Here is a 227,304-nt window from a genome sequence, read left to right on the forward strand (position 1 = left end):
CTTCGTCCGTCTCGCGAACAATGAAATGCAGACGGATGCCGAAGCTGACTTCGCGTCCCCGTTTGGCAGCGGCCGCCCGCACCTTTGCAATTTTCTCGGCGACCTGTGCCGGCGGCTCGCCCCAGGTCAGGTACTTGTCGACGCGACCGACTGAGAATTCGATGCCGGCATCGGAAGAACCACCGAAATAGAGCGGCGGGCGCGGTGCCTGCACCGGCGGTAGGCCGAGCCTCGCATTGGTGGCCTTGATATACTTGCCCTCGAAAGTGGACGATCCCGTCTCCAGAAGCTCTTCCCATACGTGGAAGAATTCATCAGCATGGGCATAGCGTTCGTCATGCTCGAGGTGAATACCATCACCGGCGAGCTCTGCCGGGCTGCCGCCAACGACGATGTTCAGCAGCACGCGGCCATTCGAGACACGATCGAGCGTCGAGGCAAGGCGCGCATAGTAAGCCGGTGACGCCGTACCCGGGCGGATCGCGACGAGGAACTTGAGCTTCTGCGTATGCGCCGAGAGCGCTGCAGCGGTGACGAAAGACTCTTCGCAGGAAACACCAGTCGGCAAAAGCACGCCCGTATAGCCCAGCCGGTCGACCGCCTGCGCGATCTGCTGAAGATAGCCAATCTCCGGCCCGCGATTGAGATCGGTTGTGCCGAGATAGGTGCCGTCACCGGAGGTCGGAATGAACCAGAGGAAATCGATGGGTTTTGCGGTCGCGGTCATGAAGCTTTCCTGCTTTCTGGATGCGCGTGGTCGGGAGCCACCTCCCGATGTTCGATCCGGATAGTGGCATAGACCAGGGATTATATCGACAATATGGATTTTCTAATCGCCTGTATCTGGCGAAATATTTTTCCTGATAAAGCCCACGCCCGTAGTGTTTCGGGCGCGGGCGATATCTGCGGATCTGGTCAGCCTCAGCTCGCCTTCGGCCGCCAGACAATGTCCGTAACGTTCAGCTTCTTCGGAACAATGCCAAGATTATAGAACTCGTCAGCCAGTCCCTGCTGATAGGCGATCGCCGCATCCGTAATGGTCGAGACGCCGCCAAGATTCGCACCCGGGCGCGTCAGCACCACCCGCGTCACCTCGGCTGGTACGCCCGTGATTTCGGACATAGCCTTAACGGTGCTGTCCAAATCCGATTGCGCCGCAGCCCCCACCTTGGCCAGTTCGTCGATGACGTCGATAATCACCTGCGGATTATTCTTGGTGAAATCGCCGTTCGCCAGGAAATAGCTGAAGGAATCGACGATGCCCCGCGCAGTCGCGAGGATGCGTGTATCCGGATCAGCCTCTGCAATGGCGAGATAGGGATCCCAGATCGACCAGGCGTCGATCGCGCCCGTCTTGAACGCAGCGGACGCATCCGGCGGCGCGAGATCGAGCGGCTGGACATCGTTGATACCAAGCCCACCTTTGCGAAGCGCCTTAACGGCGACGTTGTGGGCGCTGGAGCCGCGCTTGAAGGCAAGCTTCTTTCCCTTGAGATCGGCAAGCGTCTGGATCGGCGAATCCTTGCGCACGAGAATGGCGGAGCTTTCGGGGCTGCCGGTGTAAATGCCGACATAGAGCAGATTACCATTGGCAGCCTGGGCAAACAGCGGCGGCACATCGCCCGTGGCACCGAAATCGAGAGCACCGGCGCCGAGAGCTTCAAGTAGCGGCGGACCGGATGTGAATTCCGACCATTCCACGGATATGCCGCGATCGGAAAGTCGCTTTTCCAGCGCCCCTTCGCGCTTCGCCAATGCCAATACGCTGTTCTTCTGCCAGCCAATTCGAAGCGTCGTGGCTGCGGCCGCACGTGACTGTCGAACGGAAGGTAAAGCGAAAGCTGCCGCCGTCGCACCGAGAAGGCCGAGTGTCTGTCTGCGCGAAATCATCGAAGATCCCTTTTCATGAGGCCTCGGCGCTTCCGCGGCCATCGGCTCGTTGTCGATGGCTTAAGATCGCAAATCCATAAATTATATCGACAAAGGAAATTATGAAGATTCGCAACGATAGCGAATTAAATTCCAATAAACGCAAAAATTGGAAACGAGATTTCAAATCATATGCCATGGTGACAAGTTGCCCGACAAATCGGTCTTTCGTCTCTCTGGCCTTTCGGCTAAGCCTTCGAAACAAATTCGGCCAGGGAGTTATGAAATGGCAAAGGTCTCGTTCATCGGCATGGGCGTCATGGGCTATCCCATGGCCGGACATTTGAAGGTCAAGGGTGGGCATGACGTCACCGTCTATAACCGCACCACCGCCAAGGCCGAGGAATGGGCCAAGCAATATGACGGCAAGTTCGCCCCTACCCCAGCTCAGGCCGCTGAAGGTGCCGATTTCGTCTTCACTTGCGTCGGCAATGACGACGACCTGCGCTCGGTGACGACAGGCGAGAACGGCGTCCTTTCAACCATGAAGGCGGGCTCGGTGCTCATTGACAACACGACGGCGAGCGCTGAAGTCGCCCGCGAACTCTACGCCGCCGCAAAGGAAAAAGACGTCGACTTCATCGACGCCCCGGTTTCCGGCGGACAGGCAGGCGCGGAAAACGGCGTGCTAACCGTCATGTGCGGCGGTGATGAAGCCGTGTTCGAAAAGGCCCGCCCCGTCATCGACGCCTATGCGCGCATGGTCGGCCTGATGGGACCTGTCGGCGCGGGACAACTGACCAAGATGATTAACCAGATCTGCATCGCAGGCATCGTTCAGGGTCTGGCAGAAGGCATTCACTTCGGCAAGCAGGCCGGCCTCGATATCGAGAAGGTCGTTGAGGTCATTTCCAAGGGTGCCGCCGGCTCCTGGCAGATGGAGAACCGCCACAAGACCATGATTTCAGGCAAATATGATTTCGGCTTCGCAGTGGACTGGATGCGCAAGGATCTCAGCATCGTGCTCGAGGAAGCCCGCCGCAACAAAGCCAAGCTGCCGCTCACGGCCCTCGTCGATCAGTTCTACGGCGACGTCCAGGCGATGGGAGGCAATCGCTGGGATACCTCCTCGCTGCTCGCGCGCCTGGACAAGAAGTAAAGGGCCGCAGCGAAATCAGCGGCTTCTGCTGAGCGCCTCTTCAAAACGGCGCTCAGTTCATGTCAATCCTCGTTGGACTTGGCATTTTCCAGCAGCATGTAATCGAGCGGCAGTTCCGTCGAGTACTTGATCTGCTCCATCGCGAAAGCCGAAGAGACGTCTCGGATTTCGATCTTGGCGATCATGCGCTTGTAGAAAGCGTCATAGGCAGCGATATCCGGAACGACGACGCGCAGAAGATAGTCGACATCGCCGCTCATGCGATAGAATTCCACCACTTCCGGGAAATCAGCGATCACTTCCGAAAAGCGCTTCAGCCATTCGATGGAGTGGCTGTTGGTGCGGATGGACACGAAAACCGTGACCTTCGTGTTGACCTTTTCCGGATCGAGCAAGGCCACGCGGCGCCGAATGACGCCATCCTCTTCCATCTTCTGGATGCGGCGCCAGCAGGGCGTCGTCGAGAGACCGACCTTCTTGGCAAGATCGGCTACGGCCAGAGTGGAATCCTCCTGCAGCAGGCGCAGGATTTTGCGGTCAAGACGGTCCATTTAAAGCATCCCTTCGAATTATATTCTCTCTATAGCTTATTTTTAGCGATAGAAAAGAAACTTTTTCTCAAGGAAGCAGGCTTTTCACACGTTGTTGCAAAACGGGAAGCAACTCGGCCTCGAACCATGGGTTTCGTTTCAGCCAGCCGCTGTTGCGCCAACTTGGATGCGGCAATGGCAGGACGGACGGCGACCGGTTGGTTAGAAGGTAACGCCGCCACTGCGCGACCGTCTCGGTCATCGACCTCATACGCTCTGCCCCAAGATGCCAGGCCTGAGCATATTGACCGATCGTCAGGATCAATTCGATCTGCGGCATCGCATCCATTGCCCGCTGCCGCCACAACGGCGCACACTCCTTGCGCGGCGGCAGATCGCTTCCCGCCTTGTCATAGCCCGGAAAGCAGAAGCCCATGCCCATTATGGCGAAGTGGTCCGGATTGTAGAAACTCTCGCGATCCACGGCGAGCCACTGACGCAAACGGTCACCCGAGGCATCGTTGAATGGCAGGCCGCTCTCGTGAACGCGCAATCCCGGCGCCTGCCCTGCGATGAGTATCCGCGCAGTCGACGATAGTGTCGCAACCGGACGCGGCTCATGTGGCAGGCGATCCGCCTCGCCCTTGGCCGGTGCGTCCCGACAGAGACGGCAGGCCGCAATCGCGGAACGCAGGATCTGCAATTCGCTCTCCTGCTTCATGGGGCGCTCCATCCGACAAGCTGGCGTAAATAGCCGAACAATCCGGCAATCGGATCATTGCCATCAGCCATACGCTCCTCGCGCCGATAGTCGCTCGGCCTCTCGAAATCACTGGCCCAAAGCCCGGCTTTCGCCTGCCGTGCGCTCCGTTCCTCGCTCGCATAGGCACCATAGGAAACCGCCATGCCGTTGCGAACCATCGCGGCGTTGATATCGAGATCGCCGGTGACGCATGTCACCAGCAGGCGACCATAGCGATCCCTCTCCCATCCCCGGCATTCGGGCGCTCCGGTCTTAATCATTGTGGCAAGCGCCTTGCGTGCTTCTTCGCCGCAGGCCCAATCCGCGCCACTGCGCTGGCAGTGCTGCCGATATTCGGGAGCATCGATGCCTTTCAGCCTCAAGCGTTCGCCGTTGGCGGAAAGCGTGTCGCCATCGACGACATAAAACTTGCCGTTTTGAACGATTTCCGGTCGATTGTTCATCTTCAACGCGAATAATGCAAGAATGACAAGCAGCGCGAAAGTGACCACGCCGTCACGAAACAGGCGGCGCGACCGCATCACGTTGTTGCCTCCTTTAAGAACAAATCCTTGGCGAAGATGGCAAACAAATCATTTCGGCGCAGCATCTTCTTAAGATTTGAAGGCTAGTGTGTAGCCTCAGGCAGGCCAAGTTTCAATGTAACCATGAGCACCGGCGTCAGCACATCGACAGATAAAAACATTGTCGACCGATCGCGCAGTCACCGTAACCGGGCTGTGTCGAAGGCCGTGCGGCAAACGCGCGAACGCCTGCAAAGCGGCCATAGCCGCAATTTCGACCGCGAACTGATGATGATGCACATCGACACCTTACGGCAGAGTGCTGCCGTCGTGCCGATCTTCGTTATCGTGGTCGCCGTTCTCGGCGTCTACCTCACACATGATGCCGGCATTCTCTTCTGGACCATTCCAATCCTGACGGCCCATGCCATCAACATGCTGATCGGACGGCGCGCCAAGAAGCAGGAAATGTCGGCCGAAAGCGCCAGAAAGTGGCGACAGCTGCTCTTGCTGGGGCAATTGCTCGTCGGCTTCTGCTGGGCGCTCTTCACGATGCAAAATTGTGCGACCTGCGGTGGCGACAGTTTCGCCTTCTACAAAGGGACGACGCTGCTTGCGGCGATCTGCATCACGGCCATGTCCAGCTTCATGTTGCCGCGGGCTGTTCCATTTTCCTTCGCACCGGCGACCGTCGCACTGGCCGTGGCCGCGATCCTCACGCGAAGACCCTCCGATATCGCCCTCACTGCGGCCGTTTCGGTTGCCGTGATATTCTTCAGCTTCATCACCAACCGCATGTATCAATCGAACCTGAAGATCCTCTCCTTCCAATCGGAGAAGGACGATCTGATTGCCGAGCTGGAAGTCGCGAAGTCGATGTCGGATGAAGCGCGCCGGCGTGCCGAGGAAGCAAACCTTGCCAAATCGCGCTTTCTTGCTTCCATGTCGCATGAGCTTAGAACGCCGCTGAATGCGATCCTCGGCTTTTCCGAGGTCATGTCGGCGGAGGTCATGGGGCCGCTCAACAATCCGACCTATCGCGAATACACCAGTGATATTCATCGATCCGGCCAGCACCTGCTCAACCTGATCAACGAAATCCTCGATCTCTCGCGCATCGAGGCCGGCAAATACGAGCTGAACGAGGAAGCGATTTCCCTCCTCGATATTGCTGAGGATTGCATCGGCATGGTGCAGCTGCGTGCCCGCGCCAAGAACATTTCGATCTCATCGCAATTCGAAGCGCAGCTGCCTTCCGTCTGGGCCGATGAGAAATCGATGCGCCAGGTGATCCTTAATCTCCTGTCGAATGCGGTGAAATTCACGCCGCAAGGCGGCGAGATCAGCGTCAAGGTTGGCTGGACGGCCGGCGGCGGCGAATATGTCGCGATCAAGGATAACGGTCCGGGCATTCCCGAAGAGGAGATCCCGATTGTCCTGTCCGCCTTTGGTCAGGGCTCCATCGCCATCAAGAGCGCCGAACAGGGCACTGGCCTTGGTCTGCCGATCGTACAGGCCATTCTTGCCAAGCATGACGGTCAGTTCATGCTGAAATCAAAGCTACGGGAAGGCACGGAGGTCATTGCCATATTGCCGCCCAAGCGCGTGCTGCAAAGTCTGCCGGCGGTCGAGGACGCGCCGCTCGCCGAACGGCGCAAGAAGAGCTTCGCTTAAACGCAGCTCGGGTGCTGATCGCTAGACGCGCCAGCTTTTCACGGAATCTCTGAACCGCACTATCTCTTTGTTGTCTCGCAATTCCGGACGGAAGACCGCTACGCACTTTTCCTGGAATTGCTTTAGCGAAACAGCAGATGGCTGCCGATAACATAAAGAAGGTAGATGCCGGAGGCGACCAGCATGCAGAGAACGGCAAACGAGCCGAGGTCCTTGGCATGTTTGCCGACGTTGGAAATCTCCGGCGAGATCCGGTCGATCACCTCTTCCACCGCCGTATTCATGGCCTCAACTGCGAAGACGGCGAGGAACAGCACCATGGCGATGACGATCTCGCCGATGGTCGCACCGACCGCAATCAACAGGATCAGTCCCACCCCGGCAAAAAGCAGTTCCTGGCGAAAGGCCGATTCCTGCAACAGCCGCTGAAATCCGCCCCAGGAGTAGCCTGCAGCGGCGAAAAAATGCCGAATTCCGGTCTCCTTGTTGACCGCAGATTTTGAAAACTCAGCCATTCGCGCTCCGCCCGTAGTGTCCCGGTTGCAATCTGGATGCCTTGCGAATACCGCCTCACCGTGGGCGAAGCAAGGCGACGCCGCTCGCCGCCTTCAAAATTCATTGCAGATTTATGACGAGAAACCGATCATCTACAGGAAATTGAGCGGCGAAACGCTTATTTCAACGTCTCGCCGCCAAGTTTTCAGTGCTTGTTCGTAACCCCGGCGCTTTCGAACGTCGCCATGCCCGAATGGCAGGCGGCTGCAGCCTTGACGATGCCGGCGGCCAGTGCGGCCCCCGTACCCTCACCAAGCCGCATGCCGAGCGCCAGAAGCGGTGTCTTTCCGAGCTTCTCGATGGCGCGGAGATGACCCGGCTCGGCCGAGACGTGCCCGATCAGGCAATGGTCGAGCGCAGAGGGATTGGCGGCCTTGAGAATAGAAGCGGCAGCCGTCGCGACATAACCGTCGATGACAACAGGGATCCGTTCCATGCGTGCGGCGAGAATGGCGCCGGCCATCGCCGCGATCTCGCGGCCGCCGAGGCGGCGCAGGATTTCCAGCGGATCGTTGAGATGATCGCGATGCAGCGCCACCGCCTTCTCGACGGCAGCGATCTTGCGCTTCAGCATCTCACCTTCCGAGCCGGTGCCTGGGCCAACCCAGTCTTCGGCCTTGCCGCCATAGAGCGCGTAATGAATGGCCGCGGCGATCGTGGTGTTGCCGATGCCCATTTCGCCGATGCAGAGCAAATCTGTACCGCCAGCAATCGCCTCCATGCCAAAGGCCATGGTCGCGGCACAGTCGCGCTCGCTCAATGCCGGTTCTTCGGTGATATCGCCCGTCGGGAAATCGAGGGCGAGGTCGAAGACCTTAAGGCCGAGATCGTAGGCAACGCAGATCTGGTTGATCGCGGCTCCGCCGGCTGCGAAGTTTTCCACCATCTGCTGGGTTACGGAAGGTGGAAACGGCGTAATTTCCTGCTTGGTGACGCCGTGAGTGCCGGCAAAGATCGCCACCAGCGGCCGGGTCACGGCCGGCGCACGACCGGTCCAGGCGGCCAGCCAGAAAGCGATTTCCTCCAGTCTTCCAAGCGCGCCCGGCGGCTTGGTGAGCTGCGCATCACGTTCGCGCGCGGCCACGAGCGCCCGGGCATCCGGGCCTGGAAGGTCGCGCAGCAATGCGCGGAAATCGTCGAATGGGAGGCCGCTGACGCTCATGAATGCGTTCCTTGTCTTTTGGTCTCAAATCGGGTTCTTTGCGTGCGACTCTATTAGTCCTGGGAATCGGTGCGAACAACTCCAAAAGCGCCCGATGCTGTCGCGCGTATGGCGGGGAGAGGAAGAAATGCGGGAATATATGCGTGACATCGCGCGCGCCGTCGCTTTCTTGAGCCGCCTTCCCGTGCCGTCGTCCTTCTTCGAAGGCCATGACGGCAAGCTCTCGCGCGTTTCACGCGCTTTTCCCGTTGCTGGCTTGCTGATTGCCCTGCCCTCGGCGCTGACGTTCAGCGTGCTACTCGCCCTCAGCGCCGATCCGTTGATGGCCGCATTGCTGGCGCTCGCCGTGCAGACGATCCTGACCGGCGCCCTCCATGAAGACGGGCTCAGCGACACGGCGGACGGATTGGGCGGCGGCAAGGACCGCGAGCGCGCGCTCGAAATCATGAAGGATAGCCGCATCGGCACGTTTGGGGCGGCAGCGTTGATATTGTCGTTCGGATTGCGGGCGGCGGCACTTGCAGCCATCGCCCGGCATCTGCCGCCTGAGGACGCCGCTGTCGCAATTCTCGCCGCGGCCACCTTGAGCCGCGGTGCCATGGTCTGGCATTGGTACGCCCTGCCATCCGCGAAACCGGATGGGATCGCGGCATCGGCAGGCAAGCCGGATGGCGATGCCATGCAGCTGGCGCTGATTGCGACATTGGGCCTCGCGATACTGCTCGTCGGTCCCGCCATGGGCGTTCCGGCGTTGGTTGGCTGCCTTCTCACGACGAGCGTCGCGACATTTCTTGCCACAAGATATGTCCGTCAGAAAGTGACCGGCCATACGGGCGATACGATCGGCGCGACGCAGCAGATTTGCGAGATCGCTTCCCTCTGTACCCTTGCCATGTGCATTTGAAGCATCGATATATGATCCCATGCTGACACCTTGCATCCTCGTCTGTTCCATCGACCAGAATACCGGCTATTGCTTCGGCTGCGGCCGCACATCGGCCGAAATCGGCGCGTGGATGAGCTATAGCGACGACGAGCGCCGTCAGATCATGGAAGTGCTTCCGGAGCGTCTGACCAAGGTCGAGCGCAAGCCGCGCCGGGAGACTCGCCGCCAAAGGATGGCACGGGAGCGCAGCGCCGTATGAACCGCCTGAACATCGTTCTCGCCATTCTCGGCATCGGCCTCGCACTGCTCATCTTCAACAATAACACCGGCTCCACCTTCGGCATGCGCAACGACGACTTCGCCCGTGTCGTCTATCTCCTGCCGATCGCTCTGATGATGAGCGCCGCGGTGTGGGCGAGCCGGCATACGGTCAGCCAGTCGATCCGCAATCTGCTGATCTGGTTCGTCATCATCATGGCGCTCGCGACCGCCTATATCTATCGCTACGATGCCCAACAGGTCGGCAATCGCGTCTTCGCCGGCCTTATGCCCGGCCACGCCGTTGTCGTCACGACGAGCGAAGGCGGTCAGGAAGTCATCCTTCACAAGCGCTCGAACGGGCATTTCGAAGCACGGGTCATGATCAATGGCCAGCCGATCGACATGCTGATCGACACCGGCGCCAGCACCATCGCCTTATCGCAGGAGGACGCCGAGCGCGTCGGCATCATCCCGGAAAACCTCACCTATTCGCAGACAGTGTTGACCGCCAACGGCCGCGCCAGGGCGGCTCCCGTGGAACTCGGCTCCGTGGCAATCGGCCCGATCAAGCGCAGGGATGTCGAGGCGAGCGTGGCCGAAGCGGGCAAGCTCGATCAGAGCCTGCTCGGGATGAGCTTTCTCGAAACCCTGGGGTCGATGCAGATGCAAACCGACGAGCTTCGGCTGCGTGATTGATGAACCGAACGCGATAGTTCGGTTGGGAGCGAAGCATTCGCCGGTCTCTTCGCTCTAAAAGACGGCATGTCCAAACCTTATAAGAGTGAATACGATGACGCCGGCAAGACCTAACCTGACGACCGAACTGCTTCTCCTCCTCGCCCTCGCCACCTGCTGGGGTGCCTCCTACACCTTCATCCGCATCGGCGTAGCAACCATCCCGCCGATCACGCTGATCGCCGCCCGCACCTTGATCGCCGGCCTTGTTCTGCTTGCGATCATTCGCTGGCGTGGTCTGAATCTGCCGCGCGACGCCGCCACCTGGAAGCGCTTCCTCATTCAATCCTGCCTCAACAGCGCCATCCCTTTCACGCTGATCGCCTGGGCGGAACAGACTGTCGATGCCGGCCTTGCGACCATATTGAATTCCACGACGCCGATTTTCGCCTTTCTGATTGCCGCCTTCGTGTTGCGCAGCGAACCGTTGACCGGCCGCAAGCTTTTCGGCGTGATTGCTGGCATGGCCGGTATCTGCCTGATCATCGGCCTCGATGCGCTGCATGGAATGGGCCGCCAGCTGCTGCCGCAGCTCGCCGTCGTCGCGGCATCGATCTGCTATGCCTGCGCCGCGCTTTTCGGCCGAAACTTCAAGGGGCTGGACCCGATGATGCCGGCAGCCGGCTCGTTGCTTTGCGGTGCCGCTCTCCTGATCCCGGCAAGCCTGATTGTCGAACATCCCTGGCAGATTGCGCCGTCGACAGCCTCAATCCTGGCACTGCTCGGCCTGTCGGTCGTCTCCACCGCGCTTGCCTTCAGCATCTATTTCCGGCTTATCCAGACCCTCGGCTCGGTCGGCACGACGGCACAAGCCTATCTGCGCGTCCCGATCGGCGTCACCATCGGCGTCGTCTTCCTTGGCGAACCTCTGTCTCCGACCGCAGCCATAGGTCTTGTCTGTGTCGTGGCTGGCGTCATGGCCATGACCATCGCCCCACGCAAGCGGATCGCAGCCGGATGAAATCGCCATTCATCGGCTTGCATGGGACAATCAGATCAGAACGGACAAGTCGTCCCATGCAAAAATGAAATTGTCGGAACGCCAGACCGGACCCGGGTCCGTGTACCGACCGATCAATTGCCCTCCGAGTGCACGATAAAAGGCAATCGCCGATTCATTGCCGACGACCACACCAAGCGCCGCACCCGAATAGCCCATGGATACAAGTTCCCGCGCCAATTCTCGCATCAGACGACGGCCAAGTCCCTGGCGTTTGATGGAAGCATCGATATAGAGCGACTTAATCTCGCCTCGCCCCTCGAATATGGCATCGGACGGCGCGTTGATCGCGCCGATACCGACAAGCCGCCCGCCCTGCTCGGCAAGAAGCACGCGCTGATCCCTGCGGGGATTTGCGAGTATATCCGCCCACCGCAGACGGCGGAAATCCTCGTCGAGAGCCTGATAAATCTCAGCAGACACCAGGTCGCGATAGGCGTCGCACCAGATCGCGCGATGCAGTCTCGCCATCTCGGCGACATCGCTGGCAAGAGCAGGCCTGATCGTAATTTCCATCGTCACCCTACGCTCCCCTGGACAGTGCCGCGCAGAGCGCCGACAAGATAGAGCGAGCCCGTCACCAGGATCCAGCCGCCCACCTCCGCAGCTTTCGCGACGGCATGATGAAGCGCTTTCTGCGGGTTGGGCTCGGCTTCGCAGGCCATACCCATCGAGATCGCCAATGCCTCCAGCTCGCTCGCCGCATGGGCGCGGCCCGATCCGGACGCTTCCGTAAAGACCGCATGGGCCACATATCGCGAGAGCACGTTCAAGAAGCCGGGAGCATCCTTGTCGGATGCAAGTGCGACAACCGCGATGCAATCGCCGCTGATGCTGGACGAGCGCGTGATATCGCGCAGGACTGCTTCGATATTGAATGGCACATGCGCGCCATCCATGATGACGGGCAAGCTCTGTCGCCCGCTTCGAAGCGTGGGTGGTAGGGCAAGGTCGAAGCGCTCCATCCGTCCCGGCAGCCGCGCCTTGTCGATGACGGCCGGTTCGAGCAGCCACGCGCCGACCGGCTGCCCCTTTTTGCCCGCCGTCTGCACGCTCTCGCCTTGTCGTCCCAGATGATCGAACACAAGGCCGACCAGCGAGATATTCGTCTCCGCAATCGTCGCGTCTTCGGGAAGATCGGTTCGCAGTACCTGGCAGCCAAGCTCATCGGCACGCTGCTGCAAGACCTTTCCCGCGGCATCGTCGATAGCAAGCGTGGTGGCAAGCGTGGCGCCGGACTTCAATATGCCGACCTTCTCACCCGCGATCGCCTCGCGCGTGACCCCAAGAATTTCCGTGTGCTCCAGCCCGATATTCGTGACGATGGCAACTTCGCCGAAGGCGACATTGGTGGAATCCAACCTGCCGCCAAGGCCGACCTCGATGACGGCCCAGTCCAAGCCGACCTCTTTGAACACGAGGAATGCAGCGGCCGTAATCACATCGAACCAGGTCGCATCTTCACCCGCCGTCGCGGCCTGCTTTGCGCCCTCGTAGCCATCCAGAACCTGCATGATCGCCGTCGCCAGCGCATCATCCTCGACTTCCTGGCCAAGAATACTGACACGCTCGTTCACCCGGTCGACATGCGGCGATGCGTAGCGACCGACGCGCCAGCCGGCCCGCAGTAATCCCGCTTCGAGGAGCGCTGAAACCGATCCCTTGCCCTTGGTGCCGGCAACGTGGATGGCGCGAAAGCTGCGATGCGGATTGCCCAGGCGCTGCATGAGGTCGAGCATCGGCTCAAGACCGACCCGCATCTCCCCGCGCGGCTTGCGCTCCCAGTTGGTCAGCTGGTCGAGCCGGGAGAGTGCTTGGGGCAGCGAGGGATTGAGATGAGCCTGCGACATTGGATGCTTTCCTGGACCATTTTGTTGCGGCTGCAAAAGCCACGGGCCTTCTTAAGCTCGCCAGGCTAGCACCGCCATCAATTTCTCAAACGATATCCTGTGCGGAAAATCCATCCCAGGATGACCAGACAGACGACGAGGAAAAGCGTGATCATGGCAAGGCTCAAGCCAGGATTGACATCTGCGATGCCGTAGAAGCTCCAGCGGAAACCACTGACCAGATATAGGACCGGATTGAGGTGGCTGACCGCCTGCCAGAAGGGCGGCAGCATGTTGATCGAATAGAAGCTGCCGCCGAGGAAGGTCAGCGGCGGCACGACCAGCATCGGGATGAGGTTCAGCTGCTCGAAATTTCCGGCCCAGATGCCGATCATGAAGCCGAACAGGCTGAAGGTGACTGCCGTCAGCACGAAGAACAGGATCATCATGAACGGATGCTCAATCCTGATCTCGACGAAGAAACTTGCCGTGGCGAGAATGATCAGGCCAATCAGCATCCCCTTGGTCGCCGCCGCGCCCACGTAACCGAGCACGATCTCGGTCATGGCGACAGGCGCCGACAGTACCTCGTAAATGGTACCGGTGAATTTGGGGAAGTAGATGCCGAAGGAGCCGTTGCTGATGCACTGGCCGAGCAAGGTCAGCATGATCAGGCCGGGCGTGATGAACGCCCCATAGGAAACGCCCTCGACCAGGTTGATGCGCGAACCGATCGCGGCACCGAAGACGATGAAATAGAGCGATGTGGAAATGACTGGTGAGACGACGCTCTGCAGCAGAGTGCGGCGCGTGCGGGCCATTTCGAACGAATAGATAGACTTGATCGCTTCGAAGTTCATTTGCCTGCCTCCACCAGCGATACGAAAATATCCTCGAGCGAACTCTGGCGCGTCGAAAGATCCTTGAAGTGAATTCCCTCGGCAGCGAGTTTCGACAGCAGAGCCGCGATGCTCGACTGCTCGTGCTGTGCATCGAAATCATAAATGAGCGTCAGGCCGTTCGGCCCTAGCGAAAGCCCGTTGCCGTCGAGGGACTGCGGTACGGCGTGGAGCGGCTCGTTCAGATCGAGAATGAGCTGCTTGCGGCCCAGCTTGGCCATCAGTGCCTTCTTCTCCTCCACAAGCAGCAGCTCGCCGCCATTGATGACGCCGACGCGATCGGCAGCCTCCTCGGCCTCTTCGATGTAATGCGTCGTCAAAATGATGGTCACGCCGGATGCGCGCAGGCGCTCGACCACATGCCACATGTCCTTGCGCAACGTCACGTCAACACCGGCCGTCGGCTCGTCGAGGAAGAGGATCTCCGGCTCATGCGACAGCGCCTTAGCGATGAGCACGCGCCGCTTCATGCCGCCGGAAAGCTGGCGAAGCATGTTGTCTTTCTTCTCCCAGAGCGAGAGATCGCGCAAGATCTTCTCGATATATTCGGGGTTCGGCTTCTTGCCGTGAAGCCCGCGCGAGAAACTTACCGTATTCCAGACGGTTTCGAACTGATCGGTGGTCAACTCCTGCGGCACGAGACCGATAAGGCTGCGCGTGGCGCGGAAATCGCGCACGACGTCATAACCGCCCACGGTCACGGACCCACCGCTTGGATTGGCAATCCCGCAGACGATGGAAATCAGCGTCGTCTTGCCCGCGCCATTCGGCCCCAGCAGCGCCAGGATTTCGCCCCGCTCGATATCGAGATCAATGCCCTTCAGCGCCTGGAATCCGTTGGCATAGGTTTTCGTAAGATTGCGTATGGAAATGATCGCAGCCATAGTCAGGCAAAGTCCGGCTTTTGTGATGAATTTCGCGGCGTTTGCCCGCTATATAGCCGGTCTTGGGCTTTTACCACCCCACGGTAGTGAAACACAGCGTTCGTCTAAGCGGAATAAGCTGTCATCAAATCGTGACCTTCGTCGGGCATATAGCTCCTTAGGTGAGCAACGTTTGTCGCAACTCCGCCCAACGCCTCTTGGCGACACCGTCAGCGCCTGTTGTATTGGCCGATTTATTGCCTTCGCATTCATATTGCATGCATCATCATTGCAACATGAAGTTCTTTTCTGGAGCCGGCGAGGATTCCCCGTCGTTGCCATGCTCCGCTCAAGCCGGCTCAGCCGGCTTTTTTCTTTTTGCCAGCTTACGACCTGGAAAACGACCGCTACCAGTTGCCGTTGACGCCGCAGCCCGCCGGCGGCAGCGTCTTGTGCTCGAAGCGTGCCTTCAGCATCGCACAACCCTTGTCGCGAATGGGTCCGGGCATCATGGAGTTGAGACCGATGCCGACTTCATCGAACGGATCGTCGGCATAGGCGACATAAACGTACCAGCGGCCGCCGATGACGATAATGATGGCAATCAGTGCAGCAAGGAGCGCCCTTCCCAGGCTTTTCTTTCGTCTTGGTACGTCTTCCATGAACCCCTCTCTGGCACCCAATGCGCGCAGTTGAGCGCGATTCCGTCGAAAGGTAAATCAGCTTTCCCGTTTGACAAGTGTAGATGCTGTTCCGGCAAAGGGCCAATCAAAGGCTGCAATAGCGCCGGCCGCCCTTTCGGTCCCTGAGGTCGAAATGAAAGTGGTTCCAGTGCTCCGGATTGCTGCCCGGACCAAGCACGGTATCGAAATAGCGGCAACTGTCGCTGCGTACCGCCTTGAGCAACCGCCCTTCCCGGAAGGAAAACAAACCCTTCTTCCGCACGTCGATCACATGGCCATTCTTCAGGATGAAGGTGCCGACATCGATCGCATTGCCATGCGCATGTTCCGACATCGGATTATAGCGTTGCCGGCTATTGTTCATCCGCCGGCAGGAATAGCCGCCGAGCGGTACGATCGTGCCGATGCCGGTCCAGTAGCGCGTGCGTGCGGCTGGAGCGAGTTCGTTCTTCACCCATTTGGCGAAGGCGAGCGTCACCTGGCAATTCAAAGTTACCGCCGGTCGGACGGCGATATTGCCGGAAAGGCCGCTCAGCGAAACCGGATAGGGAACCTGACATGCAGGACCGTTCGAGATCGCCGGCTTGTCGGTATAGACGACGCCCATGCGCTGCAATTCCTGGCGGCAGGCGATTTCCGAAGGCGGCATCATCCCCGGTGTTGATTGCGGCGCTTCGAACTGCTGATCGAGGCGCGGTATCGGATTTTCGACACGGGGCAGCATCGCAACCTGCGTTCCCGGCAACTGCCTCGGTATCCGCGACTGATTGAGCTCGGCCTGCGCGGCCGGGCGCTGCACGACCGAGCGGTTGGTCTGTACCGGCGCATCGGTGCCGATGCCGTCGACCACGGGCTGGTCGGACTGACCTTCGGCAATGTTCTGCTGCTCCTCCTGCGCCAATCCGACCACCGAGGCGGATTGCGCCTCCTCACTTGGACCGACGCCAAGCTCGGCGTCCATGTTGACGCCCTGGGAGGGAATATCCGACTGCTGCGCTAAGCCGGCTTCGACATCCGTCGTGGTCACCGCCTCACCCGTTCCGCTGGAACGAACGGGACCGCCACTTTTGTAATTGCTCGACGCGGAAACGACGGGATCCTGTACCCCTTGGTAGGCGAATTGCCTTTGCGGCAAGCTGCGATGCGGCTTGATCGAGCCGACGCGCGAGGAGCTGTCGATGCCAGAAGGCGGCACGAGGCTGTCTGCCGTACAGGCGACCAGCGCCGACGACAACAGCAATGGCAGCGCGACCCGCCGTAGAATGGGTAAAATGGCCATAGTCCTGATCCGCTGCCCCAGCCACGGTCGGTAACGATTACAAATCCTAAATGGGAAGGGTGAACGAAAGCTTACCGCAGGGGTCCCGCTGTTTTACAACGGTACCGCGTGAGTATGGAATCGCCTGAAGCAAAGCGCGTGACCCACATGAGTCCTCCATGGAAATGCCAGCATGGCTTTTCCATCGCGGCAGGATTGCATAGGCTGATTGCCGGAATCGACCGTGAACAGGAGCAGAAGAATGAATGACAGCGTCAAACCGAGAGGCGAGCTGACATTGCGCACGCTCGCCATGCCCGCCGACGCCAATCCTGCCGGCGATATTTTCGGCGGCTGGGTCATGGCGCAGATGGACTTGGCAAGCGGCATCCGCGCAGCCGAGCGGGCGCGTGGACGCGTGGTCACGGCAGCGGTCAAGGAGATGGCCTTCGAACTGCCGGTCAAGATCGGCGATACGTTGAGCGTCTTCACCGATATCGAACGCGTCGGCCGTACCTCGATCACGCTGAGCGTCGAAGCATGGGCACACCGCGCCCGTTATAACAGCCTGGAGAAAGTCACGGCTGCGACCTTCATCATGGTCGCGCTCGATGAAAGCGGCTTGCCGAAGGCTGTACCAGAGGAGAGCTGACGCGATGGATTCCGCGCACACACCAGAAGTCTATGTCTATATCAGGACGGTCATGAGCATGGTGATCGGCCTTTCGCTCGCCCAGCTTCTGACCCGGCTTGCCGGATTCGTGCAGGCGCCGGGCAAGAACAAGATCTATCTCGTCCATATCGGCTGGGTATTGTCCATGTTCCTCTTCATCATCCATTTCTGGTGGTGGGAGTATCGGCTGCAATCCGTCGCGCAGATCAATTTCGGCGTCTACCTCTTTCTCATCTGCTTCTGCTGCCTCTTCTATTTCCTCTGCGTATTGCTCAATCCGCCCTCGGTCGAGGACTATGGCGGCTTCGAGGAATATTTCATCTCCCGCCGCCATTGGTTCTTCGGCCTGCTCGCCGTCACCTACGCCGTCGATCTCATCGACACATTGCTGAAGGGAGAGGCCTATTTTCGTTCTCTCGGCTGGGAATATCCAATACGCAATGTCGTTTATGTCATCCTGTGCATCATTGCCTCGATCACCGCCAACCGGCGCTTCCAGGCGGCATTCGTGATCGTCGGGCTGATCTATCAGATCACATGGATCTTCCGCCTCTACGACGTGCTTCCGGTATAGCGATCCCATCGTCCGGGGGCATTAAATCCACTGCTATTTGGGTTCCTGCGATCCCTTGACCAAGACATCGCCATATTGTTCAGATCGATTACGGTCTGGGACGCAGGTGGGAGACTGAAGCCTTGAAGACAAAGAGCTACGCATTGGGGTTGGCGCTCGCTCTTTCGCTACCCTGGCTTGCTCACGCCGAGGATCCCGCCCCTGGCCCCGCCAATACGAAGATCGACCTGAAATACTGGGTGGAATTCGCAAAACAGGGCAACGCGGCGGCCCAATATGGTCTCGGCTATCGCTACGCCAATGGTGAGGGCGTAGAGCAGGATGATGCTGAGGCCGTCGATTGGTATCGAAAATCAGCGGACCAAGGCAATGCGCAGGCCCAATATGCATTGGCCTACATGTATGCTAGCGGCCGGGGCGTCGACACCGATCTGAAACAGGCAAATGACTGGTATTTGAAGGCGGCGCAAAACGGCAATGCCGATGCTCAATATGCCATCGGCTATTCCTATGCCAACGGCCGCGGTATGGCTGTCAGTAATGAAAACGCCGTCACCTGGTACCAGAAATCCGCCGCTCAGGGACAGGCGCAGGCGCAATATGCGCTCGGCTACATGTATGCCAATGGCCTCGGCGTGCATCAGGATGAGGCGATCGCACTCGGTTGGTATCGCAAAGCGGCCGACCAGGGCCGGCCCGATGCCCAGTACGCCATCGGCTATATGTACGATAACGGCCAAGGCACTGAAGAAAACCAGAAGCAGGCCGTCGCCTGGTATAAAAAGGCCGGCGATCAAGGAAGCGCGCAAGGCCTGTATGCGGTCGGCTACGCCTATGCCAATGGCAAGGGTGTCGAACGGAACGATGCCGAAGCCTATTCTTGGTATATGAAGGCAGCGATAAAAGGACGCGCTGACGCGCAATACGCCGTCGGCTACAGTCTTGCAAACGGGATAGGCGTCGCCAGGGACTACAGGCAGGCACTGCAATGGTATCGCAAAGCTGCCGATCAGGGCCGCCCCGACGCCCAATATGCCATCGGCTACCTCTATGCCAACGGCCAGGGCGTGAAGACCGACGATGACAGCGCGGCGAGATGGTATCGCAAGGCCGCCGAACAAGGCGACGCACAGGGTCAATATGCCCTCGCCTACATGTATGCGGCCGGCCGCGGCATTGGCAGGGACTACGGCAAGGCCTTTGACTGGTTCCAGAAAGCCGCCAGCCAGGGTCATGCTGACGCCCAATACGCACTCGGCTACATGTACGAAAACGGTCAGGGGACGACAGCTGACAAATCGGCCGCCGCAAGCTGGTACCGCAAGGCGGCCGACCAGAACAATTCACAGGGCGAATATGCCCTTGCCTACCTCTATTATCAGGGCGCTGGCGTTCCCAAGGACTATGGCCAAACGGCCGCTCTCTTTCGCAAAGCAGCCGATCACGGCGACGCCCGGGCGGAATACGGTCTTGGATATCTGTATTATAACGGCTATGGCGTGCCTAAGGACTCTAAGACTGGTGCGGACTGGTTCAACAAGGCGGCGGCTAAGGGATTGCCGGAAGCGCAGCATGGACTCAGCTACATGGAAGCCAATGGCGACGGTCCGATCAAGGATCTTGGACCGCTTGGACAAGGGGGCGCCGGCAAAAAGGACTCGGGCGTCAGCACGGGCTGGCTCTTGTTTCATTTGCTGATGGTGCTCGTGCCTTAGAGCTCGGCATCTTATTCAACGAATTTCGATTGAGGGGTAAATCGTGAATTGGAAGAAGGGGGCAGCCGGTTTGCTCTTCGCGCTGGCGTCCATGGGAACGGCACAAGCCGATGTCGGACGAAACAGCTACGATCGCGGCGATATCAAATCGGGCTTGGATTACTGGCGCCCCCTGGCAAACAAGGGCAACGTTGCCGCACAGCTGAAGCTCGGACAAATGTACGAGGACGGCAACGGCGTCGAAAAGAATCTTACGCTCGCCCTCAGCTGGTACAAGAAGGCCGCCGATCAGGGCAATGCCGAAGCGCAGTTCAACGTCGGCACCATGTACGACCAGGGCGAAGGCGTCACCGCCGACAAGAGCCAAGCCGTTGTCTGGTACAAGAAGGCTGCCGCACAGGGATACCTTAATGCACAATATAATCTCGGTGTCGTCTACGACACGGGCCAAGGCGTAGCGCAGGACAAGCCGCAAGCCTTTGCCTGGTACAGCAAGGCCGCTGAACAGGGCGATGCCGATGCGCAGTTCAATGTCGGCACCATGTACGACCAGGGCGACGGCACGGACAAGGACAAGAGCAAGGCCGTCATCTGGTATCGCAAGGCGGCCGAGCAGGGAAAAGTCGAGGCGCAATACAATCTGGGCATCATGTATCGCGACGGCGAAGGCGTCGCCAAGGATGGCGCTGCGGCCTTCTCCTGGTTCAAGAAGGCCGCCGAACAGGGCGATGCGAGCGCGCAGTTCAATATCGGTGCCATGTATGCCGATGGCGACGGGATCAGGCAGGATGATGCCCAGGCAATCGTGTGGTTCCTGAAAGCGGCGGCGCAGAATGATGTCGAAGCCGAATACAATCTCGGCGTCATGTTCCGCGATGGTGAAGGCGTCACCAAGAACGGTCCGAAGGCGATCTACTGGTTCGAGCGGGCAGCCGAACATCGCTATGCCGATGCCGCCTACAATCTAGCCATGATGTACCGTGACGGCGATGGCGTCGCTGCGGATGCGGGCAAGGCGGCCGAATGGTTCCGCAAGGCAAAGCGCCTGGGCTATGACGGCAACCCGGACGGCGAACAAGATGAGCCATCCGGCGGACAGACCATTCCGATATGAATGAATGCAAGGGACGATCGGTATCGCGGGGGCCTATCCGTCGCCTGCCTTCGCTCCCAGCGAATCGCAGCAAAACATGCTAATGCGCTCAACTTGAAGTGAGTGATGCGACGTGGTGGGCGTCGTGACACGCGCTAAGCCGGGGGGAACCATGAGTTTTGCTGCTTCCGATCATCAAATGAGCTCTCCGCCGCGTCGCCATTTTTGGCGGCGGCTCGGCGCCTACACGGTCGATATCGTCATTTTCCAGGTCGCTTTTACCCTGCTGTTTCTCGTGCTGTCGGCGGCCACGCCGTGGGACTTGACCTTGCCGCTTCTTCAGAAGCAACAATGCGAAGAAGCAACTTCGGCGCCTCTCGTTGCGAAAGTGGAGGCCGAATGGCCGCTGCAGCCAGGCGAAGTGAGGAGCAACCAGCTTTGCCGCATCTCCTGGCTGGGCAGCGATGGATACACGGTCTTCCTTTCAATCGTCGCATCGCAGCAGGGATCGGCCACATTGAAGCGCGCCTTTTCCATACCCGTCGACGGCAACGGCAATCCGGTCGATCCGAATATCGCCGCAAGGCCGACCTCGAGCGTCGTTCTGCTGTTCCTTCCCTTCGCCTTCGCCCTTTGCTCCATCGGCGGCAAGCGGACGCCAGGCAAGCGATTGACCTCGCTGCGCGTGACAACGGTGGAAGGCGACACCCTGCCCTTCGGGCTTGCCGCCAAACGGGAAATATTCAAGTTTCTGCCATTGATGCTGGTCGCCACAGTCAATCTGGTCGGCCTGTTTCTGCTGCCCTCATATCAGCCTCCGATCGATCAGCTGATTCAGCAGGCGCGCGATACCAACCTTCTCAGTGCCATCGGCTTTTTCGCCTTGACGGGAGCGTTGGCGCCGCTTCTGTTCGTATTCGCGCTCATCTGGTGGGCCTTTCCATTCATCGTGTGGCGCGGCCAGACTTTCTACGACCGCTTCTGCGACACCATGGTCGTCAAGGCGTAACCATCAAAATCGGGGGGATTGCCTTGACGGACGAAGAGATGGAAGACTGTCGCTGCGCCAGGCCTGATTTGCTGCTTCTTCTTTTCAGAGGATAGATCGCCGTGAACCTGAAATATCTCATGCCCCCCTTCTCGCTTCTGCCGCCGCTTCGCATGGTTTTGCTGGCCTCGGCGGTCGTGTTGCCGCTCTCTCCGCTTCCGATAGCGGCGACACCGGCAGAGGCCGCGCCAGGCTCGTGCTGGTCGCTGCTGCAGAGCAAATTTGGGCCGCAGATCGAGAAGTCGGTGAACGAGGCCGATCCCTGCAAGAAACTGCCCGGCGTCGATCACAAGGACAAGTTCGAGGTGAAGTCGCTCGATGTCTGCGACGGCTCGAACGGTGGCGTCCAGATCAATGCCCATGCCGAGATGGCCTGCAAATCGCATGGCGTATTGAAGACGACGATCAAGGGTGAACTCGATGCCTCCATGACGGTCGATGTCGGCGCATGCCACATCACCGACCTGCATCTCGGCATCAACGGCCCGATCGGCGAACTGATATCCTCGGTCGGCGGGCTGCAGGAGCTCGCCCGCGGCTTCGCCCAGGCCAAGATCTCGGAAATTTGCGGAAAATAAACGAAAGGGCCGGCGATATCAGCCGGCCCTCGTGACCTTGATGGCGAGTCTGTTCAGGCCCGCACGGCGCTATCCGCTTGGCCCGCATCCTTCCCGCCAAACCGAACACCCTTCTTCTCGAAGCCAAAGCCGGCGAAAACAGCAACGACCACGGCGACGATGCAGGCAACGATCAACAATGCCAGCGCATAGTCGCCGTTCCACTGTTTTGCCAATCCCGCCTGGATCGAGGCATTGCCCGAAGCAAGCAGATTGCCGAGCTGATAGGCAAAGCCGGGAAAGGTGCCGCGCACCTCGTCCGGCGACAATTCGTTGAGATGCACCGGAATGATGCCCCAGGCGCCTTGCACGAACAGCTGCATCAGGAAGGCGCCGATCGCGAGCATGACAGGCCCCTGGCCCCAGACCCAGAGCGGGGCGACGGGAATGGCCAGCAGTGCGGCGATGACGATGGTCCGCCGCCTGCCCCAACGCTGCGACAGGGAACCGAAGGTCAGGCCGCCGACGATCGCGCCGATATTGTAGACGATGGCAATGGCGCCCACTGTATAAGAGTCATATTGCCGCTGGGTTTCCAGGAAGGTCGGATAGAGGTCCTGGGTGCCGTGGCTGAAGAAATTGAACGCAGTCATCAAAAGCACTGCCCAGATGAACAGCGGAATATTCTCGCGCAGGACGGTGAGGAACGGCCGTTGCGGCTTGGCCTGCCGCTGAAGGAAAGCCGGAGATTCTTCCACATTGCGCCTGATATAGAGCACCAGCAGCGCCGGCACCGCGCCGACGAAGAACATGCCGCGCCAGCCGATGATCGGGAACAGCAGAAAGAAGACGATCGAGGCGAGCAGATAGCCCGAGGGATAACCAGCCTGCAGGATACCGGACACAAGGCCGCGCGAGTCCTCGGGTATGGTTTCCATCACGAGCGACGCGCCGACACCCCACTCCCCGCCCATGGCGACGCCGAAGAGCGCGCGCAGCACGAGGAACATCGTCAAGCCGGTCGAAAAGCCGGTCAGGAATTCGAAGACGGAATAAAGCAGCACGTCGACCATCAGGGTCGTGCGCCGCCCGAAGCGGTCCGCTGCGAGCCCGAAGATCAGGGCGCCCACCGGCCGCATGGCAAGGGTGAGGAAGATCGCCACGGCAACCGCGGGGACATCTGTGTGAAATTCCTCGGCTATATGCTTGAGAACGAAAACCAAAATGAAGAAATCGAAAGCGTCCAATGTCCAGCCCAGATAGGCCGCGATCACGGTGTTTCGTTGCTGGGGGGATAGGGAACGTAAGCTATCCAATGCGGTCATCATTATCCTCCGACCGGATGGCGGCGGCGAGGCGGGCAATACCGGATGCCGTCGAAGCTGGGGGAACCCGGCACGGCCGGGCATGTCGACGTTGCGGCTGGCTCCTCCCTTGGCGCCTGCGAGGATCGCGCTATGCGGACTTTGGATCAGCGATAACGCATCGGCCGCCCTTGGGTTGTAACATATTTGACATCGCCGGCGAATGGAAAAATCCGCTATTTTGTTTCCCTTTTGTACTCTTTACCCCTTCACATCCGCGCGATCTGTCGCCATATTCGCCGCATGGCCAAATCATCGAAAAAATCCCCCGCCCCGACCGGTTTCGAAGAGGCGCCGCAGGCACCATTCGAAGGTGCGCCGCTCAGCGGCAGCGTTGCCGATTGGGTGAAGCAGCTCGAAGCCGATGCGGAAGCATCCAGCGTCGAAACCCAGCGCGAGATCGCTTCGAAGGCAGGCAAGCACCGCAAGAAGGTGGAAATCACCGCCGGAAAGACCGCGCGCGGCGTCTCCATGGGCGGCTCGACCGACCCCAAGACGCGTGCCGCCGCCGGCCTCAATCCGGTCTCCGGCCTCGATATCGCACTTGAGGATGCCGACAAGATTTCGACCGGCGGCGTAACGGCGACGGTAGAAGCCCTGTCGAAGCTGATCGAGAGCGGCAACCCGCTGCATAAGAACGGCAAGATCTGGACTCCGCACCGCCCTGCCCGCCCGGAAAAATCCGAAGGCGGCATCGAGATCCGCATGGCCTCGGAATACCAGCCGGCTGGCGACCAGCCGACGGCGATCCGCGATCTCGTCGAAGGGCTGCAAAACGGTGACCGCAACCAGGTGCTGCTCGGCGTCACCGGTTCCGGCAAGACCTTCACCATGGCCAAAGTGATCGAGGCGACGCAGCGCCCGGCCGTCATCCTCGCGCCGAACAAGACGCTGGCGGCCCAGCTCTATTCCGAATTCAAGAACTTCTTCCCAGATAACGCGGTCGAATATTTCGTCTCCTACTACGATTACTACCAGCCGGAAGCCTATGTGCCGCGCTCGGACACCTATATCGAGAAGGAGAGCTCGATCAACGAGCAGATCGACCGCATGCGCCACTCGGCGACGCGTTCGCTGCTGGAACGTGACGACTGTATCATCGTCGCCTCGGTCTCGTGCATCTACGGTATCGGCTCGGTCGAAACCTATACGGCCATGACCTTCCAGATGAATGTCGGCGATCGCCTCGATCAGCGGCAATTGCTGGCCGATCTGGTGGCGCAGCAGTACAAGCGCCGCGATATCGACTTCACGCGCGGCTCCTTCCGTGTACGCGGCGACACGATCGAAATCTTTCCTGCCCACCTGGAGGATGCCGCCTGGCGCATTTCCATGTTCGGCGACGAGATCGACGCCATCACCGAATTCGATCCGCTCACCGGCCAGAAGACCGGCGACCTGAAATCGGTGAAGATCTACGCCAATTCGCACTATGTCACACCACGCCCGACGCTGAACGGCGCCATCAAGGCGATCAAGGAAGAGTTGAAGCTGCGCCTTGCCGAGCTGGAAAAGGCTGGCCGCCTGCTGGAAGCACAGCGCCTGGAGCAGCGTACCCGCTATGACGTCGAGATGCTGGAGGCCACCGGCTCCTGCCAGGGCATCGAAAACTATTCGCGCTATCTGACCGGTCGCAATCCCGGCGAGCCGCCGCCGACGCTGTTCGAATACATTCCCGACAACGCCATCATCTTCATCGACGAGAGCCATGTCACCGTGCCGCAGATCGGCGGCATGTACCGAGGCGACTTCCGCCGCAAGGCGACGCTGGCCGAATACGGCTTCCGCCTGCCCTCCTGCATGGACAACCGTCCGCTGCGTTTCGAGGAGTGGGACGCCATGCGCCCGGACACGATCGCGGTATCGGCAACACCCGGCGGCTGGGAGATGGAGCAATCCGGCGGTGTCTTCGCCGAACAGGTCATCCGCCCGACCGGCCTCATCGATCCTCCGGTGGAGGTCCGTTCGGCCCGCACGCAGGTTGACGACGTGCTTGGCGAAATCCGCGAAACCGCCGCCAAGGGCTACCGCACGCTCTGCACCGTGCTGACCAAGCGCATGGCCGAGGATTTGACAGAATATCTGCACGAACAGGGCGTGCGCGTGCGCTACATGCACTCCGACATCGACACACTGGAGCGCATCGAGATCATCCGCGATCTTCGCCTCGGCGCCTTCGACGTGCTCGTCGGCATTAACCTGCTGCGCGAGGGTCTGGACATTCCCGAATGCGGCTTCGTCGCCATTCTCGATGCCGACAAGGAAGGCTTCCTGCGCTCGGAGACGTCGCTGATCCAGACGATCGGCCGTGCCGCGCGCAACGTCGACGGCAAGGTCATCCTCTATGCCGATACCATCACCGGCTCGATGCAGCGGGCGATGGACGAGACCAATCGCCGGCGCGAAAAGCAGATGGCCTACAACAAGGAACACGGCATCACGCCGGAATCGGTCAAGGCGAAGATTTCCGACATCCTCGACAGCGTCTACGAGAAGGACCACGTTCGCGCCGATATCGGCGGCGCCTCCGGCAAGGGCTTTGCCGATGGCGGCCATCTCGTCGGCAACAATCTGCAGGCCCATCTCAACGCGCTGGAAAAATCCATGCGCGATGCCGCCGCCGACCTGGACTTCGAAAAGGCGGCACGGCTGCGCGACGAGATCAAGCGCCTCAAGGCCGTCGAACTCGCCGCCATGGACGATCCGCTCGCACGCGAGGAGGCGAAGAGCCTCGAAAGCCGCGGTTCCGCAACGGGCAAGCGTGCGCCGCCGGCGCCGGATTCCCGATCCTATTTCGCCAAGCCTAACCTCGACGAAATGGGTCCGGGCAGCGATGCCGGCACGCCGCTCTTCCGCAAGAATACGCTGGACGAAATGACCGTCGGCCGCACCGAAAAGCCCGTCACGGGCAAGGTACCGGACAAGCCGATCACCCGGGCAAAGCCGGGGGTCGGCTCCTATGAGGACCCGGTGGACGAGAAGCAGCGCAAAGGACGGACAAAAGGCAAGACGGGGCGACCGGGGCGATAAAGCGACCTAGATTATCGGATATCTGCGCCCGACGCTGCCGATTTACGAAGGCCGAGAGGTCTGCGAACATGGCAATGCCTTGCTGACGGGGCCGCAGCCGCTACATGCCATCATCTGAAGAGACCCACGGGGGAGACGGAAGGCGCTTGAGCGCATACCGGGCCGGTGGTAAGCGATAGCAAACCTGGGGAGAAAGACTGATGTCCGAGCCTTTGATCGTCCGTCGCGAGACCCATGTCTCGGCGCCACCCGCGGCCGTATTCGCGCTGCTGACCGATCCAGAGAAGATCCTGCGCTGGATGGGGACGGAAGCGCGGACGGAGCCGCAGCTCGGCGGCATCTATCTCGTCAACGTCACCGGCGCCCGCGTCGCGCGCGGCTCCTTCCGCGAGGTCGTGCCGGTGCACCGCCTCGCCTATAGCTTCGGTTGGGAAGGCAGCGAGGAAGTGCCTCCCGAATCGACCCTCGTGGAGATCGACCTGATAGAGCAGCCGGATGGAACGCTGGTGCGTCTCACCCATACCGGCCTGCCAACCGTTGAACAATGCGAAGCGCACGCAAAGGGTTGGGCGCATTATCTTGACCGCATGGCCACGGTAGCCGCAGGGCGCGATCCCGGCCCCGATGTCATGCGCGGTCATGATGGCAGGAGCTGACGCGACTTTGGACGCGGCGTCATCGGGCTAGATGCTCGATGGCAGCAATATCGCCGACCGGCGACAGCGATTGCCTGTGTCGTTTTGCTTTTCAACGCGGTCGGCATGGCCTCACCGGCACGGATGACAGCCGGCAAGCGCCATGGCATGATCGGCGCATGGATTTGCCCGCCCCCCTTGCCTGGCTGGTCGACGAAGCCGGCACCTCGCCCAGCCCCGAACGCTTCCTGGCCGATCTGGGTGGACACCTGTTGGCTGCCGGTCTCCCGCTTGCCGGCAGTGCCCTGACGCTTGCCGCACCGCATCCGATCATCACGCAGCATACATGGCTCTGGCGCGCCGAAACCGGCGCGGTGACCGAAGCTCTCGGCTTCGCTGGCACGACGCTCGGACAGGCCGGCCGCGATTGGCTGGGCGATCTCGGCCCGATATGCGAGGAAACGATCGGGATTGCGCCCGGCAATTCCGTGCTTGCCTGGGCCGGCACCCGGCCCTTCACCGCCTTCGAGGCGGAAAACCTGCGCGAGATCGGCCGCTTTGCCGCTGCGCCCTTGGCGGGGTTGGCCGCTCGCGCCACTTTATCGACCCTGCTCGAAGCCTATCTTGGCCGCCGAAGTGCGGCGCGGGTGCAGGCCGGTGCACTCAGCCGCAATAGCGGCGAGACCATCCGCGCCGCCCTGCTCTGCGCCGATCTGCGGGATTTCACCGCCCTTTCCGAAGCGACGGAACCGACCGTCATGATCGCGGGACTCGATGCCTGGTTCGACCGCGTCGCCGGTGCCGTGCATGCCTTCGGCGGCGAAGTGCTGAAATTCATGGGCGATGGCGTACTGGCGATCTTCCCCGTGAGCGGGACCCCGAAGGAAGCCTGCGAAGCCGCCTTGCGCGCCGCCACCGCCATACGCGCCGGCATGGCCCATCTCGACGCGACGCGGGCGAGCCAGGGCCTGCCGCCACTTCCGTTTGGTGTCGCGCTGCATTTCGGCGACATGCTCTGGGGCAACATCGGCGCCGCCGACCGGCTGGACTTCACCGCCATCGGTCCCGCCGTAAACCTCGTCAGCCGGCTGGAGGGCCTCTGCAAGCCGCTCGGACACAATATCCTCGTTTCGGGGTCGGTCGCAGCCGAGACAACGATGTCGCTTCTGCCCTTAGGGAGTCATGAGCTGCGGGGGATTGCGGAGGCTTGTGCTGTGTTTACGCCGAGCTAGAGTTGGTATCCCGCACGCCGGTCCAGGAGCATGCGCTCAGCCTTGTAATGCGGGAGGATCGGCTCTCACGGCTGCCTGAAAATACGAAGCACCGCCCGTCAGCCAGAATTCCTCGGTCGTCGTCTCAAGAAACTTCGCAAACAGTTCGCACGCTTCCTGGCGGCGAACGCCTCCGACGACTTCTACCGCTCTTGAAATATGCCTCGGGGGAGAATTCTCCAGTTTCGTATGCGCGCAGCCACCATATGCATCGGACATGGCAAAGACGAGGCGGCTTATAGGTAAATGGAGCATGGTGCCGAAGCACATGATGCAAGGTTCCAGCGTTGTATAAAGTGTCAGCTTATCGCTTCGCGACAAGGTGTAATCACCAGTAAATACCTGATGAAACAGGTTCATTTCCGCATGATTCAGGTGATTCGATATCATGGTTTTATGCGCCCGCCCCAAAATCCGGCTTCCCGCCACTAGGACGGCGCCAACGGGAAAGACGCCTTTCTCTAGAGCGGCTTCTGCCTCTTCCAAAGCCAGCCCCATCACATCAACATCGCTCAATTCTGCCATGCGCCCACCTAAGCGTCCGTTATCAAGGGTTGTGACCTCGGAAAGTACCGACTTTTACAAGACCTGCAACGACTGCCTCTTTTACAAAATCAATTTTGACCTGAGTTTCAGGAATAGGCAGCATCCTTATTATATGGGCTGAAAATAGTGGATTCGTTGGGCAATCGAGGTGATCGCCTTTCAACCTATTGATTTGTCTTTCATTACGGCTGCCAACTAAAACACCCCTTGCCTTTTTCCACAAACCCTGTCACCCATATGCATGCTCGGGCATTTGCATGCCGGTGACTGGACTGATTTGGTGATCCGCTTGCGGCAGGCAGCGGTTGGGTCTTCTGACCCGCGCAGACGTTCTTTCCCCGTACGTGACTTCTCGACTGGCTTTCGCATGGCGCGGAGGCAAAGCCGTCCGGGTTTCCCCGGATTAATTAAGACTGATGGGTAAAGGACTATCCCCCATGGCCACCAAGGGCACTGTAAAATTCTTCAACCAGGACAAGGGTTTTGGTTTCATCACTCCTGACGGCGGCGCAAAGGACGTTTTCGTCCACATCTCCGCTCTTCAGGCTTCCGGCATCCAGTCGCTGCGCGAAGGCCAGCAGGTCACCTTCGACACCGAGCCGGATCGCATGGGCAAGGGCCCGAAGGCTGTCAACATCCAGGCTGCCTAAGCCTATTGTGACTGCCTGAACAAGGTTTCGAACGGCGCGGTGAAAACCGCGCCGTTTTCATTTGCTCGATGAAGTTTGCGGCAAACTCAGGCCCCATCTCGCCCTTGGCGGGCGAGATAAGGCACCGCTGCCTCAAGCACTCACCCGCTCACGTTCACCCGCAAAGTCCACCGCCGCGAAGGCGGCGGCAATCACCTCCGGCCCCGCCCCCGGCTTGTTGGCGTCGGTCGAAAGGATCTGGCGGTAACGGCGCGAGCCCGGCAAGCCGGTGAAGAGGCCGACCATGTGGCGCGCGACATGCTGCAGGCGGCCGCCATTTTCGATGTGGCGCTCCGCATAATCCATCATCCGGTCGCGCAGCCCGTTCCAGTCAGCCTCGGCGGCCGGTTCGCCAAAGAAGCGATGGTCAACGTCGGCGAGAATGGCGGCATTCTGATAGGCGGCGCGGCCGAGCATCACGCCATCGACGTGGGCCAAATGCGCCTCAGCCTGATCCAGCGTCTGGATGCCGCCATTGATGCCGATGAAAACCTCTGGCCAACGCTGCTTCATGCGATAGACGATGTCATAATCCAGCGGCGGGATCTCGCGGTTCTCCTTCGGTGACAGGCCCTTCAACCAGGCCTTGCGGGCATGGATCCAGATCGCATCGGCGCCGGCATCGAGCACGCGCGTCATCAGTTCGGGCAGCGCCTCTTCGGGTTCCTGCTCATCGACGCCGATGCGGCATTTCACCGTGACGGGTGCCTTCGAGATCGCCTTCATCGCCGCAATGCAGGATGCGACCGTCTCCGGCGTCAGCATCAGGCAGGCGCCGAAGGTGCCGGACTGCACGCGATCCGAGGGGCAGCCGACATTGAGATTGATCTCGTCATAATGATACGCTTCGGCAATCCGCAGCGCCTCGGCAAGCTTGGCCGGATCGGAGCCGCCAAGCTGCAGCGCGACGGGATGTTCGGCAGCATCATGCCCCAGCAGCCGGTCACGCGGCCCATGAATGATCGCATCCGCCACCACCATCTCGGTATAGAGAAGCGCATGCCGGCTGATCTGCCGATGCAGGTATCTGCAATGGCGGTCAGTCCAGTCGATCATGGGGGCAACCGCAAAGATCTTGCGGCCAGTTTTCAGTGCGTCGCTATACATGGGAAACCTTTCTGATCCGCGCTCTACACCAAATCCCTCAAAAACGCCAGTTTTCGCGGCTGTAACAATAATGCTAGCTTGCCCGAAGGAGTCGGACGGCAGCAGCCCTCTGAAAAAGATGAGAGTTTCGAAAGCGCATATGAACGCCCCACTAACGACAGTCATTCCACTACCTGCCCCTGTCCTTCTGCCGATCGAAGGTGAGACCGAGTTTTTTCCTGTGCGTCGCGTCTATTGCGTCGGCCGCAACTATGCCGACCACGCCATAGAGATGGGTCATGACCCCACCCGCGAACCGCCTTTCTTCTTCCAGAAGAACCCGGACAATCTGCTAGTCTCGAGCGATTTCCCCTATCCTTCGCTGTCAGCGGACGTGCATCACGAAGTGGAGCTAGTCGTGGCGCTGCGCGGCGGCGGCGCGGACATCCCGGTCGAACAGGCACTGGATTGCGTCTATGGTTACGGCGTCGGCATCGATTTCACCCGCCGTGACCTGCAGGGTGAAGCCAAGAAGCTCGGCCGCCCTTGGGAAATCGGCAAGGCCTTCGATCACTCGGCTCCGGTTTCCGCATTGGTTCCAGCCACCCGCGTCGGCCATCCCGACAAGGGCGGCATCTGGCTGATGCGCAATGGCGAGTCCGCCCAGAGAGGCGATCTCTCTCAGATGATCTGGAAGGTGCCGGAAATCATCGCCGAACTCTCTAAGCTGTTCACGCTGGCCCCGGGCGATATCATCATGACAGGTACGCCCGCCGGCGTCGGCCCCGTTGTCCGCGGCGACCGGATCAGCTGCGCCGTCGATGGCGTCGCAAACCTGGTACTGAACGTCGTCTGATCGAGGAGGATCGACCATGCCACTCTACGCCCTTGCCGGCCTCACACCGAAAACGCCAGGCCCCGACCGATACTGGATCGCGCCGGATGCAAGCGTCATCGGCAAGGTCGAGATCGGCGAGGATGTCGGCATCTGGTTCGGCTCGGTCCTGCGCGGCGACAATGAGCTGATCGCCATAGGCAAGGCGACGAATATTCAAGAAGGCACGATGATCCATACCGATCCGGCCTTTCCGGTTTCGATCGGCGAAGGCTGCACCATTGGCCATCACGCCATCATCCATGGCTGCACCATCGGCAACAATTCGCTGATCGGCATGGGCGCCACCGTGCTGAACGGTGCGAAGATCGGCAATAATTGCCTCGTCGGCGCCAATGCGCTCGTCACGGAAGGCAAGGAATTTCCGGATGGCTCGCTGATCGTCGGCGCACCGGCAAGAGCCATCCGCACCCTGGACGAAGCTGCGATCGAAGGCCTGCGCCGCTCAGCTCAGCATTACATCGCCAACTGGCAGCGCTTCGCGCGTGATCTTAAAAGATTGGATTAGAATTTTCTTATAAGCAATTGATGGAACGCTGAATACGTTGCGGCCCGTAGCTCAAGCCGCGCAATTGGCGCAATGACCGCGAATTTCGATGGTCGACTTCTCCGCCTTGAACTTCTGCGATTTCAGCCAGTCCATCAGCCGATGATCCACTTCGTGATCGTGGAACTCGATCACCTGGCCGCAGCTTTCGCAGATGGCAAAGGCAACGAGGCCATGGCTATGGCAATCTTCGTGCGGATGCGCGCAAGCGACGAAGGAGTTGATGCTCTCGAGCCTATGCACGACGCCATATTCCAGCAGCTTGTCGAGCGCCCGGTAAACCTGCAGCGGCGCCCGAAAACCCTGATCGCGCAGCTTGTCCAGGATGGTATAAGCGCTGAGCGGCGCCTCCGCCTTGGTCAGGATATCGAAAACGAGGGACTGGTTCTTGGTGAGCATCGGAGTGGTCATGATGACTGTCCTCTCTGTTGCGCCGCTGGCGTGCCGCTCCTGCGAACGAGGGGCAGCAGACTGATGATAAATAGAACGAGCGCCGCAACCACGATCGACGGGCCGGACGGCGTATCATAGCGCAGCGATCCGAAAAGCCCGCCGACAACGGCGATGGCGCCAAGCAGCGAAGCAAAGATCGCCATTGTTTCCGGCGTCGAGGCAAAGCGGCGTGCGGTGGCCGCGGGAATGATCAGCAACGCGGTGATAAGCAGGATACCGACGATTTTCATAGCGATCGCGATCACCACAGCCATCAGCAGCATGAAGAGAAGCCGCGCGCGCTCCGGCCGCAATCCTTCAGCCTCGGCAAGCTCGGGATTGACTGTCGAGGCCAAAAGCGGCCGCCAGAGCCAGGCAATCGCCGCCAGAACGAGGATGCCGCCGCCCCAGATCACCGCGATATCGGACTGGCTGACGGCCAGTATGTCGCCGAAGAGGAAGGCGATGAGATCGATCCGCACCCAGCTCATGAAGGCGACGATGACAAGGCCGATGGCCAGTGTCGCATGCGAGAGAATGCCGAGCAGCGCATCCGCCGACAGCGCCTGCCGCCGCTGCAGGAACAGAAGCAGGATCGATACGAGAGCCGCAACCGCGAAGACAGAGAGTGTTAGATTGAGCTGAAAAAGTAGCGAGAGGGCCACGCCGAGCAATGCCGAATGCGAGATCGTGTCGCCGAAATAGGCCATACGTCGCCAGATGATGAAGCAGCCGAGCGGCCCGGTCGTCAGCGCCAGTCCAACGCCGGCAACGACGGCGCGCAGGAAGAAATCGTCAAACATGGCGCTCCCCCTCGGCATGGTCATGGCCGTGATGATGATCATCGTGATCGTGGCCATGATGATGGCCATCATCGGCATGGCAATGGTCCGTAATCGAACCGTCCGCATGCTGCACGCGACCGTCAGGCAGATGCGTATGATCGTGATGGTGGCTGTAGATCGCCAGGGATTGTGCCGCCCGCGTACCGAACAGCTTCACATATTCCGGGCTCTGGCTGACGGTCTGTGGCGTGCCGCGGCAGCAGACGTGGCCATTCAGGCAGACCACAGTATCCGTCGCCGCCATCACGACATGCAGATCATGCGAGATCAGCAGAATACCACAGCCCTGCGAATTGCGGATCGACTTGATGAGATCGTAAAGCGCGATCTCACCGCTGAAATCGACCCCCTGCACGGGCTCGTCCAGCACAAGCAGATCGGGCTTGCGGGCGATGGCGCGCGCAAGCAGCGCCCGCTGGAATTCGCCGCCGGAAAGATGCTGCACCTCGGCTTTCGCGAGATGCGCGATGCCGACGGCCTCAAGAGCAGCAACCAGCTCGCGCTCCGGCAAAGGCCCCGTTAGCGTCATCAACCGTTGCACGCTGAGCGGCAAGGTCCAGTCGATGGCAAGCTTCTGCGGCACGTAGCCGACCTTCAGATTGGCTATGCGGTCGACACGTCCTTCGTCCGGCTTCAGCACGCCGATCGCCGTCTTGGCGCTGGTCGATTTACCGGAACCGTTCGGGCCGATCAGGGTAACGATCTCGCCGCGGCTCACGGAGAAATCGACGCCACGCACCAGCCAGCGTCCGTCGCGGCGGACGCCGACATCATGAAGCGACACCAGCGGACGGCTCTTGCTGTCGATGGAAGAAAGCATGAAATTTCCAATTGCACTATTGCGCCATGCTATCGCACACGTTATAGCATAACGCAATTGATGTAATAACATAACAGACCCATTCAAGGGCATTTCTGGCATGAACGCAGCAAAAACTCTTCTTCCCCTCGCCGCCTCCCTTCTCCTTTCCGGCCTGCTCGTCAGCACAACCGCAACTGCAGCCGATGCGCCGAAAGTCGTCGTCTCCATCAAGCCGATCCACTCGCTGGTCGCAGCTGTCATGCAGGGCGTCGGCACCCCGGATCTGATCGTCGATGGTGCTGCTTCGCCGCATACCTATGCGCTCAAGCCGTCGAATGCGCGCAGCCTTCAGGAGGCGAAAGTAGTCTTCTGGGTTGGGCCGGGCATGGAAGCCTTTCTGCAGAAGCCGCTTGCCGCACTTGGTACCAATGCCACCGTCGTTGAGCTTGACGACGCACCCGGCATCGCCAAACTGAAGTTCCGCGAAGGCGGCGCCTTCGAACCGCATGACGATGGCGACGAACACGAAGCCAGCGATGATCATGCACATGATCACGACCACGATCATGGCGAGTTCGACACTCACCTTTGGCTCGATCCGCACAATGCCAAGGCGATGGTCGCCGAAATCACGACGTCACTGGTCGCGGCCGATCCCGCCAACGCCCTCACCTACGAGGCAAATCAGAAGACCTTGGACGACAAGCTCGATGCGCTCGATACGGAAATCGCTTCGACGCTCGCCCCCGTAAAAGATAAGCCCTTCATCGTCTTCCATGATGCCTACCAGTATTTCGAGCATCGCTATGGCGTGCATGTCTCCGGCTCCATCACGGTCAGCCCGGAAACCATTCCCGGCGCACAGCGCGTCGCCGAGATCCACAGCAAGGTCGCCGATCTCGGCGCGACCTGCGTCTTTGCCGAGCCGCAATTCGAACCGAAGCTGGTCAATGTGGTGCTGGAAGGCACGGCGGCAAAATCTGGCGTCCTGGACCCAGAAGCCGCAACGCTGCCGCAAGGACCGGATCTCTATTTCGACCTGATGCGCGGCATCGCAAGCTCCCTGAAAACCTGCCTTTCAGCACAAGGCTGAACATCGCCGAAGGAAGCGAGCAAATGGCTCGCTTTTTTTCATCATCATAAATGTAATGATATTACATTACAGAAGGGATTGCCATGAATAAGAAGCTCCCGGTCACCGTCCTCTCCGGTTTTCTCGGCGCCGGCAAGACGACGCTGCTCAACCATATTCTCAACAACCGCGAGGGCCTGCGCGTTGCCGTTATCGTCAACGACATGAGCGAGGTGAATATCGATGCGGCGCTGGTGCGCGATGGCGGCGCCAATCTCTCCCGCACGGAGGAACAGCTCGTCGAGATGACCAACGGCTGCATCTGTTGCACGCTGCGCGACGACCTGCTGAAGGAAGTCCGCCAACTCGCGGAGCAGGACCGCTTCGATTATCTGCTGATCGAATCCACGGGCATTGCCGAACCCCTGCCCGTCGCCACCACCTTCGAGTTTCGCGACGAGGACGGCAGCAGTCTTTCCGACGTTGCCCGGCTCGATACGATGGTGACGGTCGTCGATGCGGCCAATCTTCTCGCCGACTACGGGTCGACCGATTTCCTGGCCGATCGCGGCGAAACCGCAGGTGAAGGCGACAACCGGACCATTGTCGACCTGCTGGTCGAGCAGATCGAATTTGCCGATGTCGTCATTCTCAACAAGGTCGGTTCGGCAACGGTTGAACAACGCGACGCCGCCCGCAAGATCATCGTCGGCCTCAACCCCGATGCGCGTCTCATCGAAGCGGATTTCGGTGCGGTCGAACCGGCGGAGGTTCTCGGCACCGGACGCTTCGATATCGATCGCGCCGAAACGCATCCGCTCTGGTACAAGGAATTGCACGGTTTCAAGGATCATGTTCCCGAAACGGAAGAATATGGCATTCGCTCCTTCGTCTACCGCGCGAAGAAACCATTCGACCCCGCGAAATTCCAAGCCTTCCTCAACCGCTCGTGGCCGGGCGTTGTCAGAGCCAAGGGCTTCTTCTGGCTGGCGACGCGGCCCTATTATGTCGGCGAAATGAGCCAGGCGGGTGCGCTCGTCCGCACGGGCAAGATGGGCCTCTGGTGGGCTGCCGTGCCGCAGGACCAATGGCCGCGCGATCCCGGCTTCCAGCGAGCGCTGGCACCCTATCTCGATCCGATCTGGGGGGACCGCCGCCAGGAGCTGGTGTTCATCGGCGCCGACCCGATGAGCGAAAAACAGATTACCGCCGAACTGGATGCCTGCCTCGTCAAGGCGGACCGCTTCACGCCCGAGCGTTGGCGCAATCTGCCCGATCCCTTTGCAAGCTGGAACGGGTTACCGGCATGAAACAGCCGAAAGTGATCCGGTTCCGCTGCTACTGCTTCGAATGCAGCGGCGATAACGAAGAGACGAGCGATCGATCGCGGTCCGATACGGTCGAAGCGGATCGAGACAGCACCAGATCAAGCGAACACAATCTTCGCCTGATACCGGACGTGATTGGAAAACCGCTGTTTGGGGCCTGAACGCGAGTTCAAGCCACCAGCATGCCTGCAGGAACGGCGATGATCTCGTGCACGACGAGCAATGCGCCGATCACTTCCGCCTTTGCCCGCAACGGCGTCATCGTGCAGTGGAATACCTTGCCGGGTTCGATCTGGCGATAGGAGGGATAAAGGCACTCCACCTTCTCCCCGGTAAAGCAGGCATCAAGCTTCGCCTTGAGGCTGTTTTCGAAATCTTCCGCACCGACAAATTCCGAGATATGACGTCCCACGAGTTCCATCGGCTTCGACTTCAGAAACTCCGAATTGGCGGCGTTGCTGTAGAGGTAGCGATAGTCCCGCGTCACGACGGCTACGCGATCCGGCAGGCTGTCCAGAATGACATCATTGAGAACGCTGCTTTCTTCGAAGCCGAACGCATCGTCCCGATCGATCTTCTCGCTTGAAAACGCCCGAAGAACTTCGCCTGCTGCTTCGCTTGCACCGCCGAAGTAGCGATCGATCAATACCGACAGCGATGCGGAGTTGCGCATGACGCGCGAGCGATCGTCCGATTCTTCTCGGATGAGATTGTTCATAAACTGGAGCTGCATGTAAATTTCAAGCAGACTCGTAGCCTTATAGGCCAGGATAGCCGCGATAAGTGGCTCCAATTCGCGATCCAGTGACGCTACAAGCTCATCATCGCCAAGTTTTATCGCACGCTGAATCTGGTTACATTTCGTGGAGAAGGCATGAAAGAGTGCCAGCAAAATTGCCCTCCTGTCCCCGCACACAGCAGGACGCAGGGGCCTCGTTTCCCGGCGTTACCATGCCCAAGGATATTCAGCTTGGTGTCCGCATTCTCACCAAACTTTCTGCATTGTGAATTAACATGACTTATCCCTACTTTCAATCCGGATGAGCGGAAGTTCTCGGGAAAGGAGAACTTTCTGAAATGCAAGGCTTACCTGGCGTAATGACTGCATGAAGACCGGATGCAAATATACAATGCAAAACTGTCGCTAACGGGCCGCAATGGATGCCTAGAAAACGCTCTTCTTGATATTCCAGCGATCATGATACCAGAGCCATTGCTCAGGGTTTTCCCGCACCCAGCTCTCAACCTTGTCGTTCAGCATCTGCGCCGTTGCGGTCAGATCGAGACCGCCGGCTTCGTTGCGCGGCATCTCGAGCTTCGGCTCGATCTCCAGCCGGTAGCGATTGCCGGGCAGGCGGATGCAGCGGGCCGGATAGACCTCGCAATTGAACTGACGCACCAGCTTCGGCAACAGCGGATTCGTCTTTACGTCCCTGCCGAAGAACGACGTCTTCAAACCCTTGCGGAATTTCTGGTCGACCAGCACGCCGACGCCGCGACCCGCTTCCAGCTCCCGCGCAAGGCTGAACGAGGAGCCGGCGTGGGAGGGAACGAGGTTGCCCATACGTTTAGCCCGGAAGTCGAAAACCTTCTGAGCGACATAGGGATTGTTCGGCGGTCGGAAGAGTACGGTCACGGTCAGGCCAAAGGCCGCTCCCGCGACCGGCAGTAGTTCGAAATTGCCGGTATGTCCGGTAAAAACGATGAACGGGCGCGGATTGTCCCTCAGATCGAGAAAGATCGGAATACCGGAAACTTCGATGCGGCCAGGCTTGTCGCTGAAGGGATCGAAATCGAAAAGCCGGTCGAGAAACACATATTCTGCTGCCAGGCGCCCCATATTGCCCCAGCTTGCACGCGCAATTTCCTCGATCTCCGCCTCCCTCTTTTCGGGAAAGGCATTGCGCAGATTGGTCAGCATCAATTGATGCCGGCGCATGCGCGGACCGATCTTGCGGGTTAGCCAATCGGCGAAGTTGATGCCTGCATCCGCCGGAAACAGCTTCAGGAAATTCAGGAAGCCGAAAATGACCTGCGCCACCAGCCACTGCCGGAAATTTCTGAGCGCAAGGACGATCCGGGTGATGAAGAGCTTCACGCTGCTCAGTCCATCTTCAGGATGATCTTGCCGAAGATCTGGCGCGATTCCATCCGCTCCAGCGCCCGGTCGATGTCATTGAAGCCGACTTCGGTATCGATCACGGGATGAACCAGTCCGCGCGCCATCTTCTGCATCGCATTGGCCATGTTCTCCATGCGGCAGCCGAAGGAGCCAAGCAGCTTCAACTGCTGCTGGAACAGCATCATCAGGTTCATTTCGGTCGAAACGCCCGAAGTCGAACCGCAGGTGACGAGACGGCCGCCGCGCTTCATGCAGAGCATGGAGCCGGCCCAGGTGTCCTTGCCGACATGTTCGAAGACCACATCGACACCCTTTTTTTTCGTCAGCTTGCGCACAACGCCCTCGAAGCGGTCGGTGCGATAATTGATGACGTGATCGGCGCCGAGCGCTTTGGCCTTCTCGATCTTGTCGTCGGAACCGACCGTCGTGATCACGGTGCAGCCGATCTTCTTGGCGAGCTGGATCGCGGCGGTACCGATACCCGAGCCGCCCGCGTGAACGAGGATCGTTTCGCCCGGTTCAAGCTTGGCATTGTCGAACAGCATGTGCTCGACGGTACCGAAAGTCACCGGAGCAAGCGCGGCACCCACCGCATCGACGCCGGGAGGCGCCGGAACGAGCAGGCGAGCCGGAAGATTGACCTTCTCCTGCGCGAAACCATCGAGATGGAAACCGTGGACACCACCGACATGTTCGCACAGATTGTCACGTCCTTCGCGGCAATGGCGACAAAGACCGCAGGTGCGCGCGCCGTAGATCGATACGAGCTGACCCGGCAGGACATTGGCAACACCCGGGCCGATCGCTTCGACCACGCCGGCAGCCTCAGCACCGATGACCAGCGGCATCTTGCGCTTGGCAAAGGCCATGCCGCGCCAGCCCCACACATCGATGTGATTGAGAGCGACGGCCTTGACGCGCAAGGTCACCTCACCCGCGCCCGGCGCATCCGGCTCCGGCAGATCGGTGATCTCAAGTTTGCGGTCGTCGATCAGTTGCAAAGCACGCATGGCAAAGTCCCTCGCCTCTCGGGCGCAGTTGTATCCTGTTTTTCAGAAGTCCGATTAAGCCGGTTCAAGCGCCATGACAAGGCTGGCATTCTGGCCGCCAAACCCGAAAGAGTTCGAAAGAACGGCACTTACCTGCTTTTCACGCTTCTTGTTCGGCACCACGTCGAGGATGATCGACGGATCGGGATTGTTGTAGTTGATGGTCGGCGGCAGCGTGCCGGTCAGCATCGTCTGCAGCGAGAACACCGCTTCGACCGCACCCGCAGCCGTCAGCGTATGGCCGATCATCGACTTGTTCGAGGAAACCGGAATGGTCGGAAGCCGCTCGCCGAAGACGGCCGACATCGCGCCATATTCCATCTTGTCGTTTTCCGGCGTCGAGGTGCCGTGCGCATTGATATAGCCGATATCGGTTTCGGCCATGCCGGCATCGGCCAGTGCCGCGCGGATCGTCGCGATCGCCGGGCCGCCGTCCGGTGAAGACCGGGTGCGATGGAAGGAATCGGCCTTGTCCCCCGCACCCTTCATGATGCCGAGGATCTTGGCGCCGCGTGCCACCGCTGCCTCCAGCGATTCCAGCACCAGCGTCGCAGCGCCTTCCGCGATGACGAAACCGTCACGGTCCTTGCTGAAGGGCTTGGAAGCCTTGGTCGGCGGATCGTTCTGTGTCGACAGCGCCGACAACAGGGAGAAGCGGATCAGCGCCTCGGCGCTAAGCGAACCGTCGGTAGCAACAGTCAGTGCCCGAGTGGTGCGTCCCTGACGGATCGCCTCGATACCGAGCTGTATTGCGGTCACGCCTGATGCACAGGCTGTCGACAGCGTCACCGGCAGGCCGCGCGTGCCAAAACGGTCGGCAAGGCGCTCGGAAATGGCGCCGAAAAGAGCCGCTTCATGGAAGGCCGGATCGGGACGCTGGCGCATGGCGGCGAGAAAGCGCTCATATGCATCGCCCTCATGATCTGCCGGAGGAGAGCGGTCGGCCAGTTCGAAACGGGCGCTCCATTCGGGTTCGATCGGCGGCGCAGCCAGGAACAGCGGCGCGTCGAAATCGCCAGAAATCCCGGCTTGAGCCAGAGCTTCAATGGTTGTTTCGCGGGCGAAAGCATAGGAGCGTTCGACCGCGTTCGGAGCGGGAATATCGATGAAATCCACGGTGCCGGCAATGCGCGTCGAAAGGCCGTCCGTCGGAAAGCGGGTAATGCCGTGAATGCCGGAAGTGCCAGACGATAATGCATTCCAATTGTCCTGCAGGCCCTGCCCCAGCGACGTGATGATCCCCATGCCGGTAACGGCAACGATCGGGCGTCCGAGATGATCCTTGTAAGCGGTCATATCCTGTTCCTCACGCTTCAGCTGACAATACAGCAATGCCTTCGCCGCGCACATGGCCGACGGTCGTAACCACGGCTTTGCGGGCACCCTTAGTCATTGGCTTTTCATGCGCAGCATCGAAAGGCGGCACCTTGGCCTGGCTTGCGACAGCCAATGCCGCAAAGGCGAGCCCGAGCGGGAATTGGCTTTCCAGCCCATGGCCGGAAACGCCGGAATAGGCGCGAATGGCCGAGCCCGGAAGCTGCGCATCGAGCACTGCCTTTTCGCGCTGGGCAAGATCGGGGATCGCTGTCGTGCCGGAAAAGACGACGGTCGCATCGCCGGACGTCTGCTTGGCTGGCGCGAGCATGCGCTCCAGTCGCGTCTCGAACTTGCCCTCGTCGCGCCGGCCCCGATCGCCCTCGACGGCATCGATGGTCGCATAGATACGGGCGCCGCGACCTTCGGCATGCGCACGCGATTCAAGAACGAGGAAGGCGCTGAGCGAACCCATGATCATGCCGCCGCCATCTTCCGGCTTGCGCGACCAGATGGGATGCCAGTCACCAGTGGCATGCGCGTTAATCGATTCGATCAGCAGGATCATGTCGAGCCGCTCGGCGGAAAATGCGCCGCCTACGAGAGCATGGCTCGATTCACCGGACTTGATACGGTGGAACGCGGTCTCCACTGCCGAAATGCCGGAGGCCTCTTCGCCCATGAAAGTGCGCGACGAGCCCGTGACCTTATGCACGATCGAGATATTGCCGGCGAGCAGGTTCGAAAGCTGCGCCAGGAACAGCGTCGGCCGCAATTCGGTCGTCAGCTTCTCGTTCAGCAGCAGCTCGCGGTCGTTGCGCTTCAGACCCTCATTGACAATCAGCGTATCGACATTGATGTCGCGCTCGCCGCCGCCGGCCGCCACGATCATGTCCATGGTGCCGCAGGCTTCCAGATCATCCTTGAAGCCGGCATCGTCGAGCGCCAAGCCGGCGGTGAACACGCCGATGCGCTGCCAGTTTTCCATCTGGCGCTGATCACCACGCTTCGGGATCTGTTGCGACCAGTCTATTTCGGGCAGTGGATGCACGGGATAGGGCTTGAACTTCTCGGTTTCGACGATGGTCGCCGGCGCCTTGTCCGCGGTCAGCAAGGCGACATGCGCGTCCTTGCCAACGCCCTGGCAGGTAACGATGCCGATACCTGTGATCACCACATCATTCTGAGCCTTGCTCATTCATCAATCCTCTTCGAATGCGGCGCCGAACAAGCCGGCAGCATCAACCGTTGGCGGCGATGGCGTCGAGAAGCCCGACCTCGCCTGCCCGCTTGCGCACGATATCGCCGAGCGGCACCTCATTAAACGGCATGGTGCGCAGCTTCAACTGCGCATCGCAAACCTTCTTTCCGGCAATGGTAATACGCGCCTTGGTGACGGCGAAGCCCGAACCCTCGTGTTCCAAATCTGCTTCGATATCGAGTTCGGCTTCCGGCTCGACAAAGGTTCGCATCTTCGCGCCATCGACCGACATCAGGAACGGCATGTAGGCAAATTTCGTCGCGGCAAGCACCAGCATGCCCGAGGCCTGCGCCATCGTTTCGATAAGAAGAACGCCGGGCACCAGGGGCATGCCCGGGAAATGGCCTTCGAAAACAGGGCTTTTCGCCGGAACGACGGAATGAGCCTTCAACTGGCCCTTGGACAGATCGACAAACTCGACCCTGTCGATCATCTGGAAATATTCCAGCAGCATCAACGCCTCCGATCCAACCCGGCAATGCAGGACGCGCCGGGCGGGATACGCTATTTAAGAATGAAACCGCCCGGCCGCCATATTCAAAGGCGGCTGGGCGTCAAAAAATGCAAGAATGTCGCTCAGCCCTTGGCAGCGCGCAACTCATCGATCTTGGCACAGAGATTCTTCAGGACGAAGTATTCCTCGGTCGAGACCTTGCCTTCGTTAACTTCCTGCGTCCACTGCTCGAGCGGGATCTTGATGCCGAATTCCTTGTCGATCGCGAAAACGATATCCAGGAAGTCCAGGCTGTCGATGCCGAGGTCGTCGATCGTGTGGCTATCCGGGGTGATGGTGTCACGGTCGATTTCGCTGGTTTCAGCGATGATGTCGGCAACTTTGTCAAATGTAGCAGTCACTGCCCATACCTCTTGAAATAATAATTCATCCCCCTCATAGGGAAATCCATTCCAAAAGCCAATGGTTTCCACCAGAAACCCCGGCAATTTGGCAAGACAGTGTTGCGCAAACAGCAAAATGACTGCCGCGTCATATCTGTGAAATCACGCGCGACATGGACGCGAGATGCGGCAGCATTGCGGCCGAACCGCATGGCAAAGCGCTTGTTGGCGAAAGATCACTCGCTGATCACGATGCGGGTGTTGTGGAGCCCGGCATCCGATGTCATCGCAAAGAAAGTGGCAGCATTGCGGGTATCGAGCCGCACGCAGCCATGCGACGCCGGCCGGCCGAGCCGCCGCACCTCATAGGTGCCGTGAATGGCATAGCCGCCGTTGAAGAACACGGCGTAAGGCATCGGCGCATCGTCATATTTTTTCGAGCGGTGATCCCTGGACAGCCATTTGGCCGTGTAGGAGCCGGTCGGCGTCACATACCCCCTGCGCGCCGTCGACACTCGCCAGCGATACTTCAGAGCTCCATCCTCCGAAACGGTCATTGTTTGCGATCGAAGATCGACCACTGCAAGAACAGTCCCGGCATGGGCCGAAACGGTGTGGAATTGCATGCACAGGCATGCCGTTACTGCGAACGCGATACGCCTCATCTTGCCCCTCCGACTGTTTGCTTCCTTATGAAGCAATTCAGACGATGGGAGAGTCTATCGCTATGCTGATTATACCAAATTAATACATATAGTGAGCGATTGCTTAATTTCGGAACGCTCACAAGAGCAGCAGAAAACCCAGGAAAGCGAGAAGCGTCAGCATCGTGCAGGCGGAATAGAATATGGAAATGCCGGCTTCGATGTCGTTGACCGTAGCAGTGTCGCGGCCGGAGCCGTTGATCATCGGCTCGCGCACGAGCTCACCACCATAGATTCGCGGACCTGCAAGCTGGATATCGAGCGCGCCGGCCATAGCCGCCTCGGGCCGGCCGGAGTTGGGTGAACGATGCAGCCCGCCATCGCGGACGGCGATGCGGATCGCATTTCCAAGCGCGGAGATGCCACGTTTGATCAGAGCGCCGGCAGCAATCAACAGGATGGAGAGGCGCGCGGCTGGCCAGTTGGCGATGTCGTCGAGGCGCGCAGCAGCGCGGCCGAAATCGACATAGGTCTCGGATTTGTGGCCGATCATCGAATCGGCAGTGTTGAGCATCTTGTAGAAGAAGAGGCCCGGCAGGCCGAAAACGCCGTACCACAGCGCCGGTGCGACGACACCGTCGGAAAAATTCTCGGCAAGGCTTTCGATGGCCGCACGGCAGATACCCGGCTCATCCAGCGTCTCGGGATCCCGGCCGACGATGCGCGACACGGCGAGACGCCCGCCTTCCAGACCATCGGCTCGCAATGCCCGCGAAACTTGCTCGACATGATCGGCCAGGCTCTTCTGCGCCATGAAAACCGCCACAAGCCCCGCCTCGACCAGGATGCCGAGCCAGCCGAAGAAGGCGAGAAATCCATGAATGGCCCAGCCGGCGATAACGGCGCCCATGAGCAGCGCGACGATCGACATCACCCCGTTGCGGCGGCGAAGGGCGCCCGGCAAGTGTTTTGCGTTGAAACGGCGATCAAAGGATGAAATCGCCTTGCCGAACAGCACGACCGGATGCGGAAAGCGCTGCCACAGCCAGTCGGGATCGCCGACGAGGCGGTCAAGCAACAAGGCCAGGACCAGAATGAGCAAATGTTCGTCGGCGGTCATGTCGAATAATCCTCTAATACCCCGGCGAGTCTTTGATCCGCTTCTTCATCTGGAGCGAGCCCGAAGCGCAGCCAATTGCGGGCGTAATCGAACTTGCGGACCAGAATATGATGACGGCAGAGATGCGTATATATGCCCTCGGCGCGGTCGTCCGCAACCAGCGCAAACAGGGGCGTACCTCCCGCAACATGCAGCCTCGATCGGCGAAGAACCGTCTGCAGCGCCGAATGTCGTTGAAGAATGCGGTTTCGGATGGCGCTTGTGTCGCCTTCCATGAGCGACGCGGCAATCGAGAGAGCCGGTCCGGAAACCGCCCATGGACCGAGCCAATCCTCGAAACGGGTTAGGATCGCGGCCTCAGCAATCACGAACCCAAGCCGAAGGCCGGCCAGTCCGAAAAACTTTCCGAACGAACGGAAGATGACGAGGTTGGGCATCGCGGCGGCAAAGGGCGCCACGCTCGCTGCCGGCTCCATATCGCCGAAGGCCTCGTCGACAAGAAGGATCCCACCTTGGCTCCGTAACCTGTCGTGCAAGTCCCGCAACTGCTCAATGGGTAACCTCCGCCCATCAGGATTGTTGGGATTGACGGCAACCACGAGCCTGTCGTCGGCGGTAAGTTCGGCAGGCGTCGAAACCTGGCGGACCTGCAGCCCCGCCAGCGTGAAGGCTCTTGCATATTCGCCATAGGTCGGCGAGAGGATTGCGGCGCTGCCACCGGGCACCAGCCTCGGAAGCAATTGAATGACGGACTGCGTGCCGGGAACCGGCAAGGGCAGAATATCGCCGCTCCGGTAATAGTTCCTCGCCGCTTCCCGCGCCCGCTCCTGCAAATGCTGGTCAGGCAGCCTATGCCATGCCGCAACGGGGATTTCCGGCAGCGTCACCGGATTGGGATTGATGCCGGTCGACAGATCCAGCCATTCCTCCGGACGCCCGCCATATTGGCGTGCCGCAGCCGTGATGCCGCCTCCATGGACAATCCTGCTGGTCATATGGCGTCACCGGCGAGATCGATCAAATGCATGTAGGAGCCGGCAACATTGGCACGCTGCAAGCCAGCGGCACCAAGATCGTTATTGAGCGCATCCCTCACCGCAAACAGACGGTCCGCCTCACCTTCCGATACGATGGTCGAATAATGAAACTCATGCGCCGTCATCGGCTTGTCGAAGAAGGAGCCGGCAAGCGGCACCACCCGCCGATAGCCAAGATGGCGCTGTCGTTTCTCGTAGCTGGTAACAACGGGCAAGAGGCCTAGCATTTCATGGCGCGCACCTGCCGCGTCGACAAGCCCCTCACCGAGCACCATATAGCCGCCGCACTCGCCATAGATGCGCACCCCGCGCGAGGCCGCCGCGTTCATGCCACCCCAGAAATGCTGGGCAGCGGAAAGCTTTCCGGCGTGCAACTCCGGATAGCCGCCCGGCAGATAGATGGCATCGGCATCAGCTGATGGAGCTTCATCCGCGAGCGGAGAAAAGAAGGATATTTCCGCGCCACGACGCTTCCAGCCGAGCAGCATATGCTCATAGCAGAAGGCGAATGCGATATCCCGCGCCACCGCAATGCGCTGACCGAACGGCATAAGCCGCGCAATATTGGCCGCCGAGGTGCGAACGAGATGCTGCTGCGCTGCCCGCAGGAGCAGATCGAAATCGCAGGCTTTCGAAATGACCTCGGCAGCCGCCTCGATAAATTGCTCGAGTGCCCCATGCTCGCCCGCCTGCACCAGACCGAGATGCCGCTCCGGCAAGGCCAGACTTGCGTCACTGCGGATAACGGCGACGACGGGCATGCGCACCGCATTCAGCGCCTGGCGCAACATGGTCTCATGCCTGTCACTGGCGACGCGATTCAGCACGACGCCGGCAATGCGGATATCGGCCCGGAAATTGGCAAAGCCGCTGACGACCGCTGCAACCGATTGCGACATGCGAGAGCAGTCGACGACGAGCACGACGGAAAGGCCAAGCAGGGCGGCAAGATCGGCCGGAGTTCCAGTGCCATCGGCAGCACCGTCGAACAGGCCCATCATCCCCTCGATCACGAGCATCCGTCCGCCGGCACGATGAAGCGCGGCATTGGCGGAAATCAGTTCGGCGCGCATGGCCCAGGGATCGAAGTTGAGACAGGAGGATCCGAGCGCTGCAGCGTGAAAGGCAGGATCGATATAATCCGGCCCGGCCTTGCCGGACGCGACCGCAACGCCCCTGTTTCGCAGTGCCCGCAGGAGACCGAGCGTGAATGTGGTCTTGCCGGAGCCTGATGAGGGTGCCGCGATCAGAAGCCCGCTCATGCCGACACCTTGCGTCCGCTTTCCCCCGGGCTTTCAGTCGCCGGCAGTAATATGCGGCCGGAAAGCGCGCCCAGCCAATCGAGCGACGGCCGCAATTTCACCACCTCGCCGACGACGACTATGGCGGGCGGTTCGAGGCCCGAGGCTTCGACATCGTCGGGCGCGCGCCCCAGCGTCGTCTCCAAAACCTGCTGCGAGGATGTCGCGGCATTGCAGACGAAGGCAACAGGTTCATCCGCCGATCGGCCGGCGGCAATAAGATTCGCGCTGATCTGAGCAATGTGCTTCATCGCCATATACATGACGATAACGGGCGATCCCTTGCCGATCGCGTCCCAATCGATCGCGTCCGGTACGACGCCGGAGGAGTCATGACCAGTCAGGAAGGTGACGGCATGGTTGACGTCGCGATGGGTAACGGGAATGCCGGCATAGGCCAGACCACCGATCCCAGCCGTGATGCCGGGCACGATGCGGAAGGGAATGCCGTGCTGGACAAGCGTCAGCGCTTCCTCGCCGCCGCGCCCGAAAACGAAGGGATCGCCGCCCTTCAAACGCAGAACGCGCTTGCCGGCCCGCGCCAGTTCCACCAGGCGCAGCGAGATATCCCGCTGCTTGGCGGAAGGCTTGCCGCCGCGCTTGCCGGCATATTCCAGCACCGCGCCAGAGCGGGCGAGTTTGAGGCAATCTTCATTGACAAGCGCATCGTGCACAATGACATCCGCCTCGGCCAATCCCTTGGCGGCCAGCAGGGTCAAAAGCCCCGGATCGCCCGGCCCGGCACCGACGAGCCAGACGGAACCCGGCTCCAGGGCCGGCAGATTGGAAAAGGCGGTATCGTTCATCCCATGTGTCCTATGCCCGGATGGGCGAAATTGCAATGTTGAGAACGGGATAAGGCGATCTCCGTTCGACATCGCTCCCATTGCGGACATTACGTCATGCATCTCTTCGACATGAGCGACAGCACGCTATGAGCTTTTCCAACGGCGACAGAGCACAGAAAACACGTCGATCGATCACTGCGTCCCGGACTCGATATATCCGGGCACTCAGATAGCCTCTTAATAGAACTGGAGAATGGTCTTCAGCGAATTGTGAAGGGGGCGCCATGCCCCCTTCACGGGGTTTAATGCTTCACCTTGCCCAGAATCACGTCGCGGATCAGGTCGAGAACCTGCTGCGAGCGGATGCCGGTGCAGGCGATCTGGCTCGGCAGATTGTCCCAATCGCCGGGCGGGAAGCGGCGGCCGTCCTGCTTGATAATCGTCTGGCCGTCGGCAATACCGCCGCAGACGACGCGGATCGATCCCTCGATCGTGTCGAACAGCTCTGGTGCCACGACGTAGACGCAAGCGCAGCTATCATGGACCATCATGCCGTCTTCGACCGCATGCTTGTAGAAATCGATGTAGGACTGCGAGAGGTCGGCCAAAAGCTGCACCGAAGGGCCGCCTGCCTTGGCCATGTCTGCCAGATAGCCGCGGCTCATAGTCGTCACCGAGGTCACGTCCAGACCGACCACGACGACGTTCCAGGCTGCTGTCATGACGAAATCGGCCGCTTCCGGATCGCCGTGAATATTGGCCTCCGCGACCGGAGAGACATTGCCTGGTACGTAAAAATTGCCGCCCATGATGACGACACCTTTCACGAGCTTGGCGATATCTGGATCATGCTTCAGCGCCAGAGCCAGATTGGTCATGCGGCCGACGGCAACTAGGGTAACCTCCCCCGGATGCGCGCGAACCGTGTCGATGATGAACTGATAGGCTGGCCGGGGATCGGTCGGCAGATCGATCGTGTCAGGCACGTCGATGTCGCCGAGACCGTTATGACCGTGAACCATTGTCGGCCATGGCCGCTCATGCCGCGAAGGATCGAAAGTGACGCTGGCGCCCCGCGCAACCGGGCACGGAATATTCCACTCGCGCTTCAGGAACAGCGCGTTGCGGGTCGTCGTGTCGACCGAAGCATTGCCGAAAACCGTCGTCACGCCAAGAAGGTCGATATTCGGGTGACGATGCAGGAAGAGAAGCGCCATGGCGTCGTCAACGCCCGGATCCGTATCATAAATGACCTTTTGCATGATTTTTCCTTATCAACATACTGAATAAGCTTGATCTTCCGGAAATTTCTTCCCGTCGCGGATCATGCTTGACCCATCGGCATACACGAGAACCGCCGGTGGCGGAATGCCATGACGATGTCCCTATGGAGCATTTGTGAGATTTGCGTGGCGAATTCGCTCTTCAAGCGATCCTGGCGATCGCTGCTGTGGCGAAGCTGGACTTGATCTTGGGCAGCACCAGCTCCGAATCCGGGCCAGCTGCCGCAAGCGCAGCAGCCTCGGCAACACCGTGGCAACCGACATGCGCAAAAACAATCTCGGACGGGTTCTTCAGCCTCGGTGTCTCCCGCTCCAGTGCAGCTGCCTTGAAGAAGCGCGCCGGGAGGCGAAAATGCGTGGCGGTCTCCAGGATCGCCGGTTCATCCATGCGCGTGTCGATCGACACGACGGCCAGAACCTGATCCGTCCCGATCCCGGCCTCCTGAAAGGCTCTTTCTGCAAGCATCCGCACCTCATTCCAGTCCGTGCCGCACTCACAGCCAAGACCCAGAAGATAGCGGCGGGTGGAATTGGCGTAGATCGTCATAGTCGCTCCCAACAGCATCGACCGAGATGACAGCTGTAGCGGGCACGTTTCGACGCGTCAATTTCGCCTGATGTGCCCTGATAGCAATTGCCTTGCGGCGATCGAAGTGCCAGAAGGCCGTTTAATTCCCGCCTCAGAGTTCCCCACCTTGCCAGATATCACATTTCAACTGCTGCTTTTGCTCTTTGCCGCCGCGTTCTTCGCTGGTTTCGTCGATTCGATCGCCGGCGGCGGTGGGCTGATTACCGTGCCTGCCATGCTGCTGGCCGGTATTCCGCCGCTGCAGACCCTCGGCACGAACAAGGTGCAGTCCATCTGCGGCGCAGCCTCCGCAACGATCGCCTATGCCCGGCAAGGACACGTGCAACTTCGCGAACAGCTTCCGATGGCGGCGATGGCTGTGATCGGAGGCATGCTCGGTGCATTGCTGGCGACCATCATGCCAAGCCAGGTTCTGCGCATCATCCTGCCCTTCCTTCTGATCGCGATTGCGCTCTATTTCGCCCTGAAACCCAATCTCGGCGATATCGAAAAGCATCGGCGCATGAGCGCCGGGCTTTTCGGCGTAACGTTCGTGCCGCTGATCGGCTTCTATGACGGCGCCTTCGGCCCCGGAACCGGCTCGTTCCTGATGCTCGCCTTCGTGACCCTCGCCGGCTTCGGCCTCTTGAAGGCGACGGCGCATACGAAGCTGCTCAATTTCGGCTCGAATCTCGGCGGCCTGATCGTCTTCATCTCCTCCGGCGCCATCCTTTGGAAAGTCGGTCTGACGATGGGGCTCGGCCAATTCCTCGGCGCCCAGCTCGGTTCGCGACTCGCCATGCGCATTGGTGCGAAATTGATCAAGCCGCTGCTCGTCATCGTCTGCATCGCCTTCGCGATTAAGCTGCTGGCGGACCCCACCCATCCCGTCAGGATCTGGCTCGGCCTCTAAAAACGGGCCTTTGATTACCTCCGACGTAATTGATAGTACTTCGGTCCGCGCCGATGATCGCCCTGCCTGAACGGTTCAGGCGATCCAAAGGAGTTGACCGATGACTGATGCGAACACCATTGCAGACCGCTATATCGCCATCTGGAACGAGGCCGATGCCGAACGTCGCCGTGCGCTCATCGCCGAGGCATGGACGGAAGACTGCAGCTATGTCGACCCAATAATGCGTGCCGATAACCGCGAACAGATCCACGCACTCGTCACCGCGGCGCACGAGCGCTTCCCCGGCTTCCGTTTCACCCTCATCGGCGAAGGCGAGCGCCACGGCGATAATCTCCGCTTCTCCTGGGGTTTCGGCCCGGCCGATGCGGAACCGCTCATTAAGGGCACGGATTTCGCCATCCTCGAAGGCGAGCGACTGAAGTCCGTTCACGGCTTCATCGATCAGCTGCCGGTTGCCGCATGATGAACCCGGCCCGCTCTCTCGGCGACCATCTGCGCGAATGGCGGCAGCGCCGCCACCTGAGCCAGCTCGAATTCGCCCTTGAAGCCGATATATCGCAGCGACATCTGAGCTTCATCGAGAGCGGGCGGGCGCTTCCAAGCCGCGAGATGCTGATGCATCTCGCCGAACGGCTCGGCGTTCCCTTGCGCGAACGCAATCCGATGCTCCTGGCGGCTGGATTTGCGCCGGTCTTTCCAGAGCGCAAACTGGACGACCCGGCACTTGCCCCCGCGCGGCGCGCCATCGACATGCTGTTGAAAGGACACGAGCCCTTCCCAGCCCTGGCTGTTGACCGTCACTGGACGTTGATCGCTGCCAATGCCGCCGTCGCACCATTGCTTGCCGGCGTGACCGATACCTCGCTGATCGAAGGACCAATCAATGTCCTGCGTCTGAGCCTGCATCCGCATGGCCTGGCGCCCCGGATCGCTAATCTCTCCGAATGGCGTGCGCATCTGCTGGAGCGCCTGCGCCGGCAGATATCGGCAACCGGCGATCCCGTGTTGACAAAACTGCTGGCGGAATTATCCGCCTATCCCGCACCGGCTGCGCCAAAATCGACGGCTCCGGAACGGGATTTCGCCGGCATTGCCGTGCCGCTGGAGCTTGTCACCGATACGGGACATCTCTCGTTTCTGTCCACAACGACCGTCTTCGGAACGCCTGTCGATGTCACCCTGTCGGAGCTGGCGATCGAATCCTTCTTTCCCGCAAACCCGCAGACGGCGGAAAAACTGAAGACGATGCTGCCGGGCGGTTGACAGCCGCCCGCGATCAGAACTCGACGCCCGGCTGCCCTTTGATACCCGAGCGGAAAGGATGCTTGATCAATTCCATCTCGGTCACGAGATCGGCAATCTCGATCAGCTCTTCCTTGGCGTTGCGGCCCGTCAAGACGACATGGGTCATGTAAGGCTTTTCGTTCTTGAGGAACTCCAGCACCTCGTTGATGTCGAGGTAATCGTAACGAAGCGCAATATTGATCTCATCCAGCAGCACCATGGAGTTGCGCTCATCGCGGATCAGTTCCTTGGCCTTTTCCCAGGCAGCCGTGGCCGCCGCAACGTCGCGGGCGCGATCCTGCGTCTCCCAGGTAAAGCCTTCACCCATCGTATGGAACTGGCAGAGGTCGGAGAAATGCTTTTCGATCAGGTCGCGCTCGCCGGTCCACATGGCGCCCTTGATGAACTGCACCACCGCGCTCGGCTTTCCATGGGCGATGTGGCGGAAGATCATACCGAAGGCGGAGGAGGATTTTCCCTTGCCCTTACCTGTATGGACAATGATCAAGCCCTTCTCGTCGGTCTTGGTCGCCATGATTTTGTCGCGCGCGGCCTTCTTCTTGGCCATCTTGTCGGCGTGACGGGCATCGTCGTTCTTCGGCACGCCCGCACCGGTTTCGGCCAATTCGTCGCTCATTGCATTCTCCCTGATATTATCGATTTCTGTGCCAGCGGCCCGCCACGCCAGATGTAGAGCGCGACAAGCGGCTGATCTTCCGTGCGCATCGCGTGGCGGATATTCGAGGGGTGATGGATGATCTCACCCGACCAGCGCGGCAGGAACAGTTGGGCATCCTTGCTCCATAGCGAGCCGTCGGTCAGAGGAATATAGATTTCCTCCGCCTCGTGATGATGATCCGGATAGTGCACGCCGGGACCAAGCAAGAGAAAACCGCCGGCCATCTCTTTGGTTGTGAAATGCCCGCGCGTGCCAAAAAGCTCGACCCAGCCGTATCTCTCGAGGAAATCCGCGCCGAAATCGGTGATGCTGTAGGTCTGCGCCCAATGCAGTTCGTCCACGGCTTGAAGGAGCCTGCCGAGCAGCACACCTTCCGCCCCATCGCGAGACCGATCATGTTTTCGAAGATAATCGACGACGGGCAAGTCCTGCGGCACGAGCAAGCGCTTCTTCATCGACCAGTCGAAGCCTTCAATGAAATGCCGTAGCACTGGATCACTGCGCGATTGCAGATAATCCCGAAAGGCGGCCAGAAGCTCGTCGACCGTACTCATGCCGCCGCCTCCTCGCCCTCCTTCAGGCTTTCCAGGTCGAACCGCGCAGAATTGCTCCTCGGCGTCCAGAGTTGGCGATCGATCGCCTCAAGCAGACGTTCTCGCATCTCCCTGAGTGCAGCCGGATTTTTCTCTGCCATGAAATCACGCACGCGCTGATCGATAACGAAGGCCTGATAGACGGCCTCGAAATGATGATTGCGGACCGCACCGGTCGTCGCTGCGAAGGCAAAGAGATAATCTACCGTTGCCGCAATTTCGAAGGCGCCCTTGTAGCCATGGCGCATGATGCCCTCGATCCACTTGGGGTTGACGACGCGCCCGCGCACGACCCGACCGATCTCCTCTTCAAGCGAGCGGATTACAGGCTTTTCCGGCCTCGAATGGTCGTTATGATAGATCGAGGGACGCGCGCCGCCAAGCTGCTCGGCCGCTGCCGCCATACCGCCCTCGAACTGATAGTAATCGTCGCTGTCGAGCAGATCGTGCTCGCGATTGTCCTGGTTCTGCACGACCGCCTGGATCGAACGCAAACGCTCTTCGAAGACGCCCCGCTCCGCCCTGCCCTCCTCGCCGGCGCCATAGGCATAGCTGCCCCAGACGAGATAGGCCTCCGCCAGATCCGCGCGCCGCTCCCAGCCTTTCTCATCGATCAGCGCCTGCAGACCAGCTCCATAAGCGCCGGGTTTCGACCCGAAGATGCGATAGCCCGCCCGACGACTGGCAGACGCGGTGTCCAGCCCGGCCACCTCAAGCCGCGCGATCTCGCCGCGCATGCGCGCCGCAATCGGATTGTCCGTTGCATCCTCATCGAGCATGCCGACCGCGCGGATTGCCCTATCGAACAAGGCGATCTGCTCGGGAAAGGCATCGCGGAAGAAGCCGGAGATGCGCAGCGTGACATCGACACGCGGCCGCCGGAGCATGGCCGGCGGGATGATCTCATAGCCGGTGACGCGGCGCGAGGTCATGTCCCAGACCGGCTTGACGCCAATCAACGCCAGCGCCTGCGCGATATCGTCGCCACCCGTGCGCATGTTCGATGTGCCCCAGGCTGTCAGGCCGAAGGAAACGGGCCATTCGCCATGATCCTGTACATAGCGGCGGATGAGCAATTCGGCCGATTTCTTGCCAAGCTCGTAGGCCGCCGGCGTCGGAACCGCACGGCTATCGACCGAATAGAAATTGCGCCCCGTCGGCAGAACATCCGGCCGGCCACGAGTCGGTGCGCCGGATGGGCCGGGAGGTACGAAACGACCGTCGAGACCTTTGAGCAGAGCCGCGATTTCCGCGTCGCCGCAGGCAAGGATGGACGGCTGGAGCTTCGAGCCAATCTCGCCGAGAACCATGCGAGTGTTGGGCCAGTTCTCCGGGCAGGCCGTTTCGCCATTCACGAGTTCTGCGGCCAGGAGTTCGATGCGCTCGACGGTATCGCCCTGTGTGCGCCAGGAGGCGTCGGAGATGTCTTGGAGAATTGTGGGGCGCGGGCCGGTCCATTCGGCGGCCATGTCACAGTCTAGCGGGTCGAATGGCTTGTTCGGAGGGATACCCCCCTCTGTCAGCTTCGCTGACATCTCCCCCACAAGGGGGGAGATTGATTGGAGTGTGCCGCTTCGTTCTCCCGATTTATTACCAACAGCATCTGCGGATTCGACAGTCACTTGAGGCGATGGGGCAGCACGAGCAACCAATCTCCCCCCTTGTGGGGGAGATGTCGCGAAGGCGACAGAGGGGGGTATCGCACTCCCCACATCCTCGAACGCATCCCGAGCAATCGCCCGCTGCAGACTCTGATCGCCACCCTCGCCCAGCCCGCGCGGCACCCTTGCCAGCGCCACCGTCAAATCCGTCAACAACCGCCCAGCGGGCGAGACGCCGAAAATGTGCAACCCATCGCGGATCTGCATTTCCTTGAGGTCGCAGAGATAGGCATCGAGCTTGCGCAAGGCCTCGTCTTCGCCCTCGCCCTTGGCGATGCCGGCATCCTGATCTAGCCCGATATCGGCGACGAGATCGAGGATCTGTTTACGCAGCAGACGGATGCGGCGGGGATCGCCGCCGGAAGCCTCGTAATATTCGTCGACCAGCGCTTCCAGATCCTTCAGCGGGCCATAGCTTTCGGCACGCGTCAGCGGCGGCGTCAGGTGATCGATGATGACGGCGCTCGTGCGGCGCTTGGCCTGCGTGCCCTCACCAGGATCGTTGACGATGAAGGGATAGAGGTTCGGCAGTGGTCCGAGGATTGCTTCCGGATAGCAATTTTCCGACAGCGCCAGTGCCTTGCCCGGCAGCCATTCGAGATTGCCGTGCTTGCCCATGTGAATGACCGCATGCGCATCGAAAGAGCGGCGCAGGAAGGCATAGAAGGCAAGATAGCCGTGCGGCGGCACGAGATCGGGAGAATGGTAGCTCTCCTTCGGATCGATATTGTAGCCGCGCGCCGGCTGGATACCAACGAGCACATCCCCGAAGCGGGAGAACGGCAGGGCAAAGCCGTCATCCAACGCATAGGGATCGGCCTCAGGCTCCCCCCAGCGCGCGGTAATCTCATCTTGAATCGGTTTGGGAAGCGACGAGAAAAAATGCTTGTAGTCGCTGAAGGAAAGCGTCTCGCCGACCACGCGGCCATCGTACCCCGAATTTGTCGGCCCTTCCGCCAAGTGCCGCATCAGCGCATCACCGTCGGCAGGCAGATCGGCAACGCCGTAACCGGCCGCCCGCATCGCCTTCAGCACTTCGATCGTGCCGGCCGGCGTATCGAGCCCGACACCATTGCCGAGACGTCCATCACGATTGGGATAGTTCGCCATGACAAGCGCAACACGGCGATCGCCGGGCGGCGTATTGCGCAGCCGCGCCCAATTGGCCGCAAGCCGCGCCGTATAGCGCATGCGATCCTGAAGTGGCTCGCTGGCAACGATATTGGCCTCGACCCTTTCATCATAGCGGGCCGCAGCCTTGAAGGACACGGCGCGGGCGAGAACGCGCCCGTCGACCTCGGGGAGCGCCACATTCATGCCGAGATCGCGCGCCGAAAGCCCCTGCGAAGATTCCTCCCACGCCTCCTTCGATGAAGCCGAGAAGATGGCTTGCAGAACAATGGCGTCACCAGTCTCCAGCACTGTTGGCTGCCGATCCGCGCCCGGAGCTGAAACGGCAAAGCCCGTGGCATTGATGACCACGCCCGGTTTCAGCTCGGTAAAGACACTTTCGAGAATACCGACCGACACGGCGTCCTTGAGGCTATAGGCAAAGACCGGCAACGGCCGCATGCCCTCAGCGATAAGCGCCTCCATCATGGCTTCGACAGGTCTGGTTTCACCGCTCTGAACCAACGCCCGATAGAAGGAAATCGCGACGGTCGGAGGTTCGAATCCTGCAGGGATCACCATCTCCGCTTTGGAGACTCTCCGCCACTCTTCGACGCCGATCACGCCCCGCCCCGGCCACCAGATCCCGGCCTTCATCAAGGGTACGGCGGGCATCGGCTTCTCGGCGCCTGAGAGCATCGCCTCGGCATAGGCGAGAAACACCCGCGAATTCGCCTCGCCGCCCTCGATCAGATAGGACCAGAGCGCATTGAGATCATCGAGTGCGACGTTGGAAAATGGCGTTAGCCCGGGATCGGGTTTCGAATCTCCCGGCAGCACCGCGATCAAGGCACCCTGGCGCGCTGCACAGGCATGCAACGCTTCCAGCGCATAGTGGAAGTAGCTTGCTCCTCCGAGCGCCCGCACGATGATGAGCTTCGCATGCCGCGCCGTTCTCTCGATATAGGTATCGACGGACATCGGATGCTTGAGGCTCATCAGGCTTGCAAGCCGAAGGGAACGGCCGCCCTCTCCGTGGGCCGCGGCAATAGCCGCAAGCTCGGTATCGGCAGCCGACAGAAAGAGGATATCGCCGGGCGACTGCCCGAGATCGATCGCCTCCTCTCCGTCGCTGATGGTTCCCTTTTGAGCCAGGAGAAGGTGCATGGATTTCCCTTAGACCAATGCTTCGATCGCCTTGCGAACGATCGTCTCGTCCATCTCGTGCAGGCCGATCACGACAAGCCGGGTCGCGCGGGCTTCACCCGGCGTCCAGGCGCGATCGAAATAGGTGTCGATGCGGCTGCCGACGGCCTGAAGCTGCAGGCGCATGGGCTTGCCGGGGACATCGACGAAGCCCTTGAGGCGCAGCACATCATGCTCCGCAATCACGCCCTTCAGCGCATCGACGAAGGCGGCCGGATCGGCAATCGGGCCGAGTTCGACGACGAAGCTGTCGAACTCGTCATGGTCGTGCGGCGTGCCATCCTCGTGCTCCAGCTCGTGATGAGATTTGCGGTTGACGATATCGTCTTCCGTGCCGATCCCGAGGCCGAGCAGGACAGCGGCCGGTACATCGCCGTTCTTCGCCTCGATGATCGTCGGCTTGCGGGCGGTGCGCGAGGCAACCTCGGCGCGCACGCGGCCGAGTCCGTCGGTGTCGATCAGATCGGTCTTGTTGAGCACGATCAGATCGGCGCAGGTCAGCTGATCCTCAAACAGCTCTTCGATCGGGCTTTCGTGATCGAGCGAGTCATCCTCGACGCGAGCAGCCTCTACGGCGTCGTGATCGTCGGCGAAACGGCCGGCCGCAACAGCCGCGCTGTCGACCACCGTGATGACGCCGTCGACGGTAACGTGCGTACGAATATCAGGCCAGTTGAAGGCAGCGACCAGCGGCTGCGGCAGCGCGAGGCCCGAGGTCTCGATAACGATATGATCCGGGCGCGCATCGCGCTCCAGAAGCTTCGTCATGGTGGGAATGAAATCATCGGCGACAGTGCAGCAGATGCAGCCATTGGTCAGCTCGATGATGTCATCTTCCGTGCAGTTCTCCGCTCCGCAGCCCTTCAGCACATCGCCATCGACGCCAAGATCGCCGAATTCGTTGATGATCAGCGCGATCTTCTTGCCGCCGGCATTCTGCAGGAGGTTGCGGATCATCGTCGTCTTGCCGGCTCCCAGGAAGCCGGTGATGACGGTGGCGGGAATCTTTTCCTGGTTCATATAGATCAGCCCTTCATTTTCAGCGGCAGGCCCGCTGCGATAAAATAAACTTCGGCACTTGCCGCCGCGACCATCTGGTGCAGGCGGCCGGCATGATCGCGAAATTCGCGCGCCATGCGATTTTCCGGCACGATTCCCAGGCCCACCTCGTTGGAAACGAGAACGAGTCTCGATCGTGCAGTCGACAGAAATGCAGTGAGAGCGGCAAATTCTGCCGCCATATCCCGCTCGGCCATCATCAGATTGGTCACCCAGAGCGTCAGGCAGTCGATAAGCACCGCCCGCCCCTCCGCGTCGATAGCGGCAAGCTGTCCGACGAGATCCATCGGCTCCTCATGCGTCTGCCATAGATCGCCGCGATCGGCACGATGCTTGGCGATGCGCTCGCGCATCTCGTCATCCCACGCCTGCCCTGTCGCCACATAGTGACGTTCAAGACCAGTGTCCGAAACCAGAGATTCGGCAAACCTGGATTTGCCGGAACGCGCGCCGCCAAGGACGAAGATCGCTTGGGAAATCGAAGACGACATGCGTTATGCCCGCTCTCGAGCAAAAGCGAGGGTCGGCAGCACGTCGCTGGAACCGGGAAACAGGCGCCTACACGCCGAAAACTCGTCTTGCGCCATGACAACCTCCGTGCTGGCAGCGGAACTCGCGTCCCAAAACAGGCTCTGCGCCCGGCACGCATGGCAGGTCTCCTGGCTCGCGGATGAGGCGCCGCGACGGGGGCGGACCGAAACCGGTCGCCCCCGATCGTGCACCAGCGGATCTTTCTCACCTTCCCGGCAATGCATCATGAAAAGGCGGACGATTCGTAGAATAAGAGGCGTCCAGCCCCGGTTAATCATGATGCCACACCAGTGGCTTTTTCGATTTGCGCCTGCCCCGCCCCGTTCGCCCCATGCGAACCATCGACGAAATAGACTTCAAACCGAACGAAAGACCCTGACCGCTCTACAGTCGCGGGGTCGGCTGTGATGAGAACGCCCGGATTGGGTCCGCCCCTTCACATTCCCTTTTCATCCCATGCGGCAGATCGCCGCTCAGGAACCATTCGTTATGCCGCAATGATTAGGCTTTCACTGAGTTCAAGTCAATCAAGGGCATGGATGCGACCTGCGCCATCCTGATTGCGAATTCGGTTGAAAATTCCCATAAAACCAGCGGCTTTTTTGCCGTATTTCTTTGATGTTAGGAGTTTATAGAGGGTAAGCCCTCACATTCGAGCAAAACGTATCGTCCGCTTCCAATGCTGCAGAAATTCCAACCGCGACGTCTCGGCGTCTTCTCGGTCCTATTCGATCTCGGTCGCTTCAGGGCATTGCTGCGCCGTGGCGAGCTGGGACTTGTTTTTGCCGGCGCGCTGGTGGGAATAGCGTCCGGCTGTGCCGTCACCGCGATGAGCTATATCTCGCGCAAGCTTCACAGCGTCATCTACGGTATAACCGACTACGAACGCTTGAGTTCGGCGGCAATGGCGATTCCCGACAAATCGGTGTTGTTCATCGCGCCGATCGCCGGCGGCATCATTCTCGGCATATTGCTCTACATATTGTCGCGCACGCGCAAGAAGCCGATGGTCGACCCGATCGAAGCCAATGCGCTGCATGGCGGCCGCATGTCGCTGACCGACAGCATCATCGTCGCCGTGCAGAACCTGATCTCGAATGGATTCGGCGCGTCTGTCGGGCTTGAAGCAGGTTACACGCAGCTCGCCGCGGGCATTGCGTCCAAATTCGGCTATAAGATGCAGATGCGCCGCGCGGACCTGCGCATGCTCGTCGGCTGCGGTGCTGCGGGTGCTATTGCCGCAGCATTCAATGCGCCGCTCACCGGTGCCTTCTATGCCTTTGAGCTCATCATCGGCAGCTATTCGATCCTGACGCTAACCCCTGTCGTCGTCTCGGCACTGATATCGACGATGATTGCAAGACTGCTTGCCGGCGATGACTTCGCCATCGATATCGATCATTTCGGGGCGATCGTTCCGGCAGATTATCTTCCAGCTATCCTGCTTGGTGCCTTCTGCGCCGGTATCGGCATCCTGATCATGCAAGGCGTCGCATGGGTCGAGGAACTGGCGCGCAAAAGTTCCATCGCGCCGCCTTTCCGGCCCGCGCTCGGCGGGCTGGTCGTCGGAACACTGGCGCTGATTTCGCCGCAGGTCCTGTCTGCCGGCCATGGCGCGCTGCATCTCAATCTGTCTACGGACGTGACGCTGGGCGCCTTGCTGGGTCTATTCCTGCTGAAATCGCTCGCCTCCGCAATATCGATCGGCTCCGGCTTCAGAGGCGGCCTCTTCTTCGCTTCGCTGTTCATGGGCGCGCTGCTCGGCAAGATCTTCGCCTATTGTGCACCCTATTTCGATCATGCCACGCTGACGCCGGTCGTCTATGCCGTCGTCGGCATGAGCTCGCTGGCCGTTGCCATCATCGGCGGCCCGCTGACCATGACCTTCCTGGCGCTTGAAATCACCGGGGACTTTCCGATCACTGCCCTGGTGCTGGCCGCCGTCATCACCTCATCGCTGGTGGTGCGCACGACCTTCGGCTACTCCTTCGCCACATGGCGCTTCCATTTGCGCGGCGAGAGCATCCGCAGCGCCCACGATGTCGGCTGGATCCGCAATCTCACTGTCGCCCGCATGATGCGCCCCGACGTGCACACGGGCAGCATCGACATGAGCATCGAGGAATTCCGCAAGAATTTTCCGATCGGCTCGGCGCAGCGCGTCATCCTGATCGACAAGAACGAGAAATATTCCGGAATGGTTCTCGTGCCCGACGTCTATGCGAGCCCGATCGAAAAAGACGACGAGGAGCACGGCCTTTCCGATTTCATCCGGCTGCGTAACGAATTCCTGCAGCCGCAGATGAACGCCAAGCAGGCAGCCGCCATGTTCGAGCAGACGAAGAGCGAAGCGCTCGTCGTGGTCAACGACCTGATCGAGCGCAAGGTCATCGGTCTGCTGACGGAGAGCTATACGCTGCGCCGCTACAGCGAAGAACTCGACCGCCGGCGGCGGGAAGTGTCGGGGGAACTTTAGGCGACCAGACCGTCGAGCCAGGCGGGATCGAGTACACTTTCCAGCTCTGCCGCAACCTCGTCCAGCGCCGCATCGACGCTGGCACGATAGTTCATGCGCTCGCCGGAAAGGCCGAAGCTTGCCAGCAGCTTCGCCCGGTAAGCATCGCTGCCGAAGAGCCCATGCAGATATGTGCCCATAACACGGCCATCCGGCGATATGGCTCCATCGGGCCGCCCATCGATCATGGTCGATGGCCGCTCGCAGTCCGGACCCCGCGTGACGCCAAGATGGATTTCATAGCCCGATAGCGGCACATCATATTCCTTGGAAACGGCAGTGCTATTCCGTACCGTCTTTTCCGGAGCCATTTCCGTCTCGATATCCAAAAGACCCAATCCGGGCGTCTCGGTCACCGATCCCTCGATACCGAGCGGATCGTAAACGGTATGGCCGAGCATCTGATAGCCGCCGCAAATGCCGATGACGCGACCGCCGCGGCGCACATGGGCAGCAATATCGCGATCCCACCCATGCTCACGCAGATCGAGAAGGTCACCGATCGTAGACTTCGAGCCAGGTAGCACCACAAGCCCTGCATCGGCGGGCAAACGCTCTCCAGCGCGAACGAAAACCAGATCGACATCGGGCTCGGCTCGCAGCGGGTCAAGATCGTCGAAATTGGCAATCCGCGACAGCACCGGCACGGCGACCTTGAGCGCGCCGGACGAGCCACGAGCAAGCCGCTCCAGCACAACGGAATCCTCCGCCGGCAGACGCGCCGCCGCCTTCAGCCACGGCACGACGCCATGGCATTGCCAGCCAGTGAAGCCGCCGATGGCCTCTATGCCCTCACCGAACAAGGAGACATCGCCACGGAACTTGTTGATCAGATAGCCACGGATCATTCGCCGGTCTTCCTCCGGCAATATATGATACGTGCCGACCAGTGACGCGATTACGCCGCCGCGGTCTATGTCACCGACCAGCACGACGGGGACATTGGCGCGTGTCGCAAAGCCCATATTGGCGATATCGCCGCGTCGAAGATTGATCTCGGCAGGCGAACCAGCTCCCTCGACGACAACGAGATCGGTTCCTGCCCGCATCGTGGCGAAGCTTTCGAGTACGGCACCAAGCAGCTGCGGCTTCAGCGCCTGATAGTCCCTGCCCTTGGCATGGCCCCAGACCTTGCCCTGTACGATGATCTGGCTGCCGGTTTCCGATTGCGGCTTCAACAGCACCGGATTCATGTGAACCGATGATGGCACCCGCGCCGCAAGCGACTGCAGCCATTGGGCGCGCCCGATCTCGCCGCCATCCTCCGCAACGGCGGCATTGTTGGACATATTCTGCGGCTTGAACGGGCGCACCCTCACGCCTCTGTTTGCGAACAGCCGGCATAGTCCTGCGACTAATACCGTTTTTCCGACATCGGAGCCGGTTCCCTGCAGCATGATCGCTCTTGTCATTCCCCACCACCTCGATGCGCCACAGCCACTGAAAACGCTAGATTCCGCCTTGATTCTGCCGTGATCCCGGGCCTCCGGAAAGAGCGAGCACGATACAAAAATGCACCACCCTCAAACATGCTCTGTTTGCGACATTGGATGACGATTTCATCCATTGTGAGTTACGCGGAAGAGGATTATCTCCATCGCGAAAACAAACAACGAAACCGGCCGGTCCGGGTCGGAGGATACCCCAATGCTCTTCATCTTCAACAGACAGAATTCCATCCAGATCGCCTGGAATGGCAAGCTTCCGGTTCGCCGCCCGGAGAGCCGCCTGCAGCAGCTCGATACGCGCTTCGGTACGGTTGGCTTCATCCGCACCTATAATGTTGGCTAATAGCGCGTCAAGCCGCTAGCCGACACATGAGAAGCCGCCATGCGATAGCATCGGCGGCTTTATTTTTGATCGTTATCGAGATGGAACGGGTGCCGCTTCGGGCAGATCAAACTGCCTCGTAAAGGCACCCTCTCAAGCGCGAAAACCGCGCGATCCGGAGATCGACGCGGTTTGCCAAAAAACGCCGGCTTCCCTGCACATACACCGCAAGGTTCGCTTTCCCCGGTACGCAATACCTGATCCAGGGAAGCAGCGGTATGTCCCCCGCCACGCATCGATTGATAAACGGACATCGTTACTGGAGGGTTATTAAGTGCTTAAATTAGAGTGAATCTGAAAATTTTTTGAAAATTTTCCTCTTTGCGTTGAGAAAGCGTAAACGGCGCAAATAAGATATAAAACGTCTTCCAGGGACGCGAGATTTAAGCGCCATTCAAATCCGTCTGAGCAACAGAGCTTTGAGGAAGCCATGTAATGGACGTTTTGCAGCCACGAATGGCAGAAAACAGGCTAATTCAGGCGCTTATTTAAGAGGCACGATAACGTCCATTACCCGATGGGCTGTTGATTTCTTCATCCAAATCCTTACGCTGATTGATGTCGATGCAAAGAATGCCCGGCCGCGACAGAATTCGGCGGTCGCAAAAAGACCAAATGCACGACAGCAGCAAAGGGGACCGTACGGGCGTCGTCAGCGGCGTATGAACGGTTGCAATCAGACCGCGCTGACAGGGGATCGACAGAAATCGAACGCGTTGGAGTCGATTTCCGCAACGTAACGAAAAATTGGGAGACGATATCAATGAAGAAGCTTCTCGCTTCAGCCATTTTTGCATTCGGCGCCTATGCTTTGGCTGGCTCGGCGCAGGCCGCAGATTGCGGCAGCGTATCCATCGCTGAAATGAACTGGGCATCCGCAGGCGTTGCCGCGCAGGTCGACAAGATCATCCTGCAGAACGGTTACGGCTGCAATGTCACCCTGGTAACCGGCGATACACAGCCGACCTTTACCTCCATGAACGAAAAAGGTCAGCCTGACGTCGCACCCGAGCTTTGGGTGAATGCCGTGCGCACCGCGCTCGACAAGGCCGTATCGGAAGGCCGTCTGATCGTGGCTGCACCGCTTTTGAGCGATGGCGGCGTCGAAGGCTGGTGGATTCCGAAGTTCGTCGCCGACGCGCATCCCGACATTAAGACCGTTCAGGACGCGCTGAAGCATCCTGAACTTTTCCCGGCCCCGGAAGATCCATCCAAGGGCGCCGTCTATGACTGCCCGGCAGGCTGGAACTGCCAGATCTCCACGACCAACCTTTACAAGGCTCTCGGCGCCGACAAGCTTGGCTTTACTCTCGTCGACACCGGCTCGGCCGCAGGTTTGGACGGTTCGATCGCCAACGCCTTCGAAAAGAAGACCGGCTGGCTCGGTTACTACTGGGCGCCGACCGCGATCCTCGGCAAGTACGACATGGTTCGTCTGAGCTTCAACGTGCCGCATGACAAGAAGGAATGGGATGCCTGCACGTCGCAACAGGACTGCGCCAATCCGAAGGTGAACTCCTATCCGGTTTCGGATGTCTACACCGTCGTCACCAAGGACTTTGCGGCCAAGGCCGGCATTGCCATGGACTATATGAAGACCCGCAAATGGGATAATGCCACGGTTGGCAAGGTTCTCGCCTGGATGACCGACAATCAGGGCACGAACGAGGACGGCGCCAAGTACTTCCTCAAGACCTACCCCGATATGTGGACCAAGTGGGTTGCCCCGGACGTTGCCACCAAGATCAAGGCTTCGCTCTAATCCATGCTGCGGAATCGGCGGCGGCCTTGTGCCTGCCGCCGATTTTACATTCGCACAGTGCAACCCGAATGACCCTCATACCGACAGAGTGACATGGCGCAAGGTCGCAACGAGTGCAGATTGATGGTGGCGAATATAGTAAGAATGCAGGGGCAGCCTGAAGAACCGGTCGCAGCGCTGCAAGCCATCCACGCGTGAAGGCCACACGCGTGGAGCGGGACAAAACCGGACTAAGAAGGGGAAATACATGGCTATCCAGTGTACGATCCTGCCGAATGTGCTCTGCAACTTTCCGGCAATAGACGAGTCAATCATCCGTCTCGCACGCAAGAATATCGATGACGGCTTCAGGGCGTCCGTACGCGCCTACGGCACGCTCATCGACGCCATCGTGCAGCCGCTGCAATGGTTTCTGAACTATCTCGAATGGGCTTTCACCAACACGCCCTGGTTCATCGTGCTCATCGTGATGATGCTCGTGGTCTATGCGGCAAGCCGCAACCTTAGAATCGTTGCCGGCACAGCGATCTCCATGATCCTCATCGGTGTCTTCGGCCTCTGGACCGACACGATGGTCACGCTTGCCATGGTCACCGTCTGTACGCTCATCGCCATAGTCATCGGCCTGCCGATCGGCATCCTGATGGCGCGTTCGGATCGCCTGCAGTCGATCGTCAATCCAATCCTCGACGTCATGCAGACCATGCCGAGCTTCGTCTATCTCATTCCTGTCGTCGTCATCTTCGGCATCGGCAAGGTGCCGGGCCTCATCGCCGTCGTCATCTATGCCGTGCCGCCCATGATCCGCCTGACCAATCTCGGCATCCGCCTCGTGGACAAGGAGGTGCTGGAAGCCGCCGACGCCTTCGGGTCGTCGCATCGCCAGAAGCTGTTCAACGTGCAGATCCCACTCGCGCTGCCCACCATCATGGCCGGTATCAACCAGACCATCATGATGTCGCTGGCCATGGTCGTCGTCGCCTCCATGGTTGGGGTCGGCGGTCTCGGCAAGAACACGCTGCAGGCGATCAACAATCAGTTCTTCACCGTCGGCTTCCTCAACGGTTTCGCGCTGGTCGCCATTGCCATCATTTTCGACCGTACGAGCCAGGCCTATGGCAGAAGGCTCCAGAAGCACTCGGAGGTCATTCATGGCTAGTCACGCGATCCAGATCAAAAGCCTCTATAAGATTTTCGGTCCTCGCGGACGCGATTATATCGATCAGGTCAAGAACGGCTTGGGCAAGGCCGAGCTCAATGAAACGCATGGCCATGTGCTCGGCCTGCAGGATATCAACATCGACATGCCGGCCGGCGCCATCACCGTCGTCATGGGCCTGTCCGGCTCGGGCAAGTCGACGCTGATCCGCCATATCAACCGGCTGATCGAGCCGACGGTCGGCGAAGTGCTCTATGACGGCGTTGACGTCTGCAAGATGAGCGAAAACGACCTGCGCGAATTCCGCCGCCACAAAACGGCGATGGTGTTCCAGAAATTCGCGCTGCTGCCGCACCGCACCGTCATCGAGAACACGGTCTACGGCCTGGACATTCAGGGCGTGCCGCGCTCCGAGAGCGAGAAGAAAGGCCAGTACTGGATCGAGCGCGTCGGGCTCAAGGGCTTCGAAAGGCACTTTCCGAACCAGCTTTCCGGCGGCATGCAGCAGCGCGTCGGACTTGCCCGCGCACTGACGAACGATGCCGATATCCTTCTGATGGACGAAGCTTATTCGGCGCTCGATCCGTTGATCCGCGTGGATATGCAGACCGTCCTCCTCGATCTGCAGAAGGAGCTGAAGAAGACCGTCGTCTTCATTACCCACGATCTCGATGAGGCGCTGCGCCTTGGCGACAAGATCGCGATCCTGCGCGACGGCAAGGTCGTGCAGCAGGGCACTGGTCAGGAGATCGTGCTGCAGCCGGCCGACGACTATATCACAGCCTTCGTGAAGGAGGTGAACCGCGGTCGCGTCATCCAAGCCCAGACCATCATGAAGCCGCTTGCCGGCGAGCCGGGCGGCGCACGTGTACCCGGCGACATGACACTGGAAGTCGCCGCCAAGCAGATCACCGAGGCGGGCCAAACCGGGGCCATCGTCATGGATGCGGGCGGCAAGCCTATCGGCACGATCGATCTGCAAAGCATCATCGCCGCCATGGTCACGCCGACATCGCACGAGACGGCAGAGATGGCGGCAGCCTAGCGGCTGATCTTCATCCCAAACGATAGAGCGCCCTCACCGGGGCGCTTTTTTCTGCCGCCATGGCCGTGTCGACATATGGGTAGCCATCTTGTCGTTGTGTTCACATAAAGAAATGTTTATATCTGCATTTGATATCCGAACATCCGACGTATCCGAGGACGCACTATGACCGTCGCCACCAATCCGCTGACCGATCTTCTCGCCGAAAAGGGCGTACTGCTTGCCGACGGCGCAACCGGCACCAACCTCTTTGCCATGGGCTTGGAGGCGGGTGAAGCGCCCGAGCTCTGGAACGAACAGCATCCGGACAGGATCACGAAGCTGCATCAGGATTTCGTCGATGCCGGCGCCGATATCATCCTCACCAATACCTTCGGCGGCACCCGTCATCGCCTCAAGCTTCACCATGCGCAAGATCGGGTGCATAGTCTCAACAAGACGGCAGCCGAGATCGCCCGGGCCGTTGCCGACAAGGCCGGCCGTAAGGTCATCGTCGGCGGCTCCGTCGGGCCGACCGGCGAGTTGCTCATGCCGCTCGGCGCCCTGACCTATGAAGATGCCGTCGCCGCCTTCGTCGAGCAGATCGAGGGCCTGCAGGCCGGCGGCGCCGATATCGCCTGGATCGAAACCATGTCGTCGCCGGAAGAAATCCGAGCCGCAGCCGAAGCCGCAGCCAAGGTCGGCCTATCTTACACCTATACAGGCTCGTTCGACACTGCCGGCAAAACGATGATGGGTCTGCATCCCAAGGACATTCACGCTGTCGCGACCGATATCGGCGCAGGCCCGCTCGCGGTCGGCGCCAATTGCGGCGTCGGCGCTTCCGACATCCTCTCCAGCCTTCTCGACATGACCGAAGCGGATGCTTCCGCGATCGTCATCGTCAAGGGCAATTGCGGCATTCCCGAATATCGTGGTGCCGAAATCCATTATTCCGGCACGCCGCCGCTGATGGCCGATTATGCCCGCCTTGCCCGCGATGCCGGCGCCAAGATCATCGGCGGCTGCTGCGGCACCTCCTGCGGCCATCTCGCCGCCATGCGGGAGGCGCTGGACAGCTACGTAGCCGGGCCTCGCCCGACGCTGGAGACGATCATCGAACGGATCGGTCCCCTGCGCAACAAGACCGCCAACGAAGGCGGCGCGGCCCCGGCTCGCGAACGTCGTCGACGATCCTAAGGAAAAAGAAAGCCCGGTTGCCGGGCTTTCTTTTATCATTCAAGTGCTTCCACAGGGATCTTCCCTCGGCCGCGTCTTCAAAGCATGCCGAAAGTGAGCCGGCGCCTGCAGCCCTCTATTTCTCACCACCGATAGCACGCCCCTCGGTGAAATGCGGGACGATGCGGCTTTCGAACGCCTTCAAGGCCGCGCCGATCGCCTGGTGCATGTCTAGATAACGGTAGGTGCCGAGCCGCCCGCCGAAATGGACATTGGTCTCTGCCTCGGCGCGGTCGCGATAGCGCAGGAAGACCTCCTTGTCCTGACGCGTATCGATCGGATAGTAAGGCTCGTCGGCGCGCTTGGCCGAGCGTGAATATTCGCGCACGACGACCGTCTTCTCATTCTGATAGCTGCGCTCTGGATTGAAGTGGCGAAATTCCAGGATACGGGTGTAAGGGATCGTCTCGTCGGCATAATTCATGACCGCCATCCCCTGGAAATCGCCGGTATTCAGCGTCTCCCTCTCGAAGTCGATGGTACGCCAGCCCAGCTCACCCTCGGAATAATCGAAGTAGCGATCGATCGGGCCGGTATAGACGATCGGCAGATCGGCCGGCAGCGAGGATTTCAACGAAAAGAAATCGACATCGAGGGCGATCTGGATTTTCGGATGCTTCAGCATCCTCTCGAAGATCGCGGTATAACCGTCGACCGGCAGGCCTTCATATCTGTCGTTAAAGTAACGGTTGTCGAAAGTGTAGCGGACCGGCAGGCGCGTGATGATATGTTCGGGCAGGTCGCGCGGATCCGTCTGCCACTGCTTGGCCGTATAGCCACGGATGAACGCCTCGTACAAGGGCCGGCCGATCAGCGAAATCGCCTTCTCTTCCAGATTGGCCGGATGACGGCCCGCCATTTCTGCCGCCTGATTCGCAATCAGGGCCTTCGCCTGGTCGGGCGAAAGGCGCCGGTTAAAGAACTGCGAGATCGTTCCGAGATTGATCGGCATTGAATAGACCTGATCGCGGTAGGTCGAATAGACGCGATGCTTATAGTCGGTGAAAGCGGTAAATCTGTTGAGATAGGTCCAGACCACTTCGTTCGGTGTATGGAAGAGATGCGCACCATAGCGGTGAACCTCGATCCCGGTCTCGCCGTCGAACTCGCTATAGGCATTGCCGCCGATATGGCTGCGCCGGTCGATCAGAAGCACGTTCTTCTGGAGTTCGTTCGCGACCCGCTCCGCGATCGTCGCGCCGTAGAAGCCGGCACCGACGATCAATAAATCTACCTTGGAAAAATCAATCATGCTCTAAAACTCTCGCTACCACCAAATCTCGGTCGCGGCTGCAATCGAAGGTGCCAAACGGAATTGGATATATGCGGGTGACGGCGGCGCGGATCTGTCGGCGGCGCTTGGAAAAATCCAGGCACGCTACCAGACGCCAGCATATTTCAGCGGCGTATATTGATACGTCCTGAAGAGTGCAGCCTGTTCTTCCACCGCTGCATTGACGTTGTAGGTCGCGCCTAGCGGCCGCGTGTGAGCGACGGAAATGGCATCGATAATCGCCATGCGCGCCGCCGGCCGCCCGAGGAATGACGGCCAAAGATGGTCGAGACCGTATCCGGATTCGACATCCTTCATGGACTCGATGCAGATTTGCAGCGCACGCCGCGAGAAGACCGGGCACATGATTTCGACGAAACCCTCGAAACGCACGACGCTGTTGGGTCGCTGAACCGTCAAAGGATGATTGGGATAAGAGCCTGGTCCTTTTTTGAGGGACGGCTGGGCGAGATCCAGACCATGCTTGTGCGACAGGTGGAACATCCTGTTGATGTCCTCGCCGTCGCACAGCAGATCGTCATCCGGCAGCCAGATTCGCTCATAATTCCAAAGCGGGCTGCCTTGATGGAAGAGGTCGTAGATGATCTTGAACTTCTTGGTCTTCGGCAGATGCGCCAGATATTCGTAGGGGCTATTGGAAACTTCCGGAGTCTCGGCACCATAATAGCCGATGCAGAGATCCCAGTTGCGCGAGGCATCATCGATCTTCTCGAACCAGCGCGGATGGAGCGACTTCGAACCGGCGGGCACGACAACGAGATTGGGACGCCTTAGCCCTTCCTGCGGCTGCACGAGAAACTTGGCCTTGCGCTCGACACCTACGGGCGTTGAAAACAGCGGATGCGGTGGGTGATCGGCCGGCACCAGCAGATAGGTGCTATCGACACCTCCAATAACGCCCCGGCCCGCCAATGCCATGAGATTGCCGTCCTCGATATGGGCAGAATCGAAAATGACCGACGGCAGCCCATCTCTGTCGATCAGGCAAAGCCGACCGGCCATCACATGCCAGAAATCGACGGCGGGATCGAAATAATTGCCGATCATGCCCTCAGGCGCCAAAACCATGAAGCGAGAGAACATCCCGCGGTTGACGTCGCCAAGGCTCCAAAATGTGCCGTTCAACATGTCCTGGGTCAGCGGCGGCGCATCGGACCATTGTATCTGGCTCGCCGGATGCACTTCGTAGGCGGGCTTATGCAAGCTGTTCGCTGCCAATGACATGTGGACTGTTCCCTAATTCCGAACCCCAAGTAACGGCCCGATCCGAGGAAAGCAGTCAGACGACATGGCTCCCGGAGATTCGCTCGCGATCGAGCTCGTTTGATCGGCACTTTGGCCACCATTCCTTTTGCGAAGCTTGTGCAGGAAATCAAAGGCCGCCTGCCGCCCGGAACACCGTCGCCCAGAACGCATTTCGAGCAATCCAGCCTCGCGAAAGTTGGTCGGCATAATCTCGGGGCTGGGATTTCTGTGCGGGGGACAATCGCGCGTTCAGAATATTGCCAAGAACGTCGGTGCTCGGCGGACACGAAGGTCGGTCGTGTCGTCCGTCAGGTCGAGACTAAGAACCACTCGTCTCTTTTACGGTAGCAGAAGATGCATCAGAAGAAAAAGCTGGCCATAATCATCGAAGTCGATAGCTTCATCGGCGACATATTCCAACATCTGTCGAAGACCTACGAAGTCATGGCCATACAGCCGAAGACTTTCAAGGAGATCGAGACGGCTGTGGAATGGGCCGACATCGTCTGGTTCGAATTCTGCAACGAGCTCTTCGTCCACGCGATCAACCAGAACATCAAGCGGCGCGGCAAGCGTGTCATCGCGCGCTGGCATCGCTTCGAGATCGTCGAATCGAATTTTCCCGATCGTATCGATTTCGGCGCCATCGATGATCTGATTCTGGTGTCCCATGACATGCTGCGTGTCCTGAAACTCAGGGCACCTCAGGTCACCCAGAAAACCCGCACCCACGTCGTGTGGAACGGCCTCAATCTCGACAAGTTCAAGCCGATCCCTTCGCTCGACAAGAAGAAGATCGCCTGGGCTGCCAAGCCCTTCATGCGCAAGAACCAGCCGCTGTTCCTGCAAATCATGCACTCGCTGGTGAAGCGCGATCCTTCCTACACGCTGCATGTGGCCGGCGAACAGGAGGAGTACGTCATGATGCCGTACCTGAAGCGCACGACGGAAAAGCTCGGCCTTACCCGCAACGTCTTCTTCCATGGCTGGCAGCGCAACATGCCGGCGTTCCTCGCCGACAAGGGCGTGATACTGTCGACCTCGGTGCACGAGAGCTTTGGTTATAACATCGCCGAAGCCATGGCTGTCGGCGCCCTGCCGGTGATCCATGACTATCCCGGTGCGGAAGAATTCTGGCCCGACGAAATCCGCTTCTCGTCGGTGGATGAAGCCGTCGAAAAGATCATTGCCGGTCAGACCCATCAATGGACGCAATATGTCCACGACAAATTCCCGCTCGCCAAGCAGCTGCGCGAACTCGATATCGTCATGGGCGACCGGGTGGCCGAAGCACCCAAAACCTTGAATTGGGCATCCCTGGAACAGCAGGCCGGCTCGCCTATGAAGCGGCCCGTTCCACTCTGGCTGGCGCAGCGGCCGGCTGCCACACATCAGGCCCAGCAACCCGCACCTATTCCGCAGGCCATATCGGTGCAGCAGGTTCGCGAAGCCGTCCCGGTTGCCGAGGTGGCGATGCAGCCGATGCAGCAGCCCTATCCGACACAGCCGCAGCCCATCCCGACGCCATCTGTGGAGCGACTTGCTCCCGTTACACCGCTGGAACAGCCGATGCGTCGATCGGAAGCTGCGCCTTCCTTTGACTCCACCGGCTATTGGGAAGGCCGTTACCGCAGTGGCGGCAATTCGGGTGCCGGCTCTTATGATGTGCTCGCCAAATACAAGGGACAGTTTCTGAATAGCTTCGCCCGGAAGAAAGGGCTGAAATCCTTCGCGGAGATGGGCTCCGGCGACGGCAATCAGCTGAAATACTTCTCGTTCGACCGCTATACCGGCTTCGATGTCTCCAAGACGGTCATCGAACGCACGATGATGATGTACAGGGATAAGCCGAACTACAATTTCGTCTGGCTGGGCGATCAGTCGCTTGACTGGGAAATGCACGAGGACGCCTATGACTGCGCCTTGTCGCTCGACGTCCTCTACCATTTGGTTGACGACAATATTTACGTCAATTACCTCGACCAGCTCTTCTCTCTGCCGCAGCGCTATGTGATTATCTACGCCTCCAATTTCGACGGCCCGGATATTCGCGGTGCGTCGCATGTCCGGCACCGCAAATTCACGACGGACATCGCAAACCGGTTCCCGCAATGGAGCCTGCTGAAGCTGGTGGAGAACCCATACAAGTTCAAGGAATCGACTGAAGCGGATTTTGCAATCTACAGTCGCGACGAATTCGAGAATGCGCTGGATCTGAACGAACTCGACGCCATCAGATGAACCAGCCTGAAATGGAAGAGAGGCGCCGCGGTCATACCGCGGCGCCTCTATTTTATTGCGAATACAGCGGGCGAAGAGTGTTGTCTTAGCCGGCTATCTCGGCGTCTTGCCGAGTATCAAATGAGGGGCCTGTTTCAGCCTGAGCGCGATATCCGCAGTCTCGAACGACTGCCTGCGCACGTTCTCATAGTCAGCCTGGCCATAGTCTTCATAGCATTGCCGAACCAGCGCGAAAAAGCGCTCCCTGAGATCGATCGGCAATTGCGGGTAGATCCAATCGAGCAAATCGAACTTGCTGCGAAGGAACCACTGGTAATGGGCCTCTTTCATCCGCGGCAGGCGCGCAAACAGCGCTTCCACCTCCGCAAAGGCCTTGAAGACCTCGAACCGCTTTTCGGTGAAGACATTGGTCAGCTGCGCCCTGTCCTGATAGACGCGGTGGCCGATGAGATAGCGATTCATCATGCCGATCTTCCGGGCGTGCAGATAGATATGCCAGTGAGCATAGATATCGTTATGGACGCGGGTCTCCGAGAAGCGGAGACCCGTTTCCCGACATAGCCTGGCGCTCACGATCTTGTTCCAGGGGAAATTCACGGTGAACAGCAATCGCCCGCACTGATCGAGCGTAAAAACGCCTATGTCGGTATCGCCGACCAGCTCCCGCCAGGCATCATTGTCGATCGGCAGCATCGGATCGAGACGACCGTTCCTCTCGGTGACGTAGCGATAGCGAAACACCATCACATCGCAGGCATTGGCTTCCATGTGATACACGACTTCATCGATCGAGCGATGCGCTACCATGTCGTCGGCGTCGAGAAAGTAATAATAGTCGCCGCAGGCGGCGGCCATGCCGGCATTCCGGCTGTATCCCGCCCCGCCATTTTGTGGATTGCGCAGCAGGCGCACCCGCTGATCGCGCTGAGCATGTCGCTCGACAATCATCGCGGTGGCATCGGGAGACATGTCGTCGATGACGATCACCTCCAGGACGTCACGATTTTCCAGAACCGCGGCAATCGTTTCACCGATGGATTCCTGCGCCTTATAGGCGGGAATGATGACGCTGACTTTGCTCACAGGGTCTCCTGATACTGACATGGACGCCAAACCCTGGAGGTATCGGTGATCCATGTGCCTCGGGCTATCCGGCCATCTTCGAGGAAGAGGCAACCTCGAAAACGGCAATCGCTTCCCGCCGGGATTGCAGGATGCGCTGGCCGGAACATAAAGAGCGGAACTTGCACTGAACTGGAGCATGGGCAATTCCCACAATCGGATCGCTCAAAACTCTCCAGCCCCGCGAAAGCAATCCCGCTTATTCATGGATCAAAGTCCGCGCATAGAATCGCGCTGATGCCTCGTGGAGAATATCGATGTCTTCTGCCCAAGTCCCCGTCCTTTCGGTCTGCGTTCCGACCTATAACCGTCAGTTCATGCTCGAGCGGAACGTCAATTTCCACCTGGAAGAGTTTCGCCGACTGGGCCTCCCTTTCGAAATCGTCATTGTCGACGATTGTTCGACGGATGAGACCGCAGCCTACATTCAGTCGATCTCGCATCATCCGGAAATCAGCGCCTATCGCAGGGCGCGCAATTCCGGTTTCATCAGCAACTACGCTTTTGCGATGCAGAGAGCCCGCGGCCATTACGCGGTTTTCCTCGGCGACGACGATTTGCTGATCCCGGAAAAAGTCGTCGAATATCTTCGCATCATGGTGGACGACAAGAATATCGGCATGATCCAGGCGCCGTGGCTCCTCGTCGATGGCCGGCCTGGCGGCGGCGATATGGAACCCTTCTATCACCTCTCCTATCCGACGCGTCACGCCAAGGGTGATTTCCGCTCGATGCTGGAATTCATTCTCGACCGTCACATCTTCCCCGAATTCATGATCATCCGGCGCGACGTTCTGTTGAAATCAATTTCCAGCCCGACGCCGTTCATCTTTTGGGCATTCCTCTATACGACCCGCGCATTGGACAAGGCCGACGTGCTGTTTATGCCGGAGCCTTTCGCGCGCGTGACCGCCGTTTCAGACGATCCGCGCCTGCAGCAGGGCAACAAGGAATGCATGTTCCAGTGGGATACCTACAGAGGCGGCCTCGAATACCTCGCCTCGCAGGCGCTGCGCGATAACCGCTATCCGCCTGATTATCGCGGCTCGCTGATGCCTCGCATCACCGAATTCATGCTGCAGCGTCAGGCGGTCGCCATGCGCCTGCATGTCAACGCGCAGAACTGGGTCGAAGCCTATATCATGTATCACCGCATGGCGGCCTACCTGCCGACGCCATTGCCGCCGGAATCCTATGATCAGATCCGCAAGCTGGCAGGCATCTCCACCGCCGCGACGGAAGCGATTGCTTTCAATGGAGAACCCGTCATCATCGAACCGATCATCGACGACGCCACGATCAATCTTCTCCCGCAGTCGATCCGGCAGCATCTCTCAAGGGAAGCGCCGCAGACCGGCAGCTATGGCGGTAAGCCAAGGGCCTATCTCCGCTTCACCGAGGATTTCCCGGCCAATCCGGGTCCGAAGGACGGCCTGTTCAGCATCATGACCTATATCGATCAGTTCGTCTGAGATTTGATAGCTATGGCCAAGGGCTCCGCAACGCACTGCGGAGCTCTTGGCATTTCCGGCGCGCCTTAGCCCGGCAGCATTTCCGTCACTGCAATGATTGGCCCGAGCGGAAACAGGCTATCGCGCCTTTGCCATTCCGGGATATCGAGGCTGGAGATGCTGCCATCGAGAAACAGCGCATTCGGACATTTCAACTCGTCGCGAAATAGCGTCGCAAAGTCGTGGAAACGCACCGCGCCATCGGAAATGGCGAAGACGACCTTGCCGTCAGAGGTGACGCCCACGCCGTTTCGTGTCTTCAAGCTCGGACTATCCGCCAGAAATGACGGATGAAGCCTGCCGCTGATGACCAGCATCGGGCCGGACTGCGTCGCATAAAAAGGTTTGATGCCGGAAGCTGCGAAGGCCTTGCTTTCCATGATCCCGGCCTTGCCCGCCCCGAGATAGAAGACCCCGTTCGGCAGGAGATGAAAGTTACCCCAGCCCTTGTTGGTGTTGATCGCCTTCACCTCACGTCCATTCTCGACGAAGAGACCCACGGGAGACTGGTCGTCGAGATACATGCCGCCATTCATGGCGAAGCGCACATAGATGCGATCCTGACGCAGATCATTTTCCAGGGCACGGAAAGAGCCATAAGGTTTGCCGTTGCGATCGTTCTGAAAAATCTGAATGTCGTCGCTGACCGCATCGAAAGTGCAGACCGTATAGCCGTCCCCGAGATGCTGGACCTTGCGGCAGGCTTCGCCGGCCGACGCGGTGGCGGCAAAGGCAAGAACGGCAAGAATGACCATCAATCGAATCAAGCGCATAGCCCCGTATCAATAAACAGGCTTCAGAACGCATCGCAATGCGGCGAAACAAGGAAGGCGTGAGACCTAGAGCTGGAGTGCAGCCATATGGAATGCAAGCTGTTCGGCCGGATAACGATAGTTGGCTCCGACCGGGCAGGCATTGCGTGCAAGGCAGCCGCCGGCCATGCAGCCGACCTGCCCTTGCGGTGTGCGCAAGTGCGACCGGCAGCCTGAAAGATCAAAGCCGGCTGCCGCTATCGCCCCAACGGGACAGGCGGCAAGACAAGGTTTCTCAACGCATAGATCGCATGGATGCGGAGAAAACGGCGACACCTCCATTCCTTCCAGCGCATCGGCAAATCCCAATGCGCCGCGATATCCGTGCCACAAACCATAGTCCGGATGGATCAAGATGCCGAGCGGCGACGCTTTCAAGCGCTCGGCCTGCATGGCCCATCGCTGGAACGGTTGCCAGGGAGGATCCGAAGGAAAATAGGCAGTGGCCGCTAGCCCGCTTGCGACCGGCCGGATAATCGCCTTCGACCAGTCATCAAGGGGATTTTTGCGCGTCCTGTTGACGGGCATATCCAGCCATTTCGAAAACGCCGGCCAGATCGAGCCGCCGATATTGCCCAGCAGCACGACACCGCGTGCAGGCGTGCCATCCGTCAGCAACGGCCCCTCGCCTTCATGGAAGGACAAGCTGCCACGAACGAAAACTCCGTGAACGCCGAGCGCCGCACGGAGCTGTTCGAAGATGGCAGGGCCGCGGCTCACCGTGGCCCTTTATATTCATAGTGCGGCCGCCAGACTTCCTTCTGGATGAGATCGGCAACGCGTGTCGCACCGCCTTGCTCCCTGGCGGCCTCGGGCTCTCTTCAGGTGAAAGCGTCCGGCATCGAGTCCTTGCGCTTCTGGATATAGGCGAGAAGAGCCTCGTCGATGGCCGGATCGAGCGGCGGCGCTTCGTAATGATCGAGCCAGGAACGGCAAAGCGCGTTGGCGCGCTGCTCGATGCGTTTCTGACCTTCGATCTCCCACTGCTCGAAGGAGTTGTTGTCGGCGAGCGGCGAGCGATAGAAGGCGGACTGGAAATTCGCCTGCGTATGGCCGCAACCCAGATAATGGCTACCGGGGCCGACTTCGCGGATGGCATCGAGCGCCTGGCCATTGTCGGAGAGATCGATACCTTCCGCCATCTTCTGCATCATGCCGAGCTGGTCCTGGTCGATCATGAACTTTTCGTAGGAGGAGACGAGACCGCCCTCGAGCCAGCCCGCCGCATGCAACACGAAATTCGTGCCGGCCAGCAGCGTCATGTTCAAAGTGTTGGCCGATTCATGCGCCGCCTGCGCATCCGGCATCTTGGAAGCGCAAAGCGAACCGCCGGTACGGAACGGCAGACCGAGGCGACGCGCGAGCTGTGCTGCGCCATAGGAGACAAGCGATGGCTCCGGCGTGCCGAAGGTCGGGGCGCCCGACTGCATCGAAATGGATGCGGCGAAGGTGCCGAACAGAACAGGCGAGCCCTTGCGGATCAGCTGCGTGAAGGAAGCGCCGGCCAGCACCTCGGCCAGAATCTGCGTCAGCGTGCCTGCGACCGTCACGGGGCTCATCGCGCCCGACAGAATGAAGGGAGAAACCACCGAAGCCTGATTGTGCCGCGCATAGACCTTCAAGGCGCCGAGCATCGTTTCGTCGAACACCATCGGCGAATTGGCATTGATGAGGTTCAGCGTCACACAATTATTCTCGACGAACTCGTCACCGAACACGATCTTCGCCATCGCGACGGTGTCCTCAGCCCTTTCCGGCGCCGTGACCGAACCCATGAACGGCTTATCAGAATATTTGATATGGCTATAGACCATATCGAGATGGCGCTTGTTGACCGGGATATCGACAGGCTCGCAGACCGTGCCGCCGGACGAATGCATCGACGGCGCCATATAGGCGAGCTTCACGAAATTGCGGAAATCCTCGATCGTCGCATAACGGCGGTTGCCCTCAAGATCGCGCACGAAAGGCGGGCCGTAGACTGGCGCGAAGATCGTCGCCTTGCCGCCGACATGGGCATTGCGGGCGCTGTTGCGCGCATGCCAGGTGAATTCCTTCGGCGCGGTCTTCAGAAGTTCGCGGCAAAGTCCCTTCGGAAAATGCACGCGCTGACCGCGTACGTCGGCACCGGCTTCCTTCCAGAGCGCCAGAGCTTCCGCATCGTCGCGAAATTCGATGCCGATTTCCTCCAAAACCGTATCGGCATTGCGTTCGATGAGCTGCAGGCCCTCTTCGTCAAGCACTTCATAGACGCCGATCTTACGGGTGATATAGGGGAGTGAAGGACCCGGCCCGCCGCCGCTGCGCGAAGCGCGCCGCGCTGCCGCACCCCTGCCCTCACTGCGCGAACGCCGTCCGCCGCCATCATTGCCTGCAGCCGGTTGCTCAATCATATCGTCCATGATGTTTCCTCACTCCTGCGCATGGATGCGTCTATCACGCTCCATGCTACCTGATTCCGACAAGCGGACGTTCCTTAATGCGCCAGCAATTAGCATAGGACAGACATCGGCTGACAATATCAACTGTTCCTCGTCCGTCGCGATTGTTCCGTGCGACGTCGCATTCAAAAAGAGTTTTGGCGGCCTTCCGGTCTATCCGTAATGGCGGCAGTGTTTTATACAAGTCTCTGATGCTGCACGAAAATGGGATGGAGCGCATGTCTGACGACGAAATCATTCTCTCGGAACTTTCTGATGAAGAGCTCGTGCAGCAGATGCATGACGACCTGTATGACGGCTTGAAGGAAGAAATCGAGGAAGCGACCAATATCCTCTTGGAGCGCGGCTGGGCTCCTTACGATGTTCTGACCCAGGCGCTGGTCGAGGGCATGCGTATTGTCGGCATCGACTTCCGCGACGGCATTCTCTTCGTTCCGGAGGTGCTGCTTTCGGCCAATGCGATGAAGGCCGGCATGGCGATCCTGCGGCCGCTGCTGGCACAGACCGGTGCACCCAAGCTCGGCAAGATGGTGATCGGCACCGTCAAGGGCGACATTCACGACATCGGCAAGAACCTCGTCGGCATGATGATGGAGGGCGCCGGTTTCGACGTCATCGACCTCGGGATCAACAATCCGGTCGAAAACTACCTCGACGCCATCGAGCGCGAGCAGCCCGATATTCTTGGCATGTCGGCACTGCTAACCACGACCATGCCCTACATGAAGGTCGTTATCGATACGCTGAAGGAAAAGGGCCTGCGTGACGACTATGTCGTACTGGTCGGCGGCGCGCCACTGAACGAGGAATTCGGCAAGGCCGTGGGTGCTGACGCCTATTGCCGTGACGCTGCCGTGGCGGTGGAGACTGCCAAGGAATTCATGAAGCGCAAGCACAACAGCCTGGCTGCGGGCGCCTGATTGCAAGAAACTGAGTGCCGGCGACAATCAACGGGTTGCCGCCGGCACATTGGTATCCCAAATTAGCTATTGAGCCGCCTTCTTGACGGTATGACCGGCGTCCTCGGTTGCGTTCACCGCATTTGCGGTATCTCTGCCCATGCCACGTATAGTATTGGCGCAAGAGGCAAGCACCATGAGAACGACGCAGGCGGTGGCAATTTTCGTGAGTGTCGGTGCAGTCATGATTGGGAACCCCCTCTGAGTGGATATCGATCAAAAAAATACGGAGAAGAACCCTCCGCGCGATAAACGCGCACAAACCCAAAAAGTTCATGTGATTGCGTGCGGGGCAATCGCGCGCGAAATACTAGCGGTCACCAGAATAAACGGGCTCGATCACATCGACCTTCACTGTCTTCCCGCAATCTATCATTCCTATCCGCAGAAGATCGCACCAGCCCTGGAAGAGGCTATTGCCGATGCGCGCGCGCGCGGCTTCGAAAAGATCTTTATCGGCTATGCCGATTGCGGCACAGGCGGCGATATCGACAGGATCTGCCAGCGTGAAGGAATAGAGCGCCTTTCCGGTCCGCACTGTTATTCCTTCTTCACCGGCAACGAGGCTTTCGCCGCACGCGACGATGACATCACATCGTTTTTCCTGACAGATTTCCTGGCCCGCCAGTTCGAAGCCTTTGTCGTGGTTCCGCTCGGCCTCGACCGCCATCTGGAGCTGCGGGACATGTATTTCGGCAACTACCGCAAGGTCGTCTATCTCTCGCAGGAAGAAGATCCGGCGCTGCAGGCAAAGGCAAGGGACGCCGCCGCCTTTCTCGGCCTGGAATACGAATATCGCTATACCGGCTACGGCGATCTTGCCCGCGAATTATTGACCGTCTGATTACGACATCTGCGTCGGTTTTCGATCTTCCTCTTCTTTGCCGGGACCGACATGCTGGACGAGGCAAAGACATTCAATCACAGTTCGAACCCGTCCGTTTCAAAGGATAATAAGCTTTGGGGATGCTTGCAGGCGAGGTTTCGATATCGCGTCGCTTTTCGGCATGTGCCGCGTCGTGGCGAGCGCAGTCCCGAGGTCTGCCGGCGTGCATTCTGGCGTGAAGAGGAGATTTTGCGCATGGCAGATCGCATTGTCGTTTACTGGCGGGACATTCCGGCCCAGGTCATCATCAAGAAGGGCAGGCAGACGGCAAAACGCGAGCTTTCGCTGCGCTTTACCGAAGCGATCGACATGTGCGCCATGCGCACCGGCGCGGCCGAAACCGACGACTATCTGGCTGAATGGCGCAAGGCGGATCCCGTACCGGTCTCCGACGATCTCGAGGCCGAAGCAGACAAGGCAGCCGGCGAGATCGAGGCTGCCTATGATCGCGAGCGGCTGGTGGCGCTGGTGAAGGCCGGAGGCCGCGACAATGGCTGATGCCGTCCAGAAGCCTGGCAATGCCGCCGCGGGCGCAAAGGCGGCCAGCGGCGCCTACACGCCGGCCGGCGTCTCTCCCAATCGCCGTGCCCGACGCAAATATACGGTCCGTCTCTGGGCCGTGCGTCATTCGCGTTTTCTCGAATGGTTCTACCGTCGTTTCGCCGACACATTCCTGCTGCTTCATCCGCTGTGGAAAGCGTTCGGCTATGAGCGCGTGGAGCGACCGATCACCTTCATTGAACGCAATGTGAAGGGCTTCCTGTTCGATTGCCGCATGTGCGGCCAATGCGCGCTGTCGTCGACAGGCATGTCCTGCCCGATGAACTGTCCCAAGCAGCTGCGCAACGGTCCCTGTGGCGGTGTGCGCGCCAACGGCAATTGCGAGGTAGAGCCTGATATGCCCTGTGTCTGGGTACAGGCCTGGAACGGCTCGAGGAATATGACCCACGGAGACGCGATCCTTAACGTCCAGAAGCCCGTCAATCAGTCGCTGCGCGAGACGTCTTCATGGCTTCGTGTCACGGCGGAAGCGGCAGCAGCGCGCGAAGCGGCGAAAAAGGAAGCCTGAGCGATGTCGCATATCGATGAAAATCCGCTTGGCGTCCATCTGCCGCTCGATCCCCTGCCCGGCCATTCTTCGCTGGGACGGCTGGAACGCGTGCTCCGCCGCGGCGAGTTCGCCGTCACCGCCGAGCTGAACCCGCCCGATAGCGCCAATGCCGAAGACGTCTATGAACGCGCCGCCATCTTCGAAGGCTGGGTCGATGGCATCAACGCCGTCGATGCCTCCGGCGCCAACTGCCACATGTCCTCGGTCGGCATCTGCGCGCTGCTGACGCGGATGGGCTATGCGCCGATCATGCAGATCGCCTGCCGCGACAAGAACCGCATCGCCATCCAGGGCGACGTGCTGGGTGCGGCTGCCATGGGTGTTTGCAACATCATGTGCCTGACCGGTGACGGCGTGCAGGCCGGCGATCAGCCGGGCGCCAAGCCGGTCTTCGATCTCGATTGCATGTCACTGCTCGAAACCGTGCGCATCATGCGCGACAACGCCAAATTCCTCTCCGGCCGCAAGCTGACGTCGCCGCCGAAGGTTTTTCTCGGCGCCGCCATCAATCCCTTCGCGCCGCCTTACGACTTCCGCCCCTATCGGCTGGCAAAGAAGATCGAGGCCGGCGCGCAGTTCGTCCAAAGCCAATATTGCTACGACGTGCCGATGTTCCGCGAATACATGAAGAAGGTGCGTGATCTCGGCTTGCACGAAAAATGCTTCATTCTCGTCGGCGTCGGCCCGCTTGCCTCGGCAAAGACGGCCCGCTGGATGCGCTCCAACGTGCCGGGCGTTCATATTCCCGATGAGGTCATCAAGCGCATTGAGGGGGCTCAGGATCAGAAGAAGGAAGGCAAGCAGCTCTGCATCGACATCATCAACGAGGTGAAGGAGATCGAGGGCGTTTCCGGTATTCACGTCATGGCCTACCGCCAGGAGGAATATGTCGCGGAAATGGTGCATGACTCCGGCGTGCTGAAGGGCCGCCAGCCCTGGAAGCGCGAGGCAAGCCGCACCGATGCGCTGGTCGCCGAGCGGCTGCACCAGATCAGCGAAGGCAGGGAAGAAAACCAGCAGGCGATGGCGGAGATTGCAGCCCACCATACGCCGCCGCAGGCACATTGAATTCGAGACGATAGCAGCAGGCCGGGAGAGGAACCGGTCGGCTTGTAACCCAGATCACCGCACGATAGACCAGCTATCGGGCCAACTGACCAGAGGATCAGACATGACGCGTACCATCGTTGCCTCCGCCACCCGCGAGATCATCATAGGCTTCGACCAGCCCTTCTGCGTGATCGGCGAACGCATCAATCCGACGGGGCGCAAGAAGCTCGCCGCCGAGATGATCGAAGGCAATTTCGACACCGTCATCAAGGATGCTCTGGAGCAGGTCGCTGCCGGCGCAACCATGCTCGACGTCAACGCGGGCGTTACTTCGGTCAACCCGAACGAGACCGAACCCGGCCTGCTGGTACAGACGCTTGAAATCGTGCAGGGTCTGGTCGACGTACCGCTTTCGATCGACAGCTCGGTCACGGCGGCAATCGAAGCGGCCCTCAAGGTTGCCAAGGGCCGCCCGCTGGTCAATTCGGTGACGGGCGAAGAGGAAAAGCTCGAAGCCATCCTACCGCTGGTCAAGAAATACGACGTTCCCGTCGTCGCCATCTCGAACGACGAGACCGGGATTTCGATGGATCCGGACGTGCGCTTCGCTGTTGCAAAGAAGATTGTTGAGCGCGCCATGGATCACGGCATCAAGCCTGAGGACATCGTCGTCGACCCGCTCGTCATGCCGATCGGCGCGCTTGGCGATGCTGGCCGTCAGGTTTTCGCGCTGCTGCACCGGCTGCGCAACGAGCTGAAGGTCAACACCACCTGCGGCCTCTCCAATATCTCCTTCGGCCTGCCGCATCGCCATGGCATCAATGCCGGCTTCATCCCGATGGTCATCGGTGCAGGCATGACCTCCGCCATCATGAACCCCTGCCGCCCGCAGGAAATGGAAGCCGTGCGCGCCGCCAACGTGCTGAACGGCACGGATGCCAATTGCACCAACTGGATCATGACCTATCGTGACTACAAGCCTGCAGAAGGCGGCGTCGCAGCCGCCGCAGCAACGGCTGCCCCAGCCGGCGGCGGACGTCGCGGTGGCCGTGCTGCGCGCGCCGGTGCAGGAGCAGCGAGGGAATAAGATGGCATCCGGTCGCGGCCTCTCCAATGATCTTGCCACGCTCTGGCTGCAGGCGCCCGTCGTGATCGCCATACGGCTGCAGCAGATGTGGATGGACGCGCTGGCCGGCAGCGTGAACGCGGCCGAAATGAACCGGATGATCTCGGAGAAGATGATGGCAGCGGCGGAAAGCGCCGTTGCCGTAAACGCAGCAATGGTGCAACAGGGTTTCGCGGCTCTGACGGCCGCAGGCGCGACAAGCCAGCGCAGCATCGCCGATGCGGTCGCTCACGCCGCGATAAAACCCTATAGCAGGCGCGTTCGCTCGAACGTGCGCCGCCTTAGCAAATAGAAAGGCTGATCCGTGGCCGAAGCCAGCGACAGCGCCAAACCACTTGTCCTTTTCATGCCATCCGGCAAGCGCGGCCACTTCCCCGTGGGAACGCCCGTGCTGGAGGCAGCCCGTCAGCTCGGCGTCTATGTCGAGAGCGTCTGTGGCGGCCGTGCGACCTGCGGGCGTTGCCAGGTCTCCGTGCAGGAAGGCAATTTCGCCAAGCACAAGATCGTCTCCTCCAACGACCATCTTTCGCCGATCGGGCCGAAGGAAAAGCGCTATGCCGAGGTGCGCGAACTGCCTGAAGGACGCCGCCTCTCCTGCTCCGCGCTGATCCAGGGCGATCTGGTCATCGACGTGCCGCAGGATACCGTCATCAACGCACAGGTCGTGCGCAAGGCGGCCGACGAACGCGTCATTGCTCGCGACGCGGCCGTGCATATGTGCTACGTCGAGGTCGAGGAACCCGACATGCACAAGCCGCTTGGCGATCTGGATCGCCTGAAGGCGGCAATCACGGCGGATTGGAAATACGACAATCTCGAAGTGGATTTTCACCTCATCCCGCAAGTGCAGTCGATCCTCCGCAAGGGCGAATGGAAGGTGACGGCCGCCATTCATCGCGATCAGGACAGCGAACGCCCTCGCCTGATCGCGCTCTATCCCGGCTTGAAGAACGAAGCCTACGGCATTGCCTGTGATATCGGCTCGACGACGATCGCCATGCATCTGTCGTCGCTGCTATCGGGCAGAACCGTCGCTTCGGCCGGCGCCTCCAACCCGCAGATCCGCTTCGGAGAGGATCTGATGAGCCGCGTTTCCTATGTGATGATGAACCCGGATGGCCGCGAGGCAATGACCAATGCCGTTCGTGAAGCTTTGAACGGCTTGATCGACAAGGTCTGCGCCGATGGCGGCGTCTCGCGACAGGATATTCTAAACGCCGTTTTCGTCGGCAACCCGATCATGCATCACCTTTTCCTCGGTATCGACCCGACTGAACTTGGTGGCGCGCCCTTTGCGCTTGCCGTATCCGGGGCCGTGCATCTGAAATCGGCAGACATCGGCCTGCCGATGAATGCCGGCACGCGCATCTACATGCTGCCCTGCATCGCCGGCCATGTCGGCGCCGATGCGGCCGCCGCGACACTTGCCGAAGGGCCGCATCGCCAGGACGAGATGATGCTGCTGGTCGACATCGGCACCAATGCTGAGATCGTGCTCGGCAATCGTCATCGCGTCGTCGCCGCCTCCTCGCCGACCGGCCCGGCCTTCGAGGGTGCCGAGATTTCCAGCGGCCAACGAGCCGCTCCCGGCGCGATCGAACGCGTGCGCATCGATCCCGTCACGCTGGAGCCACGCTACCGCGTCATCGGCATTGAACCTTGGTCGGACGAGCCAGGCTTCGAAGAAGCCGCCGCCAAGGTCGGGGTCACCGGCATCTGCGGCTCCGCGATCATCGAGGTCGTCGCCGAAATGTTCCTCACCGGCATCATCTCGGAAGATGGCGTGGTCGATGGCTCGATGGCAACGCGCTCGCCGCGCATCCTGCAGAACGGCCGCACCTATTCCTATCTGCTGCGCGATGGCGAACCGCGCATCACGGTGACACAGAACGATATCCGCGCCATCCAGCTTGCCAAGGCAGCGCTTTATGCCGGCGTCAAGCTGCTGATGGACAAGCAAGGCATCGATCATGTCGACCGCATCGGCCTTGCCGGCGCCTTCGGCACTTTCATCGATCCGAAATATGCGATGGTGCTGGGGCTTATTCCCGATTGCGAACTCGACAAGGTCAAGGCAGTCGGCAACGCCGCCGGCACTGGCGCGCGCATGGCACTGCTCAATCGCGGCCACCGCCGCGAGATCGAAGAAACCGTCAGGAAAATCGAGAAGATAGAGACGGCGCTTGAATCAAAGTTTCAGGAGCATTTCGTCTACGCCATGGCCCTGCCGAACAAGGTCGACAGCTTCCCGGAACTGTCCAAGGTCGTGACCCTGCCGGAGCGCAAGCAGATTTCCGATGATAGCGGAGAAGGCGGCGGCCGCAGGCGTCGCCGCAGCCGCGAGTAAGAAAGCAATTTATCCAAAAGATGATTGGCCGCGGTTCACGCGGCCATTTTACGTCCGATCTCGACAAAGGCCTGGCGAATGCTGTCTGCCACCGCCTTCATCGGCCCGGTCATCTGTGAAGCCGTCAGCAGACGGATATCGAACGAAGTGAGCTCCGGCAGGCCCTCGTTCGGCCCGAGGATTTCCATATCATCCGTGATGTAGGAGCGCGGGAATGGCGCGACGGCTAGATCGGAGACGATTGCCGCACGCTGTGCCATCGTATGGGCACTGAGATAGGAAACGCGATAGGCTCGCTTCTGCCGCTCCAGCTGCGCCATGGCTTCGGACCGCCAGATACAGCCTTCCTCCCAGATGGAAATCGGCAGCGGATCGCGGCGATAGGCGGTGCCGCACTTGGCGCCGGCCCAGACGAGGCGCTCCGTAAAGATAACCTCCCCTTCCGTTGGGAAAGGCCGCGTGGCGCAATTGATAAGGGCGAGATCCAGCCGCTGCTCCTCGATGCGCTTCTTCAGCTGGATGCTCATATCGACAACGACATCGACCATGATGCCCGGATAAGTCTCGGAAAAGCTCTTAAGGATAGTCGGCAGCAAGCGCTCGCCAATATCGTCAGGTGCGCCAAGCCGCACCACACCGCTGAGCTCGGGCATGATGAAGCGCGAAACCGCCTCGTTGGAGAGTGCCAGTATATTGCGCGCATAGGAAAGCAGCATCTCGCCGTGCTGCGTCAGACTGACCGAGCGCGCATCGCGCAGGAACAGCGTCACGCCGAGCTGCTCTTCCAGCTTCTTGATCTGCATCGAAACAGCTGACGGCGTGCGAAAGACAGCATCGGCCGCAGTCGAAAAATTACCCGTTTCGGCAATCGCGACAAAGGTACGCAGAACTTCATTGTCAAGCAACGGTATGGGCCGGCGGAACGGTACGGTCATATCGATTACCTTTCAATTTTTCTGATCATAAACACCATATCATTTCATTTGTCTGAATGTCAACGAAGCACCATATTAGACCTAATGGAAATTCATCGCAGACAGCCTCGAAGGAGTAAAATCATGGCTGGCACGGCATTGGACGAGGCCTCTCGCCTTCTCTCTCTCATACGCCTCCGCAAAATTCAGCGGATGGCACAGCACACACTCGACGAGATTGCCGCCCGCTTTCCCGCTCATCTGATCGATGACGTCAATGCGCGCGGCCTCCCGCCGGATCGTACGTTGTCCGTGCTGGAGCGCAAACCCGGCAAGCTGCGTTCGTTCAAGAATACTAATGGCAGCTATAAGATCTATTCGTTTGATTGATGGATCTGCCGAGCCCATATTAAACCCGTGACATTTTGAGCGGTTGACACTGAAAGGACCCTGAAAATGACGACCATCAGTTACAGACAGACCGGCGCGCGGAACCCGTTTCCGTCAGGCGGAAGTTATATGCCCTTCTTTTCGCGCCTCGCTAATCGTTGGCAGCAGTGGCGCTCCCTTCGCGAGCTCGAATCTCTATCCGATGACATGCGCAAGGACTTAGGCTGGCCGGCCGCAAACGAAATCAAGAAGCCGAAAGCCACCCGATGATAATGAAAGAGCATAACAGCTAAAGGCGACCCTTAACCCGAACGCGTCGCCTTTTGAACATTTGCACATCCAGATGCGAACTGCACTTTAATCTTGAGAATTACCCGCAAATATATTTTGCCCCTTGAGCATATCGCTCGGCTCCGCTTCGCTTCCCTCCTGCAGCTCCCCTATTTTTCATGGTAGACGCAAATATCCCTTTGCGGCCGCGATTATCCATGCCAATGTCGCTTATAGACCATCGGGCCGACGTATTTGACGCAAGGAATACGTAACGGCCCTGGAGCATGGATTTTCACGACATGAGCAAGACCCCGATCAAGACGCGTTCCCTGGTTTTCTTCCTTGTTCCGCATTTCACCATGCTGCCGTTTTCCGCTGCGATCGAGACGCTGCGGATTGCCAATCGCATGCTGGGCTATCCCGCTTACACATGGCGGCTTGCCTCGACGGACGGGCAGAAAGTCTATTCCTCCAGCGGCATCGGGCTGGAGGTCAATTCCTCCCTTACCGACGAGCGCCGCTATCTCGGCGGCGAGAACCGCCCGAACATGGTGCTGGTCTGCTCCGGCATCTATGTCGAGGAATTCCATAACAAGTCGGTCAATGCCTGGCTGCGCGAGACGTACAATCGTGGCGTCGCCGTCGGCAGCCTCTGTACGGGCGCCCATGTGCTTGCCCAGGCGGGCCTGTTGAACGGCAAGCGCTGCGCGATCCACTGGGAGAACCTGCCGGGCTTTTCGGAAACTTTCCCTCAGGCGGAAGTCTATGCAGATCTCTATGAGGTTGACAGCAATCTCTACACCTGCGCCGGCGGCACCGCCTCGCTCGACATGATGCTGAACCTCATCGGCCAGGATTTCGGCGAGAACCTCGTCAACCGCGTCTGCGAGCAGCAGCTTACTGATCGGGTGCGCAGCCCGCATGACCGGCAGCGCCTGCCGCTGCGTGCGCGTCTCGGCGTGCAGAACTCGAAGGTGCTGTCGATCATAGAGCTGATGGAAAGTAACCTAGCCGAGCCGCTGTCGCTTCTGGAAATCGCCGACGATGCCGGCTTGTCGCGCCGCCAGATCGAGCGCCTGTTCCGCCAGGAAATGGGCCGCTCGCCGGCCCGCTATTATCTCGAGATCCGCCTGGATCGCGCCCGGCATCTGCTCGTGCAGTCCTCCATGCCGGTTGTCGAAGTGGCGGTCGCCTGCGGCTTCGTCTCCGCCTCGCATTTCTCGAAGTGTTATCGCGAACTCTACAATCGCTCGCCACAGCAGGAGCGCGCCGAGCGCAAGCTGACCATGTCGACGAACCGGACCGGCATCGTCGTCTGAGGGCGGTGGAAATCAAAGCAACGATCAGGCAGGCGGCCTACTGGGCCGCCTCTTGGGCCATCTTGAAATCGGAATAGACCTGGTTTCGGCCATTGTGCTTCGCCATATAGAGAAACTGGTCCGCGGCGTTGAGATAGTTGTCGAAAGACTCGTAGCCGGCAATCTCCGCTACGCCGATGGAAACAGTCACCGAAAGCTCTTCGTCGTCGGCATGAACTTTCAGACTGGCAAGGCTGAGGCGGACCTCGTCGCATAGCGCGGTCGCCGCGCGCGAGTTCATTTCCGCAAACAGAATGGCAAACTCTTCCCCGCCAAGGCGGGAGAGCAGATTGTCGGTGCCTTCCAGCAACCCGTGAAGCCTCGCGGCAACGGCCTTCAGCACCTGATCGCCGATCTCGTGACCATAGGTGTCGTTCAGATTCTTGAAGTGATCAATGTCGAGAATGGCGACGGAGCTTGGACGTTGGCGCCGCAGGCATTCATTGACCAGACGCGGACCATGATCATAGAAATAGCGCCTGTTATAGAGCCCGGTCAGATAATCGCTCGCCGCTGCCGCTCGCAATTGCTTCAGCTGCGACAGTGTCTCGACATTCAACGCGATACGGCATTGCAGCTCCTCCTGAACGAAGGGGCGGTAGATGAAATCGCTGGCGCCCGCCTTCAGGAATGTCGCAGACAGCAAACGATCGTTCGAGGACGAAATGCCGATGATCCGCATCCGATCCGAGCCATAGCGGTGGCGGATGCGGCGGGTCAGTTCATGGCCGTTCATGTCGGGCATATTGTAGTCGGTGACGACGATTTCGATGTCGTCAAATGTCTCAAGCATTGCCAGGGCTTCGACACCCGTGCCGGCTTCGGCGACCTTGAATTGCTGAGCGTGCAGCAAATCCGTCAGCATTTTCCGTGCCGAAGGCACATCGTCGACAACCATAACGCGGACAGACCGATTAGCGATGGCGCGCCGGACGGAGGAGACGAGATTGTCGAGGGCGAACTCGCCATCTTTGAGCACATAGTCGACGACATTGCGCTCCATGATGCGATTGCGCGTCGCCATGTCGAAAGACGCCGTGAAGACGATGGTGGGAATGTCATGGGCGACGGCAACGTCCAGGGCTTCTCCATGGGCAGCGTCCGGAAGGTTCAGGTCGATCACCGCCATCGTGAAGCTGCGATCCGCCTCTGCCAGCACCTCGTTCAGCACTTTCAATGAAGAGCAATGGATGACAGCAAGACCGAGTTCGGTTTCGAACCGATGCGACAGCACCGCGGAAAACATGCGCGAATCCTCAACCAGAAGTATTTTCTGGCTGCCATCGCGGTGACCGATGCCGCCGCCAATGTTTCCCGCATGCAGTACCATTTCCCGTCAATTCCTCCCACACCGTCAGGTGTATGAATAGTCAGTCAATTGCAGGTCTGCCAAACCGTCTTGCACGTATCCTGAACAGGATTCGTGAAAAATTTGGAACCGTTGATTGCGGAGATTTACATAAAAGTGATTTTTCCTCACTTTTCTTGGGATTATTTTAGCCGATTTATCCAGCCCGTATCTCCCTGGCGGGCGGCTGAGCCGACTGAATCTGCAACAGCGTGTCGAGATTCTGATTCACGCGGCAGTAGAACTCCTCATCGATGAATGGCCGCAAGATGAAATCATTGCCGCCCGCTTTGAGGAAACGAGCGGAAAGCAGCCGGTTGTTAGATGAGGAGACGCCGATAATGCGCAGCTCATGGGAGCCGGTGGTCGCGCGAATACGGCGCGTCAGCTCGAAGCCGTCCATGTCAGGCATATTATAGTCCGTGACCATAAGGCCGATATCCGGGCTGGCCTTGAGGATTTGGAGCGCCTTGGCACCATTCTCAGCAACGCTGACGCGGAAATTATAGCGCTTCAGCCGGCTGGAGAGCAAAGCGCGCGCCGTCGCGCTGTCATCGACGATGAGAACATGGTGACGGTGGTTTGTCAGAAAACGGCAGATCGATTCCGCCAGCATATCCACGGCAAAGACATTGTCCTTAAGAATGTAATCCACCACATCCTTGGCGATCAGCTCGTCGCGCGTGCCTTCGAGAAAAGTACCCGTGAAGGCGATCGTCGGAATGCTGAGATCAAGCAGGTAGGCCAGGGCTTCGCCCTTCTCGGCCCCTGGGAGATTCATATTGGAGATTGCCAGTTTGATCGGCTCCGACGACTTGTCGTAGGCAAGCTGAAGCTCTTCGAAATTGCGGCAAATCTCGACGTCGATGTCCAGAAGCTCCTTCAGCTTAGCCCGGACCATCGATGTAAAGAGATTGGAATCCTCGACGAGAAGAATGCGCGAGCCGGCAAGAGACGCACCGGAATATTGCATCCCCGAAACACCCAGAAATGGCATAATGAAAACCTGTTTTTGAAAATGATCCCCTCTGTATTTTTTTAGAACAAAGCCTTTGCGGATTTGTTAAGCCGACTGGTTTCCCGGAGGTGAAGAAAATTGCCCCATTCGCGGCTTTCCAGGCGTGCTATCGCCAGAATTCTCGCGGCAACGACATGCGCGAGATCCCAAACCAGACCGAAAGAAACAATCCGAAAGAGTGCGACACGCGCTCCCGTCGAGGAGCGCAAACTAGCAACCTCCGAGCGGAACCAGCGGGAACGATGACTGACATCATTCCCAGCCGCAACAACATGGCTCTGTTTCACCGGGCTCTGCCGGTAATGGGATCACTCCGCCGCGGTCCTGCCACGGCGCCGGCCTGTGCTCTTCGCTTCCGATACCTTGCCTTCGGCCGACAAAGCGGAATCTTCTTTTACGTCATCCTCAGCTTCAGGCCCGTCGGCAGAATCTGTCAGTGCGTCCGCCGTGACATCCAGCTGCCTGCCTCGTCTGCCCTCGCGAACGATATGCAACTCCTGATGCGGATAGGGAATGGAAATCCCCTCCTCCTTGAAGCGCTTCAGGATTTCGATGCGCAGATTGTTGCGGATCTCCATGCCGTCGGAAAGATCGGACAGATAAAAGCGCATCTCGAAATCGAGCGATGACGGACCAAAACGCAGGAACTCTACATGCGGCTCCGGATTCCTCAGCACCTTCGGAATCGAGCGTACCAGCTCCAGCAGGATATCCATCACCTTGCGCGGATCGGCATCATAGCTGACGGATACCGGGATTTCGGAGCGGGCGAGCCTGTTGCGGTGCGTCCAGTTGCCGACCGACGCGTTGATAAGCTCGGAATTCGGTACGATGATCGACTGCTTGCGGAAGGTCTCGATCTCGGTCGCACGTACCGAGATGCGCTTGACGATGCCTTCCGAAGTGCCCGAAACGATCCAGTCGCCGACCTTGAACGGCCGCTCGACCAACAGGATCAGACCGGACACGAAGTTCGACACGATGTTTTGCAGGCCGAAACCGATACCGACCGAGAGGGCACTGGCGACGAGGGCCAGGCTGGACAAATCGATGCCGGCAGCGGAAATGGCAAAGATCGCCGCCAACGCTATGCCGAGATAGCCGATACCGGTTCTCACCGAGTTGCGGACACCGAGATCCACCTGCCCGCGCGCCATGACATTGCTGTCGAGCCAGCGCTGGAACCAGCGCGTGACCAGATAGCCGCCCGCAAACAGCAGGATGCCGACGAAAATGCCGAGCAGCGAGATCGACATGTTGCCGATCTTGATCTCGGTAAAGAGCCTGTAGGCAAAGGTTTCCAGATCCTGAATGTGAAAGCCCCAGGAGAGCAGGATCAGCGGAATGCCGGTCAGCAGCGCGACGGCGTAGGTCGCAAGCCCAGCTGCAAGACCGGCCTGATCGAGCGCCACTTCACGCAGCTTCAGGCGATTTTCCAGAAAGCGTCCGATGATCGTTTCGGCAAAGACGCCCTGCTTGGATACGGCCTTGCCGAGCTGGAAACCAAGATACATGGTCGCGATGACGGCGCTCGTCACGATCATCTGCGTTGCCATGAAGCGGGCCAGCCCGACATAGCCGATGAACGAGGTGAAGATCACCAATATGCCGAGAACGCGAAGAATGATGGCCATGCCATGCGGCCAATGGCGGCCTGGCGCATCCGGATCGCCATTTTTGGCAAGCATCGGCGAACCGAAGGAGGCTGCAATCAGAATAAGGCCGATCAGCAGTGCCGCCAGAAAGCTCTTGGCCACGGTAACGACGACCGGCGACCCCATGGACTCGCTGATGCGGTCGAAGACGTAATCCAGCCCGTTGACCACAGCCATGGCCTGCAGGCACCAGGTCAGCGAATGTGCCCCCTTGTTCGACAGCTTGACCAGCCGCCAATGCGGCCGGAAGGGCGCGAAGACAGCATTGCTCAGGCGACCGACAAAATAGACGAGTCCAATAAAAGCGAAAACCGCAGCCAGTATCGGCGCGATGTCAGGCCGCAGCACATTGAAATTCGAGAGGAAGAAGAAAGACGTAACGAGAAAGGCAGCCAGCGACAGCGTGCGGATCAAGGTCGACCAGAATGCGACGGAGAGCCGGCTGATATAGGGCGGATTCTCGACGGCCTCGTCCTGCACGTAATAGCGGCGGAATAGCCGATAACCACCGAAAAGAAAGATCAGAGCTGCGCCAATCGACAGGCAGACAGCGGCCAGGAATGAAGCAAGCTTTGCCTTAAGCACGAAGCCGATCCAGCTCGTCACGGCGGTACTGAACTTGACGCCCTCGTCGACCAGAGCCGCCCCCGCATCGTCGAATGTCGCCGTGGAAATCTCCGTCCGCTTGAATAGCGTCTCGGCAAACAGCCTTCGGCGCATCTCCATGAACTGCATCGCAAGCCGATTGGTCTCTGCGGTCAGATTGTCGGCATCGAGAATCGCGGCGCTGATCTGGGAGCGTTCGGCATTGAGCCGATCGCGCTCCTGCGCGACGATCGGAGCCTCAGGCGGCTGGCCTTCCTTGGGCGCAGCACCGAGTTGGGTCAGGCGTGCATCGATTTCAGCGGTACGGGGTTTCAGGCGTGCGGAAATAGCAGCTGTGGTGCGGTTGAGCTCGTCGACCTGGCCGGACAGCGCCACGAGCGTCTCGTCATCCGATGTTGCCTGTTTCGCCGCGTCCTGAAGCGACGCATAAGTCTTCTTCGCTTTGCCAAGATCAGTAACAGCTGCGTCCAGCAGCCCATTGGCGAGCTGCCCGGGCTGTTGGTCCGTTTGCTGCGACGCTTGGGCCGGCTGCTGATCCTGCGCAAGGGCAGCCCCCGCCAGCGGGATGATGGCGGTAAACACGCCCAATCCCAGCAACAAAAGGGACAATAGAAAAAGACGAGATTTCAGCAGGCGCAAGCAGAGCTCCTCGTTGCACATGAAGTCGCAGGCAGTGGATGACCGAATCGCCGCAAAAATGGAGACCCGAGTCGTCCTATAGTAGGATTGCGAATTCCATAGTCTTTACGCGTACGCCTTGTAAGACAAAGAAAGGCGACACGAAGGCATTCCATGCCGTTATCCCGTCTGGACTCTCCTTCAAAACCGGATATCGGCCGCTCTCATCTTGACGACGATCTGCCGCGCCGATCATCGCCCGCCCGGAAATAGGCCAGGAAAACACCTTGGCAATGGGTCGATCTATGCGCGCCCGCTCCGCAATATCAAGATGAAGGCGACGCCTCCAGCAAGCCCGGTGACCACGCCGATCGGCATGTCCTCCGGAGCCATCACCAGGCGCGCGATAATATCAGCCCAGATCAACGTCAGTGCGCCGAAAGCGGCGCTCAGCGGCACCACGCGCACATTGTCGCCGCCCACGATCAGCCGCACGAAATGCGGCACCATCAATCCGACGAAACCGATTGCGCCTGAAAAGGCGACCATCACGCCGGTCAGCAGCGCCGTGATGACGAAGAGTAGCAAGCGAAATCGTGCAACGGCAATGCCAAGCGTGACGGCCGTTTCATCACCCATCGCAAGTGCATTGAGCTCCCTCGTCTTCGGAAGAAGCAAGACGAGGCAGAACAGCAGGATGCCAGCGGGATAGATGAGGTGTTGCCATTGCGCCAGCCCGAGCCCGCCCAGCATCCAGAAGACAACGGTGTTGGCGGCTCTCGGGTCGCCCAGAAAGATCAGGAGGTTGCCAAGCGCCGTGAATACGAAGGCTACCGCCACGCCCGACAGGACGAGCCGATCGGCCGAATGCGAGCGCGTCAGCCGCGTCGTCAGCCCGACGGCCGCGGTTGCGAGCAAGGCGCCGGCAAAAGCGAACAACGGCACCGTCAACAGGCCGAGGATCAGCCCGGTATGCAATAGCGCCAGAATGGCGCCGAATGCCGCCCCGGAGGAGACGCCGAGGAGATGCGGGTCCGCCAATGGATTTCGCGTCAGCGCCTGCAGGACGGCGCCGGTGATGGCAAGCCCCGCCCCGACGAGCGCCGCCAGAACGACGCGCGGAAAACGGACGTCCCAGACGATGCTTTCCTGCCCGCTGGACCAGGTGGCCGGAAAGGCACCAACATGCAGTCTGTTGCCGACAATCGACCAGACGGTGGAGAACGGAATGGATGCCGAACCGAGCGAAACACCGGCGGTGATCGACAGAATGAAGCCTATGGCGAGCAAGGGGATGAGAATGGAGAGATTGAGGCGCATGCTTGAATCTTGAGGAAGGGATCCGCCCCATGATCGACTGGACGGATCGGCATTGCAGACGATTACATGGCGCTCGGGTGAAAGGCCCTGGCCAGCGTGGCGATAGCCTCGATGTTGCGCGGCCCCGGCGTCGCCTCCACATAGGGCAGCACGACGAAGCGGTCATTCTTCACGGCATCGATATTCCTGAAGGCCGGATTGCCCTTGAGAAAGGCGATCTTCTGGGCGGCGGTGACCTGGCCGTAGTCGACGATGACGATCACTTCCGGGTTCTTCTCGATGACCGGCTCCCAGGACACTTCAGTCCAGCTCTTCTCGACGTCGTCCATCACATTGACGCCGCCGGCAGCCTCGATCAAGGCGGTCGGAATGCCATAGCGCCCCGATGTGAACGGCTTCTTCTCACCGGAGTCATAGACGAAAACGCTGGTCGGCTTGTCGACATGACCGATCCTCGCCTGGATCTCAGCAAGCTGCTTGCGATAGCCGGCGACGAGCGCCCCCGCCCTGTCCTCGACGCGGAAGATCCTGCCGAGATTGAGGAGATCCACAAACATGTCGTCCATGGTCGGCTTGTTCTTCTGCATGACGAAGATGCAGGATTCGGTCAGCTCATAGACCTTGATGCCGAAGGGGGCGAGCGTTTCCGGAGTTACCTCGCCGCCGACCTTCATGCCATAGTTCCAGCCGGCAAAGAAGAAATCCGCATTGGCGCCGAGCAGCACCTCTTTGCTCGGATATTTCGGCGACAGCTCCGGCAGTTCCTTCACGCCGTCACGCAGCTTCTCATCCAGCGTCTTCCAGCCGGAAATGCCGGTATAGCCGACCATGCGGTCCTGCAGCTTCAGCGCCAACATCATCTCGGTCAGGTTGACGTCGTTGGAAACGGCCCGCTCCGGCGCTTTGTCGAAGGTCACATCGCGATTGCAGCTGCGCACGGTGACAGGCTCGGCGAGTGTCGTGCCCGCAAACAGGCTTCCGATAAGCAAGGCCGCGGCAGACAGGGATATGCGAGAAAACATGAATAACTCCAATGATCGTATTATCGAAGGGAAAAGGAAAAGCGCTGCGGACCGCCGTCGGTGCGATGCAGCCGCGTACCAACCCTGAAAGCGTTCGAGACATGCTCCACAGTCAGGACTTCGGCAGGTTCGCCGTGGCCCATAAGCCGCCCGCAATTCATGACGGCGATCTGCGTCGCAAAATCAGCAGCGAGATTGATGTCGTGCAGCGTCGTGATGATCGTCAGGCCGAGTCTCTTCAGTAGCTCAAGAATCTCGAGCTGATGGCGGATGTCGAGGTGATTGGTCGGCTCGTCGAGGATGATGAGTTCCGGCTCCTGTGCCAAGGCGCGGGCGATCAGCGTCCGTTGCTTCTCACCACCCGACAGCGACGCGAATTGCCGCTGTGCCAAAGACTCCAGTTCCAGACGGGCAAGCGCCTTGGTCGTGACCTCATGGTCGCGATCGCTCCAGCGTGCCATGCCCTTGCGGTGCGGGATGCGGCCCATCAACACCACGTCCCGCACGCTGAAGGGAAAATCACCTGGCGTCTCCTGCGGCACGACGGCGATGCGCTGCGCCGCCTCTCGCGGACCTATGGACCAAAGATCGATGCCGTCGAGACGCACCGAACCTCGCTGCGGCTTGAGGCCGCGATAGAGGCAGCGCAGCAAGGTCGACTTGCCGGCTCCATTCGGACCGATGATCGCAAGCCGGGCGCCGGCCTCGACTGACAGCGTGATGCCACTGATGATCGGCATTCCCTTCTGGGGACCCCAGCTGATGCCGTCTGCTTTCAGTCGTGCGCTTCGTTCGGACATGACCCGGCTCCTATTGCAACACGACCAGCTGGCGTTCGGCTGATACGATGGCGGCGGGAATGCGCGCGAGGGTCTTGCCTGCCAGCGCTCTCGGGCGCTCGCTTTCGCGGGTCAGTCCATCGGGGCGATCCCGATAAAGCTTCGCGAAGGAGACGAGCGCACCGATATCGCTCGCATCCTCGATGTCACCGAAGAGGTACGTCGACTTTGCTGTGGCCTGGAAAGCGACCGTGCACGGCCGTTCGCAGCCCGCCATGCAGACGCTGCCCTCCAGGCTGAAATCATCCGCGAGTGCGGCGTCAGCCTGGGAGATCGCCATCTGCAGATGTTTCAGGAGTTCGAGGCCCGGCCGGCACGGTTTGCCGACATGACGGCAGTTGGTGCACACGGTGATCCGGTGCGTCGCCTCTTTTGTATTATCCATGAGATGCCTCCCGGAGATTTCGCCGGAGGCACAGTCAAGATGGGGCCAGCGGACGCAGCGGCGCCCTCGCCCAACCACTGATTTTCCATCGGAACACCCCGTCCGTTGCGGTTGATATCGTCGATGGCAGGTCTCCTGGCTCGCGGGTCACAACTCGTTCGCGCCTTCCCGGCTTGACGCCAGTGGCATATTGCGAACGCGCTCTCCGCTTACAGTTGCGGGGGCAGCCACGGTCTTGGCCCCTGATGGGTAATCCGCACCGTGTTCCCTTTTCAGCCGCCATCCGGATCGATCCGAAAGCAGCACCATCGGCGGTATTCATGTCATAGAAAGCGGATGCGGGCAACGGGGATGTCATATGCGCTTTCATTTGTCCTGGAGCTTCGGCCTGAGTAGGCAATCGTTACGTTATTACATAACAAATGACAAGCCATTATCTCCGCTCGAGGCCGCAACTGCGATATGCATATGCGGAAGCACTCAATCGCGATCCAGAATGAAAGAAACCGCAGGGCTGTCAGACCGCCTTGCACTGAGGATGAAAACGCTCCGCGACGCTCTCTGCCGCCGCATAGGCCTGCGTCACGATCTCAGGCACCAGATCGATGTCGGGGAGACTTCCAAGTCCCAGGGGACCAATCGCAAAAAGCCCGTCTGTCGTACGCCCGTTGACCTCAAGCGAGCCTGTCGCGTCCACGGCGAGACCGAGGCCAAGCTCGTCCGGCACCGCGAGGCCGGCATCGATGAGGCTACGCAGCAAGGGTGCATTCAGATCCGGCGCCTGGCACCGACAATCGATTACGTCGTCGGCATAGAGCTGCTCGGTCTCCTGCCGGCCAGCCGGCTTCAAAACCAGCCCGGTCGGCGTGCGGCGGATAAAATGACCGCGCCGCAGCAACGTGTTGCCCTCGGCAAGCTCCTGATTGAGGCGCAAGTGCAGCGCCTCGGGAAGCCGATTGCGATGGCTGTCATAAAGCGCCCGCAAATGGCGGTTGAACTGCTGCTTCTGCCCGGCCGGCAGAGATCGCCAAAGCGAGCGCGCATGCTTGCGCAAGCCGTTCATGACGGATTGCCAGCTCTGGCCGTTCGCCTCCGCCTCGACGCAAGCCTTGCGGACGAAGCGGACGATCTCGCTGAGTTTGCCGGGCATCTCGTCGGCAGGGAAAACCGGATCGGCATTGTTGCGCGTGTGGCTCTGCGGCAGAAAGCCTCGCCGCGAAACGATGGTGATCTGTCCCGTATAGCCGTTCTCACGCATCTGCAGCAGCCGATCGACGACGCGCAGGCCGCTTCCGAGCAGGATCGTATGCGGTCGCGACACGAGACGGCGCGCCCGCACCGTCGTCGGCACGGTCACGAGATCGCTGGCCTGGAATTCGTGATCGCTAATGCCATAGCCTGTCGCCAGCACCACCATGTCGAAAGGCGCATTGGCGGCGCCATCGCTTTCCACTACGAAACGGCCGCCACGAACACGCCGAAGCCCGAAGACCGTCTCACTGCTGACCTGCACCGCCACATCCCGCCGTGACGAGAAGGCTTCCGAAAAGCGCTGATAGACGTAGTCGCTGAAAATGCTCTTCGGTACGAAGATCTGCAAAAAACCGGGTATGGCGGCGGGGACGGCGCTGCGGAAAGGCACATTACCGCAAAGCCATTGATTGAAGTCGTCGGGATCTCCCGCGGAAACGGAAAGATCGCGAACACGGCTGTTGAGAATTTCACTGCTATGTCCGGAGGCGAGCGCCTGTCCGCCGCTGACGGTGGAATTAGGATCGAAAAGCTGCAGATGGAAGGGAAAGCGAACCGTCTTCATCAAGGCGATCGCCATCATCATGCCGGAAAAACCGCGCCCAATCACGGCAATGCGGGGCATCGCATAAGGCCGCGCTGTCGCGTTCGTCCTGGCGGAAAAGAATCCCTGAACCGTCATATCAACTCCTGGGGCGAGAGGTGGTCGATCATGCCTTTCTTGGGCTTGCTGACTTCACAGGTCCGGAAACACAGAGCCGATATCCGGGCCTCGGCAACCTTGGGACTGCGGCCGACAGAACGCACGAAAGCCGCTTCCGTTCTCAATACGCGTCGCGCTTCTTCAATCAGGATCCTTCCAAAATGAAAGATGCGACAGGCAGGTCCAACTCTGATCCAACACCAGATGCCTGCGATCAGCCGCCATATGATTACTTCGTCAAAAGCCATCAGGCAGCAGGATTATTGCCATTGTCTACTTATTTAGTCGTATATGAAAGCGCGAAAACGCTCCGCTAGCAAGTGCTTTCTTGTCCGGGCGGAATAGGGTCGACGAAGCTGCGGTACAGAAAACGGCTGGCGACCGGACACCCCCTTCGTATCCGGTACCTGCGTCGATCAGCAAAAAGGGAAAGCAAATCCAAGCCCTAGGATCAGCTTATGAAGCAGCTTTCGCTATTCGTTGGCCCCCGAGAGGAGGGTTCGCAACCCGCCATCCTCAACGCATTATATCGGGCTGCTCGCTTACAATTTTCGTGGTCGGCACCTATCGTGCCCGAGGGCGCAACAAGAATGCGCCAGGAAAATCCGTTGTACACTCCATCTATCGAAATTAAGATCGCAGGGATTTGCTGCGCCTGAGAAACCGACTTGGCGCTGGCCGAGGAGTGGTGAATGGGGACTGTTTCGCAGTTGCACGAACGTGTCAGGCCGCCCGCCCATCGCGTTCAGAGCGAAGAGGAAGCGCTCGACATCGCACGTTCGCTCGCCGCCGGTTTTGCTCAGCATGCAAGCGATCGCGATATCAATCGCATCCTGCCCTATGACGAGGTCGAAGCCCTGTCGCAGTCAGGCCTGTTGGGGATTTCCGTTCCTTCGGAACATGGCGGTATCGACATTTCGAACTGCGTTCTTGCCGAGGTCGTTGCGATCCTCGCTGAGGCAGATCCTTCCATAGCACAGATATTGCAAACGCATTTTCATGTGCTGGAAGCGGTGAGAATTGGGGGCAGCGAGGACCAACGGGCATCCCTTTTCGACCGCGCCATTATCGGCGATCGTTTCGGCGGCATCTTTTCCCAATCCGGTGCAAGCGGCACCGACCAGCATCCCTGGCATCTGACAGCGGATGGGCTCGGCTTCCGCCTCAGCGGACGGAGTCAGCCTTCCGCCAGCATTCTGTTTTCGGACTGGATTGCGCTATTCACGACCGACAAACGCAAGGGGCTGATCGCCGCTGTCGTGTCCAGAGATATGGAAGGCATCCAGATCATCGACGACTGGGATGGCTTTGGTCAGCGCACCTCCGGAAACGGCACGATCATATTGCATAATGTCTATCTCAATGCCGACGCCCTTCTTCTGCACCGAGAAAAGCTGGCTGAGCCTACAGTGATCGATAGTGTGAACCAGCTCACCGGTGCCGGCATCAATCTCGGCATTGCCCGCTCCACGCTGACGGCGACGATGGAATTCGTGCGGACCCGCTCTCACTCAGGCAACGGGGATGAGCGAGCCGTCAACGATCCGCTGATCGTGACAAGGATCGGCGAGATTGCCATCCGCATTGAGGCGGCGACGGCGATGGTGGAGCGCGCCGGCGGCAAGATCGATGCCGCACAGATCAATCTCACCGAAGATCATGTTATCGACGCCGCACTCTCCGTTGCGGCGGCCCAGACGATTACTGCCGATATCGCGATGGAAGCAGCCGACGCGCTGTTCGAGCTTGCGGGCACGGAGTCTGCGCGCATCGGACTCAACCTTGACCGCCACTGGCGCAACGCCCGCATTCACACCCTGCATGAACCGGCCCGCCGGAAATACCACATCGTCGGCAACTACCATCTCAACGGCGTAAAGCCATCGAAGACCTCATTGCCTTAATGGGCGCAGGAGAATCGACAAGGTCAGCCGATATGTGAGGCCCGGTGGTTTTCCCGTTCCGGGATATCGGCGTCAGCGCCACCGGCAACGAATTCCTCCAGCGACATGTTGTCGAGAATCTCGGCAATCGCGTCACGCACCTCGGTCATCGAGCGCCGGACCTGACAGCGTTCCGGATCGGAACAGTCGTCGCAGGCTTCGTAAGCCGTACGGCTGGCGCAACGGATAGGCGCCAACGGGCCGTCGAGGGTACGAATGACATGGCCGATACGGATTTCCGATGCGGGGCGCGACAGCGAATAACCGCCGCCTGGGCCTTTCTTCGAACGCAATACGCCGGCATTTCGCAATTCGAGGAGAATGGTATCGAGAAACTTCTTCGGAATATTGTTGCGTAACGCGATATCGTTGATGAACGCGGTTTCACCCGGACCAAGGCGTGCGAGATCCACCAGCGCCTTCAGTCCGTATTTTCCTTTTTTCGTAAGCATCGCCGTCCGCTTTACTGCAAAGTCGATTGTTGAAAACCCGGCGTGGCTCAAAAGAGACTCAACGGGCCGGTCCTGTCAGCACAGATTGCGGAAGTAACCCCGCAGCCCCTTACGAACAAGACAGTAACTCACAAATTGTATAGTTTATATGAGTAAATTTAGGCAATTGTATCGCCTAAGCAACGAATTTGCGGCTTTTCTTGGATTTAGGCGGCGCTACTGTCCAAATATGCCTTCTCTTGCCCACGCCTGAAGTCGGCAACCGCACCCGCCACCTGGTCGGCCACCAGAACGGCATGCTCGACCACCTCGGGCAATCCCATCAATTCGCCGAAGGTTCCGCGCGCAAGCGGTCCGGAGATAAACAAGGATGGAACCACCGTTCCATCGCCGGCAAGCGCCCGTGATCGCATATCGCAGGAAAACCCCAGCCGTGCGGGATCCATTGCGAGATATCCGGCCTTCGATAGCTCGTCGATCCAGCCCTGCGATTGCAGGATCCCGCGATGCCCTGGTCCGGTGGTGACCACGACCGCATCGAATTGCCTTTCAACGGATCGCTCCGAACGGCTGAGGCGTAGGGTGCAGTCGACCACGTCATCTGCAACGCCGACCGCCGCGACCGAAGCCGCCAGTATTTCCAGCCGGCCGCTTGCAAGCGCCCCTTCGCTGACAGCCTCCACCTGCGGCGCAACGCGAAACCGATGCACATCCCAGAATGGCCTCAAATGCCGGACGAGACGTCGCCGTTCCGCGATCGGCAGCGCGTGCCAGACATGCCGGCCTTGCGCCCTCACCTGGTCGATGACAGCATGCCAGCTGCGGCCTTCGTCCTGTGCCTTGCGGATGGCGGTACGTACGTTGCGCAGCAGCTCGACTGCCGTCTTCGACGGCTGAGTGGCGAAATCGCCGAATGGCTCCTGCCTGACTGCCGCATGGCCGCGCGAGCGCAGGCCGCGTCGGGATATGGCAGTAATCGGCCCCTTATGGCCTCTGAGCCCGAGCGAGGCAATGACGTCGGCCGAGGTCAAACCATTGCCGACGATCAGAACGCGATCCTCGGCGCGAATGGCCGCAAGCGCATCCGGTCGTGTCGGATCGGGAATGAAGCGCGGGTGATCGGCAAGCGCATCCTGCAGCCCTTGCGGTGGCAAGGGCGACGGATGACTGGTGGCGATGACGAGAATATCAGCATCCACGCGCTGTCCATCAGCACCGGTGACCGTCCAGCGGTTGTCCGTCCTTTGAATACGCTCGACACTTTGCCTGACATGGAGGAGCCGCCCATTCTCGACGAAAGGACGGATCATGCTATTGATATAATTGCCAAAAATGGAGCGTCGCGGAAAAAAAACGCCATTGGCGGCGACTGCCGCATCATCATTGACAAGCGCGTCATTCTCCAGCAGCCAGCGCTGAAAATGCTCGATGTCGTCAGGCAGCAGGCTCATTTTCGCCGCCGGCACGTTGATGCGGTGGGCAGGATCCTGCGTGTCGTAGGCAAGCCCTGCCCCCAAACGCTCCCTTGGCTCGAATATAAAGAGCTGACAGCCCCGCCCCGACTGGTTCTGTAGCAAATGGAAGGCAACCGCCGTCCCCGAAACGCCGCCGCCAACTATGACGATAACAGGCAGATCAGGCGCCTGGTGGTCCGAGCCGATGGTCAATAGCCAACTTCCTCCAGATCGATCGCCACACGAATTCTACATCCGCCGGCAACGGCAATTATCAGTGAGGTAGTGATATACTCTATAAAATTTGTTGACAATACGATTGCAGCGCGTGCCTGCCCTCTCTGCAACCAACGGCAGTCAATACAGTGCTGATATGCCTTTGCAAACAAACGGTTATTTGTGCCCCGCACAACATTGTTTTTGCATCGCAAGATGTAAAAAACTTGGCATACACCTGTTCGAGGAACATACTAGCGGTTGTTCTGGTTCGTGTTCTCTGTGGGAGGAGAAACATCATGGAACTACTGCGTCTGCTCACCGCATTCGACTATACGTTGATGCTGATTCTGGCTGCGATCTTTGTGTTCAGCGTCATGGAAGGCGTGCATAAGAAGCACTGACCGCATACGGTCGAAAGCGATCGCCAGTGCCGTCAAGCGAATATGTCTGACGTGACTTGAAGCGCGCAGCTGAACCAGCTGGCAAAGCCATCAATCCGACGTGGTCGGCTCATATGGGCAGCCGCCTATAGCAGCGACAGTATCTGCCGATGCAGACAGGTCGCCGCGTGGCGAGCCTCTCCCCGTCGAAACCTCCAATCATCCTGTATTTCCCCCAAATAGGCATTGCGAGCGAGCTGCATGGTCGTTCGGGCTACGTGTTCGGACAAGCGCGGCATGACCCATTCGGCGGCGATGTCCTTGCTGACGAATTCCCCAGTCGCCGCCGTTCTCCACATACGGGCCAGTGTCAGCAGAACATTCCGCTCGTCTCCATATAGATTGGCAAGCAAGGCCGGCAGCGCCTCCCGTATAGCGCGCCCTATATCTCCGGGCGGAATTTCAACAAGAAGATCATCAAGGGCCGGGCCAAATAGCGTTAGGGCCTGCTGCCGCGCCTGAGCCAGGACGAGCGTGATGTCCGGATCACAAAGAGGCTCGGGGATTCCGCCGGCCTCGAAGTCGTCGCGCAACCATTCACCATAGACAAACTCACTACATGCCGGAAAAAGTGGTGCGGAAAGATGATCCTTCAGAAACACCATGAGCTCGATGCAGCGTGAAGCACCGGGCCGGACTGGGTGACGACCCGAAGTCGCCAGAAGACGAGCAAGCAGGCGTTTGCGCATGGAATCGGTCATCGGGAGATCGATGATTGCCAAAACATCCACATCGCTTTGCGGACGCAGTCCGCCCGCGACCGCCGATCCGTGCAGATAGACGGCTTGAAGGTGATCGCCGAAAACTTCCTTGGCAATTGCCAAAGCCGCTCGGGCTTCTGCCGGAATTTCCGATGTTGCAGTCCGCATGCAATCTCCGATCGCGATCATCCGGATATAGCGATCGAAGAGCCGCTTTTGCACCCCCAACCCAAGCTCTTCATCTTCGTAATCGTCAAACCAAAGAGCATTGATCTAACAAGACATCCCAAAAGAGCCGGATCAAAGTGCGTTTGCTTTGAGGGTGAGGCTTTATGATTATACTTGCAAAAATCAAGGCAAATATGCAGCGCTGGATTGTATAATCCGGCACATCTATTCATCGATCTAGGGAAAATGTTCCGCAAGCTTCGCGCAAACAATTCCTGGAATTTTCTCGACGTCGATAAGACATGAAGCAGAGAGGATATACTTATGAGTTACGACTGGGAGGGCGTAAAGACACGCCGCATGAGAAGGTTGAAATACGGGCTGTCCCTATTTCTCTTCACGATGTCGCTAGCCGCGCCAACGGCATTTCTGTTGCATCTGCGCTGAACCGGGCCTTCTCTTCCGGCAGCGGATCATCAATTCCATTCCCGTTTAACAGACTTCAGCATCCAGATACCAATCCACGATGGGTGGGAACCAAAGCAAGCCTCCGTTCGTTCCTAAAGGCACTTCCCCCTATCAAGGAGAACATCATGGCCGACGTCTCGCTGGACAAGGATATCAACGCTCAGATCAACGAGCTCCGCAGCCAGATCGATAAGCTCTCCACCGAATTGGCAAGGCGCATCGACAGCGCCTCGGATCGCGCCGACGAGGCTCTTTCTTCGACAAGGGGAAAAGTTGCAAGCATCGCGGACCATGCCCGCTCCGAGGGCAGGAATGTGGTGCAGGCCGCAAGGGAAAATCCGACAGCCACGGGCTCGGTCCTGATCGTGACAGCGTTACTCGGTCTATTTACCGGCCTTCTGCTGGGCAGGCTCTCCGATTGACCGACGGCCTCAACAGCCGAAAACCCTAACGCGTCACAAATTGCCTAACGATTTCAAGGAGTTTTTGGTGGGTGATGTAGGGCTCGAACCTACGACCCGCTGATTAAGAGTCAGCTGCTCTACCAACTGAGCTAATCACCCGTACCGCTTGCTGGCGGCGTGACCGGGCATATAAATAGGATCGGTTTGATTGTCCAGCGGCCAGACGAATTTTCTTTGTTTTTTTGTCAAAAAAATTTCAGAGGGCGCCGAAAACTCAATGAAATCAAAGCTCAAGAATTCCTGATGCAACACGCACCGCCTGGCCGCCGATACGTGCATTGGCGATCAGGCCGCCATCGATGTCGAGGTGAAGATGAATCAGCGACGGCCGGCCCATCTCGATGCCCTGCTCTATGATGACCGGATGATGTCCATCCGGCAGGGCGTCGAATTGATTGATCGCACCGGATAGCGCCGCCACCGCAGCACCTGTCGCAGGGTCCTCGACGATACCCATTCCCACGGGGAACATGCGCGCATGGAATTTGGCAACGTGATTGACGCCGCCGCGACAATAGATGAAAGCCGAGGCAAGCGCGCCGTCGACGAACGGCACCGTCTTTTCCCAGAGCTGCTGATCGAATTCCAGCCTTTCCGCCGCGCCGACGTCGTGAACCGGCACCAGAAGAAACGGTACTCCGGCACTCCAGATCGAGGGCACATGATTCTCGAAGCCGATTTCGGTGATCTTCAGGCTGAGTGCATTGGCGATATCGGCCCTGTCGAGCGGCAGCAGGATCTCCTGCGACTTTTTCGGCAGGTCGAACTCTGCAAAGCTCGCCTTGTTCTGTCGCAGCTTGATGGCGCAGCGCACCGGCCCGACGCGCTCGTCGAGAACGGAAACGAGATCGAGATCTCCGCCGTGATTGGCATGGGCCTTCTCCGCCAAGGCGATCGCCGTGCCGACAGTCGGATGCCCGGCAAAAGGCAGTTCGCGACCAGGCGTGAATATCCGCAGGTTTGCCGTGTGGGCGGGATTTTGCGGCGGCAGCACGAATACGGTCTCGGAAAGGTTCATCTCCCTGGCGATCGCCTGCATCGCCTCGTCGCTCAACCCTTCGGCATCGAAGATGATCGCGAGTGGATTGCCCGCCAGTTTGCTGTCGGTGAACACATCATAGACACTGTAGCTGCGCGCCAATCCGGCCTCCATCATGCTTCCAGACTCGAATATTCATAACTGCAAGCGACTCCAGTGCAAGCCCAAGCTATTTGTCGCTGCCGAAGAACCAGGCGAGGATCGGAAGCATCGCAATATTGTAGGGATGCGCCGTTGGGTCGGCCGATCGAATAGCGACCACGCCATCGACCTCGTCCTCTTCGGAAACGAGCATATGCGCCTCGATCCTCCGCAGCATGTCCTCGGCCGTCCATGGAAAACGGAAGACCCGAAGAAGCGTGATCGAACGCCTTATATGCATTGCGTGATATCCGGATACCGGCGCGGCATCATTTAGATCGAGACCAGTCTCCTCCAACACCTCGCGCCGCATATTGCCTTCGACATCGGCACGCCCGTCGACGATATCGTTCTCATCCATCGATCCGGAGGCACAATAGACCTGACCGGGATTTGCGGTATGGGCAGCCATGCGTATCGCGATGATCGCTCCATCCGACGATACGATGACGGGGAAGGCAAAAAGGTGAAACGCTCCCGGCTGACGCTGCTTTCGCCAAAAGAGAAATGTCGAGAAGGGTGCTACATAGGCCTCCCCCTTCACTGCACCGCTTGTAAGCGACAGCCTGTGCTGCAAGATCATGCGACCGTCATAGAGTGATGGATTGGCGGCAATTTCCTTTGCCCAATTTTCCCGCGCCGCCTCTTGCGCGCGCATGTGAAACGGATGTTCGCCGCGAAACACCGTAAGATCGATGCTGGAAATTGGGAAGACGGTGCTTTCCGGCGGCCAGCCGGCCATGTCGTTCTGTTCTGAGAGGGTCATATCAAATCCAATGTCATGACGACAGGGCAATGGTCGGAGGCCTTCGGCCTATCCCAGCCAACGCGCGGATAGCGCTCCACCTCCTGCCCCGGTGGAAAAATAGTGCGGAAAGGCTGGCCCGAACGGATGATATTGGGCATGCGCGTCGCATTGGCCCGCGCCAGAGCCGGAGAGAGCCAGATATAATCGAGCTGGCAAAGGCGCTGCTCCTGTGGTCCGCGGGCGTGGTAAAGCGTCCAGCGGTCAAGTTCGTCGCGCCGCTGCATGACGTTTTCGGCGAAACCATCATGGCTGAAGACATCGAGTGCGCTCCCCTTCTCCTCGCCGCGCGGTTCGAAGCGATAGCCGGTGCGGCGCGTGCCGATGACATCAACCCATTCCTGATAGTCGTTCATATCGCCGCAGATGGCGAAATTCTTCGTCGCCGTGTGGCCGGCCCCGAAACGATCTTCGATGATGCGGCGAACCGCCATGGTCTCCGCCCGGCGGATCGGCATGGTCGCATGACGTCCATCCAGGCCTTCACGCGCCGGTCCCATCGATTTCAGATGGATGACGTAGAGCGAGAACGGTACGCCACCGATATGGAGATGCAGCTCCAGGCAATCGCGCTTGAAGATCTTGTCCTCCGAATGAAGGCCGAGCTCCGCAAGCTCGTCATTGAAAAGGCCGAAATTGCCATAGGTCACCATGGCGTGACTCTTGATATCGTTGAGGATGATCGGCTGGCCGTCGCGCGTCTCCTCGCGCATCATGACGGCCACATCGATGCCACGGCTGTCATTGCCTTCGATGAGGAACTTCTGGCGGTAGCCATTGCCGACCATGCGATAGAGATAACCATATTCGAAAGCCTGCAGCGCCGCCATGTTGTCGACCTCCTGCAAGCAGATGATGTCGGCATCGGCATCCGCGATCGCAAGCGCCGTCATCTGCCTTGTGTCATCGGTGGCGGCAACCACCCGGGCTGCCTCCAGCTGCTGATAGACCTCTTCATTGCGAACATCGAAAAGCTGCAACACGCGATCCTGGCGCAACTGGTTGCGAAAACCAGTGTAATCAAAACGGGTCAGAAGGTTTTCGACATTGAAGGTCGCAAGGCGCAGGGACATGAAGCATTCCGATTTAAGAAGAATATGAGCCGGCTTATTATACTCACATCATCCAGCTTTGGCTGTTACAGTCGATTTGAACTTGCCCATCAGATACGGTCCGGACAGAACAGGCGCATATTTCGGCTCCTCGCCTTCCTTGAGGCATGACGGCAGGCAGGCGATCTCGGCAAACCAGTTCGGCTGATGGAAGAAGGCAAGGGATTGCCGCCGCTGCATGCCGCCCTCCTCCGGCGGCGGATTGACGACGCGATGCACGGTCGAGACCCAGCGATCGTTGGTCCAGAGCGCCATCAGGTCGCCGATGTTGATGACGAAAGCACCCTCCACCGGCGGCACCGGCGTCCAGTTGCCATCAGGAGCGATGATCTCGAGCCCTTTCGAGCCGGGTTGCGGCAGGAGGATCGTCAGGCTGCCGTAATCGGTATGCGCGCCGGCGCGAAGCTGGCCCGGCTGCGGTGGCACATGCTGCTCGGGATAATTCAGCGCCCTCAGCGCACTGATCGGCGCATCGACGTGAGGATCGAAGAAGTGCTCATCGAGGCCGAGCGCCGTCGCGAACACGCGCATGATGCGCGCCGCCAGATCCTCCATCGCCCGATAATAAGCCTTCCAAGCCTCCACGAACCCTTCTGGCGCCTCCGGCCAGATGGTGGCGGCATAGCAGAAGCCGAGCGCTTCCGGATCGCTCATGCCTGCGGGAATGGAAAGCGGGCCGCCACTGAAGCTTTCCTTCAGATCCGGCGGCGTGTCGACATTACGCGATTTTGCCAGCGCTTCGGTGCCCGGCCCGAGATAGCCGTAAGGGTAGCCGGGATAGAGCGTCTTGGCGCGCTGCTTCGTTTCGGGCGGCAGATCGAAGAAGGACTGCGTTTTCTTCCAGACCTCTGCGATGACGGCATCCGCAACGCCGTGATTGGCAATTGCCAGAAAGCCGGTCGAGCGGCATATCCGATCCACCTCCGCGCCGAGCCGCTTTTTCTCGTCGTGACCGGCTGCTTCGAAAGCGCCGAGGTCGAAAATCGGAAAGCTATGATCGGACATGCGCGACTCCCCTTCGTGACGTCGAGCAAATCAAGCATAGGAGGCGACAGGGAACAACCATCTTGTCCCTTGCCCGATCAAAGCCGCCAAGCCGAGCGGATGGCAACCCGGTAGTCGTCGCCAGCGGTGACGGCATCGCGGCTATAGGCACGCAGCACCTGTCCATCCGGCATAGACAATCTTAGCGCATAACGCTCGCCCTCATAGAGAACAGAATCGACGCGGCATGAAATGCCCTCCCCGTCGACAACCACGTCTTCAGGCCGCACGAGAATATCCGCGCTGGCCGAGCCGCCTATCCGATTTTCCCACAGGCCTCGGAAGGACGGCCAGTCGATGCGGCGCGGACCGCCATCGGGAAAAGCGAGCGACAGAATGGCGCCCTGCCCGACCAAGCCGCCGACCAGTTTCCCCTCAGGGCGAGCATAGATCTCCGCCGGCGGCGCCACCTGCAATAGCCGCCCTTCGGACATGACGGCGACATCGGTCGCAAGCGCCATCGCTTCGCTCTGGTCGTGCGTGACATAAACCATGGTGGCACCCGAGCGCCGGTGAAACTCGCGAAACGTCTCCTCCATCTCCTTCTTTAGATGGCGATCGAGATTGGCAAGAGGCTCGTCGAGCAGCACGACATCGGGCGATGTCACCAGGCAGCGCGCAAGCGCCACGCGCTGCCTCTGACCACCGGAGAGATCGGCTGGCCGGCGCTCGGCATAATCGTCAAGCCGCACGGTCGCCAAGGCCTCGCGCACCTTCTCTCGGTAACGCTCGCCGGAAATGCCGCGCACCTTCAGCGGATAACCGACATTGTCTGATACGTTCATATGCGGCCAGAGCGCATAGGATTGAAACACCATCGCCATGTTGCGCCGCTCAGGCGGTAACATGTTTGCGGCATCCGCCAGCAGCCGCTCTCCGAGATGAATGGAGCCATCCGTTGGCTGTTCGAAACCGGCGATCATTCTGAGTACGGTCGTCTTGCCGCAGCCCGAGGGGCCGAGAAGCGCCAGGAAGCCGCCTTCACGCACATCGAGCGACAAGGCGTTGACGGCAGAGCGCCCGCCCGTGCCGAAATCCTTGCTGACATGATTGAGGATCAGCTTCGCCAAGGCACCACTCCCTTCGGCAGGCGCTTGGCCATGATTTCCAGAAGCACCATCATGATGACGACCATGGCGATGACGATGACCGACATGGCAGAGGCAAGATCGGCGCTGCCACCATCATCGAGATTGTAGATGACGACGCCAAGCGTCTGCGTGCCTGCCGACCAGAGCAACGCCGAGACGGTCAGCTCGTTGCAGGCAATGAGGAAGACGAGGATCACCGAGGCACCCGCCGCCGGCGCGATCAGCGGCACGATGATATCGGTCAATCGGCGGAAGAAACCCGCGCCGGAAAGACGCGCCGCCTCCTCCAATGCCGGATCGAGTTGCAGGAAGGCACTCATCACCGGCTTCAGGCTGACGGCGAAATAGGCGGAGAAATAGGCAAGCAGGATGATCCAGATCGTGCCGTACAGCGTAACATTGAGGATCGGCAGAGGGGCGGCAAACACCAGAATAAAACAGACGGCGATGATGATGCCCGGAAGCGCATAGGGGATCTCGATCATGCCGCCAACGATGCGGCTGAGCGCGTCCTTGCGCCGCGTCAGCGTATAGGCGGTGAGCACCGTCACCAATAGGAGACCAAAAGCTGTCATACCCGCGAGGAACAGCGAATTGGCGAAGGCGGTGCGCGTTATGCTCTGCCGAAACAGGATTTCGGTGAAGGCGTTGAGCGATGCCGTCTTGAAGGTAAGCGGCACGCCATAGGCCGGCACCAGCGCGCCTGCGACCAGCGCCAGGAAAGGCGCAACAAGCATGACGAAGAGAATGGCACAGAGCGCCGGCAACGCCAGATAGCGCCAGCGACCGAGCGAAAAGGCGGCTGTTGCGCCGGAAATGCCAATGACGCGATAGTCGCGCCCCTTCAAGGCCCTGCCCTGCACGGCAAGCCCGGCAACCGCAATGACGGCGATCATCGTCGACAGCACGGCAATATCGCCGAAGGTGCGCGGCCCGAAATTGGAAAACTTGGTGAAGATCAGCGTCGACAGAGTGTAGATCGACGCGGGAATGCCGAGGATCGCGGGAATGCCGAAATTGCCGATAGACGAGACGAAGGCGATCGCGGCGCCTACAATGACACCGGGCAGAGACAAGGGCAGAATGATATCGCGGAAGACGCGCAGACCGGAGGCCCCAGAAAGCCTTGCAGCCTCGACGCCATCGCGCGGCAGCGCCATCAGGCCGGCGCGCAACGCGAGATAGACGAGCGGCGCATGCTGGACGCCGTAGAGAAGCGCAATACCGCCAACGGAATAGAGCGGCTGCGGCGAGCCGAGCGGCGGCGCGATGTGTAGCGCTTTCAGCAAGGGGCTCGACGGCCCGGACATCTGCACCCAGGCAAGTGCCGTCACCTGCGGCGGGATCATCATCGGCAACACGAAGAGGAAACCGAGCAATCCCCTGCCTGACAAATCTGTCAATGTCAGCAGGAATGCGAAGAAGCAGCCGAGCAAGACGGAAACTACGGTGCCGAGCACGGCTGTTTCTATCGTGTACCAGGCCGAGCGCCAGAGCGAGGGATCGGTAAGGAGTTCATAGGTGCCGCCTTTGAGCAGCGCCTCGATGCCGACGAACGCCAGCCGCGCCAGCGGCAGGACGCTGAGCAAAAGCACGACGGCAACAACAAAAGGAAACAGCCAGGCCGGCTGGCTGTTTCCTCGACGCACATATGAGTACATTCCAGATCCGGGTCGGATTACTTCGACTTGAAGTAGGTGGAGAAGGTCTTCAGGTCCTGATCCGTGTTCTTGAGAGCATCGGCTGCATTCAACGGCAAAACCTTGATGCTGTCACGTGCCGGAAAACCTTCCGGCAGCGGCGTGCCATTGCGGGCCGGAATATACCCAAGCTTCAAGAAGCCTTCCTGGCCTTTTTCGGAGAGGACGTAATCGACAAACTTCTTGGCCGCATCGGCGTGCTGCGTGCTGGCAAGAATGCCGACCGGCTCGGTGACGGCCGAAACGCCTTCCTTCGGGAAAACGAACTCCAGCGGAGCGCCCTTGGCCTTTTCACGGACCGGCATGTAGTCGACAATCATGCCATAGGCCTTCTCGCCAGAAGCAACCGACTTGAGCACGGCACCATTGCCGCCCGAGGCGATCGCACCGTTGTCGGCCAGGTTCTTGTAGTAATCCCAACCGAGGCTGCTGACGCCGGCAAGCGTCTGTGCGTGGATGAGAGCGGCGCCCGAGGCAAGCGGGCTCGGCATGGCGACCAAGCCTTTTGCTTCGGGCTTCACCAGATCCTGCCAGCTTGCCGGCTTCATTGCGGCCGCCGTGTTATAGACGATGCCGGTCGTGATCAGCTTGGTGGAGTAATAATAACCATCGGCGTCATAGAGCGAGGCATCGTAGTTCTTGGCTTCCGGTGACTTGTAGGCGAGCAGCTTGCCGGCTTCCTTCAGGCGCTCCAACGTCACCGTATCGGCGATCAGCAGAACATCGGCGACCGGAGCGCCGGCCTGCATTTCGGCCTGCAGTTTGGCGATGATCTGCGGCGTGCCGTCGCGCACCCAATCGACCTTGATGCCGGGATTGGCGGCCATGAAGCCATCGACGGTCGCCTGCGCATCGGCATTCGGCTGGCTGGTATAGAGGACGAGATCGGCAGCGTTTGCGGTGCCGGAGAAAAGGGCAATGGCCAACAGGCCGGCAAAGGGGGAAACAAAGGTCTTCATGAAAACGTCCTCGACTAGGTTCTAGGAGGTTGTCTAGACGCAGGGCTTAACATGATTGTGACAGTTGAATTTGAATAGATTGCCGTTCGTATGATGATTGAATCTTGACCATCGGCATCCGGCGCTATTTCTTGACGTACGTATTTCAGACGGGATCGAGGAGGACAGATCTATGGAATATCGCCTGCTTGGCCGCTCCGGCCTTAAAGTTTCCACCATCACCATGGGCACCATGACTTTCGGCGGCGTCGGCTGGGCGAAAACTGTTGGCGATCTTGGCGTCAAGGAAGCAAAGAAGCTCGTCGACATGTGTGTGGATGCCGGCGTCAATCTGCTCGATACGGCCGACGTCTACTCGCAAGGCGCATCGGAAGAAATTCTCGGCGAGATCATCGGCGGCCCGCGCAAAAACGGCGTGCTCATAGCCACCAAGGCGCGCTTCCCAATGGGGCCGGGCGTCAACGATGTCGGCTCATCCCGCCAGCATCTTATCCAGGCTTGCGAGGCAAGCCTGAAGCGCATGAAGACCGATGTGATCGATCTCTACCAGCTGCATGAGTGGGACGGACAGACGCCGCTGGAAGAGACGATGGAGGCGCTCGACACTCTGGTTCGCCAGGGGAAGGTCCGCTACATCGGCTGCTCGAACTTTTCCGGCTGGCACATCATGAAGGCACTTGGCGTCAGCGAGCGCGACAAGCGCGAACGCTTCGTCAGCCAGCAGATCCATTACACGCTCGAAGCACGCGACGCGGAAAACGAGCTGGTGCCCATCAGTATCGACCAGGGCCTCGGCATTCTCGTCTGGAGCCCGATTGCCGGCGGCCTGCTCTCGGGCAAGCATCGCCGCAACCAGGCAACGCCGGAAGGCACGCGCCAGTTCGCCGGTTGGACGGAACCACCGATCCGCGATGAAAACCGCCTGTGGAATATCGTCGATACGCTTGTCGAGATAGCTGACAGTCGCGGCGTTTCGGCCGCTCAGGTGGCGCTTGCCTGGCTCATCGGCCGCAAGGGCGTGACCTCGGTCATCATCGGCGGCCGCACCAAAGCCCAGTTCAAGGACAATCTTGCGAGTGCCGAGCTGAAGCTGACGGACGAGGAACGCAAGCGGCTCGACGACGTCAGCCTGCAGCCGCTGATGTATCCCTATTGGCACCAGCGCAATACCGCCAGCGATCGGCTGAGCGAGGCCGATCTGGCTCTGATCGGCCCGCATCTGGCGAAGTGACGAACCCCTTCTCCCCTCGGGGAGAAGGTGCCGACAGGCGGATGAGGGGGTACCTGCCAAAACGCACGAAAATCCATGAAATCAAATCGACCCGCCCCCTCATCCGGCCCTTCGGGCCACCTTCTCCCCGCTGGGGAGAAGGCAGAAACTAGGCCGCCATTGCTCCGATCTCGCCTGCAATCAGCTTACCGAGTCGCGAGATACCCTCTTCGATCATCTCGTCATTGGCGCAGGAGAAGCTGACGCGGAAGGTATTCGCGCCGCTACCGTCGGCGAAGAATGCCTGCCCCGGCACGAAGGCGACCTTCGCCGTCTCCAGCGACCGCGCAAGCAGCTTGGCGCCGTCCATGCCTTTCGGCAGGGTGATCCAGACAAACATGCCGCCTTGCGGCTTCGTCCAGCTCGTACCGTCGGGCATGTATTTCGCAAGCGCGGCCAACATGCAGTCGCGGCGATGGCTATAGGCCTTGCGGATCTTGGCGACCTGCGCTTCGAAACCGCGCTCCGCAACCTGATGGATGGCGATCTGGTTGATGGTCGATGAATGAAGGTCTGCCGCCTGCTTCATCAGGACGAGCTTGCGGATGACGGGCGCGTTGGCGACGATGAAGCCGACGCGAAGGCCCGGCGCCAGCGTCTTCGAGAAGCTGCCGCAATAGATCGTGCGCGTGTCGTTGATGCTGCCCTTGCGCGCGATTTCCAGGGCCAGGATCGGCGCAACCGGCTCGCCGTCATAGCGCAGCGACTGATAGGCAGCGTCTTCGATGACGGCGATATCGAGTTCTTCGGCAAGGTCGAGCAGCTTCTCGCGACCGGAGAGATCGACCGTTTCGCCCGTCGGGTTGGCAAAATCGGCCGAGAGATAGGCAAACTTTACCCTGCCGCCGGCCTGCGAAGCCGCGGCGCGATAGGAGTCCGGCGTGCGATTGCCATTCGGCGTCAGCTGGTCGTAGGTCGGTTCATAGGCATTGAAGGCCTGCAGCGCGCCGAGATAGGTCGGCGCTGTCACCAGCGCCGTATCCTTCGGCGACAGGAAGAGCTTGCCGAGATAATCGAGACCCTGCTGCGAGCCGGAAACGATGAAGACGTTTTCGAGCTCGCAGGGAATACCGAGTGCGCCCATCTGGCCGACAAGCCATTCGCGCAGCGGTTTGTAGCCCTCGCTGACCGAATACTGCAGCGCTGCATTGACAGTCGAGCCGGAAAAGATATCGGCATAGGCCTGCTTGAATTCGGCGTCCGGAAACAAGGCCGGATCGGGAATGCCGCCTGCGAAAGAGATGATATCCGGCCGCTCCAAGAGTTTCAGCAGCTCGCGGATTTCGGAGGCGCGCATACGGCTCGAGCGCGTCGCAAAGATATTTTCCCAATTCAACATGGGGCTTCCTCGTAATTTTTGATCTTTCTGACACAAGATCACGCAACAAAAGATAAGTCAATAATGCTGACCTATTTTGTTTGTGACGGTGACAAACAACTCTCGAAACGATCGCAGCCTTGCCGGTCATCGATGCTAGATCGCGTCTGAAATGACCTACACATTTCTCTCTCTAGGTGCTATTCTTACGCTCAATCCATCGATCGGAAAAACGTAAGAATGGCCACAGCAACCCTCTCCTCGAAATTTCAGATATCGATCCCGAAAGAAGTTCGCGACCAGCAGCACTGGACTGCGGGTCAGGAGTTCATCTTCATTCCCAAGGGCAAGGGCGTGCTGCTTATCCCCGTACCCGAACTTGCCGACCTTAAGGGCATGGCGAAGGGTGCCAACCCCGGCAATTACCGCGACCGGAAAGACCGGTTCTAATGCGCGTCGTTGATAGCTCGGCGTGGATCGAATGGCTAACCCAAGGTCCGGCTGCAGATCGGCTCCAGGGCGAAATACCTGCGCGAACCGAATGCATCGTCCCCACTATCGTCCAGCTCGAACTCGCCAAATGGCTGGAGCGCGAGCGCGGCGAGGACGCAGTCGATTCCTTTTTCGCCTATACCGCCACCTGCATCATAGCTCCCCTCGATACCGCCCTCGCCCGTCGCGCTGCCGAAGTCTCGGCGAAACACAAACTCGCACTCGCCGACGCAATCATCTACGCCACGGCCGAACTGCACGACGCCGACATTCTGACGCTGGACGCCCATTTCAAGGACCTGGATCGCGTGGTCTATTTTGGCAAAGCACAATAGATATTTGTCCTTTTCCGCTTAAACGCGATACATCTCGAAAAAGGCGCCAACCAGGCATGAGCACCGATCCGACATCGTCCTTCTATACCGACAACGCCGCCGTCTATGCGGCGCGTGAACGCAGGCTGCCGCGCCAGAGGCTGGATGCCTTTCTGGCCGCCCTGCCGACGGGCGCAGCCATTCTCGAACTGGGTTGCGGCGCTGGCCAGGATGCCGCCTATATGCTCTCGCGCGGCTTCGATGTTACGCCCACAGACGGTTCAGCAGAGCTTGCGAGGGAAGCGGAAAAGCGTCTTGGCAAGCCCGTTCGAGTCATGCGTTTCGAAGACTTGGATGCCACCGAAATCTTCGACGGCATATGGGCGGAGGCCAGCCTCCTGCATGTTCCGCGATCTGCCCTGCCGGATATCTTCGATCGCATTTTGCGCGCCCTGAAAACGGGCGGCATCTTCCACGCCAGCTTCAAGGCAGGAGAAGCGGAAGGGTATGACAAGTTCGGACGCTATTACAACTATCCGTCGGCCTCATGGCTTCGGGGTATGCTGAGCGTCGGAGGATGGAAGAACATCACCATGACCGAAGCCGATGGTGGCGGCTTCGATGGCGAGCCGACAAGGTGGCTCTACGTCGCGGCCCATAAGTAGAAAGGCCGGAGCTTTCGCCCCGGCCCTCCATTCCGGCAATGCCGAAAGCTTAGTTGACCGACTTGTCGACCAGCTTGTTCTTGCCGATCCAGGGCATCATGCCGCGCAGCTTGGCGCCGACTTCTTCGATCTGGTGGCTGTCGTTGTTGCGGCGGATGCCCTTGAAGCGGGCAGCGCCAGAACGGTATTCCTGCATCCACTCGGAGGTGAACTTGCCGGTCTGGATGTCCTTGAGGACGCGCTTCATCTCAGCCTTGGTCTCTTCGGTGATGATGCGCGGACCGGTGACGTATTCGCCCCACTCGGCCGTGTTCGAGATCGAGTAGTTCATGTTGGCGATGCCGCCTTCATAGATCAGGTCGACGATCAGCTTCACTTCGTGCAGGCACTCGAAATAGGCCATTTCCGGAGCGTAGCCAGCTTCAACCAGCGTTTCGAAGCCGGCGCGGATGAGCTCGACGAGACCGCCGCAGAGAACGACCTGTTCGCCGAAGAGATCGGTTTCGCACTCTTCGCGGAAGTTGGTTTCGATGATGCCCGAACGGCCGCCACCGACGCCGCAGGCGTAGGAAAGCGCGAGTTCAAGGGCGTTGCCGGAAGCGTTCTGGTGAACGGCAACGAGGCAGGGAACGCCGCCGCCCTTCTGGTATTCGCCGCGAACCGTGTGGCCCGGGCCCTTCGGAGCGATCATGACGACGTCGACCGAAGCCTTCGGCTCGATGAGGCCGAAGTGAACGTTGAGACCATGGGCGAAAGCGATCGCAGCGCCGTCACGGATGTTCGGAGCGATTTCGGACTTGTAGATGTCGGCCTGCAGCTCGTCCGGGGTCGCCATCATCATCAGGTCGGCCCAGGCGGCAGCTTCGGCAACGGTCATGACCTTGAAGCCGTCGGCTTCGGCCTTCTTGACGGTCGGGGAACCGGCCTTGAGCGCGATCACAACGTTCTGTGCGCCGCTATCCTTCAGATTCAGCGCGTGCGCGCGGCCCTGAGAACCGTAGCCGATGACGGCGACCTTCTTCGACTTGATGAGGTTGAGATCGGCATCACGATCGTAATAGACGCGCATTGTTTGTCCTTCCCTTTGCTTGTCTGGGTAAACTTCTAAGTCTCAGACGGTCGCTGCCGCTTCCGCCAATACCTTTTCCGTGCCGTAAAGCCGGAGGAAAGCGGTGACCGCTTTCTCAGCCTGACGGCTCGTATCCTTCAAACCGGGCTCACCGAGCAGCATGCGCACATGCAAATCGGAGACGATGAGCCCATAAAGCGTGTGATATGCCTCGTCTGCATCGGCAAAGCGTAGCAGCCCTGCCCGCTTGCCGGCATCGATGAGACCGATGGCGCGGCGGTCGATCTGCCGGCGTCCGCGCTCCAGGAGCAGCTTGCCGAGCTTCGAGCCATCGCGGTTCGACTGGCCGATCGCCAGACGGTTCAACGCAAGTGAAACGTCGCCGGCCAAAACCTCGAGCAGATCGCGGGCGAAAATGACGAGATGGTCATGCAGGCTTGCCGTATTCAGCCGTTCGCCATTGCGCTCGAAGGTGCGAACCTTGCTGGCCTGGTAGGTGATCATCGCAGACAGGAGGCCATCGCGATCACCAAACCACTTATACAAACTTTCCTTGGAGCAATTGGCGGCGCGCGCGACACCCGAGGTCGTCAGCGCCTTCTCGCCGCCGTCGACAAGCAGACGCAGCGCCTGTTCCAGAACCGCGTTCTGGCGCGGCGAAAACTCGCTCGACTGTCCTACTTCGCTCAGCACGATGGCCACTCCCAAATGCGTACCGTACGGTACGGTTCGTGGCGCTTTATGCAGGACACCGATGCAGTCGTCAAGCGGAATTCGTTGCTGCACTGCGTTAAAAGAGAGTGCTTGTCAGGTTGCTAAACGGTAGCGGTTGCCACGAGCCGGCCAGTCGATCAAGAGAACTTGACGCAAATGATTGGTCGGAAACATCCCCTACTCGGCCGAGACAACGCTATTGCGCATGGCCTCGACATCCTTCAGCGGCGGCAGGCCGTAAAGGCGGCTATATTCCCGGCTGAACTGCGAGGGGCTCTGATAGCCGACGCGGTGGCCGGCCGATCCGACGTCGAGCTGTTCGACGATCATCAGCCGCCGCGCCTCATGCAGCCGAAGCTGCTTTTGATACTGCATCGGCGAGAGGGCCGTAACAGTCTTGAAATGGTGATGCAGCGAGGAAACGCTCATGCCGACACGCTCGGCGAGCTCTTCGATGCGCAACGGCTGTGTATAGTTGTTGCGGAGCCACGCGACGGCACGCGCCACTCGGTTGGTCTGGCTTTCTGCCATGGCTATCTGCAGCAAACGAGGTCCGTTCGGGCCGGTCAGCAGGCGATAGAGGATTTCCTGCTCGATCAAAGGCGCCATGGCCGGAATATCTTCGGGCCGATCAAGCAATCGGAGCAGGCGCAGCGAGGCATCAAGCAGTTCCGGCGAGGCGGCATTGACCGCAATTCCGCGCACAGGCTCGGCAGTCAGTGCCTGACGCGGAATGCTGACGCGCGACAGCAGCTCCTTCAAGCGTTCGCTGTCGAGCGCCATGCCGAAGCAAAGATAAGGCGTATCGCTGCCGACATTGGTGACCTGCGTCGATACAGGCAGGTCGAGCGCAGTCAAAATATACTCGCCGACGCCGTAATTATAGGTCTCGGCGCCGATTGTCAGGTTCTTGCGTCCCTGGACCACGATTGCAAAACAAGGCCGGTAAGCCCCATGCTGCCACACGGTCGCGGCCGACTGCCGATAGAGATTAAGATTGTCTATCGGCGTGCGGTGTTCGCCGTCCCCCGGAGCGAAACGTGCAACGATCGATGCGAGTTCCTGATTGGGATTGAAAGGCAGTGTCATGCGCAACCAACTGTTTTCGAGCAGATATCGATGCCTATCTAGGTAACACCATTCGATCGCGAAAGATCTACCGCACATTTAGATTCGCAGGATCGTACATAAAGCTTGCAGGATCGCTCTAACGCTGTGGCCCGATCCTGATGCATGGTGGGCCATCCAAATTCTACTCCCAACCCATCCGAAAAGATAAGGAAATCTCCCATGCCTATCGCAAAGGGTTATGCAGCAACCGACGCGTCCAAGCCGCTCACCCCCTTCACCTTCGAACGCCGCGACCCGAATGCGGACGACGTTGTCATCTCCGTCAAATATTGCGGCGTCTGCCATTCCGACATTCATCAGGCCCGCAACGAATGGGGCTTCTCGAAGTATCCGATGGTGCCGGGCCATGAAGTCGCCGGCATCGTGACCGCCGTCGGTGCCGAGGTCACGAAGTTCAAGGTCGGCGACCGCGTCGGCGTCGGCTGCTTCGTCAATTCCTGCACGACCTGCGCCACGCGCGATTTGGATTACGAGCACTACATGCCGGGCCTCGTTCAGACCTATAACGACGTCGAAGCGGACGGCGAGACACCGACCTACGGCGGTTACTCCGACTCGATCGTCGTCAAGGAAGGCTACGTCCTCTCCTTCCCCGACAACATTCCGCTCGACGCAGGTGCTCCGCTGCTGTGCGCCGGCATCACGCTCTATTCGCCGCTGCGCCACTGGAAGGCCGGACCGGGCAAGAAGGTCGCTATCGTCGGCATGGGCGGCCTCGGCCACATGGGCGTGAAGCTGGCCCACGCCATGGGCGCCGACGTGACCGTCTTGAGCCAGACGCTGTCGAAGAAGGAAGATGGCCTCAAGCTCGGCGCCGACCATTATTATGCGACCAGCGATGCCGAGACCTTCACCAAGCTCGCCGGCAGCTTCGACCTTATCCTCAATACGGTCGGAACCGCCATCGACTGGAACGCATATCTCAACCTGTTGAAGTATGACGGCAGCATGGTGTTGCTCGGCGTTCCCGAACATGCCGTTCCGGTTCATGCCTTCTCGCTCATTCCGGGCCGCCGCAGCCTTTCCGGCTCCATGATCGGCTCTATCAAGGAAACTCAGGAAATGCTCGACTTCTGCGGCGAGCACAATATCGTTTCGGAAATCGAGAAGATCAGCATCAAGGACATCAACGAAGCTTACGAGCGCGTGCTGAAGAGCGATGTCCGCTATCGCTTCGTGATCGACATCGCCTCGCTGGCATAAGCCGAAAAGGGCGGCGTCCGATCCGGACGCCGCCCTCCCTTATTCTTCGCGCATGCTTTCCCGCTGCGTGATCAGCCGGGCGCTGTGCTGCCGGCTGATATAGATCCACAGCCAGCTCCAGGCGACCGCGATGCGCCAGCGCACGCCGATCAGGAAATAGATATGGGCAAGTCCCCACACCCACCAGGCGAGCCAGCCCTTAAGCTTGATCCAGCCGAAATCGATGATCGCGGCACTTTTACCGATCGTCGCCAGGCTGCCTTGATGGCGATAGTGAAATGGCCCCGGCGCTGGCCGGCCCGCAAGCTTTGCCTTGATGACCTTGGCGACATAAGCGCCTTGCTGTTTTGCCGCTGGAGCGATCCCGGGCACCGGACTGCCATCGTCCCGCATGACGGCCGCCGTATCGCCGATGACGAAAACATCGTCTTTGCCTGGCGCCCTCAGATCCTTATCGACAATGGCTCGGCCGGCACGATCGGCTGGAATGCCAAGCCATTTTGCCGCCGGCGATGCCTCGACGCCCGCAGCCCAGACGATGGTGCGGCATGGCACGAACGCATCGCCGATCGTCACGCCTTCGGCCGTGCATGAGGTGACGGGTCTGCCGAAGCGAACATCGACACCCAGCAGTTCCAGTTCCTTGTGCGCATAGTCGGAGAGCTCTTGCGCAAAAGCCGGCAACACCCGTGGACCGGCCTCGACAAGGATGATCTTCGCCTTGCGGGTATCGATATTGCGGAACTCCTTCGGCAGTGTCGTCCTTGCCAGCTCGGAGATGATACCAGCAAGCTCGACACCCGTGGGACCCGCGCCGACAATTACGAAGGTCAACAGCGCCTCGCGGACGGCCGGGTCGGTTTCCATTTCCGCCTGCTCGAAGGCCAGCAAGAGGCGCCGGCGGATGGTGGTCGCATCCTCCAGCGTCTTCAATCCCGGCGCCACCGGCTCCCACTCATCATGGCCGAAATAGGCATGGGTGGCGCCGGTTGCCAGCACCAGCGTGTCGTAATGGACCTTTTGGCCATTCTTCAGGAGCACCTCATGCGCCGCGCTATCGACGCCGACGACCTCGGCAAGCAGCGTCGTCACTTCAGGCCGATCGCGGAAAAAGTTGCGGATCGGCCAGGCGATCTCGGAAGTCGCAAGCAGAGTGGTCGCGACCTGATAGAGGAGTGGCTGAAAGAGGTGATGATTGCGCCGATCGATCATCGTTATACGGACGGGGGCACCCTTCAGATCGTTGGCGAGCTGTACCCCGCCAAAGCCACCTCCGACCACAACGACATGATGATCCTGCATGGCAACACCTCGCGATTAAGTCCGCTCGAAAACGTAGGGTTGAGAAGGATATGCAGCAACCGTCTTTTACGCATGGCACCTCTGCACGGCTACGATACGGCAAGGCGCCTATTGCGCATACCCGACAGGAACGGAGGTGCCGCTTTTAAGTTCCTCCATCGAGATCGATGCGGAGACGTCGAAGAGCTCGACCTTGCGCACGAGCTGCTTGTAGATGACATCGTAATGCTCGACACGCGGCAATACGATCTTCAGGATATAATCATAATTGCCGGTAAGCCGATGCGCCTCGACGATTTCGGGGATGTCACCGATAACCCTGCGGAAGGATTCGATCCACTCGTCGGCGTGATGCGCCGTCTTGATCATCGCATAGACCGTAGTCGGCACCCCCATTCTTTCGCGGTCGAGCACGACGATGCGCCGAGCTATATGCCCGCTCTCCTCCAGCCGCTGTATGCGCCGCGAGCAGGCCGAAACCGATAAGGCCACACGATCGGCAAGTTCCGTGACGGAGATGCCGGCATCCGCCTGCAGAAATTCGAGAATCTTTCGGTCACGTTCGTCCAGCATGTGCGGTAATTCCCTATATGCGCGCCGTTATTTTGCACATAAATCGAAAAATGCGCAAACTTTTGCAGAGAGATCCTGATAAGCTTCAAAAAACGCAAACATACGGCGGATGAATCACCGCACTATTCCTCCATTCAACATCCACGAGCGGAGAACAGCATTATGCGCACCATTGGCCTGATCGGCGGTATGAGTTTTGAGAGTTCTGCAGTTTATTATCGCCTGATCAACGAAATGGTCCGCGAGCGCCTCGGCGGCCTCTCCTCCGCCGAACTGGTGATGTACTCCGTCAATTTCGAAGAAATCGTCGCGCTACAGAAGGCGGGGCGCTGGAACGATGCCGCCGACCGGCTCGCCGATGCTGCGCAGCGCCTGCAGTCGGCCGGCGCCGAATGTGTGCTCATCTGCACCAACACCATGCATCTGATCGCGCCTCAGGTTGCCGAGCGCGTTTCCGCACCGCTTATTCATATCATCGATGAAACCGCCGCAGCCTTGAAGGCGGCCGGTCGGGTCAAGCCTCTACTACTCGCCACGCGCTACACGATGGAACACGGCTTCTATGCCGAGCGCATGGCTGAAAACGGCGTCTCCATCATGGTCCCCGGTTCCGAGGATCGCACCGTCACGCACGATATTATCTTCAACGAACTCTGCGCCGGCATCATCAAGGACGAGTCGCGCCGGAAGCTGAACGTCATTATCGAGCGCGCCAAGGCCGAAGGCGCCGACAGCGTTATTCTCGGCTGCACCGAGATCTGCCTCATCCTCGATCCGAAGGCGCTGATCCTGCCGGGCTTCGATACGACGACGATCCATGCGGAAGCGGCTGTGGATTTTGCTCTCGCGAATGAAAAAGCTCGCAGCAGCTGCGCGGCCTGAGTCCAATCAATTTACTTGACTGAGTCCAATAAATAGCCAACATCGTCTCCTGTATCTGAGGAGACGATGCCATGAGTCCTGCTGCCGAATTCGCGACCATCGATGCCGTTCGCGACTTCAACCGTTTCTATACGAATTTTCTCGGCGTCCTGAACAAGGCCTATCTCGACAGCCCCTATACGCTTACGGATGTGCGCGTGCTATTCGAAGTCGGCTTCCGCGGCGGCGTCGCCGCCTCGGCGCTGACGCGCGATCTCCATCTCGACCCCGCCTATCTCAGCCGTATCGTCAAGCGCTTCCGCGAGGATGGGCTGGTCGAGACGACGCCCGATCCGACCGATGCGCGCAGCCAGGTCATAAAGGTCACCGATAAGGGACAGGCGCAATTCGAGGAATTCGTCCGCCGCTCACGCGCGCAGATCGCCGGATATTTCGAAAAGCTCGCGATCGGAGAACCAGAGCGTATCGTGGCGGCAATGCGGACGATCCAGGACACGCTGGGCCCTGATCGAACCGCAGCGCCCCCCGCCATCATCCGCAACCATCGAGCGGGGGACATCGGCTGGATCGTACAAAGCCAAGCACGTTTTTACACCGAAGAATTCGGCTGGGACGACCGCTTCGAGGGATTGGTGGCCGAAGTCGCCGGTAAATTCCTGTCCAATTTCAATCCGCAGAAGGACCGATGCTGGATTGCCGAGCGAAGCGGCCTGAACGTGGGCTCCGTCATGATTACCGATGGCGGTGACGACATGGCGAAGCTTCGGCTGCTCTATGTCGACAAGACCGCACGCGGCCTCGGTCTCGGTAAGATGCTGGTCGACGAGTGCATCCGCTTCTCGCGCGATGCCGGCTACAGAACACTCTCGCTCTGGACCAATGATATCCTCGACACGGCGCGGGCGATCTACATCAAGGCGAGCTTCAGGCTTGTGTCGGAGGAAAGACATCGCATGTTCGGTCCGGAATTGAACGGTCAGACTTGGGTGCTCGATCTGTAAAACATCGCTGACCGTCTGCGCGGATAGACACACTGTGGCTTCGCCCTTATCTTCGATGCTTCCCTGATTTGCATTGAGATACCAGTGATGACCGCAAGTAGCGAAATCCGGATACAGCCCATATCAGCCGATCATATCGAAGGCTTTCACAAGGCGCTTGATACGGTCGCGCGCGAGCGGGAATATCTGTCGCTGCTCGAAGCCTTTCCCTTGGAAGAAACGCGCATTTTCGTGCTTGGTATGATCGAAAAGGGCAATCCGCAATTCGTCGCCTTGGCCGATGGGAAAGTGGTCGGCTGGTGCGATATCAGCCGCCATATGTTTCCCTCTCACGCCCACGCCGGCAAACTCGGCATGGGCATCATCCCCGCCTATCGCGGCAAGGGCCTAGGTCGTCGCTTGATCGAAGCAACGCTGCGCGCCGCGCGTGATGCGGAAATAGAACGCATCGAACTCAGCGTCCATGCGGACAATGACAGAGCCATCGCGCTCTACGAAAAAGTCGGCTTCGTCCGCGAGGGTCTCGCACGCAATTCCGTCCGCATAGACGGACGTTATAAAGACGCGATCCATATGGCGTTTTTCCACGAATAACGAAACCAGCCGCCGCCATTCTCGCAATGTCTTGCTGCGGCGCAAAAAATCGCTTGATTTGGAAACGATCATTTCCTAAAAGAGTGACATGACGATAGACACTCTCGATACCGCACCGAAGCTTCGTGGACGCCCGCGTGAATTCGACATGGATTCCGCGCTCGATGAAGCACTGCGCGTCTTTTCCGAGCGCGGCTATTATGCAGCCTCGATCAGCGAATTGACCGAAGCCATGGGGCTGACCGCAGGCAGCGTCTACAAGGCTTTCGGCGACAAGCGCGGCGTCTTCCTGGCCGCATTCAACAGGTATCGCCAAGTCCGTCAGCAGCTGATCGACGACGCGCTTGCCAAGGCGCCGAATGCCCATGAAAAGCTGCGGACTTTGGTGAGGTTCTTCGCGGAGGCCTCGTGCGGCGAGATCGGTCGCCGCGGCTGCCTCGTGGTTGGAAGCGCGACAGAGCTCGCCCTTTTCGACGAAGAAGTCGCCGGTCGTGTCGGCGTCGCCTTCGATTTCGACGAAAGGCGCATCCTCAATCTGATCCGCCTCGGACATGAGGATGGCTCCATACCGAAGCATGTCGATCCCGAAAGTACCGCTTGCGCTCTGCTTGCCCTGACCAAGGGTATGCGCGTGATTGGCAAGACCGGCCGCAAGGCCGAACATATGCTCGCCGTCGCCGAAACCGCCATGAAACTGCTGAACTGATTTCCATCGAAATTTCTGGGAACACGCTTCCCTGCCCGCATCGAGGACGAAACATGCCCGCAACTGCCGCTGCCCGACGGGAGAGCACGCCGCTCCCCGAAAAGACCATTTCGCCGCTTCTCACATTCATGTTCGCCGCCGCCTGTGGGTTGGTAGCCGCCAATCTCTATTATGGTCAGCCGCTCGCCGGTCCCATCAGCCAGTCGCTCGGCTTCAGCCCGGCGGCGACCGGCCTTATCGTCACCCTGACGCAGATCGGCTACGGCCTCGGCTTGTTGCTGATCGTCCCACTCGGCGACCTTCTTGAGAACCGGAAACTGGTACTGACGCTGGTAGCGCTATCTGCTATCGCGCTCATAGGCGCAGCTTTTGCCTCCTCGCCGTCGCTGTTCCTGCTCGCCTCGCTCTGCATCGGCCTGGCGTCCGTCGCGGTGCAGGTCCTTGTCCCCTTTGCTGCCCACATGGCGCCGGACGCCAGCCGCGGCGCTGTCGTCGGCAATGTCATGAGTGGCCTGCTCGTCGGCATCATGCTCGCCCGCCCGGCTGCGAGCTTCCTGTCCGAGCTTTTATCCTGGCACGCGGTCTACATCATTTCAGCCGGCGTCATGATCGGGCTGATCGTCATCCTGCGCCTCGTTCTGCCGACCCGCGTGCCCCATACGAGGCTGCATTATGGGCAGCTGCTGTCCTCCATGGGCCACCTCGCGCTTCGCACGCCGGTCCTGCAGCGTCGGGCGCTGTATCAGGCCTGCATGTTCGGCGCCTTCAGCTTGTTCTGGACGACGACACCACTCTTGCTGGCGAGCCCGGCCTTCGGTCTGACGCAAAATGGTATCGCCCTTTTCGCGCTTGCCGGCGCGGCGGGGGCAGTCGCCTCGCCGATTGCCGGACGTGTTGCCGATCGCGGCTGGACAAAGCTTGCCACCGCCTTCGCTCTGACGATCGCCATCGTCGCCTTCCTGATCGGCCATTTTTCCGGCAGCGGCTCGTTGCTGGCACTCATCACCTTGACGCTGTCAGGGATCATGCTGGACTTCGGCGTTCAGACGAACCTCGTGCTCGGCCAACGCGCCATCTTCGCGCTCAGCGCCGAACATCGCAGCCGCCTTAACGGCCTCTACATGGCGACCTTCTTCGCGGGGGGCGCCCTCGGTTCGGCGCTTGGGGGCTGGGCCTATGCGACCGGCGGCTGGAACCTAGCCTCCTGGATCGGCGTCGCCTTCCCGGTCATTGCGCTGCTTGCCTTCCTGACCGAGAGCAATTCCAGGAAAAGTGCGTAGTGGTTTTCCGTCCGGAATTGCTTGGAAACAAAGGGATAGAGCCTTTTCGCTATTCGAAGGAAAGCGGAAAGGCGAGCGCAAGAACTGATCAAGACGGCTGCGGCACGGCTTGCCGCAGCCAGTCGCATTCCCGCAATCCGGCGCCGTGGAACGGATCGACCAGCGTACCGGAAACGATGCCCGCCAGGATCTGCGGCGCCGGCGGCACCTTGGCGATGGTCGCGACCAGCCGGTCGCGGATCCAGGCCAATGCTGCAGAGTCCGATTGGTAGAAAGGCGTGAAAGCGGCAGACAGCAGCTGGAACAGCCGCACATGCATCCGCCGTGCCTTGGCATAGGCAGCAAGAGCGGCTTCGATCGTTTCATGTCCTGCCAGAGCATGCGCCAGAGCCGCGACATCGAGCAGCGCCATATTGGCACCCTGCCCCAGCTGCGGGCTGGTGGAATGAGCCGCATCGCCGACGAAGACAGTCCGTCCGCTATAGGGCGTCATCACAGTGCGGTGGGCATAGCGCGCCAGGGTCAGTTGGTCCCAATCGATGATCTGCTCCAGTAAGGGCTCGCATTCCGGCCAGTAGCCGCGGATCGTCTGCTTCCATCGCTCAAGCCCACGCTTGCGCACCTCATCGGCGTCAGCGACTTTCAAGCTCCAGAACAGAGCCGCCTGCTTCGGCAAATCCGGCCGTCTGCTGCCGATCGGCAAAACGCCGATCATCACGCTGGCCTTGTCATAACGCTGCGTCAGCGCCGCTTGGTCCACCAACCCTTCGGGGCAACCGAGCGTCGCCCAGAAAGCGCCGTAAACGAGATTGCGGGCACGCGGCACGACAGGCGAGGCTGCGACCAGTTCCGAACGCGCACCACTGGCGTCGATGACGAGATCATAGGGTCCCAGCCGCTCACCGCCTTCGACGGAGAGATAGCTTTCACCGCCCTCCTCCATCACACCGATAACACGCTGTCCCGTATAGATCGGATGTCGCCGTGCAGAGACTTCATCGTAAAGCGTATCGAACAGCGCCGCACGATGAACGCCAAGCCCGTAGCGCCCGCCCGGCAGCGCGTTGTAGCGCACATCGAGGACGATGCGGCCGCGAGTGGTCTCCGTGCCGAACAATCGATCGATGCGATTGCCGGCCGCATGGATCGCCGGACCAAGCCCAAGCGACTCAAGCACCGTCAATCCGGTCGGCTGCAGCATTAGCGCCGAACCCACGGGAGCCGGGCTATCGAACCGTTCGATGATATCGGTGGTATGACCAGCGCGAGTGAGAAAGAGAGAGGCGGCAAGGCCGGCAGGTCCGGCGCCGACGATAGCAATCTTCAAAGGCTTCACGATGGGCGGCTCAGTCCGGCGATTGATCGAAACGGGCGCGGGCGGCCTTGACGGCCTCGTGATTGGCTTCTGCCCAATTCAGGAGATGAGCCAGCGGCTCGTACAGCGAATGGCCGAGTTCTGTCATCCGATATTCGACGCTCGGCGGCTTGGTGGGAAATACCTCCCGGTCGATATAGCCGTCGCGCTGGAGATCGCGCAGCGTTTGCGTCAGCATTCTTTGGGAGATGTCGGGCACTAAGCGGCGCAACTCGCCGAAACGATACGGTCGCTTGGCCAGTGTTTCCAGCAATAGCACCGACCATTTTCCGCCGATCTGCGAGATCAGGTCCCGGACGGGGCAATTGCCGAAATCAAGATTGCTGAGATCGAAGTCGCGCAGCGGCGGATCCTTGCTGCGCAGACTGACGACGGCGCTGGCTGCCATGCCGGTTCCCTTTTGGTAACTTGGAGCCCAAAAACTGCCTCCTTTACACCATGAAGTCAATTCCTATTCTAGTGCTAGTCTCTTTTTGAGAGCAACAAACCGCTGTTAATGTGCGGCGGTCCAACAAGGGAAAACATATGAGCAGCACTCTTCTCGTCACCGGCGCCGCCGGTAAGCTTGGCCAGCGCGTCATTCATCACCTGCTGGAGACATACAAGGTCGCTCCCGGCCGCATCGTCGCCGCAACGCGCAGCCCCGAAAAGCTTGCCGATCTCGCCGCCAAGGGCGTCATCACCCGCAAGGCCGACTTCGATGATGCCGCTGGTTTGCCTGCTGCTTTTGCCGGTATCGACCGGCTGCTGATCATCAGCACCGATGCACTCGCCGTACCCGGCCTGCGCCTGAAGCAACACACGGCTGCCGTCGAAGCCGCGAAGAAGGCGGGCGTGAAGCATGTTCTCTATACCTCAATGCCAGCCCCGGACGGTTCCCTCGTCACCTTCGCACCTGACCACCTCGGCACTGAAAACGCCATCAAGGCAAGCGGCATCGGCTACACGATCCTGCGCGACGCCTGGTACTTCGACAACTACCTGATGGGCCTGCCGCACAGCCTCGAAACCGGCAAATGGTATACAGCAACCTGCGGCGGCCGTATCAGCAACATCAGCCGCGAAGATTGCGCACTCGCCATCGCCGCCGCCCTGGCTTCCGACAAGACAGAAAGCGCCACCTATACGCTGACGGGCTCGACCGCCGTCACCATTGAGGACGTCGCAAGCGTCGTCAGCCGGATCAGCGGCCGTCCGCTTGAGGTTGTGCAAGTCAATGACGAACAGTTCGCTGCCGGTCTCGCCGGCGCCGGCCTGCCGCCCTTCGTCGTCGACATGCTCGTCTCCGCCGACGCCAACACCCGCGCCGGCAAATTCGACATCCTCACCAACGACTTCAACAAGCTCACAGGCAAGGAGCCGCAGACGCTGCGCAGCTTCTTCGAGGAACATAAGGCAGCGTTGGCTGGCTGAGTTTTGGAAGAGGTCAGGTGAGGCTTCGTTTGCCTCACCCTTGCGCATGGCCCCTCACCCCAGCCCTCTCCCCGCAAGCGGCAGGGCTATCGCATATGGAGGCGGACGAGCACCATAAGCTCCTTCTCCCCTTGGGGAGAAGGGGACAGCGGCGATCTCCGCTCATATGCGATACCCCTGCTGCAAGCGGGGCGAGGGAGTTTTGGTGCTTCGCGCGCAAGCTCTAATCGAGTGATGCCGCCGCCATTTTGCGCTGTCGTCACTTCTCCCCGCTTGCGGGGAGAAGGCTAGGAAGAGAGGCCAGGCAAGAAGGCACGGCAAAAACAAACTTGCCTGACCAGCACCAAGCCTATTCCCCTCAAACCGCCTGACCGCAAGCCCGGCGAAAACGCCGCACTGTTTCGGCCATGCCATATTCCAGCGCGTCGGCAGTCAGCCCATGACCAATCGAAGTCTCCGCAAGCTTCGGAATGCGCTTCAGCAGCGCCGGCAGGTTGGCGACCGTCAGGTCGTGACCCGCATTGACGTCGAGGCCATTGGCAAAGGCTGCATCGGCGGTTTTGCCGAGCGCCTCGAGGATGACGGCAGCCTTCTGCGGATCATTATAGCATCCGCCATAGGGGCCGGTGTAAAGCTCAATGCGGTCCGCACCGACTTCCCTGGCGATCTTCACCGCCTCGGCATCACCATCGCCATCGGCAAATAGCGAGACGCGGCAGCCGATCGTCTTGTATTTGGCGACGACGTCGACTAGCAGCTCGCGGTTCTTGCGAAAATCCCAGCCATGGTCCGATGTCGCCTGCGCGGGGTCGTCGGGCACGAGCGTCACCTGCTCGGGCTCCGCCGAAGCACAGAGATCGAAGAATTCGTCGCTCGGATAGCCCTCGATATTGAATTCCGCTTCCGGAAACTCGTCATCGATCAGCGCGCGGATATCGGGCAGGTCGGAAAAGCGGACATGCCGCTGATCGGGACGCGGATGAACGGTCAGACCGCTGGCGCCGGCGGCAAGCGCGATACGGCCCAAACCTGTGACGCTCGGCCAGGGAAGATCACGCCGGTTGCGCAGCATCGCGATGGCGTTGAGGTTCACGGAAAGCTTGGCGGGCATGATCGAAATCCCTGATTTTCAAAGCGGATGATAGCAGCCGTTTTATGTCATTATGTACAGCAAAACCAACGAGATTCCGACATCAACCCATGTAAAACTTTGATGGAGAAGATCGAACCAAGTCACCGGGGCGCGACATCTCTCAGGCAAGACTCAGGATGTCCTGTTAACGAACGATCGTCAGCGTCTCGGCGGCACGGGTGATCGCCGTGTAGAGCCAACGCTCCCGCGTATCGCGGAACGCCCAGCTCTCATCGAACAGCACGACATTGTTCCACTGCGAACCCTGGGCCTTATGGACGGTCAGCGCATAGCCGTAATCGAATTCGTCGTAGCGCTTGCGCGTCGACCACGGGATCTCGCCCTCGACATCCTCGAAGGCCTGCTTCAAGAGCTTGATCTTCGCTGCCCCGCGATCCATGTCGTCATCTTCCGGACGCACCAGTAGATTGATACCCGGCTTCGTCGTTTCCCTGGAAGAGGTCATCACCTGCCAGAGCGAGCCGTTGAGCAACCCCTTGGCGGGGTCGTTGCGCAGGCAGACCAGCTTGTCGCCGGATTGCGGATAATCGGCCGTAAAACCCTTGAGCTCACGCAGACGCTGATTGTAGCGCCGGCGCGTCCTGTTGGTGCCGACAAGCACCTGATCGGCCTCCAGCACCAGCGGCTGCGTGACCTCGTTCTTCGAGATCACCTGTGCGGTGCCATAGTCGCCATGCATGATTTCCTTGCCCTCACGCACCTGCATGGCGAGCTGGATGATCGGATTGTCGCGTGCCTGGCGGTGAATGTCCGTCAGAAGATAATCCGGCTCCTCATTCGTGAAGAAACCGCCGCCGGACACCGGCGGCAGCTGCCCGGGATCGCCGAGCACCAGAATGGGTGTGCCAAAACTCATCAGATCCTTGCCGAGCGCTTCGTCCACCATCGAGCATTCGTCGACGATGATCAGCGCGGCCTTGGCAACCGGGCTCTGACGGTTGATCGTGAACATCGGGGCAATCGATGTCTTGCCTGTCTCTTCGTCCTCAACGGCTTCCTCGCCGCGCGGCCGGTAGATCAACGAATGAATGGTCTTGGCGTTCGAGGCGCCACGCGAACGCAGCACCTGCGCCGCCTTGCCGGTAAAGGCAGCGAACAGCACTTCGCCATCCACATGCTCGGCGAAATGCCGCGCAAGTGTCGTCTTGCCCGTACCGGCATAGCCGAACAGACGGAACAACGGCGAGCGCCCCTCTTTCAGCCAGTTTGCGACGGCCTTGAGCGCTTCATCTTGTTGTGGCGCGAATTGCATGGTTCGACTTGGCAGGATTCGGTTGATGGAAGCAAGCGGTAAAAAGCCGTCGCCGCCACCACGCGCTTATGTCGTGTATTGAGGATCGTTTTCAAGCACAATCGGCTTACCATGCGGCGTGGCCTCCGCCGCACGCTGCCAGCTTTGTTGCAGGGCCAAGATCGCGTTGGCATCCGCGATACCCTTTGACACCAGCAAGCCGGACAGAGCCGCCACCCAGCAATCGAAATAGTCGCTGCCGTCAATCGCGCGGCCGGGCTTGTGCAACTCGCCGGACAGCCGTTCCGCCCATTCGCTCCAGTCAAACAGGCCCTGCTCATGCAAATGAACTGTCATGGCGAAAGCCTCTGCCGCCCAAGGTTCCGGAAAGATCGGCTCTCCATCGACAGACTTCGGCAATCCGGGGGATTGTGCCAGAGGCGACGTCACCTTACACGCGCTCAAGATAGCTCTCCCAAGCGTCGATCGAGACGGTCAACGAGGGATCGGCGCCCTCGCCCCAGATCTCGGCACCGTTGAAGACGACCGTATAGACCCATTGCGGATTTTCGCCGCGGCCATGGGCATTGTCGTCGGGGAAGACGAAGGAGCCCTGCACCGCTTCGATGACACCCGTCTTTGCGCGGGCATAGCGCGGTAACCTTGTGTGGCCGGTCGGGTTGAAGTTCTTCGTGCGAACATGATCGCCGACAGCGAAAAGCGGTGCAGTATCGACTGGTCGATCGCAGGGACCGCCCTTGGCCAGCACACCGTCGACCATGTCAGCCGTCAGAACCCGCTTCGGCACCCTGCCCTGTTCGAGCGAGTGACCGCTGCGCAACTCCTCGGCCGTCGCAAAACCATGCCGCTCCAGGAGCATATCGACGGCACGAGTCCAGATCTCATAATAGCTGGCGCCGAGATAGCTCGCCGGCGGAATGTTTTCGCGCGCATGCCGGCTTTCGTCGATGGTCCATGCACCGAAGGCGCCGCAGGAAAGCGTGATGCCGAGCGCCCGCTTTTCCCATTCGGCATGGAAATAGGGCTCATTCGGCTCCGGGGCGACCGGGCCGAACCCCATCTGACCGCCGAGATCGTGTGGACCATTCATAGCGTTGCCTCCGGCGCCTTTGCGAGCGCGGTTCCGATCATGGCGTCGCGGCTGACGAGATCCGCAAGCGCCGCCTCGTCCATGCCTTCGGAACCGGCCGGCCGCTCGGGGATTACCAGGTAGCGAAGTTCGGCCGTCGAATCCCAGACGCGGATCTTCGTCTCCTGCGGCAATGTCAGGCCGAATTCGGCGAGCACGCCACGCGGATCGATCACCGCGCGGGAGCGATAGGCCGGAGCCTTATACCAGACCGGCGGCAGCCCGAGTACGGCCCACGGATAGCAGGAGCAAAGCGTGCAGACGATCAGGTTATGCGTTTCCGGCGTATTGAACACCGCACGCATATGCTCGCCTTGGCGGCCTGTAAAACCGAGGCTCGCAATCGCCGCCGTCGCGTCACGCCGCAGCCAATCGGCGAAGTCGGGATCGCTCCAGGCTTTCGCCACCACCTGCGCCCCATTGCGCGGCCCGACCTTCGTCTCGTAGGTCTCGACGATGCGGTCGATCGCCGCCGGGTCGATCAGCCCCTTTTCGGTCAGCAGCGTCTCCAGCGCCTTCACGCGCGCCTGCATATCCGAATAGTGGTTGTCGTGGTGATGGTGATGATGATCGTCATCATCATGCGAGTGCCCGTGGGACATGGCCGTCTCCTGTCTCTTTGCACCTACTTTAGCATCGGCCAGAGACTGAGCACCAGCAGAATGGCCATGGTTATATTGAACCATTTCAGCCTGATGGGATCGGAGAGCCAATCGCGCAGGACGGAGCCGAAGCCGGCCCAGGTCGATACGCTCGGGACGTTCACAGCGGCAAATGCGAATCCGACGACAAGGACCGTGAAGAGATAGAGCTGTTCGTTAGTGTAAGTGGCCATGGCGGTGACAGCCATCACCCACGCCTTGGGATTGACCCATTGGAACGCAGCAGCGCTGATGAAACTCATCGGCTTTGCATCGCTTTCCGCCTCGCTCAGGCTGCGCGAGGTGCCGATCTTCCAGGCAATCCAGAGGAGATAGGCCCCGCCGGCAAATTTCAGCGTGGTGTAAAGCACGGGCACCGTGTGCAGAAGCGCACCCAACCCCAATCCCACTGCAATCAGCAGCACAAAAAAGCCGACGCCGATGCCGAGCATGTGTGGAATGGTGCGCCGGAAACCGAAGTTCACACCGGAGGTAAACAACATCATGTTGTTCGGTCCTGGCGTGATCGAGGTCGTGAATGCAAAAAGTAGAAGAGCCAGAAATGTATCCAGCGCCATGATGCCTCCCAGGACACCGTATTGTGACAAGGCGGCATCCAAAGTTCTTTTCGCGCGCGCAAAAATGCGACGGCGCATGACGGTGCGACATTAGTTCGCCGGCCATACGAAAGCCATAGGATGATTGTCACCGTGACAGGACGGATGCCGATTGAAATCCGGTCGAATGCCCCTATCCTTCGGTTTTCTGTAGCAAGGAAAAACCATGCGCGAGCCCATTCCAACTGTCGCCCTTCCCTCCGGCATTCAGGTTCCGGCGCTTGGCCAGGGCACCTGGAATATGGGCGAGAATGCAGCAACCGCCAGGGATGAGATCGCCAGCCTGAAAACCGGCCTCGATCTCGGCATGACGCTGATCGACACGGCTGAGATGTACGCAGACGGCGGCTCGGAGGAGATCGTCGGCAAGGCGATTGAGGGCCGCCGCGACGAGGTTTTCCTCGTCAGCAAGGTCTATCCCGCCAATGCGAGCCGCAAGGGCGCGGTTGCAGCCTGCGAACGCAGCCTGAAGCGCCTGAATACCGATCGCATCGATCTCTATCTGCTGCATTGGCGCGGTAACTATCCGCTGGAAGAAACAGTGGAAGCCTTCGAAGACCTCAAGGCGGCGGGCAAGATCGAGGCTTGGGGCGTGTCGAACTTCGATGTCGCGGATATGGACGAGCTGCTTTCCGTGCCGAACGGCGGCAATGTCGCCGCCAACCAGGTACTCTACAATCTCTCCCGACGCGGCATCGAATACGACCTCTTGCCCTGGTGCCAGGAGCGCAGCATTCCGATCATGGCCTATTCTCCGATCGAGCAAGGCCGCCTGCCCCACCATCCCGAGCTGATCCGCGTCGCCAAGACCTATCAGGCGACACCGGCGCAGGTCGCGCTTGCCTTTCTGCTGGAACGCGACGGCGTGATAGCAATCCCGAAGTCCTCGAACCCTCAGCGCATCGAGGAAAACCGTGATTCTGTCGATATTGATATCACCGACGAGGATTGGGCCGTGCTCGACGCCGCCTTCCCGCCGCCGTCGCGAAAGAAGTCATTGGACATGCTGTAGGTTCAGGCAGCCGCCTTCTGCTGCGCGACGATCAGCTCGATCGCCCGAAAGACATCGATCTCTCGCCAGTCGGCCGGATCGCGGTAGGTCGGATAAAGTGAAAATGCGGCGGCGGCGATCTGATCGACCGTCCTCCGCTTCGTTCGACGCCCGGCAAACGCGGCCTTGGTGTAAACGCCAAAATGATCCTCGGTCACTCCCCAGCCCGCATAAAAGGGTGCGGCATAGCAGCGAACCGGAATGCCGCGCAGAAGCGCATCAAAGCCAAACTGGCTGGAAACACTCCAGACTTCGTCCACGACTTCGAGGATGGAGGCCACCGACACGGCATCGCCAATCATGACCACATCACCCTTGGCAGTCGATCCGGTAAGATACCCCTTACGAAGACCGGCCATGACATCCGGATGAGTACGAATGAGGCATTGTGCATCGGTTGCCAGCGCATCGGCAAGCATCTTCTCGAAGGAGACTTTTGAGCCGAGCGCCCGACCGACGGAAACGTCGCCAACGACCTGATCGACCAGCAGAATGCGCCGCTTGGTCGTCCGCTCGATGTGAGGCGATCGGTGGGGGAGATGATTATACTTCGAGAGCTTGTTGAGAACGATCTGCTCGCGGATGGTGCGGCCAAGCTCTCCAGCCTCTCCCGCCCCCTCAATCAGCCGCTCAAGCCGTGAGTGCCTGCTTGCATCGACGGGTAGACCGAGATCGTCGATAACGATGGACAGCGGAATGGCGCCGGACTTGCCAAGCCCCATCGACCGCAGGAAGCCGTCCTCGAGGTGCCAATGTGGCAACCGACGAAACCGCGCAATCCCGTCTGCCACCTTGGCCGGCGCACGGCCACCCCAGGACAGGACGCCGCCAATTCCGGGAGAAAGGATCGAGGCCAGTTTCTGCGAGCCGAAATAATGCCCAAGCCAGGGAAAGTCACCGCGCACGAAGGGCGCCGCGCCGAGACGCATGCCAGCCGGCGGATGCCACGGCTTGTCGCCGATCTCAGCCATCGTTGCCGCGTTTCCTCTTCTCCCCTCGGGGAGAAGGTGCCGTCAGGCGGATGAGGGGGTGCCTGCCAGGAGTGCGAAAACCCGCGAATTCAAATCGGAAAGCTCCCCTCATCCGACCCTTCGGGTCACCTTCTCCCCGAGGGGAGAAGGAATTTGCAGCGCCGATTTCCCTCATATGCGAGTACCCCCTCAACACTGCAGGCTCTTACATTCCCTGCGAGCCACGGTTCATCGCAGCGATGCCGGTGCGGCAGACTTCGATAAGGCCGAGCGGCTTAACGATGGCGATGAACTGGTCGATTTTCGAGGACTTGCCGGTGATCTCGAAAATGAAGTGCTCGACGGTCGCATCCACCACCTTGGCGTGGAAAGCGTCGGCGAGCCGCAGCGTCTCGGCACGAGTCTCGCCGCTTCCGGTCACCTTCAGCAACGCCACTTCGCGCTCGATCGGCCGCTCCTGGCCGAGTTCGCGGGCGCGTACCGTCAGGTCGACGACGCGGTGAACGGGAACGATGCGCTCAAGCTGCGCCTTGATCTGCTCCAGCACCTGCGGCGTGCCGCGCGTCACGATGGTGATACGCGACAGATGCGCCTGATGTTCCGTCTCGGAAACCGTGAGGCTCTCGATGTTGTAGCCTCGGCCGGAAAAGAGGCCGATGACGCGGGCGAGAACGCCTGGCTCGTTATCGACGAGCACCGAAAGCGTATGGCTCTCGGCCGCCGCGGTTTCCGGCGAAATGAAATAGGCGGAGCCCGTGGGTTGAAGGTGTGCGTTCATGATCCTTGTTCCGTTTCCTCGGTTCTTATTCGGTATGCCAGCGAGATCCGTTGGGGCGCGGCTCCTGCTGCACCCCAGCTATCGATCAAACCAGCTGGCGACCCTTGGCGTCGATGGCGTTGGCGACGGCCTCGTCGGTCGCCTCATCAGGCAGCAGCATTTCATTATGCGCCTTGCCCGAGGGGATCATCGGGAAGCAGTTGGCGAGATTGGCGACGCGGCAATCGAAGATGACCGGCTTCTTGACGTCGATCATCTCCTGAATGGCGGCATCGAGATCACCCGGCTTTTCGCAACGCAGGCCGACAGCGCCATAGGCTTCCGCAAGCTTGACGAAATCGGGCATCGCTTCCGTGTAGGAATTGGAGAGACGATTGCCGTGCAGCAGCTGCTGCCACTGGCGAACCATGCCCATGTACTGATTGTTCAGGATGAAGATCTTGATCGGCGCATTGTGCTGGATCGCAGCCGACATTTCCTGAATGCACATCTGGATCGAGGCATCGCCGGCAATATCGATGACCAGGCTCTCCGGATGTGCGATCTGAACGCCGAGCGCTGCCGGCAAACCATAGCCCATGGTGCCGAGGCCGCCCGAGGTCATCCAGCGGTTCGGCTGTTCGAAGCCGTAGAACTGCGCCGCCCACATCTGATGCTGGCCGACTTCTGTGGTGATGTAGGTATCGCGATGCTTCGTCAGCTCATAGAGACGCTGGATCGCATATTGCGGCATGATGACATCGTCGCTCGGCTTGTAGGCGAACGAGTTGCGCGCGCGCCAGCGGGCAACATCAGCCCACCAATCGCCCAAACGCTCTGCGGCAGGCTTCTGCGGCAGTGCACGCCACAGGCGAACCATATCTTCCAGAACATTGCCGACATCGCCGAGAATGCCGACATCGACGCGGACATTCTTGTTGATCGAGGACGGATCGATATCGATATGGATCTTCTTCGAATTCGGCGAAAAAGCATTCAGACGGCCGGTAATGCGGTCGTCGAAGCGGGCGCCGATGCAGACCATGACGTCGCAATCATGCATCGCCATGTTGGCCTCGTAGGAACCATGCATGCCGAGCATGCCGAGCCAGTTCTTGCCGGAAGCCGGATAAGCGCCGAGGCCCATCAGCGTCGAAGTGATCGGGAAGTCGGTCAGCTCGACCAGCTCGCGCAGCAGCTTGCAGGCTTCCGGGCCGGAATTGACGACGCCACCACCGGAATAGATGACCGGACGACGGGCATTTTTCATCAGCTCGATCGCCTGCGTGATCTTGTTGAGATCGCCCTGCATCTTCGGCTGATAGCTCTTCTGGACGTGATGCGCTTCCGGCGGCGTGTATGTGCCGGTTGCGAATTGGATGTCCTTCGGAATGTCGACGACGACGGGACCCGGACGACCCGACTGGGCGATGCGGAAGGCTTCATGAATGACCGCTGCCAGCTCATTGACGTCCTTGACCAGCCAGTTGTGCTTGGTGCAAGGCCGCGTGATTCCGACCGTATCGCATTCCTGGAAGGCGTCAGAGCCGATCAGCGTGGTCGGGACCTGACCGCTGAGACAAACGAGCGGGATCGAATCCATCAAGGCATCCTGCAGCGGCGTGACCGCATTGGTAGCACCAGGACCCGAGGTAACCAGCATGACGCCGACCTTGCCGGTGGAGCGGGCATAGCCTTCGGCCGCATGGCCGGCACCCTGCTCGTGGCGGACGAGAATGTGCTTGATGTCGTCCTGCTGGAAGATTTCGTCATAGATCGGAAGCACAGCGCCGCCCGGATAACCGAAGATGTGCTCGACGCCGTTGTCCTTGAGCGCCCGCAGCACGATCTCCGCGCCTGTCATTCGATTGCCGCTCGCCTGATTATCTGTGCCGGTCATACGTTTGTTCCGCTGTCTGCTGGAGGTTTGGAAAGATGAAATCTCGATTTCGGGCATAAAAAAAGGCCCCTTAGGGAGCCTGTCATCTAGCGCATGGGTGGCTGTCGCCGGATGGTTACACCATCCTGCCCATGCGCCTTCCCACCACGATAAGAACCATCGAGTTTTTCATGGGCCGAAGTGATAGACAGAAAATTTCGAAGCGTCAACGCGTGAAGCAATAAAAAATCGCGACAGCATCATAACCCTATAAAAAGCATGGGTAACAGACAGGGTTTTGTTAAGCCCACGTCTCTATGCTCCGGCATCTATTAGTTGGGGTAACTGTTTGCTGAATAAAGACCTGCAGACATCAGGCAACGCTGGAGATTTTGATCGCCGCGACAAGCTGAAGCCGGGAAATCGCTTCCTTGGTCGCGTTGTCGCGTGCAACGGTTCTAGAGCGACGATCGCCGCCGTGGCCGAGGCCGGCGGCACGGACCTGACCGAACTCTGGTCGGTCGGCCGACTGATCTCCATCAGCGTCGGGAAGAACCGCGTCGCAGCCCTTGTCTATTCGATGAATACGCAAAGCGTCGGCTGGGGAGAAGGGCAGGACAATCTCTTCCGCATCGAGGTGGAACTGCTCGGCGAAGTCCGTGTCGGACCGGATGGCCGCGAGGAGTTTTCCAGCGGCATATCGGCCTATCCCTATCTCGGTGCAATCGCGCACCGTATCCGTGCGGCCGACCTTATGCGCATTTTCGATGCCGGCAAGGGCAGCAGCTGCGTCATCGGCAAGCTGACGCAAGACGAAAGCATCGATGCTGCCATCCATATTCCCTCAATGCTGTCGAAGCATTTCGCGGTCGTCGGCTCCACAGGCGTCGGCAAATCCACTGCGGTCTCGCTGCTGCTGCACAAGGCGATCGCAGCCGATCCGAAACTGCGCGTGCTGATCCTCGATCCGCACAACGAATTCGCCGCCGCCTTTCCAAGGCACGCCGTCGTCATCGACACCGATACCCTAGACCTGCCCTTCTGGCTGATGCGGCTGGAGGAGTTCAGCGAAGTCGTTTTCCGCGGCCGTCCTGCAGTGCCGGAAGAGCTCGATGCGCTGCGTGACCTTATCCCCGAAGCGAGACGCGCCTTTCGCGGCAGCGATTCCACTCTGATGCGACGCCAGACGGAAAAGGCCTCGGTGACAGCGGACACGCCGGTTCCCTACCGCATGGCCGATCTGCTGGCATTAATAGACGAGCGCATTGGCCGCCTCGAAGGCCGTCAGGAAAAGCCGCATCTGCGCTCCCTAAAGATGCGCATCATCTCGGCGATCAACGATCCCCGTTATCACTTCATGTTCTCCAACAACACGATCACCGATACGATCATGGAGACCATCGCCAAGATCTTCCGCATTCCCGGTGACGGCAAGCCGATCTGCACCTTCCAGCTCGCCGGCATCCCTTCGGAAGTCATCAATTCTGTCGCTTCTGTACTTTGCCGCATGGCCTTCGAACTGGCGCTCTGGAGCGACGGCGCAATCCACATGCTCGTCGTCTGCGAGGAGGCGCACCGCTATATTCCCGCCGACCCAACGCTCGGCTTCTTCCCCACGCGCCAGGCGATCGCCCGCATCGCCAAGGAAGGCCGCAAATACGGCGTATCGCTTGGCATCATCACGCAGCGACCGGGCGAACTGGATCAGACGATCCTGTCGCAGTGCTCGACACTGTTTGCCATGCGCCTTGCCAATGATCGTGACCAGGAAATCATCCGTTCGGCCATCCCGAACTCCTCGATCTCGACGACAAGCTTCCTGTCGTCGATTGGCAATGGCGAAGCCATCGCCTTCGGCGAGGCCATCGCAGTACCGATGCGGATGCGCTTTTCCCAGGTCGAACGGCATTTGCTGCCAAAAGCCAGCGGCAGCGTCGCGAAAACCAGTGAGGATTCGCCGGATACGGTCGATTTGCGCACGATCATCGGCCGCATGCGCTCGATTACAGGTCCCGATATCAGTCCTCTGCAGCAGAGCTACAATGCTATGCCCATGTCGCATATCACGGATGACTTCGACGAAGTGTTAGTCGAGCAGCCAATGCGGCCCCAAGCGGATACGAGCCAGCAACCGATCGAACCCTATCGTCCGGACATGCTGCCGCGCACCGCCGCACCGCAACCCGCGGCCGCCTCGCAAACATCGATCGACAGCAAGCTTGCGGAACTGCGCCGCGAATTCCGCAGCGATGAAGGAGGCACGCGCTCGGTGCCGCCGAGAGAGGCCGCTCCATCCCTGCGGCGGGAATCGGGCCTGTCCTTGCGGGACAGCATTCTGAAAAAGCCACTCAGCAGCCTTTACGACAAGGACTGACTCCCGAACTACGGGCTCAAACGCTCCCAACTCTCGTCCATCTGATTGCGGAACCACGTCATCTGCCGCTTGGCATATTGCCGCGTCGCCGCGGATCCGGCTTCGATGACTTCGGCACGTGTCATCTCCCCCTTCAGCATCGCGGCAATCTGCGCGACCCCGATCGCCTTCATGACGGGCATTTCCAGCGGAAGATCCAGTGCCAGAAGAGCCCGCACCTCATCTTCCGCTCCCATAGCCAGCATTTTCTCGAAACGGCTGTTGATACGCTCGTGCAGAACGGCTCGCTCAGGCAGAACCACGATCTTTCGTGCACGGTCGGGATCGATGACCATTGGCCCGGTCTTCCCCTGAAAAGCGGCGATGGACCGGCCCGTTGCTTCGATCACCTCCAGGGCGCGAACGATACGCTGCCCGTCCTGCGAGTTCAGCGTTTCCGCGACGGCGGCGTCGCGCTCCGCAAGCTCACGATGCAGCGCTTCCGCCCCTTCCGCCACCAGCCGGCTGCGGAGGCGATTTCGTATACCAAGCGGAATTTCCGGCATGTCGGACAGTCCGCCCGTCAGCGCCTTGAAATAAAGACCCGTACCACCGACGAAGACAGGCATTCTGCCCTCGACGCGCAGGCGCTCGACCAAAGCGTCTGCCTCGCGCAGCCAGACGCCAGTCGAATACGCCTGTCCCGCCGGGACGTGGCCGTAAAGATGGTGTGGAATGCCCTCCATATCGGCCTCGGAGGGCCGTGCGGTCAGCACGCGCAGGGTATCATAGACCTGCATGCTGTCGGCATTGATGACGACACCATCATGCGAACCGGCCAATTCTACCGCCAGTGCGGACTTGCCGCTGGCGGTTGGCCCGGTTATCAGGATCGCGTCGATATTGCTTATAGGGTTTCTGCTCATGGCCTTCGTTGCCACGCTTATTGCCAATCCGTCAAACCCCGTTCTCGTTCCGGCCATCGCCGAACAGGCGGCTGATGCTGTCAAGGCATCCGGGCTCTACTGGCTGGCCGACGGCATTGCCTGCGATATCGCGCTTCGCGACGACACCGATATCGAGGCAGCAGAGGCCAATATACTGGCGGTGATCGGCAGCGAACCTATCGATCTCGTCATCCAGCAAGCCGAAACCCGCCGCAAGAAATTGCTGATTGCCGACATGGATTCCACGATGATCGGCCAGGAATGCATCGACGAGCTTGCTGCCGAAGTCGGCCTCAAGGAGAAAGTTGCCGATATCACCGCCCGCGCCATGAATGGGGAAATCGCCTTCGAGCCGGCGCTACGCGAGCGCGTTGCTCTCTTGAAGGGACTGCCGCTCTCCGTTGTCGACGATGTCATCGCCAAGCGCATCACGCTGACGCCGGGCGGCCCCGAACTCATCGCCACCATGAAGGCGAAGGGTTATTACGCCGCCCTTGTTTCCGGCGGCTTCACCGTCTTCACCAGCAGGATCGGCGCCACCCTCGGCTTCGACGAGAATCGGGCAAATGTCCTGCTGGAAGAAAAGGGTATCCTGACCGGCCTCGTCGAAGAGCCCATCCTCGGTAAGCAGGCCAAGGTGGACGCGCTGAACGATATCGCCGAAAAGCTCGGTATATCCACCGATGACGCCATGGCCGTCGGCGACGGCGCCAATGACCTTGGTATGCTGCAGCTTGCCGGTTCCGGCGTCGCGCTCCATGCCAAGCCAACTGTTTCGGCGCAGGCCAGGATGCGCATCGACCACGGTGACCTGACTGCCCTGCTCTATATCCAGGGCTACCGCAAGACGGACTTCGTCAAACCATAGAGCAGCGCAAATCGCCGAGCTCGGGGACCGCAGATGATCATTACCGAAACCGAACGCCTCATCATTCGCAATTGGCGCGAAGGGGATCGCGACCTGGCCTTGGAGATCAATTCCGACGAGGCGGTCATGGAGTTCTTCCCGTTCCGACGCAATCGCGCGGAAGCGGACGCCTTCTTCGATCGCGTCCAGTCGATGATCGCGGAAACCGGACTCGGTCTCTATGTGCTGGAGCTCAAAGCCAGCGGCGAGGCAATCGGTTATTGCGGACTGGTGCGCACCGATCATCTGGAACCGTTCGTCGCGATCGGAACCGTCGAGATCGGCTGGCGGCTGGTGGCGCGGCACTGGGGCAAGGGATTGGTCAGCGAGGCGGCGCGGGCGCTTCTTGCTCACGGCTTCGAAACGCACGGCCTTGACGAGATCGTTTCCTTCGCCGTGCATAACAATGTCAGGTCGACCGCTGTCATGGAGCGGATCGGCATGCATCGCGTCGAGGGCGGCGATTTCAACCATCCCAATGTGCCCGATACCCATCCTCATCTGCAGCGCCACGTCCTCTACCGACTGACGGCAGCTCAGTGGCGCTCCCGGCAATGACCCCGATCGAAACGGCTCGACTGATCCTGCGCCCCTGCGCGGAAGAGGATCGTGGGTTGTTTTATGAACTCAGCTCGGACCCAGCCGTCCTCGAATTCTTCCCCTTTGCCCGCAGCCGCGAAGATGCCGACACCATCTTTTCCATGATCCGGAACGGAACGCCGGAACCCGGCTTCGAGCTTCTCACCACGGTCTTGAAGGGTGATGGCACGACAGTCGGTTTCTGCAGCCTGTCGAGAGTGCAGCTTGAACCGCTTTTACCGGGGGATGCCGTGGAAATCGGCTGGCGGATATCGGCGCGCCATTGGGGAAAGGGCTACGCAACCGAAGCCGGCATGGCTCTTGTGCACCACGCTTTTACCGCGCTGAACCTTGAAGAAATCCTGTCCGTTGCGGTTCATGACAATACGCGCGCCCTGGCCGTGATGCGCAAAATCGGCATGCACTCTCATCCGGCCTGGGATTTCGACCATCCGCAAATTCCGGAGACGCATCCGCACCTGAAGCGTCATGTGGTCTATCGCCTCAGCGCCGCCGAGTGGCGGGCGCAGCAGACGGAGCAAGCTAGGAGCTGAATTCTACTCCAGCGCGACGGCGATGAAACGCAAGTCACCGTTCGGAGACGCAATCATCATCTGCGCATTGCGGCGGCCTTCCCGCTTCAGTGAAGCCACTTTCTCCGAGGCAGCGCTCGGAGTCTGGACAAATTCCTGCGCGACCTCAACGACGACGTCGCCAGGCTTCAGCCCCTTCTCCGCGGCTGCCGAGCCTGGTGCCACTTCGGTGATGACGACGCCATCGACACTGTCGGCGATGCCGAAGCTCTTGCGGTTTTCGGCAGTCAGCGTCGAGAGCTTCATTCCGAGAATATTCGAGGTCGCCTGAACCGGCGGCTGAGCCTGCGGTGATTGCTGCGGGTCGCCGCCCTGATCCTGTCCATCCATACCGTCGTCGTCACCATCGTCTCCCTGGTCGGGATTGATGACGCCGTCACTGTTGCCCTTATCGTCAGGCGCAAGCTGCGGCTTCTTGTTCTTGTCGGTGCTTGCAGCAGCCGCCTGATCGCTATCCTCCAGCCGACCGAGCGTCACTTTGATGGTTTGCTGCTTGCCATCGCGGTAGACGACGACATCGACTTCCTTACCGACGGGGCTTTCGGCGACAACACGCGGCAAATCGCGCATCTCGTCCACATCCTTGCCGTCGAACTTCAGGATGACATCGCCCGCCTTGATCGAGCCGTTATCGACAGGGCCGCCCTTGATGACACCAGCCACAAGGGCTCCCTTGGCTTCTGAAAGACCGAGACTATTGGCGACATCGTCCGTGACCGGTTGGATGCGCACGCCGAGCCAGCCGCGGCGCGTCTCGCCGAAGTCACGGAGCTGATTGACGACGCCCTCAGCCAGTTCGGACGGGACGGCAAAGCCGATACCGATCGAGCCGCCGCTCGGGGAGATGATGGCGGTGTTGATGCCGATCACCTCGCCCTTCATGTTGAAGAGCGGACCGCCGGAATTGCCTTTGTTGATCGCCGCATCCGTCTGAATGAAATTGTCGTAGGGGCCGGCGTTGATGTTGCGGCCACGCGCCGAGACGATGCCGACGGTCACCGAGCCGCCGAGGCCGAAGGGGTTGCCGATCGCCATCACCCAGTCGCCGATCCGCATCTTGGAGGAATCGCCGAACTTGACCGCCGTGAGCGGGTGCTTCGGCTCGACCTTGAGGACCGAAAGGTCAGTCTTCGTATCCGTTCCGATCAGCTTGGCCTTCAACTTCGTGCCGTTCGGGAAGATCGCCTCGATATCGTCGGCCCCTTCGATGACGTGATTGTTGGTGACGATATAGCCTGAGGGATCGATGACGAAGCCGGAGCCGAGCGAGCTCACCTTGCGGTTGCTGTCGTCGTCTTTCTTGTTATTGAAGAAATCGTTGAACTCATCCTGCCAGGGCGAATTGTCCGGCACTTTCGGAGTGGCCGGCCCATTCCCCTCATCTTTGACCTTCTGCGACGTGGAAATATTGACGACCGCATCGAGCAATCCGGAAGCCAGATCCGCAACCGATGCCGGACCGGCATTCATGGCCGGGTTCGTCGTGACCGTTGGAGATGCTGCCGGCGGCGTCTGATTGTTGGTCGCGGCCGGCGGCTGGGCGCCTTCGGTCGCACCGCTGTTCTGCGTCTGCGCATAAGCCTGTTCGGTGACGCCCGCAACGGGGCCGGCAATCAATGCGATGCTTGCGAGCAAGGCAAACGAACGGCTGAAAGGCAGGCGATTGGTCGAAGCCATCAGGCATCCTCATCACGATAGGGGAAAACTTGTATAAGCATCAACATAAGGCGGAATGATGAAGCGTGAAATCACCTTTTTGAGAAATCCCCGAAGCTCCTCGCCGCCGTTGCTTGCAGGCAAAAGGTGATGCAATCCGTCATAAAGAAAAGGGCCGCCCTGAGGCAGCCCTGTCGTTTCAGTGTATGACGCCTCAGTTCGCCGGCGGCGTCGGATTGACGAGTGCCGGCGCCCCGGAATTGGGTGCGGAACCGGCAGGACTGTCGAAATACTTGAAGAAGTCCGACTGGTTCGGCGGCAGCACGAGCGTCTTGCCGCCGGAGGCAAGCGCCTTGTTGTAGGCAGCCATCGAGCGATAGAACTCGTAGAAGTTCGGATCGCGCTTCGAGGCATCCGCGAAGATGGCGTTGCGCTCAGCTTCGCCTTCACCACGCAGCACCTCCGAATCCTTCTGCGCATCGGCAACGATCTCGACGACCTGACGGTCAGCAACCGCCCGGCGGCGCTGGCCCTCTTCGTTACCGCGTGCGCGGATCAACTCGGCTTCCGCCAGACGCTCGGCCTTCATACGGTCGTAAGTGTTCTGCGACACTTCCTGAGACAGGTCCGTGCGACGAATGCGGACGTCCTCAATGTTGAGGCCGAGTGATTCCGCATCGCGATGCAGATCGTTGCGCACTTCCGTCATCATCGCGGCACGTTCATTCGAAAGCGCCGCCTCGAAACCCCGCAGACCATAGACACGGCGCAGAGCAGCGTCGAGGCGGGTTCTGAGACGCGATTCAGCCGCATCGCGATCGCCCGAGACGGTCTCGCGGAACTTGCGCGCATCCATGATCTTGTAGACCACGAAGGCATCGACTTCGTAGAACTTGCCGCCGGAGACCTGGACACGGATATTATCCAGATCGAAGCGGAGTTCCTGCAGTTGCACATACTGGACGCGATCGGCATCCATGAAGGCGAAAGGCAGCTTGAAGTATATGCCGGGCTCCGTCTTCACGTCACGAATCTGGCCGAAGCGCAGGACGATCGCCTGTTCACGCGCGTTGACCACGAACACCGACGAATAAATAAGCAGCAGCACTACCGCGAGCGCGATAAGAATGGCTGGCAAACGGCTGGATGTCATTATTTGGCCTCCGGCTGAGTTGCAGCAGCGGGCTTGCCCGCCGGCGTCGTGGACTGCTTGCCGATTTCATTCAGCGGCAGGTAAGGCACGACGCCCTGCTTGTCGTCGATGATGATGCTGTTGGAATTGCCGATGACGGACTCCATGGTTTCCAGGAACAGACGCTTGCGCGTGACTTCGGGCGCCTTGACGTATTCGTCGTAGATTGAGATGAAGCGCTGCGCCTCACCCTGCGCTTCCTTCACGATACGGTCCTTGTAGGCAGCCGCTTCTTCGCGGATCTGAGCCGCGCGGCCGCGGGCCTGACCAAGCTTCTGGTTGGCGTATTGATTGGCCTCTTCCACCTGCTGGTCTTCGTTCTGCTCCGCACGCTGCACTTCCTCGAATGCATCGGCCACTTCGCGCGGCGGCGAGACATCCTCGATCGGAACGGCGTTGATGGAGATACCGGAGCCGTAGCGATCCATCGTATCCTGGATGATGCTTCTGACCTCGGTCGCGATTTCCTGACGCTTGTCGCGATAGATGTCCTGAGCCGGACGGCGGCCAACGACCTCACGCATAGCGCTCTCCGCAACCTGCTGCAAAGTCTCGTCGGGGGTCTCGAGATTGAACAGGTAGGATTGCGGGTTGGTCACAGTATAGAGGATCGAGAACTGCACGTTGACGATGTTCTGATCGCCCGTCAGCATCAGACCAGCATTCGAACCGGCCGAGGAGCGGCCGCCAATATTGCGCTGCTGTTCGGTGACCTTCACGAATTCGATGCGGTCCATCGGCCAGAAATGGAAATGCAGGCCGGGCATGGAGACTTCCTCGCGCGGCTTGCCGAAGCGCAGCTCAACGCCACGTTCGTCCGGCTGCACGGTATAGATGCACTGGATCAGCCAGAAAACGGCAATCACTGCGATGATGATGAGTACGACGCCTGCATTGAAGCCACCAGGTACGAAACCTTTCAATCGGTCCTGACCGCGGCGAATAATATCCTCAAGGTCGGGTGGCCCGCCGCTGCCGCTGCCTCGCGGCCGGTTCGGTCCCTGCCCCCAGGGTCCCTGATTATTTCCGCCGCCACCGCCGCCCCATGGGCCACCGCCGCCGCCATTCTGATTGCTCCAAGGCATCAAAACCTCTTTGTTTGTTGACTCCCGATATCGCGCCACGCCCACGAAATTCGCGGGTGGCAGCGATTGTTTCCCGTTATAGGTATCGAAGCACCTGCTTTCAACGCGACTTCAGGAAGTTCGTCGGATTCATTGGAAAATATTTGCTTTTTGGGGGCAGCTCTTATGCTTTTCGTCTGAAATAGCGAACGAAACGCGTTGGATAAGTGTCCTTTTCTCCAGCCGGAACGGCAAGCTCGCTGTCCGCCTGCCAGATGCCGGGATCGATCTTTGGAAAGGAGGTGTCGCCCTCTACGTCCGCCTCGACATGGGTGATCAGCAGCCGGTCTGCCAGACCGATTGCCTGCCGATAGATTTCGCCACCGCCGAGGATGCAGATTTCGTCGACATTGCTCTCGTTCGCCAGACGCGACGCAACCGAGATCGCTTCATCGAGCGAGTGCGCCACCATTATTCCCTCGGCCACAAAATCGTTATCCCGGGTAATGACGACATTCGGCCGGCCCGGCAGCGGCTTGCCGATCGACTGGAACGTCTTGCGACCCATGATTACGGGTTTGCCGAGCGTCATCGCCTTGAAGCGCTTGAGATCGGATGACAGCCGCCAGGGCATATCGCCTTCGCGCCCGATGATGCCGTTGCGCGATACGGCAACGACGATGGTTTTGATCGGCTGGGTCATGCGTCTCCCTCAGTCTGCCTCACCGACGCCAATGCGAGTCGGTCCGACGACTTTATATCATCATGGCCGCAACGGCAGATGGAACGCACCTGCCACGGCCCGGTATCAGGCGCCACTATTCAATTTATCGAGTTGGTCGGCCAAAACGCCCCCGCCTTCTCGATCATTGGCCATCCTCCGATAGAGCCCGGCCATACCTTTGAATATCAACGCAGCTGGATCGTCCTCGCCGAGGAATTCGGAAATCTCCTCCATCTCCGCGACCCAGCGATAGGCTTTCGGATACATATCCGGAATTCCCTGGACGAATTTCGCATCGAGATCTGGCAAGCTTTCCTGAAGTTCGCGTTTCAGGGCGGCGTCGGCACCCGAACGGATCGCCGCAAGCAGCATGGCCGTGCCAAGGCCCGTCACACCCTTATTGATGCCGGCGTAGCACATCTTCAATGCCGAGGCCGCGCCGATTGCCCCATCGATGCGGCGGACCTGAAGCCCATGATCCGCAAGCACACCGCTGTCGTTCGCTGTATCGCCGCTTACATAGAGTTTCGGTCCCTTCTGGCCCGGTTTCGGCGGACCGCCGATGATGGAGCCGTCGAGAACTACGCCACAATCGCCGCCGAAGATCGCCGCAACCTCCGCCATCGTCTTCGGCGAGATCGCGTTGCAATCCATGAATGTGGTCTTGCTTCCGCTCCGCCGAAGCTCGCCGGCAATGTGCCTGGCGACGGCCACTGCTTCAGCAGGCGGAACGATAGAAAGAATGAGACGCGATGCGGCAACATCGGCCAGATCGACCGGTTGCATGCCGGCTGCTTTCGCCCGCTCGACAGTCGAAGCCGAACGTCCTTCGAGATAGGTGAGCACCCTCGCCCCGTTTTCGACCAAACGCCGGCCAATGGCACTTCCCATTGCGCCGGCTCCGATGACTGCGATCTCCACGGCCAACTCCTTCTCCGATCGAGGAAGACGGCAGCATATCGCCTATCGTCCGGCCGGACGAGCATAATGCCTTGTGGTAACGCTAAGTTTAGCGCTGCCCCTCAGGCGTTACGAAGCACGAGGACGGCATAGATGCAGGGCTCTCCGCTTTCATTTTTGAAGATGCAGTCCGTCGGCGGACCGAGCTCAAGGCAATCGCCCACCGACATCGAGTGCTTCGCATCTCCTTCGAGAAAGATCAGCTGTCCCTCCAGCACCCAGATAAGCTGCCGCATGAAGGCATAAGCCGATGCGGGCATCGGAACCTCCGCGCCTGCGGGCAGTTCGATGCGGACGAGATCGAGCGGCAGGTCCGACTTCGGGGAAACGTGCCGGCGCTCATAACCCGTCTGCGGATCAATCCAGACGGGCTGCTCTTCCTTCCGGAGAAACCGGCCCTGCTGCATCTCCGCACGCGCCATCAGGGTCGACATGCTCAGGCTGAAGGCACCGGAAAGCTTGCCGAGCAACGTCGCCGTCGGGCTGCTTTCGCCGCGCTCGATCTTGTGGATCATGGCACGGGATACGGTAGAGCGGTCCGCCAGCTCCGTCAGCGACCAACCGCGGCTTTCCCGTTCGATGCGAATGCGTGCGCCTATGCGCCTGTCGATATCATCAAGGTGAGGCATGCGTTTTACTATAGTGGACGTCCGCAGAGCTGACAATTAGCGCCTTGCGCATCCGAAAACCTGATTTCGCAGTAGCATTAGCGTCGCGCTTTTTATCCGCCGGACATATGTAATAATATAGTGGACAGATATGGAAATCGATGTATGACAGGATAGAGTAACAAAGACATCTATCCGATTTAACGGATGCCCTACGGAGCCGCCGATGCAAATTCGCGATGCGAGAGACGAAGATCTCGAGGGAATAACCGCGATCTATAACGACGCCGTCGCCAACACCGCCGCGATCTGGAACGAGACGCAGGTCGATATTGCCAACCGCAAACAATGGTTGCAGGATCGGCATAAACTCGGTTACCCCGTGCTGGTGGCGATCGATGATCATGGGGAAGTAGTCGGCTATGCCTCCTTCGGCGACTGGCGTGCCTTTGACGGCTATCGGCACACGGTCGAGCATTCAGTCTATGTGCGCAACGATCAATATCGCGGCGGCATCGGCAAGGCGCTGATGATGGAGCTGATCGAGCGTGCCCGGGCGATCGGCAAACATGCGATGGTCGCAGGCATCGAGGCCGGCAACGTCGCCTCCATTCGGCTGCACGAAAAACTCGGCTTCCAGCAGGTCGGCCTCCTCCCGCAGGTCGGCACGAAGTTCGGGCGGTGGTTGGATCTCGCCTTCCTGCAGCTCTTGCTGGACGAACGCGTCGATCCCGATCCCAAACCATAAGCTGTGGGCATGGGGATCATGCCGATCACGGTGGCAAAACTCATTCTCGCCGGTGTTGCCGGCCGAAACACCTAAACCGCGACTTCGGCCGCGATCGCCGCGTGTGGTTCATACCCCAGAACCTCGAAATCCTCGATACGATAATCGTCGATGCTGTCCGGATGGCGCAGCAGGCGCAAGGTTGGAAACGGTTTGGGCTCACGGCTGAGCTGCTCGCGAATGGCATCCAAATGATTGAGATAGAGGTGAACATCGCCACCTGACCAGACCAGCTCGCCCATATCCATATCGACCTGCTGCGCGACCATGGCGAGCAAAACCGCCTGCTGGCAGATGTTGAAGGGATTGCCGAGGAACAAATCGCACGAACGCTGGAAGACCATCAGGCTGAGACGCGGGCGCTTGCCTCCTTCCGCCGAGATGTTCGATACGTGGAACTGATAGACCATGTGGCATGGATGCAGCGCCATATCGGCAAGCTCGCCGACATTCCAGGCATGGAAGATCATGCGGCGGCTGCTGGGATTGGTCTTGAGATCCTTGATAACAGCGGCGAGCTGGTCATGCACGCGGCCTTCGGCATCGCGCCATTGCCGCCACTGCTTACCATAGACCGGGCCGAGATCGCCCCATTGCAGAGCAAAGGCCTCGTCCTCAAGGATACGCTTTTCAAAAGCAACCTGATCGATCTCTTCGCCCGTGGCCTTGCGATATTTGGCGAGCGGCCAGTCGGTCCAGATCCGCACATTTTCCTTCAGCAGATTGCGGATATTGGTGTCGCCGGTCAGGAACCAGAGCATCTCCTTGACGGCGAGCTTCCAGTAGACGCGTTTCGTCGTGAAGATCGGGATCTGCCCTTTCGAAAGATCGAATCGCATCATCGCGCCGAGGCCGCTCAAGGTGCCGACGCCGGTGCGATCGATCCGGCGATCGCCGTGCTCGAGCAGGTGCGCCATCAGGTCGAGATATTGATACTCTGGGTGACGAGCCATCTTCTGCTCCGAAATCGCTTGAAATTTCCGGCCGTAAGGCTTGCCCGAACGGCAGCCCGCCGATTCCTTTTTCGCAATTTTAATGACAAGCCGCTGTGAAACCAACCGCAGGGAAACGTAATTCAGGTAAATCTCTGAGCTTCGCGGACAAACCGATGTTTCCGCGACGTAATTATGACAATTGCCCTTCCCTTCGCCGGCGGAAAACACTATATCAGCTTTGCCGGTCTTCGGGCCGGCTATGGCGATAAATGAGCGGTGTAATAAACCTATTGGACCCGGGGGCGGTACCCGGCGCCTCCACCAAAAACCGGCCGGCAAGACTGGCGTCAGACCGGCTTTTGATGGGGGCGAAACAGGATCGACAAGGGTGTAAAGATCGACTTTTCGCTCGGCATTGTACCGCCGTTATCGGGCTAAAATTGTAGTTGCAAACGACAACTATGCGGAAGCTCGTCTCGCTGCTTAATCGCGGTGTGACACTTCAAATAAAGTCCTAAGGGGTCGCACTCTTAGGCGGGGTTCGAAGGCACCTGGCAACAGAAGCCTTCACCTTCTTCTCCAGTGCTATATTATAGATCGACAGGCGGTGACTCGCGCATAGGGCTTTTCCGGCGGCGTTCAGCGTGGCATAAGCCTATAAAAAACATGGCCAACGAAAGACAGGAAAGCATGGGGCAGGATCATATCCGCTACGACATTTTGGCACAGGACGCCCTGCGTGGAGTGATCCGCAAGGTGCTGACCGAGGTCGCCGCTACAGGCCGCCTGCCCGGTGATCACCACTTCTTCATCACTTTTCTGACCGGCGCTCCGGGTGTGCGCATTTCGCAGCACCTGAAGGCGAAGTATCCCGAGCAGATGACCATCGTCATCCAGCACCAGTTCTGGGACCTGAAGATCAGCGAAAGCCAATTCGAGATCGGCCTTTCCTTCTCCGACGTTCCGGAAAAACTGGTCGTCCCCTTCAACGCCATCCGCGGCTTCTATGACCCATCGGTGAATTTCGAGCTGGAGTTCGACGTGCCGCTGGCTGACGAGGAAGAGGAAACCTCCTCCAGCGAGATTACGGCCTATTCCGTACCGGCCGAAGGCGAGGAAGCGCCGGCGGCGGCAGCCAAGGAAGGCGAGGAAAAGAAGCCGGGATCGGTCGTCTCCCTCGACGCATTCCGCAAGAAGCAATAGGCATTGGAGGGGAAGCATTCGCTTCCCTTTTTCGTATCGGTAACGGAAGAGATCGATGAGCGCCGAAATCGTCAATCTGCGCCAGTTTCGCAAAAAGCAGGCCCGCTCGGACAAGGAAAAGCAAGCGGAGCAGAACCGCATCGCCTTCGGGCGAACCAAGGCAGAGAAGAAGCTGACGTCGGCGCTTAACGAAAAGGCCGAGAAGACGCACGAGGCCGGGCGAATCGAAACCAAGAAGACCGAAGACTAGTTTAGACCCCGAGATAAAAAACTTCAGAAATCAGTTGCTTACTTCCGCATTTTGAATCACTTTCAGAAATATCCCGCCATTTCCGATTTTTGATCGATCCGCCGATGATCCGCAAACATTCCGCGACGCTGCATGGCCATCGCACAAGCTTTTCCCTTGAAGATGCCTTCTGGACGGAACTGAAGGCTATCGCCAGTGTGCGCGGCATGTCGCTCGCAGCATTGATCTCCGAGATCGACGACGGGCGCGAAGCCGGAAGCAATCTTTCCTCGGCACTTCGCCTCTATGTCCTCAGATGGCTGAAGGATCGCAACTGAATGGCTGCAGAGGAGTTCACGACGATATCGTGAGCGCTGCGCCTCACCTACCAGATGTGGATCGATCCACAACCGCCCTGTTTACTGGGCAACTCCCGGCAGTTCATTGAAATTCAGAGGTCCCGCCGGCGCATGCTGCGCTTCGGCCTTGGCTCGCGCTTCGGCCGCCGCCTTGGCCTTGGCCGCTTCCTCCGCCGCCTGTTTGGCGCGCGCCTCTTCCTCCGCCTGCTTCTGGGTGGCCGCTTGCTGGGCTAAATTGCGTAACCGTTCTTCTTCTGCACGACGCTGCTGCTCGATAGCGGCATCGCGCTGGCGCAGAGCCTCGCGCACGCCTGCAACATACTTGTACAGCGCCACCTCCCGCCGCAGCCTCTGCTTTTCAAGCACATTGGCCTGCAGGCGCTCGACACGCCGGCGTTCGCGCTCGAATGCCCGAACCGACAGGAAGCTGGTCACATCCGTCACGTCCATTGTCCGGCCCGGTGAGGCCAGCGGGCCGGCGAAATCGAGGCGCAAGGCCGGTTCCGCCCCGCTCTGGGTTTCTGAGCCGGCGTTGAAATCGATGCCGAGAGAGCCGCGCATACGCTCATCCGGCAGACTGATTTCGGCATTGCCCGAAAGCTTTGCCAGATCGTTGCCGGCGGCAATATTGGTCGCCCGCATCACACCGGCGGAAATGTTGAAAGGAATGCTCGTCGCCGGAAGGACCGCTTCGCCATTATTGAGCAGCGTCTGCACGATCGGCAGCACCTTGGCGGCGGTGATATCACCCTGAATCTGATCCGTCGCCGAGAGGAGCGGCGGCATGACGGAGAGATTGAGGCCACGTACATGCGTCTCGCCGAGCTTCATTTCACCCGAACCGCTGGCATTGGCCGCAAGGTCGGCAATGCTCTTGCCGCTCGCTTCGGCATTCATCGCAAGGCCAAAGCGACCGGTGGCAAGCGGTGCACCGTCACGTTGCCAGGCGACAGCGGCGAGATCGCCGTTGGCCAGGCTAAGCTTCGTCTGCAGCAGGCCGGTACCGTCGGAATTGGCGAACATTGCGCTGCCGGTCAGCGTGCCGCCGTTCCAGCCACCCGTCAGATCGTTAAGCCGCAATTCTTCGCCCTTGTAGGTCGCATTGGCGGCGAAATTCGAAATGGGACCGAATATGCCGGGCCATACCTGCTTTGCGGAAAGCTTGACGCCGATATCCATTCCGGTGAAGGCAGGCAGCCCGAGTTTATCCTGGTTCAGAGTGCCTGTTTTCGGATCGCTTATCGGCCCGTAGATGGCTTCCACCAGCCAGTCGAGATCCGCCTTGTCGAGCGACAATTCGCCCGACGCCTTGAGATTCGGCGCCTTCCGATCAACGGTCAGCGTGCCGGACATGTTGTTGTCGGCAAACAGCCCCTTCATGTCCGAAAACACGATCTTGTCCGGGTTCAGTGCGGCATTGGCCTGGAACTTCACCGGCAAGCCGGCACCCATCTGTGGAACGCCGATGCCGTTCATCACGAAATAAGGATCGATATCAGCACTTTCGAGCGACAGCGTTATGTTGCCATTGAGGAAGGTGGCGGGACGGACATCCACCTTGCCGTTTGCGGTAAACGATGTCTTGTCGGTCGCAAAGGTGAGTGCCGCATCCGCCGGATCGGTGCCGCTTGCGGACACTTTCAGCGTCAGACGACCGTTGGCATCGGCTTCGACAGGCAACGGATCGAGACCCGCCTGGCCGAACAGGATCGACGTCACCGAATTTTCCAGCGTTCCCTCGAGCGTCGTGGTGCCCTTGCCCGTGAACGCCGAAAGATCGGACATGCGATAATCGAAATTGACGCGGCTGCCATTGGAAACGCCGGCAAGCGTCACCGTCAGCGCATTGTCCTGATCCCCGCCGAGCGTCACCGCCCCGCGAAGAGCAGTGTTTCCATACCATGCGGCATTGCGCACCAACCGGTCCATGACGGGATGATGCGGCAAATGCTGGCGCAGCATTTCGAAGAACGGCCCGGGATCGGCAGCCTTGAAGGTGATCTCGCCCGATCCCTTGTAGTCGGAAGGCGAGCCGTCGGCGCGGCCGGTTGCGGTAATTTCGGCGCCGGCGACATTGTGCACCGAGAGCTTATCGATCGTCAGAGCGCCGTTGGCAACGGAGAAGGACGTATCAACATTCTCCGCCGGCACGCCGAATGCCATGAATTTTCCGGCCTGGAGATGCGCCGTGATCCGATGATCAAAGAGGGATTCCCCCGTATCCTGACCTGTGAAGAGCCCCGTCAGCGCCCTCAGTGCGTCTAGGTCGAGGGCATCGCCGATCAGGTCGACCGCAAGCTTTGGCGGGGCCTTGTCTGTCCCGCTCTGACGATCGATCCGGCCTTTCAGCGTGGCCGAACCGATTGCAATCTCAAGATTTTCGAAGCGCTGTTCGTCATGCTTCAGGCTGACATCGGCGGAGAAGCCGGCCTGACGCAGCTGGCGTATCGCCGGGTCGACGGACCCTACAAGCCACGAGGCCAATCCCGACGGCTGGTTGGATGCGACAACCAGATTGCCGATGAAATTCGGCTCGCCCATCAGCATCAGATTGCCGCGCGCTTCGACCTGCGTGCGACCGGGCATCGTGCCGATCGCATGATCGATCTTCCATCCCGTTCCCGCCGGTTCGAGATCGAGCTGCACGTCGCGTATGGTCGTGTCGCCCGCGACGATCGCCGGCAGGCGGAAGGTCGCCTTGCCGGGGACCTGCGGCACCGGGATTTCAGCCGCGATCGCAATCAGAGTGTTGAGGCGCTGACGCGCCGAGATTGCAGGGTTGCGATTGGTCTTGCCGTTGGTGCCCTTATTGTTGCCGAGACGATTGACGTCGATCTGCTGGCCATCGGCCGTCAGCAGGAATTCTGGCTTGGACCCCGTATCCAGCGTCGCCTCGCCGGTGACGACATAGGGATCGTCATCGGCGCCGACTTCGAGACGGTATTCGGGAACGCGAATGCGGTCATTCGTCAGCTCGAAACGGCCCTTGATGCGGGGCTGCGCCTTCTGGTCGGCGGAATCGCGCGTCTGCTTATCGTTGATCCCGGCGGTGAAGGAGCCCATGTAATCGGGCTTGCTGTTGACGAGTTTCAATTCGCCGTCGAGATCGACATTCAGCGGATGGCGATCCGGCATCAGCCGGGTGCGGACACGCAGGACGCCGTTGTCATCAGGCTGGCTGCTGGAAACCGTGAAATTGCCATGCTCGTTGTCAAGTGCCGCATCGCCCTCGATACGCCAGGGGCCGGCAAGCGATCTGGCCGACATCTGGGCGTTCAGGCCGGTGACATGCCGGGTCCTGCCCGTCTGCTCGTCAATGAAGAGAATATCGCCGTCTTCGACATGAACGCTTTCGAGCACGACGGACTTTGCGGGAATTTCCGGCTGGCTGCCGCGCATCCAGTCAAGCGTGCCATCCTTCAGCAGCCGCAGCCGTACCTTGGGCTTGGACACCCGCATATCAAAGATCAACGCTTCACCGGAAAGGAAAGGCGCAAGTTCCGCATCCATTGAGAATTCAGCCACCTGCACCAGCGGTGTGCCATCAGCCTCCTGGCCGACACGGACATCGTGCAGCGTTACCGACGGAAACGGCAGAAGGCGGGCATCGACTGTGCCGTGAACGGTCACCTTCTTGCCGATGATGCGGCTCGCCTGATCCTCGAAGTTCTTGCGAAAATCGGTCCAGTCTATGAAGAGCGGAGCGAGCAGCGCCACGAACAGCACCACCACGAGCAATCCACCCAGAAAAACCAGGACCCTACCTAACAACGCGTATCGTCTCCAATCTTCATTCCCAACACATGCAGGCGTCGCTTGTCAGAGCGCATATGCATGGTTCTACCCGATCTCCGCCTGTTACAGCAGCTCTTTTCGGGAGATATGCCCCATCTAGCGCATATCGGTGGCTTTTCATGGCAAAAACCGGAAAAGTGCGGATGCAGCCTAGCGCCATTCGCGGCCGTAGCAAGCCAAGATCATGAAAATATTCCATCTTTCAGTGCCTGCGGAATATCTTCCCTGGATTGAAAATGGCATCCGGATCGAGCGACTCCTTGATCTGACGCATCAGATCGACCGCATCGCCGAGTTCCTGCTCCAGAAACGCCATCTTCCCCTGCCCTATGCCATGCTCGCCCGTGCAGGTGCCATCCATGGCGAGCGCACGCGCGTTGAGGCGCGCGACGAATTCCTCGACAACGGCGATACCTTCCGGCGTCTTGTCGTCGAACAAGACGAGCACATGGAAATTGCCGTCGCCGGCATGGCCGACGATGGGTGCCAGCAGGCCGTGCGCCTCGATATCGGCCTGGGTTTCTGCGACGCATTCGGCAAGCCGCGAGATCGGCACGCAGACATCTGTCGATAGCGCAGCCAGTTCCGGCGCCAGCGCGCGGCAAGCCCAATAGGCGTCATGGCGAGCCTTCCAGAGCTTGTTGCGCTCCTCGGCGTTGCTTGTCCAAAGGAATTCGCCGCCACCGCATTCAGCCGCGATCTCGGCAAATTGCGCCGACTGCAGCGCAACGGTTTCGTCGGTGCCATGAAATTCGAGGAAGAGCGTCGGCTTCTCGTCATAGGTCAGACCAGAATAGCGATTGCAGGCCCGCATCTGCATGGCATCGAGCAGCTCGATGCGCGCGACCGGAACACCCATCTGGATGGTCATGATGACCGCATCGCACGCCGCCTTGATATCCGGAAATGCACAGGCACCGCCGGCGATCTTCTGCGGAATGCCCTGAAGGCGCAGCGTGATCGAGGTCAGCACGCCGAGCGTGCCTTCGGCGCCGACGAAAAGCCGCGTCAGATCGTAACCGGCGGATGATTTCTTGGCGCGTCGGGCGGTGCGGATTTCCTCGCCATTGGCAGTCACCACGGTCACGGACAAGACATTGTCCTTCATCGTGCCGTAGCGCACGGCATTGGTGCCCGATGCGCGCGTCGATGCCATGCCGCCGATCGAGGCATTGGCGCCGGGATCGATCGGAAAGAATAAGCCGGTGTCGCGCAAGTAGGTATTAAGCTGCTCGCGGGTGACGCCGGGCTCGACCGTGCAATCCAGATCCTCGGCATTGACTTCGAGAATGCGGTTCATGCGGCTGAAATCGATGGAAATGCCGCCCTGCGGCGCATTCACCTGTCCCTCCAGCGAAGATCCAGTGCCAAAAGGAATGACCGGAACCTTATGTTCGGCACATGCCTTGACGACAGTCCGCACGTCCTCGCTCGTTTCGGCAAAGACTACGCCATCCGGCAGCTGCGATGGGATATAGGTGGTCGTGTGGGCGTGCTGGGCGCGAAAACTTTCGCCGGTCTGGAACCGCTCGCCGAAGGCCTGCTTCAGAATACCGAGAACGGCGGATATGCCGGCCTCGTTGCGTGTTCCCGCCTTTGCATCAGCCAAAACCATAGTCCGAATCTCCCATCGCGGTCGTCCAGGGCGTTAACCCCTCTCGGTTCTATGGGGCATTTGGGGCGGCGCTGTCCAGTGATGAAAGTGAGCCGCTATCGCGTATAAGTTCAAGTTTTGTGCGATTGATCAAAGGCGTGGCGATCGGTTGGCTGGAAAAATCATCGCGGCAGAGTTTTGCCTATATTTTAATCAGAGCATCGCCTCAACGATCATCGAGCACTCACTTTCATCCCTACCGTAGCACCCCGAAGCAGTCTCCCGTCGACTGGCATGTGTCTTGCCTATCGCCTTTCAGCTTTCACATAGCCACGATTGGAAGGACATTCGATGAAGCGCAGACAAATGCTCATGGCACTCGGAATTGCGATGCTCGCAATGGGGTCGGTTTCCGCCCCTGACGCAGCTCGGGCGGATGCTCTGAGCGACATAGCCTCGCGCGGCACACTCCGCGTCGCCGTCCCGCAGGACTTCCCGCCCTTCGGCAGCGTCGGCACGGACATGGCGCCCATGGGCTACGACATCGACATGGCCAATCTGATCGGCGAAAAACTCGGCGTGAAAACGGAGCTCGTTCCGGTCACCAGCGCCAACCGCATTCCCTATCTGCAGACGAACAAGGTCGATCTGGTGATCTCAAGCCTCGGCAAGAATCCGGATCGCGAAAAGGTCATCGATTTCTCTGAAGCCTACGCGCCCTTCTTCAACGGCGTCTTCGGCCCCGGCGATGTCGCGGCAACAAAGGCGGAAGACCTTTCCGGCAAGACGATCGGCGTTACCCGCGGCGCGATCGAAGATCTGGCATTGACCAAGATCGCGCCGCAGGACGCGACGATCAAGCGCTACGAGGACAATAACGGCACCATCTCCGCCTTCCTGTCCGGACAGGTTCAGCTGGTCGCGACCGGCAATGTCGTCGCGGCGGCCATTCTCGCCAAGAACCCGCCGAAGAAGCCCGAGATGAAATTCCTCATCACCAACTCCCCCTGCTTCATCGGCCTGAACAAGAACGAGCCGGCGCTGCAGAAGAAGGTCAACGACATCGTTGCCGCCGCCAAGGCGGACGGGACGCTGAACAAGATGTCGCAGAAGTGGCTGGGCGCCGACCTGCCGACCGGCTTCTGATCAACGCAGGACCGATCGTACCGTCATTCGGCGGCGTGATCGGTCCGAGCGAGGCTTTCTCCGATGCGCTATCATTTCGATTTCGGCTGGCTGGCCGAATACTATCCCACGCTGATCAAGGGCGTTCTCGTCACGGTGGAGTTGACCCTTATCGGCGCTGTGCTTGGCATTCTCCTTGGGATCGCCTGCGCCTGGGCGCGAGCACTGGGTCCAGGGTGGCTCAAACCCTTCGTCGCTGCCTATGTCGAGCTCATCCGCAATACGCCGTTTCTGATCCAGCTCTTCTTTATCTTCTTTGGCCTGCCCGGCATCGGCGTGCAGATGAACGAGATGACTGCCGCCAATCTCGCGATGATCATCAATCTCGGCGCCTACAGCTGCGAGATTATCCGCGCCGGCATACAGGCAACGCCGCGCGGGCAATTCGAAGCCGGCGCCAGCCTTGCCATGACCCGGTTCGAAACCTTTCGGCATGTCGTCCTCGTTCCGTCCCTGCAGCGCATCTGGCCGGCACTGTCGTCGCAAGTCGTCATCGTCATGCTCGGCTCCTCTGTCGTCTCGCAGATCGCCGCCGAAGATCTGACCTTCGCAGCAAACTTCATTCAATCGCGTTCTTTCCGCGCCTTCGAAGCCTATTTTGTCTCCACGGCGATCTACCTCGCGCTGGCGATTCTGCTTCGACAGGTACTCGCGGTCGTGGGCAAGATGATCTTTCCACGCAGGGTCCGCCAATGATCCAATTCACCACATGGGATATCCTGCGCGGCCTGCTTCTGGCCGCGCGCTGGACGATATTGCTGTCGCTCGTCTCGTTCGCCGGCGGTGCCATCGTCGGCGCAATCCTGCTGTTCCTTCGCATCGGCAAGGCCAAGGCCGGCCGCATTGCGGTCAGATATTTCGTCGAGCTGTTCCAAGGCACGCCGCTGCTGATGCAGCTCTTCCTGGCCTTCTTCGGTCTCGGGCTCTTCGGCATCGACGTGCCGGCCTGGCTGGCTGCCGGCGTCGCGCTCACGCTCTGGTCGGCTGCCTTCCTGACCGAAATCTGGCGCGGCTGCGTCGAGGCTGTCGCCAAGGGGCAATGGGAGGCTTCGGCAAGTCTCGGCATGGGCTATCTGCAGCAGATGCGTTACGTCATCCTGCCCCAGGCGCTGCGCATCGCCGTGCCGCCGACGGTCGGCTTCTCCGTGCAGGTCGTCAAGGGCACGGCCCTGACCTCCATCATCGGCTTCGTCGAGCTGTCCAAAGCCGGCACCGTCATCACCAACGCGACCTTCCAGCCGTTCACCGTCTATGGCTTTGTCGCGCTCATCTATTTCGCCCTGTGCTGGCCGCTGTCAAAAAGCAGCCAAATCCTGGAGAGGAAGCTCAATGTCGCTCATCGAAATCACTGAAGTCCGCAAGAGCTTCGGCACCAACGAAGTCCTGAAGGGCATCAACCTCGATGTCGAGCCCGGCGAAGTCATCGCCATCATCGGCAAGAGCGGTTCGGGAAAGTCAACGCTGCTGCGCTGCATCAACGGCCTGGAAACGATCAATGACGGCTCGATCTCCGTCGCGGGCGCACAGCTCCTGCCCGACGATCTGCATTTGAAGGCCCTCCGACTGAAGGTCGGCATGATCTTCCAGCAATTCAATCTTTTCCCGCACCTGAGCGCGGGACGCAATGTCATGCTGTCCCAGATGGTCGTCAAGAAGACCGCCAAGGCCGAAGCCGAGGCCATGGCGCGGCGCATGCTCGACCGTGTCGGCCTCGGGCACAAGTTCGACGCCTATCCGGATGAGCTCTCCGGCGGCCAGCAGCAGCGCGTCGCCATCGCCAGGGCACTTGCCATGCAGCCGATCGCGCTTCTCTGCGATGAAATCACCTCCGCGCTTGACCCGGAGCTGGTCGCGGAAGTTCTCGCCGTCGTGCGCGAGCTGGCAAGCGAAGGCATGACGCTGCTGATGGTGACCCATGAGATGAAATTCGCCCGCGACGTCTGCTCGCGCGTCGTCTTCATGCACCAGGGCCGCGTGCACGAAATCGGACCGCCCGGCGAAGTCTTCGCCAATCCGCAAACCCCGGAGCTCAAACAGTTCCTCGGCGTCCATTGAGAGACGGCAGGTCCCGCTAACCGGCTCTCTGAACCATAGTGTTCCAGGCGCCTGGAGCAATGCCGAACGCCTTCTTAAAATGCCGGGTCAGATGGCTTTGATCGGCAAAGCCGGTTGCGGCTGCCACCTCAGCGATCGGCTCCCCCGCGGCGATCATCGCCTTTGCCTGCTGCAGCCGGCGCATCAGCAGGAACCGGTGCGGGCTTGTTGCGAAGGCAGCACGGAAATGCCGCGCAAGCGCAAAGCGATCGAGACCGGTGATGCGCTCCAGTTCCTGCGAGCGCACACCTCGTGTGACATGCGCCTCGAGATAGTCCCGCGCAGTCTTCACCTGCCCCCACGCAATGCTGCCCAAGCGCCGTTGCGGCAAACGGGCGTGCTGGACAAGTCCGTCGGTGAGTCGCGAAACGAAATCGTCGACGAAGAGCTCATCCAGCTCGTGATCGAGCTCGCCAAGCGCCGCCAGCAACAGGCCGGCGAGACGATTGTCTTCCACCACGGGGTCGTCGACGAAAGGCAGACCGACACGCGCCGCCTCAAGGCATTGAAACAGCACCGATGGTTCCAGATACAGCATCCGGTACACGAGGCCGTCCTCGGTCGCTGCCCCGCCATCATGCAGTTCGTCCGGATGAAGAATGATCACCCGCCCGGGCAAGCTGTAGCGCTGTTCGCCACGATAACGGAATGTCTGCACGCCGCGCATGGTGACGCCAAGCGCATAGGTGTCGTGACGATGCAGTTCGAAGGCATCGCCACGAAACTGCGCCTGGATGCGTTCGATGCCCGGATAGGCAGGTGCAGACAGGATGCGGTTGGCCTCCGGTGTCACGCACAAACGTTCAAGACCCTCGAAGATCTGTCCGGCTACATCCTCGTGCAATGTCCCATTTCCAGACTGCATGAAAGTGACCATCGATGTTCGATACCAAAATCGCGATCGTTCTGCGAAACGACCTTCAATCCTGGCAAAAGCTGAATGTAACGGCCTTCCTATCCACAGGCATAGCCGGACAACATCCCGATATCATCGGCGAAGCCTATCGCGATCGCACCGGCAACGTCTACAACGCTTTGTCGATCCAGCCCATCATCGTGCTCTCGGCCGACAAGGAGAGCATTGCCGCCATCCACCGCCGCTCGCTGGAGCGAGGCGTCACGTCTTCCATCTTCATAGAGGAAATGTTTTCAACCGGCCATGACGCGGCCAACCGCGCCGTCTTTTCCGAATTCGCGCCGGAAGATGCCAAGGTCGTCGGTATCGCCATGCGCGCGGACAAGAAAATCGTCGACAAGATAACCAAGGGCGCAAGCATGCATGCGTGATCGGACGCGCAAAGAAAACGGCCGGATCGCGAGACCCGGCCGTTTTTGTTGAAAAGGCTTAGCCGTTCTGCGTGATCGGTGCGATCTGGATCTCGACGCGGCGGTTCTGCGCGCGGCCAGCCTCGGTGGCATTGGTTGCGACCGGCTGCGACGGACCGAAGCCGATGGCCGACATGCGGCGCTGATCGATGCCCTGGCTGCCGAGGTAGGACGCGACCGATCCGGCGCGGCGCTCGGACAGATCCTGGTTATGCTGCAGGCTGCCGGTCGAATCCGTATGGCCGTTGACGTCGATCAGCGTGCGGTTGAACTTGCGCAGAACGATCGCGACGGAATTGAGCGTCGGGAAGAATTCCGGCTTGATCGCATCCTGGTCGATATCGAAGGTGATCGCCGAAGGCATGTTCAGGATGATGCGGTCGCCGACGCGGGTAACCGAAACGCCGGTGCCCTGCAGCTGTGCACGCAGTTCGGACTCCTGCTGGTCCATGTAGTTGCCGATACCGGCACCCGCGAGCGCACCGACGCCGGCGCCGATCAGCGCGGCATTGCGGCGCGAGGCCGGCGAATGACCGATCAGAAGACCGGCAACGGCACCGACGCCGGCACCGATCGCCGCACCGCCTGCGGTATTCGATACCTTCTGCTCACCCGTATAGGGGTCGGTGGTGGTGCATGCGTTCAAAAAGGCTGCCGCAAGGGCAAGAATGGCAATTTTCTTGATCATAGAATCGTCGCTCTCCGGTTCGATGGCCGCAGCAGATATGAAGCATTGCGGCAATATCATGAAGAGAAATCTTATCCAGACCCTTGTCCCCTGTGCATAGAGCGTCAGCGAGGCTTTGCCGAAGCCGGCGCATGGGGACGTGCGGCGCCATCCCTCCACTAGCTCCGTCAATTTCAGCCGTTCGCTGCAATCAATGGTTCTGGAAGAGTTGCAGAACCGTATTGTAGCTCGCGTTGGCAATCGACAGAGATTGCAGCCCGAGTTGTTGCTGAGCCTGCAGCGCCAGAACCTTGCTCGACTGCTGCTCCATATCGGCATCCACGAGTTTGCCGACCCCGCTGGTCAGCGAATCATTGAGATTCCTGGCAAACTCGGTCTGAAGATTGATACGCGCCTCGAGGGAGCCGAAGGCGGATCCGATCGTCTTGAGCTGGTTCAGCATTCCCGTCACGGTGTTGACCATGTCGACAATAGCGCCCCGACTCGTATTCGCATCGAGCGAAATCTCCACCTGGCCGCTCGTATTGCCGTTTTTGCTGCTGATGAGCACATAATTCTTAGCCGCTCCGGCTTCGGTGGCGAAAGATGTCGACGTCAGCACGCCATATCCGCCGGTGCCGCTTGACTGATCGTCGATCAGATAACGCGCATCGGCCGAGGTGATCGGCCCCGTCGTCGAGCTGACGCCCGCATAGCTCAGCATGCCGATCGTTACGGTGCCGTTGGTACCCCGGATAAGGGAGCCTGGAATCTCGTGGGGGTCAGTCGGGTCCGCGCCATCTTGCAGCACGGTCCAGTTGACGCCGTTGAAGGTCGCCGACTCCCCAACGCTGCGCAACTGCTGCTTGAGCTCGGTGATCTCGTCGTTGAGTGTCGTTTTGTCGACGCTGGTCTCATAGGCGCTGACGAGCTTCGTCCTGATCTCGGTCACGACATCGATCGCGCTACTGACACCCGTGGAAGCGGTGCTGACGGTCGAGGCGGCGAGACCGAGCGCATCCTGAACCGACGAAATCGCGCCGATGTCGGTATGCGTCAAAGTCGAGATTTTCCAATAGGTGGCATTGTCTCTGGCCGACTGAACCCGCAGGCCTGACGACATCTGTCGTTCGGCATTACCCAGTTTGGTCTGGGTGTCCCTCAGCACTTCCAGTGCTGTATTCACAGAGGGACTGACCCTGATGAAGGTCGAAAAAATACTCACGGCACATGAACTCCGGACGCAACAATACGCAACAAATACAAGGAGACATCGGAACCTTGCCGCGGGCGCTCATGCGCGCGGGCCGAGCGTGTCGGCGAACGGGGAGCGAGGCAAAACAACACCTGCGCTCCAGCGGTTACATACCGACATGATTAGCAAACATGCTTAAAAAAGCGCTAAACGATACCCCTGATTTACCATAAATAAGCGCAACGCCTGCAACGGACCAACCTGCCGGTGCCGATCTACTCCGCCGCGCGAAGATTGGCGAGCTTCGCGCGCAGCGCCGCATCCGACATCTCGTCATGCAGGCGCTGCTCCTCATGCGTCTGTGGCTTGGCAAAGCGGGCGATCAAAAGATAGGCGACGGGTGTGATGTAAAGCGTGACCAGGGTCGCAAACCCAAGGCCGCCCACAATGACCCAGCCGAGAGCAACGCGCGCTTCTGCGCCAGCCCCCTCGGCAAAGACAAGCGGCACGCCTCCAAGGATGGTCGCGATCATCGTCATCATGACCGGGCGCAGTCGCAGTGCGCAGGCCTTTTCGATCGCCTCGCGCACGCTTTCGCCCTTGTCGCGAAGCTGATTGGCGAACTCGACGATCAGGATGCCGTTCTTGGCCATGACGCCGACGAGCAGCACCAGGCCGATCTGGCTGTAGATGTTGAGGCTCGATCCGGTGATGACGAGCGCAAAGACGGCGCAGGCGAGACCGAGCGGCACCGTCGACATGATGATGACCGACGACAGCACGCTTTCGAACTGAGCAGCCAGCACCAGGAAGATGATGACGATGGCAAAACCGAAGGTCAGGGCCATGCCGCTGGAATTTTCCTCCAGTGTCGCCGCTTCGGCGAGCGGCATCAACCGCGAACCAGGCGGCAGGAGTGGCGTCGCGATCCGTGTGATCTCCTCAACCGCCTGCCCGAGCGACATGCCGTTCTTGAGCCCGGCCGTGATCGCAACCGAAGCCAGCTGCTGCTCGCGGGTCAGCTGCGGCGCAACCGCATTCTCCTTCAACGACGCAATGACCGACATCGGCACGATCTTGCCGTCGCCGGTCTTGAGGAAGACGTTTTCAAGATCCGTGGGATCATCGATGGGCCGCATCGTCGACGTCAACAGCACCGGATAGGATTCGCCAGCGACAAATACGTCGACGACGGAGCGACCCTCAAGCAGCGACTGCAAGGCCACTGAAAGACCTGAAATGTCGACCCCGAGATCGGAAGCGCGCTCACGATCGATGGTGACGGAGACCTGAGCCTGTGTCGGCTCGTTGTTCAGCCGCGGCGTATCGAATTGGCCGGTCTTGTCGAGTTCCTGCACGAGTTTCAGCGCTGCATCGGTCAGCGCTTCGTGATTGTTGCCGATGAGCGCCATCTGCACGCCGCTGCCGGCGCCACGAATGCGCAGGCTGTTGGCCTGGATGACATTGCCGCGAAGAGCCGGCACGCCTGCCATGGCCTTGTTGATATCGGTGACAATATCCTGCTGCGTACGACGACGCTCACTCCAGGGGGCCAGCGTCAGTACCATGAAGCCGCTGTTCTTCTGGCTGTTCATGCCTGAAATCGCGTAGATATTTCGTATGTCGCCGCTGTCCATCAGCGGCTGCAGCCGCTCTTCGACGCGCTGTAATTGATCCTTGGTATAATCGAGGCCTGCGCCTTGCGGCGTGGTGAGACGCAGCATGACCATCGCCCTATCCTCGCTCGGCGTCAGCTCGCTCTTGACGTTTATGAACGCCAGGACGGCTGCAGCCGAAAACACGGCGCAGAAGACGATGACGACGAAAGGCGCATTGAGACAGGCCTTGAGGGTACGACGATAGACACCGGAGAAAAGCTCGCCGAAACGCCCGAGCGCGCCATGCTCCTCGCGCATCTCCTTGGTCAGCATGCGCGAGGCAAGCATGGGGCAGAGCGTCAGCGCCACGATCGACGACAGGCCGACGGAGAAGGCAAGCACGAAGCCGAATTCGCGGAACAGGCCGCCCACCTGCCCCGGCAGGAAGGAGAGCGGAATGAACACGGCAGCAAGCGTGGCCGTCGTCGCAATGACGGCGAAGAAAACTTCGCGCGTGCCAAGCACGGCGGCAGCGCGAGGCCCGATCTTCTCCGCCCTGCGCCGCACGATATTCTCGAGCACGACGATGGCGTCATCGACCACGAGGCCGGTCGCAAGCACGATTGCCAGCAGCGTCAGGATATTGACCGAGAAACCGACCATGTAGAGCGCGGCAAGCGTGCCGATCAGCGCCACCGGCATGGTGACGACCGGTATCAGCGTCGCCCGCCAGTCGCGCAGGAAGAGATAGATGACTGCGGTGACGATCAACGCCGACAGGACGAGCGCCAGCACGACCTCGTGGATCGCTCCCTGAATGAACAGGGCATCGTCGCTGGTGATGACGATGCGCGTACCCTCGGGCAGCGATTTAGACAGCTGCGCGACGACGGCCTTCACGCCTTCGGAAATATTCAAGGTATTCGACTGCGCCTGACGGATGATGCCGAGACCAACGCCCTGCACGCCGTTCGAACGCAGCGCGGTCGTGCCGTCCCTCGGTCCGAGCGTCACGGTGGCGACATCGGAAAGCCGCACGCGGTTCTTGATGATCAGCCGGGAGAAATCCTCCGGCGTCTGTAGTGCCGCCGTGGCGCGCACGACGATATCCTGCCGCGCACTCTTCAGCGATCCGGCCGGTACATCGAGTGCTGCGGTCGCAAGCGCCGTCGTCAGGTCGCCGATGGTGAGGCCTCGGCTCGCAAGGGCGGCCTGATCGACATCGATGCGGAAGATCTTCTCCTGATCGCCGTAAAGCTCGACATCGGCGACGCCCTCGACCGAAGCCAGCCGGTCGGTGATCTCCTTGTCGACCAGCTGCGTCAGGTCATCCATCGTCAACGTGGTCGAGGTGACGGCAAGCCGCATGATCGGCTGCGAATCCGAATCCGCCTTGACGATCTGAGGCGCATCCGCCTGATCGGGCAATTGTTCGGTGATGCGACCGATGGCGTCGCGGACATCATTGGCGGCAACCGAAAGATCGGTCGCGTCGGAAAATTCGAGCGTTACCCGGCTCTGACCGAAGGAGGAACTGGAGGAAACCGACTTCAGGCCGCTGACGCGGGCAACCGCCCCTTCGATGATCTTCGTCAGCTCCTGATCCACCGTCTGCGGCGATGCGCCATCGAATACGGTCCTGACGGTCACGACCGGACGGTCGACATCGGGCAGTTCTCGCACTTCGACGCCGAAATAGGCGGCAAGACCGGCGACGACCATCAGCGTGTTGAAGACCAGCGCCAGGATCGGCCGGCGCACGAAGAGCGCGGTAAAGGATTGCTTGGCCGCTGCCGAGCCGGCATCCGCCACATCGTTGCCATCGGTCATCATTGGGTGATGACCTCCTTGGCTTGAGCGACATCGCGGGCAAAGCGAACCTCGCCACCTTCGGTCACGCGCTGCAATCCTTCGATGACGATGAGATCGCCATTGCGGAGATCGCCGCGGACCAGCACCGCATCCGGATTGCGCTGCACGATGCTGACGCGCACCTTCGAGGACTTGCCGTCAACGACGCGCCAGACATGCGCACCCGCCCCATCCCATTGGACGGCGAGCGGATCGACGGAGGGATAGGATTCGCCGGCAAAGCGCATGCCGACATTGAAGGACATGCCGGCGCGCAGAACATCGGAGGCGTTATCGATGCGAGCGCGCACGCGCAGCGTCCGGCTTGCACCGTCAACACGATTGTCGACTGCCTCGACAACGCCCGAAAATACGCGCCCCGGCAATGCCACCGACGTCGCTTCCACCGGCTGGTCGACCTTGACTGTGTTGGCGAAGCGCTCCGGCACCCAGTAATCCACCAGGATTTCCGAGCGGTCGTCTAGCATCACGATATTGGTCGTTGTCGTCACATTGTCGCCGACGACCACAGGCACGATACCGACAATCCCGTCGATCGGTGCGACCACATCGCGGCGCTTCAGCGCCAGCTCGGCCGATTGCAGCGCCAGCTTTGCGCCCTGCTCCACGATCTCGGCGTCGAAAACATCCATACGCGAGACTGTGGATTTGATATTGCGGTAGAGCTGGGATTTTTCGACAGCGCTCTTCAGCGCCACTTCCGCCTGGCCGCGAGCGATGATCTGCTCGTCGTCGTCGAGACGCGCCAGCACCTGCCCCTGCTTCACCCTGTCGCCTGACTTGATGAGAATTTCCCGGATCGTACCCGCCGCTTGCGGCATGACGACGACCGAACGGATGGCGTCGCCGGTACCGATCGCGCTCAGGCGATCGTTAACAACACCGCTGACCACCGGCTCGGTGACGACAAGCGGTATGTTCTGACCGCGCCGTCCACCGGAGCTTGCCCGCGTCTCCGACTTTCCGTCCGCCGCGCCATCGCGCGGAGCAATCCAGGCCACGACAGTCTCGGGAACGCCGACCTTCTGCAGCAGGCCCGCTGCGCTGGGCATGAAGGCCACGACAGCGGCGATGCCAGCTGCCAGCAAGAAAAAAGACAAGGAAAGCTGCTTCCAGGCGGTCATGCACGTCTCCGGCTCGTTGTGTCAGAGGCGATGAAATCGCGTCGTTGGTTTTTGTGACCCCTCATCCACCCAGCGCACTTAACCGGGGGTCAATTTCGGCTCGGACGGCTCCATAAAGCAAGATTGTGCCCGATTTGCTGCAATATCGTGTTTTTGAGCATATGCCGCAAGTTTCGCCACAGATTATGACAAAGTTGTAATCTTAGTGCGGACAACGAGACGTTTTACCCGGTGAATGGGCCGACCCATTTCCACATGAAAACAGCCGTCGATCGAGTCTTATGCCCTGTGAATGTGCACTTTTTGTTCTAGTTTCGGCCCGTTTCTTTTGCCTTTCGGGGTAGAATCATTACATTGGGCGGCATGACCATTGGACATGACGATATTCCCTTCTTTGACGAGGAGCCGGAGCACGTGGCGCCGCGCCGTTCCGCGCCGGCTGCCGGCAGCATTGGCGGCGGCATTGCGGCCCGCGCCATGGCAGCACGCGACAGCGGCCGCCGGCCCGATTATCTCTCAGGCCTCAATGCAGAACAGGCGGAAGCCGTGGAAACGCTCGACGGCCCCGTGCTGGTGCTTGCCGGCGCCGGCACCGGCAAGACGCGAGTGCTCACGACGCGCATCGCGCATATCCTGTCCACCAACCGCGCCTTCCCCAGCCAAATCCTCGCCGTCACCTTCACCAACAAAGCGGCTCGCGAGATGAAGGAACGTATCGCGCTGCTGGTCGGCGGCGCGGTCGAAGGCATGCCCTGGCTCGGCACCTTCCACTCGATCGGTGTGAAGCTGTTGCGTCGTCATGCGGAACTGGTCGGCCTCACCTCGAGCTTCACCATTCTCGATACCGACGATGTCGTCCGTCTGATCAAGCAACTGATCCAGGCCGAAGGGCTCGACGACAAGCGCTGGCCGGCCAAGCAATTTGCCGGCATGATCGACACATGGAAGAACAAGGGCCTCAGCCCCGCCGATATTCCGGAGGGTGACGCCCGCGCTTTTGCCAATGGCAAAGGCCGCGAGCTCTATGCCGCCTATCAGAACCGCCTGAAGACGCTGAACGCCTGCGACTTCGGCGACCTTTTGCTGCATCCGATCAATATGTTCCGGCAGAATCCTGATATCCTCAAGGATTATCACCAGCGCTTCCGCTACATCCTGGTCGATGAGTATCAGGACACTAACACGGCGCAATATATGTGGCTGCGCCTGCTGGCGCAGCGGCAGAAAGGCGAGCCGCAGAATGTCTGCTGCGTCGGTGACGACGACCAGTCGATCTATGGCTGGCGCGGCGCGGAGGTGGACAACATTCTCCGCTTCGAGAAGGATTTTCCGGGCGCCAAGGTCATCAAGCTCGAGCGGAACTATCGCTCCACAGAGCATATTCTCGGTGCCGCCGCGCATCTGATCGCCCATAATGAAGGCCGGCTCGGCAAGACACTGTTCACCGACCGCTCCGACCCCGACGACATCAAGGTGCAAGTGCACGCCTCCTGGGATTCCGAGGAGGAAGCGCGCGCCATCGGCGAAGAGATCGAGCAGCTGCAGCGCAACAAGCACAATCTCAACGACATCGCCATTCTCGTGCGCGCCTCCTTCCAGATGCGCGAGTTCGAAGATCGTTTCGTGACGCTCGGCCTGAACTATCGCGTCGTCGGCGGTCCGCGCTTCTACGAGCGCCTCGAAATCCGCGACGCCATGGCCTATTTCCGCCTAGTCTGCCAGCCGGCCGACGATCTCGCCTTCGAACGCATCATCAATACGCCAAAACGCGGTCTCGGCGACACCACTGTCCGTGCGCTGCATGATTATGCCCGCGTGCGCGATATCCCGATGCTGGCGGCAGCGGCCGACATCATCGAGACGGATGAGATGAAGCCGAAGGCGCGCAAGGCGCTGTTCGACGTCGTGCAATCCTTCCGCCGCTGGCAGGGCCTGCTCGAGAATACGCCGCATACCGAGCTTGCCGAGCAAATCCTCGAAGAATCCGGCTATACGGACATGTGGAAGAACGACAAATCGGCGGAAGCGCCGGGGCGGCTTGAAAACCTCAAGGAACTCATCCGTTCCATGGACAGCTTCGAATCCATGCGCGGCTTCCTCGAACACGTCGCCCTTGTTATGGATGCCGAGCAGAACGAAAATCTCGACGCCGTCTCCATCATGACGCTGCACTCCGCCAAGGGTCTGGAATTCGACACGGTGTTCCTGCCCGGCTGGGAGGAAGGCCTGTTTCCGCATCAGCGCTCACTCGACGAAAGCGGGCGCGCCGGCCTCGAGGAAGAGCGCCGCCTCGCCTATGTCGGCATCACCCGCGCCAAGCGCCGCTGCCACATCTGGTTCGTCTCCAACCGCCGCATCCACGGCCTATGGCAATCGACGATCCCCTCCCGCTTCCTTGACGAACTGCCGGAAACGCATGTTCAGGTCGCCGAAGTAGAGCAGTCCTATGGCGGATATGGCCGCGGCGGATATGGCCAGTCCCGCTTCGACAAGGCCGATCCCTTCGCCAACACCTATTCCACGCCCGGCTGGAAGCGCGCCCAGGCCAACCGCAACGATGCGACCCGCGACAACTGGGGCAGCCGCTCCGGCCACGCCGTCGAACGCATCGGTTACGGCGAAAGCGGTCCGAAAGTGCGCACCATCGACGGCGAGCTGGTGGCCAAATCCACCTCCTCCGAACCCTCCAAATTCGCCATCGGCGACCGCGTCTTCCACATCAAGTTCGGCAACGGCAATGTGTCGGAGATCGAGGGCAATAAGCTAACGATCGAATTCGACCGCGCCGGGCAGAAGCGCGTGCTGGATGGGTTTGTGGAGAGGGTTTAATCGGCAAGGCTATCTGGTTTGGGACCAGAGGGTGGCCATCAACGGTTAGGCTGATTGTGGATATCCTTCCCACCCACACACTCCGTCATCCTCGGGCTTGACCCGAGGATCCACGCACAAGCGCTCCCATCGAATGCATCACTCACAAGCAAGCATGCAATGTAGATGTCGCTGCCGGCACGTACAGCGATCTAATTTGCATAAACATCAAGGCTTGTACTTGGATCCTCGGGTCAAGCCCGAGGATGACGGAGCGTGGGGTATAATAGGGTGGCAAACGCAAGCGCATTCTTTGCGAAGCAGCTCACCTCCCGCCAATAGCCTCTTGACGCCCATCCTCTCCGCCAGCATCATACACGCATCGGTGGAGTATACCTACATCATCACCAACCACAAACGTGGCACTTTATACATCGGCGTCACCGCCGATCTCGAGCGCCGCATCTACGAGCATCGTGAAGGCCTGACACCGGGCTTTGCTTGGAAATATGGGATGCACACGGCTCGTCTGGTATGAAGACCACGCCGACATCATTTCAGCCATACAACGCGAAAAATCGCTGAAACGCTGGTATCGCCAATGGAAGATCGAGCTGATTGAAAAGACAAATCCGGATTGGCGGGATTTATACCACGAGCTCTGGTGAAGCCGCAGGCTCCTCAATTCCCTGCGCATCCCGATCCTTGAGCCACAGCCCAAACTCCTTCACCACGGCCACCACCTTCTCCAGCCGCTGCCCATCCTCCGTCAGCGAGTACTCAACCTTCACGGGAATCGTCGGATAGACCGTCCGCCGGATCAGGCCCGCCTCCTCCAGCGCGCGCAGATCAAGCGTCAGCATCCTCTGCGAAATGCCAGGCATCAGCCGCCTCAGCTCGTTGAAGCGCTGGGGTCCATCGACCAGATAAGACACAATCAGCAGCCGCCAGCGGCCACCCAGCAAATGCATCGCTTCCTCGACGGAGCAGCCAGTTACGGTCTTTTTCATCGCACCTACCTCATGTGCATGGCGGTATAATTTTTGTACGAGACAGTCCCGGTCTCGCAGTGGCATCATTCGGTGTCGCGATTTGTGGCAAGAAACGATCCTTCTGCCGCAAAGGCTTCTGCACCTCGCGCTACTCGATCTCAGTTGCGTCCGCCATTTGCCCTGATGATCTGGCCGTTGACCCAGCCGCTCCGCGGGCCGGCCAGAAACGATACGATCTGGGCGATGTCGTCAGGAATCCCGAGGCGCCCGAGCGGAATATCGTTTATCAGCCGCTGGATTAATGCCTCGGACCGCCCCTTGAACAGCAATTCGGTAGCGATCGGCCCCGGCGCGACCGCATTGACGGTGACGCCGCGCGGGCCGAGTTCCTTAGCAAGAATATGCGTCATCGCCTCCACCGCCGCTTTGGTCGCCGCATAGACGCCGTTGCCGGGGGAATAGTGACCGATGATGCTCGTGGAAAGATTGATGATGCGGCCACCATCGCGCACCCGCTTCGCCCCTTCTCGCATCCCGTTGAAAGTGCCTGTCAGATTGACGGCGATTTGCTGCTGAAAATCCTCATCCGAGACCTCAGCCAGCGGCGAGAATTTGCTGATCCCGGCATTGTTGACGAGCACGTCGACCGTTCCGAATTCCGCTTCGGCGCGATCGAACAATGCCGTCACTGCCGCGCTATCGGCAACGTTGGCGCGGACTGCAAGCGCACGGCCGCCCGCCATCGTAATGCCGGCAACAACATCCGCGGCCTCTCCGGCGCTCGATGCGTAGTTGACGACGGTCTGAAAGCCGTCGGCGGCAAGCTGCTTTGCTATGGCGGCGCCAATTCCCTTGGATGCGCCGGTTACGATCGCCGTTCTAATTTCGTTGGACATGCGTCAATCTCCTTGTCGTTCGCACACGCGCTCTCGAGCATGCCTGGGAACTCAATCCCGGCATGTCGCTGAAACGCTTGTTTCGTTGGGTCGCGAACTGTAATATGAGCGATAATTCGCTTTTTGCTACTCGCATTCCAGGAACATGTCCGAAGGCCCTCTCCATAGCCGTGCCGCGCCGAGAAAAGCGCCAAGACAAGCCCGCTCGCTCGCAACAGTCGAGGCGATCGTGGAGGCTGCAGCTCGCATTTTGGAGGAGCACGGCCATGAGGCCTTCTCCACCAATGCCGTTGCGGAAAAGGCCGGCGTCAGTGTCGGCTCGCTCTATCAATATTTTCCGCGCAAGGATGCGTTGATCGGAGCCTTGATCCTGCGCGAGACTTCGCGTCTCGTCGCAGAGGCGGAAATTGCCGCCGACAAGCCCACGGGCAGCGAGGCCTTGTCGGCGCTCATCCTCCCTTGCGTCGAGCAGCAGCTTCGCCGGCCGGCGCTAGCCCGCTTGCTCGATTTCGAGGAAGCGCGCCTTCCGCTTGATGCCGCCACCGAAGCGGTCAAAAGGCGCTTCTTCGAGCTCACGCGCGCAACCCTGCTGCGGCCGGATTTGCCGCCGCAGGCCGATATCGATGTGGCGAGTCGCGACGTGGTCGCCATCATCAAGGGAATAGTCGATGCCGCCGGGGAGCATGGCGACCAGGATAGATACCAGCTGGCTCTGCGCGTGAAACGCGCCGTTCTTGGCTATTTGCACAGCCTCGACTGACGTCGGCAGACATTCCGCCCTTGCAAGTGATTGCATTGCAGCATTGCAAAATCCGCATGCCTAGCAAGCTACCAATAGCGGACCAATCGATTATATCGATTGAAGCGGCTTCGGGATTCTGCGTTTCCCGCGGTATCTCGGCAAGCCGCTGCCAGCTCTTCTTTCGGCCCGTTCGGGCTTTCGTCCGGCTCGAATCTCGAAGCCTGGCAACAACAAGAACCGAGGATAAAAAAGTGGCTGGCTCAGCAACAAGCTCTGCGCCCACCAGCGCGCGTGCATCCGCACACCAAGGCCAGGGCAATTACCAATTCGCGCTTATCGCACTCACCTCACTCTTTTTCATGTGGGGCTTCATTACTTGCCTGAACGATATTCTGGTCCCGCACCTGAAAAGCGTCTTTCAGCTCAATTACACGCAGGCAATGCTCATCCAGCTTTGCTTTTTCGGCGCATACTCCATCATATCGCTGCCTGCCGGCACGCTCGTGAAGCGCATCACCTATAAATGGGGCATCGTCGTCGGCCTTGCGATCGCGGCTGTCGGCTGCGCCCTGTTCATTCCTGCCGCCACGTATCGCGTCTACGCCCTTTTCTTGGGCGCACTTTTCGTGCTCGCCACTGGCATCACGATCCTGCAGGTTGCCGCAAACCCCTATGTCACCGTATTGGGACCTCCGGATACGGCCGCTAGCCGCCTGAACCTGACGCAGGCCTTCAACTCGCTCGGCACGACGATTGCCCCCTACTTCGGCGCGATGTTGATCCTGTCTGCCGCGACTGTTGCAGCGACCAACGCAACACCGGAACAGCTCGACGCCATGCGGCTTGCGGAAGCCGGCGCGGTCAAATTCCCCTATCTGCTCCTTGCCGCCGCTTTCCTAGTGCTCGCGGCCGTCTTTGCGGCGCTGAAACTCCCGCAAGTCGAGGATGAGGAGACCATCGAGCCGATGCGCGGCGGCGGCTCTGCCTGGCAATACCGCCATCTCGTGCTCGGCGCTCTCGGCATCTTTGTTTATGTCGGAGCCGAAGTCAGCGTCGGCAGCTTCCTGGTGAATTTCCTCAGCCAGCCCGATATCGCGCATCTTTCCGAAGCGGACGCCGCCCATTACGTCTCCTATTTCTGGGGCGGCGCGATGGTGGGACGCTTCGTCGGCTCGGCAATCATGCGCCACATCGATGACGGCAAGGCGCTTGCCTTCAATGCTGTCGCCGCGATCATCCTCCTGCTGGTGACGGTGCTGACGACAGGCCATGTCGCCATGTGGGCCGTGCTGGCGATCGGCCTCTTCAACTCGATCATGTTCCCGACGATCTTCAGCCTGGCGCTGCACGGTCTCGGCAAATATACGAGCCAGGGCTCGGGCATTCTGTGCCTTGCCATTGTCGGCGGCGCGATCCTGCCTGTTATCCAGGGCGGCCTTGCCGATACGATCGGCATCCACCTGGCCTTCCTGATGCCGATTATCTGCTACATCTACATTGCCTTCTATGGGCTCAAGGGCCACAAGCCGGCATAAGCCTTCACAAACCATCGCGCCTCGCCGCCTTCATCGGCGGGGCGCAAAGGGCTTGATCCGAAGCGCGCCACTTGGCATCGTGCAGCGCAACAAAACGGAAGGACAGGTCTCATGAAAGCGCTGCTGCTCATCGACATCCAGAACGGCTTCTGCCCTGGCGGCAACCTTCCAGTTCCAGAGGGACACCAGGTGGTGCCCGTCGCCAATAAGCTCATCGACAGCGGCCAATACGATCTCATCGTCGCCTCGCAGGACTGGCATCCGGCCGGTCACGGCAGCTTCGCTTCCACTCATCCAGGCAAAAAACCTTTTGAGATCGGCACACTGTCAGGCAAGCCGCAAATGATGTGGCCCGACCACTGCGTTCAGAATACGGAAGACGCAGCCTTCCATCCCGACCTCCATATGGCCGCCGTCGATTTCATTCAGCAAAAAGGCCAGAATCCCGCCGTCGACAGCTACTCCGCCTTCCGCGACAACGATCAGGCTGCCCTCACCGGACTGGCCGCCTATCTACGCAACAAAGGCGTCACCGAACTCGACCTTTGCGGGCTGGCAACCGATTATTGCGTCAAGTTCTCGGCGCTCGATGCCGTTGAAATGCTGCCCGGCGTCACAGTCCGCTTCATCGAAGATGCCAGCCGAGGCATCGATCCCGCCGGCGTCAAATCGGCAATCGACGAGATGCGAGCCCGCGGCGTCACGATTGCCAGCAGCGCGGACGCGCTTGCGTAAAATCGCGCGAAGCAAGCTAAACCTTCTCTAAATAAAATGGTGCAAGCTATTCCCTGTCAGTAAGATATCGGGATCTTTAGCGTGCAGTCGATTGTCATCAACGGGCGTTTTCTCGGCCAGCCTCTGTCCGGTGTACAGCGCTTTGCGCGCGAACTGACGCTGGCGCTCGATCGTAAGATTTCCGCGAGCGCCTTGCCCGCGTCGCTGACGGGTGCGCGCTGGCGGCTCGCCGTACCACGCAACACGCCCGTCGATCTCAAGCTCTCCGCTATCGAAATCGACGAATTCGGTTCCGGCCCCGGCCATCTCTGGGAGCAGACATCGCTGCTTTCGCACTCGCGCGGCAGCCGCCTGATCTGCTTCGGCGGCAGCGGGCCGCTGCTGCATCGCCGCCAGGCCGTCGTCATCCATGACGTGACGATCTTCCGCCATCCGCAGTCCTTCAAGCGCAGCTACCGCCTGCTGCATGGCGCCCTTGGAACCGTGCTGACGCGCACCGCCAAGATCGGTACCGTCTCCGAATTCTCGCGGCAGGAGCTCGCCTCGGTATTCCGGGTGCCATCAACCGGTATCGACGTCGTCTACAATGCCGTCGATCATTATGCCGCCATCGAGCCGGATGAGGCCGTCATGCAGCGGCTTGGTCTGAAAACCAACGGCTTCTTCCTACTCGTCGGCACGATGAAGCCGAACAAGAACCTCGATTTCGCCATTCGCGCTTTCGAGGCGCTCAAGGATATCAATCAGAAGCTCGTGGTCGTGGGCGGCTCCGCACCGACCGTGTTCAAATCGGACAACCAGCAATCGAGCGACAGCATGCTCTTCCCCGGCAGGCTCGCCGATGCAGAAATCGCCGCCCTGGAGCGCCATGCCACAGCTTTCGTTTTCCCGAGCCTTTACGAAGGGTTCGGTATCCCGCCGCTGGAGGCGATGACCCAGGGCTGCCCGGTGCTCGCGGCCGATATTCCCGCCGTGCGTGAGGCGTCGGGCGATGCCGCGCTCTACTTCGATCCCTTCCGACAGGAGGAACTTGTCTCCGCCATGCGGCGGATCGCGACGGACGAGACATTGCGCCAGGATCTGCGTCGACGCGGCCATGAGAACGTTAGGCGCTTCTCCTGGGATGGCAGCGCAGATCGCGTCCTGTCCATTTTGGAAGATCTCTAAGAGATTTCAGGACCGGGACTGCGGCCGAAACATGGTGACGAAATAGGTGTAGAGGCCGAGCAGGCAGAAGAGCGCGCCCCCGACAACGCCGATAGCCACAGATATCCAGAGCGAATAGCCAAAACCGGCAGTTGCCAGCACCGGCAACGCCAGCCCGATGCCCGACAGAACGACGGGCGGCCAGACGAAATCGAAGGCAAGAGACATCATCACCTTGACGCCGATCGTCATGGCACAAAGCGCGCCAATCATGCCGCCGGCCATGAGGCCAGCATCGCCGAAGAAACCGAGATAACCGCCGATGAGCGTGCCCGCATTCAGCAGCGCGCAATCCAGCGCCGCGAGCAGGAAGATCGTCAATAGCCGATGCTGCAGATGCGCCGGGGTGGGCATCATGTTGGCCGTCAGCGCGCGGCATGTCGCAAGGCCGATGACAAAGGGGGCGACGGCAAGAAACTCCTTGCGCAAACCGGCGGCAATGACCAATTGCCCGACCGGCTGTAGCAGCGCGAAAATGCCGGCGGCGGTCATCAGCGTCAAACCGGTCAGCAGCGAGTAATATTCCCCAAGCTGCTTGGCAAAGGCAGGGGTTCGCCCATCGCGATCATAGGTCGTGACGACATCGGGATATTGAATGGCCTGCAGCGCAGAGACGATCAGAACGAAGGGTCTCTGCAGCAAATCAAGCGCCAGAAGTGCGCCGGCAGCGCCACCCGCTCCCAGCGTGGCCGTGAGAATCGATTTCAATCCCAACGGCGTCAACATGCCGATAATGGAGGCGCTCGCGGCAACGCTGCCATAGACGAAATGCTTGCGTACCAGTGCCTTCTCGAACGAAGCCGCCTCGTGAAGACTGTTGCGGCTCAGAAAAGCGGCAAGGAGCCCATAGGCAAGATAGCCGGCCATCAGACCGAGGACGGTGCATGTGAAAGTCGGAGCAACGGCAGCGCCCGCAAGCGTGCCGATTGCCAGAATCGTCGCGCGCGACCCCTGCAGCCGCGAAAAGACGCGAAATTCCTGACGGAAGCGCAGCATGGTGAGATGCAGGTCGCTCCCGCCCTGGAAGATCGCAACCAGGCCGCCAAGCACGGCAATCTCTGCCGAGACCGAAAAGAGGATCGAGACGGAAGCGGCGATCAGGCAGATTGCCGAGCATGCCGCGAATTCTACCGTCAGCGCCTTGCGCTCCAGCGCCTCGCTCCCTAGCCCCTGCCCCGGATAGAAGCGACTGCAGGCAAAGCGAACCCACTCGAAGCAGAGGATCGCTGCAAACTGGCTGATCGAGATGAACAGCGAATAGGCCGCATAGTCCGCCGGAGCCAGCAGATGTGCCACCGCGATCAGCAGCCCGAAAGCCACTGCAGCCTGATAGAAATATGCAGCCAACGCCACGATCTTTGCCATGGCGGCAGCTAACAGGAAAAGATTGAGGAAAGCGCTAACCCCGGAAGGCAATTGCAGCATTCGGCAGCGCGATCGCGCTTGATGCGCCACGTTGCCAGCCGGCGGCCTTCCAGCGATGAAAACTTCCACGGTCGCACCACCAAGCGGTATCCGCTATTTCCTGCTCGCTTCTCCCCTCATCCAGTCGATCACCGTCTCAAGCGCTGCGGATTTGCGATAGCGCGGCCAGACGAGATAGAAGTCGGATGGACCGCTTAGCGACCCCTGGATAACCTGCGTTAGACGGCCTTCCACCATATCTCGCGCCACGAAATCGCGGTTGGCGAGGACGATTCCCTGCCCCGCAATGGCCGCTTCGATCGCATGCGATGTCTGGTTGAAGCTGATCCCTTTATAGGAGGCGTGGACTGCCCGCCCGAAATGCTTGTCGATAAATTCTGGCCAGGAATTATGGGCGTCATGGAGAAGTGCATAGTCGGCGAGCTCTTCCGCCGTCTTCGGTGACTTTCGGTGATGCAGCAGCGTCGGGCTGCAAACGGCGATGATCTCTTGCTCGAAAAGCAGTTCGGTCGCCAACCCCGGCCCGAAAGGCGGTCGCCCATATCGAACGGCAAGATCCACTCCATCCGCTTGAAAGCCCGACATACGGTCCGTGGCGAGGATATGAAGATCGAGATCGGGATGACGAGCCGTAAAATCCGGCAGGCGCGGGATCAGCCATTTCGATGCGAATGTCGGCGTGGTGCTGATGGTTAGCCTTACGGGTTGCGGCTCGAGGTCGCTGGTCGCTTGAGCGATGATTTCGAAAGCGCGCCTGATATCGGCGATATAGCCCCGCCCCTCGCCCGTTAGCACCAAAGACCGCGGCATCCGCTCGAACAGCTTTACGCCCAGCTCCGCCTCCAGCCCTCTCACCTGTTGAGCCACCGCTCCTTGCGTAACCCCCAGCTCCTCGGCCGCCAGCTTGAAGCTGTGATGGCGTGCAGCCACTTCGAATGCCTTTAGGCCATTCAGAGAGGGAAGTTTACCGGGCGAACCATTCATGCGATAGTTTTTCTACTGGCAAACGGGAATTTATCTGCTTCGCTCTCGCGCGAGGGTAATGATATTTCATCGGTAGTTTCGAAGCAATCGGTTCCAGTGGAACGAGATGAAGGAGGAAGGACCCATGTCGATAGAAAAAGTGGCTATTATCACAGCGGGCGGCAGCGGCATGGGCGCCGAAAGCGCCAGACGTCTTGCCGCCGATGGCTTCCATGTCGCCATCCTCTCCTCCTCCGGAAAGGGTGAGGCGCTGGCTCAGGAGCTTGGCGGTATCGGCGTTACCGGCTCCAACCAATCTAACGACGATCTCAAGCGCCTGGTCGATGCGACGATGGAAAAATGGGCGCGCATCGATGTGCTCGTCAACAGCGCCGGCCACGGCCCGCGCGCCCCGCTCCTCGAGATTACCGACGAGCAATGGCACACCGGCCTCGATGTCTATCTCATGAACGTCATCCGTCCGACACGCCTCATCGCCCCCATCATGCAGAAGCAGAAAACCGGCGCGATCATCAACATCTCCACGGCATGGGCATTCGAGCCGTCGCCAATGTTCCCGACCTCGGGGGTATTCCGGGCTGGCCTTGCCTCCTATACGAAGATTTTCGCCGACACCTACGCCGCCGACAATGTGCGGATGAACAACGTCCTGCCCGGCTGGATCGACAGCCTGCCGGCGACCGAAGAACGCCGCGACAGCGTGCCGATGCGGCGCTACGGCACCAGCGCAGAGATCGCCGCCACCGTCGCCTTCCTCGCCTCAGACGGCGCCGGCTACATCACCGGTCAGAATCTCAAGGTCGACGGTGGCCTGATGCGCTCGGTCTAGCTGCGTAAGACAGCGTTATCTCGCTTTCGCTCTCTCAGGCACCGGTTGGGAGAGCGATTTTGTTTGGAGCGCGATAGCGGAGATTAAATCGCCTTGGGTTGGCCGAGTGCGGGCGAATTGCCTTTCTGCACTGCACACGTTAGAAGTCCCGGCAATTTTGAGGGATGGAAACAGGCAATGCGGAAACGAATTGCTTGGGGAGGAGTGCCACGATGGAGATCGTTCACACGATAGCCGCTCTACGCGAACGGCTTGGCGAACACCGCAAAGCCGGCAGGCGCATCGGCCTGGTGCCTACCATGGGCTACCTGCATGCCGGCCACATGGAACTCGTCGCCCGCGCTAAGGCCGAGAACGACGTCGTCGTCACCTCCATTTTCGTCAATCCGCTGCAGTTCGGCGCCAATGAGGATCTAGCGAAATATCCGCGCGATCTCGAACGCGACAGCGCCATGTTGCGCGATGCCGGCGTTGACTATCTCTTCGCACCTGGCGTCACGGATATGTATCCGCGTCCAATGCAAACAGTGGTCGATGTGCCGAAACTTGGCGCAGAGCTGGAAGGCGCAGTTCGCCCGGGCCATTTCGCCGGGGTTGCCACCGTCGTCACCAAGCTCTTCAACATCGTCCTGCCCGACAGCGCCTATTTCGGCGAGAAGGATTATCAGCAAGTAACGATCATCCGCCGCATGGTCGAGGATCTGGCCCAGCCCGTCCGGGTCGTACCGGTGCCGACCGTTCGCGATGCGGATGGCCTGGCCCTCTCCTCGCGCAATGTCTACCTGTCGAAGGAAGAGCGTGCCGCTGCCGTCATCATTCCCAAAGCATTGGCGGAAGCCGAGCGGCTATATCATCTCGGGGTGAATGACCCCGCCGCACTCGAAGAGGCGCTGCGCGCTTTCATTGAAAAGGAGCCGCTCGCGACCGTGGAAGTCGCCGCCGTTCGCCATCCTGAAACGCTGGAACCATTGAGCAGACTGCAGGGGCAGCCAATCCTCATTGCCTTGTTCGTCCGCATCGGTACCACTCGTCTGCTAGACAACCGGGTCATCGGCCGCAAACCATCAAACAACGAAAAGGCCGCCTAAGATGAGCACTGTCGGACATGCCAAGCGCATAACGCCCGCCGCCATCGAGGCGATGAAGGGCACGCGCCCGATCGTCAGCCTGACGGCCTATACGACACCGATCGCCCGCCTGCTCGATCCGCATTGCGACCTGCTTCTCGTGGGCGATTCCCTCGGCATGGTACTCTACGGCATGGAAACGACCGTCGGCGTCACGCTGGAGATGATGATCGCCCACGGCAAGGCCGTCATGCGTGGCGCCAATCATGCCTGCGTTACCGTCGACCTGCCTTTCGGCTCCTATCAGGAATCGAAGGAGCAGGCATTCCGCAGTGCCGCGCGCATCCTGAAGGAAACCGGCTGCGATGGCGTGAAGCTGGAGGGTGGCGAGGAAATGGCTGAAACCGTGGCCTTCCTGACCTCTCGCGGTATTCCGGTCTTCGGCCATGTCGGCCTGATGCCGCAGCAGGTGAATACGACCGGCGGTTATCGCTCGCTTGGACGCTCGGACAAGGAAGCAGACAAGATCCGGCATGACGCCAAGGCGATCTCGGAGGCCGGCGCCTTCGCAATGGTGATCGAAGGCACGATCGAGCCGCTCGCCCGCGAGATTACCGCCGCCGTTGCCATTCCCACTATCGGCATTGGCGCATCTGCCGCCTGCGATGGCCAGATCCTCGTTTCCGACGACATGCTCGGCCTGTTCAACGATTTCAAGCCGCGCTTCGTCAAGCATTTCGCAGAGCTGGCGCCCATGATCTCGAAAGCCGCGGAAACCTATGCCGAAGAGGTGAAGGCTCGCACCTTTCCGGCACTGGAGCACACGTTTCAGCCGAAGAAGTAGCGAAGTAGCTACCAACCGATCCGCGGCCAACTTTGCCCTTCGCTCGAATATTCGACAGAATTCCTTGGAGACGATCAGAACGAGGCTGGCACGATGATACCCATGAAATTAGGAAGCCTCCTTGGGGCCGGTAAGGAGGCGGAAGTTTATGAATATGGCGAGCTGGCTTTGAAACTATGGAAGGTCGGCGCATCTAAGGCCGCAGCTTTTCGGGAGGCGGCGACCCTCGCAATCCTGGAGAACTTGGGAGTCGATGCTCCAAGAGTCCAAAGCGTTGGCAAGTTTGAAGGTCGCTGGGGCTTGGTCATGACACGCATCGAGGGCCGAACCTTTGGTGAAGCGATCACGCAGAAGCCATTGCAGACACTAGCCAATCTGAATGTTTTGGCAGCTACCCATAGAAAAATTCATGAACATAGCGGGGTCGGCCTTCCTGCTCTGAAATCGCGCCTGCATCGCGACATTGAATGCGCCGTGCAATTGAACAAAACCCAGCGGCAGCATCTCTTGTCGGGGCTTCATCGCCTGCCGGATGGCGACAAGCTTTGCCATGGCGATTTTCATCCTTGGAATGTACTCGGATCGGTCGAGCGCGCAACCGTGATCGATTGGCTCGATGCTTGTTGCGGAGATCCCCTCGCAGATGTCTGCCGGAGCTATGTTCTTATGCATTCCTATGACAATCACTTGGCGGCAGCCTATCTGGATGCCTACGACAATGAAAACCGTGCTGCCATTTTGGGTTGGCTTCCCTATGTCGCGGCGGCGCGATTGTCCGAAGGCGTTTCGGATGAAGCGGACGACCTCATAAGAATGATCAGCCGCAGCGCACCGAACTAAGCGTATATAGCCTTACGGCTTCGCCGATCGGGAATTGACGCTCTCTTCCTTCTCCAAAAGATAGATCGCTTCGCCGAAATCCTCCATTTTGCTCATCAATGCCGCATGGGCATCCCGCAAGCCCTGATTGTAGTAGTAAGGCCCGATCTCTGCGGTGAAGAAATCGAGCAGGAATTCGGCTGGCAACGAGCCGAGCGTCTGATCCAGCTCGTCGGCGAAATAGCGCTGAAGGCGGTCGACCATGGCTGCCTTCTCCTCCTTCGCAAAGGTGATCTTCTTCATCTTTCCATCTCCCATTTTTGCGAGCGGCTCCAAGTGCTGGATCAAGGAAATCAATTGATCCATCAAGGAAATTCAATTGCTGGCTCTAAAGGCACGGCTTACACCTCCGGCCATTGAACAGCGCGGCAGCAAATGCGCAAGGGTGCAACCATCGTTGCTTCCATGCGGAATGCCCGCCCTCGACACGACATCTTGGCGAGAGCGCCGGATTTCCCGCAAAGGACAAAGCGGACCATGAGTCGCGCGGAATTTCTTGAAGGCTTGAAGGGCGGCATTCCCGTCGGCCTCGCTGCTGCACCCTTTGGCGCCCTTTTCGGCGCGCTGGCGCGCGATCAGGGCATGTCCCTTGGCGAACTAACCCTGATGAGCAGTACCGTCTATGCCGGCGCCAGCCAAATGGTGGGCATCGACCTCTTCGGCCACAATGTTCAGGCTTGGCTCATCGTGCTGTCGATCCTCGCCGTGAACTTCCGCCATGTGCTCTATTCGGCGGCGATCGCTCGCTACATCAGGCACTTTTCCGCAGTGGAGAAATTCTTCACCTTTTTCCTGCTGGTCGATCCGCAATTCGCCGAGACGATCAAGCGCCATGAAAGCGGCAAGCCCGTAACCTTCGCCTGGTACATTGGCTTTGCGGCGGTGATCTATATCCCTTGGGTGGTGGTGAGCCTGATCGGCGGTCTTCTCGGCAGTTTCATCGGCGATCCCAAGGCCATCGGCCTCGATATCCTTCTGCCGGTCTATTTCCTCGGCATTGTCATGGGCTTCCGCACGCGCGACAACTTCCTGCCTGTCGTGGCCGTCAGTGCCGTGGCATCAGCCATCGCCCATCGCTATGTCGGCTCGCCCTGGCATGTCAGCATCGGCGCATTGGCGGGCGTCGCGCTTGCCGCAATGCTGCCGCCGGTCAAAGCGAATCGCAAGCCTGATATCGCGCACGAAAGCCACGAGGTCTGACCATGTTCGATTTCAATTCGCATATGGTTCTGCTGATTGCGGCTGCAGCGGTAGTGACCTTCCTGACGCGCATCGGCGGCTATATCCTGATCGTCAAAATGACCCGCATTCCACCGCGTGTCGAAGCCGCGCTGAATGCCGTGCCCGCCGCCGTACTCACGACCCTCGTCGCACCCGCCTTCTTCATCGGTGGCTGGGACACGAAGGTGGCAATGTTTGCCGCCCTTCTCGTCGGCCTGCGCTATCCATCGACCTATATGCTGGTCGCCGGATGGATCGTTGTCATGGCATGGCGCCATTCCATAGGCGCTTGAGACGGACCCCATCCCTTTCGAGATCGGATGAGGTCCATATTTCTCAATGGCTGAGCGCGAGCGTGGCATTTTCCAGCCACGCCCGTACGTCATGATCATGGATCAGCGGCATCAGCGCTTCGCGCGTCCGGGCGTGATACTCGTTCAGCCAATGCAGCTCTTCATGTGTCAGCAGTTCCGCCAGCACCAGGCTGCGATCGATGGGGCAGAAGGTCAAAGTCTCGAAGCCCAACATCGGCATGTCACCACCCTCGATCTCCTCCGGCTCACGGATATAGATCAGGTTTTCGATGCGAATGCCGAAGTGACCAGGACGATAATAGCCGGGTTCATTGGATAGGATCATGCCGGGAAGCAGTTCCTGCACGGCGAGGCGCGCAATGCGCTGCGGGCCTTCATGGACGGAGAGATAGGAACCGACGCCGTGGCCGGTGCCATGCGCGAAATCGACGCCCGCCTTCCAGAGCGCGATGCGCGCCAGCGGATCGAGATCGCAACCGCGCGTACCCTTCGGGAAGCGCGCTGTGCTGATGGCAATCATCCCCTTCAGGACCAGCGTGAAGAGACGCTTGTGCTCTTCCGATACGGCACCGATGCCAACGGTGCGGGTGATGTCGGTCGTACCGTTGATATATTGCGCGCCTGAATCGATGAGGAACAGCTCGCCTGCCTGGATCAGCCGGTCACTCGCCGTGGTCACGCGGTAATGCATGATGGCCGCGTGCTCGCCGGCACCGGAGATCGTATCAAAGGAGATGTCCTTGAGCGGGTTCTGCATGCTTTCGCCGACACGGGCGCGGCAGGCTTCCAGCCGTTCTGCCGCGGCGATTTCCGTCACTGTTCCCGGCTTGCTTGTCTCCAGCCAATAAAGGAATTCGACCATCGCAGCCCCATCCTGCAGGTGCGCCGCGGCCGATCCGTTGATTTCGGCGGCATTCTTGCAGGCGCGTGGCAGCTTGGCGGGATCATTGCCCTCAACGACCTCTCCACCTTCCCGACGGATGATATCGGTCAAGGCATAGGAAGCGAGATCCGGGTCGACTAGGATTCGCCCGCCGTTTGCAGCCGCAGCGGCCAGGCGCTTGACGAGTTCCGAAGGCGGCAGCTGCTTGCAGATCTGCGTGAGATAGGCTTCGGCCTCGACCTTGGTCTTGCGCTTGTCGAGGAAGAGCGCCGCTTCTCCTTCGGCATAGATGATGGCGCGAGCCAGAGGATGCGGCGTGTGCGGCACGTCACTGCCGCGGATATTGAAGATCCAGGCGACGGAAGACGGGTCGGTAATCAGCGCCGCCTTGAGATTCTTTTCCTTGAGGCCGCTTGCAATCGTTGCAAGCTTGTCCTTGGCGAGGATACCGGCCTGAGCGATATCCTGAATGATAACATTGCCCAACGGCTCGGCCGGCCGGTCCGTCCAGAGCTTGTCGAGCGGATTATGGGGCAGGAAGACGAGCTTGCCGTCGATCTCGGCCAGCGCCTTTTCCAATCGGCGTACTTCGGCACCCGTATGCAGCCATGGATCGATACCGAGGCGGAAACCCTTCTTCGCATGACGCGGCAGCCAGACATGCGGCGGCTCGTTCACCAGATCGCCGCCGGTAAAGACGCTGCGGTCCACCTGTTCGGCAAGCTGCGTCACATACCGGCCATCCACAAAGACCACGGCCTGAGAGTGTGTGATAAGCGCAACACCCGCCGATCCTGTAAAGCCCGTGAGCCATGCGAGACGCTCCGAGCATTTGGGCACGTACTCGCCTTGATACTCGTCGGCCCGCGGCACGAGGAAGCCGTCAATGCCGAGATCGCCAAAGGCAACGCGCAAACTGGCGACACGCTCGCGACCGAATTGCGGGGTGGAAGTGACGTCGAAAGACTGAAACATGAGCTGATCCGAGACTGGTGGAGATTCCGTGAAACCGAATATTGCCAGTATGTTAGAGCATCACAATCGGAAGTGCGACGTGATTTTCGATCCCTGAGACGATATGCGTGATTACAGGCACATCACACCACATGAGAGCAGTCCATCCCAACTGCGGCCGTTAACGAATCCGCCCATTTCGTGAGCATGCCAGTTCGAATATGACAACTTCACGGCGCGAAACATGCATATCACGCATAGCTCCCATGAAGCTTCCCCCCTGCCACGTCGGCGGGCGAGTCGCTATATCCGCCGCATCAAACGGGGTTCACGAAGAACCAGCTCAAAACCAAGGACTTATGACAATGCCTATCTCTCGCTCCGCATATGTTAGCCCGGCGCTGGCTGGCGAGCGTCGCACCGTACGCCACTCCGTCGGCTCGCTTCGTCAGCTCGAAGTCGAAACCGCAAAGGCAATCGGTGCCAGCCGCGGCGGTCGCCGTTAAGAAGTTTACGATCTACGCGTTCGAAGTCGATCGCAATCCGGTTCTCCTCCTCCCTCTCGGATTGTGATCAGAACGCTTAGAGCCCGCTTGAGCACTCCTCCTCCACACGCTCGCGGGCAAGATCGGTGAAAACCGATCTGAAGGCGGTGCCTCGGCACCGCCTTTTTTATTTGCGATTGTTGATGCGGGAAGTGACCGGCTTAGGGCCGGTCGAGATGGATGGTGACCCAGCCGTTGCGCCAGATCGTGCGCACATGGCGCAGGTGGGCGCCGTTATAGGCGGAGAGAACCTTCCACCGCTGCTCGGCAAGGATACCCGACAGGATGACCGAACCGCCCGGTGCCAGATGCGCCACGAGCTGCGGCGCCATCTTGATGAGCGGGCGCGCCAGAATATTGGCGATGATCAGGTCGAACGGCCCATGGCGGGAAAAGGCCGTGGAATGGAATCCCGGCGCGGTCTCCAGCGTGACACCCGAGGCGATGCCGTTGCTGCGGACATTTTCCTTCGCGACGCGGACGGCGACCGGATCGATATCAGTTGCCAGAACCGGAATGTTGCGCAGCTTGCGCACGGCGATCGCCAGCACCCCGCTGCCCGTACCGAGATCGAGCGCATTGCGCACGCGGCGGCTCGCAACAACCTTTTCGATCGTCTCCAGGCAGCCCGCAGTCGTCCCATGGTGACCGGTGCCGAAGGCCTGCCCGGCTTCGATTTCGATGGCGATGTCACTAGGCCCGACCTTGTCGCGATCATGCGAACCGTGCACGAGGAAACGGCCTGCACGCACCGGCTTCAATCCTTCCAGCGACTTGGCGATCCAATCGATATCGGGAAGCACTTCCTTTTGAATGACGAGATCAGCAAAGGCAGGCTTCAGGAGCGCTTCGAAACGTCCGCGGACCCCATCCTCATCTGCGGCATAGAGATAGATCGACGCTTCCCAGACATCGTTCTTTTCATCGATCTCCGTCGTTGCGATCGGCAATTCTTCGTCTTCGAACACCGGCGTCATCAGGTCCAGAACCTGACCGGCCTTCTTCTCGGTCGTCGTCACATAAAGGCGGATTTCACTCAACTCGTCGCTCTTTCTCGTTCTTATTCAGCCCAGTCGATCCAGGGCGGTTTCGGCGTGTCATAGCCGGCCACACCCCGAAGCAATTGCCGGCGGACCGGGCCAAAGCGCAGCAATAGCGGCGCAAGGAAATTACGCGCCGCAACTGCCAGCGGGCTTTGCATCGTCACCAATCGCGTCAAGCCATAGGTCTGTTTCAAAACCTGCTTCACGGCGGGAATTCTCAAGGCCGAATACTCCTGTTCGCGGCCTTCCGCAATGAGCCAGGCAAGCCAGCAGGCATCTTCGATGCCGAGATTCATACCGCGAGCGCCGGCCGGCGAATGGATATGCGCGGCGTCGCCGGCAAGAAAGACATTGCCCTTGGCCATCGGCTCGACATGCCGGAAGTGGATGCGAAACTGCGAGGCCCATGTCTTTTCGGCAATGGCGGCCGGATGAGCGATGCGGCTTTCGAAATCCTCCAGCGTCGAGATATAGCGAATGATGTCGGTCGTAACAGGCAGGTGCCCGACCATGCCAGGATCGAAGAGCGATATCTCGGCAAAATGCGTGTCGACCGCCTCCGCATAGCGAAAATCGGCAAGATAGAAATAAGCCTCCAGCGCCTCGCCCGGGAAGCCGGCACCTAATGCCTTGCGCACTGCCGAATGGGCGCCGTCGGCGCCGATCAATATGTCAGGCCGCACCGTTTCCGACGTGCCATCTGCACTCCGCAGCGTGAGCTCCGGCTTTTGAGGGTCCGATATGGCCTCCGCAATCACTGTCGTCTGCCATTCGGGCGCGACGCCGTAGGCCGAAAGCGCCTCCATCAGCTCACGCTCCGTACTTCCCTGCGGCAGGGCACAAACAGCGCTGAAGCGACCTTTCACCTCTCGTGTATCTAGCCGGATCAGAATCTTCCTATTCGAGCGGACCCGAAACTGCTCGATCGGCTGCGCGGCGGCGATGATGCGCTCCGCAACACCGGAAGAAGATAGCAGCGTCAGCGTGCGGGCGTTGACGCCGAGCGCCCGGCTTTCCTGCAGCGGCGTCGGACCTGTGCTGTCATCGACGATACGCGGCGAGAAGCCGCGACGGGCGAGCTCAAGGGCGGCGGCAAGGCCGACCGGCCCAGCTCCTGCGATCAGGATGGATCTGGATTTTCCCTGTCCACCAGTCCCCTCGCCCATGCAGGTCCTATCCCTTCTTGACCAGGTTCTCCAGCTTCTTCACCGCCACGTCCGGATCCTCCTCATAAGCGATGGTTCCGGCAAAGCGGCCCTGCGAATCCAGCAGGAAGACGGAAGCGGTGTGATCCATCGTATAGTCGCCATCCGGTTGCTTATCGTCGACCGGCACTTTCTTGGCATAGACACGGAAGCCCTTGACCATATCCATCACCTTGGCGGGGTCTCCAGAAATTCCGGTGATGCGCTTCGATACGTTGGAGACATATTGGTCCATGATGGCGGGCGTATCGCGCTCGGGATCAACAGTCACGAAATAGGCATTGAGTTTGCTCCCGTCGGGATCCACTTTCTGCAGCCAGGCATTCAGCTCGAACAGCGTCGTCGGGCAGACATCGGGGCAATGGGTATAGCCGAAGAAAACAGCTGACGGCTTGCCGCGGAACGCCTGCTCGCTGATCGGCTGGCCGCTCTGCGATACGAGGGTAAAGGGCACGCCATAAGGCCCAGATGACGTGACTTCCGGCGACTTGCCGCCGCCAAAGCTAAACCAGCCCAATAGTCCGGCCACGATCAATACGGCCACCCAAACTGCAATCCGCACGCTTCTCATGAATGCTATTCCTCACCGATACGGACAATTGCGCCGAAAGCACGGTGCAATCGACCTGCTAGCCGATGTAACGGCTCGAAGTGGAGGACGCAATTCAAGAAGATGTTCAGAGGAGGCCGAAATCGTCGCAGTATGTGGTTCCGGGGTTTTCCAAGCCTTGATCGCTCCATTTCGCCGCTCTTCTTGGGCCGGAGAAACAAAATCTGTTTTCATGTTAAACCAATCCTAACCAGTCCGCGCCAACATCTGCAGCAAAGGCCGAATTCGACCTCACTCGCCGCCCGAAAGCGCGGCAAACCTCTTTATTCCAGAAGGGCATGACGCCCGCCGGAACGCCAGGCGTATCTTTCGCCGAAGCACCGGATGCTGCCGCTGCCCAAGCCGCTCCAGCCGATCTCTCTCTTCAATCGCGAGCGTCGCTTGCGCGGCGATGCCAAACGGGAAGTTCTCGAATATGACGAACGCCATCAAGCAATCGGGCACCTATCTGGAAATCGTCTCCTTTCACCTTGGCGATCAGGAGTTCTGCATCGACATCATGGCCATCCGCGAAATCCGTGGCTGGGCTCCTGTGACGCCGATGCCGCATACGCCGCCTTACGTGCTCGGCCTCATCAACCTGCGCGGCGCCGTGATCCCGGTCATCGACATGGCCTGCCGCCTCGGCATGAAGATGACGGAACCTTCGGAGCGTTCCGCAATCATCGTCACGGATATTGCCGGCAAGCTGGTCGGCCTGCTGGTCGAACAGGTCTCGGATATGATGTCGATCAAAAGTGAAGATCTGCAGCCAGCTCCGGAAATCATCCCCGAAGCACAGCGCGCCTTTTGCCGCGGCATCGTGGCATTGGAAAAGACCATGGTCTGCTTCCTCAACCTCGATACGGTCATTGCGGATCAGTTGGCACAGGCAGCCTGATTTCAATAAGTTAGCTTACCCAAAGAAGATCGCCCTGGAGCCAAACTCCAGGGCGATCGCTTTTTATACAACCGGTTTTGGCAGGGGTGTAGCCAATCACACGGTCTTGCAGGCCGTGAACAGGGGCGAGAGTCGCCTCCCTGTTCGCCTTCGAAATTGCATCAAAAAGGTGCAAACCGAAAGCAACTAGAAGGAATTCGACAACCCAAGAGTATGACTTTTTTTGGTATTATCTTTCTACGGGTTATTTTTGAGGTACGTTGATACCGTTATTTCGGCTTGCCATTCTTCCACGTAACCTGCTGGCCGAACAAGGGGATCGCCGAAATGGCCATCTTGGCAGAGCCATCCGTCAGCTGGCGCGAATGGATGAGATAGACGAGCGTGTCATTCTTCTTGTCGTAAATGCGGGTGACAACCAGCTTCTTCCAGATGAGCGAAAGCCCGGCGCGAAATACCTCCTCACCGCTCTGAGACAGGTTGATATCACCGATCTCGATCGGACCGGTTTGACGGCAAGCGATGGAATTATTGGAAGGATCTTCGAACCAGTTGCCCTTGCGCAACCGGTCGATCACGCTGCGATCGAAATAGGTCACATGGCAAGTGATGCCCGAGACTTCGGGGTCCGGAACGGCATCGACCAGAATATCATTGCCCGTCCAGTCCACCCCGACCTTGCCGACAATTTCGGCGGAAGCGGAAATTGGGGTTACGGCCAGAAATGACGCGGCAATGGCGGCAAAGAGTTTGGGGGAACGCATCGATCATCCTCTAACAACAGGCGCCGGGAGCAAGAGCGGCATGGCTAAGGTAAGATGGTCCATGAGCGATGCAAGATGGGACGCCTATATCCGCGTGCAACGCTTCACGATCGATGCTGCGGCGATCCACACAATGGACGCCGCCGCCAAAGCAACGGCGTCCGAACACATGCAGGCAGTGCGCCATCTCACTTCTGGCTGATTGCGACCGTTCCGGTTTCCAGCAACGACTTGAGGTTGGACAGGATCTTCGGCCAGCCACCGGAGACCGCCTCGATAAACTTGGAGTTTTCAACCTCGATCGTGTGGGCAACGGTCAGCTTCACCACACCGTCCGACGGCTCCAGCTCCATCACGCAGCGCGACCAGCCTTCGGCCTTCAGATCCGGGCGCCACTCGTTGCGCCAGTTGATCGCGAGCCGCCGAGGCGGATCGAACTCGGCAATATCTCCCGCATCGGCAACCCGGCCATCCGGAAAGAGCATTTTCCACGGCGATCCAACCTTCCACTCGGTGTCGTGGACCATATCGAACCAATATTGCTTGATGAATTCCGGCGTGGTCAGCGCCGACCAGAGCTTTTCCGGCGTGGTGCGGATGAAGGTGACGTAGACGAATTTGCTTCCAGTCATGCCATTTCTCCTTGTTTGAATTTTATTGCTTCTTGAGCTCAGGGCCCACCCCCGCCTTCCAGCGCCTTTTTCAAGGCCGAAAGCGTATTCAGATGCCGCTGTTCGAACTTGTTGATCCAGCGTTCGGCGATGCCGTTGATTGGGACGGCGTTGATGAAATGCAGCTTCTCGCGTCCTTGCTTCTCCGTGGAGATCAGATTGGCCTCTTCCAGAATGGCAAGATGCTTGGCAACCGCCTGGCGGCTCATGTTCAGATCCTCGCAGAGCGCGTTCAGAGTCTGTCCATTGCGCTCATGGAGCCTGTCGAGCAATTGTCGCCGGCTGGCATCCGCCAGCGCCTTGAAGATCGCATCATCATCCACGGACATGAAACCATTTGGTTGCCTTTCTTTGTTTATAGGCAACCAAATGGTTGCCTGTCAAGTGATATGTGAAGCGAAGCAACCCCATCGCGCCGTGGGGCGACGGCGGTTCCATCAAGGGATTTATGCAAGCAACGATTGACAACTTCCGCATCGCGTCGGATCATCCACCCATGATCGCAAACCGCACAATCGTGATGCACCTTCACACCATCTCTCCCCTTGCAGGGCGAGTGGAAGCCGTGTTGCGCTAAGCTGACCGCGATCCATCTCAACCCTGCCGAGGCGAGCAGGGTTGAAGCCTCCTTGCTCTCCTCATCAATATCAAGGAGAGCCCATGTCTTTCGAAGAGCAAGAACCCGCCAAACGACGATCAGGCAAGGTCGGCCCGGTAACGGTCCGTGCAACCCGCCCATCCGATGCCGAGGCAATCGCAATCATCGCCAATCTTCCGGGTTTCCGCGCCGGCACGCTTCGCCTGCCGTTTCAAAGCGTCGAAGACACGCAGCGATGGCTGGACAAGCACGACCCCAGCGCCACCCGCCTCGTGGCGGAGGTGGACGGAAAGGTCGTCGGCAATGCCGGCATGAACCGCCTTGCCGGCCGGCGGGCTCACAGCGCTAGCATTGGCATGGGCGTGCACGACGATTTCACCGGCTGCGGCGTCGGCTCCGCGCTGTTGGGCGCTCTCATCGATACCGCCGATAACTGGCTCGCCATCAAGCGTCTGGAATTGACCGTCTATGTCGACAATGCGCGGGCGATCGGCCTCTACGAGAAATTCGGATTCGAAACCGAGGGGCGTCTACGTGCCTTCGGTTTCCGCAATGGCGAATACGTGGATGCGTTCACGATGGCGCGGCTGAGATTCTAAGCAATCACACGGCGGCGGATATGATTCCGCCGCCGACCATCATCAGCCGATCAAATCCAGCCACTCGTCCTCGGTCATGACCTGGACATTGAACTCGCGCGCCTTGTCGAGTTTGGAACCGGCACCTGGTCCGGCCACGACGATATCGGTCTTCTTCGACACTGAGCCGGAAACCTTGGCTCCCAGGCTCTCAGCCTTCGCCTTGGCCTCGTCGCGGGTGAACTTTTCCAGCGAACCGGTAAAGACGACGGTCTTGCCGGCGACGGGACTGCCTGAGGTCACCGGCTGCTCCGCTTCTTGAGGCTGAACCTCCTCCAAAAGCTTCGCGATTACCTGCGTATTGCGCGGTTCCTTGTAGAATTCAACGATGGCTCGCGCCACCACCTCGCCGATGCCCTCGATATTGTTAAGATCGTTCCACGCGTCGCCGGCAAGCGGCGCGGCTTCCTTCATCGCTGTTTCGAAGGCTTCGTAGGTGCCGTAGGAGCGCGCCAGAAGCTTGGCCGTCGTCTCGCCGACGTGGCGGATGCCAAGCGCGAAGATAAAGCGATGCAGGGCGATCTGGCGCCGCTCGTTGATCGCGGCATAAAGTTTGCCGACACTGACCTTGCCGAAACCTTCGATATTCTCAAGCTTCGTCAGTGACGCCTGCTGACGCTTTTCCAGGGTGAAGATGTCAGGCGCGGTCTTTATCTGCAGCGCCGGATCCTCGCTCTCGAAAAAGAAATCGATCTGCTTGGAGCCGAGCCCCTCGATATCGAAGGCATTGCGCGAGACGAAATGCTTGAGATGTTCGGTCGCCTGCGCGCGGCAGATAAAGCCGCCGGTACAGCGGGTGACGGCATCGACCTTCCCGGTCTTCTCATTGATATCGCGCACCGCGTGGCTGCCGCAGACCGGACAGACTTTGGGGAACTCGTAAGGCGCGCTCGACGCCTCCCGCTTCTCGAGCACAACGTCGACGATCTGCGGGATGACATCGCCCGCCCGCTGTACGATTACCATGTCGCCGACGCGGATATCGCGGCCATCGCGGATCGGCTCGCCCTTGTTGCCGATGCCCTTGATGTAATCGGCATTGTGCAGAGTCGCATTGGTTACGACAACACCGCCAACCGTGATCGGCTCCAGTCGCGCAACCGGTGTCAGCGCACCAGTGCGGCCGACCTGGATGTCGATGCCGACCAGACGTGTGAAGGCCTGTTCCGCCGGGAATTTATGCGCAGTCGCCCAGCGCGGCGAGCGCGAGCGGAAACCAAGGCGGGCCTGCAATTCCAGGCTATCGACCTTATAGACGACACCGTCGATATCATAATCGAGATCCGGCCGCTGCAGGCCGATCTCCTCGTAGTGGCCGAGAATGTCGGCGACCGAACTTAGCCGCTCCATCAGCGGATTGACGGGAAAGCCCCAGGATTTGAAGGTCTGCACCATACCGTATTGCGTATCCGCCGGCATGTCGGACATCTCGCCCCAGGCATAGGCGAAGAACTTCAGCTTGCGGCTCGCCGTCACCTTCGCATCGAGCTGACGCAGCGATCCGGCGGCCGTATTGCGGGGATTGACATAGGTCTGCTTGCCCTCGGCCTCCATCTGTGCATTGAGCGCCAGGAAATCGCTCTTGGCCATATAGACCTCACCCCGCACTTCGACGACGGAGGGAGCGCCTGCTGGCAAAGTCTGAGGGATTTCCTTAATGGTCCTGATATTGGCCGTAACATTCTCGCCTGTCGTACCATCGCCGCGCGTCGCCGCGCTGACCATGCGGCCATTCTCGTAACGGATCGACATGGAAAGTCCGTCGATCTTCGGCTCGGCAGTAAAGGCGATCGAATTATCCGGCAAGCGACCGAGGAAACGATAGACGCCGGCGACGAAATCCTCGACATCCTCCTGTGAGAACGTGTTGTCGAGCGAGAGCATCGGCCTTGCATGGACAACGGGAGCAAACGTCTCAGATGGCGCAGCGCCGACCCGTCGCGACGGGCTGTCGGCGCGAATCAATGCGGGAAACCGCGCCTCGATCTCGTCGTTGCGCCGCTTCAGCGCATCATATTCGGCATCCAAAATCTCCGGCGCATCCCTGCCATGATAAAGCGCGTCGTTGCGCGCGATCTCCGCAGCCAGGTAGGCAAGCGCCGCGGCCGCTTCCTCCTCGGTCAAATCCTCGACGGGCTTCTGTTCGGTGCTCATGAATCTACACTCCCCGATTTCGAAGATGTTTTAGAGCACTTCCGCGAAAAGTGCGAAGCGGTTTTCAGCTCGGGGCACGTAAAAACAAAGGGAAAAATCTGCAATTCAATTGCCGGACCGATAAAGGTGGCGGCGCTGCTCACGACAACTTTACGCCGTGATCTGTCGTCCTTGGTGTTACAGATGCGGGAAGCATCAGCGTCCAGTTAGCCCCGGTGGAATTCCCTATCCAATTCCTGCGGCAGCGGCTCTTCCGCGTCTATCGCAGAGGATTTAAGGTAGGCTATATTATGAGAAGCACATCTCTGGAAGTGATTGGATCATTGGCAGAAATTCGAAATCACGCATGAAGCACCGTCTTACCGTTCTCTCTATTTTCCTCGTCGTTGCAGTCTTGATCATGAGCTCATTCGTCAGCCGCTCCGCTTTGGGGCTGGTCGTCAGAGCCTGTGAAATCAACTCCACCCTGACAGGGTCGCCATATCCGTGCCTCAAGATCGTCCAGTCGCAGGACCCTTTGTCTTCATACGTTGTTCTTCGTGAGCCTGCTGACAAGGAGCGCACCATCCTTGCACCGCTCGCCGATGTACCCGGCATCGAAGACCCACGCCTTCTGACCGCGGGTGCGCCGAACTATTTTGAGGAAGCGTGGAAAGAGCTATCGGCAATCGATCCGCGCTCAACGAAGGCTTCGAGACAGAATTTTGCTCTGGCGATAAACGCCGCCAGCTGGCGCACACAAGATCGGCTTCATATCCACATGGGGTGCGAGACACCTCGCTTTCGCGCGCTCTTGAAGGCCCATGCGACGGAAATTGAAAGCGGCCGGTTTACGGACTTGAAGACCCGAGCTGGTTGGTGGGCAACTTTCCATACGGCCGATGACCTTTCGAATTTGAACCCGCTGCAGCTCGTCGCAGATGGTGTCGATGGCGCTCGTTCAAATATGGAAAACGTCGTGGTCGGCGTCTTTGGCGCTGCATTGCCCGACGGGCAGCATGGTTTCTATATTCTGGCAAGAATAAACGAGGCTTACAAATCCCGTGGCTCCGCGGAGGATATGATCGATCCCAAATGCCGGCTCTGATGCATGTCGCTCAGAAGTTCGTACGTCGGCCGAACTCATTCACAACCTCCCGTCCGATTTCGTAAGATGACACGGCCAAGGCTGGGCGCCCAACTCGTCAAAAGCGGATCAGGACCAGCGCTCGCAGAAGGCCTCGATGTCACTTGACTGAAAATCGGCAAGCCGCTCCATGATGGTTTCGAAAGGCCAATCCCACCAGGCGATGGACGTCAGTCTTTCTGCAATGGTTCGCGTGAAGCGCTCTCGAATGAACTTGGCGGGAATACCACCGACGACAGTATATGGTTGGACATCTTTGCTGACGACCGCGCCCGCTGCAAGCACGGCGCCGTTTCCAACCTTTACGCCCGGCAAAACAATCACGCCATGACCAATCCAGACATCGTTGCCGATGACAGCGCGGTCTTCCTTTCGCCGATCGAAAAAGGCGTGGTCCCGCACGGCGCCCGCCGCGTAATATTCCGGACAATAGGTGAAACGATGCATGGATGGTCGGTTCATCGGATGATTGGGAGCGCCAATTCTGACCTCTGCCGCAATGGCGCAGAACTTTCCAATCGTTGCGTCACCGACAATGCAGCGCGGCCCCAAGTAAGAGAAATCTCCGAGTTCGGCAGTGTGCAGAGATGTGTCCGCCAAAATCTCACAGCATCTGCCGATGCTCGAATCCCTTATGTTCGCCGTCGGGTGGATGACGGTTTCTGCGATTTTTGGGCGATTGGGTTGTGTGGTTGAGTGCATTGACGGTCTCCGGATTCCGGGCCTGCCTAGCCGGGGACGATGAAGGATATATGACGCAAGACCGTCGAAAAACCGAAGCAAGATGCCGACGGCAGATGACGGGTTCAGGCGCGTTTCAGCGCTATAGTCGCTGAGCTTGCTGCTATGCCCGCTTCGGGCAAGTCGCCACCGGCATCTGCTCCGACAACATCACAGGAGAGATCACCCGTTACCGGCCAGCAAGCGCTTGGCAGCCGCCCTCGCCTCTTCGGTTACCGAAGCACCCGCGAGCATGCGGGCGATTTCCTCGGTGCGATCCTTCGGCTCCATGGTGGCGACGCGTGTGGAAATTTTTTCCGAGCCGTCCGCGACGGGTCCCTTGGAGATCAGGAGATGGGTTGCAGCGCGGGCAGCGACCTGCGGTGCATGGGTGACCGACAGCACCTGCACGCGATCAGACAGGCGCTTCAGCCGCTGGCCGATCGCATCCGCGACCGCGCCGCCGACACCAGTGTCGATTTCGTCGAACACGAGGGTCGGCGCAGAGCCGCGATCGGCAAGCGCAACCTTCAATGCCAGAAGGAAGCGCGACAGCTCGCCGCCAGAGGCGACCTTGGTGATCGGTCCCGGCCGCGTGCCAGGGTTGGTCTGCACATGAAATTCGACAACGTCGATACCCTCGGCTGTCCCAGCTTCTGGATCGCTTGATATCTCCACCATGAAACGCGCACGCTCGAGCTTCAAGGCCGGCAGTTCGGCCATGACGGCTGCGGCCAGAGCCTCGCCGGCATGGTGACGTTTCTCCGACAGATTGCGTGCGGCGACATCATAATCCGCCTTGGCGGCGGAAAGCTCGGCAGCAAGGCGCGCCAGTCGCTCTTCGCCGGCGTCGAGATCGGCTAGATCCGAAATCATGCGTGCGGCCAAGGCTGGCAGTTCCGTTACCGGCACGGAATATTTGCGCGAGGCACCCCGCAACGCGAAGAGGCGCTCTTCGACACGCTCAAGTTCGCGCGGATCATATTCCGTTTTGCGGAGTGCTGCCTCCACTTCCATTTGCGCGTTGGACAGCTGATCGAGAGCGGCATCCAGCAGCGCCACGGTATCTTCAAGCAAGCCCGGCGCTTCGTGGCTCTTGCGCTCCAATCGGCGCACCAGCGATGCGATATGCGGCACGGGCGATGCGTTGCCATTGAGGAATTCGGAAGCCTCGGCGATATCCCCCGCAATGCGCTCGGCTTTCATCATCCGCGAGCGCTTCTCAGCCAGCTCATCCTCCTCACCATCCTGCGGCGAGAGCTTCTCCAGCTCCTCGACGGAGGCGCGAAGATAGTCCGCTTCACGCGCTGCCTTCTCGACCTGCTCTCGATGCTTCTTCAAGGTGCGCTCGGTATCGCGCCAGATTTTGTGCAACCTGCCGACCTCCTGCGCCTCTTCGGCGAGGCCGGCAAAGGCATCCAGCAAAGTGCGGTGCGCGTCGGTATCGACGAGCGCTCGGTCGTCATGCTGACCGTGAATTTCGACGAGAAGCTGGCCGATCTGGCGCATGAGCTGCACGCTGAGCGCCTGGTCGTTAACAAAGGCCTTGGTGCGGCCATCGGCGGACTGCACACGGCGGAAAATCAGATCGCCGTCATCGTCGATGCCATTTTCGCGCAGGAGCTTGCGGGCCGGATGCTGTGTACCGACATCGAAAACCGCAGTCACCTGGCCGCGATCCTCGCCATGGCGCACGAGCCCGCCATCGCCGCGCCCGCCAAGGGCAAGCGACAGACTGTCAAGCAGGATGGATTTGCCCGCACCCGTCTCGCCGGTCAACACCGAAAGTCCGGACTCGAAGGCAAGATCCAGCCGCTCGATCAATACGATATCGCGGATCGAAAGCTGGATCAGCATCTGCGCTCAATCTCACGTCCCAAGAAGAAGTTTCTTGCCCGCTCTGGAAATCCAGGAGCCCGAATTTTCGCTCGGCTCCACGCCACCCTTCTGCAGCAGCTGATAGGAATCCTTGTACCAGCGGCTGTCCGGATAGTTGTGGCCGAGAACGGCAGCTGCCGTTTGCGCTTCGGGTACGATACCCATCGCATAATAAGCTTCGACGAGTCGCGCCAGGGCTTCCTCGATCTGGTTCGTCGTCGGATACTGCTCCACCACCACGCGGAAGCGGGAGATGGCAGCCAGATAATCCTTGCGCTCCAGATAATAACGGCCGATCTGCATTTCCTTGCCGGCGAGCTGGTCGCGGGCAAAGCGGATCTTTTCCTGAGCGTCGCTGACATATTGCGACTTCGGATAGGTATTGACGAGCTTGGTCATCGCCTCGATCGTCTGCTGTGCTGCACGCTGGTCCTGCGTCACGTCGACGATCTGTTTGGCATAGGACGAACCGACCAGATATTGCACATAGTCGGCATCTTCCGAGCCCGGATATTGCTTGAGATAGGTATTGCCGGTCTGTACCGCCTCATCATAACGGCCCGTGCGATACTTCACGAAGGTGCTCATCACCAATGCCTTGCGTGCCCATTCGGAGAAGGGCTGCTGCTGGTTGATGGCATCGAACTTCTTGCCGGCTTCCGTCATGTTGCCGGCCTTGATGTTGGCAAGGCCCTGATTGTAGAGCATCTCCGGCGGATCGGTCTCGACACCGAGCTTGGTGATGTCGATATCCTTTTTCGTATTACACCCCGTCACCACCGCACCGGTACCGGCCAGAAGGAGCGATACGAGCAAAGCCCGTGCTGTGATATTCATGCGTTCAGACCTTGCAAAACCCATCGGATGACTGTCCCATAGCCGTCGTTGCGGAGACGGCGTTCTCTCGCTGGCGTTTCTAGCCGCAAAAACACCATCAGGGCAACGCATTGATGGTGCATTAACGCATTTTTGTGGCAAAGACCGCATATCCGCAGCCTTTAATCACTGTTTTGACAGGGATTTCTCATATCGGCCCGCACCATCCCGCCGCTTCGCGACCGAAGACAAACCCGATGAGTCGTCCGTCAAAAAAAGAGCCGCCCTTCATCAGAGCGGCAGCTTTGTCTCATTTCGATCTCGAAAAAATCACGCCGACCAAGGAGCGAATTCAGGCGCGTTGACCGCAATGAACTCGCGGCCATGACCGCGCTGGCGAGGTGCCGAGGTTTCGACGACCTCGTAAGCGGTCGGATCGCTGAGCAATGCCTTCAGGGCATTCGCATTCATGCGATGGCCGCCGCGATAGGAGCGGTAGCAGCCAATGAATTGTGCACCGGCGAGAGCCAGATCGCCAACGGCATCGAGCGTCTTGTGTCGGACGAACTCGTCCTTGGGATAACGCAGGCCTTCGACGTTGATGACGGTATTGTCGTCCGAAATGACGACCGAATTTTCCAGCGACGAACCCAGCGCATGGCCCGAAGCCCAGAGGGGCTCGACATCACGCATGAAGCCGAAGGTACGCGCGCGCGACAGTTCCGTCTTGAAGGTCTCAGCGGTCAGATCGCCTTCCCACTTCTGACGGCCGATCAGCGGGCATTCAAAGTCGATCTCGACTTCGAAGCGCGTGCCATCATAGGGGCGGAACTCGCACCAGGAACCGCCAGCTTCGATCCGCACCGGCTTGATAACGCGGATATAGCGGCGCTTGACACCGAGCGAAACGACACCCGCCTGCTCGATCGCCTCGATGAAGGGATAGGAGCTGCCGTCCATGATCGGCATTTCCGCACCAGACACCTCGACGACGACGTTATCGAGGCCGATCGCGTAGATCGCAGCCATGACGTGCTCGACCGTCGCGACAGAGCGCGCCGGAGAAAAGCCGAGAACCGTGCAGAGATCCGTGTTGCCGACCTGCGAGGAAACGGCGCGCAGTTCGGTCACATCGCCATTATCGTGCAGACGCTGGAAAACGACACCGGTGCCGGCTTCGGCGGGGTAGAAGGTGATCGACACATTGGCACCGGAATGAACGCCAATACCGGAAAGTGTCACAGGGTTTGCAATGGTGGTCTGAAAACCAAGCAATCCAATTGCCATGTAATTCTGCCTTCGTCTATCTGATCCAGGCCGGGCGGTCATCTTCGGACGCTTACCCTTATCGCCGGTTCAGTCTGTTAACTATGCCACGCACCTCACATACATTCGTCTCCGAATGTGATTCAGCGGGCTTGCTTGATATCTACATACGCGCCAGGGCATCGCATTCCAAATCACTGTTTCTTTCGTTTTGTTACGAAAGCAGCCAATTGAATTCGTTGGATAATTTTAAATAAGACAATGGTTATAAAATAAGAAAATCCGGAGCCTTTCGGCCCCGGATTTCTCCAATATGGTTAGCAACCTATTAAAGGGCTGCCTGTTGCGGGTCAGTTCGACTGGCGGCGCAGGAAGGCCGGAATCTCGAGCTGATCGTCCTCATGGCTTGCCATGCGTGCCTGCGGAGCCTGGCGGCCGTGATCGTCGAGATTGCCACGGCGCGGAGCATAGAGGCTTGCTTCCGGCGACGGCGCACGACGCTGCTGCGGAGCGGCGTTGTTCGTCGGAGCCATCATGTCGTCGAAAGCCGGATCTTCTTCGCGGCGGCCGAGCGAATTGGTGATTCGCTTCAGAAGACCCATTGGGCCACGCTCTTCGGTCGCCTGGGCGGCTGCCGGCTGGGCGCGGTGTTCCATCTCGGCCTTAACGACCGGTGGGAAATCCTCGACCTTCGGCATGCGGACCTGCTCAGGAGCCTGACGGATGACCGGCTGCTGATGCATGACCGGCGCCTGCTGCTGAGGCTGAACCGGAGCTTGACGGACCGGCTGGGCTTCCGGGGCTGCTGCGAAGATGCGGCTCTGCGGACGGAAGTTATCTTCCGGCGCAGCGGCCTGCTGCATAACCGGCTGCTGCGGCACCTGAGTCTGCCGGCTCATCTGGAATTCCAGTTCGCGCTCCAGATCGGCCTCTGCTGCACGAATGGTCTGGGCGACCGGATCCACGGTACGAGGAGCCGGAGCGGCAGCCTGTGCGGTTTGGGCCTGCGAGACGTGGGCAGGCTGAACTGCGGCCGCTGCCGGAGCGGCGGCCGCGGAAGGACGCATAGCAGGCTTTGCGGCGGGGCGGAATTCCATGCCTCTGTCGGAAGCCTCGTTCATCGCGCGGTCGATGCCCGTTGCGACGACGGAAACGCGAATGATGCCCTCAAGCGATTCGTCGAAGGTGGCGCCGAGGATGATATTGGCGTCGGGATCGACTTCTTCGCGGATGCGGGTTGCAGCTTCGTCGACTTCGAACAGGGTCAGGTCACGGCCGCCGGTGATCGAGATCAGCAGGCCCTGTGCGCCCTTCATCGAGGTTTCGTCGAGCAGCGGGTTGGCAATGGCAGCTTCAGCAGCCTGCATTGCACGGCCCTGGCCGGAAGCCTCGCCGGTACCCATCATCGCGCGGCCCATTTCGCGCATGACCGAACGGACGTCGGCGAAGTCGAGGTTGATGAGACCTTCCTTCACCATCAAGTCGGTGATGCAGGCAACGCCCGAATAGAGAACCTGGTCGGCCATCGAGAACGCGTCAGCGAAAGTCGTCTTGTCGTTGGCGATGCGGAACAGATTCTGGTTCGGAATGACGATCAGGGTGTCGACCGACTTCTGCAGTTCCTGGATGCCCATCTCTGCGAGACGCATACGACGGCCGCCTTCGAAGTGGAACGGCTTGGTGACGACGCCGACGGTCAGGATGCCCTTATTGCGAGCCGCCTGTGCGACGACCGGAGCGGCACCCGTACCCGTACCACCACCCATACCGGCGGTGACGAAGCACATATGTGTACCGTTCAGATGATCGATGATTTCATCGATGCACTCTTCGGCAGCTGCACGGCCGACTTCCGGCTGCGAGCCGGCGCCGAGACCTTCCGTGACGTTGACGCCGAGCTGGATGATCCGCTCTGCCTTCGTCATCGTCAGCGCCTGGGCATCCGTGTTGGCGACGACGAAATCGACGCCCTGCAGGCCTGCCGTGATCATGTTGTTGACGGCATTGCCGCCACCGCCACCAACACCGAACACGGTGATTCGCGGCTTAAGCTCGGTGATATCTGGCTTATGCAGCTTGATAGTCATTGTACCCGTTCCTTCTCTTTATGGCCGCATCGCCACGCCGGCCAATTCACTCGATTTCACTTGCCTGACGCTTGCCCCGGACTGATTTCCGGGATCAGGCACTCAAAAACTCTCTTTCAGCCATTGGCCAACGCGGCCGATCCGGCTGTTGTTACCTCCAAACGACGAGAGCAGACCGCTGCTCGGCGCATGTGTTTCCATGTCTGCGACCTGCGGATAGATCATCAGACCGACCGCGGTCGAAAAAGCCGGCCCCTTGGCTGCCGTCGGCAAACCAGACACACCCATCGGACGACCGATGCGGACATTGCGGGCAAGTACCCGGCGCGCCACATCGGGCAGACCGGTCAGCTGGCTGGCACCGCCGGTCAGGACGACGCGCTTGCCGACGATCGGGCTGAAGCCCGAACGCTGGATGCGATCGCGAATGAGCTCGAGAGTTTCCTCGATGCGAGCCTTGACGATGCGCGACACGAGCGCCTTCGGCACTTGTGTCGGCTGGTCACGCTCATCTTCGCCGATCGGCGGGATGGAAATCAGTTCACGCTCTTCCGAAGAATTCGCGAGCGCCGAAGCATGGACGACCTTCAAGCGCTCCGCATCCTCGATGCGGGTGGAAAGGCCGCGGGCAAGATCGGTGGTGACATGATGGCCGCCAAGGCTGACGGCGTCGGTGTGCACCAGCTTGCCCTCGGCAAAGACCGAAATCGTCGTCGTGCCGCCGCCCATGTCGATCGCAGCGCAGCCAAGTTCGACTTCATCGTCAACGAGGGCTGCAAGACCGCTGGCGTAAGGCGTCGCCACCATGCCTTCGACCGAGAGATGCGCGCGGTTGATGCAGAGCTCGAGGTTGCGAAGTGCCGCGCGCTCGGCCGTCACCACATGCATGTCGACACCGAGAGCGTCGCCGAACATCGCCAGCGGATCGCGGATGCCGCGCTCGCCATCAAGGGAGTAGCCCGTCGCCAGCGAATGCAGCACGGCACGCTCCTGACGGATCGACTGCTGGCAGGCTGCAGCCAGAACCTTCTTGAGATCGTTGGCTTCGACTTCCTGACCACCGAGATCGATGGTCGCGGTGTAGATATCGCTGCCGAGACGGCCAGCTGAAACATTGACAATTAGGCTGTCGACGGTCAGGCCCGCCATACGCTCGGCGGCATCGACCGCAAGCCGGACAACCCCTTCCAGCGCGTCGAGATCGGCGATCACGCCAGTCTTGATGCCGCGGGAACGCTGATGACCGATACCGATGATCTCGATGTTGTGGGTGCGGTTCGGGAGAACTTGGCTCTCCTCGCGCGGCGTCAGACGACCGATCATGCAGACGACCTTCGTCGAGCCGATGTCAAGGACCGACACGATATGCGACCGCTTCGAAGACAAAGGCTTCAACCGAGGCAGGCCGAAATGGGACGAACCAAATAAGCTCATGTATCCTGACCTGCTTTCTTCAAAGCCTTGTTTCTTGCATCGACTGCGGCCTGGCGACGAATTGCGGCATCCGGAGTTAACTCAATGGCGGTACGATCATCGATCCGGAGATCGACGGCAGCGATATCGCGCTGCAAAAGATTTTGCTCCTTGTCGAGCTTGGTCAGCCGCGCGAGCGCATCATCGATATTGTCTTCCGGCAATTTGATGATCACGCCGTTGTCCAGATAGAGATCCCAGCGGCGACCGGCGACACGCACGAAAGCCTTCACATGGCTGCGAACATCGGGCCACTTGGCAAACTGGTCGTCGATGGAGGCGGCTGCGGTTTCGGCATCACGACCGACGAAGAGCGGTAGCTTTGCAAACTTGTTGTCGCGCAGCGGTGCAATCACGCTGCCGTCCTTCTGGATCAGAGAAAGCTCGGAACCGTGCTGCCAGATCGCATAGGCCTTACGCTCCTTGAGCTTCACCTCGACAGTCCGCGGATAGACCTTACGAACCTCGACATTCTGAACCCAGGGCAAGTTGGCAATCTTCTGGCGGGCGGCATCGGCATTAAGGGCAACGAGCGACGTCGTACCGTCGAGGCCGAGCAGCTGCAGGATCTCGATTTCCGAGGTCTCGTCATTGCCGGAGACCTTTACATCCTCGATCGCAAAACCAGCGGCAGAAGTCGTCGCTTCCGCGACCGCCTGGGTGTGACCACCAACCGACATGCCATAAAGGCCGGTCGCAGCAAGAAGAACGAGAGTCGAAACAGTACCCGTATGCGCCGGAATATTGATGCGACCCGAACCGAGGCTGACCAGGAAGCGAACAGTGCGGCGCAGCGGACGCGGCAGAACGAATGCGTCCTCAACCTCGTCGATGGCGAGCGGGACGCGATGACGGGACCGCCTCATATTTTTGACCGTCAGCGCAAACAAGACGCGTCCTCCACCATCCACCGGAGAAATTCACCAAAAGAGTAGCCGGCATGAGCGGCCATTTCAGGCACCAGGGAGGTAGGAGTCATGCCCGGCTGGGTATTGATCTCCAACCAGACAAGTTCGCCCTCTTCGGAAAAGCGATCGTCAAAACGGAAGTCAGATCGACTAACACCGCGGCAGCCGATAGCTTCATGCGCCCTTAACGATAATGTTTGTATCTTTTGGTAAAGATTCGGTGAAATTTCCGCCGGCAAGACATGTTTTGAACCACCCTTGGCGTACTTGGCGTCATAATCATAGAAGCTGTGACCGAGCGGCACGATCTCAGTCACGCCGAGGACTTTGCCGTTCATGACGCCACAGGTCAGCTCGCGCCCGTAGATATAACGCTCGACCAGAACCTCATCACCATAGCGCCATTCGGCAGAGGTAACGATCTGCGGCGGATGCGCCTGATCTTCCTTGACGATCACGACACCGAAGCTCGAGCCCTCGCGTACCGGCTTGACGACATAGGGCGGTTTCATCGGATGCTCGCCAACAATGGCGAAACGATCCATCACGATCGAGCTGGCAACCGGGATACCCGCGGCAGCAGCGACCGTCTTCGCGCGGGACTTATCCATCGCAAGAGCCGAAGCAAGCACGCCGGAATGCGTATAGGGAATTTGCAGATATTCCAGAATGCCCTGGATTGTGCCGTCTTCGCCGAATGGACCATGCAGCGCATTGAAGACGACATCGGGCTTCAATTCAGCCAAGCGGCTGGCGACGCCATGATCGACATCAACACGGGTAACCCGGAAGCCTTCTGCTTCGAGGGCATCGGCGCATGCCTTTCCCGAAGAAAGGCTGACGGGCCTCTCCGAGGAAAATCCGCCCAAAAGGACAGCCACATGCTTGCCACCCATCAATACCCCCGACTTCACGGTCTCTACTTTGTGTTTGCAGGGCCTCGCCTAACCGCGATTCTCGCCCCGCTTTCAATAGGCCGATTAGAACGACATTAAGGTTAATGAAGCGTTTACTTTCGTTAACTTTCCGCCGACCTGGCGAGGGCCGCATGCTTCGAATCAAACCGACTTAAAGAATTCTGCCATTGGAATCATGGAGTTGCTACTTTTGAAATCACTACATTTAGATTTTTTTAAACAATAAGCCCCGCATCGAGCGCTCGATGCGGGGCCGCAGGCATTAAATTGAGGCCGAAATCACTCGCTGTCGTCGACCAGTTTCCAGACGAGTCCGCCCAACGCTCCGCCGATGATGGGCGCCACCCAGAAAAGCCAAAGCTGCTGCAGAGCCCAACCGCCGACGAAGAGAGCCTGCCCCGTCGAGCGAGCCGGATTGACCGACGTGTTGGTGATCGGGATCGAGATCAGATGGATCAGCGTCAGCGCCAAGCCGATGGCGATCGGCGCGAAGCCGGCCGGCACCTTGCTGCTCGTCGAGCCCAGAATCACGACCAGGAAGAACAGCGTCAGCACGATCTCGGCCACCAGTGCCGACACCATGGAATAGCCGCCGGGAGAATGTTCCCCATAGCCGTTCGCCGCAAAGCCACCGAGCTGGAAATCAGCCTTGCCGCTTGCGATCAGATAGAGCACGGCCGCGGCGACAACGGCGCCGATGACCTGTGCGATAATATAGGGAATGAGCTGCCCGCCGGGAAAGCGGCCAGCCACCGTCAGGCCGACCGAGACGGCCGGATTGAAGTGCCCTCCTGATATGCCGCCGACGGCAAAAGCCATAGTCAGCACAGTCAGACCGAACGCAAAAGCAACGCCTAGAAAACCGATACCGAGGCTCGGAAAGGCTGCTGCGAAGATCGCACTGCCGCAGCCGCCGAATACGAGCCAAAACGTCCCAAGAAACTCAGCGATGAGTTTTTTCTGCATGAAACCTTTCTCCTCAGCCCGCAATCCAAGCGAGAATCGGCCATTGGTGAAAAAGATTCCGGTAAGGACTCGCCGGAGCACGCCTCTCCAACAACAAACACCCGCCTGATTGCTCACGAATCAACAATTACGGCAAAATAATAGCACGCAACCGCTGATTTCTTGCGCAGTTAACGTTTGCGTTGAACAAAAATTACGCTAAGGACAATTTTTATCCGCTAAGCGCTCCTTAGCATCCTCTGAATTGGTGGGAACATGACTGACGCGATATCTCCTTTATCGCCGACCCCCTCGTCATCGAACAATGCTGTTGCGAATTCCCCGGCACGTGTTCTGATCGCGAGCCTCATCGGCACAACGATCGAATTTTTCGATTTCTATGTTTATGCAACGGCGGCGGTTATCGTCTTCCCGAAGCTGTTCTTCCCGGCAAGCGATCCGACTTCGGCAACTCTGCAGTCCTTCGCGACCTTCTCCATTGCCTTCTTCGCGCGCCCGATCGGCGCGATGATCTTCGGCCATTTCGGTGACCGGATCGGCCGTAAGGCGACGCTTGTGGCGGCCCTGATGACCATGGGTCTCTCGACGGTGGTGATCGGCATGCTGCCGACCTATGAATCGATCGGCGTTCTCGCACCGATTCTGCTGGCACTTTGCCGTCTCGGCCAGGGTCTTGGCCTCGGCGGGGAATGGGGCGGCGCTGTCTTGCTTGCGACGGAAAATGCACCGGAAGGCAAGCGCAGCTGGTATGCCATGTTCCCGCAGCTCGGCGCACCGATCGGCTTCATCCTTTCGGCGGGTCTGTTCCTGATTCTGCGCGAGAGCATGGCGGATGCGGATTTCCTCAACTACGGCTGGCGCGTTCCGTTCCTGATCAGCATCGTGCTGGTCGCCGTCGGTCTGTATGTCCGCCTGAAGATCACCGAAACCCCGGAATTCCAGCGGGCCATCGAGAAGGAAGAACGCGTTTCCGTTCCGATCGCCGTCATCTTCCGCTCGCATTTCCGCAGCCTGATCCTCGGCACCATTATCGCGGTCGCGACCTTCGTGCTGTTCTATCTGATGACGGCATTCACACTGAGCTGGGGCACTCGCCCCCCGGGCAACGGGCCGCTTCCGGCCGGCCTCGGCTACTCCCAGGGCCAGTTCCTCGTCGTTCAGCTCGTCGGCGTCGTCTTCTTCGGCCTGATGATCCCGGTCTCCGGCCTCTTGTCCGACCGCTATTCGCGCCGTCTGGTTCTTATCCTGACGACGATCGGCATCCTGATCTTCGGCCTGTTCTACTCGTCGCTGCTGACGGCTGGCCTTGCCGGTGCCTTCGCCTGCTCGATCATCGGTCTTGCCCTGATGGGCTTTACCTATGGCCCGATCGGCGCGGCTTTGGCCGCCCCCTTCCCGACCAGCGTGCGCTATACCGGGGCGTCCATGACGTTCAATCTCGGCGGCATCGTCGGCGCGTCCCTGGCGCCCTACATCGCCACTTCGCTCGCGACCAATTACGGTCTGGTCTATGTCGGCTATTACCTCGCCGGCGCAGCAATGCTCTCGCTGATCGGCATCCTGCTCTCGGGCAACGACGAAGTCTGAGAAAACAAGCATAAGCAATTGAAAAGGCCGGGTGAAAGCCCGGCCTTTTTGTTGAATCATTTTATGAAGATGACACCGATTGCAGTCGGGACCTACTCCGCGGTCACACCCTGGAACGGGCGGACTTCCCGGCCCGGCATGAAGTTTCCGAGGCGCTTGATTTCCCACTCCAGCTTGACGCCGGATTTTTCGAAAACCTCGCGACGCACCTGTTCGCCGAGATATTCCAGATCGTAGCCCGTCGCCTGCTCCATGTTGATCATGAAGTTGCAATGCAGCGATGACATCTGCGCGCCACCGATAACCAGACCGCGGCAACCCGCCTCGTCGATCAGCTTCCAGGCGGAGAAACCATCCGGGTTCTTGAAGGTTGAGCCACCGGTCTTCTCGCGTACCGGCTGCACCGTTTCGCGATGAGCGCGCACGGCATCCATCTCGGTGCGGATCTTGGCGCGATCCTCCGGATATCCCTCGAAAAGGACATGTGTGAAGATCAGATCTTCAGACGCATCGGAATGGCGGTAGCTGTATCCCATTTCGGCATTGGTCAGCACGTGCTTGTCGCCCTTGCGGTCGACGGCATGCACCTCAATGACGCGCTCACGGGTTTCGGCACCATTGGCGCCTGCATTCATCCGCGCGGCACCACCGATGCTCCCGGGAATGCCGTAATAGAAATGGAAACCGCCGATGCTGTTGTCCATTGCCATGGCTGCGACATGCTTGTCCGGGCAGATCGCGCCGGCCAGGATGCGGTTTTCACCGGCAAGCTCGACAGAACCGAAGCCCTTGGCCGAAAGCCTGAGGACAACGCCCGGAATGCCGCCATCCCGCACCAATATGTTCGAACCCACGCCGACGACCGTCAGCGGCACCTCTTCCGGCAGGATCTTCAGGAACGTGATGAGATCGTCCGTGTCATGCGGCTGGAACATCAGTTCCGCCAGCCCACCGGCGCGGAACCATGTCACACGATCCATCGGAGCATCCGGCGTCAGCCGTCCCCTGATGTCCTTTACACCGTCGCCAAGCGACGCCAGAAGCTTTTCCCCATCTACTTGTTTCATGCGGACTTACCCGAGAGGCCTTCCAATTCCTTTGGCAATGATGCTGCCCAATATGTGATGCTACCAGCCCCCAACAGAACCACAAAATCACCCGGTCGCGCAATCTCTGCAACCATGGCGGCAAGATCTTCCTGTGAAGGCAGATAGCGTGCATCGCGATGACCGCCTGCCTTGATGCGCGAAACCAGCGTCTGCGAATCAACGCCCTCGATCGGATCTTCCCCGGCGGCATAGACGGGCGCCAGGAAGATACTGTCGGCATCGTTGAAGCAAGCCGCGAATTCCTCGAAGAGGCTCGAAAGGCGCGTGTAGCGATGTGGTTGATGAACGGCGATGATGCGGCCCTTGCAGGCTTCGCGTGCTGCCTTCAGCACCGCCTTGATTTCGACGGGATGATGGCCGTAGTCGTCGAAGACTTTAACCCCGTTCCATTCGCCGGTCAGCGTGAAGCGGCGCTTGACGCCGCCGAAGGATGCAAGGCCCTTGGCGATCGCCTCATTGGAAATCCCCAGCCGGTTGGCAACCGCAACGGCGGCGGTCGCATTGGAAATATTGTGGCGGCCCGGCATTGGCATGATGAGATCCTTGATCTGGATCACCTTGCCGGTGCGGCGTCTGCGGATTTCGATATCGAACAGCGAACGCGTGCCATCGATCCGCACATTCGAGAAACGCACGTCGGCCTGCGGGTTCTCGCCATAGGTGATGACCTTGCGGTCCTCGATGCGGCTAACCAGTGACTGCACTTCCGGATGGTCGATGCACATGACACCGAAGCCGTAGAACGGCACGTTCTCCACGAACTGCCGGAAAGCGGCGCGCACGGCATCGAAATTGCCGTAATGATCGAGATGTTCCGGATCGATATTGGTGACGACGGCAACATCCGCCGGCAGTTTCAGGAACGTGCCATCCGACTCGTCTGCCTCGACCACCATCCACTCGCCTTCACCCATGCGCGCATTGGTGCCATAGGCATTGATGATACCGCCATTGATAACCGTGGGATCAAGGCCGCCGGCTTCTAGCAGCGTCGCCACGAGCGAGGTCGTCGTCGTCTTGCCATGCGTGCCGCCGATGGCAATCGCATTGCGGAAGCGCATCAATTCGGCAAGCATTTCGGCACGGCGCACGACCGGCAGCAGCTTTTCACGCGCCGCGACCAGCTCCGGATTGCTCTTCTTGATGGCGGTGGAAACAACGACGACTTCGGCATCGCCGAGGTTTTCAGCCTTGTGACCGATATGGACCGGAATACCCTTGTCGCGCAGCCGCTGCACGTTGGCACTTTCCGATTGATCGGAACCCTGCACGCGATGGCCGAGGTTATGCAGAACCTCGGCAATGCCGCTCATCCCGATGCCACCGATACCGATAAAATGCACAAGGCCGATTGCCTTCGGCAGCTTCATGCGCCTGCCCCCTTGAATTGCTGAATTGAACGTCCCGCGGCAATAGCCTCAACCATGTCGGCAAGCAAGTTTGCCGCATCCGGTTTGCCCGCCTGCTTGGCTGATGCAGCCATCTTTGCGAGCTTTTCCGGCATGGTCATGGCGCCGCGCAGAATGGTGGAAAGTTTCTCCGGCGTCAGTTCTGACTGCACGATGACCTTGACGCCACCGGTTGCCGCCAGTGCGGCCGCATTGGCCGCCTGATCGTGATCGAGCGCATGCGGATAAGGAACCAGGATCGCCGGGCGCCCGATAACCGCAAGCTCGGAGACCGTGGAGGCACCGGAGCGGCAGAGAACCAGATGCGCAGCGCCGATGCGCTCCGCCATATCGTTGAAGAACGGCGCGACATCGGCGCCCATGTCAAGCTTTCTCGTGCAGCTGTTGACCGTCTCCATATCCTCAGGGCGCACCTGCTGTGTAATGCGCAGCCGCTTGCGCAGCGGCTCCTCAAGCAGGCTGATCGCCGTAGGAACGGCCTTGGAGAAATACTGCGCCCCCTGGCTGCCGCCGAAGACGACAAGGTTGAACGGATCTTCCGGACCGGAGGGCACATAGGGGCGTTTTGCTGCTTCGATGACGGCTGGGCGAACGGGATTGCCCGTGGTCACCGTCTTCTCGGCAAATGCGCCGTTCTCCGCAAGGAAACCGCCGGCAATCGCACGCACGCGCGCCGCCAGCATCTTGTTGGCGCGACCCATGACCGCATTCTGCTCGTGCAGCATGGACGGCACGCCCATGCGCGTCGCCGCCAGAAGCGGCGGAACGGTCGGATAGCCACCGAAGCCGACGACGCAGACGGGCTTGATGCGCTGGATCAGCTTGCGCGCTGCACGCATGCCGGTCCATAGCGTCCAGAGGGCCTGCGCAACCTTTAACGGGTTCTTCGAGCCGATCGTTGCCGAGGGCACGACATGGATCTCGTCTGCCGGGAATTTGCCGGCATAGCGTTCGGCACGGCTGTCGGTGACGAGGTGCACGGAATAGCCGCGCTCCTTCAGCTTATAGGCCAGTGCTTCGGCCGGAAATACGTGACCGCCGGTACCGCCGGCGGCAAGAAGGACAATGCCTTTACTCATGATTTTCGCTCCCGCGAATACCCCACTACTCGGGGCATCTCCCTGATATAGGAAGCCGCCCCGACCGCGTCATCGGCGCGGGCCAAGCCCCCCTCATAGACCGGCGTTTCGGGAAAAGCGACCAGAGAATGAAAAGCGGGCAGGAGATATGAGGAGCGGATGGCCGGTAGTCCCAAGACGATCACTCCGCCGGCAATCCGTGCGTCACGCGGAACATGGTCCGGTCCTGCGCACGCTTTTCCGGCCTGTGACGCGTCAGCGCCAGAATGAAGCCTGCCGTCACGCAGATCGCGGTCATCGACGAACCGCCGTAGGAAATCAGCGGCAGCGTCATGCCCTTGGCCGGCAGCAGCTGCAGGTTCACGCCGATGTTGATGATCGATTGGATGCCGATCTGCAGCACCAGACCGGCGACGGCAAAACGGTTGAAGTCGTTCTTCTCCTTGTAGGCATGCGACAGGCCGCGCAACACGAGGAAGGCGAAGATCAGCACGAGCACGATGCAGAAGATGGCACCGAACTCTTCGGCCGCCACCGAGAAGATGAAGTCGGTATGGGCGTCCGGAATGATACGCTTGACGATGCCCTCGCCAGGACCGACGCCGAACCAGTTGCCATGGACAATCGCTTCCTTGGCGGTGTCGACCTGGAACGTATCGCCCTCACCCGTCAGGAATTTGTTCACGCGTTGCGCCACGTGATCGAAGACATAATAGGCGGTGACGAAACCGCCCGCGCCGAGGCCGCCGAGCACGATGATCCACAGCCAGGGCATGCCGGCCATGAAGAACATGCCGCCCCAGACGGCGGTCGTCAGGATCGTCTGGCCAAGGTCAGGCTGCGCGACGAGCAAAGCGACGACGATGCCAAAGAGGATGATGGCGAAGAGATTACCCGGAATTTCCGGCTGACGTGCATGTTCGGAAAACAGCCAGGCGCAGACGACGACGAAAGCCGGCTTCATGAATTCCGAAGGCTGGATCGACAAGGCCGCGATATTCACCCAGCGCCGCGAGCCCTTGACCTCGATGCCGAAGAAAAGCGCGAAAAGCATCATCGCCAGCGATACGATCAGCAGGATGACGGCGGTCCGTCGCACCTGTCGGGGCGTCATGAAGGAAATGCCGATCATCGCCGCGATCGCCGGTATGAGGAACAGGGCGTGGCGCTTGACGAAGTGGAACGGCTCAAGCCCGATACGCTCCGCCACCGCTGGCGAAGCCGCGAAGGACAGCATGAAGCCGATGCCGATCAAGAGGATGAAAAGGGCGAGAAACACGCGGTCGATGGTCCAGAACCATTCGGCCAAGGCCCCACGTTCAACGCGGCTTACCATATCATTTGCCTCCAGTTGCTGAACCGATCAGCATGGTGACGCCATCGATCGCCGCGACATGGCTGACGAAGGCGTCGCCCCTGACCTCGAAATTCTTGTACTGATCGAAGCTTGCGCAAGCCGGTGACAGCATCACCGCCGCGGACTCCCGTTCATCCCTGTCCGCATCCGCGGCAGCATGCGCCACGGCGCGTTCCAGCGTGCCGGAAATCTCGTAAGGAACCCGCTCGCCGAGCGTCGCCGCAAAAGCGGGTGCCGCCTCACCGATCAGATAGGCCTTGGCGATACGCGGAAAGAGTGGCGCCAGGCTGGTGATGCCACCCTCCTTCGGCAGACCGCCCGCAATCCAGTAGATATTTTCGTAGCTCGAAAGCGCGGGCGCGGCTGCATCCGCATTGGTCGCCTTGGAATCGTTGACGAAGACGACCCGGCCGCGCCTTCCCACAGGCTGCATGCGATGCTTGAGGCCGGGGAAGGATTTCAGTCCGGCCCGGATCTCCTCGGCGGAAATGCCGACGGCGAGGCAGGCGGCAATCGCCGCGGCTGCGTTCTGTGCGTTATGGCCGCCGCGCAAGGTCTGGATACCGTCGAGATCGGCGATCTCGCTTGCCGCGCCGTTCGATGCCTGCAGGATGCGGCTGCCCTCGGCATAGAGACCATCCGCTAGGGCATGCCGGCGCGAAATTCGCGTGACCTTGCCGCCGGCTCGCTCGATACGGTCGGCGATCAGGGAGGAATAGCTGTCATCGACGCCGACGACGGCGACATCGCTGCCCGCGACAAGCCGCTCCTTGATGTCAGCGTAATGCTGCATCGTGCCATGGCGATCGAGATGATCGGGCGTCAGGTTCAGCAGGATGCCAGCGGACGGGTTGAGCGTCGGCGCCAGATCGATCTGATAGGAGGAACATTCGACGACGTAGAAACGCCCGGACTTAGGCGGATCGAGCGTCAGCACCGCAGTCCCGATATTGCCGCCGAGCTGCGTGTCCCGCCCGCTCGATTGCAGGATATGGGCGATAAGCGCCGTCGTCGTCGATTTGCCATTCGTTCCAGTAATCGCGATGAAAGGGCAATCCGGGGCATGCGCCCGCCGCTCCCTCACGAAAAGCTCGACATCGCCGATAATCTCAACACCGGCGGCATGGGCAAGATCGACGGTCCAGTGCGGCTTCGGGTGCGTCAGCGGCACGCCGGGCGACAAAACGAAAACCGACAGGCCGCTCCAGTCGATCGTCCTCAGATCGGCAACCGCTATTCCCTCGGCAGCCGCCTTGGCCACGCTATCCGGATTGTCGTCCCAGGCCGTCACATCGGCGCCGCCGGCAACCAGCGCGCGTGCCGTGGCAAAGCCGGAGCCGCCAAGGCCGAAGAGAGCGACCTTCTTTCCGTTCAGCGTGGTGACGGGTATCATTCTTGCCTCACCGCAGCTTCAGGGTGGAAAGGCCGATCATCGCGAGAATGACGGCGACGATCCAGAAACGCACGACGACCTGGCTCTCCGTCCAGCCCTTCTTTTCGAAGTGATGGTGAATGGGCGCCATCAGGAACACGCGACGCTTCGTCATCTTGAAGAAGCCGACTTGAATGATGACGGAAAGCGCCTCAAGCACGAAGAGACCGCCGATGATCGCCATGACAATCTCGTGCTTGGTGGCGACGGCAACGGAGCCGATCATGCCGCCGAGAGCCAGCGAACCAGTATCGCCCATGAAGATTGCGGCTGGCGGCGCGTTGAACCAGAGGAAACCGAGGCCGGCGCCGATGACTGCGCCGAGGACTACGGCCAGTTCGCCCGTTCCAGGCACGAAATTGATCGCGAGATAGTCGGCAAAGACGAAGTTGCCGGCGAGGTAGGCGATGATGCCGAAGGAGGCCGCGGCAATCATCACAGGCACGATCGCCAGCCCATCCAGGCCGTCTGTTAGGTTGACGGCGTTACCGGCGGCAACAATGACGAAAGCGCCAAAAAATACGAAGAACATGCCGAGATTCAGCAGCAAGTTCTTGAAGAAGGGGAAGGCGACCGACGAGCCGAAGGTGGAGCCGGCAGGACCGGAGGACAGCGCCGTCGTCATCATGAAATAGACGGCAATCGCGGCAATCACGAATTCAATGCCGAGGCGGGCACGACCGGAAAAACCCTTGTCGCTCTGCTTCGTGACCTTGAGATAATCGTCGTAGAAGCCAATGGCACCGAAACCGAGCGTCACAAGCAAGGTGGCGACGACATAGACATTGGCAAGATCAGCCCACAGCAGCGACGAGACGACGATACCGGCCAGGATCATGAGGCCGCCCATGGTCGGGGTGCCGGCCTTCTTGAAATGGGTCTGCGGACCATCGGCGCGGATCGGCTGCCCTTTGCCCTGACGCACACGCAGGGAGGAGATGATTCGCGGCCCGAAGAGAAAAACGATCAACGCTGACGTGAACAGGGCACCGCCGGTACGGAACGTGATGTATCTGAACAGATTGAGGAATCTGAAGTGGGTACTGAAAAAATGAATATGGTCCGACAGTTCGGCAAGCCAGATCAGCATAAGAGCCCTTTCTAAAGCCCCTGATGGGTGTGGGGGCCCGTGTCGGAAAATGCGGGAAATTTGTCAAGCAAGCCCGCGACGATCTTTCCGAACCCCATTCCCAGCGACGATTTCACCATCAAGACATCGCCGGGGGCGACAGAATTGAGCGCGAATTCCGAGAGCTCCTCAGTCGTCTCGTGATATTCGACATGAACACTTTCCGGCAGCTCATCCCGCAAAGCCGCCATCTCCGGACCGGCCAGCCAGACATGCTCGATGCCAGCCGCAAGCAGCGGCCCGGCAAGGTTGGCATGCACGCGCTGGGCATAATCCCCCATTTCCAACATGTCGCCGAGCACGGCGATCCGCCTGCCCGGCCGTCCGCCTGGTCCCGCATGCGGCGATGTCGTCGCCAGCAACGCGATGGCCGCGCGCATGGAGGCAGGATTGGCGTTGTAGCTTTCGTCGATCAGCGTGAAGTAGCCGTTGCCGATCGCGCGCTTGTGGCGTTGGCCCCTGCCCTTTTCCGGCTGCAGGTCGGCCAGCGCATCGACCGCCCGATCCAGATCGGCCTCCACGAGCATGACGGCGCCCAGCACGGCAAGCGCGTTTTCCGCGATATGACGACCAGGGGCGCCAAGCGCCACTTCCATGGTCTCGCCGCCGATCGTCAGCCAAAGCGTCGAATTCTCTTCCGAAGCATTGAATTCGGCGAGGCGCACATCGGCCTTCGCATGCTGGCCGAAGCTATGGATGTGCTCGATGCCGGCCGCCATGGCAGCCTTCTCCAGCATCTCGAACTGATCGTTGTCGTGATTGAGAATGGCATGACCGCCCGGCACGACACCGTCGAATATCTCCGCCTTTGCGGCAGCAATCTCGGTGATGCTGTTGAAATTGCCGAGATGGGCCGGCGCAATCGTGGTGATGATCGCGACATGCGGCTGCACCATCTTGACCAGCGGCCTGATCTCTTCGGGATGGTTCATGCCGATCTCGAAAACGCCGAAATCGGTATCCTCAGGCATGCGAGCCAATGTCAGCGGCACGCCCCAATGATTGTTGAAGGAAGCAACGGAGGCATGCACCTTGCCCGAAGGCGTCAGCGCGCGGCGCAGCATCTCCTTAGTCGTCGTCTTGCCGACCGAACCGGTGACGGCGATAATCTTCGCCTGCGTACGCTTGCGGGCGGCAACACCGAGCCGCGCAAGCGCCGCCAAGACGTCATCGACGACCACCTTCGGCACGGCCAGGCCGCCCATCGCAGGCAAGCGTGCCTCACTGATAACGATGAAGGCGGCGCCGTTCGCCATAGCGATATTGGCATAGTCATGACCATCGACGCGATCGCCCTTGATGGCGAAAAAGGCCTCGCCCGGCTGGATGGAACGACTGTCTATGGAAATGCCCGTGATACCAGCGGGCAGCGATCCGACGAAGCGGCCCGAGATTGCAGCGATCAGATCCTCAGTTGTCCATAGCCAGCTCAAGACTTCAAATCCTCCAATGCTTTGCGCAATTCGGCATGATCGGAGAACGGCAGCGTTACACTGCCGATCGTCTGACCTTCCTCATGCCCCTTGCCGGCAACGATCAGCGTGTCGCCGGATTTCAGCAGGCCGACAGCCTTGCGGATCGCTTCGGCGCGATCGCCGATCTCCGTCGCGCAAGCGGCAGCCGCCATGATCTCCGAGCGGATCGTCGCCGGATCCTCGGAACGCGGATTGTCGTCGGTAACAATGACGACATCGGCAAGACGGCAGGCGATCTCACCCATGATCGGACGCTTGCCGCGATCGCGGTCACCGCCACAGCCGAAGACGACGATGACCCGGCCCGTCGTGAACGGCCGCACCGAATTCAGGACGTTTTCCAGCGCATCCGGCTTATGGGCATAGTCGACATAGGCGAGCGCGCCGTCATGCGTATGACCGACCAGCTCCAGGCGGCCGGACGCACCGACGAGCTTTTCGAGCGCTGCCATGGCGATGGGCGCGGCAATACCCGTCGAGATCGCGAGACCGGCAGCGACCAGCGCATTGGCGATCTGGAAATCTCCGGCAAGCGGGATATGAACTTCGAAGATGTCGTCGCCGACATGGACCTCGGCGATCTGCTTGTGGCGAAAATGCTCGACGCGCTTCAGCGTCAGGAAATCGCCCTTGCGCCCGACGGTGCGGACATCATGCCCAGCGTCTCTGGCGGCGGCAATCGCCTGCGCGGACCAGGCGTCATCGGCAAAGATAACAGCCGGCGACCCCTTCGGCAGCAAGTCGCGGAACAGCCGCATCTTGGCAGCCATATAGTCCTCGACCGTTGGATGGTAATCCATGTGATCGCGGCCGAGATTGGTGAAGGCAGCGGCAGCAAGCTTCACGCCGTCGAGCCGGAATTGGTCGAGGCCATGGCTGGATGCTTCCATCGCCGCATGGGTAACGCCCTCCTCCGCCAGTTCGGCCAGCAACTTGTGTAGCGACACCGGATCGGGCGTCGTCAGTGCGCCATATTCGTTGCGGGTCGGCGAAACGACGCCCGTCGTGCCGATCATGGCGGCCGGATGGCCGGCATAAGCCCAAATCTGGCGTGTAAAGGAAGCAACCGAAGTCTTGCCGGCCGTACCCGTCACTGCCACCATAGTTCCCGGCTGGCGTCCGTAAAAACGGGACGCGGTGACAGCGAGGAACCGGCGCGGCTCGTCAACCTGCAGCAGCGGCACATTACCGGCATCAGCCAAGTGACCCGCAACGATAACGGAAGCACCGCGCGAAACGGCATCGGCGATGAAACTTGCTCCATCCGCCTTCGTGCCGGCAACGGCGACAAAGGCCATGCCCGGCGCCACTTTACGGCTGTCGGCGGAGATCCCGCTTATCTCAAGATCGCCAAGCGCTCCGCCAATATGTGTGTTGAGTTCCGGAAACTCATTTCCGGCAATATCCCGCAAGTTCATCGAATGTACTTTTCGCCTTCTCGATCAGTCCGCCCCTCGCGAATCGACGTGTGTATTCTTTCACGCTTAATAAGACGCCAGCAAGGCCGAGTCATCTTTTCCAAAACTGGGCTGTACCCCGAGAATTGGCGCCGCGCGAGCAACGATGTCACGGGCGATCGGCAATGCCGTGAAGGCCGAAATCGTCCCGCCGCCGCGCTCGCCGCTCTTCGGCTCGTCGATGAAGGTCATGACGATGTATTGCGGATTGTCGATCGGAAACACGGCCATGAAGGTGTTGAAGTTCAGCGTATTGGAATACCGGCCGTTGACCACCTTGTCGGCCGTGCCGGTCTTGCTGCCGACATTGTAGCCGGGAACGCGGGCGTTGCGACCCGAGCCCCTGGTGCCGTTGAACTCGAGCAGGAAGCGCACGTCATCACTGGTGCTCTTCTTCACGACCATCTTGGCGATGGCGTCGGCCTGGTCGCGCGTGCGCGGCAGGAAGGTCGGTTCTATCAGCTTACCGCCGTTGACGAGCGCTGCTCCCGCAACGGCTGTCTGCAAGGGCGTCGTCGAGACGCCGTGGCCGAAAGAGATCGTGATAGAATTGATCTTCTTCCAGACCCGTGGCTGCGACGGCATCTTCACTTCGGGCAACTCGGTCTGCATCTTCGTGAGCAGGCCGATACGGGTAAGGAACTCCTTATGCCCCTCGATCCCGACAAGATCGGCGATCTTGGCCGTACCGATGTTCGAGGAGTATTGGAAAATTTCGGGAACCGTCAAAACGCGGCGCTGACCGTGGAAATCCTTGATGGTAAAGCCGCCGATGCGAATGGGGTTGGTTGCGTCGAAGGCGTCCCGCAACGTCACCTTGCCATCATCCAGCGCCATGGCCATGGTGAAGGTCTTGAAGGTCGACCCCATTTCGAACGTGCCATTCGTCATGCGGTTGAGCCAGCCTTCCGTGGCGCCCTCGTTCGGATAGTTCGGATCGAAGTCCGGAGCCGAGGCCATACCGAGAACCTCGCCGGTGTGAACGTCGAGGACTGCGGCACCTGCGCCCTTGGCCTGGAAATTCTTGACGGCATTAACGACCGCATCGCGAACGATGCCTTGTACGCGCAGATCGATCGAAAGCTTCACCGGCTGCAGCGGCTGATCGTTGGTCATGCCCGCAGCAGCGAGGTCGGCGAGCCCCTGGTCGTCGATATATTTCTCCATGCCCGCAACGCCGCGATTGTCGATGTTGACATAGCCGAGAATATGGGGGGCAGTCGTACCGCCCGGATAGAAGCGGCGCTTCTCCGGACGAAAGCCGATGCCCGGAATGCCGAGCGCCAAAATCTGGTTCTGCTGCTTCGGCGTCAGCTGCCGACGGAGCCAGGCAAAGTGCGAGGATTTCGCCGAAAGCTTCTTGTAGGTGGATTTGGTATCGAGATCCGGCAGAACCTTGCGCAATTCCTCGACGGCTTCGTCCGCGTCGATGATCTTGTTCGGCTCGGCAAACAGCGAGACCGTGCGGATGTCGGTTGCCAGCAGGGCGCCATTACGGTCGACGATATCAGGACGCGAGGCCATCAGACGATCCGGAGGCAGAATGCTTGACGTCATCTCAGGCAATGTCATGGCGAATTGGACAAGCCGGCCGCCGATCACGCAATAGACGGCGACGAAGCTTGCGACCAACAGGACGACACGGCTCTTTGCCTGACTGGACTTGCGCTTGCGCGCACCCTCAAAGCTCGAACGAGAAAAGCCGTCGCTTGGGCGGTTATTGCCGTCAGTGGAGAAATGGGCCTTGCTCTTCAGGACCATGATGCGCGAAAGAAAAGACATTAATCCCTCACCGATCCCGTTGCCATGTTGTCGACATCCGGCTTCTTGCGCTTGGCAAGAGCAGGCGGTTTCGGTCGCGGCGCCGGAGCGGCTGCGACATCGGCGATGGCCTTCCTGATCTGCGCATCCGTCGTATCGCCGTTGCTCGAGGCCACCGATGCGCCGCTCTTGGCACCGCCTGCCTTGCCGCTCTTCGGATCGTTGGAGGCCGTTACCGTCGGCGGCGGAAGCTGCGAGCGCAACATCGGCAATTCGCTTGGCTGAACGATCGCTGTCGAGAGCGTCGGCTGCAGCTGAAGTTCGCTGTTGTAGGTGTTGACGAGGCGTTCGAGCCGGTTCGGCTGAGAAACCAGTGCCCAGTCCGCCTTGAGGAGATCGATCGTATCCCTCTCAAGCTTGATTTCGGATTCGAGGCGGCGAACCTCTTCCAGCTTCAGCTCGGCACGATGCTTGATCGTATAGGTCACGCTGGCCATGGCCGTCATGACGCCGATCAGCACAATGTCAAAAGTCTTCAGCATTTTAGCCCCCAAGCTTTCCAAGACTGGCGAGACTGGGCAGATCGAAGATCGAAAGATCTGCCGCCCCTGCCGGAGCCAAGGTGCGAACCCCCGCACGCAACTTGGCCGAACGAGCGCGCGGATTGGCTTCCGCTTCGGAAGCGCTCGCAGAAATCATCGATTTGCCGACCGGCTCGAAAGTGGCGGGCCGCTCATTCACGATCGGCATGTGACGCGATCCGGCAGCACGACCCGAACGATCGGCGAAGAACTTCTTGACGATGCGATCCTCCAGCGAATGGAAGGTCACGACAACGAGGCGCCCGCCCGGCTTGAGGGCGCG

At 59.7% G+C, this 227,304-nt stretch carries 217 protein-coding genes, 1 tRNA gene, 1 other RNA gene, 1 pseudogene and 2 riboswitches (2 of these 222 only partly in view); of the genes and pseudogenes, 89 read left to right on the forward strand and 131 right to left on the reverse strand.

The window, feature by feature from the left end:
- Both ssuD and AC13RC_RS10740 read right to left on the reverse strand, forming a co-directional pair.
- A protein-coding gene (ssuD, locus tag AC13RC_RS10735; RefSeq protein WP_459456472.1) for an FMNH2-dependent alkanesulfonate monooxygenase crosses the window boundary here: on the reverse strand, positions 1–727 show its 5' portion. Its footprint begins 449 nt before the window's first position; 727 of the gene's 1,176 nt are visible here — the first part of the coding sequence; it begins with the start codon at positions 725–727; its stop codon lies off the left edge, out of view.
- A gap of 194 nt (positions 728–921) precedes the next feature.
- The gene (locus AC13RC_RS10740) at positions 922–1,890 is read right to left on the reverse strand and encodes an aliphatic sulfonate ABC transporter substrate-binding protein (RefSeq protein ID WP_488557124.1); all 969 of its coding nucleotides are present in this window, start codon (positions 1,888–1,890) and stop codon (positions 922–924) included.
- A gap of 265 nt (positions 1,891–2,155) precedes the next feature.
- Between AC13RC_RS10740 and AC13RC_RS10745 the strand changes: the two genes are divergently transcribed.
- Positions 2,156–3,028 (forward strand): NAD(P)-dependent oxidoreductase, encoded by an 873-nt coding sequence (locus AC13RC_RS10745; RefSeq protein ID WP_488557125.1) that lies wholly within the window; start codon positions 2,156–2,158, stop codon positions 3,026–3,028.
- Between the two features lie 62 nt (positions 3,029–3,090).
- On the opposite strand, the gene AC13RC_RS10750 is transcribed toward AC13RC_RS10745, so the two are convergent.
- The 3 genes from AC13RC_RS10750 to AC13RC_RS10760 form a co-directional block, all read right to left on the reverse strand.
- Positions 3,091–3,579: an Lrp/AsnC family transcriptional regulator gene (locus AC13RC_RS10750; protein WP_069613098.1), complete on the reverse strand. Its 489-nt coding sequence runs from the start codon at positions 3,577–3,579 to the stop codon at positions 3,091–3,093.
- A 67-nt stretch (positions 3,580–3,646) separates the two neighbouring features.
- Positions 3,647–4,279 (reverse strand): uracil-DNA glycosylase family protein, encoded by a 633-nt coding sequence (locus AC13RC_RS10755; protein ID WP_488557126.1) that lies wholly within the window; start codon positions 4,277–4,279, stop codon positions 3,647–3,649.
- Entirely contained in the window at positions 4,276–4,845 is a 570-nt protein-coding gene (locus AC13RC_RS10760; RefSeq protein ID WP_113354590.1) for a thermonuclease family protein, read from the reverse strand. Before AC13RC_RS10760 ends, AC13RC_RS10755 begins: the two co-directional genes overlap by 4 nt.
- 123 nt (positions 4,846–4,968) lie before the next feature.
- Here AC13RC_RS10760 and AC13RC_RS10765 point away from each other — a divergent pair, with 123 nt between their 5' ends.
- A complete protein-coding gene (locus AC13RC_RS10765) occupies positions 4,969–6,498 on the forward strand; it encodes a sensor histidine kinase (protein ID WP_113333073.1) in 1,530 nt (509 codons plus the stop codon).
- Between the two features lie 122 nt (positions 6,499–6,620).
- Here the strand turns inward: AC13RC_RS10765 and AC13RC_RS10770 are convergent, their stop codons facing one another.
- Both AC13RC_RS10770 and cobT read right to left on the reverse strand, forming a co-directional pair.
- Positions 6,621–7,013 carry a diacylglycerol kinase gene (locus AC13RC_RS10770; protein ID WP_092716218.1) on the reverse strand — a complete coding sequence of 131 codons (393 nt, stop codon included), beginning with the start codon at positions 7,011–7,013 and terminating at the stop codon, positions 6,621–6,623.
- A gap of 185 nt (positions 7,014–7,198) precedes the next feature.
- Complete coding sequence (gene cobT / locus AC13RC_RS10775) at positions 7,199–8,215, reverse strand: nicotinate-nucleotide--dimethylbenzimidazole phosphoribosyltransferase (protein ID WP_488557127.1); 1,017 nt, start codon at positions 8,213–8,215, stop codon at positions 7,199–7,201.
- A 127-nt stretch (positions 8,216–8,342) separates the two neighbouring features.
- Between cobT and AC13RC_RS10780 the strand changes: the two genes are divergently transcribed.
- The 4 genes from AC13RC_RS10780 to AC13RC_RS10795 all read left to right on the forward strand — a co-directional run bounded on the left by AC13RC_RS10780 (position 8,343) and on the right by AC13RC_RS10795 (position 11,058).
- A complete protein-coding gene (locus AC13RC_RS10780; protein WP_145317103.1) occupies positions 8,343–9,119 on the forward strand; it encodes an adenosylcobinamide-GDP ribazoletransferase in 777 nt (258 codons plus the stop codon).
- Positions 9,120–9,138: 19 nt separating this feature from the next.
- Positions 9,139–9,360, forward strand: coding sequence for a DUF1289 domain-containing protein (locus AC13RC_RS10785; RefSeq protein WP_113354587.1), 222 nt, complete (start codon positions 9,139–9,141; stop codon positions 9,358–9,360).
- Positions 9,357–10,058, forward strand: a complete 702-nt coding sequence (locus tag AC13RC_RS10790) for a retropepsin-like aspartic protease family protein (protein ID WP_113354586.1) — start codon at positions 9,357–9,359, stop codon at positions 10,056–10,058. The genes AC13RC_RS10785 and AC13RC_RS10790 overlap by 4 nt, the downstream gene beginning before the upstream one ends.
- Before the next feature lie 94 nt (positions 10,059–10,152).
- Positions 10,153–11,058: a DMT family transporter gene (locus tag AC13RC_RS10795; protein ID WP_145317101.1), complete on the forward strand. Its 906-nt coding sequence runs from the start codon at positions 10,153–10,155 to the stop codon at positions 11,056–11,058.
- 30 nt (positions 11,059–11,088) lie between these two features.
- Here the strand turns inward: AC13RC_RS10795 and AC13RC_RS10800 are convergent, their stop codons facing one another.
- From AC13RC_RS10800 to AC13RC_RS10825, 6 genes are all read right to left on the reverse strand, one after another.
- Positions 11,089–11,613 (reverse strand): GNAT family N-acetyltransferase, encoded by a 525-nt coding sequence (locus tag AC13RC_RS10800; RefSeq protein WP_488557328.1) that lies wholly within the window; start codon positions 11,611–11,613, stop codon positions 11,089–11,091.
- Positions 11,614–11,615: 2 nt separating this feature from the next.
- On the reverse strand, positions 11,616–12,947 hold the full coding sequence (locus AC13RC_RS10805) for a bifunctional folylpolyglutamate synthase/dihydrofolate synthase (protein WP_488557128.1): 1,332 nt from the start codon (positions 12,945–12,947) through the stop codon (positions 11,616–11,618).
- 77 nt (positions 12,948–13,024) lie between these two features.
- Positions 13,025–13,786 (reverse strand): ABC transporter permease, encoded by a 762-nt coding sequence (locus AC13RC_RS10810; protein WP_113333066.1) that lies wholly within the window; start codon positions 13,784–13,786, stop codon positions 13,025–13,027.
- Complete coding sequence (locus AC13RC_RS10815) at positions 13,783–14,709, reverse strand: ABC transporter ATP-binding protein (protein ID WP_488557129.1); 927 nt, start codon at positions 14,707–14,709, stop codon at positions 13,783–13,785. The genes AC13RC_RS10810 and AC13RC_RS10815 overlap by 4 nt, the downstream gene beginning before the upstream one ends.
- A 386-nt stretch (positions 14,710–15,095) precedes the next feature.
- A complete protein-coding gene (locus tag AC13RC_RS10820) occupies positions 15,096–15,350 on the reverse strand; it encodes a hypothetical protein (protein ID WP_113333064.1) in 255 nt (84 codons plus the stop codon).
- A gap of 106 nt (positions 15,351–15,456) precedes the next feature.
- A complete protein-coding gene (locus AC13RC_RS10825) occupies positions 15,457–16,650 on the reverse strand; it encodes an extensin-like domain-containing protein (protein ID WP_488557130.1) in 1,194 nt (397 codons plus the stop codon).
- Positions 16,651–16,891: 241 nt separating this feature from the next.
- Here AC13RC_RS10825 and AC13RC_RS10830 point away from each other — a divergent pair, with 241 nt between their 5' ends.
- The 6 genes from AC13RC_RS10830 (at position 16,892) to AC13RC_RS10855 (ending at position 22,310) form a co-directional block, all read left to right on the forward strand.
- Positions 16,892–17,281 carry an acyl-CoA thioesterase gene (locus AC13RC_RS10830; RefSeq protein WP_069613114.1) on the forward strand — a complete coding sequence of 130 codons (390 nt, stop codon included), beginning with the start codon at positions 16,892–16,894 and terminating at the stop codon, positions 17,279–17,281.
- 4 nt (positions 17,282–17,285) lie between these two features.
- Positions 17,286–17,876: a hypothetical protein gene (locus tag AC13RC_RS10835; protein ID WP_113249267.1), complete on the forward strand. Its 591-nt coding sequence runs from the start codon at positions 17,286–17,288 to the stop codon at positions 17,874–17,876.
- Between the two features lie 122 nt (positions 17,877–17,998).
- Positions 17,999–19,591, forward strand: a complete 1,593-nt coding sequence (locus AC13RC_RS10840; RefSeq protein ID WP_488557131.1) for an SEL1-like repeat protein — start codon at positions 17,999–18,001, stop codon at positions 19,589–19,591.
- A 43-nt stretch (positions 19,592–19,634) separates the two neighbouring features.
- Positions 19,635–20,705, forward strand: a complete 1,071-nt coding sequence (locus tag AC13RC_RS10845; RefSeq protein ID WP_488557132.1) for an SEL1-like repeat protein — start codon at positions 19,635–19,637, stop codon at positions 20,703–20,705.
- Between the two features lie 151 nt (positions 20,706–20,856).
- Positions 20,857–21,693 carry an RDD family protein gene (locus tag AC13RC_RS10850; RefSeq protein WP_488557133.1) on the forward strand — a complete coding sequence of 279 codons (837 nt, stop codon included), beginning with the start codon at positions 20,857–20,859 and terminating at the stop codon, positions 21,691–21,693.
- A gap of 101 nt (positions 21,694–21,794) precedes the next feature.
- The gene (locus AC13RC_RS10855; RefSeq protein ID WP_488557134.1) at positions 21,795–22,310 is read left to right on the forward strand and encodes a hypothetical protein; all 516 of its coding nucleotides are present in this window, start codon (positions 21,795–21,797) and stop codon (positions 22,308–22,310) included.
- A gap of 53 nt (positions 22,311–22,363) precedes the next feature.
- Here the strand turns inward: AC13RC_RS10855 and AC13RC_RS10860 are convergent, their stop codons facing one another.
- Positions 22,364–23,614 (reverse strand): MFS transporter, encoded by a 1,251-nt coding sequence (locus AC13RC_RS10860; protein ID WP_488557329.1) that lies wholly within the window; start codon positions 23,612–23,614, stop codon positions 22,364–22,366.
- Between the two features lie 282 nt (positions 23,615–23,896).
- On the opposite strand from AC13RC_RS10860, the gene uvrB reads away from it, so the two are divergent.
- The 3 genes from uvrB (at position 23,897) to AC13RC_RS10875 (ending at position 28,550) form a co-directional block, all read left to right on the forward strand.
- Entirely contained in the window at positions 23,897–26,683 is a 2,787-nt protein-coding gene (gene uvrB, locus AC13RC_RS10865; RefSeq protein ID WP_488557135.1) for an excinuclease ABC subunit UvrB, read from the forward strand.
- Positions 26,684–26,883: 200 nt separating this feature from the next.
- Positions 26,884–27,339: an SRPBCC family protein gene (locus AC13RC_RS10870; RefSeq protein WP_488557136.1), complete on the forward strand. Its 456-nt coding sequence runs from the start codon at positions 26,884–26,886 to the stop codon at positions 27,337–27,339.
- Positions 27,340–27,497: 158 nt separating this feature from the next.
- Complete coding sequence (locus tag AC13RC_RS10875) at positions 27,498–28,550, forward strand: adenylate/guanylate cyclase domain-containing protein (RefSeq protein WP_488557137.1); 1,053 nt, start codon at positions 27,498–27,500, stop codon at positions 28,548–28,550.
- A 36-nt stretch (positions 28,551–28,586) separates the two neighbouring features.
- Here the strand turns inward: AC13RC_RS10875 and AC13RC_RS10880 are convergent, their stop codons facing one another.
- Positions 28,587–29,114, reverse strand: coding sequence for a nucleoside deaminase (locus AC13RC_RS10880; protein ID WP_488557138.1), 528 nt, complete (start codon positions 29,112–29,114; stop codon positions 28,587–28,589).
- Between the two features lie 458 nt (positions 29,115–29,572).
- Between AC13RC_RS10880 and AC13RC_RS10885 the strand changes: the two genes are divergently transcribed.
- Positions 29,573–29,785 carry a cold-shock protein gene (locus AC13RC_RS10885; protein ID WP_069613123.1) on the forward strand — a complete coding sequence of 71 codons (213 nt, stop codon included), beginning with the start codon at positions 29,573–29,575 and terminating at the stop codon, positions 29,783–29,785.
- Between the two features lie 132 nt (positions 29,786–29,917).
- Here AC13RC_RS10885 and dusA read toward each other — a convergent pair whose 3' ends face one another.
- Positions 29,918–30,931, reverse strand: a complete 1,014-nt coding sequence (dusA, locus tag AC13RC_RS10890) for a tRNA dihydrouridine(20/20a) synthase DusA (RefSeq protein ID WP_113354570.1) — start codon at positions 30,929–30,931, stop codon at positions 29,918–29,920.
- Between the two features lie 139 nt (positions 30,932–31,070).
- Here dusA and AC13RC_RS10895 point away from each other — a divergent pair, with 139 nt between their 5' ends.
- Positions 31,071–31,766: a fumarylacetoacetate hydrolase family protein gene (locus tag AC13RC_RS10895; protein ID WP_113354569.1), complete on the forward strand. Its 696-nt coding sequence runs from the start codon at positions 31,071–31,073 to the stop codon at positions 31,764–31,766.
- Positions 31,767–31,782: 16 nt separating this feature from the next.
- The gene (locus AC13RC_RS10900; RefSeq protein ID WP_488557139.1) at positions 31,783–32,313 is read left to right on the forward strand and encodes a gamma carbonic anhydrase family protein; all 531 of its coding nucleotides are present in this window, start codon (positions 31,783–31,785) and stop codon (positions 32,311–32,313) included.
- 51 nt (positions 32,314–32,364) lie between these two features.
- Here the strand turns inward: AC13RC_RS10900 and AC13RC_RS10905 are convergent, their stop codons facing one another.
- From AC13RC_RS10905 to AC13RC_RS10915, 3 genes are read right to left on the reverse strand one after another with little or no spacing between them, the layout of a single operon-like run.
- On the reverse strand, positions 32,365–32,763 hold the full coding sequence (locus AC13RC_RS10905) for a Fur family transcriptional regulator (RefSeq protein ID WP_112334637.1): 399 nt from the start codon (positions 32,761–32,763) through the stop codon (positions 32,365–32,367).
- Complete coding sequence (gene znuB, locus AC13RC_RS10910) at positions 32,760–33,587, reverse strand: zinc ABC transporter permease subunit ZnuB (RefSeq protein ID WP_112721157.1); 828 nt, start codon at positions 33,585–33,587, stop codon at positions 32,760–32,762. The genes AC13RC_RS10905 and znuB overlap by 4 nt, the downstream gene beginning before the upstream one ends.
- A complete protein-coding gene (locus tag AC13RC_RS10915; RefSeq protein ID WP_113354567.1) occupies positions 33,580–34,449 on the reverse strand; it encodes an ATP-binding cassette domain-containing protein in 870 nt (289 codons plus the stop codon). Before AC13RC_RS10915 ends, znuB begins: the two co-directional genes overlap by 8 nt.
- 100 nt (positions 34,450–34,549) lie before the next feature.
- On the opposite strand from AC13RC_RS10915, the gene znuA reads away from it, so the two are divergent.
- Positions 34,550–35,524, forward strand: coding sequence for a zinc ABC transporter substrate-binding protein ZnuA (gene znuA / locus AC13RC_RS10920; RefSeq protein ID WP_488557140.1), 975 nt, complete (start codon positions 34,550–34,552; stop codon positions 35,522–35,524).
- Between the two features lie 83 nt (positions 35,525–35,607).
- Positions 35,608–36,813 (forward strand): zinc metallochaperone GTPase ZigA, encoded by a 1,206-nt coding sequence (gene zigA, locus AC13RC_RS10925; protein ID WP_488557141.1) that lies wholly within the window; start codon positions 35,608–35,610, stop codon positions 36,811–36,813.
- A 187-nt stretch (positions 36,814–37,000) separates the two neighbouring features.
- Here zigA and AC13RC_RS10930 read toward each other — a convergent pair whose 3' ends face one another.
- From AC13RC_RS10930 to AC13RC_RS10995, 14 genes are all read right to left on the reverse strand, one after another.
- Positions 37,001–37,723 (reverse strand): PAS domain-containing protein, encoded by a 723-nt coding sequence (locus AC13RC_RS10930; protein ID WP_488557142.1) that lies wholly within the window; start codon positions 37,721–37,723, stop codon positions 37,001–37,003.
- Positions 37,724–37,996: 273 nt separating this feature from the next.
- A complete protein-coding gene (locus AC13RC_RS10935; RefSeq protein ID WP_488557143.1) occupies positions 37,997–38,929 on the reverse strand; it encodes a lipid A biosynthesis lauroyl acyltransferase in 933 nt (310 codons plus the stop codon).
- Positions 38,930–38,934: 5 nt separating this feature from the next.
- A complete protein-coding gene (locus AC13RC_RS10940; RefSeq protein ID WP_112721150.1) occupies positions 38,935–39,963 on the reverse strand; it encodes a zinc-binding dehydrogenase in 1,029 nt (342 codons plus the stop codon).
- Positions 39,964–40,017: 54 nt separating this feature from the next.
- Positions 40,018–41,298, reverse strand: coding sequence for a beta-ketoacyl-ACP synthase (locus tag AC13RC_RS10945; protein ID WP_113333042.1), 1,281 nt, complete (start codon positions 41,296–41,298; stop codon positions 40,018–40,020).
- Positions 41,299–41,308: 10 nt separating this feature from the next.
- On the reverse strand, positions 41,309–42,514 hold the full coding sequence (locus AC13RC_RS10950; RefSeq protein WP_488557144.1) for a beta-ketoacyl-ACP synthase: 1,206 nt from the start codon (positions 42,512–42,514) through the stop codon (positions 41,309–41,311).
- Positions 42,515–42,557: 43 nt separating this feature from the next.
- Positions 42,558–43,031 carry a 3-hydroxyacyl-ACP dehydratase FabZ family protein gene (locus tag AC13RC_RS10955; RefSeq protein ID WP_113390275.1) on the reverse strand — a complete coding sequence of 158 codons (474 nt, stop codon included), beginning with the start codon at positions 43,029–43,031 and terminating at the stop codon, positions 42,558–42,560.
- A 122-nt stretch (positions 43,032–43,153) separates the two neighbouring features.
- Positions 43,154–43,432 carry an acyl carrier protein gene (locus AC13RC_RS10960; RefSeq protein WP_069613139.1) on the reverse strand — a complete coding sequence of 93 codons (279 nt, stop codon included), beginning with the start codon at positions 43,430–43,432 and terminating at the stop codon, positions 43,154–43,156.
- Between the two features lie 218 nt (positions 43,433–43,650).
- Complete coding sequence (locus AC13RC_RS10965) at positions 43,651–44,079, reverse strand: L,D-transpeptidase (protein WP_069613140.1); 429 nt, start codon at positions 44,077–44,079, stop codon at positions 43,651–43,653.
- Between the two features lie 118 nt (positions 44,080–44,197).
- A complete protein-coding gene (gene cbiB, locus AC13RC_RS10970) occupies positions 44,198–45,178 on the reverse strand; it encodes an adenosylcobinamide-phosphate synthase CbiB (protein ID WP_488557145.1) in 981 nt (326 codons plus the stop codon).
- Entirely contained in the window at positions 45,175–46,173 is a 999-nt protein-coding gene (gene cobD / locus AC13RC_RS10975) for a threonine-phosphate decarboxylase CobD (protein ID WP_488557146.1), read from the reverse strand. Before cobD ends, cbiB begins: the two co-directional genes overlap by 4 nt.
- Positions 46,170–47,477 (reverse strand): cobyrinic acid a,c-diamide synthase CobB, encoded by a 1,308-nt coding sequence (locus tag AC13RC_RS10980; protein WP_488557147.1) that lies wholly within the window; start codon positions 47,475–47,477, stop codon positions 46,170–46,172. Before AC13RC_RS10980 ends, cobD begins: the two co-directional genes overlap by 4 nt.
- Positions 47,474–48,322, reverse strand: a complete 849-nt coding sequence (gene cobA / locus AC13RC_RS10985) for a uroporphyrinogen-III C-methyltransferase (RefSeq protein ID WP_488557148.1) — start codon at positions 48,320–48,322, stop codon at positions 47,474–47,476. The genes AC13RC_RS10980 and cobA overlap by 4 nt, the downstream gene beginning before the upstream one ends.
- A 284-nt stretch (positions 48,323–48,606) precedes the next feature.
- Positions 48,607–49,566 (reverse strand): nucleoside hydrolase, encoded by a 960-nt coding sequence (locus AC13RC_RS10990; RefSeq protein WP_488557149.1) that lies wholly within the window; start codon positions 49,564–49,566, stop codon positions 48,607–48,609.
- Between the two features lie 163 nt (positions 49,567–49,729).
- Positions 49,730–50,134, reverse strand: a complete 405-nt coding sequence (locus AC13RC_RS10995; protein WP_488557150.1) for a cobalamin biosynthesis protein — start codon at positions 50,132–50,134, stop codon at positions 49,730–49,732.
- A 148-nt stretch (positions 50,135–50,282) separates the two neighbouring features.
- Between AC13RC_RS10995 and AC13RC_RS11000 the strand changes: the two genes are divergently transcribed.
- From AC13RC_RS11000 to AC13RC_RS11010, 3 genes are all read left to right on the forward strand, one after another.
- The gene (locus AC13RC_RS11000; RefSeq protein WP_145317059.1) at positions 50,283–51,068 is read left to right on the forward strand and encodes a TSUP family transporter; all 786 of its coding nucleotides are present in this window, start codon (positions 50,283–50,285) and stop codon (positions 51,066–51,068) included.
- A gap of 100 nt (positions 51,069–51,168) precedes the next feature.
- Positions 51,169–51,534, forward strand: a complete 366-nt coding sequence (locus tag AC13RC_RS11005) for a nuclear transport factor 2 family protein (RefSeq protein WP_488557151.1) — start codon at positions 51,169–51,171, stop codon at positions 51,532–51,534.
- The gene (locus AC13RC_RS11010; protein WP_488557152.1) at positions 51,531–52,334 is read left to right on the forward strand and encodes a helix-turn-helix domain-containing protein; all 804 of its coding nucleotides are present in this window, start codon (positions 51,531–51,533) and stop codon (positions 52,332–52,334) included. Before AC13RC_RS11005 ends, AC13RC_RS11010 begins: the two co-directional genes overlap by 4 nt.
- A 13-nt stretch (positions 52,335–52,347) precedes the next feature.
- On the opposite strand, the gene cobO is transcribed toward AC13RC_RS11010, so the two are convergent.
- Genes cobO through cobU form a run of 5 tightly spaced genes read right to left on the reverse strand, consistent with a single transcriptional unit; the run spans position 52,348 to position 59,154 of the window.
- Entirely contained in the window at positions 52,348–52,992 is a 645-nt protein-coding gene (cobO, locus tag AC13RC_RS11015) for a cob(I)yrinic acid a,c-diamide adenosyltransferase (protein WP_113333029.1), read from the reverse strand.
- A complete protein-coding gene (locus tag AC13RC_RS11020; RefSeq protein ID WP_488557153.1) occupies positions 52,989–53,588 on the reverse strand; it encodes a dimethylsulfonioproprionate lyase family protein in 600 nt (199 codons plus the stop codon). Before AC13RC_RS11020 ends, cobO begins: the two co-directional genes overlap by 4 nt.
- On the reverse strand, positions 53,585–57,565 hold the full coding sequence (cobN, locus tag AC13RC_RS11025) for a cobaltochelatase subunit CobN (protein WP_488557154.1): 3,981 nt from the start codon (positions 57,563–57,565) through the stop codon (positions 53,585–53,587). Before cobN ends, AC13RC_RS11020 begins: the two co-directional genes overlap by 4 nt.
- A gap of 9 nt (positions 57,566–57,574) precedes the next feature.
- Positions 57,575–58,624, reverse strand: a complete 1,050-nt coding sequence (gene cobW / locus AC13RC_RS11030; RefSeq protein ID WP_488557155.1) for a cobalamin biosynthesis protein CobW — start codon at positions 58,622–58,624, stop codon at positions 57,575–57,577.
- Between the two features lie 5 nt (positions 58,625–58,629).
- Positions 58,630–59,154 carry a bifunctional adenosylcobinamide kinase/adenosylcobinamide-phosphate guanylyltransferase gene (gene cobU, locus AC13RC_RS11035; protein WP_145317049.1) on the reverse strand — a complete coding sequence of 175 codons (525 nt, stop codon included), beginning with the start codon at positions 59,152–59,154 and terminating at the stop codon, positions 58,630–58,632.
- 141 nt (positions 59,155–59,295) lie between these two features.
- A riboswitch (cobalamin riboswitch) is annotated at positions 59,296–59,694 on the reverse strand.
- A 179-nt stretch (positions 59,695–59,873) separates the two neighbouring features.
- Between cobU and AC13RC_RS11040 the strand changes: the two genes are divergently transcribed.
- Positions 59,874–61,670 (forward strand): chloride channel protein, encoded by a 1,797-nt coding sequence (locus tag AC13RC_RS11040; protein ID WP_113354551.1) that lies wholly within the window; start codon positions 59,874–59,876, stop codon positions 61,668–61,670.
- Here the strand turns inward: AC13RC_RS11040 and AC13RC_RS11045 are convergent.
- Entirely contained in the window at positions 61,667–63,121 is a 1,455-nt protein-coding gene (locus AC13RC_RS11045) for a cobyric acid synthase (protein ID WP_145317045.1), read from the reverse strand. The two genes, AC13RC_RS11040 and AC13RC_RS11045, sit on opposite strands and share 4 nt — an antisense overlap.
- Before the next feature lie 235 nt (positions 63,122–63,356).
- Here AC13RC_RS11045 and AC13RC_RS11050 point away from each other — a divergent pair, with 235 nt between their 5' ends.
- From AC13RC_RS11050 to bmt, 5 genes are all read left to right on the forward strand, one after another.
- A complete protein-coding gene (locus AC13RC_RS11050; RefSeq protein WP_173002442.1) occupies positions 63,357–63,500 on the forward strand; it encodes a hypothetical protein in 144 nt (47 codons plus the stop codon).
- A gap of 802 nt (positions 63,501–64,302) precedes the next feature.
- Complete coding sequence (locus AC13RC_RS11055) at positions 64,303–65,301, forward strand: ABC transporter substrate-binding protein (protein WP_069613157.1); 999 nt, start codon at positions 64,303–64,305, stop codon at positions 65,299–65,301.
- Positions 65,302–65,548: 247 nt separating this feature from the next.
- On the forward strand, positions 65,549–66,460 hold the full coding sequence (locus tag AC13RC_RS11060) for an ABC transporter permease (RefSeq protein WP_113333022.1): 912 nt from the start codon (positions 65,549–65,551) through the stop codon (positions 66,458–66,460).
- A complete protein-coding gene (locus AC13RC_RS11065; protein ID WP_113333021.1) occupies positions 66,453–67,505 on the forward strand; it encodes a quaternary amine ABC transporter ATP-binding protein in 1,053 nt (350 codons plus the stop codon). Before AC13RC_RS11060 ends, AC13RC_RS11065 begins: the two co-directional genes overlap by 8 nt.
- A 165-nt stretch (positions 67,506–67,670) precedes the next feature.
- On the forward strand, positions 67,671–68,684 hold the full coding sequence (gene bmt, locus AC13RC_RS11070) for a betaine--homocysteine S-methyltransferase (protein WP_488557156.1): 1,014 nt from the start codon (positions 67,671–67,673) through the stop codon (positions 68,682–68,684).
- Between the two features lie 115 nt (positions 68,685–68,799).
- Here bmt and glf read toward each other — a convergent pair whose 3' ends face one another.
- Together glf and AC13RC_RS11080 are read right to left on the reverse strand one after the other, a co-directional pair.
- Positions 68,800–69,975, reverse strand: a complete 1,176-nt coding sequence (gene glf / locus AC13RC_RS11075; RefSeq protein ID WP_488557157.1) for a UDP-galactopyranose mutase — start codon at positions 69,973–69,975, stop codon at positions 68,800–68,802.
- A 126-nt stretch (positions 69,976–70,101) separates the two neighbouring features.
- Complete coding sequence (locus AC13RC_RS11080) at positions 70,102–71,241, reverse strand: DUF707 domain-containing protein (RefSeq protein WP_113390291.1); 1,140 nt, start codon at positions 71,239–71,241, stop codon at positions 70,102–70,104.
- 375 nt (positions 71,242–71,616) lie between these two features.
- On the opposite strand from AC13RC_RS11080, the gene AC13RC_RS11085 reads away from it, so the two are divergent.
- A complete protein-coding gene (locus AC13RC_RS11085) occupies positions 71,617–73,503 on the forward strand; it encodes a glycosyltransferase (protein WP_488557158.1) in 1,887 nt (628 codons plus the stop codon).
- A 93-nt stretch (positions 73,504–73,596) separates the two neighbouring features.
- Here the strand turns inward: AC13RC_RS11085 and AC13RC_RS11090 are convergent, their stop codons facing one another.
- Positions 73,597–74,586: a glycosyltransferase family 2 protein gene (locus tag AC13RC_RS11090; RefSeq protein ID WP_162749440.1), complete on the reverse strand. Its 990-nt coding sequence runs from the start codon at positions 74,584–74,586 to the stop codon at positions 73,597–73,599.
- A gap of 296 nt (positions 74,587–74,882) precedes the next feature.
- On the opposite strand from AC13RC_RS11090, the gene AC13RC_RS11095 reads away from it, so the two are divergent.
- Entirely contained in the window at positions 74,883–76,097 is a 1,215-nt protein-coding gene (locus tag AC13RC_RS11095) for a glycosyltransferase family 2 protein (RefSeq protein ID WP_113333015.1), read from the forward strand.
- A 65-nt stretch (positions 76,098–76,162) separates the two neighbouring features.
- On the opposite strand, the gene AC13RC_RS11100 is transcribed toward AC13RC_RS11095, so the two are convergent.
- The 3 genes from AC13RC_RS11100 to AC13RC_RS11110 all read right to left on the reverse strand — a co-directional run bounded on the left by AC13RC_RS11100 (position 76,163) and on the right by AC13RC_RS11110 (position 79,350).
- On the reverse strand, positions 76,163–76,909 hold the full coding sequence (locus tag AC13RC_RS11100) for a phosphodiester glycosidase family protein (protein WP_371864912.1): 747 nt from the start codon (positions 76,907–76,909) through the stop codon (positions 76,163–76,165).
- Positions 76,910–76,975: 66 nt separating this feature from the next.
- Positions 76,976–77,668, reverse strand: coding sequence for a ferredoxin (locus AC13RC_RS11105; protein WP_488557159.1), 693 nt, complete (start codon positions 77,666–77,668; stop codon positions 76,976–76,978).
- Positions 77,669–77,769: 101 nt separating this feature from the next.
- On the reverse strand, positions 77,770–79,350 hold the full coding sequence (locus tag AC13RC_RS11110; protein WP_488557160.1) for a trimethylamine methyltransferase family protein: 1,581 nt from the start codon (positions 79,348–79,350) through the stop codon (positions 77,770–77,772).
- 257 nt (positions 79,351–79,607) lie between these two features.
- On the opposite strand from AC13RC_RS11110, the gene AC13RC_RS11115 reads away from it, so the two are divergent.
- On the forward strand, positions 79,608–80,309 hold the full coding sequence (locus AC13RC_RS11115; protein WP_069613213.1) for a corrinoid protein: 702 nt from the start codon (positions 79,608–79,610) through the stop codon (positions 80,307–80,309).
- Between the two features lie 66 nt (positions 80,310–80,375).
- On the opposite strand, the gene AC13RC_RS11120 is transcribed toward AC13RC_RS11115, so the two are convergent.
- The gene (locus AC13RC_RS11120; RefSeq protein ID WP_047632875.1) at positions 80,376–80,534 is read right to left on the reverse strand and encodes an entericidin domain-containing protein; all 159 of its coding nucleotides are present in this window, start codon (positions 80,532–80,534) and stop codon (positions 80,376–80,378) included.
- A 19-nt stretch (positions 80,535–80,553) separates the two neighbouring features.
- On the opposite strand from AC13RC_RS11120, the gene AC13RC_RS11125 reads away from it, so the two are divergent.
- From AC13RC_RS11125 to AC13RC_RS11155, 7 genes are all read left to right on the forward strand, one after another.
- Positions 80,554–81,192, forward strand: coding sequence for a DUF1638 domain-containing protein (locus AC13RC_RS11125; RefSeq protein WP_488557161.1), 639 nt, complete (start codon positions 80,554–80,556; stop codon positions 81,190–81,192).
- A 237-nt stretch (positions 81,193–81,429) separates the two neighbouring features.
- Positions 81,430–81,732 (forward strand): virulence factor, encoded by a 303-nt coding sequence (locus AC13RC_RS11130; RefSeq protein ID WP_113354543.1) that lies wholly within the window; start codon positions 81,430–81,432, stop codon positions 81,730–81,732.
- Positions 81,725–82,303 carry a methylenetetrahydrofolate reductase C-terminal domain-containing protein gene (locus AC13RC_RS11135; RefSeq protein WP_069613170.1) on the forward strand — a complete coding sequence of 193 codons (579 nt, stop codon included), beginning with the start codon at positions 81,725–81,727 and terminating at the stop codon, positions 82,301–82,303. The genes AC13RC_RS11130 and AC13RC_RS11135 overlap by 8 nt, the downstream gene beginning before the upstream one ends.
- 3 nt (positions 82,304–82,306) lie before the next feature.
- Positions 82,307–83,413, forward strand: coding sequence for a methylenetetrahydrofolate reductase (locus AC13RC_RS11140; RefSeq protein WP_113390296.1), 1,107 nt, complete (start codon positions 82,307–82,309; stop codon positions 83,411–83,413).
- 103 nt (positions 83,414–83,516) lie between these two features.
- Complete coding sequence (locus AC13RC_RS11145) at positions 83,517–84,482, forward strand: methyltetrahydrofolate cobalamin methyltransferase (RefSeq protein WP_113354540.1); 966 nt, start codon at positions 83,517–83,519, stop codon at positions 84,480–84,482.
- Position 84,483: 1 nt separating this feature from the next.
- Complete coding sequence (locus AC13RC_RS11150; protein ID WP_113390297.1) at positions 84,484–84,813, forward strand: hypothetical protein; 330 nt, start codon at positions 84,484–84,486, stop codon at positions 84,811–84,813.
- Between the two features lie 54 nt (positions 84,814–84,867).
- Positions 84,868–86,868, forward strand: a complete 2,001-nt coding sequence (locus AC13RC_RS11155; protein WP_488557330.1) for an ASKHA domain-containing protein — start codon at positions 84,868–84,870, stop codon at positions 86,866–86,868.
- 35 nt (positions 86,869–86,903) lie between these two features.
- On the opposite strand, the gene AC13RC_RS11160 is transcribed toward AC13RC_RS11155, so the two are convergent.
- Positions 86,904–87,803, reverse strand: coding sequence for a LysR family transcriptional regulator (locus AC13RC_RS11160; protein WP_113333007.1), 900 nt, complete (start codon positions 87,801–87,803; stop codon positions 86,904–86,906).
- Positions 87,804–87,926: 123 nt separating this feature from the next.
- Between AC13RC_RS11160 and AC13RC_RS11165 the strand changes: the two genes are divergently transcribed.
- The 3 genes from AC13RC_RS11165 (at position 87,927) to AC13RC_RS11175 (ending at position 89,764) form a co-directional block, all read left to right on the forward strand.
- Positions 87,927–88,172: a hypothetical protein gene (locus tag AC13RC_RS11165; protein WP_113354538.1), complete on the forward strand. Its 246-nt coding sequence runs from the start codon at positions 87,927–87,929 to the stop codon at positions 88,170–88,172.
- Positions 88,173–88,301: 129 nt separating this feature from the next.
- Positions 88,302–88,442, forward strand: coding sequence for a YjiS-like domain-containing protein (locus AC13RC_RS11170; protein WP_233789767.1), 141 nt, complete (start codon positions 88,302–88,304; stop codon positions 88,440–88,442).
- 302 nt (positions 88,443–88,744) lie between these two features.
- Positions 88,745–89,764, forward strand: a complete 1,020-nt coding sequence (locus tag AC13RC_RS11175) for a GlxA family transcriptional regulator (RefSeq protein ID WP_348627044.1) — start codon at positions 88,745–88,747, stop codon at positions 89,762–89,764.
- 37 nt (positions 89,765–89,801) lie between these two features.
- On the opposite strand, the gene AC13RC_RS11180 is transcribed toward AC13RC_RS11175, so the two are convergent.
- The 8 genes from AC13RC_RS11180 to AC13RC_RS11215 all read right to left on the reverse strand — a co-directional run bounded on the left by AC13RC_RS11180 (position 89,802) and on the right by AC13RC_RS11215 (position 100,547).
- Positions 89,802–91,133, reverse strand: coding sequence for a diguanylate cyclase (locus AC13RC_RS11180; protein WP_113333004.1), 1,332 nt, complete (start codon positions 91,131–91,133; stop codon positions 89,802–89,804).
- 175 nt (positions 91,134–91,308) lie between these two features.
- Complete coding sequence (locus AC13RC_RS11185) at positions 91,309–92,148, reverse strand: response regulator (protein WP_113354536.1); 840 nt, start codon at positions 92,146–92,148, stop codon at positions 91,309–91,311.
- Positions 92,149–92,477: 329 nt separating this feature from the next.
- Complete coding sequence (locus tag AC13RC_RS11190; protein ID WP_488557162.1) at positions 92,478–95,090, reverse strand: mechanosensitive ion channel family protein; 2,613 nt, start codon at positions 95,088–95,090, stop codon at positions 92,478–92,480.
- A gap of 261 nt (positions 95,091–95,351) precedes the next feature.
- Positions 95,352–96,368, reverse strand: coding sequence for an iron ABC transporter permease (locus AC13RC_RS11195; protein ID WP_113333002.1), 1,017 nt, complete (start codon positions 96,366–96,368; stop codon positions 95,352–95,354).
- A 62-nt stretch (positions 96,369–96,430) separates the two neighbouring features.
- Positions 96,431–97,390 carry an ABC transporter substrate-binding protein gene (locus tag AC13RC_RS11200; protein WP_488557163.1) on the reverse strand — a complete coding sequence of 320 codons (960 nt, stop codon included), beginning with the start codon at positions 97,388–97,390 and terminating at the stop codon, positions 96,431–96,433.
- 20 nt (positions 97,391–97,410) lie between these two features.
- Complete coding sequence (locus AC13RC_RS11205) at positions 97,411–98,190, reverse strand: ABC transporter ATP-binding protein (protein WP_488557164.1); 780 nt, start codon at positions 98,188–98,190, stop codon at positions 97,411–97,413.
- Between the two features lie 10 nt (positions 98,191–98,200).
- Entirely contained in the window at positions 98,201–98,614 is a 414-nt protein-coding gene (locus AC13RC_RS11210) for a DUF1636 family protein (RefSeq protein WP_113332999.1), read from the reverse strand.
- Between the two features lie 108 nt (positions 98,615–98,722).
- Positions 98,723–98,939, reverse strand: a riboswitch (cobalamin riboswitch).
- A gap of 192 nt (positions 98,940–99,131) precedes the next feature.
- Positions 99,132–100,547, reverse strand: coding sequence for an FAD/NAD(P)-binding protein (locus tag AC13RC_RS11215; protein ID WP_488557165.1), 1,416 nt, complete (start codon positions 100,545–100,547; stop codon positions 99,132–99,134).
- A gap of 20 nt (positions 100,548–100,567) precedes the next feature.
- On the opposite strand from AC13RC_RS11215, the gene AC13RC_RS11220 reads away from it, so the two are divergent.
- Together AC13RC_RS11220 and AC13RC_RS11225 are read left to right on the forward strand one after the other, a co-directional pair.
- Positions 100,568–100,885: a hypothetical protein gene (locus AC13RC_RS11220; protein ID WP_488557166.1), complete on the forward strand. Its 318-nt coding sequence runs from the start codon at positions 100,568–100,570 to the stop codon at positions 100,883–100,885.
- 375 nt (positions 100,886–101,260) lie between these two features.
- Positions 101,261–102,472 (forward strand): SfnB family sulfur acquisition oxidoreductase, encoded by a 1,212-nt coding sequence (locus AC13RC_RS11225; RefSeq protein WP_488557167.1) that lies wholly within the window; start codon positions 101,261–101,263, stop codon positions 102,470–102,472.
- 23 nt (positions 102,473–102,495) lie between these two features.
- Here the strand turns inward: AC13RC_RS11225 and AC13RC_RS11230 are convergent, their stop codons facing one another.
- From AC13RC_RS11230 to AC13RC_RS11240, 3 genes are all read right to left on the reverse strand, one after another.
- Positions 102,496–102,963: an RrF2 family transcriptional regulator gene (locus AC13RC_RS11230; protein WP_069613185.1), complete on the reverse strand. Its 468-nt coding sequence runs from the start codon at positions 102,961–102,963 to the stop codon at positions 102,496–102,498.
- A gap of 206 nt (positions 102,964–103,169) precedes the next feature.
- On the reverse strand, positions 103,170–104,630 hold the full coding sequence (locus AC13RC_RS11235) for an FAD/NAD(P)-binding protein (RefSeq protein ID WP_488557168.1): 1,461 nt from the start codon (positions 104,628–104,630) through the stop codon (positions 103,170–103,172).
- Positions 104,631–105,162: 532 nt separating this feature from the next.
- The gene (locus AC13RC_RS11240) at positions 105,163–105,945 is read right to left on the reverse strand and encodes an aminoglycoside adenylyltransferase family protein (protein ID WP_488557331.1); all 783 of its coding nucleotides are present in this window, start codon (positions 105,943–105,945) and stop codon (positions 105,163–105,165) included.
- Positions 105,946–106,247: 302 nt separating this feature from the next.
- Between AC13RC_RS11240 and AC13RC_RS11245 the strand changes: the two genes are divergently transcribed.
- Entirely contained in the window at positions 106,248–106,835 is a 588-nt protein-coding gene (locus tag AC13RC_RS11245) for a hypothetical protein (RefSeq protein WP_488557169.1), read from the forward strand.
- Positions 106,836–106,900: 65 nt separating this feature from the next.
- Here AC13RC_RS11245 and AC13RC_RS11250 read toward each other — a convergent pair.
- The 8 genes from AC13RC_RS11250 to AC13RC_RS11285 form a co-directional block, all read right to left on the reverse strand.
- Positions 106,901–106,976, reverse strand: a tRNA-Lys gene (locus tag AC13RC_RS11250).
- 124 nt (positions 106,977–107,100) lie between these two features.
- Entirely contained in the window at positions 107,101–108,018 is a 918-nt protein-coding gene (locus tag AC13RC_RS11255; protein WP_173004625.1) for a PhzF family phenazine biosynthesis protein, read from the reverse strand.
- Positions 108,019–108,085: 67 nt separating this feature from the next.
- Entirely contained in the window at positions 108,086–108,823 is a 738-nt protein-coding gene (locus tag AC13RC_RS11260; protein WP_488557170.1) for an NUDIX hydrolase, read from the reverse strand.
- Entirely contained in the window at positions 108,820–109,935 is a 1,116-nt protein-coding gene (locus tag AC13RC_RS11265) for an endonuclease/exonuclease/phosphatase family protein (protein WP_488557171.1), read from the reverse strand. The genes AC13RC_RS11260 and AC13RC_RS11265 overlap by 4 nt, the downstream gene beginning before the upstream one ends.
- 48 nt (positions 109,936–109,983) lie before the next feature.
- Positions 109,984–110,979 carry an isopenicillin N synthase family dioxygenase gene (locus AC13RC_RS11270; protein ID WP_488557172.1) on the reverse strand — a complete coding sequence of 332 codons (996 nt, stop codon included), beginning with the start codon at positions 110,977–110,979 and terminating at the stop codon, positions 109,984–109,986.
- A gap of 77 nt (positions 110,980–111,056) precedes the next feature.
- Entirely contained in the window at positions 111,057–112,088 is a 1,032-nt protein-coding gene (locus tag AC13RC_RS11275) for an ABC transporter ATP-binding protein (RefSeq protein WP_488557173.1), read from the reverse strand.
- Positions 112,076–113,770, reverse strand: a complete 1,695-nt coding sequence (locus AC13RC_RS11280) for an ABC transporter permease (RefSeq protein WP_488557174.1) — start codon at positions 113,768–113,770, stop codon at positions 112,076–112,078. The genes AC13RC_RS11275 and AC13RC_RS11280 overlap by 13 nt, the downstream gene beginning before the upstream one ends.
- A gap of 17 nt (positions 113,771–113,787) precedes the next feature.
- Positions 113,788–114,768 (reverse strand): ABC transporter substrate-binding protein, encoded by a 981-nt coding sequence (locus AC13RC_RS11285; protein ID WP_488557175.1) that lies wholly within the window; start codon positions 114,766–114,768, stop codon positions 113,788–113,790.
- Between the two features lie 172 nt (positions 114,769–114,940).
- On the opposite strand from AC13RC_RS11285, the gene AC13RC_RS11290 reads away from it, so the two are divergent.
- Positions 114,941–115,999, forward strand: coding sequence for an aldo/keto reductase (locus AC13RC_RS11290; protein ID WP_488557176.1), 1,059 nt, complete (start codon positions 114,941–114,943; stop codon positions 115,997–115,999).
- A 148-nt stretch (positions 116,000–116,147) separates the two neighbouring features.
- Here the strand turns inward: AC13RC_RS11290 and AC13RC_RS11295 are convergent, their stop codons facing one another.
- Positions 116,148–117,377: an aminotransferase-like domain-containing protein gene (locus tag AC13RC_RS11295; RefSeq protein ID WP_145316846.1), complete on the reverse strand. Its 1,230-nt coding sequence runs from the start codon at positions 117,375–117,377 to the stop codon at positions 116,148–116,150.
- A 219-nt stretch (positions 117,378–117,596) separates the two neighbouring features.
- Here AC13RC_RS11295 and AC13RC_RS11300 point away from each other — a divergent pair, with 219 nt between their 5' ends.
- Genes AC13RC_RS11300 through AC13RC_RS11310 form a run of 3 tightly spaced genes read left to right on the forward strand, consistent with a single transcriptional unit; the run spans position 117,597 to position 118,827 of the window.
- Positions 117,597–117,806, forward strand: a complete 210-nt coding sequence (locus tag AC13RC_RS11300; RefSeq protein ID WP_112721102.1) for an AbrB/MazE/SpoVT family DNA-binding domain-containing protein — start codon at positions 117,597–117,599, stop codon at positions 117,804–117,806.
- Positions 117,806–118,183, forward strand: a complete 378-nt coding sequence (locus tag AC13RC_RS11305; RefSeq protein WP_145632671.1) for a type II toxin-antitoxin system VapC family toxin — start codon at positions 117,806–117,808, stop codon at positions 118,181–118,183. The genes AC13RC_RS11300 and AC13RC_RS11305 overlap by 1 nt, the downstream gene beginning before the upstream one ends.
- Before the next feature lie 56 nt (positions 118,184–118,239).
- Positions 118,240–118,827, forward strand: coding sequence for a class I SAM-dependent methyltransferase (locus tag AC13RC_RS11310; protein ID WP_145316842.1), 588 nt, complete (start codon positions 118,240–118,242; stop codon positions 118,825–118,827).
- Between the two features lie 49 nt (positions 118,828–118,876).
- On the opposite strand, the gene ilvC is transcribed toward AC13RC_RS11310, so the two are convergent.
- The 3 genes from ilvC to AC13RC_RS11325 form a co-directional block, all read right to left on the reverse strand.
- Positions 118,877–119,896: a ketol-acid reductoisomerase gene (gene ilvC, locus AC13RC_RS11315; RefSeq protein WP_069612460.1), complete on the reverse strand. Its 1,020-nt coding sequence runs from the start codon at positions 119,894–119,896 to the stop codon at positions 118,877–118,879.
- A 42-nt stretch (positions 119,897–119,938) separates the two neighbouring features.
- Positions 119,939–120,589 (reverse strand): TetR/AcrR family transcriptional regulator C-terminal domain-containing protein, encoded by a 651-nt coding sequence (locus AC13RC_RS11320; RefSeq protein ID WP_047633861.1) that lies wholly within the window; start codon positions 120,587–120,589, stop codon positions 119,939–119,941.
- 198 nt (positions 120,590–120,787) lie between these two features.
- Positions 120,788–121,699 carry an AraC family transcriptional regulator gene (locus AC13RC_RS11325; RefSeq protein WP_488557177.1) on the reverse strand — a complete coding sequence of 304 codons (912 nt, stop codon included), beginning with the start codon at positions 121,697–121,699 and terminating at the stop codon, positions 120,788–120,790.
- Between the two features lie 201 nt (positions 121,700–121,900).
- Here AC13RC_RS11325 and AC13RC_RS11330 point away from each other — a divergent pair, with 201 nt between their 5' ends.
- Positions 121,901–122,944: an NAD(P)-dependent alcohol dehydrogenase gene (locus AC13RC_RS11330; RefSeq protein ID WP_488557178.1), complete on the forward strand. Its 1,044-nt coding sequence runs from the start codon at positions 121,901–121,903 to the stop codon at positions 122,942–122,944.
- Positions 122,945–122,983: 39 nt separating this feature from the next.
- Here AC13RC_RS11330 and AC13RC_RS11335 read toward each other — a convergent pair whose 3' ends face one another.
- Together AC13RC_RS11335 and AC13RC_RS11340 are read right to left on the reverse strand one after the other, a co-directional pair.
- Entirely contained in the window at positions 122,984–124,246 is a 1,263-nt protein-coding gene (locus AC13RC_RS11335) for an NAD(P)/FAD-dependent oxidoreductase (RefSeq protein ID WP_488557179.1), read from the reverse strand.
- A 108-nt stretch (positions 124,247–124,354) separates the two neighbouring features.
- Positions 124,355–124,819, reverse strand: coding sequence for an Lrp/AsnC family transcriptional regulator (locus tag AC13RC_RS11340; protein WP_488493612.1), 465 nt, complete (start codon positions 124,817–124,819; stop codon positions 124,355–124,357).
- A gap of 162 nt (positions 124,820–124,981) precedes the next feature.
- Here AC13RC_RS11340 and AC13RC_RS11345 point away from each other — a divergent pair, with 162 nt between their 5' ends.
- The 5 genes from AC13RC_RS11345 to AC13RC_RS11365 all read left to right on the forward strand — a co-directional run bounded on the left by AC13RC_RS11345 (position 124,982) and on the right by AC13RC_RS11365 (position 129,282).
- Positions 124,982–125,701: an aspartate/glutamate racemase family protein gene (locus AC13RC_RS11345; protein ID WP_488557180.1), complete on the forward strand. Its 720-nt coding sequence runs from the start codon at positions 124,982–124,984 to the stop codon at positions 125,699–125,701.
- Between the two features lie 71 nt (positions 125,702–125,772).
- Positions 125,773–126,702 carry a bifunctional helix-turn-helix transcriptional regulator/GNAT family N-acetyltransferase gene (locus AC13RC_RS11350; RefSeq protein ID WP_488557181.1) on the forward strand — a complete coding sequence of 310 codons (930 nt, stop codon included), beginning with the start codon at positions 125,773–125,775 and terminating at the stop codon, positions 126,700–126,702.
- 87 nt (positions 126,703–126,789) lie between these two features.
- Positions 126,790–127,296, forward strand: coding sequence for a GNAT family N-acetyltransferase (locus AC13RC_RS11355; RefSeq protein ID WP_488493609.1), 507 nt, complete (start codon positions 126,790–126,792; stop codon positions 127,294–127,296).
- A gap of 88 nt (positions 127,297–127,384) precedes the next feature.
- A complete protein-coding gene (locus AC13RC_RS11360; protein ID WP_113332976.1) occupies positions 127,385–128,002 on the forward strand; it encodes a TetR/AcrR family transcriptional regulator in 618 nt (205 codons plus the stop codon).
- 53 nt (positions 128,003–128,055) lie between these two features.
- On the forward strand, positions 128,056–129,282 hold the full coding sequence (locus AC13RC_RS11365) for an MFS transporter (RefSeq protein ID WP_488557182.1): 1,227 nt from the start codon (positions 128,056–128,058) through the stop codon (positions 129,280–129,282).
- Positions 129,283–129,370: 88 nt separating this feature from the next.
- Here AC13RC_RS11365 and AC13RC_RS11370 read toward each other — a convergent pair whose 3' ends face one another.
- Both AC13RC_RS11370 and AC13RC_RS11375 read right to left on the reverse strand, forming a co-directional pair.
- Positions 129,371–130,618 (reverse strand): FAD-dependent oxidoreductase, encoded by a 1,248-nt coding sequence (locus AC13RC_RS11370; RefSeq protein WP_488557183.1) that lies wholly within the window; start codon positions 130,616–130,618, stop codon positions 129,371–129,373.
- Positions 130,619–130,628: 10 nt separating this feature from the next.
- A complete protein-coding gene (locus tag AC13RC_RS11375) occupies positions 130,629–131,045 on the reverse strand; it encodes a winged helix-turn-helix transcriptional regulator (protein WP_488557184.1) in 417 nt (138 codons plus the stop codon).
- 137 nt (positions 131,046–131,182) lie between these two features.
- Between AC13RC_RS11375 and AC13RC_RS11380 the strand changes: the two genes are divergently transcribed.
- Positions 131,183–132,070: an SDR family oxidoreductase gene (locus tag AC13RC_RS11380; RefSeq protein ID WP_488557185.1), complete on the forward strand. Its 888-nt coding sequence runs from the start codon at positions 131,183–131,185 to the stop codon at positions 132,068–132,070.
- Between the two features lie 358 nt (positions 132,071–132,428).
- On the opposite strand, the gene AC13RC_RS11385 is transcribed toward AC13RC_RS11380, so the two are convergent.
- From AC13RC_RS11385 to AC13RC_RS11410, 6 genes are all read right to left on the reverse strand, one after another.
- Positions 132,429–133,181, reverse strand: a complete 753-nt coding sequence (locus AC13RC_RS11385; protein ID WP_488557186.1) for a pyridoxine 5'-phosphate synthase — start codon at positions 133,179–133,181, stop codon at positions 132,429–132,431.
- A 166-nt stretch (positions 133,182–133,347) separates the two neighbouring features.
- Positions 133,348–134,475 carry an ATP-dependent DNA helicase gene (locus AC13RC_RS11390; protein WP_095435208.1) on the reverse strand — a complete coding sequence of 376 codons (1,128 nt, stop codon included), beginning with the start codon at positions 134,473–134,475 and terminating at the stop codon, positions 133,348–133,350.
- 66 nt (positions 134,476–134,541) lie between these two features.
- The gene (locus AC13RC_RS11395; RefSeq protein ID WP_183810875.1) at positions 134,542–134,919 is read right to left on the reverse strand and encodes a nitrile hydratase accessory protein; all 378 of its coding nucleotides are present in this window, start codon (positions 134,917–134,919) and stop codon (positions 134,542–134,544) included.
- Positions 134,906–135,565, reverse strand: a complete 660-nt coding sequence (gene nthB / locus AC13RC_RS11400; protein WP_488557187.1) for a nitrile hydratase subunit beta — start codon at positions 135,563–135,565, stop codon at positions 134,906–134,908. The genes AC13RC_RS11395 and nthB overlap by 14 nt, the downstream gene beginning before the upstream one ends.
- Positions 135,562–136,206 carry a nitrile hydratase subunit alpha gene (nthA, locus tag AC13RC_RS11405; RefSeq protein WP_269244851.1) on the reverse strand — a complete coding sequence of 215 codons (645 nt, stop codon included), beginning with the start codon at positions 136,204–136,206 and terminating at the stop codon, positions 135,562–135,564. Before nthA ends, nthB begins: the two co-directional genes overlap by 4 nt.
- Before the next feature lie 23 nt (positions 136,207–136,229).
- On the reverse strand, positions 136,230–136,823 hold the full coding sequence (locus tag AC13RC_RS11410) for a LysE family translocator (protein WP_488557188.1): 594 nt from the start codon (positions 136,821–136,823) through the stop codon (positions 136,230–136,232).
- A 205-nt stretch (positions 136,824–137,028) separates the two neighbouring features.
- Between AC13RC_RS11410 and AC13RC_RS11415 the strand changes: the two genes are divergently transcribed.
- Positions 137,029–137,874: an aldo/keto reductase gene (locus AC13RC_RS11415; RefSeq protein WP_488557189.1), complete on the forward strand. Its 846-nt coding sequence runs from the start codon at positions 137,029–137,031 to the stop codon at positions 137,872–137,874.
- 2 nt (positions 137,875–137,876) lie between these two features.
- Here the strand turns inward: AC13RC_RS11415 and AC13RC_RS11420 are convergent, their stop codons facing one another.
- The 3 genes from AC13RC_RS11420 to AC13RC_RS11430 form a co-directional block, all read right to left on the reverse strand.
- On the reverse strand, positions 137,877–138,884 hold the full coding sequence (locus AC13RC_RS11420; RefSeq protein WP_488557190.1) for a capsular polysaccharide export protein, LipB/KpsS family: 1,008 nt from the start codon (positions 138,882–138,884) through the stop codon (positions 137,877–137,879).
- A 205-nt stretch (positions 138,885–139,089) separates the two neighbouring features.
- Positions 139,090–139,662: an acetolactate synthase small subunit gene (gene ilvN, locus AC13RC_RS11425; RefSeq protein WP_113332962.1), complete on the reverse strand. Its 573-nt coding sequence runs from the start codon at positions 139,660–139,662 to the stop codon at positions 139,090–139,092.
- Positions 139,663–139,747: 85 nt separating this feature from the next.
- On the reverse strand, positions 139,748–141,541 hold the full coding sequence (locus AC13RC_RS11430; RefSeq protein ID WP_113352010.1) for an acetolactate synthase 3 large subunit: 1,794 nt from the start codon (positions 141,539–141,541) through the stop codon (positions 139,748–139,750).
- Between the two features lie 328 nt (positions 141,542–141,869).
- Between AC13RC_RS11430 and AC13RC_RS11435 the strand changes: the two genes are divergently transcribed.
- Positions 141,870–143,894 (forward strand): helicase HerA domain-containing protein, encoded by a 2,025-nt coding sequence (locus tag AC13RC_RS11435; protein ID WP_183810858.1) that lies wholly within the window; start codon positions 141,870–141,872, stop codon positions 143,892–143,894.
- A gap of 8 nt (positions 143,895–143,902) precedes the next feature.
- On the opposite strand, the gene miaA is transcribed toward AC13RC_RS11435, so the two are convergent.
- Complete coding sequence (gene miaA / locus AC13RC_RS11440; protein WP_488557191.1) at positions 143,903–144,799, reverse strand: tRNA (adenosine(37)-N6)-dimethylallyltransferase MiaA; 897 nt, start codon at positions 144,797–144,799, stop codon at positions 143,903–143,905.
- On the opposite strand from miaA, the gene serB reads away from it, so the two are divergent.
- The 3 genes from serB to AC13RC_RS11455 are packed head-to-tail and all read left to right on the forward strand — an operon-like array spanning position 144,798 to position 146,860.
- Positions 144,798–145,688: a phosphoserine phosphatase SerB gene (gene serB, locus AC13RC_RS11445; protein WP_113332958.1), complete on the forward strand. Its 891-nt coding sequence runs from the start codon at positions 144,798–144,800 to the stop codon at positions 145,686–145,688. The two genes, miaA and serB, sit on opposite strands and share 2 nt — an antisense overlap.
- A gap of 33 nt (positions 145,689–145,721) precedes the next feature.
- Positions 145,722–146,285: a GNAT family N-acetyltransferase gene (locus AC13RC_RS11450; protein WP_145316807.1), complete on the forward strand. Its 564-nt coding sequence runs from the start codon at positions 145,722–145,724 to the stop codon at positions 146,283–146,285.
- Positions 146,282–146,860: a GNAT family N-acetyltransferase gene (locus AC13RC_RS11455; protein WP_488557192.1), complete on the forward strand. Its 579-nt coding sequence runs from the start codon at positions 146,282–146,284 to the stop codon at positions 146,858–146,860. Before AC13RC_RS11450 ends, AC13RC_RS11455 begins: the two co-directional genes overlap by 4 nt.
- Before the next feature lie 3 nt (positions 146,861–146,863).
- Here AC13RC_RS11455 and AC13RC_RS11460 read toward each other — a convergent pair whose 3' ends face one another.
- From AC13RC_RS11460 to AC13RC_RS11485, 6 genes are all read right to left on the reverse strand, one after another.
- The gene (locus AC13RC_RS11460) at positions 146,864–148,576 is read right to left on the reverse strand and encodes a DegQ family serine endoprotease (protein ID WP_488557193.1); all 1,713 of its coding nucleotides are present in this window, start codon (positions 148,574–148,576) and stop codon (positions 146,864–146,866) included.
- 193 nt (positions 148,577–148,769) lie between these two features.
- Positions 148,770–149,708, reverse strand: a complete 939-nt coding sequence (hflC, locus tag AC13RC_RS11465; protein ID WP_113390637.1) for a protease modulator HflC — start codon at positions 149,706–149,708, stop codon at positions 148,770–148,772.
- The gene (hflK, locus tag AC13RC_RS11470) at positions 149,708–150,832 is read right to left on the reverse strand and encodes an FtsH protease activity modulator HflK (protein WP_113390636.1); all 1,125 of its coding nucleotides are present in this window, start codon (positions 150,830–150,832) and stop codon (positions 149,708–149,710) included. The genes hflC and hflK overlap by 1 nt, the downstream gene beginning before the upstream one ends.
- A gap of 163 nt (positions 150,833–150,995) precedes the next feature.
- On the reverse strand, positions 150,996–151,514 hold the full coding sequence (locus AC13RC_RS11475; protein ID WP_113390635.1) for a dihydrofolate reductase: 519 nt from the start codon (positions 151,512–151,514) through the stop codon (positions 150,996–150,998).
- A gap of 105 nt (positions 151,515–151,619) precedes the next feature.
- Complete coding sequence (locus AC13RC_RS11480; protein WP_488557194.1) at positions 151,620–152,456, reverse strand: NAD(P)-dependent oxidoreductase; 837 nt, start codon at positions 152,454–152,456, stop codon at positions 151,620–151,622.
- A gap of 101 nt (positions 152,457–152,557) precedes the next feature.
- Positions 152,558–153,124: a helix-turn-helix domain-containing protein gene (locus tag AC13RC_RS11485; RefSeq protein ID WP_488557195.1), complete on the reverse strand. Its 567-nt coding sequence runs from the start codon at positions 153,122–153,124 to the stop codon at positions 152,558–152,560.
- A 205-nt stretch (positions 153,125–153,329) separates the two neighbouring features.
- Here AC13RC_RS11485 and AC13RC_RS11490 point away from each other — a divergent pair, with 205 nt between their 5' ends.
- Positions 153,330–153,851: a GNAT family N-acetyltransferase gene (locus AC13RC_RS11490; protein ID WP_488557196.1), complete on the forward strand. Its 522-nt coding sequence runs from the start codon at positions 153,330–153,332 to the stop codon at positions 153,849–153,851.
- A 71-nt stretch (positions 153,852–153,922) separates the two neighbouring features.
- Here AC13RC_RS11490 and AC13RC_RS11495 read toward each other — a convergent pair whose 3' ends face one another.
- Positions 153,923–154,843, reverse strand: a complete 921-nt coding sequence (locus AC13RC_RS11495) for a thymidylate synthase (RefSeq protein WP_069612493.1) — start codon at positions 154,841–154,843, stop codon at positions 153,923–153,925.
- A 183-nt stretch (positions 154,844–155,026) separates the two neighbouring features.
- Here AC13RC_RS11495 and ssrA point away from each other — a divergent pair.
- From ssrA to AC13RC_RS11515, 4 genes are all read left to right on the forward strand, one after another.
- Positions 155,027–155,397, forward strand: a transfer-messenger RNA (tmRNA) gene (gene ssrA / locus AC13RC_RS11500).
- A gap of 118 nt (positions 155,398–155,515) precedes the next feature.
- Positions 155,516–156,028, forward strand: coding sequence for an SspB family protein (locus AC13RC_RS11505; protein ID WP_488557197.1), 513 nt, complete (start codon positions 155,516–155,518; stop codon positions 156,026–156,028).
- Positions 156,029–156,083: 55 nt separating this feature from the next.
- Positions 156,084–156,278, forward strand: a complete 195-nt coding sequence (locus AC13RC_RS11510; protein ID WP_113332950.1) for a DUF4169 family protein — start codon at positions 156,084–156,086, stop codon at positions 156,276–156,278.
- A 104-nt stretch (positions 156,279–156,382) separates the two neighbouring features.
- Positions 156,383–156,595 carry a ribbon-helix-helix domain-containing protein gene (locus tag AC13RC_RS11515; protein ID WP_488557198.1) on the forward strand — a complete coding sequence of 71 codons (213 nt, stop codon included), beginning with the start codon at positions 156,383–156,385 and terminating at the stop codon, positions 156,593–156,595.
- An 81-nt stretch (positions 156,596–156,676) separates the two neighbouring features.
- Here the strand turns inward: AC13RC_RS11515 and AC13RC_RS11520 are convergent, their stop codons facing one another.
- Together AC13RC_RS11520 and AC13RC_RS11525 are read right to left on the reverse strand one after the other, a co-directional pair.
- Positions 156,677–160,387, reverse strand: coding sequence for an AsmA family protein (locus tag AC13RC_RS11520; RefSeq protein WP_488557199.1), 3,711 nt, complete (start codon positions 160,385–160,387; stop codon positions 156,677–156,679).
- 226 nt (positions 160,388–160,613) lie between these two features.
- A complete protein-coding gene (locus AC13RC_RS11525) occupies positions 160,614–162,026 on the reverse strand; it encodes an FAD-binding oxidoreductase (RefSeq protein ID WP_113332948.1) in 1,413 nt (470 codons plus the stop codon).
- A gap of 345 nt (positions 162,027–162,371) precedes the next feature.
- Here AC13RC_RS11525 and AC13RC_RS11530 point away from each other — a divergent pair, with 345 nt between their 5' ends.
- The 4 genes from AC13RC_RS11530 to AC13RC_RS11545 all read left to right on the forward strand — a co-directional run bounded on the left by AC13RC_RS11530 (position 162,372) and on the right by AC13RC_RS11545 (position 165,245).
- Positions 162,372–163,151 carry a transporter substrate-binding domain-containing protein gene (locus AC13RC_RS11530; protein ID WP_246661092.1) on the forward strand — a complete coding sequence of 260 codons (780 nt, stop codon included), beginning with the start codon at positions 162,372–162,374 and terminating at the stop codon, positions 163,149–163,151.
- A gap of 63 nt (positions 163,152–163,214) precedes the next feature.
- Positions 163,215–163,886 (forward strand): amino acid ABC transporter permease, encoded by a 672-nt coding sequence (locus AC13RC_RS11535; protein WP_145632634.1) that lies wholly within the window; start codon positions 163,215–163,217, stop codon positions 163,884–163,886.
- Entirely contained in the window at positions 163,883–164,542 is a 660-nt protein-coding gene (locus AC13RC_RS11540) for an amino acid ABC transporter permease (RefSeq protein ID WP_106998235.1), read from the forward strand. Before AC13RC_RS11535 ends, AC13RC_RS11540 begins: the two co-directional genes overlap by 4 nt.
- Positions 164,520–165,245: an amino acid ABC transporter ATP-binding protein gene (locus tag AC13RC_RS11545; protein WP_113351995.1), complete on the forward strand. Its 726-nt coding sequence runs from the start codon at positions 164,520–164,522 to the stop codon at positions 165,243–165,245. The genes AC13RC_RS11540 and AC13RC_RS11545 overlap by 23 nt, the downstream gene beginning before the upstream one ends.
- 16 nt (positions 165,246–165,261) lie before the next feature.
- On the opposite strand, the gene AC13RC_RS11550 is transcribed toward AC13RC_RS11545, so the two are convergent.
- Positions 165,262–166,149 (reverse strand): AraC family transcriptional regulator, encoded by an 888-nt coding sequence (locus AC13RC_RS11550; protein ID WP_488557200.1) that lies wholly within the window; start codon positions 166,147–166,149, stop codon positions 165,262–165,264.
- 14 nt (positions 166,150–166,163) lie between these two features.
- Between AC13RC_RS11550 and AC13RC_RS11555 the strand changes: the two genes are divergently transcribed.
- Positions 166,164–166,571: a DUF2000 family protein gene (locus AC13RC_RS11555; protein WP_113390625.1), complete on the forward strand. Its 408-nt coding sequence runs from the start codon at positions 166,164–166,166 to the stop codon at positions 166,569–166,571.
- A 58-nt stretch (positions 166,572–166,629) separates the two neighbouring features.
- On the opposite strand, the gene AC13RC_RS11560 is transcribed toward AC13RC_RS11555, so the two are convergent.
- The 4 genes from AC13RC_RS11560 to AC13RC_RS11575 form a co-directional block, all read right to left on the reverse strand.
- Positions 166,630–167,298: a YiaD family glycine zipper/OmpA-like lipoprotein gene (locus AC13RC_RS11560; RefSeq protein ID WP_069612829.1), complete on the reverse strand. Its 669-nt coding sequence runs from the start codon at positions 167,296–167,298 to the stop codon at positions 166,630–166,632.
- A gap of 190 nt (positions 167,299–167,488) precedes the next feature.
- Complete coding sequence (locus tag AC13RC_RS11565; protein WP_145316777.1) at positions 167,489–168,502, reverse strand: flagellin N-terminal helical domain-containing protein; 1,014 nt, start codon at positions 168,500–168,502, stop codon at positions 167,489–167,491.
- A gap of 245 nt (positions 168,503–168,747) precedes the next feature.
- Positions 168,748–171,903, reverse strand: coding sequence for an efflux RND transporter permease subunit (locus tag AC13RC_RS11570; protein WP_488557201.1), 3,156 nt, complete (start codon positions 171,901–171,903; stop codon positions 168,748–168,750).
- On the reverse strand, positions 171,900–173,066 hold the full coding sequence (locus tag AC13RC_RS11575; protein ID WP_488557202.1) for an efflux RND transporter periplasmic adaptor subunit: 1,167 nt from the start codon (positions 173,064–173,066) through the stop codon (positions 171,900–171,902). The genes AC13RC_RS11570 and AC13RC_RS11575 overlap by 4 nt, the downstream gene beginning before the upstream one ends.
- Positions 173,067–173,429: 363 nt before the next feature.
- On the opposite strand from AC13RC_RS11575, the gene AC13RC_RS11580 reads away from it, so the two are divergent.
- Positions 173,430–175,895 (forward strand): ATP-dependent helicase, encoded by a 2,466-nt coding sequence (locus tag AC13RC_RS11580; RefSeq protein WP_488557203.1) that lies wholly within the window; start codon positions 173,430–173,432, stop codon positions 175,893–175,895.
- 364 nt (positions 175,896–176,259) lie between these two features.
- Positions 176,260–176,542, forward strand: a pseudogene (locus AC13RC_RS11585) (GIY-YIG nuclease family protein).
- On the opposite strand, the gene AC13RC_RS11590 reads toward AC13RC_RS11585, so the two are convergent.
- Together AC13RC_RS11590 and AC13RC_RS11595 are read right to left on the reverse strand one after the other, a co-directional pair.
- Positions 176,522–176,884: a winged helix-turn-helix transcriptional regulator gene (locus AC13RC_RS11590; RefSeq protein ID WP_488557204.1), complete on the reverse strand. Its 363-nt coding sequence runs from the start codon at positions 176,882–176,884 to the stop codon at positions 176,522–176,524. The pseudogene AC13RC_RS11585 and the gene AC13RC_RS11590 sit on opposite strands and share 21 nt — an antisense overlap.
- Positions 176,885–177,024: 140 nt before the next feature.
- Positions 177,025–177,762 carry an SDR family oxidoreductase gene (locus AC13RC_RS11595; RefSeq protein ID WP_488557205.1) on the reverse strand — a complete coding sequence of 246 codons (738 nt, stop codon included), beginning with the start codon at positions 177,760–177,762 and terminating at the stop codon, positions 177,025–177,027.
- Between the two features lie 229 nt (positions 177,763–177,991).
- Here AC13RC_RS11595 and AC13RC_RS11600 point away from each other — a divergent pair, with 229 nt between their 5' ends.
- The 4 genes from AC13RC_RS11600 (at position 177,992) to AC13RC_RS11615 (ending at position 181,941) form a co-directional block, all read left to right on the forward strand.
- Positions 177,992–178,522, forward strand: a complete 531-nt coding sequence (locus tag AC13RC_RS11600) for a TetR/AcrR family transcriptional regulator (protein WP_233788703.1) — start codon at positions 177,992–177,994, stop codon at positions 178,520–178,522.
- A gap of 233 nt (positions 178,523–178,755) precedes the next feature.
- Positions 178,756–180,039 (forward strand): sugar MFS transporter, encoded by a 1,284-nt coding sequence (locus AC13RC_RS11605; RefSeq protein WP_113332935.1) that lies wholly within the window; start codon positions 178,756–178,758, stop codon positions 180,037–180,039.
- Between the two features lie 111 nt (positions 180,040–180,150).
- A complete protein-coding gene (gene pncA, locus AC13RC_RS11610) occupies positions 180,151–180,774 on the forward strand; it encodes a bifunctional nicotinamidase/pyrazinamidase (RefSeq protein ID WP_488557206.1) in 624 nt (207 codons plus the stop codon).
- Between the two features lie 81 nt (positions 180,775–180,855).
- On the forward strand, positions 180,856–181,941 hold the full coding sequence (locus AC13RC_RS11615) for a glycosyltransferase family 4 protein (RefSeq protein WP_488557207.1): 1,086 nt from the start codon (positions 180,856–180,858) through the stop codon (positions 181,939–181,941).
- Between the two features lie 6 nt (positions 181,942–181,947).
- On the opposite strand, the gene AC13RC_RS11620 is transcribed toward AC13RC_RS11615, so the two are convergent.
- Together AC13RC_RS11620 and gcvA are read right to left on the reverse strand one after the other, a co-directional pair.
- On the reverse strand, positions 181,948–183,345 hold the full coding sequence (locus AC13RC_RS11620) for a hypothetical protein (protein WP_488557208.1): 1,398 nt from the start codon (positions 183,343–183,345) through the stop codon (positions 181,948–181,950).
- A 153-nt stretch (positions 183,346–183,498) separates the two neighbouring features.
- Positions 183,499–184,389, reverse strand: coding sequence for a transcriptional regulator GcvA (gene gcvA / locus AC13RC_RS11625; protein ID WP_488557209.1), 891 nt, complete (start codon positions 184,387–184,389; stop codon positions 183,499–183,501).
- Positions 184,390–184,513: 124 nt separating this feature from the next.
- On the opposite strand from gcvA, the gene AC13RC_RS11630 reads away from it, so the two are divergent.
- The 4 genes from AC13RC_RS11630 to AC13RC_RS11645 all read left to right on the forward strand — a co-directional run bounded on the left by AC13RC_RS11630 (position 184,514) and on the right by AC13RC_RS11645 (position 187,969).
- Positions 184,514–185,218, forward strand: coding sequence for an SDR family oxidoreductase (locus tag AC13RC_RS11630; protein ID WP_113390617.1), 705 nt, complete (start codon positions 184,514–184,516; stop codon positions 185,216–185,218).
- A gap of 212 nt (positions 185,219–185,430) precedes the next feature.
- Positions 185,431–186,306 (forward strand): pantoate--beta-alanine ligase, encoded by an 876-nt coding sequence (gene panC, locus AC13RC_RS11635; protein WP_488557210.1) that lies wholly within the window; start codon positions 185,431–185,433, stop codon positions 186,304–186,306.
- 1 nt (position 186,307) lies between these two features.
- On the forward strand, positions 186,308–187,129 hold the full coding sequence (gene panB / locus AC13RC_RS11640) for a 3-methyl-2-oxobutanoate hydroxymethyltransferase (protein ID WP_488557211.1): 822 nt from the start codon (positions 186,308–186,310) through the stop codon (positions 187,127–187,129).
- Positions 187,130–187,231: 102 nt separating this feature from the next.
- A complete protein-coding gene (locus AC13RC_RS11645; protein WP_488557212.1) occupies positions 187,232–187,969 on the forward strand; it encodes an aminoglycoside phosphotransferase family protein in 738 nt (245 codons plus the stop codon).
- A gap of 12 nt (positions 187,970–187,981) precedes the next feature.
- On the opposite strand, the gene AC13RC_RS11650 is transcribed toward AC13RC_RS11645, so the two are convergent.
- Complete coding sequence (locus AC13RC_RS11650) at positions 187,982–188,251, reverse strand: DUF2164 domain-containing protein (RefSeq protein WP_488557213.1); 270 nt, start codon at positions 188,249–188,251, stop codon at positions 187,982–187,984.
- A gap of 234 nt (positions 188,252–188,485) precedes the next feature.
- Here AC13RC_RS11650 and AC13RC_RS11655 point away from each other — a divergent pair, with 234 nt between their 5' ends.
- Both AC13RC_RS11655 and AC13RC_RS11660 read left to right on the forward strand, forming a co-directional pair.
- On the forward strand, positions 188,486–189,208 hold the full coding sequence (locus AC13RC_RS11655) for an AzlC family ABC transporter permease (protein WP_113332928.1): 723 nt from the start codon (positions 188,486–188,488) through the stop codon (positions 189,206–189,208).
- Between the two features lie 2 nt (positions 189,209–189,210).
- Positions 189,211–189,522, forward strand: a complete 312-nt coding sequence (locus AC13RC_RS11660) for an AzlD family protein (RefSeq protein WP_113390616.1) — start codon at positions 189,211–189,213, stop codon at positions 189,520–189,522.
- Between the two features lie 43 nt (positions 189,523–189,565).
- Here AC13RC_RS11660 and AC13RC_RS11665 read toward each other — a convergent pair whose 3' ends face one another.
- The gene (locus tag AC13RC_RS11665) at positions 189,566–191,401 is read right to left on the reverse strand and encodes an aminopeptidase P family protein (RefSeq protein WP_488557214.1); all 1,836 of its coding nucleotides are present in this window, start codon (positions 191,399–191,401) and stop codon (positions 189,566–189,568) included.
- A gap of 344 nt (positions 191,402–191,745) precedes the next feature.
- Here AC13RC_RS11665 and AC13RC_RS11670 point away from each other — a divergent pair, with 344 nt between their 5' ends.
- Entirely contained in the window at positions 191,746–191,886 is a 141-nt protein-coding gene (locus AC13RC_RS11670; RefSeq protein ID WP_162711788.1) for a hypothetical protein, read from the forward strand.
- A 200-nt stretch (positions 191,887–192,086) separates the two neighbouring features.
- Here the strand turns inward: AC13RC_RS11670 and AC13RC_RS11675 are convergent, their stop codons facing one another.
- Genes AC13RC_RS11675 through AC13RC_RS11685 form a run of 3 tightly spaced genes read right to left on the reverse strand, consistent with a single transcriptional unit; the run spans position 192,087 to position 194,744 of the window.
- A complete protein-coding gene (locus tag AC13RC_RS11675; protein ID WP_145316748.1) occupies positions 192,087–192,965 on the reverse strand; it encodes a 50S ribosomal protein L11 methyltransferase in 879 nt (292 codons plus the stop codon).
- Between the two features lie 20 nt (positions 192,966–192,985).
- Positions 192,986–194,134 (reverse strand): FAD-dependent oxidoreductase, encoded by a 1,149-nt coding sequence (locus AC13RC_RS11680; protein WP_488557215.1) that lies wholly within the window; start codon positions 194,132–194,134, stop codon positions 192,986–192,988.
- A gap of 7 nt (positions 194,135–194,141) precedes the next feature.
- Positions 194,142–194,744, reverse strand: a complete 603-nt coding sequence (locus AC13RC_RS11685; RefSeq protein ID WP_488557216.1) for an SCO family protein — start codon at positions 194,742–194,744, stop codon at positions 194,142–194,144.
- A gap of 454 nt (positions 194,745–195,198) precedes the next feature.
- On the opposite strand from AC13RC_RS11685, the gene AC13RC_RS11690 reads away from it, so the two are divergent.
- A complete protein-coding gene (locus tag AC13RC_RS11690) occupies positions 195,199–195,663 on the forward strand; it encodes a chemotaxis protein CheW (RefSeq protein WP_069612836.1) in 465 nt (154 codons plus the stop codon).
- A gap of 269 nt (positions 195,664–195,932) precedes the next feature.
- Here the strand turns inward: AC13RC_RS11690 and AC13RC_RS11695 are convergent, their stop codons facing one another.
- Positions 195,933–196,427, reverse strand: a complete 495-nt coding sequence (locus AC13RC_RS11695) for a CreA family protein (RefSeq protein WP_488557217.1) — start codon at positions 196,425–196,427, stop codon at positions 195,933–195,935.
- Positions 196,428–196,488: 61 nt separating this feature from the next.
- Between AC13RC_RS11695 and AC13RC_RS11700 the strand changes: the two genes are divergently transcribed.
- Positions 196,489–196,629, forward strand: a complete 141-nt coding sequence (locus AC13RC_RS11700; RefSeq protein WP_162746398.1) for a hypothetical protein — start codon at positions 196,489–196,491, stop codon at positions 196,627–196,629.
- On the opposite strand, the gene AC13RC_RS11705 is transcribed toward AC13RC_RS11700, so the two are convergent.
- The gene (locus AC13RC_RS11705) at positions 196,616–197,059 is read right to left on the reverse strand and encodes an SRPBCC family protein (protein ID WP_488557218.1); all 444 of its coding nucleotides are present in this window, start codon (positions 197,057–197,059) and stop codon (positions 196,616–196,618) included. The genes AC13RC_RS11700 and AC13RC_RS11705 overlap by 14 nt on opposite strands.
- A gap of 38 nt (positions 197,060–197,097) precedes the next feature.
- Entirely contained in the window at positions 197,098–197,427 is a 330-nt protein-coding gene (locus tag AC13RC_RS11710; protein WP_488557219.1) for an ArsR/SmtB family transcription factor, read from the reverse strand.
- Positions 197,428–197,758: 331 nt separating this feature from the next.
- On the opposite strand from AC13RC_RS11710, the gene AC13RC_RS11715 reads away from it, so the two are divergent.
- Positions 197,759–198,295 carry a GNAT family N-acetyltransferase gene (locus tag AC13RC_RS11715; protein ID WP_113332920.1) on the forward strand — a complete coding sequence of 179 codons (537 nt, stop codon included), beginning with the start codon at positions 197,759–197,761 and terminating at the stop codon, positions 198,293–198,295.
- 42 nt (positions 198,296–198,337) lie between these two features.
- Here AC13RC_RS11715 and ligA read toward each other — a convergent pair whose 3' ends face one another.
- Complete coding sequence (ligA, locus tag AC13RC_RS11720; protein ID WP_488557220.1) at positions 198,338–200,488, reverse strand: NAD-dependent DNA ligase LigA; 2,151 nt, start codon at positions 200,486–200,488, stop codon at positions 198,338–198,340.
- 427 nt (positions 200,489–200,915) lie between these two features.
- Here ligA and AC13RC_RS11725 point away from each other — a divergent pair, with 427 nt between their 5' ends.
- Entirely contained in the window at positions 200,916–201,575 is a 660-nt protein-coding gene (locus AC13RC_RS11725) for a CDP-diacylglycerol diphosphatase (RefSeq protein ID WP_488557221.1), read from the forward strand.
- Positions 201,576–201,683: 108 nt separating this feature from the next.
- Here AC13RC_RS11725 and AC13RC_RS11730 read toward each other — a convergent pair whose 3' ends face one another.
- From AC13RC_RS11730 to aqpZ, 9 genes are all read right to left on the reverse strand, one after another.
- Positions 201,684–202,316 carry an LbetaH domain-containing protein gene (locus AC13RC_RS11730; RefSeq protein ID WP_488557332.1) on the reverse strand — a complete coding sequence of 211 codons (633 nt, stop codon included), beginning with the start codon at positions 202,314–202,316 and terminating at the stop codon, positions 201,684–201,686.
- A 201-nt stretch (positions 202,317–202,517) separates the two neighbouring features.
- A complete protein-coding gene (gene recN / locus AC13RC_RS11735) occupies positions 202,518–204,191 on the reverse strand; it encodes a DNA repair protein RecN (protein ID WP_183814451.1) in 1,674 nt (557 codons plus the stop codon).
- 12 nt (positions 204,192–204,203) lie between these two features.
- Positions 204,204–205,073, reverse strand: a complete 870-nt coding sequence (locus AC13RC_RS11740) for an outer membrane protein assembly factor BamD (protein WP_173002438.1) — start codon at positions 205,071–205,073, stop codon at positions 204,204–204,206.
- Between the two features lie 285 nt (positions 205,074–205,358).
- Positions 205,359–206,315: a UDP-3-O-acyl-N-acetylglucosamine deacetylase gene (gene lpxC, locus AC13RC_RS11745; RefSeq protein WP_152092651.1), complete on the reverse strand. Its 957-nt coding sequence runs from the start codon at positions 206,313–206,315 to the stop codon at positions 205,359–205,361.
- Between the two features lie 329 nt (positions 206,316–206,644).
- A complete protein-coding gene (ftsZ, locus tag AC13RC_RS11750; RefSeq protein ID WP_488557222.1) occupies positions 206,645–208,381 on the reverse strand; it encodes a cell division protein FtsZ in 1,737 nt (578 codons plus the stop codon).
- Between the two features lie 102 nt (positions 208,382–208,483).
- On the reverse strand, positions 208,484–209,815 hold the full coding sequence (gene ftsA, locus AC13RC_RS11755; protein WP_069612528.1) for a cell division protein FtsA: 1,332 nt from the start codon (positions 209,813–209,815) through the stop codon (positions 208,484–208,486).
- A complete protein-coding gene (locus AC13RC_RS11760; RefSeq protein ID WP_069612529.1) occupies positions 209,812–210,744 on the reverse strand; it encodes a cell division protein FtsQ/DivIB in 933 nt (310 codons plus the stop codon). The genes ftsA and AC13RC_RS11760 overlap by 4 nt, the downstream gene beginning before the upstream one ends.
- On the reverse strand, positions 210,732–211,658 hold the full coding sequence (locus AC13RC_RS11765; RefSeq protein ID WP_488557223.1) for a D-alanine--D-alanine ligase: 927 nt from the start codon (positions 211,656–211,658) through the stop codon (positions 210,732–210,734). Before AC13RC_RS11765 ends, AC13RC_RS11760 begins: the two co-directional genes overlap by 13 nt.
- A 300-nt stretch (positions 211,659–211,958) precedes the next feature.
- A complete protein-coding gene (gene aqpZ, locus AC13RC_RS11770) occupies positions 211,959–212,645 on the reverse strand; it encodes an aquaporin Z (RefSeq protein WP_488557224.1) in 687 nt (228 codons plus the stop codon).
- 255 nt (positions 212,646–212,900) lie between these two features.
- On the opposite strand from aqpZ, the gene AC13RC_RS11775 reads away from it, so the two are divergent.
- A complete protein-coding gene (locus tag AC13RC_RS11775) occupies positions 212,901–214,232 on the forward strand; it encodes an MFS transporter (protein ID WP_488557225.1) in 1,332 nt (443 codons plus the stop codon).
- 92 nt (positions 214,233–214,324) lie between these two features.
- Here the strand turns inward: AC13RC_RS11775 and murB are convergent, their stop codons facing one another.
- From murB to rsmH, 11 genes are all read right to left on the reverse strand, one after another.
- A complete protein-coding gene (gene murB, locus AC13RC_RS11780) occupies positions 214,325–215,299 on the reverse strand; it encodes a UDP-N-acetylmuramate dehydrogenase (RefSeq protein ID WP_488557226.1) in 975 nt (324 codons plus the stop codon).
- The gene (murC, locus tag AC13RC_RS11785; protein ID WP_113351966.1) at positions 215,296–216,711 is read right to left on the reverse strand and encodes a UDP-N-acetylmuramate--L-alanine ligase; all 1,416 of its coding nucleotides are present in this window, start codon (positions 216,709–216,711) and stop codon (positions 215,296–215,298) included. Before murC ends, murB begins: the two co-directional genes overlap by 4 nt.
- Complete coding sequence (murG, locus tag AC13RC_RS11790; protein ID WP_488557227.1) at positions 216,708–217,829, reverse strand: undecaprenyldiphospho-muramoylpentapeptide beta-N-acetylglucosaminyltransferase; 1,122 nt, start codon at positions 217,827–217,829, stop codon at positions 216,708–216,710. Before murG ends, murC begins: the two co-directional genes overlap by 4 nt.
- Positions 217,830–218,010: 181 nt before the next feature.
- Positions 218,011–219,165, reverse strand: coding sequence for a putative lipid II flippase FtsW (gene ftsW / locus AC13RC_RS11795; RefSeq protein ID WP_069612536.1), 1,155 nt, complete (start codon positions 219,163–219,165; stop codon positions 218,011–218,013).
- Position 219,166: 1 nt separating this feature from the next.
- Positions 219,167–220,579 carry a UDP-N-acetylmuramoyl-L-alanine--D-glutamate ligase gene (gene murD, locus AC13RC_RS11800; protein ID WP_488557228.1) on the reverse strand — a complete coding sequence of 471 codons (1,413 nt, stop codon included), beginning with the start codon at positions 220,577–220,579 and terminating at the stop codon, positions 219,167–219,169.
- Between the two features lie 7 nt (positions 220,580–220,586).
- The gene (mraY, locus tag AC13RC_RS11805) at positions 220,587–221,708 is read right to left on the reverse strand and encodes a phospho-N-acetylmuramoyl-pentapeptide-transferase (RefSeq protein ID WP_113351963.1); all 1,122 of its coding nucleotides are present in this window, start codon (positions 221,706–221,708) and stop codon (positions 220,587–220,589) included.
- A gap of 11 nt (positions 221,709–221,719) precedes the next feature.
- The gene (locus AC13RC_RS11810; protein ID WP_488557229.1) at positions 221,720–223,180 is read right to left on the reverse strand and encodes a UDP-N-acetylmuramoylalanyl-D-glutamyl-2,6-diaminopimelate--D-alanyl-D-alanine ligase; all 1,461 of its coding nucleotides are present in this window, start codon (positions 223,178–223,180) and stop codon (positions 221,720–221,722) included.
- Positions 223,177–224,640 carry a UDP-N-acetylmuramoyl-L-alanyl-D-glutamate--2,6-diaminopimelate ligase gene (locus tag AC13RC_RS11815; protein WP_488557230.1) on the reverse strand — a complete coding sequence of 488 codons (1,464 nt, stop codon included), beginning with the start codon at positions 224,638–224,640 and terminating at the stop codon, positions 223,177–223,179. Before AC13RC_RS11815 ends, AC13RC_RS11810 begins: the two co-directional genes overlap by 4 nt.
- Positions 224,641–224,706: 66 nt before the next feature.
- Positions 224,707–226,461: a peptidoglycan D,D-transpeptidase FtsI family protein gene (locus AC13RC_RS11820; protein ID WP_113351960.1), complete on the reverse strand. Its 1,755-nt coding sequence runs from the start codon at positions 226,459–226,461 to the stop codon at positions 224,707–224,709.
- Complete coding sequence (ftsL, locus tag AC13RC_RS11825; protein ID WP_113332903.1) at positions 226,461–226,982, reverse strand: cell division protein FtsL; 522 nt, start codon at positions 226,980–226,982, stop codon at positions 226,461–226,463. The genes AC13RC_RS11820 and ftsL overlap by 1 nt, the downstream gene beginning before the upstream one ends.
- Before the next feature lies 1 nt (position 226,983).
- Positions 226,984–227,304, reverse strand: the final stretch of a protein-coding gene (rsmH, locus tag AC13RC_RS11830) for a 16S rRNA (cytosine(1402)-N(4))-methyltransferase RsmH (RefSeq protein ID WP_488557231.1). 705 nt of this gene lie beyond the right edge of the window; 321 of the gene's 1,026 nt are visible here — the last part of the coding sequence; the start codon falls outside the window, past its right edge — the gene reads right to left on this strand; it ends in the stop codon at positions 226,984–226,986.

Source organism: Martinezella sp. CNPSo 3890, from assembly GCF_057784455.1.

Coding starts and splice junctions, on each gene's coding strand:
- AC13RC_RS11300 (WP_112721102.1), top strand. CDS start 117,597: ATGGCCACAGCAACCCTCTCCTCGAAATTTCAGATATCGATCCCGAAA.
- AC13RC_RS10800 (WP_488557328.1), bottom strand. CDS start 11,613: ATGGAAATTACGATCAGGCCTGCTCTTGCCAGCGATGTCGCCGAGATG.
- AC13RC_RS11170 (WP_233789767.1), top strand. CDS start 88,302: ATGCCCTTCTTTTCGCGCCTCGCTAATCGTTGGCAGCAGTGGCGCTCC.
- AC13RC_RS10810 (WP_113333066.1), bottom strand. CDS start 13,786: ATGAACTTCGAAGCGATCAAGTCTATCTATTCGTTCGAAATGGCCCGC.
- AC13RC_RS10990 (WP_488557149.1), bottom strand. CDS start 49,566: ATGCAAAAGGTCATTTATGATACGGATCCGGGCGTTGACGACGCCATG.
- AC13RC_RS10870 (WP_488557136.1), top strand. CDS start 26,884: ATGTCCGAGCCTTTGATCGTCCGTCGCGAGACCCATGTCTCGGCGCCA.
- cobO (WP_113333029.1), bottom strand. CDS start 52,992: ATGAGCGACGAATTGGCCGAAACCGGTGCGGGCGTGCCGAAGAACGAC.
- AC13RC_RS10965 (WP_069613140.1), bottom strand. CDS start 44,079: ATGAGGCGTATCGCGTTCGCAGTAACGGCATGCCTGTGCATGCAATTC.
- AC13RC_RS11345 (WP_488557180.1), top strand. CDS start 124,982: ATGCGCACCATTGGCCTGATCGGCGGTATGAGTTTTGAGAGTTCTGCA.
- miaA (WP_488557191.1), bottom strand. CDS start 144,799: ATGAGCAGAAACCCTATAAGCAATATCGACGCGATCCTGATAACCGGG.
- AC13RC_RS11680 (WP_488557215.1), bottom strand. CDS start 194,134: ATGGGCGAGGGGACTGGTGGACAGGGAAAATCCAGATCCATCCTGATC.
- AC13RC_RS11140 (WP_113390296.1), top strand. CDS start 82,307: ATGTCGCATATCGATGAAAATCCGCTTGGCGTCCATCTGCCGCTCGAT.
- serB (WP_113332958.1), top strand. CDS start 144,798: ATGGCCTTCGTTGCCACGCTTATTGCCAATCCGTCAAACCCCGTTCTC.
- bmt (WP_488557156.1), top strand. CDS start 67,671: ATGACCGTCGCCACCAATCCGCTGACCGATCTTCTCGCCGAAAAGGGC.
- AC13RC_RS11815 (WP_488557230.1), bottom strand. CDS start 224,640: ATGAACTTGCGGGATATTGCCGGAAATGAGTTTCCGGAACTCAACACA.
- AC13RC_RS11355 (WP_488493609.1), top strand. CDS start 126,790: ATGACCGCAAGTAGCGAAATCCGGATACAGCCCATATCAGCCGATCAT.
- pncA (WP_488557206.1), top strand. CDS start 180,151: ATGAAAGCGCTGCTGCTCATCGACATCCAGAACGGCTTCTGCCCTGGC.
- AC13RC_RS10795 (WP_145317101.1), top strand. CDS start 10,153: ATGACGCCGGCAAGACCTAACCTGACGACCGAACTGCTTCTCCTCCTC.
- AC13RC_RS11670 (WP_162711788.1), top strand. CDS start 191,746: ATGCCTATCTCTCGCTCCGCATATGTTAGCCCGGCGCTGGCTGGCGAG.
- ilvC (WP_069612460.1), bottom strand. CDS start 119,896: ATGCGCGTCTATTACGATCGTGATGCCGATCTCAACCTCATCAAGTCG.
- cobD (WP_488557146.1), bottom strand. CDS start 46,173: ATGACCAGCAGGATTGTCCATGGAGGCGGCATCACGGCTGCGGCACGC.
- AC13RC_RS11715 (WP_113332920.1), top strand. CDS start 197,759: ATGTCTTTCGAAGAGCAAGAACCCGCCAAACGACGATCAGGCAAGGTC.
- nthB (WP_488557187.1), bottom strand. CDS start 135,565: ATGAATGGTCCACACGATCTCGGCGGTCAGATGGGGTTCGGCCCGGTC.
- AC13RC_RS11710 (WP_488557219.1), bottom strand. CDS start 197,427: ATGTCCGTGGATGATGATGCGATCTTCAAGGCGCTGGCGGATGCCAGC.
- panB (WP_488557211.1), top strand. CDS start 186,308: ATGAGCACTGTCGGACATGCCAAGCGCATAACGCCCGCCGCCATCGAG.
- AC13RC_RS10885 (WP_069613123.1), top strand. CDS start 29,573: ATGGCCACCAAGGGCACTGTAAAATTCTTCAACCAGGACAAGGGTTTT.
- AC13RC_RS11570 (WP_488557201.1), bottom strand. CDS start 171,903: ATGATGACCGATGGCAACGATGTGGCGGATGCCGGCTCGGCAGCGGCC.
- AC13RC_RS11280 (WP_488557174.1), bottom strand. CDS start 113,770: ATGTACTCATATGTGCGTCGAGGAAACAGCCAGCCGGCCTGGCTGTTT.
- AC13RC_RS11100 (WP_371864912.1), bottom strand. CDS start 76,909: ATGCGCTTGATTCGATTGATGGTCATTCTTGCCGTTCTTGCCTTTGCC.
- AC13RC_RS10785 (WP_113354587.1), top strand. CDS start 9,139: ATGCTGACACCTTGCATCCTCGTCTGTTCCATCGACCAGAATACCGGC.
- AC13RC_RS11085 (WP_488557158.1), top strand. CDS start 71,617: ATGCATCAGAAGAAAAAGCTGGCCATAATCATCGAAGTCGATAGCTTC.
- aqpZ (WP_488557224.1), bottom strand. CDS start 212,645: ATGCAGAAAAAACTCATCGCTGAGTTTCTTGGGACGTTTTGGCTCGTA.
- AC13RC_RS10820 (WP_113333064.1), bottom strand. CDS start 15,350: ATGGAAGACGTACCAAGACGAAAGAAAAGCCTGGGAAGGGCGCTCCTT.
- AC13RC_RS11360 (WP_113332976.1), top strand. CDS start 127,385: ATGACGATAGACACTCTCGATACCGCACCGAAGCTTCGTGGACGCCCG.
- znuA (WP_488557140.1), top strand. CDS start 34,550: ATGAACGCAGCAAAAACTCTTCTTCCCCTCGCCGCCTCCCTTCTCCTT.
- AC13RC_RS11620 (WP_488557208.1), bottom strand. CDS start 183,345: ATGGCAAAGATCGTGGCGTTGGCTGCATATTTCTATCAGGCTGCAGTG.
- AC13RC_RS11200 (WP_488557163.1), bottom strand. CDS start 97,390: ATGTTTTCTCGCATATCCCTGTCTGCCGCGGCCTTGCTTATCGGAAGC.
- AC13RC_RS10880 (WP_488557138.1), bottom strand. CDS start 29,114: ATGGCAGAATTGAGCGATGTTGATGTGATGGGGCTGGCTTTGGAAGAG.
- AC13RC_RS11375 (WP_488557184.1), bottom strand. CDS start 131,045: ATGGCAGCCAGCGCCGTCGTCAGTCTGCGCAGCAAGGATCCGCCGCTG.
- AC13RC_RS11010 (WP_488557152.1), top strand. CDS start 51,531: ATGATGAACCCGGCCCGCTCTCTCGGCGACCATCTGCGCGAATGGCGG.
- ftsW (WP_069612536.1), bottom strand. CDS start 219,165: ATGGTAAGCCGCGTTGAACGTGGGGCCTTGGCCGAATGGTTCTGGACC.
- AC13RC_RS11775 (WP_488557225.1), top strand. CDS start 212,901: ATGACTGACGCGATATCTCCTTTATCGCCGACCCCCTCGTCATCGAAC.
- ilvN (WP_113332962.1), bottom strand. CDS start 139,662: ATGAACGCACACCTTCAACCCACGGGCTCCGCCTATTTCATTTCGCCG.
- AC13RC_RS10915 (WP_113354567.1), bottom strand. CDS start 34,449: ATGCTTTCTTCCATCGACAGCAAGAGCCGTCCGCTGGTGTCGCTTCAT.
- AC13RC_RS11310 (WP_145316842.1), top strand. CDS start 118,240: ATGAGCACCGATCCGACATCGTCCTTCTATACCGACAACGCCGCCGTC.
- AC13RC_RS11020 (WP_488557153.1), bottom strand. CDS start 53,588: ATGAGTACGGTCGACGAGCTTCTGGCCGCCTTTCGGGATTATCTGCAA.
- AC13RC_RS11005 (WP_488557151.1), top strand. CDS start 51,169: ATGACTGATGCGAACACCATTGCAGACCGCTATATCGCCATCTGGAAC.
- AC13RC_RS11130 (WP_113354543.1), top strand. CDS start 81,430: ATGGCAGATCGCATTGTCGTTTACTGGCGGGACATTCCGGCCCAGGTC.
- cobT (WP_488557127.1), bottom strand. CDS start 8,215: ATGAGCGTCAGCGGCCTCCCATTCGACGATTTCCGCGCATTGCTGCGC.
- AC13RC_RS11365 (WP_488557182.1), top strand. CDS start 128,056: ATGCCCGCAACTGCCGCTGCCCGACGGGAGAGCACGCCGCTCCCCGAA.
- cobU (WP_145317049.1), bottom strand. CDS start 59,154: ATGTCGTCTTCGATTTCCCAAGCGATCTTCGTCCTTGGCGGCGCGCGT.
- AC13RC_RS11690 (WP_069612836.1), top strand. CDS start 195,199: ATGACGAACGCCATCAAGCAATCGGGCACCTATCTGGAAATCGTCTCC.
- AC13RC_RS11245 (WP_488557169.1), top strand. CDS start 106,248: ATGAAGCAGAGAGGATATACTTATGAGTTACGACTGGGAGGGCGTAAA.
- AC13RC_RS11665 (WP_488557214.1), bottom strand. CDS start 191,401: ATGTTTCAGTCTTTCGACGTCACTTCCACCCCGCAATTCGGTCGCGAG.
- AC13RC_RS10830 (WP_069613114.1), top strand. CDS start 16,892: ATGAATGACAGCGTCAAACCGAGAGGCGAGCTGACATTGCGCACGCTC.
- AC13RC_RS11115 (WP_069613213.1), top strand. CDS start 79,608: ATGTCTGACGACGAAATCATTCTCTCGGAACTTTCTGATGAAGAGCTC.
- AC13RC_RS11460 (WP_488557193.1), bottom strand. CDS start 148,576: ATGGCTTCGACCAATCGCCTGCCTTTCAGCCGTTCGTTTGCCTTGCTC.
- AC13RC_RS11175 (WP_348627044.1), top strand. CDS start 88,745: ATGAGCAAGACCCCGATCAAGACGCGTTCCCTGGTTTTCTTCCTTGTT.
- AC13RC_RS11290 (WP_488557176.1), top strand. CDS start 114,941: ATGGAATATCGCCTGCTTGGCCGCTCCGGCCTTAAAGTTTCCACCATC.
- AC13RC_RS11380 (WP_488557185.1), top strand. CDS start 131,183: ATGAGCAGCACTCTTCTCGTCACCGGCGCCGCCGGTAAGCTTGGCCAG.
- AC13RC_RS11285 (WP_488557175.1), bottom strand. CDS start 114,768: ATGAAGACCTTTGTTTCCCCCTTTGCCGGCCTGTTGGCCATTGCCCTT.
- AC13RC_RS10740 (WP_488557124.1), bottom strand. CDS start 1,890: ATGATTTCGCGCAGACAGACACTCGGCCTTCTCGGTGCGACGGCGGCA.
- AC13RC_RS11575 (WP_488557202.1), bottom strand. CDS start 173,066: ATGACCGCCTGGAAGCAGCTTTCCTTGTCTTTTTTCTTGCTGGCAGCT.
- AC13RC_RS10900 (WP_488557139.1), top strand. CDS start 31,783: ATGCCACTCTACGCCCTTGCCGGCCTCACACCGAAAACGCCAGGCCCC.
- hflK (WP_113390636.1), bottom strand. CDS start 150,832: ATGCCTTGGAGCAATCAGAATGGCGGCGGCGGTGGCCCATGGGGCGGC.
- AC13RC_RS10815 (WP_488557129.1), bottom strand. CDS start 14,709: ATGGCTGCGATCATTTCCATACGCAATCTTACGAAAACCTATGCCAAC.
- AC13RC_RS11305 (WP_145632671.1), top strand. CDS start 117,806: ATGCGCGTCGTTGATAGCTCGGCGTGGATCGAATGGCTAACCCAAGGT.
- AC13RC_RS11700 (WP_162746398.1), top strand. CDS start 196,489: ATGAGCGATGCAAGATGGGACGCCTATATCCGCGTGCAACGCTTCACG.
- AC13RC_RS11410 (WP_488557188.1), bottom strand. CDS start 136,823: ATGGCGCTGGATACATTTCTGGCTCTTCTACTTTTTGCATTCACGACC.
- nthA (WP_269244851.1), bottom strand. CDS start 136,206: ATGTCCCACGGGCACTCGCATGATGATGACGATCATCATCACCATCAC.
- AC13RC_RS11385 (WP_488557186.1), bottom strand. CDS start 133,181: ATGCCCGCCAAGCTTTCCGTGAACCTCAACGCCATCGCGATGCTGCGC.
- AC13RC_RS11820 (WP_113351960.1), bottom strand. CDS start 226,461: ATGTCTTTTCTTTCGCGCATCATGGTCCTGAAGAGCAAGGCCCATTTC.
- AC13RC_RS11545 (WP_113351995.1), top strand. CDS start 164,520: ATGTCGCTCATCGAAATCACTGAAGTCCGCAAGAGCTTCGGCACCAAC.
- AC13RC_RS11590 (WP_488557204.1), bottom strand. CDS start 176,884: ATGAAAAAGACCGTAACTGGCTGCTCCGTCGAGGAAGCGATGCATTTG.
- AC13RC_RS11155 (WP_488557330.1), top strand. CDS start 84,868: ATGCCATCCGGCAAGCGCGGCCACTTCCCCGTGGGAACGCCCGTGCTG.
- AC13RC_RS11350 (WP_488557181.1), top strand. CDS start 125,773: ATGAGTCCTGCTGCCGAATTCGCGACCATCGATGCCGTTCGCGACTTC.
- AC13RC_RS11120 (WP_047632875.1), bottom strand. CDS start 80,534: ATGACTGCACCGACACTCACGAAAATTGCCACCGCCTGCGTCGTTCTC.
- murD (WP_488557228.1), bottom strand. CDS start 220,579: ATGATACCCGTCACCACGCTGAACGGAAAGAAGGTCGCTCTCTTCGGC.
- uvrB (WP_488557135.1), top strand. CDS start 23,897: ATGGCCAAATCATCGAAAAAATCCCCCGCCCCGACCGGTTTCGAAGAG.
- AC13RC_RS11595 (WP_488557205.1), bottom strand. CDS start 177,762: ATGTCCAACGAAATTAGAACGGCGATCGTAACCGGCGCATCCAAGGGA.
- ftsA (WP_069612528.1), bottom strand. CDS start 209,815: ATGAGCTTATTTGGTTCGTCCCATTTCGGCCTGCCTCGGTTGAAGCCT.
- znuB (WP_112721157.1), bottom strand. CDS start 33,587: ATGTTTGACGATTTCTTCCTGCGCGCCGTCGTTGCCGGCGTTGGACTG.
- murG (WP_488557227.1), bottom strand. CDS start 217,829: ATGAGTAAAGGCATTGTCCTTCTTGCCGCCGGCGGTACCGGCGGTCAC.
- AC13RC_RS11540 (WP_106998235.1), top strand. CDS start 163,883: ATGATCCAATTCACCACATGGGATATCCTGCGCGGCCTGCTTCTGGCC.
- AC13RC_RS10765 (WP_113333073.1), top strand. CDS start 4,969: ATGAGCACCGGCGTCAGCACATCGACAGATAAAAACATTGTCGACCGA.
- AC13RC_RS11095 (WP_113333015.1), top strand. CDS start 74,883: ATGTCTTCTGCCCAAGTCCCCGTCCTTTCGGTCTGCGTTCCGACCTAT.
- ftsZ (WP_488557222.1), bottom strand. CDS start 208,381: ATGACTATCAAGCTGCATAAGCCAGATATCACCGAGCTTAAGCCGCGA.
- AC13RC_RS10875 (WP_488557137.1), top strand. CDS start 27,498: ATGGATTTGCCCGCCCCCCTTGCCTGGCTGGTCGACGAAGCCGGCACC.
- murC (WP_113351966.1), bottom strand. CDS start 216,711: ATGAAGCTGCCGAAGGCAATCGGCCTTGTGCATTTTATCGGTATCGGT.
- AC13RC_RS10745 (WP_488557125.1), top strand. CDS start 2,156: ATGGCAAAGGTCTCGTTCATCGGCATGGGCGTCATGGGCTATCCCATG.
- AC13RC_RS11630 (WP_113390617.1), top strand. CDS start 184,514: ATGTCGATAGAAAAAGTGGCTATTATCACAGCGGGCGGCAGCGGCATG.
- AC13RC_RS10945 (WP_113333042.1), bottom strand. CDS start 41,298: ATGACCGCTTACAAGGATCATCTCGGACGCCCGATCGTTGCCGTTACC.
- AC13RC_RS11555 (WP_113390625.1), top strand. CDS start 166,164: ATGTTCGATACCAAAATCGCGATCGTTCTGCGAAACGACCTTCAATCC.
- AC13RC_RS10825 (WP_488557130.1), bottom strand. CDS start 16,650: ATGGCCATTTTACCCATTCTACGGCGGGTCGCGCTGCCATTGCTGTTG.
- AC13RC_RS11240 (WP_488557331.1), bottom strand. CDS start 105,945: ATGCGGACTGCAACATCGGAAATTCCGGCAGAAGCCCGAGCGGCTTTG.
- AC13RC_RS10750 (WP_069613098.1), bottom strand. CDS start 3,579: ATGGACCGTCTTGACCGCAAAATCCTGCGCCTGCTGCAGGAGGATTCC.
- AC13RC_RS10895 (WP_113354569.1), top strand. CDS start 31,071: ATGAACGCCCCACTAACGACAGTCATTCCACTACCTGCCCCTGTCCTT.
- AC13RC_RS11580 (WP_488557203.1), top strand. CDS start 173,430: ATGACCATTGGACATGACGATATTCCCTTCTTTGACGAGGAGCCGGAG.
- AC13RC_RS11230 (WP_069613185.1), bottom strand. CDS start 102,963: ATGCTTACGAAAAAAGGAAAATACGGACTGAAGGCGCTGGTGGATCTC.
- cbiB (WP_488557145.1), bottom strand. CDS start 45,178: ATGACCGCCGACGAACATTTGCTCATTCTGGTCCTGGCCTTGTTGCTT.
- AC13RC_RS11195 (WP_113333002.1), bottom strand. CDS start 96,368: ATGCGCCTCAATCTCTCCATTCTCATCCCCTTGCTCGCCATAGGCTTC.
- gcvA (WP_488557209.1), bottom strand. CDS start 184,389: ATGAATGGTTCGCCCGGTAAACTTCCCTCTCTGAATGGCCTAAAGGCA.
- AC13RC_RS11505 (WP_488557197.1), top strand. CDS start 155,516: ATGGGGCAGGATCATATCCGCTACGACATTTTGGCACAGGACGCCCTG.
- AC13RC_RS11065 (WP_113333021.1), top strand. CDS start 66,453: ATGGCTAGTCACGCGATCCAGATCAAAAGCCTCTATAAGATTTTCGGT.
- AC13RC_RS11525 (WP_113332948.1), bottom strand. CDS start 162,026: ATGGTTTTGGCTGATGCAAAGGCGGGAACACGCAACGAGGCCGGCATA.
- AC13RC_RS11325 (WP_488557177.1), bottom strand. CDS start 121,699: ATGACACTGCCTTTCAATCCCAATCAGGAACTCGCATCGATCGTTGCA.
- zigA (WP_488557141.1), top strand. CDS start 35,608: ATGAATAAGAAGCTCCCGGTCACCGTCCTCTCCGGTTTTCTCGGCGCC.
- AC13RC_RS11430 (WP_113352010.1), bottom strand. CDS start 141,541: ATGACCGGCACAGATAATCAGGCGAGCGGCAATCGAATGACAGGCGCG.
- AC13RC_RS11705 (WP_488557218.1), bottom strand. CDS start 197,059: ATGACTGGAAGCAAATTCGTCTACGTCACCTTCATCCGCACCACGCCG.
- AC13RC_RS10950 (WP_488557144.1), bottom strand. CDS start 42,514: ATGAGCAAGGCTCAGAATGATGTGGTGATCACAGGTATCGGCATCGTT.
- panC (WP_488557210.1), top strand. CDS start 185,431: ATGGAGATCGTTCACACGATAGCCGCTCTACGCGAACGGCTTGGCGAA.
- AC13RC_RS11655 (WP_113332928.1), top strand. CDS start 188,486: ATGAGTCGCGCGGAATTTCTTGAAGGCTTGAAGGGCGGCATTCCCGTC.
- AC13RC_RS11420 (WP_488557190.1), bottom strand. CDS start 138,884: ATGGCTGAGATCGGCGACAAGCCGTGGCATCCGCCGGCTGGCATGCGT.
- AC13RC_RS11485 (WP_488557195.1), bottom strand. CDS start 153,124: ATGCCTCACCTTGATGATATCGACAGGCGCATAGGCGCACGCATTCGC.
- AC13RC_RS11740 (WP_173002438.1), bottom strand. CDS start 205,073: ATGGGTTTTGCAAGGTCTGAACGCATGAATATCACAGCACGGGCTTTG.
- AC13RC_RS10790 (WP_113354586.1), top strand. CDS start 9,357: ATGAACCGCCTGAACATCGTTCTCGCCATTCTCGGCATCGGCCTCGCA.
- AC13RC_RS11145 (WP_113354540.1), top strand. CDS start 83,517: ATGACGCGTACCATCGTTGCCTCCGCCACCCGCGAGATCATCATAGGC.
- AC13RC_RS11270 (WP_488557172.1), bottom strand. CDS start 110,979: ATGTCCGATCATAGCTTTCCGATTTTCGACCTCGGCGCTTTCGAAGCA.
- AC13RC_RS10980 (WP_488557147.1), bottom strand. CDS start 47,477: ATGAGCGGGCTTCTGATCGCGGCACCCTCATCAGGCTCCGGCAAGACC.
- AC13RC_RS11335 (WP_488557179.1), bottom strand. CDS start 124,246: ATGCAGGATCATCATGTCGTTGTGGTCGGAGGTGGCTTTGGCGGGGTA.
- recN (WP_183814451.1), bottom strand. CDS start 204,191: ATGCTGATCCAGCTTTCGATCCGCGATATCGTATTGATCGAGCGGCTG.
- AC13RC_RS11685 (WP_488557216.1), bottom strand. CDS start 194,744: ATGAGAAGCGTGCGGATTGCAGTTTGGGTGGCCGTATTGATCGTGGCC.
- AC13RC_RS11225 (WP_488557167.1), top strand. CDS start 101,261: ATGGGGACTGTTTCGCAGTTGCACGAACGTGTCAGGCCGCCCGCCCAT.
- AC13RC_RS11455 (WP_488557192.1), top strand. CDS start 146,282: ATGACCCCGATCGAAACGGCTCGACTGATCCTGCGCCCCTGCGCGGAA.
- AC13RC_RS11110 (WP_488557160.1), bottom strand. CDS start 79,350: ATGGACGATATGATTGAGCAACCGGCTGCAGGCAATGATGGCGGCGGA.
- AC13RC_RS11560 (WP_069612829.1), bottom strand. CDS start 167,298: ATGATCAAGAAAATTGCCATTCTTGCCCTTGCGGCAGCCTTTTTGAAC.
- AC13RC_RS10955 (WP_113390275.1), bottom strand. CDS start 43,031: ATGCTGCTGGAATATTTCCAGATGATCGACAGGGTCGAGTTTGTCGAT.
- AC13RC_RS11695 (WP_488557217.1), bottom strand. CDS start 196,427: ATGCGTTCCCCCAAACTCTTTGCCGCCATTGCCGCGTCATTTCTGGCC.
- AC13RC_RS11450 (WP_145316807.1), top strand. CDS start 145,722: ATGATCATTACCGAAACCGAACGCCTCATCATTCGCAATTGGCGCGAA.
- AC13RC_RS11210 (WP_113332999.1), bottom strand. CDS start 98,614: ATGGATAATACAAAAGAGGCGACGCACCGGATCACCGTGTGCACCAAC.
- ligA (WP_488557220.1), bottom strand. CDS start 200,488: ATGAGCACCGAACAGAAGCCCGTCGAGGATTTGACCGAGGAGGAAGCG.
- AC13RC_RS11660 (WP_113390616.1), top strand. CDS start 189,211: ATGTTCGATTTCAATTCGCATATGGTTCTGCTGATTGCGGCTGCAGCG.
- AC13RC_RS10995 (WP_488557150.1), bottom strand. CDS start 50,134: ATGACGATCTACGCCAATTCCACCCGCCGCTATCTTCTGGGTCTTGGC.
- murB (WP_488557226.1), bottom strand. CDS start 215,299: ATGAAACAAGTAGATGGGGAAAAGCTTCTGGCGTCGCTTGGCGACGGT.
- cobW (WP_488557155.1), bottom strand. CDS start 58,624: ATGAACCAGGAAAAGATTCCCGCCACCGTCATCACCGGCTTCCTGGGA.
- AC13RC_RS11765 (WP_488557223.1), bottom strand. CDS start 211,658: ATGGGTGGCAAGCATGTGGCTGTCCTTTTGGGCGGATTTTCCTCGGAG.
- AC13RC_RS10850 (WP_488557133.1), top strand. CDS start 20,857: ATGAGTTTTGCTGCTTCCGATCATCAAATGAGCTCTCCGCCGCGTCGC.
- AC13RC_RS11050 (WP_173002442.1), top strand. CDS start 63,357: ATGCTCTTCATCTTCAACAGACAGAATTCCATCCAGATCGCCTGGAAT.
- glf (WP_488557157.1), bottom strand. CDS start 69,975: ATGATTGATTTTTCCAAGGTAGATTTATTGATCGTCGGTGCCGGCTTC.
- AC13RC_RS10860 (WP_488557329.1), bottom strand. CDS start 23,614: ATGACCGCATTGGATAGCTTACGTTCCCTATCCCCCCAGCAACGAAAC.
- AC13RC_RS11475 (WP_113390635.1), bottom strand. CDS start 151,514: ATGACCCAGCCGATCAAAACCATCGTCGTTGCCGTATCGCGCAACGGC.
- hflC (WP_113390637.1), bottom strand. CDS start 149,708: ATGACATCCAGCCGTTTGCCAGCCATTCTTATCGCGCTCGCGGTAGTG.
- AC13RC_RS11330 (WP_488557178.1), top strand. CDS start 121,901: ATGCCTATCGCAAAGGGTTATGCAGCAACCGACGCGTCCAAGCCGCTC.
- AC13RC_RS11415 (WP_488557189.1), top strand. CDS start 137,029: ATGCGCGAGCCCATTCCAACTGTCGCCCTTCCCTCCGGCATTCAGGTT.
- AC13RC_RS10835 (WP_113249267.1), top strand. CDS start 17,286: ATGGATTCCGCGCACACACCAGAAGTCTATGTCTATATCAGGACGGTC.
- AC13RC_RS10805 (WP_488557128.1), bottom strand. CDS start 12,947: ATGTCGCAGGCTCATCTCAATCCCTCGCTGCCCCAAGCACTCTCCCGG.
- AC13RC_RS11165 (WP_113354538.1), top strand. CDS start 87,927: ATGGCTGGCACGGCATTGGACGAGGCCTCTCGCCTTCTCTCTCTCATA.
- AC13RC_RS11550 (WP_488557200.1), bottom strand. CDS start 166,149: ATGCAGTCTGGAAATGGGACATTGCACGAGGATGTAGCCGGACAGATC.
- AC13RC_RS11040 (WP_113354551.1), top strand. CDS start 59,874: ATGCTGCAGAAATTCCAACCGCGACGTCTCGGCGTCTTCTCGGTCCTA.
- AC13RC_RS11515 (WP_488557198.1), top strand. CDS start 156,383: ATGATCCGCAAACATTCCGCGACGCTGCATGGCCATCGCACAAGCTTT.
- AC13RC_RS11190 (WP_488557162.1), bottom strand. CDS start 95,090: ATGTGCAACGAGGAGCTCTGCTTGCGCCTGCTGAAATCTCGTCTTTTT.
- AC13RC_RS11260 (WP_488557170.1), bottom strand. CDS start 108,823: ATGACCCTCTCAGAACAGAACGACATGGCCGGCTGGCCGCCGGAAAGC.
- AC13RC_RS11730 (WP_488557332.1), bottom strand. CDS start 202,316: ATGCACTCAACCACACAACCCAATCGCCCAAAAATCGCAGAAACCGTC.
- cobA (WP_488557148.1), bottom strand. CDS start 48,322: ATGAACGATACCGCCTTTTCCAATCTGCCGGCCCTGGAGCCGGGTTCC.
- AC13RC_RS11495 (WP_069612493.1), bottom strand. CDS start 154,843: ATGGCTCGTCACCCAGAGTATCAATATCTCGACCTGATGGCGCACCTG.
- AC13RC_RS11160 (WP_113333007.1), bottom strand. CDS start 87,803: ATGACCGTACCGTTCCGCCGGCCCATACCGTTGCTTGACAATGAAGTT.
- AC13RC_RS11650 (WP_488557213.1), bottom strand. CDS start 188,251: ATGAAGAAGATCACCTTTGCGAAGGAGGAGAAGGCAGCCATGGTCGAC.
- mraY (WP_113351963.1), bottom strand. CDS start 221,708: ATGCTGATCTGGCTTGCCGAACTGTCGGACCATATTCATTTTTTCAGT.
- AC13RC_RS11080 (WP_113390291.1), bottom strand. CDS start 71,241: ATGTCATTGGCAGCGAACAGCTTGCATAAGCCCGCCTACGAAGTGCAT.
- AC13RC_RS11215 (WP_488557165.1), bottom strand. CDS start 100,547: ATGACGGTTCAGGGATTCTTTTCCGCCAGGACGAACGCGACAGCGCGG.
- AC13RC_RS11530 (WP_246661092.1), top strand. CDS start 162,372: ATGCTCATGGCACTCGGAATTGCGATGCTCGCAATGGGGTCGGTTTCC.
- AC13RC_RS11060 (WP_113333022.1), top strand. CDS start 65,549: ATGGCTATCCAGTGTACGATCCTGCCGAATGTGCTCTGCAACTTTCCG.
- AC13RC_RS11135 (WP_069613170.1), top strand. CDS start 81,725: ATGGCTGATGCCGTCCAGAAGCCTGGCAATGCCGCCGCGGGCGCAAAG.
- AC13RC_RS11265 (WP_488557171.1), bottom strand. CDS start 109,935: ATGTCCCTGCGCCTTGCGACCTTCAATGTCGAAAACCTTCTGACCCGT.
- AC13RC_RS11490 (WP_488557196.1), top strand. CDS start 153,330: ATGCAAATTCGCGATGCGAGAGACGAAGATCTCGAGGGAATAACCGCG.
- AC13RC_RS11055 (WP_069613157.1), top strand. CDS start 64,303: ATGAAGAAGCTTCTCGCTTCAGCCATTTTTGCATTCGGCGCCTATGCT.
- AC13RC_RS11295 (WP_145316846.1), bottom strand. CDS start 117,377: ATGTTGAATTGGGAAAATATCTTTGCGACGCGCTCGAGCCGTATGCGC.
- AC13RC_RS10940 (WP_112721150.1), bottom strand. CDS start 39,963: ATGCGTGCTTTGCAACTGATCGACGACCGCAAACTTGAGATCACCGAT.
- AC13RC_RS11535 (WP_145632634.1), top strand. CDS start 163,215: ATGCGCTATCATTTCGATTTCGGCTGGCTGGCCGAATACTATCCCACG.
- AC13RC_RS11390 (WP_095435208.1), bottom strand. CDS start 134,475: ATGCAATTCGCGCCACAACAAGATGAAGCGCTCAAGGCCGTCGCAAAC.
- AC13RC_RS10770 (WP_092716218.1), bottom strand. CDS start 7,013: ATGGCTGAGTTTTCAAAATCTGCGGTCAACAAGGAGACCGGAATTCGG.
- cobN (WP_488557154.1), bottom strand. CDS start 57,565: ATGCACCTTCTCCTGGCTCAAAAGGGAACCATCAGCGACGGAGAGGAG.
- lpxC (WP_152092651.1), bottom strand. CDS start 206,315: ATGGCAATTGGATTGCTTGGTTTTCAGACCACCATTGCAAACCCTGTG.
- dusA (WP_113354570.1), bottom strand. CDS start 30,931: ATGTATAGCGACGCACTGAAAACTGGCCGCAAGATCTTTGCGGTTGCC.
- AC13RC_RS10905 (WP_112334637.1), bottom strand. CDS start 32,763: ATGACCACTCCGATGCTCACCAAGAACCAGTCCCTCGTTTTCGATATC.
- AC13RC_RS11045 (WP_145317045.1), bottom strand. CDS start 63,121: ATGACAAGAGCGATCATGCTGCAGGGAACCGGCTCCGATGTCGGAAAA.
- AC13RC_RS11645 (WP_488557212.1), top strand. CDS start 187,232: ATGAAATTAGGAAGCCTCCTTGGGGCCGGTAAGGAGGCGGAAGTTTAT.
- AC13RC_RS11150 (WP_113390297.1), top strand. CDS start 84,484: ATGGCATCCGGTCGCGGCCTCTCCAATGATCTTGCCACGCTCTGGCTG.
- AC13RC_RS11180 (WP_113333004.1), bottom strand. CDS start 91,133: ATGGTACTGCATGCGGGAAACATTGGCGGCGGCATCGGTCACCGCGAT.
- AC13RC_RS11340 (WP_488493612.1), bottom strand. CDS start 124,819: ATGCTGGACGAACGTGACCGAAAGATTCTCGAATTTCTGCAGGCGGAT.
- AC13RC_RS10755 (WP_488557126.1), bottom strand. CDS start 4,279: ATGAAGCAGGAGAGCGAATTGCAGATCCTGCGTTCCGCGATTGCGGCC.
- AC13RC_RS10780 (WP_145317103.1), top strand. CDS start 8,343: ATGCGGGAATATATGCGTGACATCGCGCGCGCCGTCGCTTTCTTGAGC.
- ftsL (WP_113332903.1), bottom strand. CDS start 226,982: ATGCTGAAGACTTTTGACATTGTGCTGATCGGCGTCATGACGGCCATG.
- AC13RC_RS11185 (WP_113354536.1), bottom strand. CDS start 92,148: ATGCCATTTCTGGGTGTTTCGGGGATGCAATATTCCGGTGCGTCTCTT.
- AC13RC_RS11510 (WP_113332950.1), top strand. CDS start 156,084: ATGAGCGCCGAAATCGTCAATCTGCGCCAGTTTCGCAAAAAGCAGGCC.
- AC13RC_RS11205 (WP_488557164.1), bottom strand. CDS start 98,190: ATGTCCGAACGAAGCGCACGACTGAAAGCAGACGGCATCAGCTGGGGT.